We start from the raw sequence: 206,949 nt of genomic DNA, 5'->3' as shown, positions 1-206,949 counted from the left end.
GGCCTCCACTCCAGCCAGCATCTTGAATCACAAAACAGACAAATCGGGAATCCCCTTCGATTCCATCAAGCCGTGAACCGCTCTAGTGACCCTCATTGGGCGACTTGGGGCTGGCTCGCAACGACAGTTACGGCCATCTGGGCCGTTTTCCCCACGCGTGGCGGCATGGCAGGAACTGCTCGCGTCAATCCTGACTATTCGCTGGAATACCGTCGCAAAGTCTTGCCTTACAAGAACCCTGCCGATATCGAACTCACGGTCGACGGGCTCCGCAAGGCCGGAATAGTGCAATGACAAATGAGGGCATGCGGCCCGGATCAGACGCCAAAGGCTCGGCCTATCTTGCGCCATCGGGCGTTTTCACGAACCAGTTTCAGGTCGTCGGTCGTCTCGGCAAAGGTGTGCGAACGGTAGTGCCCGAGCAGGTCAGGAAACAGCCTCCCTGCCGGCAGGCCGGCAACCTGTTCGCGGACCGACATTTTTTCATCGATGACCCGGGTGCCCCAGGCATTTTCCCGAACCTGCAACTCGGCAGCCAGACCGCGCTCTTCCGGCGCGGTTTCATCCAGCGCGGCCAGCAGGATCGAATGGAAAAGCGCTACATAACCGATCTGCCTCAGGCCGCCCACGACCCGCACGCGCGGCAATATGGCAAGAACGAGGAACGTCAGGAACAAGTTCGGCAGCAGCACGCCGTCCAGCAGCGCCTGCTTGAGATGCGCCCGCTCGAACGGGATGGAAAGACCATTCGGCCTTTCAGGCTCGATCAGGTGCCCGTTCTCGAGGACGAGCTTGCGCACGCGCTCCTCGCGAATGCCCCAGAAATAGGCCGTGGCATTGGGCAGGAATCTGCCAAATGGGCTCGATTCGGTCTCTTGCAGGGTACGTTCGAGACGCTGACGCCTTGCGGGCTCAAGGAGCAGCTTGGAAAGAAGGCTGCTGTCATGGTCCAGATGCCGCGCCACGACGGAAGCCGCGAGCCGGTCATCGATGAACACCGGCCGAGCCATGCCGGAACGATCCCAATCGGCGACCAGATCCTCGTTGAGTTCTGTCAGTGCATCGGCGGCGGTTCCAAACACCTTGTCCTGGCTGGCGAGCAGTGTGCCCAGCCAGCGGCTGGCATCCGTTTCGTCGCCCACCGCTTCGAGCGCCCGCTTGTTGAGGGTGACCGGGCCGGCCGCGCAGGCGCTTTTGCGGCATAGTTTGTGGCGCCCCATGCCAAACAAGTTGACCTTGTCGTCGCCGACATCGAGCCATCCCGGCCCCTCCCGGCCAATTGTCTCCATGGTCATCGTCGTTCCCATGAAGCCGACGAAGGCCGACAGCCCGTTTTCGACCGCGCCGAGCCAGGCAAACAGGAGGGCATCGAAGGTGATCCGGTCCATCAGAAGCAGGCAGTGGAGGCCGGACTGAATCACCGGTCTGTGGTCGAATTCTTCAAGGGCCTTGCCGACCTCTTCAGGCTGCATGATCAAATCAAGGCGCTGATGCAGTATATCAAGCAGGATCGAACGGGCAGCGATCGCCGGACTCGATGCAGGCCTTGCCACCGGCCGCCACAGATGGCGGGCGTATTCGGAAACCGGTGCATTCCAGTTCTGCTCGATGTCACGCACGACTTCCGGGCAGAGCAGTGATAGCACTGCCAGAACATCCACCGGAGCCTTAAGGGTCGGATCAAAGTCCGTGGTCATCAGAACCGCAGCCGGGCCATGCTCAGAAGGTCGTGATACCGCCCTTCGGTAAAGCCGGCCTTCACATGCCGGCCTTCGACCTCGAAGCCGTGGCTTGTGTAGAGGCGGATGGCCGGTTCATTGTCGGCATAGACGGTCAATTCGACTCGCTTCAGGGCGCGCCAGTTGTCGGCCACGTCAAGCAGCGCGCCAAGTATGGCAGAGCCGATACCCTTGCCGACAAAGCCATCGTCAAGGCCGATATTGATCTCGCCGATGTGCGAACGGCGCGGCGAACCCTGCACGACCAGGCTGCCATGGCCGACGACCTTGCCGTCCAGCTCGGCAACGATCCAGGTGGTTTCCTGGCCGGACTTGGCGATACGCCGTTCTACCTGCTCCACCATCTCGAATGGCATCCTGAGCGTGCCCCAGCGGAAGCCCGGCATGTTGAAGATGGCGCAAAGCGCCTCCGCATCGCTTGGCCGAATGGCCCGGAGTTGCGGCTGGATTTTCTTTGGGAATGGCGAGGTCGTGCTGGTCATGGCTTTCCCGGCAAAGGCAATGGGCCCGGCACGATGCACCGGACATCATCTGAAAATCCAGCCATCTCATCATCCTATGATGCCGATTGCGCGCTGAAGTACCAGGAGACGGCGTAGAGTTGAAGATGCCGCTGATTCCGATCCAGCCGAAAAGGGCGAGCCAGCACAATGTTCCCGTCGCCGTCCAGTCGATCCGGTGCACTGCGGCCTCGGTGATGACAAGGCCAAGGATGGCAAACAAGCCGACCAGAAACTGCGCCAGACCGAGCACCAGCAGCTCTTCGCGCGGCGCGCTTTTCCTGACGAGATATGTGCCGCCCGCTCCGGCGAGGAAGATGGCGCTGTAGACCTGAGCGTGGAAGGCGTCGATCGGCCACGGCCAGAAGCCGCCGAATGTCAGGGGAAACAGCAACAGACCGACGCCATAGAGCCCGATGATCACCATTTCCATCGACATGTAGCCGCGCCATGCAGAGTTTAAGGTCACGCCCTTTGCGGAAGGACGGCCCCTGGCCCGCCAAAGGAACGATCCGGATACCGCGACCGAAGCAAGATAGACCAAGAACCAGAGCCAGGGCGCTTTGCGCTCGAAGTTGAAATAGCCGAGACTGAAGAACGAAGCCGCCGACACGATGACGGTGAAGATGAAGGCCATGACAAGCACGAGCCTGCCTGGCGACCAGCGGTTCCAGACCAGCAGCGCCGCCATCACGACCATTTCGGCGGTGTAGAAGCCGCCGAGGAAGCGGGCATTGAACGGCGTGACGGCCCAGGGCCAGCGCGGCTTGACCAGCGCAGGCGCGAAAAACAGGCCGGCGCCGACGATCAGGACGATGATGACCCCCGCCGAGAAAAGCCGCAGGGCCGCGGGAAATGGCGGGTTGCCGGGTGTCGGCGCGGGAGAAAGTCCCAAAGATGAATACCCCATGGACTCACCATAGTGCCGCTTGCGATCGGTGAAAATCCCGACGGAAATTGAACCGTCGCGCGGGCTTTGCCATTCGAATGGCCGTACGATCCGTTTCGAAGTAAGATGGAGCGCTCGGAACAAAGACCGGTTCCGGTGAACCACCTAGGGGGCGCATTTTCCGGAGCCTGCACGATGACCGAAATTCAGGATCTGTTCTCGCTTTTGCGGCAATCAACCGATGTCGATCTCCAGGCAATCGACGCGATCCGGCGGACCATCGCGGAAGGCAAGGATTATGAACTTTGCCGCATCAATGTGCCGGCTTTCGCCAGCAAGCATGGCCTCGACGAGGAACGCGCCATAAGCGCCTTCCTCCATGCGGCGCGGGTGGGCATCTTCGACATTTCATGGAATGTTCTGTGCCCCGGCTGTGGCGGCGTGCTCGACACCAACGCTACGCTGAAAACCCTGCAGAAGGACGAATACACCTGCGCGCTATGCTCCGAAGGCTATTCGCCGACCCTTGATGAGATGGTCGAGGTGACATTCACCGTCAGCCCTCGCGTGCGCAGGATTGCCGCCCACAATCCACACGAACTGCCGTTGGTGGAATATTTTCGCCAGATTTACTGGGGATCCGGCGTCGATCTGCCGGAAGAGGATCTGGCGAAAAACATAGGAGCGTTCTCGCTGGAGGATATCGAGCTGGCGCCGGGTGAAAAGGCCGTCCTGCTTATACAGCTTCCGCCCGAATTCATCATCGTCTTCGAGCCGGTCACCCATTCAGCGCAGTTCATCGACGCGAAGGGCAAACCAACAAAAGAGCGGCGAAGCCTGTCTTTGGCTTTCGACCGCGACCATGTCCAGAACCAGACACTGGAAATGCTACCCGGTCCGCTGCGTATTTCGCTGGAAAACAGGACCGACACCCGCGTGCTGCCGGCAGTCTTCATCGCCGGCGAGGCATTGCATAATCTCCTGGGCAAACGCCGGCCTTTTCTGACCGCCAAGCGCCTGCTCACCAACCAGACGTTCCGCGACCTCTATCGTACGGATACGCTCGACATCAACCAGCGCCTGAAGATCACCAGCCTCACCTTCCTGTTCACCGACCTGCGCGGATCGACCGCGCTTTACGAGCGGGTGGGCGACCTTTCAGCCTTCGATCTCGTGCACGTGCATTTCCAGGTTCTGCACGAGATCGTCGCGGCGGAGGCAGGCGCGGTGGTGAAGACCATCGGTGATGCGGTGATGGCGACATTCGCGACGCCTGATCGCGCGATGGCTGCGGCCCTCAGGATGCGTGATGCCATGCGTGCGCTCAATGACAGAAGCGGGCGCGAGGATCTGCTGCTCAAGATCGGTGTCCATGCCGGCCCCTGCATCGCCGTGTCCATGAACGAGCGACAGGACTATTTCGGCCAGACGGTCAACATTGCTTCACGGGTCCAGAACCTGGCCAACGCACAGGCTATCTTCGCCACCCGTGCAGTGGTCGACGACAATCTCACCGCCGATCTGTTGCGCAGGAACGCTCTGACGCCCGTGCTTCACGAAGTCTCGCTGCGCGGCATCGAGCGGGAGATAGCGGTGTATACAATCCCCTGAGCAATTGGGCCGTCCAGAGCAATTCCAAGGAAGTGTAACGGTTTTCGGGAAAAGCGCCTAGCACTTTCCCTTGGAATTGCGGTAGAGCATCGTTTGCGTGAAAAGATGAGGGCTCTCGGCCGCTCACACGCGCTTGCAGAGGAAATAACGATCGGCGGGCTCTGAAGTCGGCGCCGGGAGGCGTTGCAGCAGCGGGTGATCGAGCGGCGTGCCACTGACCGCGAAGCCGCCGACGCGAAGCAGGCTCGCAATCAGATCGGGAAGCCAGGTAGCAGTCACTGCATCGCGATCGTCATAGCCGGTGCCGATGTCGGCATGAACAAGGGCGGCTTCGATGCCAATGAACTTGCGGGCCGTCTCGCGTATTTCGCCGAGCACGAGGTTTTCGGCTTCGGGAATTGAGCTGGCATGTGCACCGACTTCGCGGTCGAACACCACGATCCGGCGCCCGGGCAGGCGCTCGCGCAGATGGTGGAACGTCCGTCCGTTGCCGAGGCCGAGCTCGAGCACAAGCCCCTCCATCTTCGCCACCTCGACGCAGACTTGGTCGAGAATGTCGCGCTGTGCGGTCATCCTGCTGATGAAATTCTCAAGGCGACTCATATGCTTTGTGTGTCCTGAACCAGCTCAAGATCGGCAATGCCTCCGACACGAACTGTTCACGGGTGTATCCCGAAGGCGTAGTGCCAAACTCGATCACGTGTCGGAACATATAGAGGCGGACGATGAACACTGCAACAACCGTACAGGCAGCCGGCAAGATTCATACCGGGTGGAATAGGCGGCACGGCGCGCGGCAAAATAACGACCTCACTTGTAGGGATCTGCGGCGTCCCGCAAGCCGTCACCGAGGAAGTTAAACGCCATGATGACGAGAATGACGGGGAGCATCGGCAGGAGAAGCCATGGATAGAACGCGATCACGCTGACGCTGCGCGCCTCGGTGAGCAGGATTCCCCAGCTGGTTATCGGCGCCCTCAGGCCGAGCCCGAGGAAGCTCAGCGCCGTCTCGCCCAGGATCATGCCAGGAATCGAGAGCGTCGCCGTCGCGATCAGATGCGACATGAAGCCGGGAATGAGATGCCGCCTAATGATGCGGCTGCTTCCGGCGCCCATCAACTGCGCGGCGAGAACGTAATCTTCCTCGCGCAAGGCCAGAAGCTTTGAACGCACGGCCCGCGCCAGTCCGGTCCAGTCGAGCACTCCGAGGATGACGGTGATGCCGAAATAGATCAGGATTGGGCTCCAGGTTATCGGCATGATCGCCGCCAGGGCCAACCATAGCGGAATGCTGGGAATCGATTGCAGAACTTCGATTATTCGTTGAACGATCAGGTCGAAGATACCGCCGTGATAACCGGCCAGTCCGCCGATGACGATGCCCAGCAGGAAGCTGAAACTGATGCCGACGAGGCCGATTGTCAGTGAAATGCGTGCGCCATAGATCATGCGCGAGAGCACGTCGCGCCCCAGCCGGTCGGTGCCCGCCAGGAAAAGCTGACCGTTTTCGGCAGCGCAGACAAAATGCCTGTCACCTTCGATCAGGCCCCAGAACCGGTAACGATCGGCCTTGCAGAAGAAACGGAGCCGCTGAACATCGTCCTGGTTGTCGATGTAGTTCCGCTTGAGCGTGTCCATGTCCAGCGTCATCTGGCGGCCATAGACGAACGGCCCGACGAACTGGCCGTTGTGGAACAGGTGCACCTGCTGCGGCGGCGAATAGATGTAGTCCATGTTGCGCGTGTGCAGGTTGTAGGGCGCCAGGAACTCGCAGATTAATATCCCGAAATAAAGCACTACCAGGAATATGCCGGATACAAGGGCGAGCCGGTGCAAGCGGAATTTCCACCACATCAGCCGCAACTGCGACGCCTGAAAGACCTTCGACTGCTCCACCGTCATCGCCTCGACCGACTGCAGGTCAAAGGGCGCGCTGGAAACATAGTGTTCTAGTGGAGCACTCGGTGCGGGGAGCGGCGAATCCGTTTTCATTTGGTGCTGCCGCCCTGCAAACGAATTCGTGGATCCAGCAGCGCCAGCGCCAGGTCGGAAATCAGGACGCCGATAACCGTCAGGAAGGCGAGGAACATCAGGAACGACCCCGCCAGATACATGTCCTGGCTTTGCAGCGCCTTGATCAGCATCGGCCCGGTCGTTTCCAAAGACAGCACGATCGCGGTGATTTCGGCGCCGGAGATGATGGCCGGCAGGATGGAGCCGATGTCGGAAATAAAGAAATTGAGCGCCATGCGCAGCGGATATTTGACCAGCGCCCTGAACGGATGAAGACCTTTGGCGCGCGCGGTCACCACATATTGCTTGTGTAGCTCATCGAGCAGATTGGCGCGCAGCCGCCGGATCATGCTTGCCGTGCCGCCGGTGCCGATGATCAAGACCGGGATCCAGAGATGGGAGAGTATCGACTTCGCCTTGGCCCAGCTCATCGGCTCGCTGAGATATTGCGGGTCCATGAGATGGCCGATGGACGTGCCGAACCAGATGTTGGCGAAATACATCAGGATCAGCGCCAGCATGAAGTTCGGAATGGCAAGGCCTAGGAGGCCAAAAAAGGTCAGGCCGTAATCGCCCCAACTGTATTGATGCGTCGCGGAGTACATGCCGATCGGAAAGGCGATGAGCCAAGTGAAGATGATCGTGACGAAGGAAACCAGCACAGTCAGCCACATTCGGTCCCCGACGACGTCGCGAACCGGCAACTCATACTCGAAGGAATAGCCGAAATCGCCGTGCAGCATCCCGCCGACCCAATAGAAGTAACGAATGATCGGCGGCTTGTCGAAACCATATTCCTTGCGCATCATCTCGATGCGATCGGAATCCACCCCTTCGCCCTGTGCCCGAAGCTCGGCGACATAGCTGTCGAAATAGTCGCCGGGGGGAAGTTCGATGATCGTGAACACCAGCGCTGATATCACCAGCAGCGTTGGAACCATCACAGTAATGCGCCAGACAATATATCGAAGCACGCTCAGGACTCTCCAAGCCAGAATGTATCCGGCATGTAGACACCGAAATAGGCGGTCGGATCGTAGCCGAAGAGCGCCTTGTCAGGCAGATTGCGCAGCCGTGAGGACACCAGAATCGGCTGATGCGTTCCGTTCACGGTCCCGATCGAAAACACCTGATCGGTGTAGATCGACAGCATCGAATTCCAGATTTCGGCGCGCTCTGTCGCTTCGGTCGATGCGTTCCAGCGCTTGAGCAAAACCATTAACTCGATCACTGCAGGAAGATCGGGCGCCTCGCCCATCTTGCCATGAGACAAGTAGTGAGCACCCCAGAGCGGCCATTGCAGCTGATCGTCGATTGTGGGGGCCAACTGACTCGGGTTCATGTCGGCGGTCGGCACGCCATTGTCGATGCCCGACCACATCGACATCATGATCTGGCCGCCAAGCGCGCGGCTGCGGAAGATGTCGCGCTGCGAAGTCCGGATGAACAGGGCGATGCCGATCTTTCGCCAGTGATCGGTGATGAGTTCGAGCGCGTCGGTTTCCAGCGTGCTTTCGCCGGCGGTTTCCACGATGATCTGGGCAGAGCGTCCATCGGGAAGTATCCGCAGGCCGTCATCGTCACGTGCCAGAAGCCCGGCCTCGTCGAGCAGCGCGTTGGCCTGGTCGGGATCATGGGCAACCCAAGCTTTAGCGAATTCCGGCCGGTAGAGCGGGCTCTCGGACAAAACCGTATCGGCGCTTTCCTGCGCCAATCCGTAGAACACGGCCATATTGATCTCGCGCCTGTCCACGGCGAGCGAAAGTGCGCGGCGCACGCGCACGTCACGCAGAAGGCCACGCCACACCTGGTCGGCACAATTCAGATTCGGCAGCAGCGCCAGCCGAGAACCCTGTGTGCGTTTCCACAGGTGCATCTTCACCGGATAGCGCTTCTCCGCGTCCTTCAGGAAGGAGTAATCGCTGAAGTCAATTCCCATGCATTGCAGGTCGCTCTCGCCCGCCCCGGTCTTCGCGGAGATGATCGCCGATGAGCTGACATTCATGATGATTCGGTCAACATAGGGCAGTTGCCGGCCGTTCTCGTCTGTCCGATGAAAGAAGGGGTTGCGCTCGAAGATGAATTGCTCGGCCGGCGGCTTGGTTCGGTTCTGCCAGGGGTCGAGCGTCGGCAGTTCCGGGTTCTCCGGGCGATATTGCCGCGACATACGGATATGCAGGAGCGTCCATTTCTGGGTCCGGTTCTCCTTCATCAGGCCGGCGAGCCGGAATGGATCCTGATATTTCTTGTGGAACTGCTTGAGATAGGCGGATGGCAGAACAAGCGATATCGGCGAAGCGGCAGCGAGCTTGGGCAGGAAGTCGGGATTGGGCGCATCCCAACTATAGCGCACCGTCAACGGATCGACGATCTCGAAGCGTGGCGGCTTGCCGTCCGCCATCAGGGTCGGGGCGAGCCCGCCTTGCGAAAGCTCATCGTTCAGCCAGACATCTTCCCAACAATAGCGAAAATCCTCCGGCGTCAGCAGGCTGCCGTCGGACCATTTGTGTCCTTCCCGTATCTTGAACGTGAAGATGCGATCATCCGCGACGTCGAAATTTTCGAGAATGTCGGCCTGCAAGCTAAGCTTTTCGTCGTAGCCGACCAGGCGAGAATATCCGTAAATCGTCATCATCCGGATATCTTTCTGGCTGCCGATGATCGTACGCAGCGTGCCGCCATATTGGCCCGGCTGCCGGCCCATCGTGGCGAGATTCAAGGCGCGCGGGCTCTTGGGCAGGCGCTCGGTGAGTGCTGGCAGCGCCCTGGCCGTCAGCTGCGGCCGAAGAAATTCCGGCTCCAGGTCGCCAGCGCGCGACGTGCCCGGCAGGAGTGCCGAAGCCATCACGCCAAGGACGGTGCGACGGCTGATCAATGGCGTAACTCGCTGACATCGGCCGAACGTCGGGCCAGCACGAGGTGGCCGCCGCCAAGATCGAGCGGCGCCAGGACATCCTCGTCGCCTTCTTCGCGGAATTGTGGTCCCCATGCGCTGGTGTCAGAGGCGCCGCCGAGCTTCAGCGTCTTGAAATCCATCGGCCGGTCGAGATCGGGGAAAGGTACCGCGGCGACCAGGGAGCGCGTGTAGGGGTGGATTGGTTTCCTGAGCAGAATTTCGCGCGGCGCAAGCTCGACGATACGCCCGCCGCACATCACCGCGATGCGGTCTGCCATGTAGTCCACCACCGCCAGATTGTGGGATATGAACAGGTAGGTCAGGCCCAGTTCTTTTTGCAGGTCCTTCAGAAGATTCAGGATCTGCGCCTGGACAGAGACATCGAGCGCCGAAACCGGCTCGTCGCAGATCAGGAGTTCAGGCCCCAGCGCCAATGCGCGCGCGATGCCGATGCGCTGACGCTGCCCGCCGGAGAAACTGTGCGGATAACGCTTGATGAAGCGCGGATCGAGCCCGATTGCCTGCATCAGGCTCTTGACCGTGGCGAGTCGGGACGCCGCATTGCCACGCTCATGGATCTCCAGCGGCTCGCTCAAGATGTTCTCCACCGTCATGCGAGGTGAAAGCGACGAAACCGGGTCCTGGAAGACCATCTGGATTTTCGCGCGCAATATGCGCAGGGCATCTCCCTCTGCGCCCAGGACGTCGGTCGGTCCATCGCGGCCGTTGAAGATCACAGAACCGCCGCTGGGGGTAATGGCCCGCATGAGGATCTTGCTGACGGTTGTTTTGCCACAGCCGCTTTCGCCGACCAGACCCAGACACTCACCCCGCCTGATGTCGAAGCTCACGCCGTCCACGGCGCGAACAGAGGATTGATGACCCCCGCTGAACCATCCTGACTTGCGGATGGTGAAGGTCTTAGTCAGATCCCTTACCGACAGCAGGATGTCGTCTGGCCCCTTCGATGCCGGGGCAGTCTGCTTGCCGAGCAGGTTCCCGACATTCACCGGCACCTCGCGGAGCGCCTTTAGCCTTTCACCGGGCTTCAGGTCGAAATGCGGAACGGCTGCCATTAGGCCCTTCAGGTAAGGGTGGCCCGGCCGGCGGAATATCGCCTCGACAGGCCCCATTTCCATGATCTCGCCATGGTACATGACCACCACCTCGTCGGCGACATTGGCGACCACGCCGAGGTCGTGCGTGATCAGCAGCATCGCCATGTTCAGCTTGGTCTGAAGCCCGCGCAGCAATTGCAGGATTTGCGCCTGGATGGTGACGTCCAACGCCGTCGTCGGCTCGTCGGCGATCAACAAAGCAGGCCGGCAGATAAGCGCCATGGCGATCATGGCGCGTTGCCGCAATCCTCCCGAAAGTTCAAATGGATACATGTCGTAGGCGCGCTTGGGATTGGGGAAGCCGACAAGGCCGAGCATTTCCTCGGTCCGCGCCTTGCGCTCCGCCCGAGCCATAGGCGTATGAATCTGCAAGGATTCGCTGACCTGGTTGCCGATCGTGTGCAGCGGCGAGAGCGATGTCATTGGCTCCTGAAAGATTTTGCCGATGCGGCTGCCTCTCAACGCCCGGATTTCGGTTCCGTCACGCTGCATCTGCAGGATGTCTTGCGTCGTGCCAGGCTTTTCAGGATCAGAAAACAGGATACGGCCGCGAACGTGGGCCGTATTCGGCAAAATGCCCATCACTGCCTGGCTGAGAACCGATTTTCCGGAACCGGACTCGCCCACAAGCGCGGTAACCTTGCCGGGCAGGACGCGGAGATTTGCGCGTCTGACGGCATGCAACGGTCCCCCGATCATGGCAAAAGAGATGCCAAGATCCTCGATCCGCAGCAGATCAATGCCCGAATTCATCCTCACACCAGCCCCACTCTGGCAGTCTGCCGGGCGGCAGACCCAAAAAGCGAGACTAGCGTATTGCCAGCCTAGAGCAACTTGGATTCGAATCGAATTCCGCGACGGAACCGGCGACCGGGCTGCACACCAAGGCTTTCGGACCGGATCGTGTCGGTTACTGGAGCTTCCTCCGGTCGCTTGCCGACAACCGCGCGGCATCGCGATGAAGCAGCATGACCTGCTCGGCGTCCGATATCCGGTCCTGAATCGGCGCAGCGTCTTCATCGAGCGCGAGAGCACCCGACAAATCGGGTGAAAGCACCGTCAGCTTCTGCTTGATACCCGCCAGTTCCTCCGTGCCGAGCGTCAGCCAACTGTTGTCGCCGCAATAGCTGGCGAAGTCCTTGCTGGCGAGAACGCTGTGCGGATATTTCTTGGTCAGGGTCTGGAGACGCTGGACCTCGTTTACAGCCGAGCCGAAGACAGAGAATGTCAGCCGGTCGGTAAGTCCGACGTTGCCGAACATCACATTGCCGACATGCAGGCCGATACCAAACTTTATGTCGCCCAACCCCTGCTCCTTTCTGCGCAGATTGAGCTCCATCATGCGCGCGCTGGCCTTGTGCGCTGCCGCAAGAGCAGCCTGGCAGGCGATCTCGGACTGCGAGCGATGCCTTTCGCAGGGGTAGACGGCGATGAAGCCATCCCCCAGGAAACTCATGATCTGCCCGCCTTTGCGATTGAAAGGTGCAGCGATGGCATCGAAAAACTGGTTCAGCGTATCGATGTAGATTTCGCGACCGGAGGTTTCGGCAAGCCTTGTCGACCCCCGCATATCGCCCATGACCAGTGCGGCCCGGATTGTGTCACCCTCGCCGCGCTTGATCTGGCCGTCCAGCACACGTCTGCCGGCGTCGCCGCCAAGATAAGTGGTCATCATGTTGTCGGCGAGCTTGGTGAGCACCGCCATCTTGGTGGCGATAGCGAGATAGTTCTGGATCCGCAATAGCGCCGAAATCATGCCGTCGCTGAAGCCAGACGCACTGTCGGTCGACCACGACCCCATCATGCCCTGGCTGGTATCGCCGTTGAAGGGATGCACGAATGCCATGTAATCGGTGACGCCCATACGCCTGAGGTCGTCGAAAACAGGAAACTCCGACCGCACCGAGGGGTCAAGCCGGCGCCGCAGGTGGTCGAGCTTGTTGCTGAGCAGATGGTAGTATGGGCTGGTCAGGAATCTGTCGGAATGAACGCCGTTCTCACTGCGGAAGCCTTCCACTTCCAGGCCCTGGCCGCGAAGCCAGGTAAAACCAAGCGCGTCATAGAGCGGATGAAGCATCGAAAAGCTCAAATGCACCCGCTTCAGCGGCAGGCCGGCAGCAGCCAACCGTTCACAAAAGCCCTTTACCAATGTTTCCAGGTCGTTGCCCGCCAGCGCCGATTGGCTCAGCCAGTCGGCAACTTTATCCATGAGAATGGTGGAAACTTCTGCTTGCGCTGTGCTCATGCTATCTCAAACCCGTCGAAGACGAGCCATCTCCTTTGATCCGCCACACAAGTGAAGGCAGTGAAGCCGGCTTCGGCGACGAAAGCCGGCGAAGAATTTCCTAAATAACTCCTTGCAGGAAGGAAGCAGGCGTAAACAGCATCTATCACCTGGAACCCTATGTGGCGAGGCTTCCGGCGGAGTGCAATCTCGATCCTGACATCGGGCAAAGAATTCGCCGTCTCAGACATCGTCGGGCCTTCACCACCACTGTCGCTTGGACCAGCCCGAGGCGGCCAAAATCATTGCGTGTGTCGACGACCAGAGGAGCGTGATCAGCGATCGCCTGATAGTCGATCGCGTCGTGGTAGGTTGCCACGACGACAGCATCGGATCCTTCGGGGATCCTCTCCGGCTCCCGGTGTTTCGTCAGCGGTGTCGGAACGCAGATTATGATGGCATCGCAGACGGCTAGTTCGGCAAATCCGCAGTGGTGCGGAACCGCCCGGCCGGCACGGCTGTCGACGTCACTGCCTCAAGTAGGATTGGCCGTTGCTCAGGCATCGACCTTCCGGGCTTCGATGTCGAAGCCGGAAACCGGGAACCCGGCGCGTGCGATCGCAACCGACAGCGGCAACCCGACATAGCTCGGTCCGATCACGCCGACTTGCGCGACGCACCTCGAAATCCGGTTCAGAAGACGGTCATATGTTGATCGTTAGGCGTCCAAAAATCTGCTTTCCCGTCAATTCGGACAGGCTACCCGCTCCCATGGCGCGGCTCACCGGTGCCAAGAACCATGAGTGAGGGCATATTGCGGAAATCGATTTCCGCAAGCAGTCAGCAGACCGGCGCCTTCGCCTTCAGGCTTGCGGCAGCCATCGCGTAGCCGCCGGCGGCGCCATCGATGAAATGAACATGATCGCGCTGCAGCGGCGAGATGACGAGGCAGGTCATCAAGGCCGACTTCTGGCGGTGCAGGCCATAATTGCAGATGCCCGCCTCTTCCGCCTGCTTCAGCCGGTCTTGGATCCGATGCAGCACATCCGCGTCAACGTCGATGGTCATCTTCAAGCCGTCGTCGAACTTTCGGAAATCCGAATTGCTGGCCACCTCGCGTTTGTAGACCTTCGGATCGAAACGGCCAATCGTCCAGCCAAATCGATCGGTTACAGCCGTAAGCGTCATCAGGAACACGATCCACAGCTTCGACCGCCACCGCCATCCTGCCGTGGCCATCGCCCGCGCCTCGACATCCAGGCCGGCGGGCAGCAGACTGTAGCCCGGGCCGTCCACCGGCACCGGGTGGCCATCGCGCTCCTGCCTGCCGGCGAGGGCGATGATGTCGGAAGCCAGAAACTGAAACCCGCGCAAGTCGCGCGACGCCCCCGGTGTGGCTATGATCGAGACGATTTCGCCATGCCGTGCTTCGATCGGGTTCCAACGGCAGGAAAGGCCGGTCAGATCCGGCCGCGCGCCGACCGGCGCAGGATCGATGCGGTAGCGCCCCGCTTTCATCTCAGCTTCCGCCCAACTGCCGCCACCGCCGGCGAACATGGCATAGAAGGCCGCTTCGGAGGCCTGGAACCTCGCCACGCGAACGTCGAGGCCCTGCGCCCTTATGTCCCCTATCGGCACGATCGCGGCGCGCAAGGTCAGGCCCAGTTCGTCCGCCACCCATCTTTGGACGGCCGCCAGCGCGTTGCGGGCGATCTCCAGCGCCGAGCCGGGAAACGCCACGAGTGCGCCGTCGCCGCCGAAGACAAAGGGGAGATCTTGCCGACCCAGCGCATTGAGCAGCGCCGAAATGACGCTTGCGCCGGCCATATTGACGGTTTTATAGCGCCCCGCCTCGATCGCCTTGGTCGAGCCGACAATGTCGGCAGTGGCCAGCGCCCAGCCATCGGGGAGGGGCCGATAGTTATCGATATCGGCAACGCTTTCGAACTTTGCGAAGACCGGCAAAGAAGCGACAAAAGGGTCGGACGCGACAGCTGTTTCCATGGCCATCAGATAGCACATTCCACGACTTGAAGGTGAAGTCGATCACGCTTGGAAATTGACTTGCGCAGGCTTTCCGATGATAGGGTCGCGCGATGCGAATTGCCTTCTACGCGCCGCTGAAGTCACCCAATCATCCCGTTGTCTCCGGCGACCGCCAGATGGCACGGATGCTTGTCAAAGCGCTGGAGTACGGAGGGCATAGCGTCGAATTGGCATCTGAGTTGCGCTTCTATCTACGCCAGCCGGAGTCGAAAAGTTTCGAGGCACTCAAGATCGAGGCCGCAGAGGAAGCCGCGCGGCTGACCAAGCTTTGGGATCGTGACGGCAAGCCCGATCTCTGGTTCACCTACCATCCCTATTACAAGGCGCCCGACTTGATCGGGCCGGAGCTGGCGTCGGCCTTTGCTGTCCCCTATGTGACAGCGGAAGCCTCCTATTCCAGGCGACGCAATGCCGGCTTGTGGGCCGATAGCCAAGCATTGGTGGCGCGAGCCATCGAACAAGCGGCTCTGAACATCTGCTTCACCCAAAGGGATCGTCAGGGACTGGCGGATGCTATTCCCAAGGCCGCTTTCGGTATGCTTTCGCCCTTCATCGACATATCGGCATTCCGGGAAATCCCGGCACGGGGTTGTCCGACGCGCCTCGTTACCGTCGCCATGATGCGCCCGGGCGACAAACTGGGCAGCTATCGCATGCTGGCGCAAGCGCTCGGCTTGATCGGCCATATGCCCTGGACCATGTCGGTCGTCGGAGACGGGCCAGCTCGCGACGAGGTCGAAGCGCAATTCGCCGGCTTGCCCGCCGATCGTATCGAATGGATCGGCTCGATCGAGCCTGCCGCCGTGCCGGATGTCCTTTATACCGGGGGAATCTATGTCTGGCCGGGTTATGGCGAGGCCTACGGCGTTGCCTATCTTGAAGCACAGGCCGCCGGCCTTCCGGTGGTGGCTCAGGACATCGCCGGCGTGCCGGAGGTCGTGCGGGATGGCCAGACCGGGTTTCTCACCCCGCCGGGCGATGTCGCGGCGTTCGCTTCCGCCATTGAAAGGCTGCTGGCCCGGGACGACGAAAGAACCATCATGGCCGCGGAAGCCCGGCGTTTCGTTCTCGAAGAACGTTCCCTCGGTGGCGCAGCTGCGCGTCTGGCCGAACTTATTGCGAAGGTCCCGGTCTCATGACGTCCGATCCGATCTGGCAGCCCTTGGTGGAAGAGCTGGCGCGCCTGCAACGGGCGGGCCGCAAGGCGGAGTTCTGGCTGCGCGACGACGACGCCGTGTATCCGACGCCTGCGCTTGATCGGCTGCTCGACCTCACCGGTGAATTCGCGGTTCCGGTCACTCTGGCCGTCATTCCGGCCCTGACCGACGCGAAGCTTGTCGCCCGGCTCGACGAGGCCCCGCATGCCACGGTCGCCATCCATGGCTGGGCGCACCGGACTCATGCGCCCGAGGACCAGAAAAAGCAGGAGCTCGGCGCGCATCGGCCACGCGAGGCGGTGCTCGATGATCTGGCTCGCGGACTGTCGCGAGTAACCGGCCTGCACGGCGCACGTGCCGTTCCGATGCTGGTGCCGCCCTGGAACAGGATCGACGCCGGCGTGGTATCCGACCTTGGATCGATAGGTTTTGCGGCCTTGTCAGTCTATGGGCCGCCGAAGCCGGCTTCATTGGCGGTCATCAACAGCAATGTCGACATCATGGATTGGCATGGCACGTGCGGCTGCCGCGATCATGGTGTATTGGTCCAGGCTATCATCGCACACTTGCAGCATGCATCCGACGGCGAGCCGATCGGCCTGCTCACCCACCATCTTGTACATGATGAATCGGCCTGGCTTTTCCTCGAACGATTGTTGACAGTCACCGCACAGGCTGAACCCTGTGCATGGCTTCCGATCAGGACATTGATCGGGCGCCACGCGGGTAAAGGAAAATAGCTCAGCGCTTTCTGTGCGATGAGACCGGGAATTTGAGCATCTGGCCATCCCGCGCGGCAAAAGCGCCGGCAAACCTGTCCTTGGCCAGCTTCTCCATCTCGTCCAGTTGCTCGTCGGTGCGTGTCGGATCGTGGTGAAACAGCGCAAGCGCCCGTGCACCGGCCGCCTCACAGAGCTTGACGCCCTGTTGCCATGTCGAGTGACCGTTACCGCGGCGGCGTTCCATTTCCTTCTCGGTGTAGGTGCAATCGTAAATGACGAGGTCGGCATCTTCGATCAGGTCGAGCACCGACTGATCGAGTTTGTCCGGCTCGTGCTCGGTGTCGGTGATCACCGCCACGACGCGGCCGCCCCATTCGATCCGGTAGCCTATGCAGCCTCCCGGATGGGTGAGACTGCCGGTCCGAACCACCACCCCTTCGCGCGGCCGAAGCACGTCTCCGGATACGAAATCGCGGCAGTCGAGATTTGCCTTGCAGACGTTCATTTTCACCGGAAACCACGGCGGCCGTATGAACTCATCGATAATCTGCCGGGTCGTCATGCGTCCTGCAAGATGCCCGGACCAAAGCGTAAGCTTGACGCTCGGGTCGAAGATAGGCGCAAAAGCCGGCAGCCCGATGATGTGATCGTAATGGCAATGGGTGAAAAGCAGGTCGAAATCGGTCACATCCGACGCCTGAAGCGCCTTGCCGGCAGGCCGCAGGCCAGAGCCTGCGTCGAACAGAAGCGTATGCTTGCCGCATCGCATCTCAATGCAGATTGTGTTGCCGCCATAGCGAGCGAATTCTGGCCCGGATACAGCAATGCTGCCGCGCACGCCCCAAAATCTGACCAGGAAAAAATCGTCGTCCATGCTACCTTTCGCCCATCATAGCTCTAGGCGCTTCGTGCGTCGATCAGATCCGCGGTCGTATGGCTTAGCCGATCGGCAAGAACCCGCAATATCTCGATGGTCATTTCCGGGAACTCCTTCATAAGCCTCAGGAAATGATCCTTGCGGATTCTCAAGGCCTCCAGATCACTTGCCGCGCTGACGGTGGCAGTGCGGGAGCTGTTGCACAATATGGCGATCTCGCCGACAATCGAATTTGGCAGCAGTTCGGCAACTTTCATCGGCCCGCTGTCGGAATCGACCAGAATATCCGCCCTGCCTGAAAGGATGACATAGGCAGCGTCTGCCTCGTCGCCCTGCCGGAAAAGAATCTGGCCGGCGCTGTAATTCACGCGATCGGATGTGAACGCGAGCAGCTTGAGCTTTGCCGGCTCAATGCCAGAGAACAAGGGAACGCGTTGCAGCATTCCAACTTCATCCTTGAGCAGCATTGTCGCAAACCTTCCTAAATTCGCGTCTGCCAGACTATGACAGAAGTTCCTTGAAGATACCGTTCTCTGCCAAAAGTGTCTCGTGTGTACCGTCTTCCACCAATTGACCCGAGTCAAAGACCATAACGCGATCGAACATCATCGCCATTGCCGGACTCGTCACGACCCACACAATTGCCGGCGAATGGCCGTCGCGTCTGGCTTCCTCGAGCACGTTTCGCAGCACCTTGTCCTGAATGCGCTGGTCGAGCGCCGACAGCGGCCGGTTGAGAATGAGAAAATCGGGACGCTTGAGCAGAGCCCGGGCAACATCGAGCTTCTGTCGCTGTCCGCCGGTCAGCCGCCTTCCACCGGCGCCGACGTTGAAGTCCAGGCCGACATCCAGAAGCTCGGCATAGAGCCCCAGCTCGTCAAGAATGTCATAGACGATGGAGCGTATGCGGTCCGGGGCGTCGGGATGGTTGTTTCCCACACGGCCGAATAGGACATTGTCCATGACGGTGGCCGCGGCAATGTATTTGGCAGGATCATACCGTTCGATCGCGTTGTGCAGTTCGGGCGGCAGGTTTTCATAGAACTGGTTGCGTGCGGCGACGATCTTGCTCATCAACTCGTCGGTCAGCAGGCCGAAGCGGTGCCGGGGCTCGATATAGGCAAAGCTCAAGGTGATGATCATGGCGCGGTCGGCCTCCGAAACCGCCTCGTAGGGGCGGTTCTTGAGCCGCTGCAGCAAGGTCTCGTAGGCGGGGATCTCCTCGGCGCTCATGAAGGCGAGCTGCTGGAAGAACTGGTGATCTGGCGGCAGGTCGGCAAACAGCTCGATCGCCTGTTCGGCGATCTCCATGCCCATCTCGTAGAGCGTGCTGTCGAGGCCGGCCTGCTTCAGCACGGAAGCAAAGTAGGGATTGGCCGCCAGAGCCTTGTCGGCCAGTTCGGGGCCGGCGGCGGCGCCGAAAAGCAAGTTCTGGCCGATCGTCGCTTCCGTGTTGTAAGCGCCCGGCTCGAAAGGAACCACCAGTTCGCGCAGCCCTTCCTGTTCCAGCCGGGTTCGCAGCGCTGCACGCAGTTCGACGATCCGCCCGGCGAGCTTCGTGTGACGCGTGAGGTCGGCCGAAGAGCGCAAGCCAAGATCCAGAATGTCGCGCGACAGAAGAACCGCGTCGAGCACCCGGCGCACCGCTTCAAAGAGGTCGTGCGGGCCGGTAGCACCGGCGGAAGCATAGTCGATCCAGTCGCTATGGACGTCGAAATCCGGATTGCCCGACCGGCGCGCCTCGTCCATATTCCAGCGCTGCTGGTCTGCCGCGGCGCCGTCATAAGTCACCGATGTCAGCGGTGCATGCTTCAACCCGTAGAGCAGGTTATCGCGCAGGCTTGCTTGGAACAGGAAAACATCCGACGAGGCGTAAGACATGCGCCGGCCGGTCACGGCTTCGGGGAGTTCAAGCAGGTCATCGGCGCCCGAAGCGACCTTTCCACTCTCTGGCCAGTTCAGACGCGCGAAGGCTTCTGCTAGCGCCTCCGCTCCGCCTGTCGGGGTGCTGACCAGCGCCACCGTCTCAGCCGGCTTGACCTGCATGGAGACACGGTTGAGGAGCATTGCACCGCCATCGTCTGCCATGGAGAGACCGACCGCCGACAGCGGGTTTGTCATCGGACCGGGATCGTTGATCGTCAGTGCCGCGATTCCCGGCGCAATGATATCCTCGACGGTGAACTGTTCAACGACCTGCTGATATTTGACCTGGACATCCTGCCGATCCTGATCCCAGTCGATCAGTTCCTTCATCGGTCCGGGCAGGTCCTTGTAGGCTCCGATCACCGCCACGAGTTGGCCGACGTCCAGCCGGCCCCCGATGACCAGATACCCGCCGATCATGTAGAACAGAAAGGGCGTGAGCTGTGCGAGAAAATTGTTGAGGAACTTTACCATGAATTTCCATTGGTAAAGATCGAAGCGGATCTTGAAGATGAGCCCTAGCCTAGCAGCTATGTCGGCGCGCTCGTAGTTCGACGTATCGTGGACGTGAACCGCGCCGATGCCGTCAACGATTTCGCCAACCCGGCCAGAAAGCGCGCGCGCCGTCAACTGCCGTTGGCGCCCAAGCACGAGCAGCCGCCGCCGCATCCGCGGGATGAGTACGATCTGGATGATCACGATCACCACCGCTATCATTCCGAGCCAGACGTTCTGGACCATGATGAACAACATGGCCGTCAGCGCCTGGCCGCCGAGCAGCACCGGCTGCAGGAAGGCATCGCCGATAAAGCCGCCCAGCGGCTCCACCTCATCCTTCACCATGGTCGCCACTTCGGCGGATTTCACCCGCTTGAAGTAAATCGGCGGAAACCGCAGCACACGATCGATCAGATCGAAGCGAATACGCCGCAGCATGCGTTCGCCGAGGCGGCCCTTGTAGGTGTTGATGTAGAGTTTGAACAGGCCGTTGATGACGACCAGCAAGAGGAACACAAGGCTCAGGGCAAGCAGCGTCTCCTTGCGGTCAAGCTGAAAACCGGAGAAGAACTGGACCTCGCCAATGAACGGCAGGTTATAGTGCAATCTCATGAAGGGCAGGGTCGTGCCGGGTTGCTCGAACCCCTTCCCCTGGATCGGGCCGTTGACGATCAGCTTCGGCAGGTCGAAGGACATGAAATATGGGATCATCGAAAGCAGGACGATCATCAATATCCAGATCTGCTGCTTCCGGGTGTGCGTCCAGATATAGCGGGCTAGGCTGGGTTCCATATGCGACTGTCAGTTTGGAGGATGCAGGCGGTGAAAGCACCTGCTGGCAAACGATGTATCGGCAATGTCTTCGCGGATGGACGCCGCTGGTCGGGACAGACGCAATCGGCCCCCTTCGCCACCGTGCAACGGCGAAACGGCTGGCGGCATCGTCTTATCCGCAAGTCGAACAGGCTCGCGTGAGGCAATATTGCGTTGTGTCGCCCGAAATCCCAACATAGAGGACGAATATGATGGATGTCACACAAGCACGCAATGCCGGCGGGCACGAACAAGCCTTGGATCTCGCCCGGGGAATTGCCGCCTATGTCGACCACCCTCTCGTCGCCGGGCTGGCGCGCGTCATCGCCAAGCATCCGACGGCCGACATCGCCAACGCCTTCAACCACAAGCAGGTCGCTTGCAAGATGTGGGCGCTCGACGAGCTGTTTGGAAGCTGCGGCGGCCGGTTCGGGCGTATATGGGTGCTGGGTGGATGGTACGGCGTATTGCCGGCAATGCTTTTCAACGACGCCCGTTTCGACATTGCGGCGATCGACAGCATCGACATCGATCCGGAAGTCGGGCCGGTCGCCCGGACCCTCAACCGGGAAGCCGGCGACCGCTTCCGGGCGCTGACGGAAGATATGTACGCACTCGACTATGCCGCCGGGCGGCCCGACCTAGTGGTCAATACGAGCTGCGAACACATAGCCGAGCTGGGTGCCTGGCTTGCCCTGCTTCCGCGGGGCACGAATGTGCTGCTGCAATCGAACGATTACTTCAGCGAGCCGACGCACATCAACTGCGTGGCTTCGCTTGCAGCCTTCGAAGCAATGGCGGCGCTACGGGAGATCAGGTTCTCCGGCGAACTGCCGACAAAAAAATATACGCGCTTCATGCTGATTGGAACTGTTTGAAGCGCGTTTCGCGAATCCAACGAGATGCGACCTGCGTTAGGATTTCGAGGACCAGGTTCGTTGCCGCTCGCGCAGGATTTGCGCAGAGTGACGGGCGCCTTCCAGATCGAGACGATGCGCCGCTGGCGCCGGTCCCGCAAGCGCCTGTTCGATCGCTTGCGCCAGACACTCAGGCGTCAGGTCCTTTTCCATCCGCACCGTTGCAAGGCCGAGCTCTTCGAGCATAAGGGCTCGAACCGTCTGTTCCGTTTCCCCGCCGGCTCCAAAGGGAACGAGCAGCGAGCGACAGCGCGCGCGCAGGACATCGCAGACAGTGTTGTAACCCGCCTGCGAGACCGACAGGCGGGCGCCGGTCAGCAAGCTGGCGAAATCCTCGCGAAACCGGAAGATGGACAGGCGCGGCGTCGCATCGCGTGTAATCGCGTCAAATTCGTCCTTCGGCAGGTTTGGGCCGGTGATCAGACACCATTTCCAGGCGTTGTCGGCATTCCGCGCTAATGCGATGGTGGACCGGACAAGGCTCTTTCCGGCGGCCCCGCCGCCAACCGACACCACAACGTCGAAACGCTCGGAGGCCGCGGGCGCTGGTGGCGCGGCAACGAGCCCCGTGTACGCAACCTCGGCCCTGATCGCTCCCGCCAGTGGAAATGTCTTGTCGATGGTTGCGAAAGCCGGATCGCCATGGACCATGACAAGGTCAAAATGCCTGTTAACGAGATCGACCGTTTCCTCGTTTCGGCCCGGCTTGACGCGCTCCTGAAGGATATCACGGACTGACGTCACCAGCAGCGGTCTGGGCGACGCCGCGTCGATGGCCTCGATCAGCGGCAAGAGTTCGAAACGCATCTGCCGGCGCCCAAATGGAAACGCCTCGACAATGACGATATCAGGCCTGCAATCCCGGAATGCCTGCAGCAGCATCTCTGAACGCCGTTTCTTGAAATCATCGTCGATGGGCTTGCCCTGCAGGTCGACAAGACCGGAAAATCCTTCATCACCGGAGGTGACAGATGGCAGGGTTACAGATATTGCCCCCAATCCCGGAAACCCCGCGACCGGCGCTCCGCCAGTGACGATGGTTACGTCAAACCCGTCATCGACCAGAGCCGCCGCGACGCGGCTGGAGCGCGCGAGATGGCCGATGCCGAGCAGGTGCTGGACATAGAAGAACGCGCGCAGCCGCTTCATTCGGCGGCCCGCCACTCCCGTTCGAACAGCTCCTTGAGCTGTCCAATGCTTGCTATGTGATCGAAATTGCCGCGCACGCGCGCCTCTGCGGTGTCGCCGAGGCGGGCACGCAGCACGGGATCACGGATCAGCCGCTCCAGCGCCTGTGCCAGGGCAATTGGGTTTTCCGTCGGAACCAGCAGCCCGGTTTCATCCGGCGATAAAAGCTCCGGCACGCCGGAAATATCGGTCGACACGCAGGCAAGCCGCTGGCTGGCCGCCTCCACCAGAACATTCGGCAGACCATCGCGGTCACCATTTGCGGTGATCCTGCAGGCCAGGGCGAAGATATCGGCGCGGCGGTAGTGCTCAAGCACCTCTTCCTGCGCGAGCGCGCCTTTCCAAGAGATGCGACCATCCAGTCCGAGCTTTTGCGCCAACGCCTTGAGCCGTTCCAGTTCCTCGCCGCCGCCAATATGCTCGAAACGCCACGCTAAATCACCGGGCAAGAGGGCAAGGGCCTCCAGCAAGGTGTCGTAACCTTTCTTTGCAACGGCGCGCCCGACACTCAGAACGATAACCGGTTCGTCCGGCGCCGAGCCGTCATGCTGTTTTCGTGCCTCGCCGAAAATGCCGAAGCGATCAAGGTCGAGCCCATGATAGCTCAAATGCACTGACGAGTTGCCGTCGGCGAGTTTTTTCAGACGGTCGAAGCCGGTTTTCGTGCAAGTTACCGTCCAGCGCGCCGAGGAAAGCTTGCTGGCCAGATCCCAATCCGCCGAAGTCCAGATGTCCTTGGCATGGGCCGAGCAGCTCCAGGGCAGACCAAGAAGCTGGCTGGCATAGCGCGTCACCGATGCCGGCGTGTGCGCGAAATGCGCATGCAGCCATACCGCGTCTTCGGGCCATTCGGCCGCTAGCACGAGCGCTTGCCCGAAACGGCGCGCGCGATTGCGCGTAAAGTCGCGCGGCATATCGACGGCCAGCGATCCCAGTGCACGCCAGAAGCCCGGCCGCAGCAAACAAGCAGAAAGCGAGCGAACCACGCGCAGCGGCTCTTCATGCAGATATTCCGGCAGATAATGGACGGGCGCTTTGATCTCGTCATGCACGGGGTGGCGTTTTGCGTCGGTCGGCCGCCTGAGCGCGACGAGTATCAGATCGAACCCCGCACGCTCCAGTCCGAGCAGTTCCTGCGCGATGAAGGTTTCCGAGAGCCGCGGATAACCCTTCAGAACCACGACGATCTTGCGATGTTGCAACTCAGTTCATGCCTTCAATAACCGAAAGGTGAGGGCCAGCCTGCCGGTCGAGCAGTTCCGCGACGATTTCGGAAATATGAGGGAGCCCTTCCAGGGTCAGATGTGGATTACTCTGGGATGGACGAGGCCGATTCGGCAGCGCCACCAGTGCATCGGCAAATCGCTGGGAGTCCTTGGCTTCCTCCGGCAAAAGCATTTCGACGAGGCCCAGTTCGGCTGCGCGCCGCGCGCGGATCAGTTGTTCCTGGCGGGGTTCGATGCGCGGCACGATGAGCGCCGGCTTGTCGAAAGATAGTATCTCGCAATAAGTATTGTAACCGCCCATCGCCACTACCGCCTTGGCGCCGGCAATCAGGTCTTCCATGCGGTTGTCGAACTCGATAATCTTGATGTAGGGGATCGTGGCCCCCTTCTTCAGCAACTTGTTGCGCTTGCGAGCCGGCATGTAAGGCCCAAGCACGATCAGCGCCTTGTGCTGCAATTTCGGATCCTGCTGATAAGCGTCGATGACGTCGTGAATCAATTCGGCGCCGTCGCCGCCGCCACCGGTGGTAACCAGGATATAGTCGCCCTCTGGCCGGTGGCCGGGCAACTGGTTCCGCTGCAGGCTCCGTTGCAGGAAACCGACGAATCTCATTTTTGCCCTGACAGCCGGCGGCACATCCAAGCCAGTCAACGGATCGTAGAAATCCGGCGGGCCATAGGCCCAGACCTTGTCGTAGAACAGGCCTATCTTGCGCATCACATCCCTGCGCGCCCACTCTGCTTCGAGCAGATGCGGTGCATCCATCACCTCGCGCAGGCCAAGCACCAGTGTGGTGCCCCGCGTCTTGAGGTAGGACAGCGTGTCCTCAATCTCACCGCGCAGGCCGAGCGGTTCCTTGTCGACGATGAAGATATCCGGCCGGAAGGTCTCGGCTGTGTGGCGGATGATCGACTGACGCATCCTTAGCGTCTCATGCAGATCGATGTCCTTTTCCAACGAGGTGTATTCGCCGTTGCGCAACTTGATGACGCTGGGGATCTTCACGAAGTCGACACGGGCGCGGTAGTCGAAGGCGCCGGCGATAGTCGCACCCGAAATGATAAGCACCTGAAGCCCACGGAAATCCTCGACCAGCGAATGCGCGATAGTCCGGCAGCGCTGCAAGTGGCCGAGCCCGAACGTGTCGTGGCTGTACATGAGAATTCGAGCGTTTTCTGCGTGCTGGGTCATTCTTGAACGTCTCTTAAATTCTCGCCTTGAGACCGTGAGTGGCCCGCCGGCTTCGAAACCATCCTGGGTTTGGCCGCAATTTTCAATTTATATTGCTTCTATGGAATGCCGTTCAGATATGCTTTCTGATCGCGAGTCCGGAACTAGATGGGTGGCGGATATCGCCGCGCGGGTGTGAGCAGAGACTTCCTGTTGTATTGTGGGATGGATCGAGGAGGAAAGCGATGTCAAAAAAATCGGCAGAAATCATCCCTTTTGATTCCGATCCGGACTGGTAAAGGTGAAATTCCCCTATCTTGCCCATATAGCCAATTGCTTGATCGCATACGAAAGGGCAAGGTCGCTGGCGTCGCACGGCGCATTGTTGTAGAATTCATTCGTGCGCCATTGCACTCGCCTCGGGACCAAAGGTGCCGCCCATTATTCTCTTGACGGGCGGTCTCATTGTGATTCACCGACCAGAAATTGAGCCATCTGTCGCCAAGCTAGCCGGAATTTCAGCAAGAATCGAGTGGATGCCAGCGCGGTCGCAACACACCACCAACTGCAGGGTGTGTGCGACACCGGTTGCTTGTCGATCGTTATGGCCCATGCCAATGCCTTATTGGAGCGGTGACGGCACTTCTTTAAACGGCTTGGGCAGGCCGTCGAACGTCGTGAGGTACAAAAATCGCCCGATTGGTCCCGATAGTTGGTGAACCCTCGAAAATTCTTTGCGGCGAATTCCCTTTAAAACCAAAAGCGTAATTTTTTGACGGCTCTAGTGTCGGTCCCTTTTGGAATTTTAGGATATTTTAGTGCAATTTCAATGAGTTATAGGCTACTTGATCATGCCTTGCGGATCGAGCCGCTTGTCGGCCAGCCATTCGACGACGCGTGGCAACAGCCGGCGATTCAGGCGCGAGCCGACGATGGTCAGTTCCTTGCGCACCACTTTCTGTTGGCTGAGGTTGGACGGGGCATTCGAAAAGCCGAGCAGGTCGATGCGGCCCGCCGGACTGGCCAAGCGGCAGGCCTCGTCAAGAAGTGCGGGAATGCCGGCGCCGTCGATGACCATTGTCGGGCCAAGACCGTCATTCTCCGTGCGCACCGCGGCCGGCACGGGATCGCGCACGGAGTGGATCACCCGGTCCGCACCGAAGCGTAGCGCCCGCTCGAGGCGAGCTTCATCGATGTCGGCCAGATGCAGCGGGCACCATGCATTTTGCCAACCTGCAGCACCGTGACGCCGACGGTTCCGGCACCCTGATCAGCAGGGTATCATCAGAGCCACAGCCGGTGCGGTCGAGGACGTTGGCGGCAATCGAAATCGGTTCGGCCAGCGCCGCCAGACTGAACGGCATGTCGGCCGGAATTGGAATGGCATTATGCGCCGGGACGGCGACGAAGTTACGGAAACCGCCGTCGCGATGGACGCCGATCACTTCGAGGTTGGCGCAGACATTGGAACGGCCGATCCGGCAGGGATAGCCGCACGACACCACGGGGTCGACCACCGCGCGGCCTCCTCCCACGGCAACGCCGGTCACATGGCGTCCGAGCGCGGTGACGGTGCCCGCGAACTCATGGCCGATGACGCGCGGATAGAACGGCGAACGGATTGGAGCCATGCAGGATGTGAATGTCGGAGCCACAGATGCCGGCACGGCTGACGTGAACGACCACTTCGCTGGCGCCGGGCTGTGGCATGGCGCCCGGCCGGATTTCTAGCGACTGCGGCGCGCTGACAAGAACCTCAGCATGAACACTCCAGCTAAGTATACTAGTCGACAATTGCCATGGCTAACAGATCGTCAAGTTGGTGCGCGACCAGAGGCCTCCTGATGAGGCGATCGAAGCGGAACGGGCCGGGGATAATTGGACAAGCGTTTCGGCGCTTCTCGCCTAGCGACGTCGTCGAGTCTCCGATGGGACATTCCAGACTTGTAAAACGTCCGCTAGGGCCATCCCGAAGTCGCGAAGCTGCCAGTCAGGTTCCGGCCCCATTTCCGCCGTTCTGGACCCTGCTCCCAACGTTCGTAAAACGAGGTCAGCTATGGTCGGCAGTTTGGGGTCGCGGGAGCATACGAAACGATACGGGAAGCTTTCAGATTCTGGCCCACGAAAAACTCAACAAAACGAAGGATTTTAATATGCCCTCCGGGCCCACCATTATCGTCAAACTGCTTTACAACACCGGGCGATGCGCTCGTTCGCAATTGACGACCAAATTCAATAGCGTTTGTTCAATCTTCGCAAATGACAGCAATGCGCTTCAAGTCGGCCGTTCGACACTGGGTGATCTCCCGAAAGCTGACATCGCCTCTGAAGTCAAGTGTGGTCGCTCCTGCGCACGCCCCATAGCACGACCGGCCGCGGGCAATTCTCCATCCGTTCGGGCGGGTGCAGTCGGCGCGATAGCGGGCTAACTCTCAGCAAATATTTCCGCCGTGCTCTCGGGCTGACCGAGCCTCCAGATGCGGGCTATGCAGCGACGCATCTCATCAGCGGTGGCGCCGCCTCGGAATTCAGCGAGGCGTACAGCCTTGGCTTCCAGTTCCTGTTTCGAAAGGGTGTTGCCGGGATCTCCCTTGGGCTCGTCGACGCGGGCATTGAATTTGCGGCCGTCAACGGTCGTGACGCTCACCTTGCCGACCCATTGCTTGGGATAAAGGGTGTCGACCTCGGCGTCGAGTTCCATCCGCACCTTCGCGCGGAAACGGGCGACGCGGGTGTCGGCAAGTGCATGGTGTTCGAAAGCATCGAGGTCGGCGACGCCGTGAACAGCGATCAGCCCCAAAACCGTGCCCATGGAGAACTTCGCCTGGTGGACGGTTTGCGGAGTGACCACCGCGCCCAGGACATCGATGGCTCCCTGATGGACATGGGTCACCACGTCGGTGATGTCGTCCGGACCGAGCCCTTCGCGGCGCATGAGAGACTGCAGCGCGTCGGCGGCCGGATGAGTGTGCCGGCAGGCTGCGTGCCATTTGAAGGAGGTCTCCTCGATTGCCCAACGGCTGCCGAGCCCGTCCGTCAGGCGGGCCGGATCGGCGTCGCTGGACATGCCGGCCGCCATGCCTCTTTTCCCTTCGAGGATCTGCTCGGCCCCCTTGAAGCCATCGCGCGCCAGATAGGCAGAAAACAGGCCGTTGGCGGCCGCTCGCGCCGTATGAAGCTGCTTGGAATCGGCGGCGTCACGCAGAAATTCCCAAAGACCTGCCGCCTGCGTACCGGCCGAGCCGACAGCATGGTTGAGCCCGGCTGCGTCCAACCCGATCAACCTGCCGATAGCCGCGGCCGCGGCGACAGCGCCGGCGGTGCCGGTGGTGTGGAATATCTCGTAGTGCGAGCGTCCGAGGAATTCTCCGACGCGGATGCCCACTTCATAGCCGGCGATGCAGGCAGTCAGGACTTCGCGGCCGGTCTTCCGCTCAGCCTCCGCAACCGCCAAAACGGCCGGAAAGATCACCGCCGCCGGGTGAAAGACCGAGCCGTTGTGAACGTCGTCTTGTTCCACGACATGGGAGGCCGCCGCATTGACCATCGCTGCGAAATAGGGGCTTGTGCGCCGCCGCGTCGGGATGATGGTACTTGGGCCGTCCGCCGGCCCCATGGCACGCGCAAAGCCGTCGATCATCTCGACCTGGTGTGCGCCCTTGCCGGCCAGCGCCGAGCCGAGCCAGTCGATCATCAGTCCTTGCGCGAAATGAACGACGCGCGGCGGAATTTGCTCGAAGTCGAGTCCGGCGATGAAGGCGCAAAGTCTGGCGGTCGGCCAATCGGCGGTGTCCAGGTTCATCTACTGTTCCTCCTCCGCATGCCCTTTAGACCAAAGCGGCTCGGTGCAAGATCCGCCTGGCTCGCTCGATGACCGGCAGATCCACCATCTCGCCTTTCACCTGGACAGCTTCGCCGGACGAGGCTGCGCCGACGATGTCGCGTGCCCAGGTGATTTGGTTCTCGCTCGGGCGAAAGCCGTTGCGAATCGGCTCGATCTGCCTTGGGTGAACAGCCATCTTGCCGCCGAAGCCCATCATCATGGCGTGGCGGGCGTCATCTTCGGTAACTTCGGGATTGCTCAGGTCGGTCGTTACGCCGTCGATCGGCGCGGCACGGCCAGACGCGCGCGAACGCCAGACGATTTCGTTGCGAGCCGTAAGCAGGATCAGCTGATCATGCGCGCAACCAAGATCGAGCGAGAAGTCGACCGAGCCGAAGGCGACGGCAACGACGCCAGAGGTGGCCAATATGTCCGGCAAGTTGGCGAGACCGACGGCGCTCTCGACCAGCGCGATGACGGAAACGCTGCGTGCCATGTGCTTGGCCATATCGGCAACGTCCTCCGGACGTTCGGCCTTGGGCAGCATGATGGAGACGCCGTCGAGGCGCCGCACGGCGTCGATGTCCGCTTCGTGCCAGGGGGTTCCCGCGGCGTTGATGCGGACCACAACGGCGGATTTCAGCGTGGCCGCATTGGCGAGAATCGCTTCGCGAGCGCGGTCCTTGTCGCAAGGGGCTACGGCATCCTCGAGGTCGAGAATGACCGCATCCGCGCCGCTGCTGTCGGCCTTGGCAAACCGTTCCGGCCGCGAGCCCGGCACGAAGAGCGGCACGACGGGCATGACGAAGTTCACCATTGCGCCGTGGCCTTCACCGTCACATGGCCGTCGGCCGACCGTACCTCGAGGGCCATGCCATCTTGGCCTCGGGATGTTGCGCTCAAAAGCAGGCGCTGCGGGCCGGTCGCGGGATGCACGCCGCGGAACGAGAAACGGCGCGGCGACGTGCCGGCAATGGCGGTGGCGAAGTTCATCAGCAGCGTCGCCTGCAACGGGCCATGGATGACGAGCCCGGAATAGTGCTCGACCGTCGTGGCGTAGGGCGCGTCATAGTGGATGCGGTGCCCGTTGAACGTCAGCGCGGAATATCGAAAGAGCAGCACGGGATCGACGTTGATCGTGCGCTCGTGCGATGCGGCCAGGGGCGAATTGGCCGGCGGGGCAGGGGTCGCCGCAGCAGCTTCGGCGGCGCGATAGACGATGGTCTGGTCCTCCTCGATCACCGGACCGGAATCGTTGGCAATGTCGTGCCGGACCGTGACGAAGGTGAGGGGGCCGCTGCGGCCATGCTTCTCCTTTATGGCGGTCAATGTCGAGCGGCGGCGGATGGGGTCGCCGGAGCGGATCGTCGCCATGAAACGCACGTCGCTGGCAGCCCACATGCGGCGCGGAAGCGGCACCGGTGGCAGGAAGCCGCCTTTGGCCGGGTGCCCGTCAGGTCCGAGTTCACGCATGGCGGCAATGTCCGGCGTCAGGCACCAGTGCAGTCCTGGCGGGGCCGCGCCCTCGGCAGTCTGCGCCGCGTGGTCCCCAAGCGTGGCGCCAAAGCTGGCCAGCAGGCGCGGGGTGACAATGTCCTCGACCGTGTGTGTGCGTCCAACCCATTCCTGCAGCGTGGTTATGTCCAGGCTCATCAGGTCCTCGTCAGGCGGCGAATTCGGACCGGATCCGGTCCGTATCGGCGCCAAGGGCGGGAACGCTGGGGACCGTTGCGAACCCCTCCGACCGCCCTGCCGGCATCGGCACGGAGATGCGCCTGCCGTCCGGCAGCGCCACCTCTGTCCGGCGCAACGCCTTGTGGTGCGGCAGGTCGTTCATTGCGCTCACCCGGCCCCATGCGATCTGCGCCTCGTTGAGACGGTTTATAGCCACTTCGCAGTCGATTGCCGCGAAGATCGGTTCGATCTCGGCGTCGAGTGCCGTGCGATTGGCCACCCGCCAGGCATTGGTGGCGAAGCGTTCGTCGGCGAACAGATCCTGCCTTTGCAGCACGAGCGTGCAGAAGCGCTTCCATTCATTGTTCTGCTGGATGGACACGACCACGCTGCCATCCCGACAGGCATAGGGTCGATAGGGGTAGATCGAAGCGTGCGCCAGGCCATATCTCTGGGTCTCACGGCCCGCATATTCGTAGTGCAGCAGCGGCACGGTCATCCAGTCGGCCATGGCGTCAAACATGGCTACCTCGACAATGCGGCCGCGCCCGGTCTTCTCGCGCGCCAACAAGGCTTCGAGTATCGCTGCATGGGCATTCATGCCGGTGGCGATGTCGGCGGCGGAAACCCCGACCTTGCTCGGCGTGTCCGGTGTGCCGGTAACGGCGCAGATGCCGCTTTCGGCCTGCACCAGCATGTCGTAGGCGCGCATGGCCGCGTAGGGCGTGTCCTGCCCGTAGCCGACGATGTTGATGGCTATCAGCCGAGGAAACTCTTTCGCAATTGTATCGGCCGAGAGGCCGAGCCTGTCGATGGCGCCCGGCACGAGATTCTGCACGAGGACGTCGGCGCGCGCGACCATCCGGCGCAGGAGAGCCAGGTCGTGCTCGGTCTTCAGGTCGAGCACCGCGCTCTCCTTGCCGCGGTTGAGCCAGACGAAGTAAGCCGACATGCCCTCCACTGCGGAATCGTAGTGACGCGCGGTTTCGCCTTCCGGGCGCTCGATCTTCACGACGCGTGCGCCGGCATCGGCAAGGCGGACCGTGCAGAGCGGAGCGGCGACGGCCTGCTCGATCGAAACGACAAACAGGCCCTCCAGTGGGCGGGCGCCGTCAGACATTGCGCTGCACTCCCGAGCGCGCCAGCACACCAGGCTTCAGCCGCTCGTTCTTGCCGTAGTCCTCGGCTGCGTGGAAGAACAGATGCGGCGTGCCATCAATGTCCTCGAGCCTCTTGCGGTAGGCTTCCAGATAGCCCTTGCGGCCATCGTCGCCGACACGGCCCGGCATATAGGCGACGAAGGGCGGCAGCACGTCGAAGCCGGAATAGCGCAGCAGACCATTGTGGATCGGCCACAGCACCGTGAGGATGTCGCCGTCGATGCCATCGGGCGCGTAGGTGTCGGCCGACGTGCCCGTGGTGGCGGCTACCATGGCGAGCTTTCCCCTGAACATGCCGGTGTCGTATTTGCGGCCCGGCAGATAGGCGAAACCGCGCGCGAAGACGCGATCGGCCCAGCCCTTGAGCATTGCAGGCATTCCGAACCACCAGACCGGGAACTGGAACAGCACGAAATCCGCCCGCTTCACCTTTTCGACCTCGGCGTTTATGTCGGCCGAGAGTGCGCCGGCCTCGTAGGCGGCGGTCTGTTCGCGCGGCAGGCTGAAGAAGTCCGGATCGTTACGCTCGCCCGATACGTCGCCCGGCCCTGCGACAGGATTGAAGCCCATCGCATAGAGGTCGCTGACAACCACGTCGTGGCCGGCGCGGGTCAGGGTCTCCACGGCGAGATCCTTCATGGCGCCGTTGAAGGACTTTGCTTCCGGGTGGGCGTAGACGATGAGGACGTTCACGGACGACTCCTAGTAGGAACGCGGCAGTCCAAGCACGTGCTCGGAAAGGTATGACAGGATGAGGTTGGTCGAGATCGGCGCGACCTGATAGAGACGCGTCTCGCGGAACTTGCGCTCGACATCGTATTCTTCGGCGAAACCGAACCCGCCATAAGTCTGGATGCAGACATTGGCGGCTTCGTTCGAAGCGTCGGCCGCCAGCATCTTGGCCATGTTCGCTTCGGCGCCGGGGTTCTTGCCGGCCTCGTAGAGGCTAAGCGCCTCGCGCACCATCAGTTCGGCCGCGCGCATGTTGGCATAGGCCCTTGCGATCGGAAACTGGATGCCCTGGTTCTGGCCGATCGCCCGGCCAAACACATGCCGCTCCTTTGCGTAGGTGCTTGCCTTTTCGATGAACCATTTTGCATCGCCGATGCACTCGGCGGCAATCAGGATACGCTCGGCGTTCATGCCCGAGAGGATGTAGCGGAATCCCTTTCCCTCTTCGCCGATCAGGTTTTCGACCGGCACGCGCAGATCGTCGAAGAAGACTTCCGTGGTGGCATGGTTCATCATGGTGCGGATCGGCCGGATTGTGAGGCCGTTGCCGACGGCTTCGCGCATGTCGACGATGAGGACGGAGAGGCCGTCGGTCTTTTTCATGCCGTCCTTCAGCGGCGTGGTCCGCGCCAGGAGCAGCATCAGATCGGAATGCTCGGCACGGCTGGTCCAGATCTTCTGGCCCTTGACCACGAAATGTTCGCCGTCGAGGCGAGCAGTGGTCTTGAGCGCGCCGGTGTCGGTGCCGCTGCTCGGTTCCGTGACGCCGAATGCCTGCAGGCGCAATTCTCCCGCGGCGATCTTCGGCAGGTATCGCTGCTTCTGCGCTTCCGAGCCGTGGCGAAGAAGCGTGCCCATCGTGTACATCTGGGCATGGCAGGCGCCGCCATTGCAGCCGGCGCGCTGGATTTCCTCCAGCACGGCAGCGGCGGCCGGAAGCGGCAGGCCCGAGCCACCATAGGCCTCCGGGATCAGGATCGAGAGCCAGCCAGCCTCCGTCAACGCTGCGACGAATTCACCGGGGTAGGTCATGTCCCTGTCGAGTGCGCGCCAGTATTCGCCGGGAAAGCGGGCGCACAGCTTGGCGACGGCATCCCGAATGTCCTGGTAGTGTTCCATGAGGTTTGTCCGGCTTTTCGTCTTGCTGCAGGCCTCACTATCGCGCCTCGACGCCCTATCCGCAATGCAAGGCAGGCGTGAGCAGATATAACGAAATTCAAATGCTTATGGCGGAGGACCGAGAAGCTGGCCAACCCAGACGGCCCGCCCGACAAGATCCTTGGCGATGTCCTCGATCGCTTGTCCGGCAAACCGCGCCAGCCGCGAGGCAGGCCGGTCCGCCGGGTAGGCAAGGATCAGCCGGCGCACGGGCACCGGATCGATCAGCGGCGCGGCGGTGAGCAGCCCCGCGGCCACGTCGGCATGGATAGGGGCGAGCGGCAGGATCGTCCAGCCATGGCCGTTGCGCACCAGGTCCTTCAGCGCTGAGTACGAGTCCGCCTCGATGCCGACATCGAGCGTGATGCCGGCATCCGCGGCGCAGTGTTCGACGATGATGCGCAGCCCATGCTTGATGCTGGGCAGCAGCAGGCGCTTGCCCGCGAGCGAGGCGAACGATACGGCGCGCACGGTTGAAAACCCCGCGTCTGGCGGTCCGATCAGGAAGAGGTTTTCCAGAAGCAGCGGGCGCGAGCGCAGTGAACGCGCCATGCGCGGGTCGTAGAGCACCGCGACGTCCACTTCGCCCCGATGCATCCAGTCCAGCAGATAGCCGGTGTAGGCGCTGACAAGTCTGAGCTTGGCCTTGGGATGGGCCTTGCCGAAGGCGGCCGCCAGCGGCAGCGAAATAATGTCGGCAACGGTGGGCGGCAGGCCGATGGCCACTTCGCCGGTTAGCGGCGCATCGGCGGGCGTGGCCGTGGCGCGGATCTCGTCGATCTCGGCCATCACGCGCATGGCGTGCGCCAGCACCTCCTTGCCCTGCTCAGACAGCACCATGCCGCGTCCGTGGCGCAGGAAAAGGGCAAAGCCCAATTCCTCCTCCAGCATGCGCACCTGCCGGCTGAGTGCCGGCTGCGCGATGTGCAGCCGGTCGGCAGCCTTGCTGAGGCTGCCGAGTTCGGCGACATGGATGAGGGTGCGTAGCTGCGATAACTCCATGAGCTATCGAATACCATTATATCTGATCACGAGAAAGAGACGAAGATTGCATCGGTCAAGCGCGCTAGTCTATTGCCAGTCCAATATCTCGGAGATGCAAGGTGACGGCGAGCATACAAGCAAAACCTCCGGAAGCAGCAGCGCTTGCCGCCGCTCCGACCTTGTCTGAAAGGCAGTGGCCGGATCAGGTCTATGAGGTGCTCAAGGCTGCCGGCATCAGCCAGATGTCCTATGTGCCGGATGCCGGTCATACCACATTGATCCGCCTTTTCAGTGAGGATCCCGAAGTCGTCACCAATGTGCTGACGACGGAGGAGGAGGGCATCGCCATCGCAGCGGGCTCCTGGCTCGGCGGCAAGCGGAGCGTCGTGCTCATGCAATCCTCCGGTGTCGGTAATTGCATCAACATGCTGTCGCTTCCCGTGCAGGCGCGCTTCCCCTTGCTCGTCCTGGTGACGATGCGGGGCGAATGGGCCGAGTTCAACCCGTGGCAGATGCCGATGGGGCAGGCGACGGAGGCGTCGCTGAAGGCGATCGGGCTCAGGGTGCTGCGCGCCGAAACCGGTCCCGACCTGGTGGAGACGGTGGCGCAGGCAGCCTTGATGGCTTTCGACGCCGACCAGCAGATTGCCGTGCTGATCGGGCAGCGGCTGCTCGGCAAGAAGAAGTGGTGAGCGACATGAATTTACCGACGATGGACCGCCGGGTTGCGGTGAAGAAGCTGCTTGACGCCCGCGACGGAGCCCTGGTCGTGACCGGTCTCGGCTCGCCGAGCTACGACGCGCATGCTGCCGGTGACCGCAACGACAACTATTATCTGTGGGGCGCCATGGGCGGTGCTGCGCTGATCGGCCTGGGGCTTGCCCAGGCCCAGCCGCAGAAGCGGGTCATGGTGATCACCGGAGATGGCGAACAGCTCATGGCGTTCGGTTCGCTGGCGACGATCTCGGTGGCGCGGCCGAAAAATCTCGACCTGATCGTGCTCGACAATCAGCATTTCGGCGAGACCGGCATGCAGTCCAGCCATACCGGCAAGGGCATTGGTTTCGACAAGGTCGCGGCCGCTTGCGGTTTTTTGAAGACCGCCGAGCTGCGTACGCTGGAGGAGGTCGACACGCTGTGTGAAGAGCTTCGGCATCCGGCCGACGGTCCGCGCCTTTTCGTGCTGAAAATCACCGCCGAGAACCTGCCGCGCTCGCTGCCGCCGCGCGACGCGGTCGAGGTCAAGAACCGCTTTCGCGCCCATCTGGGCTTTGCCACCTGTTGAGGACCGATATGGCGCTGGTCAGTTTCCAGAACACGGTCGGCGGTCGGTTGCAATCGACAGCCGATACATTCGAGAGCCATGATCCGTTCACCGGCAGGCCCTGGGCGCTGATTCCGCGCGATGGACAGGCCGAGGTGGATGCCGCCGTAGCCTCCGCCAAGGCTGCTTTCCGGTCGAAGGAGTGGGCCGGGATCACGCCCACCGCGCGCGGCAAGCTGCTCGTGCGGCTGGCTGAGCTGATCGCGGAGAACGCGGATCGCATTGCCGCCATCGAGACGCGCGACAATGGCAAGCTGCTCACCGAAATGACGGCACAGCTGCGCTATATCCCGGAATGGTTCCGCTATTTCGGCGGTCTTGCCGACAAGATCGAAGGGTCGGTGCTGCCGATCGACAAGGCTGGCATGTTCGCTTTCACCCGCCACGAGCCGCTGGGTGTCATTGCAGCGATCGTGCCCTGGAATTCGCCGCTTTTGCTCCTGACATGGAAGCTCGCGCCGCTGCTGGCGGCAGGCAACACTGTCGTCATCAAACCGTCGGAACACGCCTCGGCCTCGACGCTGGAGTTCGTGAAACTGTTTGCGCGGGCAGGCTTCCCGCCCGGCGTGGTCAACACCGTTACCGGCATGCCGCTTGATGTCGGCGCGCCACTCGTCTCTCATCCCGACGTCGCCAAGATCGCCTTCACCGGTGGTGAGCCTGGCGGGATCGCGGTCTATCGGGCGGCTGCCGAACAGCTAAAAGTCGTCACGCTGGAGCTCGGCGGCAAATCGGCCAACATCGTCTTCGACGATGCCGATATCGAGGGCGCGGTCAACGGCGCGATCTCAGGCATCTTCGCCGCCAGTGGCCAGACCTGCATCGCGGGTTCGCGGCTGCTGGTGCATCGCAAAATCCACGACCGGTTCGTGGAGAGCGTCATAACGCTGGCGGCCAGCGCTCGACTGGGCAATCCGGCGCTGCAAGAGACGCAGGTGGGGCCGATCACCACGCAAGCCCAGCGCGAGAAGGTGCTGTCCTATCTCGGCATCGCGCGCCGCGAGGGTGCGCTTTGCGTGCTGGGCGGCGGCAAGCCGGCCTCGGGTGAATTGGCCGAGGGCTGGTTCGTCGAGCCCACCATCTTCACTGGCGTGAACAACACCATGCGGATCGCGCGCGAAGAGGTGTTCGGACCGATCCTTTCGGTCATTCCGTTCGACGACGAGGAAGAGGCTTTCGCCATTGCCAATGACAGCCCCTACGGGCTGGCGGCAGGAATATGGACCAGCGACATGGGCCGGGCGTTGCGCGGCGCGGCCGCAATGGAGGCGGGGATGGTCTGGATCAATTCATACCGTGCCGTCTCCTACATGGCGCCCTTCGGCGGCTACAAGAGGAGCGGTATCGGGCGCGAAAGCGGGCAGGACGCCATCAATTCCTATCTGCAGACCAAGACGGTGTGGATAGACACCGCAGGCAAGACCGCCAATCCCTTCGTTATCCGCTAGGCTAGGCTTCGGTGGGAGAATCCCCTAGCCAAGCTCGGCCCATACTCCTTGAGACGGTGGCCGACTTACAAATGATCGAAGGATTGGACATGAGACAGGCAGGCAAGGTGGCTGTTGTCACAGGCGCGGCGCGCGGCATCGGACGCGCTTGCGCAGAACGCTTTTTGGCCGAAGGCGCGAAGCTCGTGCTCGGCGACATCAATGCCGTGGAGCTAGAAAAATGTGCCGCTGAAATCGGCACCACCGACAGCGTCCTGGCGGTCGTTACGGATGTCAGCAAGAAGGAACAGATCGATGGGCTGATTGCAGCGGCGGTGGCGAAGTTCGGCCGTGTCGACATCATGGTCAACAATGCCGGCATCGCTCCGGTCCAGGACTTTCTCGACATCACAGAGGCGGACTACGACAGGGTTCTCGCCGTCAATCTGAAGGGCGCGTTCATGGGCACCCAGGCCGCAGCCCGCCAGATGATCGCGCAAGGTGGAGGCGGCGTCATCATCAACATGTCGTCGATCAATTCGGGCCTCGCCAACCCGCGCGTCGCCACCTACGCGATCTCCAAGGGCGGCATGAACCAGGTCACCAGCACCGCGGCCGTCGCCTTCGCTCCCCATGGCATCCGTGTGGTCGGTGTCGGCCCGGGCACCATCGCCACGGACATGGTCATGGACGGGACATTCATCGATTCGGAAGAAATGAGACGGGCGGTCCTTTCGCGTACACCGCTCGGGCGCCTCGGCACGGCAGCCGAGATCGCCTCGGTCGTGGCGTTCCTGGCCAGCGACGACGCTTCCTACATCACCGGCGAGACGATCTACCCCGACGGGGGGCGCCGCGTGCTGAACTATACGGTCCCGATCAAGGAGTGAGAAGAATGGGGAGTGACGACATGGGTAATTTCGAAAAGCTGCATCACATCTGCATCGTCGTGCACGATATCGACAAGGCGCAGGCCTACTATGACTCCATAAGCATCGGGCCATGGGAGTCCTATCCGCCGCTGGCCGAATACGAAGAACTGCAGGTCCCAAGCCCCGAGGGTTTCAAGGCGATGCAATATCGGATTTGCAACTTGCCGAACGTTCAGCTGCAGCTGTGCCAGCCGAACGGCGATCCTTCACCGCAGCGAATTCATCTCGACAGCAAGGGTGAAGGTGTCTTCCATATCGGCTTCGAGGTTCGTGATGCGGACGCAGCCGAAACCAAGGCGAAAACCGACGGACTTGCCGTGCTGATGCGCGGGCGCCGGGAAAACCGCACCGGCTTCACCTACTACGACACAGCCGACAAGGCAGGCGTGATCCTGCTGACCCGGGCGACCAATCTGCCCGGCAAATGATCTTCGCGCGAAGGATTGGGGCTGGACAAGGAGACGGGGCGACTGATCAGCTGCCCCGCAATTCCTCAAGCCGGTCGACCAGGAATTTGCCGCTGGTGATGATATGCATTTCCAAAAGGCCGACGGCGCGCAGCGTATCCTTGGCTTCGCACAGGTCGATGAGCTGCCAGTGGTCGCGGTCGGACTGGGCCTGGATCTCGGTGAGCGTCACCATCATGCGCGTGTAGCGTTCCAGCTGCTGGTAGATGCGCCCGACCAGTTCGATCGTCGCCTTGCGGCCGGACGGCGCGTAGAGCGCGGCGTGGAAGTTCCAGTTGAGCTGGTTCGAGTACTCGCCGGTCTTGCCCTGCTCCTGGTGCTGTTTTGCGCGCTCGCGGGCCAGCGCGAGGTCGGCCTCCGTCATCCTTGGAATGGCGAGGGCCAGTAGCCATGTTTCGATCCGGGCCCGCAATTCGTAGAGCTCGAGGATCTCGTCCAGGGAAATGGAGGTGACGACGGCGCCCTTGTGGGAAACCAGCGTGACGAAGCCTTCCGAATGAAGCTGATGCAGCGCCTCTCGCACCGGAATTCGGCTGACGCCGAACTCGGTGGCCAGATGTTCCTGCCGCAGTTGGAAATTGGCCTCGTATTCACCGATCAGTATCTTCTGCCTGATGGCATCGGCGACCTGGGTCGAGATGGTTTTCTTCTGTACGAGCATGAATCAGCCTGAGGCGGCCGCCTTGTTTGTTGACTGGCGCCGTTTTGATTGAAGAAGTGGACGCATAGCACCGTTGTCACTGCGATGCCATGTCGCCCGTTTCGCTTCAGTAGACATGTTCCTCGATGGGCTGATTGCCAGCGATCCGTTCATAGCGGAAGGCCGACAGGTCGACAGAGCGGTACTCGCCATAGGCAATGAGATCACTGACGCCCGACCCGGTCGCCGCTGCATGCATCATGCCGTGGCCGCTGAAGCCGGTGGCCAGGACAAAGTTCGACACCTCGGGATGCCGGCCGATGATGCCGCTGTGGTCGAAGGTGTTGTATTCGTAGAGCCCCGCCCAGGCGCGCAGCATCCGCAATTGCTCAAACCCGGGCACACGATGGGCGAGCGCCGGCCAGATCAACTCGTCGAACAGGTCGTAATCCACATCCAAGCCAAAATCGTCTGGATCGTTGTCGCGCACCGGCGGAATACCGCACAGGAAGAGCTGACCTTCCGGCCGCAGCCAGAAGCCGCTCGTGTCGAAGACGAAGGGGCAGTTTTCGATCCTTGCCGGCGTTTCGAAGACGAAGACGCAGCGCTTGCTCGGGACAACCGGCAGCTCGGCGCCGGCCATCATGGCAATGCCCGCGCTCCATGGTCCGGCCGCGTTGATCACCGTGCCGGCGGCAAGCCGGTCGCCATTGTCGAGCACCACTTCGCCGACCTTTTGGGGAGACGCCATGGTCAGTCCGGTCACCGTCGCGGCAAGATAGTTCACGCCCTGCGTGCGCGCCTTCCGACGGAAGGCCTGCATCAGGCCGGGGCCGTCGAACCAGCCTTCGCTGCCAAGGCCGAGCGAGCCAAGGGCGAGATCGTCCGTGTTGAGCCACGGGAAGCGTCGTGCCAGATCGACCTGCTCGATCAGTTCGGCGTCGACGCCCATGCCGCGCTGAACGCGATTCTTGGCACGCTGCGCGTCTGCCCGCTCGGGTGTCGCCAGCACGAGGTAGCCGGGCTCATGCAGGCCGATGTCGGCCAACTCGTCGCCGATGGCAAGCCGCGTCTTTACCTGGCGCAGGAAGTCGATGCTGAACTTCGACATGGCAATGTTGGGCGCCGTGCCGAACTGCTGGCGGATGGCGCTGGTCGACAAGGAAGACGAGGACGCCGTGTAGTACGGGTCCCGCTCGATCACCGCGATCCTGCCATCGAAATCCGGATTGGCTGACAGAAAGTAGGCGATCGAGCTGCCGACAACGCCACCGCCGACGATCACCACATCATAGTTTGTGCCCATACCAATCGCGTTCCCTATCTCGAATATCATCCGTGGCGACAAGGATTGGATATCTTCCTCTATCGGTCCACGTCCAAAACGAGACATAACCCGGTCTTCGACGCAGAAAAAGAGGTTTGACGTGAAAAACAGAATACATTATCCAATTTGTAACAGATATCACCTGCCCGGCAACGTCGCGGCAGCCATGCCGAGGATTTCCCGTGGGCCTCATCGCTCCCCGTCTCGACGTCATCAAGCCAAGCCCCAGTATGGCGGTCACCGCGCGGGCAATCGAAATGCGCTCGGCCGGCATCGACGTCATCAGCCTGAGCGCCGGCGAACCGGATTTTCCGACGCCTCCGCACATCGTCGAGGCAGCCTACGAGGCGATGCGCAGAGGTGAGACGCGCTATACGGCGGTCGACGGCACCGCCGCGCTGAAGAAGGCGGTGGCCGGAAAATTCAGGCGCGAGAACGGCCTCGATTACAAGCCTTCGCAAATCAGTGTCGCGGGCGGCGCAAAGCAGATCATCTACAACGCCCTGCTGGCAACGCTGGCCCCCGGCGACGAGGTGGTTGTTCCAGCGCCCTATTGGGTTTCCTACACCGACATCGTCCTGCTCGGCGAAGGCAAGCCCGTGGTCGTTCCCTGCACGGAGGCGCAGGATTTCAAACTGACACCGCAAGCCCTGCGAGCCGCGATCACCGGGCGCACCAAATGGCTGCTGCTCAACACGCCTTCCAACCCGACAGGCGCCGTCTACAGCCGCGACGAACTTGCGGGGCTGGCGGGGGTGTTGCTCGATCACCCGCATGTGCACGTTCTGACCGACGACATCTACGAGCATATCCTGTTCGATGGACGTACCTTCCATACCATCGCCGGCGTCGAGCCGAGGCTGAAGGACCGTACGCTGACAGTGAACGGGGTGTCGAAGGCCTATGCCATGACCGGCTGGCGGATCGGCTATGCCGGCGGGCCGGAACCGCTGATCCGCGCCATGGCGACCGTGCAGAGCCAAAGCACGTCGAACCCGTCATCCATCTCGCAGGCCGCGACCATTGCCGCACTGGAAGGTGCCCAGGACTTTCTTCGCCCTCGGGCGCTCGAATTCCAGGCTCGGCGCGACCGCGCTCTGGAGCTGCTGCGCAAGATTCCCGGCCTTACCTGCCAGACCCCCGAGGGCGCCTTCTATCTCTATCCCAATTGCTCGGCCCTGATCGGCCGTCGCCGCCCGGACGGCACTCCTATCGGCAGCGACGACGACTTCTCGCTTTACCTGCTCGATCAGGCGCGGGTCGCGGTGGTGCAGGGCTCTGCCTACGGCCTGTCGCCGCATTTCCGCATTTCCATAGCCACGTCGATGGACCTGATCCAAAAAGCGATCGGGCGTATCGCCGAGGCTGTCGAAGCGCTGCGATAGGGCCGGCGATGGATCTCGACTTCGTCCAGAAGCTGATCGAATTTGTCTCGCGTTCGCCCATTGCCGAGTTGGAGATCGAGCGCGATGGCGTTCGTATCCGCATGTCCAGGCAGGGGGTGCTGGCGCAATCCGCGTCGCAGCCTTCGCCGCAGTCGGGGTCAGCCGCCGGCCCTGCCGTCTTCACAAATCCGGCTTCGACAGCTCCGCCCATCGCGCGGCATTCGATCCGCGCGCCGCTGACCGGCGTGTTCTACCGTTCCGGCACCGAAGGCGAACCGCCGCTCGCTTCGGTTGGCGATGTGGTCGTGGAAGGGCAGAAGGTCGGTGTCATCGAAGCCATGAAGACGTTCAACGTCGTGGAATCCGATCGCGCTGGGCGGATCGTCCAGATCGCGTTCGACGACCATGCCGCCGTGCGGTCCGGCGATGTGCTGTTCGTTCTCGAAGATTTGGGCTAGCGGCGATGTTCGACACCGTCCTTATCGCCAACCGCGGTGAAATCGCGCTGCGCATCCTGCGCGCCTGCCGTGATCTCGGATTGAAGACGGTGGCAGCGCACTCGGAAGCCGACGCGAGCCTTCGCCATGTCGCGCTGGCGGACAGGGCGATCTGCATCGGGCCGGCTGCCGCGACGGAGAGCTATCTCAATATCCCCGAGATCATCGCGGCCGCGCAACTCACCGGCGCGGGCGCGATCCATCCGGGCTATGGTTTCCTCTCGGAAAACGCCGCCTTCGCCGAGGCCGTCGAAAATGCCGGCCTCGCCTTCATCGGGCCGTCGGCCGCGGCGATCCGCACCATGGGCGACAAGGTCTCCGCCAAGCGCACGATGATCGCTGCCGGCGTTCCCTGCGTTGCAGGGTCGGAGGGGGCGCTGCCGCAGGACGAGCAGGCAGTGCGCGCCATTGCCGAGGCCATCGGCTATCCGGTCATCGTCAAGGCGGCGGGCGGCGGCGGCGGGCGCGGCATGCGCATCGTGCGCGAGCAGCGCGCTCTGTTGGAAGCCGTTTCGATGGCGGTGAAAGAGGCGGACCGGGCCTTCGGCAACCCGCAAGTCTATCTGGAGAAATTCCTTGAGCACCCGCGCCATATCGAGCTTCAGATTCTGGCGGACAAGCATGGCAAGGCGGTGTGGTTAGGCGAGCGGGATTGCTCCATGCAGCGCCGCCACCAGAAGATCATTGAGGAGGCACCGGCGCCCGGCATCGCCCGCGAGGCGATTGCCGAGATCGGCGAGCTGTGTGCCCACGCATGCCTAACCATCGGCTATACAGGCGCGGGCACGTTCGAATTCCTCTACGAGGACGGGCGCTTCTCTTTCATCGAGATGAACACCCGCGTGCAGGTGGAGCATCCCGTCACGGAACTTGTCACCGGCATCGATATCGTGCGCGAGCAGATCCGCATCGCCCGGGGCGAAGCCCTGTCGTTCAGCCAGGAAGACATCCGCATCCAGGGCCACGCCGTCGAATGCCGCATCAACGCTGAAGATCCCTACAGCTTTCGCCCGCATCCGGGCCGGGTCGAGCGCTGGACGCCGCCCGGCGGCCCGGGAATCCGCGTCGAATCGCATCTCTACTCCGGTTACACCGTGCCGCCGCACTACGATTCCCTGGTGGCCAAGCTGCTGGCGCATGGCGCGGCGCGGGCCGAGGCGATCCGGCGCATGAGCGGCGCGCTGGGCGAGATGGAGGCTGTCGGCATCGCCACCAACGCGCCGCTCCACGGCCTCCTGATGGAGGAGCCCGGCTTTGCCGCCGGCGGCTTCGATATCCATCATCTTGAACGTCTCATTGAAGGCGGTCTGCTCCAGGGACGAGGCGGCGATGACGGTTGAGGAGCTCGAAAGGCTGGCCGGCTGGTGTGTTAGCGCCGGCATGGGCGAGATAGAACTGTCGGAGGCCGGCTTTTCGTTGCGCCTGCACATGCAATCCGTTGTTCCCTCGACACCCGCGGCCGAAGCCCCGAAGGCCGAAACGGTCTTCAAAGGCGTGCGCGCGCCCGGCGTCGGCGTGTTCCGTCTCGATCATCCAACGACCGGTCGGCCGGTTGCCGACCCTGGCCAGGTGGTTCGCAAGGGCGAGACGGTCGGCGTCCTGCAGGTCGGCCCATGCCTGAAGGCCGTGCTCGCGCCGGTAGACGGCGTGCTGGGCGCGGCGCTGATCGAGGATGGAGCGGTCGTCGGCTACGGCACGCCGCTCTACGAGCTGGTGTGAAGCAAAGGCGATGGTTCGAACCACTGAGGAAAGCGCCATGGCGGCCCAAGGATTGCAGGTCGATATCAATTCCGACATGGGCGAGGGTTTTGGAGCCTACAGGCTCGGCGACGATGCGGCGATCCTCGACATCGTCAGTTCCGCCAATGTCGCCTGCGGCTTTCATGCCGGCGACCCCGAGATCATGGCTGCCACCTTCTCGATGGCGCGCGACAAGGGCGTTGCCGTTGGCGCGCATCCGAGCTTCGCCGATCTGTGGGGGTTCGGACGCCGCATCATTCCGCATTCCATGGATGAGATCGAAAGGCTGGTCGCCTACCAGATCGGCGCGGCGCAGGCGCTTTCCGCCTATGCCGGCCACCCGATCCGCTATGTGAAGGCGCATGGCGCGCTAGGCAATCTTACCCAGACCGATCGTGGCGTCGCCGAAGCGGTGACGCGCGCGGTCAAGGCCGTCGATCCCGGCCTGATCTGCCTGGTCATTGCGCTCGGCTTCCAGGACAGGATCGCGCGCGACGCTGGGCTGACGGTCAGGTCCGAGATATTCGCCGACCGCGCCTATACGGAGGAAGGCTTCCTTGTTTCGCGCAAGCTGGAAGGCGCTGTCATCCACGACGCCGAGAGGGCAGCCGAACGGGTCGTCCGAATGGTCAAGCAAGGCGCCATCGAGACGCTTTCCGGGCAGATGCTGCGGACGCCGATCGATTCGATCTGCGTCCACAGCGACACGCCGGCTGCCGTCGCCATCGCCGCGCATGTCAGGAGACGGCTTGAGGCAAGCGGCGTCAGGGTCAGAGCGTTCGCGGCCTGAGCACGGTCGCGTCCGTTTCAGAACCAGACATCGCTGAGGCGATGTCCGCGCGGATAAGGGTCCGTCGGGTCGAGGCCATATTGGCCGATGCTGGTGATCCAGGCCTGTCCGGCGATGGTGACCACGACAGCGTCGCGATCGCCGAGGCGCGTATTGGCGATCACGCGGGAATCGAAATGGGTCCCGATGATCGACCTGTTGCGGAACAGTTCGCCTTTGGCGATCTGCCCCTTGGCCGACATCACCGCCAGCCGCCCGGTGGTGCCGGTGCCTGTCGGCGAGCGGTCGAGCCTGCCATGCAGACACACCGTGCCGTTGAGGCTTTCCACGCGCCCGTCGACGCGCTCGATCGGGCCTTCGAAAATCACGTTGGACACGTCTCGGATCTTCGGGTTCTCCGGATGCACGACCTCGAGCTGCTCGTTGACCGCCTTCTTGATGCGTTGGCCCATCAGCGACATCTGGTGGGCCTCGTCGGGTTTGACGGTGAAGCCGAGTGTGCGCGCATTGACATGGGCGAAAGTCATGCCGCCATAGGAGGTGTCGACGGTGATCGTGCCGAGCCCCTCGACTTCGACAGGTGTGTCGAGGTGGAACGCGAAGGCCGGTACATTGGTGAACTCCACCTGCTTCACCTTGCCGTTCTCGCAGAGACAGCGCACCTCGATCATGCCGGCCGGCGCTTCCATGCGCAGCAATGTCTCAGGCTCCTTCATCGGCACCATGCCCGTTTCCAGCGCCACTGTGGCGACGCAGATGGTGTTTGAGCCAGACATGGGCGGGTATTCCGTGCTTTCAATTATGACGTAGCCGAGATCCGCCGAGGGATCGCAAGGCGGCAGGATGATGTTGCCGTTGACGTAGGGCGCACCGCGCGGCTCGAACAAGAGCAGCCCACGAATGTCGTCCATATGCGCTTCGAGATACTCCTTCTTTTCGAACATGGTCTTGCCCGGAACGTCCTTGACGCCTCCGGTGATCACATTGCCGACTTCGCCCTCGGCATGGCAGCCGACGACCGTGAATGTTTTCGTCCAGCGCATTTTTCTCCTCCTGTGATTGGTCTTGGCCCTGGCGATACCGATTCAGACCGCGTCGAGCCCCCGTTCGAGAAAACGATCGAGTTGTTCCATTTCCTGGTGCGAGAGAACGATACCGTCGCGCTCCGAGGTCTCGCGGGCTAGGAACCGCCTTTGCGAGGGTAGGCGCGCACCTTGGCCCAAGATCGCCTCGAACAGCGCTTCAGCACGGCCCAGCGGATTGCCGGGCCGGCCGGCGGCGAAGGCTTTCGGCGAGAAAGCGATGACCAACTCTCCGTGCGACGGATAAAGCGTCGTGGTGCCAAGCAGCTCGAGCGCCCCGGGGCTGGTCAGGTCGCCGATCATGATCCCGGCGAGCAGTTCGATCATCGTCGCGATGGCGGAGCCTTTGTGCCCGCCGAAGGGAAGCATGGCGCCCGCCAGGGCAGCTTCGGGATCGGTCGTTGGCCTGCCGTCCGAATCCATGGCCCAGCCTTCCGGCAGCTTCTTGCCTGCCCGGCGGTGGAGCTCGATCTCGCCGCGCGCGGCAACCGAGGTCGCGAAGTCGAAAACGTAGGGAGGCTGCTCTTTACGCGGCCAGCCAAAGGCAAAAGGATTGGTGCCCAGCAACGGTCCGTTGCCACCGGTCGGAGCGACGGTGGCATAGCTCGGGCACATGGCCAGGCCGGCAAGGCCTGCCTGGGTCAAGGCTTCGACTTCCACCCAAAGGGCGGAAAAATGCACGGCATCGTTGATCGCTAGCGCGGCGATGCCGCAGGAGCGTGCCCGCTCGACCAGCACCGGCAGGCCCAGTTCGAAGGCCGGGTTGGCGAAGCCGTGCTTCGCATCCACTTTCACAATGGCGGGAGCGTCTTGCGGCAACAGTTCGGGCACCGCGTCTGGGTTTACCTTCCCTGCCTTGATCGTTCGCAGGGCGCCTTCGATGCGATAGACACCATGCGACTTGCAGGCATCGCGTTCCGCCGCGACGATGACCCTTGTGATGGCGCTGGCCTGGATGGGGTTCAGTCCGGCCTTGCGGAAAATTGCATCGACGCGCTTATGCAAGGCATCGATGGTGAGGGCGGTATTGTTCATTTCTGGCCTTCGGGTTTGGCTGCGCGCAAACGCTGCCTTTAAAAATCCAGACCGCCGGCAAAGGCTCTTATATCCTGTGCAAGCAAAGCGGGCTGCTCGAGGGCTGCGAAATGACCACCGCGCGGCATCGCTGTCCACTGGCGGATGTCCTTGAAGACGCGCTCGACCCAACTCCTGGGCGGCATCGGCAGCTCTTTGGGGAACAAAGCCACTGCAAGCGGGACGTTGATCGCTGTGCCGGACGCGAATGCAAGCGGACGGGCGCGCGTTTCCCAATAGAGTCGCATCGACGAAGCGACGGTCCGGGTGAACCAGTAAAGCGAGATGTTGGCGAGCATGTCGTCGCGCGAAAATGCGGCGTTGGCCAGATCGCCATCGCAATCGCTCCAGTCGCGGAACTTCTCGATCATCCACGCTGCCAGTCCGACCGGCGAATCCGTCAGCCCATAGGCAAGCGTTTGCGGGCGCGTCGCTTGAATATGAGCATAGGCGCCATGAATATCCGCCCATCCGGCTTTCCGTTCCAGGAAGGCGCGTTCTTCCAAGCTCAGGTCGCCATCCGGGCCTGGATCGTGAGGAGGTGAGTATGAGCCGGGGATGAAGTTCAGATGCACCCCGGCGAGACTGTCTGGATGCGCGTGCGCCAGGCAGGTCGACACGCCGGCGCCCAGATCGCCACCTTGCGCGAGATATCGTTTGTAGCCGAGACGGCTCATCAACTCGGCCCAAAGGTCGGCGACGGTGAACAGGTTGAGACCAGGCCTGGTCGGTCGGCTTGAAAAGCCATAGCCGGGAATCGAGGGGACCACGACGTTGAAGGCGTCCTCCTGTCTTCCGCCATGCGAAAGCGGGTCGGTCAGAAGCGGGATCAACTCATGAAATTCGAAGACGCTGCCTGGCCAGCCATGGGTGAGTATGACCGTTCTGCCGGTTGCGACAGCGGCGCGCGCATGGATGAAATGGAGGGTTTCGCCGCCGATATCCGTCTGGTAGTGCGGATGGATGTTCCAGGCGGCTTCCTGCTTGCGCCAATCGAAGCCAGTGCGCCAGTGTTGCATTAGTCGGCGCAGTTGCTCGTGCTCCGTTCCCTGCGTCCAGCCTATTGCCTGCAACTGGTCCGGCTCGCGCCAGATCGAGATGCGCTTCTTCAAATCGTCGATTTCAGACTGAGCAATCTCGATGGTGAAGGGGCGAATTTTCATGGAGCCCTCTGCTCGCCGGCCATAAGGTTTCGGGCGGCGATAAAGTCGTGACTTTGCTGCCGGTTCGCGCGAAGCGCTTCTGTCGACGCTTCGATCGAGACCGGCAAGAAACGTAGGCGAGCGCCGACCGGCGCTTGCGCCAGCCGCCAGAAATCGGCTTCGATCACCGTGGCGATCTTCGGATAGCCGCCGCAGGTGTTGGCATCGGCAAGTTGGATGATCGGCTGGCCGGACGGCGGCACTTGAACAGTTCCCGGCACGATGCCGTGGGACAGCAATTCCAGCGGCGAGAGGAGGGAAAGCGTCGCCCCGGCAAGGCGATATCCCATACGGTTGGCGTCGTTGGTGATGCTCCATTCGCTGCCGGTGAAAGCCGCCTGGGCCTCCGGCCTGAAGGCGTCGAACTCGGCGGCCGGCAGAACCCGCAATTCGATTGCCGAGGCCAAGCCGTCCGCCGCGCCTCGCCGCTCTTCCAGCGCTGCGCCGATGCCGCCCGCGGGAAGGCGGCATTGCGCAGGGTTGAGCGCAAGCCGGTCACCGCGGGACAGACCGCGTCCGGCGAAACCGCCGAAACCGCCTTTCACATCCGTCGCGCGCGACCCCATGACGGACGGCAGATCGAGCCCGCCGGCAAAGGCGATGTAGGAACGAGCACCGATGCGCGGGGTTTCGAGGACTAGGGTCTCGCCGGCGCGGATCGTCATGGCCCACCAGGGTGGACAGGGCCGATCGCCGACGCTGACGGCGCAATCCGCGCCGGTGATGGCGACGGCGGTGTCGATATGCACGCGCAGCCGGAACGGATGAAGCGCGACCTCGATCCCGGCAGCCGAGGGGTCATTGCCCAGCATGAGATTGGCGATCGCCAGCGCCTGCCTGTCCATGGCGCCGCCATGGCTGACCCCCAGCGCCAGATGACCGGGCCGGCCGAGATCCTGGACCGTGTTCGGCAAGCCGGTGGTGAGGATCTCGATCATGCCTCGATCTCTGCGATTGCGAATCGGATTTTGTCTCCGGGCCTGAGCAGCACGGGCAATTCCGCTTCGGCCTTGAACAGCTTCACGTCGGTATGGCCGATTATGTGCCATCCGGAAGGCGCAGTCATCGGCATGATACCCGCCTGCGCGCCACCAATGATGACGGCGCCCTCAGTGACTTTGAGGCGAGGCGTGCTGCGCCTTGCCCAGGCAAGCAGCGGGTCGAGACCGGACAGATAGGGAAAGCCCGGCATGGCGCCGATGGCGGCGACGGTGTAGGTGGCCGCCGCGTGGCGGCTGACGGTCTCGTCGACAGACATGCCGCAATGTGCGGCCCAGCCGGCGAGATCCTCGCCGCGCGCGCCGCCATAACTGACGGGAATGGTATGATGCGTGCCGGTCACCGCGTGGGCATCGGTGCAAGCCCAGAGCGACATCAGCTGACCCGTGACGCTGTGGGCGTCCGTAGCGAGTGGGTCAAACACCACCAGCAGGTTGTTCATGCCGGGAACGGCCTCGCGCACCCCCTCTAGGCGCAGCGCGGCATTCGCCACCGCCCAGACCAGTTCCTGGGTGGCATCGCTGAAAGCCCCCTGCACGCCATCGAGCAGCAGCGCGCCCGATCCCGCAAGACTGATGTGAGGCGTACCGACAACCATGGGCGGTCAGTCCTTCACCGGCACCGTATAGTTCAGGATCAGGCGACCGCCATCCGGATAGATGGTCTGGCCGACGATGTAGGAAGCGTCGTCGCTGGCCAGGAAGGATGCGACGCTGGCGATCTCCGAAGGTTCGCCACAGCGGCCGCTCGGCGTGCGCGACAGGATGGTCTGGCGCTGCGCTTCGCTGGCCATGACCGAACTCTTGACCATGTCGGTCAGGATGGTGCCGGGGCCGATGGCGTTGACGCGGATGTTATGCGGGATCAATCCGACGGCCATCACCGCCGTCAATTGCTTAATGCCACCCTTGGACACGGCATAGGCGACGGAATTGGGAATGGCCAGGATGGCGTTGATCGACGACATGTTGATGATCGAGCCGCCGCGTCCCTGCGCGATCATGGCCCTTGCCGCGGCCTGCCCGAGAAGGAAGGGCGCCTTGAGATTGACGCGCTGAACCAGGTCGAAGGCTTCCTCGGGGAAGTCGACGAAATCGTCCAGATGGATGATGCCGGCATTGTTGATGAGGACGTCGACACCGCCGAATCGCTCTGTGGCCTTGGCAACAACATCGGCTGCCATTTCCTGCGTGCATTCGGAGAGATCCGCCGATAGCCAGGCGGCACGCTCACCAAGACGTTCGGCATGCTCGCGCCCGCGATCGGCCTGCACGTCGACAAGCACAACCTTGGCGCCATCGGCATGAAAGCGCTCGGCGCAGGCAAGGCCCAGGCCTTGTGCCGCCCCGGTAACGATCACGACTTTTCCTGCATGCTTCACAGCCAATTCCCTTTTTACAATCATGGCGTTTATGGATATGTTATCCAATCTATCTTGAACTTTGCCGCCATTGCAAGCCCGGACGGGTGGCCTTTGCGGTCATGTTTGCCCAAGTGGCGGCGTTTATGGGCTGCTTTGGCTTTTTTCTGCCGACCAGTGCAAGCCGGTTGACTCCACTGAATTAATTGTGATTGGATACTATATTCATAAAAGTGCCGACGACGGGGAGTGCAGACGATGGCGGATGGATCACAGGAAAGCGAACTGATCGACGCGTTCCGCGCTCTGGCGACGCCGTTGATCAGCGACAATCTCGCCCGTGTCCCCGGGGCTGTCGGATTGCGGCCATTTCACCGGGTGGGCGGCGTCATGGCGGGGAGGGCGCTGACGGTCAGGACCCGCCCCGGCGACAACCAGTTCATCCATCGTGCGCTCGATCTGTTGCAGCCCGGAGACGTCATCGTCGTCGATGGCGGTGGCTATGAGGGGCGTGCGCTGGTCGGCGAGATCATGACAAGTGTCGCGGCGTCGCGCGGCGCCGCAGGCATTGTCATCGACGGCGCCATTCGCGATGCCGGTGCCATCGGCCGCAGTCCGTTTCCATGCTTCGCGCGGTCGGCCATCCATCTCGGACCTTACAAGGATGGGCCGGGAGCCATCAATGTTCCCGTCTGCATAGGCGGCATGGTCGTCGGTCCAGGCGACATCGTCGTCGGCGACGAGGATGGCGTCGTGGCATTTCCAATCGAAGATGCCGCGGCTTTGCTGGCCGCCGTCAGGGCGCAAGAAGCGCGTGAGGCCGAGATCATGCAGAGCATCCGGGAGAACCGCTACCAGGGAGCCTATGCCCGGGCTGCCGGCGGCAGTCACTGATCGGCGGATCAGAGCCTGCGGGTGACAAATCGCGTGGCCGGCTAGCGATCTTGCTCAACATAACCGCTCCGCAGCTAACCGAGGGGCGAAACAATGCATTTCGGGCACGCCGCCTGGATGCGCCAACAGGGGAAATGGAGAGAATTAATGGTTGTTTCCTTCAAGAGGCTTGCCAAGAGGCTTGCTTGTGCCACCGCCCTTGCCGGGCTGGCTATGACCACGATGGCCGCGGCTGCCGACATCAAGATCGGCATTGTGGCCCCCATGACTGGCCAACTGGCCAGTGAGGGGCAGGATATGGAGAACGCCGTGAAGATGGCGATCGATGCCGTCAACGTCAAAGGCGGCGTCAACGGCGACAAGATCATCACCACTACCGCCGACGACGCCTGCGATCCGCAACAGGCGGTGACCGCAGGCAGCAAGCTTGTCTCGGAAGGCGTGACCGCCATCGTCGGCGGCTACTGCTCGGGCGCCGTCTTGCCGACATTGAAGATCTATGGTGACGCCGGCATTCCATTCGTCATCATCGGAGCGAACTCGACCAAGCTGGTCGCCGCCAATCAGGGCAATGCCTTCCTAGCCAATTCAACCGGTGACATGCAGGCGACGACAGCCGTCGAGCTCTTCAAGAAGAACGGCTACAAGAAGATCGCGGTCGTGGATGAAGGCGATGCCTATTCGTCCGACTTGGCCAAGCTGACCGCCGAAGCCTTCAAGAGCGCAGGCGGCGAAATTGCCGCCAAGGAGACCACCACGGCCGGCGAGCAGGACTATTCGGCGGTCGTCACCAAGATCAAATCGAGCGGCGCCGACGCTGTCTTCTGGACCGCATATCATGCCGGTGGCGCCCTGCTCACCAAGCAGCTCCGGCAGGCCGGGTTCCAGGGCGGCATTGTGCTGGGCGACGGCAACAATTCACCGGAATATCTGGAGATCGCCGGGTCGGCCGGTGAGGGCGTGTACCTGTTGTCTCCCCCGACTGTCGACCTCTTGTCCGGCGCCGCCGACTTCAAGGCCAAGTACAAGGAAACCTATGGCCGCGACGCCGGCGCCTATGCGGCGCTCTCCCACGATGTGGGCGACCTGATCGTCGATGCGATCACGCGGGCCAAGTCGGCGGATCAGAAAGCGATCATCGAGGCGCTCAAGGCGAGCGACTTCAAGGGCCTTGCTGGTGAAATCAAGTTCACCGACAAGAACACGCTCCAGACCTCGAATTTCCGCCCGGTGATCGCCAAGGGCGGCAAGTGGGTAGCCGAATAAAGGCCAACCGGATTGACGCCGAGGCAGGCCTTGTGGCGGCCTCGGCGTCACCGCCGATTGTCTGGTGTGCCGACGCTGCGCTCAGACAAGACTTTTTCAATTCTGCCCTGGAGCATCAATGACGCTCGACCTGCTTATTCAGCAACTGGTGAACGGTCTTATCGTCGGCTCGTTCTATGCCCTGATCGCGCTTGGCTACAGCATGGTCTTCGGCGTCATCAAGCTCCTGAATTTCGCCCATGGCGACATCTACATGAACGGCGCCTTCGTCGGCCTCATCGTGTTCTCCTTCGTCGGCATATGGGTCGGCAATGGCTGGCTGGGCGTGGTCTGCGCCCTGCTTGTGTCGATGCTGGCTGTCGGCTTGCTCGGCGTCATCATCGAACGCTTCGCCTACAGGCCGATGCGCAATGCGCCGCGCCTCTCCATCCTCATCACGGCGCTCGGCGCGTCGATGGTGCTGAACGGCACGGCACTCGCCCTGACAGGCGGGCGGCATTACGCCTTCAACACGGACCTCGGTTTTGCCGGCGTGGATATTTCCACCGTTCACATCACCTACACGCAGATGGTGCTGGTGGCCGCCTCCATCGCTCTTATGGCCGGCATGCAGGCCTTTGTCTCACGCACCATGTACGGCAAGGCGATGCGCGCCGTGTCCATCGACATGGGGGCGAGCCGCCTGATGGGCATCGATGTCGACCGGGTGATCGCCTTGACCTTCTTCATGGGCTCGGCGCTCGCTGCCGGCGGCGGGGTCATGGCCGGCGCCTATTATGGCAGTGTCCATTTCTTCATGGGCTTCATCATGGGGCTCAAGGCCTTCACCGCCGCGGTCATAGGTGGGATCGGCAGCGTGCCGGGCGCCATGCTCGGCGGATTGCTGCTCGGCCTGCTCGAAGCTTTCGGTTCGTCCTTGCCCTTCGTCGGCTCGGAGTGGCGTGACGTCTTCGTGTTCGGGACCCTGATCCTGTTCCTTGTGTTCAAGCCGACCGGCCTTCTTGGACGCTCTGTCGTGGAGCGGGTGTGATGACCGACGAAGTGAGAACCATGCCGACCGCCGGGCAACCGCAATTGATGCGCTGGTCCGTCGTGCTGCCCGGCCTGGCGGCGCTCACCTGCGCGCTGGTGTTGCCGCAATTCGCCAACGCCTATGTGACGGAGGTGGCAACCACGGCGCTGCTCTATGTCGTTCTGTGCCTCGGCCTCAACGTTGTCGTCGGCTATGCAGGCCTGCTCGATCTCGGCTACGCCGCCTTCTTCGCGGTCGGCGCCTACACATCAGGCATCCTGACCGCGGAATTCGGGTTCAATTTCTGGCTTACCATCCCGGTCGCCATGGTCGCCGCCTGCGTGGCCGGCATCATCATCGGGGCTCCGACATTGAGATTGCGCAGCGACTATCTGGCGATCGTGACGCTGGGCTTCGGCGAAATCGTGCGCATCATCGCCCGCAACCTCGACATCACCGGTGGCGCGAGCGGACTCATCGGCATCGAGCGCCCGGAGATATTCGGCTTCAGGCTGATGCAGGTGCAGCACTTCTACTATGCGTTCCTGGTGCTTGCGCTTCTCACCGCCTTCGTCTGTCTGAGCGTCGAGCGATCGCGAATGGGACGAGCCTGGTTCTACGTTCGCTACGATGAGGACGCCGCCGCTGGCATCGGCATCAACCGTGTCACGGCCAAGCTGCAAGCCTATATGATGGGCGCTGTGATCGCTTCCGTGGCCGGATGCCTCTACGCAGCCAAGATGACGGCCATCTCGCCGGAGAGTTTCACCTTCAACCAATCGCTGCTCATCCTTCTCGGCGTCGTCCTGGGCGGCATGGGCCGCATTCCCGGCGTCGTCCTTGGTGCTGTTCTCGTGGCCCTGCTTCCGGAGGTGCTGCGCGGCGCGGGAACCTATCGTCCCCTGGTGACCGCGGTTGCGCTGCTGGCAATCATGCTCTTCAGGCCGAACGGGCTGTGGCCGGACAAGCGAGTTTGACCATGGCGCTGCTGGAAGTCCGCGACCTGCGTCTCAGTTTCGGAGGACTGAAAGTCCTTCACGACATTTCGTTCTCGGTTGAGAAAGGCGCCATCAACAGTCTTATCGGGCCGAACGGGGCCGGCAAGACATCACTCTTCAATTGCCTGACCGGCTTCTACAAGCCGAAGGGCGGCTCGATCAGTCTGGGCGGCCGGCCAATCACCGGCTTGCCGCCGCACCGCATCACCGCGCTCGGCCTCGCCCGCACGTTCCAGAACATCCGGCTGTTCAAGGAAATGACCGTTCTGGAAAACGCCATGTCCGGCCAGCATTGCCGCAGCCGCCACGGCATCATGTCGGCGATCCTGCACTTGCCGGCACAGCGGCGCGAGGAGGAGACGATCCGCGCGGCTGGCATGCGCTGGCTCGATTTTGTCGGCATCGAGCAGCATGCGCATCGCCGTGCCGGTGGTCTTTCCTATGGCGATCAACGGCGGCTCGAACTCGCAAGAGCCCTGGCGTCGGCGCCCGAACTCATCCTGCTGGACGAGCCCGCCGCCGGCCTGAACGAGCGCGAGAAGCTGGACCTTGTTCACCTGATCCGCCGCATCCGTGACGAAACCGGTGTCACCGTCCTGCTGATCGAGCACGATATGGGCCTGGTCATGCAGGTGTCGGAGAAGATCGTGGTGTTCGACTATGGGCAGAAGATCGCCGACGGACCGCCGGAGGCCGTGCGAAAAGACCCCAGGGTCATCGAAGCCTATCTCGGTACGGAGGACTGATGGACCCCGAAATCGTTCTTTCCGCGGACCGCATCGTCGCACGCTATGACGGCATCGAAGCCCTTCATGGTGTCAGCCTTTCGGTCAAGCGCGGCCAGATCGTCGCCCTGCTTGGCGCGAATGGTGCGGGCAAGAGCACCACCCTGCGCACGCTGTCCGGCCTTGTTGCCGCATCCTCCGGATGTGTTCGCTTCCTGGGCGAGGACATAACCAAAGTCCCTGCCCATCGCCTGCCGCATCGCGGGCTCGTCCACGTCCCGGAGGGAAGGCGTATTTTCGGCGACATGACGATCAGGGAGAACCTCGACCTGGGCTCGTTCACGCTTGCCGACGACGTCGAGCGCCGGCGGCGGCTGGATCATGTTTTTGAGCTCTTCCCCATCCTGGCGCGCAGACAGAATGGCGATGCAAGGAACCTCTCGGGAGGCGAGCAGCAGATGCTGGCGATCGGCAGAGCCCTCATGGCCGCGCCCAAGGTGCTGTTGCTCGATGAGCCTTCCATGGGTCTGGCGCCGCAACTGATCAAGGAAGTCATGAACATCGTGCAGCGCCTCAATCGTGAAGGCGTGACCATTCTGCTTGTGGAGCAGAATAGCAAAGTCGCCTTGAAATTCGCCGACTACGGCTACGTTCTCAAGGCCGGACGCGTTGTTCTTGAGGGACCAGGCAGCGATCTCGCGAGCAATGAAGCGGTTATCAGCGCCTATTTAGGTGGCGTCGCTGCTTAGCTGGCAAAGCTGCCAACGCCCGGATTTTACAGAATGAGGCCGCCGCTCCAGTCCATGATTTGCCCGCCTTGCAGGAGTGGGATCAGCCACAACGAGTTGATTCTGTAGAAACGTTGACCTTCCGGGCCTACCATCCAGTCTGTGTTCCGACCCCGGGGACATAGCTGACAAAACCTCGAGGGACGCACGGAAACCAGCGGATTGCCGCAACCGCGACGGCGATCCCATAATGGCTCAGGAGTGATTGTTCATCCGCTCGAACAAAGCTTCGCCCATCCGGCGCGTATGGGCCAAAATGCCGACAAGCACCTCGTCCTTGTCCGCTTCGAATGCGCAGCGCCTCGGTGGCGAATTCGTCCGGACTGACCATCATACGGTTGGCTGTTCCTCCGCTGCGGGTGCTGCCAACGAGACCGGTATCGACAATTGGCGGAGCCATCTCCACCACCCGAATTCCGCTCGACCTCAATTGATGACGCAGACTGAGCGTAAAGGAATGGATCGCGGCCTGTGAGAGCAAGACAAGCGCCTTGCTGTCGAGTTCCAGGAACATCCGTCGTTGATTTGCGTTTGCTCTCCGAGGTTAGACGTTTTCAAACCGAAGGAGAACGGTGTCATGGACTGGAACCGCGTGGAAGGAAACTGGAAACAGGTGAAAGGCAAGGTCAAGGAGCAGTGGGGTAAACTCACGGATGATGACCTTGACCGCATCGCCGGCAAGCGCGATCAACTCGAAGGCAAGATCCAGGAGCGTTACGGCCTCGAAAAGGACCGTGTGCGGCGCGATATCGATGACTGGTACGGTCGGCAGGGCTGGTAGGCGTGTGAGCCCCGGCTGCGGCCAACTCCAAGACGCGGCCCGGGTGCCAATTCGGCAGGTCCGGGCCATGCAGGCGCCGAGCCTTATCGTCAGTTGAATTTTGCAGCAAGGATTTCGTACTGTGTCAGAAGATATCTCTCGCAAGCAAGAGCATCGGGGGACAAGAAGGATTGTCATGTGGGCGGTCGCAGTTATCGCTGTGATTTTCCTTGTTCTGCTTGCTACATTCGTGTTCGGCCCGTTGGTGTGATTTTCGTTGCGATGATTGAGCTGTTTCCTGCACGATCCAGGGATGATCGGGCGTTTGAGGGCGCTTGCAGCGGCCACCAGTGAGCGACGATGTGTTTGGCGAGGATATGCGGCTGGCGCTGCTTCCGCGGCCGGACGGCGCAACAAGCGGCGCTTATACCGACTGCCGTCGCGCGGCTAACAGTCTGCGGTAGCCTGAAACCGTTTCACAGGAATTTCGCTGAACACGATTTCGCCGGGAACTATCAGCAAAGGATTGGTTTGGTGGCGGTACACAACCAGGAGATCCACCATGATTGTCAAACTTCTCTCCACCGCTGTGCTCGCGCTCACATTGGCCACATCGGCAATGGCGCAGTCGAACGGTTCAAGCTCCAACAGCGGTTCGGGCACGACGCCCGGAACCACGAATGATGCCAATGGTACCGCCGGTTCCGGTTCCGGTACTTCGACAACCCCCGTTGACCCGAACGCAACAAATTCGACAACCACCCCGAACGGCATGAGCGACCGCTGCAAGGACGCCGCGGGCAATGATACCGACACAAACACCGCCTCCGGCACGACAACGTCGAATGTGCAGAACTGCAACAAATAGATTGGTGCCTCGGAGCGCTGCCGGACATTGCTCCTTTCCCTGGGGCTGCGATCGGGCCGCGTTTTGCGACTGCGATGGCATGCGCGGATGAGCCGACAACCCGTCAGGCTGATGCCATCCGCGCTGCCCTGGGTGGCAGGCGTATCCGCGGCAATCGTCATTATTCCGGTAGTTTGCGCCGTCAACTTGGTCCGCGGCGACAATCTCCGGGAAACCACCATTGCACAGGCCATCGGTGGCGACCCTGACCGGGCCGTCCCGGCAATGATCCGCCACGGCTGTGGCGGATGTCACGAAATCCCGGGGGTACCCGGCGCCCATGGCACCGTCGGTCCGTCCCTGCAAGGCGTCGTCGAAAGAGGATATATCGGGGCGTCGCGAGCCACCCCGGATGCGATGATGCGCTGGATCAGCAGGGCGCGGGATGTAGACCCGAAGGCGGCCATGCCCAATACAAATCTGTCGCTTCAAGAGGCGCGCGACATTACCGCCTATCTCTATGCGCGAACATGAGGCGCGCTGAAGTCGCCCCACGGCGCAGGCGTCTTGCCAGCAAAAGCAGCAGGCCAAGCATCAACACGGCGGCGTCCGCTCCGTCGCCACAGTCGGTTGGCGCCGGCAACATACGGCAAAAGGATTGCCGCCAGTGGCAATGTGATGGGGAGCGCCAGAGTCCAACCGGCCTGCGGAGCGCCGTTGCCGTAGCAGATGGAGGTCGAAAAAAGCGCGTCGAAGCTCATGATCCGCATCCGTCACCCGGAAGAGCACCGGTTCATCTGGAAAGATCCAGAATGAAGCCAAGGAGGCGCGCTGTTCCCACCTCCTTGCGCCGCCTCTAGGCGTCCATCATCGATTTCGCCGGCTCCCGGGCGATATTTTCTTCTATGCGTTCGTGTCCCGGTGTTCGCGGCAGGGCCTGGCGGAAGTTCTTGGCATAGTCTGCCGGCATTTTGGGCGGCATCAGCGGCTCATAGGCATCGACCAGCGCTTCGATCACGACAGGGCCTTCCGTGGCGAAAGCCTGGTCGAGAACCGTCTCGATCTGATCGGTCCGCTCGATGCGAAAACCCTTGGCGCCCATTGCTTCCGCCGCCATGGCAAAATCGATCGGCTGCAATTCGCAGCCGAATTGCGGATTCCCCAGAAACATCATCTGCTCCCAGGCGATCTGATTGAGCATGTTGTTCTTGATCACCAGAACCTTCAGCGGGATCTTGTAGCGCACCGCCGTCGAGAATTCGCCGAGCTGCATGGCAAAGCCGCCATCGCCGACGATGGCGGCAATCGGGCGACCGGGGAATGCTATGCCGGCAGCGATGGCGTAGGCGAGACCGCAAGTCATCGACGCCAGCGATCCGGACACCCCAAATGCCTGGCCGCTGCGAAGATCGACATGGCGGGCGGCCAGTTCCGTGTTCTGACCGGAATCCGTGGCCAGCACCGTGTCGTCGGCCAACCGTTGTCCGAACGCCCGGGCAATCGCCTGTGGCTTCAAGGGTTGCGCCTGCATGTCTTCCGACTGCCGCATCATCTCGCGCCATTTTCTCATGGTCTCTTGGGAACGGTGCAGGAACTCATCGGAGGGCTTCTGCGTCAGACGTTGGTTGAGCGCGCGCAATGTCTCGGCCGCGTCGCCGACAAGGCCGGCTTCGACTGGAAAGCGCAAGCCGATCCGCTGCGCATCGCAGTCGATCTGGACGCCACGGGCCTGCCCGGGCTGCGGGTAGTATTCGATATAGGGAAAGGTCGAACCGACAATCAGCACCGCGTCACAGCTCTCCATCGCCTCTTGCGAAGCCAGGGTTCCAAGAATGCCGATCCCGCCGGTGGTGTAGGGATGGTCGTCCGGCAGCACCGCCTTGCCCAGCAAGGCCTTCGCGACAGGCGCCTGCAGCAGGCGCGCCGTGTGTTCGAGTTCGGCGGCCGCGCCGATGGCGCCGCGTCCGGCCAGGATCGCAACCCGCGAAGCGTCATTGAGAATGTCGGCGGCTTTGTCGAGCTCAACGTCCAGCGGTACGCTGTGAGCGGCGAACATATCCTGCGGCGTGTGCGCCGGGCGATTGCGCTTGGAGCGCTTCGACGGATCGCGCTCCTGCTCCTGGATGTCGCTGGCAATCGAAAGATGTGCGACGCCCTTGCGCGCCAGCGCGGTTCGGCAGGCAAGGCTGGCGACGTTTTCCATATGCGCGGCATCGGCAACATGGGCGTTATAAACGGAGACATCATTGAACACGCGCGTCAGATCGACATCCTGTTGCGTGAACGTCTCGATCAGATCGTGGAACTGCATGCCCGTAATCGCCAGCACCGGAGCCTGGTCGAGCTTGGCGTCATAGAGGCCGGTCAGAAGATGTGTTCCGCCGGGACCGGACGTCGCAAGGCACACGCCCAGCTTACCTGTCCACTTGGCATACGCACATGCCATGAAGGCAGCCGATTCTTCATGCCGGACCTGAACGAAGGCAATCTTGTCGCGCCGCGTCCGCAACGCTTCCATGACGCCGTTTATGCCGTCTCCCGGCAAGCCGAACACCACCTCCACGCCCCAGGCGACGAGCGTATCGATGAGAATTTCTGCTGCATTTGGCATGTCAGGGTAGCTCCGGCGGATGGTGTCCGAACCGGTGAATCCCGAGTTGGTTCCTTCGTCACAATAAATCGTGACAGGTTTCTGGAAGCGATCTCCCCGGAGCGGTCTATTCGATCTGCTCGAACGTGCATTGCCGTGGCGCCTTGTCGGGGCGCCAGCGCAGCAGTTTGGTGCCGTGGCGAAACCGATTGCCGGTAACGTGGTCGAAGCGGACCTCCACCACCAGTTCAGGTTCCAAGGGTTCCCATTGTCCGCTGCGCTCCGTGCTCCAGCGGCTCGGGCCGCCGGGCGCCTTGCCGGTGAATCCGGGCTCTGACCGCAGCCCTTCCAGCCGGCGCGTGAGCGCTCCTCTGTCGGTCCTGGCGATGGTCGACGTGAAGCCGACTTGATCGAGCTTGCCGTCGTCATTGTAGAGGCCGAGGAGCAGCGAGCCGACCTCACGACTGTCCGCGAGATAGCGGAAACCGCCGACAACGCAATCGGCGGTGCGCCTCGGCTTTACCTTCACCATCGCACGTTCGCCGCACAGATAATGCTCATCGAGCACTTTGGCCACGATGCCGTCGGTCGATGCATGGCCGGAGCCGTTTAGCCATCGAGCCGCCGTGGCTGCATCATAAGCGCACTTCGACAGGCGAAGATCTGGACTGTTCGAGGAGGTCGCGAAGTCCTCGATCGCTCGCCGCCTTTCGACAAGTGGCTTGCCCGTGATGACCTCGCCGCCCGGCCTGGCAAGCATGTCGAAGAGGATCAGACTGGCAGGCGTCTGCGAACTCAGTTTGCGGATTCTGCTTTGTGCTGGGTGAAGGCGCATCTGCAGCGCTTCGAAGGAAAGCTCACCGTCAACCTCAATGACAATCTCGCCGTCGATGACGAAGTGCCCGCGCTTGAGGTCACGCAAAATCTCCGTGATTTCTGGAAAATAGCGGCCGAGCGGCTTGCCGGATTTGGCGCGCAGGTCAACGGCGTTGTCGCTCTTGAAAGCCAGGCAGCGAAATCCGTCCCATTTGGGCTCGTACTGCCAGCGGTTCCCGTCCCTGGGGATTTCATCGGCAAGCCTGGCCTCCATCGGAGGAGTGTCCAGCGGGAGCGGGAAGGCGTTTATCGGTTCATGCACGGGTCAGGCCTCCAAAACCGGTTCAGGAACGGCTCCGGCTTTTCAACTTCCAGGACTGGCACCGCGTTCCATCTGACGGTTCTGCCTGGTTCTTCGCGATGGGACATTTTCATTTGCCGCGGAACCCGGATGACGGCTGGTCGCTTTGATGTCATCGGCAACGCGAGCGGAGATGTCCCATCGATCCCTCATTGTGGATAGCTTTTGTCGGAACCGTCATTCTGATGCAGATGCCGCCAGGCCCCGACAGCATGCTGGTGATGGCACGCGGCATCGGGCAGGGGCGCGACGTGGCGCTGTTCACGGTGCTCGGCATGACGCTGGGCGCCGGACTTGTGCAGCTTCCGCTGATTGCATTCGGCCTGTCCTCGCTTGTCCACGCCTCGCCCCTGGCGTTCAATCTGCTTCGATGGGCCGGGGCGGCCTACATCGTCTGGCTGGGTGTCCGGCTGCTGCTTTCATCCTCGGCAACCATTCCCACGGGTGACCTCAAGGCCCTGCGGCCGCTCGCCGCCGCCCGGGAAGGAATGATCGCCAATCTGAGCAATCCCTGGCCTTTGATGTTCATGGTTGCGTTCCTGCCGCAATTTGTCGATCCGCATAGGGGCTCCGTCACGTTGCAGCTGGTGCTGCTTGGCGCAACACAGAAGATAACCGGTGTGCTGGTGCTGGGAGCCTACGCCTTGGCATCGGGCGCGGCCGGCGCATGGGTCATGCGGCACCCTCGCGCAAGGCTTTGGCAGCAGCGGCTCGCCGGCTGTCTCATCATCGGCCTCGGCGTGCGGATGGTGATCGGCGGCGGTACGAGCCGCTGACGAAGCGGATGAACAGCCGGGCCCCACACTCGACTTTGGCGCCGCTGGACATTCCTTCAAAGAAGTCGCCTGAATGACAGGCTTCGAGACAAGCATTCTCTTCTTCAGGGGACGGAGCATTCGCTTGGATGTTCGGCTCCGCCGAAAGAACCCGCATGGGATGAAGCGCCGTCGCGGGCCGGGACTGTGTCCAGGAACAAAAAGCCTGACCAGAGGTTCGAACTTGATCTCAATGCAGCTTGAAACGGCTGCTTCATCGGCATCCGATTGGAATGTTCGTCATGATTTCTTGCGTGGCCCCGGTAAAGACGCGCTTCAATGAACAAGCCACCTGAAGAGGGCCAAAGGGCAAGCGAGCAAAAAAAAGGTGGCGTCGTTCGGGCTCTCGGGCTTGGTTTGATCACCGGCGCGGCCGATGACGACTGCTCGGCCATCGGTACCTACGCGAGCGCCGGAGCCCGGTTCGGCCCCGACCTGCTGTGGACGGCACCTGTCACGCTGCCGATGATGTATCTCGTCGTCTACCTTTCATCCAAACTTGGCCAGGTTTCGGGTCGCGGGCTCTTCAAGGTCATATCGGACTTCTATCCGCGTTGGCTGCTATGGTCTGTGCTGGTGGGCGTACTGATTGGCAACACGATCGAGGCAGCCGCCGACCTTGGCGCCATGTCGGCGGCCATCGTGCTGTTCGTTCCTCTGCCTGCTCCCTTGGTCGTCATTGTCGTTGCGGTCGTCATTTTTGCCCTGCAGGTGTTCGGATCGTATAAATTGATCCGAAATGTGTTCCGGTGGCTGGCTCTGGCTCTGCTTGCCTATGTGGTCTCCGCGGTGCTTGCCAAACCGGATGCCGCCTCCGTTCTGCGTGGCACGCTATTGCCAAAAATCGAGTTCAGCCGCGAATACCTGTCCATCCTCGTCGCCATCGTCGGGACCACGCTCTCCGCATACCTTTACACGTGGCAGTCCAATCAGGAGGTGGAGGAGGAGATCGCCAAGGGTCGAACGAGCCTCGAAGAGCGCAAAGGCGCCACCGAGGGCGAGCTGCGCCGATCCCGCCGCGATATCCTAATCGGCATGACGTTTTCCAATCTGATCATGTATTTCATCATCCTTTCGACAGGGTCGACGCTCTACAAGGCCGGGCAGACGCAGATCGAGACAGCGGCACAGGCGGCCGAAGCGCTGCGGCCGCTTGCCGGCGACGCTGCCGGCATTCTCTTTGCGGCCGGTATAATTGGCGTCGGCTTTCTGGCCGTGCCGATCATGACCGCTGGCGCCGCTTTCGATTTCGCTCAGGCGATGGGATGGAAGAATAGCTTGCATGCCAAACCCCGGCAGGCTCCCAAATTCTACATCGTGATCGGGGTCATAACGCTGGTGGCGGTGGGCCTCAATTTCTTCGGCTTCAACCCGATGAAAGCTCTGGTCTGGTCCGGCATCGTGCAAGGATTTTCAACGCCGCCGCTGCTGCTTCTCCTTCTCATCATGACCAACAACCGCAAGATCATGGGTGACAAGGTCAACAGCACAAGCACGAACATCCTGGGTGGGGTGACGATCCTGGCGATTCTTGCGGCGTCGGCGGGGTTGGTAGCAAGCTGGTTCCTGTAGCTCGCCGGGTGGGAAGGATGTTCAGGCATGGTGGAACATCGGCGGTCAAATGTCGTTGAGACGTTTGTGGGAGAAATGAGGTTGTCCATGTCAAAGTTGCAGGCCGCCACTCCGGATCGTTTAAGGCAACTCAGGCTTGAAGCTTCAGCACATTTCGCTCCGTTGATGCTGAACGAGGCCTTGTTGCGCCTTTCCCATGCCTGCGGAGCCGACAGCCTCGACCGCTTCGAGAAAGCCATGGTTGATCAAATCGAGGCAGCAAAGGACGATCGGGCCGATTTCGAATCGATCAAGGAATTCGCGATCGAGCAGCTTTACGCCCTGGTCCGGAACGCCAACGATTCGCCAAAAAAGAAACAGGCACTTGAGAAGATAGACACGCGCAGAACGCCCGGCCGTTCCGAAGAACCACAGACGCTCGAGGACCAACTGCAGGCGGGGTTGGAGGATTCCTTTCCGGCGAGCGATCCACCCTCGGTGGTGTCCACGACCATTTCAGGCGGAGCAAAGAAGCTGGTCGGGACCGACGAGATCCTGGAAAAGCAGCGGCAACAAGCGTCCAGCAAGGAAGGCCGCTCGTAGATCGCGGTGCCGGCTGGTTTGGCGGCAACCAAGGCCTGCGCACACGCCAACGAAACAGCTGGCGCCATCGCATCAAAGCTTGACAGCCGCCTCCCGCGCCCAGAGCCGCAGTTTGCGGCATGACTGCACAAACGCAGTTACCGAAGCCGCCGAATCCAGCCGCGTCAACCCCTCATCGGCATCGGGAGCGACGCCTGCTTTGATCAGGAGCGGCTCGGCCCCTGTGGTGAAGCCGATGAACTTGCAGTGCGCAAACGCATCAGACACGAAATCCTTCGCAGCGGCCTCCTTGACCAGCAGCTCGGCGCCCGCCTCGGAGAGGAGCAGCACCACCGCGTCGAACAATACGGATGGACCGCCGTCGATCATGTGCCTTGCCTCGATGTGAGTACCGTCGGCGGCTTCGACGCCGCCCACCTTGGGCGCAATCACCTCCATCACCGCGCCTTCCGCTTCGATGGCGGAACGAAGTTCCTCGAACAGCGCGATATCGGCTCCATCGCTGAGCATGACACCGACTTTGCGGCCTTCGAAACTGTCGGGCCCGTTTTGGATGATGCTGAGCGCCGGCGACGGCGGCAAGTCGTCGCGCGGCGGAACGGCGGCTTCGGCAGGTTCGGGCATGTCACGGATGCCGAGCTTGTCGGCTACGGTGGTCGCCAGCGTTTCATCGATGTTCAACAAATGCGAAACCATCCGCTCGCGGATCGCCGGTGCCTGGACCTTGCTCAGTTCAAAGGTCAGCGCCATCGCGATGTGACGCTGCTCCGGTGGTGTCTGGCTGTTGAAGAATTGCCGGGCCTGGCTGTAGTGATCGGCGAAGCTCTCCGCGCGCAGACGTACTTTCTGCCCTTCTTCGGCGTCGGCGAAAGAACGGAAGCCACGCTGCGGATCCTCGCGCGGTCCCAGTCCCCATGAGTTCGGCTCATAATTGGCGCGACCGGCCGGGTTGCGCATGGCCATGTGCCCGTCCTGTTGAAAATGGGCGAACGGGCATTTCGGCGCGTTGATCGGCAGATGGGTAAAGTTCGGGCTGCCCAGCCGTTTCAATTGGGTATCGAGATAAGAGAAGTTGCGGCCTTGCAGAAGCGGATCGTTGGAAAAATCGATTCCGGGCGGCACATTCTGCGTCATGAACGCCACCTGCTCGGTCTCGGCGAAGAAATTATCCGGCATCCGGTCGAGCACCAGCCGACCGACCGGAATTGGTTCGAGGACCTCTTCGGGAATGATCTTCGTTGCATCCAGGATATCGAAGTCGAAACTGTCGGCAAACGCCTGATCGAACAGTTGCATCGTCAACTCCCATTCCGGGAAATTGCCGGCCTGTATGGCGTCCCACAGATCGCGGCGATGAAAGTCGGGATCGGCGCCGTTGATCTTGACCGCCTCGTTCCAGACCACCGATTGCATGCCGAGCTTGGGTTTCCAGATGAACTTGACGAAGGTGGATTCGTCCTTCGCGTTGACCAGGCGGAACGTGTGCACACCAAAGCCTTGCATGAAGCGGAAGGAACGCGGGATCGCGCGATCCGACATGATCCACATCACCATGTGCATCGATTCCGGCATCAGGCTGATGAAGTCCCAGAAATTGTCGTGCGCCGTCTGTGCCTGCGGAAAGGCGCGGTCGGGCTCCTGTTTGGCGGCGTGGATCAGATCGGGAAACTTGATGGCGTCCTGGATGAAGAAGACCGGGATGTTGTTGCCGACCAGGTCCCAATTGCCTTCCTTGGTGTAGAGCTTGACCGCGAAGCCGCGCACGTCGCGGGCGAGATCGAACGAGCCCTTGTTGCCGGCAACCGTCGAGAAACGAACGAATGCCGGCGTCTTTTCACCAACTCGCTGGAAAATGTCGGCACGTGTGTATTTGGCAAGTGACTCGTAGGTCTCGAAAAAACCATGCGCACCGTAGCCGCGGGCATGAACGACCCTTTCCGGGATGCGTTCGTGGTCGAAGTGGAAAATCTTCTCGCGAAAGTGAAAGTCCTCGATCAGCGACGGTCCGCGCTCACCGATCCGCAATGTGTTTTGGTCGTCGGAGACAGGCGTTCCGAGCGCCGTCGTAAGGGCAGGCGTTTCATCCCCCGCGATCTGGTGCAACTCGCCGCCATTTCCGCGCGCGCTATTCTGATCCAGTCCACTTGCCGATTGGCGAGCGGAGGGGCGAGCGGATTTGGCCATGACAGGTCCTCGATCGATACCGGAAGGTTGAAGTGGTCAAGCCATCAAACTGCCGGTGAGCGGCTTTGTTCCCGTAAAAAATGGACGCTGTGGAGACTGCTGCGGCGATGGTGCGCGCCGATCGGATGACAGATATCTCCGCCTGCGCAGAATTTATGAAGAGTTGTCTCCAGCACGAGGAACGAACCAAACTTCCATGCATTTAGCTGGGGCTGCGTTCACACACTCTTTCTTCTGGGAGCTGGACCATTGTCATCCGGAGGCTGCCTTTTGGCCGACCAGGAAACCAATGAAGTTTCCATCGTTGACCTGATACCTGCCCTGCGGGCATTCGCGCGCACCTTCTGCCGCGTCCCTGACGACGCCGACGATCTCGTGCAGGAGACACTGACCAAGGGTCTCGCCAACATCGACAAGTTCGAACCCGGTACGCGCATGAAGTCGTGGCTCTTCACCATCATGCGCAACACTTATTACACCCGGGTCAAGATCGCTGCCCGGGAGGCGCCCGGCCTGCTCGATTGCGCGTCTTCGAGGCCAATTTCGGAAGCTACCCAGGAATGGACGGTTCAGAGCAGGGAAGTTCACGGCGCCATTCAAAGGCTGCCTGAACACCAACGCGAGGTCCTGATGCTGATCGGCGTTTTGGGAGTGAGCTACGAGGAAACCGCCGACATATGCGGTTGCGCGGTCGGGACGGTCAAAAGCCGCCTGAACCGTGCGCGCGCCAACATCCTTGAATTCCTGGGGGAGAGTTCGCTGCAGACATTGATGGAAAGACGAAACCAGCTGTCGGATGGTCAGCTCAATGTCGAGGTCGACGGCCGCAGATAGTCAGTTCTTCACGTCGCGTCGACGTTTCTCGACGAGCGCGTTTTGCAATTCGATCGCCAGCTCGGTCAGGCGATCTGGAATTTTTTCCTGCTCTATGGCGGCCAGCAGGGAAGCAATCTCCTGATCCAGAGCCATCTCGACATGCGGATCCGCGGTATCGTCGCTCGAACGAGACATCACATTCTCTTGATAGCGGTCCCTTGATCCTAGTGTGGTGGTAAGCGCCTTGCATTACAAGGCGGTGTCACCGCCAAGAAGCTCACCAGCGGCCCCTTGCACAGGTTTATTTCCTTGCCGCTCCTTCGTCGCCGCGGGCCATGGACGCGCTGCGGTGGCGTTCAGTCCTTAGGCAATCGGTCAGCGGCGCGACCCGGATATTGATCGGACTTGATCCGATTGCCGTCCTGCCCGCGCTCCTGGCCATGCTGCTTCTTGTCGCGATTCGACAAGACCGCGTTTTCTTCGATCTCGTCCTTCTCCGGGGAGGTCACCGCGCCGGCGTCGGCACTCTTGCCCGGCTGCTGCGGCCGAAATGTTTTTTACCGCCGGATGCCATGATATCCTCCTTCGAATCGGGGACACTCGTCGGTGCCCGTTGTTCGACGTCCGAACTGGCATCGCGCTGTAATGTTCCGCTTCACCCAGCGAGCAGAAAGGCGTCGCCATCCCACGACCGAAACGGCTTCTCGCCGTCGATGAGGACCCGCAATTGATGAGCTTGCGCCAGACGGCCGATGTCATCGCGGTCTGAGAGAAGTGATCCGCGATAGGAATAGTTCAGCAAGGCGAGCCAGCCCGGCCGTTTCAGAACGCGCGCAATTTCGTCGAAATGCCGATCAGCCATGCCGGCCAGAACCAGATAGGGAAAGCTGTCCACCGCCAGCACGCAATCGAAACTGGCATCGGCGAATTCGGACAGATCGAGACCGGAGGTTTGTCGCAACTCGACATTGCCGAGCGCGGCGCATTGCTCGGAGGCGATGGAGATCATCCGCGGCGATATGTCGATGCCGACCATCCGCTTGAAGGATTTGCACAGCGCACGCTCGAAACGGCCGATGCCGCAACCGATGTCGAGGATGCTCCGTTCCCTTCCGGTGAATTCTCGCGATTCCAGCCATGCAACGATTTCGTTGGTCGTGGCTGTGAGCCTTGCCTCATCGCCGAGGGATGCCAGTTGGACACTCGCGGCTCCCGAAATCGCTGCCGCGGCATCGAAGCTGGAGGCCAGCCGCCTGACGACAGCGACATTCGTCTCATCCTCATCGCGCTCATGCCGAACGGCGCCACCCGTTGCCTGCAACATGGCGAAGACGTCTGGCTTGCAGCGCAGCAGTCCGGCGACCTTTCGCAGCCTTGCTGCGTCGCCGGCATCCGCCGGCTGGACCTTCAGCACGACCTCCGCCAATTCCGCCGCTCCAATTGTGGGCGGCAGGTGGAGCGCCAGTCTGACGAGAACGCCTTCGGCGCAAATGCCATCGGCCACGCAGTCTTCAACCGCCAGCCTGACCGATGTCGGGCGCTGGGCGGCTTTCGGTGCGGTTACACTCATGCATCAACTCCGCGTCCAGATCCTGCGCGTCGTCCACCTGTCGACGGCGCCCCAGCCATATTTATAGGCCTCCTGGCCGCGCAGGAAATCGAACTCGCGCGCATCTTCGCGGATCGCTTCCGCGATTGCGTGGCCAATCAGGATCGCGCCTGGGCTCTCCTCGGCATAAGCAGGGTCGAAGCCACCGAGGTAAGCATAGGCACGGCCGCGGTGGTGAAATCCGTAATAGGCGCCGACGGTCCCGCCATCGATCGCGAACAGCCAGCATCGCACCAGACCGTGAGCATCGAGCACGGGAAGTGAGAGCCGATGGAATTGCTCGACGGCGGCGTTGGCCAACACACCGCCTCCTTGTTCGGCCCAGCGCATATTGTGCAGGCGGATCAATTGATCGAGGAAGGTTTGCGGACTGCCGCTCGCCGACGACAGCGCGATCCGGCCGCATCTTGATGCGGCTTGACGCGCCCGACGCAACTGGCGTCTGCGTCTTGCGGGGACGCAGCCTGCAAGCGTTTCGTCGCCGGCGAGGGCGAGCACGGGGCAGGCGGCATGGGCGGTCGGCCAATCCATCTCGGGATGCGTCATCGCAAGGGCGACGCTGTCCTGCGGCAAGTCCGACAAGATCCATTGCACCCACCCGATCGAGAGGATCGACTCGGCGACAATGGCGACGACCTCGGCTTCGATCCCAGGGACAGCCAGAATGTCCAGGTAGTCGCTGAGCGAAATGCCGACCGGAAGCAGCTTCGAACCGGCGGTCCCATGCTCAAGATAGAGCGGCGCCAGCCCGACCAGATCGCCGCCGCGCCATACCGCGACCGTCGCCAGTTCACCGGGTGCGAATGCGTGCCACCATGGCACCAGCCAGGCGGGAGATTGAAACGGCGTCGCCGAGGGACTCTGCTGCCACAGTTTCCACCAGTGCGGCGTCAAGGCGTCGAATTGTGCGAGGTCACCGATGATTTCGCTGCGCAGCACAGCTTTACTCACGGCACCGCGGCGAAGCGCCGGCGACCACTGCCAAGCTGTGCCAGCGTCTGATAGGCGTCCATGTAAGACGAGATCATCCGTTCCAGCGAAAACCGCCGTCGCGCTTCGGCCCTGCATGTCTCGGCATCCAAGCTGGACGCCGCAAGAATGGCTTGGGCCATCTCATCGACCGTGTCGACGAGAAAGCCCGTCCTGCCGTGCTCTATGACATCGGGAAGCGCACCATTTGGAAAGGCGACTACCGGGGTACCGCAGGCGAGGGCCTCCATGGCCACAAGCGAGCTGGTCTCGGCTGCGAGGCTCGGAATGACCAGACAGCGCGCTGCGTTGAGAATGCGTCGCTTGGCGGTGAAGCCGAGCGGGCCAAGGAAGCGGCGGCGGCCATCGAGGCGAGATTGGACCTCATCGCGAAAGTACCGCGTATGCGTTTCATAGGGATAGACCTTGCCGCCGATGACCAGCGGCACATCTGCCTGTTTGGCTGCGTCGAGCGCCAGGTGGACGCCCTTTTCCGGGCAAACCCGGCTTAGAACAAGGGCAAAGTCGCGCTTCGGCTGCAGCAGGGTCAGTGCTTCGATGTCAACGCCGTTTGGAATCGGCGCCGCCAGCCTGGCGCCTGATGGCGCGGTTTTCTGCTGGCTGGTCGAGACCGCATGGAGCCAGAGGTCACCGCGCGTCGGGCGCAATGCCGCGGCCGGATACCAATCCAATGGCAGGTGGAGGGTCACCAAGGTCGGACCATCGTCGGGCAGATAAGCGTCGAAATCAATGCCGTGCAGATGAACCACGTCGATGGGCCATCGGGCGCGGGCAGCCGCGATCGCGTCGCGATGGGCCTGTTGGGCGCGGCTCTTCGCCGCCTCGTCGAGTACGCCGTTTTCGGCCGGTATTTCCACAAGCGTGCCGCTCGTTCTGGAGCCTCGGCAGCCAATGACGATAGATCGATGACCGGCCTGAACCAGTGCCCGATCGAGCATCGACAGAACCTGTTCGGCACCGCCGACAGCGTCGGGGCCGACGGGTGCGAGAGGGTAGGCGACATTGAGGACGGTGAGCGTCGCGGCCGGTCGCGTCTCGTTGCCCTGCGCCGCATCTCCACCTGTCAACGGCGTCGCGGAGCCCGGCATCTGATGCATAGGCACCATGACATTTCACGCGGCCGAGGCCCGCTGCGTGGGGAGCGAGGCGGATGTCATGCCAGGCGCATAGCGGCGGATCATGGTTGAACAGAATTCCGCGAACTCCTCCGGCACCAGGGGGGGGCTGGTGTGGTGGGGCATCATTCCGCGGTGCTGAGGTGTGAAGCAGAAGGTGACCGTCACATCGAAATCGGCGAGTGCTTCCATCTGCCGGTCGAACCAGTCCAGCGCATTCGGCCGAAAGCTGTCCGCCCAGGAAAGCCCGGTACGCATATTGGTGACACCCAGCCGCTTCATCCAGGCGACCGCATCGTCCAGCCGCGGGTCTTCGAAATGAAACCACTGCACCAGGCCCATTGCGGGTGCATGGCGCAGGAATTCCTCCAGCGCGGGCTTTGGCGTGCCGTCCTGGCGCAGCAGCCCCATATGGAAATGCCGGTAATAAGACGAGCCCTCGGCTTCGCGGTGCCGCGTCGTTGCTTCCCATTCACGCGGAAGATCATAGAGGCTGTACCACTGGATGCGTGGTGCATTGCCGAGCAGCAATTCAGCTGTGCGCTTGAGCCCCCAGACTTGGATTTCCTCGGCGCCGAAGGTCGATACGCCGACTTCGCTGACCCAGATGGGAAGGTCGGTGACGGTCGCGATCTCGCCGATCTTCTGCGGCCATTCCTGGATCTGCCACAGGTTCCAGTCGAGGGGAAAGCCGTGCACGGCGACGGCGTCGACATGGTCCAGCACGCCGAATTCCTTCATCCGGGTGATGAACCCCGGATCTATCGGCGAGATGCCGCCGAGCACTTTGGTCAAAGCCGGGTTTTCAGATGCGATTGCGTCCGCCGACAGGATCGCCATCCTGGCAAAGCGGCTCCAATCAGGGTCGAGCTCGGGATCCCAATGCGATTTGTTGTTGGGCTCGTTCCAGATCATCGCGGCTTCAATCATGGCGCTGTCCTTTCGAGGGGTAGACGGGACCGCCACTGGCCGGGTCGCCGGCGGTGCGGCAGAAATAGACCTCCTGCTCCGGATGCAGGACGATTTCAAATCCGGCGCTGCGCAGCATCGCTTCGGTGCAGGCGCGGTTGGGTATCCACCAGTTGGTCGGGTCATCGGCATAGCGGTGCTCGATGAAATGGAGCTTGGGAAATTCCGGCCGCTCGAACAGGTCATGCGTCCAGAAATGATAGTTCTCTTCCATCTCCGGCAGATCTGTGCTGCCGCGCTGCATGGACTGGAAGATCATCAGGTCACCGGCGACATGCTCACGGATAAGGTCGAGCGCGAGCAAGGGGTGGCGCAAGTGATAAAGCACTCCCATGAACAGCACGACATCGAATGTTTCGCGCAGGGCGCCGACGTCGTAGACCGAAAGTTTCTGGAATTCGATTTCGCAATTGGCGATCTCGGCGGCAAAGCGGGCCTGCGCCAGATAGGCCTCATCGAAATCGATGCCGAGGACACGGGCAGCACCTCGCCGTTTCATCTCTATGGAATAGAAACCGGCATTGCAGCCGATATCCAACACCGTCTTGCCTGTCAGATCCGCGGGAATGGCCTCGGCGAATTTGCGCCATTTGATCAGCGGATAATTGCCGAGAAAATGGTTGGGAGCGGTTTCGACACCCGCCAGTTCCATGTTGTGGAACCATGGGCCGAGAGCATCGATACGGCGGCGGATTTCGGCATGGGAATGCAGCATGATCAGGCTCCTTCGCCGGGAACGACAGGCACATGCGAACGGGCACCTGGCATAATCGTGGCGGTTTGGTGATGGACGGGTGCGGCGCCGTCCTCGAGCAGCCGCAGAGCCGTGCGATAGCCATTGAACGTGCCGACATCGACATAGGCGGACCCAGCCTTGACGCCGGAGGCTTGACCTCCGGCCGCAAGGTAGGCGTTGACCAACGTGCCGATATATTCGTCACGGCATTCCCGCTCGCGCCAGAGTGCCGCAAGCTGATGCAGAATCTGGCCCGGCATCTTGAACGCACCCCAAACCCAGTTCGTGCCGGCATCCTGTTGCTTGACCTGGATTTCGATCACGCGCTCGTGGTCATCGACAATGACGGCGTCGAAGAATTCCGGACGATCCACCGGGAAGAGCAGAAATGAAAGCTGATCGTCAGGCAAATGACAGAAGCCATCCTCGGGAAACCAGATCGTGTCGGGAAGGCCGACCAGGACGACCTCATTGGGCGCGACGAGAGGAGCTGCCCGAAAAATCGCATCGCAAAGCCCAACCGGATTGGGCTGCATCACGAAGAGAGCCGCGGCGTCACCATAGCCGGCGGCGTAATATTCGAGGATGTCGGATTTGCCCGATCCAATGATGAAGCAGATCTTGTCGACGCCGGCGCGCACCATCCGCCGCACCAGATACTCGCTCACGGCGCAGGGACGCTCGGTCTGCCCATCGATCCGACTGCCGACCGGCAGCAGCTCTTTGGAGAAGCCGAGCGGCTGAATGCGGCTGCCGCGCCCGGCAGCGGGCACGATGCCCAACATCAGACTGCTTCCATCATCGGTTCGCCGGGAGATCTTTGAAAGGCGTCGTTTAGAATGTGGTCCAGCTCCGCCGCGCGCCGGGCAGAGGTGTGTTCGTCGAGAACCCGTTCGCGCGCTCGGGTTTTGATGGCATCGAGTTCTCCTGCGGGTAAGGCGAGCGCCGCGACGACGTCATCGGTGTCGTGGGCCAGCAGGATCTCGCTGCCGGGTTCGAAGAAGCTGCTTAGGCCCGGCCAGGTGTCGGTTATGATCGGCACTCCACATGCCGCAGCTTCAAACAACCGACCTGAAGGGCACCAGCCCTTTTGCGCCATCGCCTCGCGGGTGACATTCAGCGTCAGACGAGAGGATGAGAAAAACGCCGGATGGTCGGCCGGCGGAAGGTGCCTGACGAAGAAGATGTTGTCGCTCCACGGGAATTCCTGCGGGTATTGTGCGCCGCCGATGACGAAGCGCTGGTCCGGCAAGCGCGCAGCTGGGCGAACCAGCAGATTTTCGACTGCTGCCTGGCGATCTGGCGCATAGGTTCCGAGATAGGACAAATCGGCCCTGAAATCGGCTCGCGGCGCTGCCGGCCGGTGTTGGTCGGGATCGACATGCCCATAGAGCGGCACCACGTGGTGCGCACCCAGCACCGACTTCAGCGCGTCGATCGCCGGGCCGCCTGTGTAACTCAGGACGAGATCGAAATCCGCAAGACCCTCGGGGCCGAAATAGGGTGGACGCTCACCTTGTTCGATGCGGGCAAGCGTGACCGGAGTGTCCAGATCGTAGAAGACACGCACTCCGCGGCCTGCCTGCTGCGCCAGCCGCGAGGCGTCCACCGCGTCGGGACAATAAGAGGTGACGATCACGACATCCGATCGTTTGATCGTTTGCTCCGCGACCCGGCGGATGTCCTCCCAGTCCGGGTAGAGCACGACGTTGCCGCCGTCCAGATGATCGAGATCGCGCGTTCCGGCATAGTAGGGTGTGTCGCGTTCGAAGAAGGTAACGGACCAGCCGCGCCGGGCGAGGGCTCTGATCAGTCCCCTCCATAAAGTGGCATGGCCGTTACCCCATGAAGACGTGACGGTAAGACCGAAAATGACCATCTGCATCCGGCAAATCCTCGTCAGGCAACTTCGTTCAATCGGATCAGCTTCGCCCCCCAGTCCCCCGATACGATCGTCGTGATCGAGGCGGGATCGATGTCGAAGCGAAAGCAGTCGCCGGCCGGCAAGCCAAGGACGGTGCAGACCGCGACCTTGATCACATCGGCATGGCTGACCAGGGCGACGCATTGGTTCTGATGCCGCTCGCGGACCGCGGCCATCAGCGACACAATGCGTTGCTGGACATCCTGCATGGTCTCGCCACTCGGTGTCCTTGCCTCCTGCCGCTGGTCATTCCAGGCTCGCCAACTGGCGTCGCCATTCAGCTCATCGAAAGTCTTTCCCGACCAGTCGCCGAAGTCGATCTCGTCGAGTTCGGCGCAGATCGCGATTTCCCCGACACTGCAGGCTAGCGCGATTGGCAGCGCCGTCTCTCGCGTACGCTCACGCGGGCTGCACAGGATCGCGACGATAGGCTCCCGGGCCATGCGGCCGCCAAGCTGCGCTGCCTGTGCCTTGCCGGCATCGCCGAGGCAAACGCCGTCCATCCGGCCTGCAAGATAAGAGCCGACATTGTCGTGTGCCGCATGGCGGATCAGAAAGAAGGTCGTCGTCATTCTGCGGCATCGAGCAAAGGCTCGTCCTTGCCGGCGATGAACGCAAGCGTGCGCTGCCGCGCTTCGGCGTCGGTGAACTGTTCGGGAGGCGACTTCATGAAATAGCTGCAGGGACCGGTCAGGGCACCGGCTATGCCGCGATCGAGCGCCAGCTTGGCGCAGCGTACCGCATCGATCACCACGCCGGCTGAATTTGGAGAATCCCAGACTTCCAGCTTGAGTTCGGCATTGAGCGGCACGCCGCCGAAAGTCGTGCCTTCCACCCTTATATAGGCCCATTTGCGATCGGTGAGCCAAGGCACATGGTCGCTCGGGCCGACATGGATATTGCCCGGCTCCAGGGGAACATCGAACTGGCTGGCCACGGACTGTGTCTTCGAGATTTTCTTCGATTCCAGCCGCTCGCGTTCCAGCATGTTGAGAAAATCGGTGTTGCCGCCGAAATTCAGCTGATAGGTGCGGTCGATGCGCACGCCGCGTTCGCGAAAGAGATTGGCCAGCAACCGGTGCACGATGGTCGCGCCGACCTGGCTCTTGATATCGTCGCCGACCAGCGGCAGTCCTCGCTGCTCAAAGCGCCGGCGCCATTCCGGACGTGAGGCGATGAAAACGGGTATGCAATTGACGAAGGCGCAGCCGGCCTCGAGTGCGCATTCGGCATAGAAGCAGGTCGCCTCCTCGGAACCCACCGGCAGGTAGGAAACCAGCACGTCAGCGTTGCTGTCGCGCAGGATCTCGCTGACATTGGCAACCGGCTCCGGAGCTTCTTCAATCTCGTCACGCAAATATTTGCCGATCCCGTCCAGCGTCGGTCCGCGCTCGACGCGAACGCCGGTTGTCAACGCGTCGGCAAAGCGGAACGTGTTGTTGGGGGCGGCGTAGATCGCTTCCGCGACGTCGAGGCCAACTTTGCTCCTGGCGACATCGAATGCGCAGACAATCTCGATGTCGTCGACATGGTAGCCGCCGAGGTCGGCATGCATCAGCCCAGGGATTGGTTCGTTGCTTTTCGCGTGACGGTAAAAGGAGAGGCCCTGCACGAGGGAGGATGCGCAGTTGCCGACACCAACGATACCAACACGAACCTTTTTCGATCCCACGAAACCGCCACCCTATGTTGTTCAAAGGTAAGTTCCTGGCGCCGAACCATCAGCGTGCCGGAATGTTCCTCCGCCCATCGAAAAATTGCGCGAGACAGCATGGATCGAAGCTGCATTCGATGCGTTGCCGCACGGCAAGCATTGGAAAACCGACCGATGATCGTCTACGGCGACCACAAGCAGACGCAGAACGCACAACAGCTTCGCGAAGCAGCAAGTGAAATGGCCGAAAGCCTGGATCGGATGTCTTATGGCGTCCGACGCCACGCTGCATTGGTCGGACTGTTCATCAGCGTGTCGGAGCTGGTTCAGGCGCTTGCCGATGTCGACTTCGAAACCAGCGGCATCGACATCTTTTCGCCGCGACAACAGCAAGGCGCGAGGTTGCTGGTCGGACTTGCGGCAGAGGTGGCGAAGTCGTGGCGAAGCGGTTTCGACGTCGGCGGTGGCATCGACCCGGGACTTCTCAAACTGCTGGCCGGGCTCGACTGCCAGGCCGAGGTTCTGACCGGCTCTGCCGAGGGTTATGCGCATTATGCGCTTTATCCCGAAAGCTATTTGGACGCGGCGCAGAAGTCGGGTCTCGATGCGAACACATGCGTGATCGGCGTCCGCAGCATTGGCCTTGGACTGGCAGCTATGGTGGCGGCCTCGATTGGCGCGGCGGCGCCATTCAGCGTTCGCCCGATCGGCCATCCCTTCCGCAGGCATATCAACGCCGATCCGCGGTCGATCGCCACTTGGATGAACAATCCATCGGCGCGTTTCGCCGTTGTCGACGAGGGTCCTGGCCTGTCCGGCAGTTCGATGCATGCCGTTATCGTGTGGCTGCGTGAACTGGGTATCGATACGGACCGCATTCACCTGTTTCCCAGCCATTCAGGCGGCCCGGGCATCGAAGCGTCGCGGGAGGCTCGGGAGACATGGTCGCGCTGTCCGAAGCATGTGGCGACGGCGTTTGAATGCACCTTCTCCGAAAGCTCGAAAATTCCCACGTTGCGCGACTGGGTGGCCGAGGCGGTCGGCAGGCCGGAATTAAGCCTGACCGAGCTATCTGGTGGCGAGTGGCGGGCCGCCCACTACACCGACGAAGGGCGCTGGCCGCCGAGCCCACGCGGTACCGAGCGGCGCAAATTCCTTGCGTCCGCCGGGCGTGACCGCTGGCTCGTCAAATTTGCCGGCCTCGGCGAAACCGGACTGCGCAAGAAACGAGCCGCGGCGATGTTGCATGAAGCCGGGTTCGGATCGCAAGTTGTCGCGCTTTGCCATGGCTTTCTGGTTGAACGGTGGATTGACGGCACCACGATGGATCAGGCGCCGCTGCCCAAGGAAAGGCTGATCGCGGAGTTCACAAATTACCTGGCCTGGCGTGCGCTTAATCTTCGAACTTGCGAACCGGGTGCATCATTGCTTGCACTCGCGGAGATGGCTGTTTCCAATGCGTCGGAAGCCCTGGGCGAAAAACGCGCGGCGACGTTGCGCGGTTGGCTCGCGAAAAAAACTCCCGCGCATGTGCTTCAGCGGGTTGAAATCGACGGAAAGCTACAACCGTGGGAGTTTCTCGTTCGTGCCGACGGCAGGGTGCTCAAGACAGATGCTGTCGACCATTGCCGGGCACACGATTTGATCGGCTGCCAGCCGATTGAGTGGGACATTGCCGGCGCCCGTGTCGAGTACGGGCTATCCGACAGCGATGTGAGGACCCTGGTCCAAGGAATGAAGCTTGCCATCGACAACGGCCACATCGGCTTTTTCGAACCGTGCTATTTGGCATTCCAGCTCGGGCTCTGGAGCACGGCTGCGCAATCCGAAAATGGCCGGGAAAAAGCAAGGCTGGCCGCGACGGCAGACCGATATAGGATGCGACTGAGACGGTTCCTGGACGAATGCCGGGCATGATCGTTCCGATCAGTCCAGCCTTCGCAACATGTCTGCTTCCTGCTCGAGAATAGTGGCCACTTCCTCCCGCTGGAGATGCGTCATCATCAGGCTGACGCAGCACTCGAGATAGGTGATCGAGGCGCGCCGCAGATAGGCAGCCGTCTCGCGTTCGGCCATCTGGTCGATATCCCTCGCGGGTCGCTTGGGTTGCATGAGGATGATCCTCCGTATCGGGTCCTCCCGCCAAACCACAAGCTTGGGCGGATGTTCCGCACGATCTGGGGAAAGATTCGACCGCCGGCTCGCATTATGCCGGAAGGTTCTGCAGCCCGCCGGATGCGGGCCTCGCTCTTTTGGCAAAGCCTGTCATCTGATCGCCGATGCGACTGCCTTCGAGCGCCGCGAAATAATCGATCGTCAGCTTGAGCCCTTCGTTGAGGGGCACCTTCGGTGTCCAGCCGAGCAGCGCTTTTGCACGCGAAATATCGGGCTGCCTGCGCCGAGGATCGTCTTGCGGCAGCGGCAGAAATCTCAGGTCCGATTTGGTGCCGGTCATCGCCTTCACCAGCGCCGCCAGTCGCACGATGGTGAATTCTCCGGGATTGCCCAGATTGACCGGTTTGCCCGGATTGGGATCGATATCCATCAGGCGCCTCAATCCATCGATCTGATCGGAGACGTAGCAGAAGGATCGCGTCTGCAAGCCGTCGCCGAAGATCGTCAGAGGACGTTTCTCGAGCGCCTGCATGATCAGGTTCGAGACGATGCGGCCGTCCGCCGGATCCATTCTCGGACCGTAGGTGTTGAAGATGCGCGCGACGCGCACGTCGGCTTTGCCGGCTCTCAGATAATCGAAGCAAAGCGTTTCGGCGGTGCGCTTGCCCTCGTCGTAGCAGGCGCGTGGGCCGGTGCAGTTCACATGGCCAACATAGTCCTCCTTCTGAGGATGTTGCTCCGGATCGCCATACACTTCGCTCGTCGAGGCCTGCAGCAGCCGCGCGTTATTGTGGACAGCGAGTTCAAGCAGGTTGAGCGTGCCGATCACACAGGTTCGCGTGGTGTGGATCGGGTCGGCCTGGTAACGCGGCGGCGAGGCAGCGCATGCCAGATTGAAGATACGCTCCACGGGCTCGCCGAGATCCAATGGCCGGCAGATGTCCTGCTCGATCAATCGGAAACCCGGCTGGTCCATGATCGAGATGATGTTCTCCATGCGCCCAGTCAGAAAATTGTCGGCGCAGATCACGCGCCAGCCGTCGCGGAGCAATGCTTCGCAAAGATGCGAACCGAGGAATCCCGCACCGCCGGCAACAAGCACTGCCTTTGCCCTTTGCGCGTTTCTTTTTTGTCGCATCGTCGTTTTCTCCTGTATGCCGGTCATGCTGCGCTTCCGATGTCGAAATCGAGGGCCGCCGCCCTTGGCTGTGTCAACGCCGCCACGAATTCGCGGGCCCTGGCCGCACCGGTGTGGGATGCGAGGACGCGTTCGCGGGCCCGGCGGGCCATGGCCCGGCGTGTGCGCTCGGACTCACCGAAGAGGATCTCGACGACAGCGTCCGTTTCTCCGGCGGTGTGGATCGCCGATGCGGGAAAGAAGCTGTCGAGCCCCGGCCAGCGATCGCTGATGATGGGCGTGCCGCAAGCAGCCGCTTCGAACAGGCGCACACTGGGCGACCATCCGGCAGCGATCATGGAACTGCGTGTGACGTTCAGCGTGTAGCGCTGACGGCTGTAGAACGCGGCATGATCGGCCGGCGGCAAATGTTCGATGCGTTCGACATTGTCCGGCCAGGTGATGTCGGAGGGGTATTGCGAGCCCGCTACGACGAAACGGCGGTCCGGCATATGCCGTGCGGGTTCGAGCAGCAGCGCGTTCAGCGTTGCCTGCCGATCCGCGCTGTAGGTGCCGAGATAGCCGAGATCCCAGCGGATCGGATCGCCGGTCCGGTGATGCCGTTCCGGGTCGGCCGAGCAGTAGAGCGGTTCGGCTCGGCGCGCGCCGAACTCCTCCACCAGATGGCCAAGCATCGGCCCGCCGGTGAACGAGAAGTAGACATCGAAATACGGAATCTGCCGCCAGCTCAGATAATCGCAATCATCGGCCGAAAGCTGCGCCACGGTCACCGGTGTGTCGATGTCGTAGAAGCAGAAGCGCCCCTTGCAAAATGAAGCGACGATGTCGATGACCACGCGCCCTTCCGGCACGAAGGAGCCGATGACGACGATGTCGGCCTGCTCCAGGCACCGGGCGTAGTCGCGTTGCAACTCCGCAGTGGTTTCGTAGTAGCGCAAGGCGCAGAAATCCGGATCTCGCAGATCGCGGTGGTTGGCGTACCACGGCACGTCGCGCTCCAGAAAGGTCACGCGGTGGCCGAGTTCGTGCAGACCTTTCAGCAGGCCTCGAAACGTCGTGGCGTGGCCGTTTCCCCAAGACGAGGACAGCGACAGGCCGAGAAAGACGATGTTCAATTGCTTGGTCATTCCGCTGCCTCCACGGTCCCCTGCTCGAAATGACGTTTGAAGACGGCATCGGCCACGTCCGCCCGCAGCGCGTAGGTATGGTCGGCCAGCACGCGGCAAAGTGCGGCCTGGCCGATTGCTTTTGCACGACTGGAGGTCAGCGAGCGCATGATCTCGGCGACATCGCCGCCGTCGCGTGCCACCAGGATCTCCTCGCCTGGTTTCAGGAACAGTTCCACGCCCAGCCATGCGTCGGTGATGAGGCAGGCACCGGCGCCAGCCGCCTCGAAGACACGCGTGGCCGGTGAAAAACCGTTTACGGCCATGCTGTCGCGGCTGATGTTCAGCACTGCCTTGGGTGTGACGTTGAAGGCATTATGATCGCGGGTGCCAACGTGACCAAGCCAGCCGACGTTGGCGGGAAGCGGCTTGTCCCCCCAGCCAGATCCGCCGAGCAGAAAACGCTGTTTCGGAAGCTGGCTTGCGGGATCGAGGAAGAACGCTTCGACGCGTGCCTCACGATCCGGCAGCCGGTTGCCCAGGAACGCCAGATCGCAAGCGAAACGCGCATTGCTGGCGACCGGGTGATGCGTTTGGGGATCGAGCGCATTGTAGATCGGCACGCATTCGTTCGCCCCCATGGCACGGTAGGCCCAGACGACGGGGTCGCCGCCGCCATAGGTCAGCACAAGGTCGATTTCTTGCAGGGCGCCATGGAGCGGATGGTCCGGTTCGTCGCGCAGCTGGGCAAGGGTTGCTGGAGCGTCCACGTCCCAGAATACCACCAGCGCGTCGCTGCGGGCGTGGTCGAGGACGGCGCGCAGCAGCGCCTCGTCCTCGAAACCGACGCCACTCGCCTTGACGACGATGTCGGCGCTGGCGGCGCGTGCCGCGACCTGCATCAGTGCGTGCTGGGTCGCTTCATATACGACCACAGTGCACCAGTCAGGCGCCTCGATGTCGCGGTTCTTCTGCCGGTCGTAGACGTCGGGCTCATAGAAGGTGATTTCGTAGCCCAATTGGGAAAGCGCCTTCAGCAACCCGCGATAGTAAGTCGCGGCACCGTTCCAGTAGGACGACAAGAGGCTCGATCCGTAGAATGCCATCTTCATGCGGCGGCTTCCTTTGCGGTGGTCTTGTTGATGGTGTGTTCGGCTGTGCATTCCGTGAGCACGCCGAACAACTCGTCGACGCGGTGCGAGCAGGTGTGCCGCGAGCGGATGGTCTCGAGACCCGAAGTCACCAGGGAAGCCGCGAAATCCGCATCGGCCAATACCGCCCGCAGGTGTTGCCGCATTTGCGAGCCATTGTGGGCAAACAGAAAGTCGACGCCGGGCCTGAACAGCTGCTCGACATCGGACCATGGTGCTGAAATCAGCGGAATGCCGCAGGCGAGCGCCTCGAACATGCGGATCGTCGGAATTCCGGGCAAACCCTCACGATAGGGGCGCCGTGGGATGTGGACGGTGACACGATGCGCGGCGAACGCCTTCGGCACGTCGGCATTGGCGATCCATCCGTCATAGCGCAGTCCGGCGGCGGCTAGGTCCGTGAGCGCCGGCTTGGGATAGCGGACGCCGTGCACCGTGGCCTCGAGGCCGAGATCGCGGACCGGCTTGATCAGAAACTCCCTGAGTTCGACGGTTCGTTCATCGTCGCCCCAGTTTCCAATCCAGACCAGATCGGACGTGACGTGGATCTCCGGGTGCGGCTTGAACAGACGATCGTCCGCGGCTTCATGCCAGGTGAAGACGCGCTTGCCCCAGCCGGCGCGCAGATAGCTCTCGCGCAAGGCCTCGCCAAAGGCGAGAACGCCGTCATAGTGCTCCAACCGCAGCGCCGAGATTGCCTCGGTCGCCGATACGGCCCGGTGGTGGGTGTCATGAAACAGAAGGATGAAGTTGCCGCCAGCGGCCCGGGCACGGCCGATGCGTGCGACAAGCTCCGGATCCGTCCACTCATGAACGATCACGACGTCGGCCTCAGCGATCCAGGCTTCGTGATCGAACCCGGCATCATAGGTCACCGGCATCAGTTCTGGGAAATCCTTGCGGAAGCGTTCGATGGCGAAGGGTCCCTTCTCGGCCAGCAGGTTCGAACGGCTCCAACCGTCCGCCGGCTCCAGCGCCACCGCCTGGTGCCGGCGCGCGATCAGTTCCCGCATGATACCGCGCAGGAAATGGGCATTGCCGTGGTTCCAGTCGGAAACGACCGAGTGGGTGTAGAACAGAAAGCGCATGGTCAGCGCCCCGCCATGGCCAGGGCCGCCTTGTCGTAGACGCCTCGCATGGCCGCCGCTTGCCTGACCAGTGTAAACCGGCGGCTCCGTCGCATGGCTGCCTGGCCGAGCTCCCGCCTGAATTCGGCGTCGCTGGAGAGACGATTGAGGCAGGCAGCGAGGTCGTGCGGATTGCGCGCATCAAAGAACATCGCGGCCCCGTCCCATAGTTCGCGATAGGTTGCGATGTCGGAAAGCACCAGTGGCGTTGCCGACATGGCAGCTTCCAGCGCGGCCAGACCGAATGGCTCATAGATCGATGGCGACACGAAAATACCGGCGCGCGCCATCAAGGAGCGCACCTCGTGAGAGGGCAGTGCTCCCAGAGGAACAGCATAGCTGAAGCTGGTATGCCCGCCGTTCGGACCGTGCATCGAACCGGCGACAAAGACGGGCCATTGCGTCAGCGACGCGGCCTGGTCGACCACCGCCGCATTCTTGCCCTCGTCCCACCAGCGGGCCGCGGCGAAGACGAGTGGTTGACGTTTTTCGGCATTCGGGACGGGACGGGCGCCATTTGCAACAACATGCAGGCGCGCGATCGGGCCGTAGCAGGTCTCAAGCATGTCGGCGTGGCTGCGGCTCGGCGCAATGACTGCGTCGGCCCGATCCAAGCCGCGCCTGTTGCGCTCCTTCTGCCAGGCCCATGCGCCGTCCACTGTCTGTTTCCTGACGGCGTGGAACCATGTCGTCACGCAGGAATGGGAGACCACCACGGCTGGGCACGGCGCATCGAATCCCGCCGCCTGCGTCGGCGCGTTGAAATGGACAAGGTCGATGGCGTGGTCGCGCATGGGCGCAAGCAATTCCCGCGGCAGCGCGTCGAGATCGCCGCCGTCGCGGGTCATCCAATCCGGCGGCGTGTTCAACCAGATCAGCGTCGTGAAAGCCTCCGCCTCCTCGGCCTGCTGCCTCGACGGTTGCGGACCGAGGCCGGCAAGCACCACGCTGTCGCCACCGTTCACAAGTTCCCGTGCCAGATCAAGCGCATAGCGCCATACGCCACCCACGGCATCGACGGTCATCAGGATGCGCCGCGAGCGCGGCGTCAGTGTCCGCAACATGTCGCCTCCAGTTCCGCCAGCGGCCGCGGCCGCCTCTCCTGGATGTCACTGAATTTCTGGAAAGATGCGAGGTAGTGGTCATGGGCGCGTTCCCAGGCAAGGTCGTCGGGTTCGCCCCAAAGCTCGCGGTAGCTGGGCGAACTCGGATACGGGTAAAGCGGCACAGGTTCGTTGGCCCATACGCCGTGGTCGATCAGGTGGGTTCGCCAGTGCTCGACCAGGGCGGGATCATCCTCGACCACGCCGATCAGATTGGCCTGGACGAATGGAACATGACGTCTGGCATCGACGAGCAGCGCGGCGAGTTCCTCGGTCCCCAGCCGGCAGCGCTTGGCCAGCATCGCCCGGCCTTCGACGGTCAGGCTTTCGAGACCGGCCTCGATGGAGACGCAGCCCGCGGCGCCCAGCAATTCCAGCAGCTCGGGCTTCCACAGATCGATGCGGGTCTGTACGCCGAATTTCACGTCGCGATCGACCAAGGCTTCCAGCAACGCTTTTTGCGGCAGGAAGATCTCGTCGATGAAGTAGATGTAGCCGACACCTTGGGCAATCAGCCGATCGATCTCCGCTACCACCGCTTCGTGGTTTCGACGGCGATAGGCATCACGGAAATCGATCTTGGCGCAGAAGCTGCAATTGTAGGGACAGCCGCGCGATGCCTCGACTTCCGCGCCGAACCCGACCTGACTGTCGTCAAACCGGTGATGGTGATGCGAATGGGCTGCGATCCAGTCCGCTGGCCATTCGAGCGGCGGATGATCGACAAACGAGCTGGCGTGGACGCCGCCGTTCGAAACAACCCTGGCATCCCGCAGATAAGCGGTTGAGGGCACGGCGCTCCAACCGTCGCGCCGGGCAAGTTGCTCGACGACTTCTTCGCATTCGCCGCGCACGACGATGTCGACGCCGAGCTTGCGCAAGGTCGGCGCCGGCGTTGCAGAGCCGTGCGGCCCGACCGCGACCGTGCGTCCACCGCGCCCGGCGAGACGGTTGAGGAAATCGGCCGGCACACGCAATTCCGGCGGTGCGCAGCGCCAGAATAGATAGGTCGGGGCGGTACTGACGACGGTCATAGCCGGGGCGAAATCAGCCACCCGCTCGCAGAGACCGGAATTGTCGAGCTTCTGCAACTGCCCATCCAGCATCAGCACCTCATGTCCGGCGGCTTCGAGCAGGGCCTTCGAATAACCGAGTTCCAGCGGCAGATGCGGTTGGCGGCAGCCGAAATAAATGCTGTCGTCATACGTCCAGGACGGGTTTACCAGGGCGATTTTCATGCAACGTACCTCACGGCTTCAGAGCGAGGCTCGAGCCGATGGCGCTGCAGCCAGTCGGCGAGGTCGCGGATGCCTTCGCGCCATGAAACATGGGCCATCCAGCCAAGCGCGGTTTTGATCTTGCGGGTGTCGGCGACGAAGAAGGGCTGGTCGCCGGTGCGTTCCCCATCATGGCGGATTGAAAGATCATGGCCGGTCAGGCTACGGATTTCGCTCAACAACCTGCGCAGGCTGACCGCATTTTCCGGGCCGCCGCCAAGATTGAATGCCTGGCCTTTGGTGGTCTCGATGCGATCGAGCACGGCCCTGTAGGCGGCGACGGCATCGGAGACATGCAGGATATCGCGCACTTGCCTGCCGTCGCCGTAAATAGTGATTGGGCGTCCCGTCAGCGCGCTGAGCAGGAAGTGTGCGACCCAGCCCTGGTCCTCGGTTCCGAACTGGCGCGGTCCATAGATGCAGCTCATCCGCAGAACCGCCGTCGGCATGCCGTAAGATTTGGCATAGTCGAGCACATACTGATCCGCCGCGCCTTTGGAGCAACCGTAGGGCGTGCAGAAGTCCAGGCCCCGAGCCTCATCGATGCCGTTCGCCTGGATGACGCTGTCGCAAGGCACATAGCAATCGCCGTCCTCGCGGACCGCGACGTCGGGCAGGCTGCCATAGACCTTGTTGGTGCTGGCAAAGATTACAGGGATGCGCTCACCGCTCAGTCGCGCCGCCTCCAGAACGTTGAACGTTCCGCGAAGGTTGATGTCGAAATCCTCGCCCGGCTGGACCAGGCTTGTGGTGACGGCGGTTTGCGCGGCCAGATGGAAAATTGCCCTGGAAACCATCAAGACAGGCGCCAGTGCGTTGGCGTCCCGCACGTCGATCGTCTCCACCGTGAGGCGACCACCGTGTTTTTGCGCCAGCCATTCAAGGTTCTGCTGGACGCCCGGACGGCTGAGATTGTCGATCACCAGCACCGGTTCGCCATCCGACAACAGGCTGTCGGCGAGGTTCGATCCTATGAAGCCGCTGCCGCCGATGATGGCGACCGGCGCGTCGCGTCGATTGCGTGTGTTCATGACACCAACCCACGTTCTTCGAGCTCGCGCTTCATGTCGGCGCCGCGGTCGACGGCGGACGTGTTACGCACCCAGGAAACGAACTCGCCGAGCGAATTCTCCAGTTGCCGCACCGGCTCGAAACCGAGCAGCTCACGGGCCTTGGAGATATCGGCGAAGCAGTTCCGGATATCGCCGGAGCGGGCTTTGCCGAGCAGTTCCGGCGAGCGGTTCGGTGTCCCCATGGCTTCGGCCAGCAATCGCGCGACTTCGCTGATCGCATAGGCGCGGCCGCTGCCGATGTTGATGACATGACCCCTTGCCTGGCGTTGCTGCAGAGCAAGGCGAAAGGCGCGGGCGACGTCACGCACATGGACGAAATCGCGCTTCTGTTCGCCATCCTCGAAGATCATTGGCCGTTGGCCGTTGGCGAGACGCGAAGCGAAGTTGGCAAGCACGCCGGTATAGGGATTGGATAACGCCTGGCCGGCGCCGAAGACATTGAACAGGCGCAGCGCGACCGCATCGACGCCATAGGCCTCGCCGAAGATCAGCACGGCGCGCTCCTGGGCGTATTTTGTCAGCGCATAGATGGAGGCGAGATCTACCGGCTTTTCTTCGTCCGTCGGCAGCGGCGAGAGGGCGTCTCCCTCTGGCGACAGTGGGTCCCATTGCCCACTCCTGATGTCGCCCGCCTTGCGCCGAGCATTGTCGACACGCCGGCCGTCTGGCGTTGCATAGAGCCCTTCGCCATAGACGCTCATCGACGAGGCGACGACGATCCGTTCGACCGGGTGCTTGATCAGCGCCTCGAGCAGCGTTGCGGTGCCGAGATCGTTGGCGCCGACATAGCGCGCGATCTCGTACATCGATTGTCCGACGCCGACTTCCGCCGCCAGATGAATGACCGCGTCGACACCTTCCAGCGCATTGGCGACCGCCTCCCGGTCGCGGACGTCGCCCTTGATCAGCTCGGTTCCAGCGGGAAGCGCGACGGCTTCGCCCGCATGCACCTGCTCCAGCAGCGCATCGAGGATGCGAACCGAATAATCCTGCTCGACGAGTTCCTGTGCGACATGCCGGCCGATGAAGCCGCAGCCTCCTGTAACCAATATGCGTTTCACGACGACTCCTCAAACCAGTAACCTCGGCGCCCCGAACTTTTCGGCAAAAGGTTTGTTCCCTTGCTTCAACAAAGTTCCTTTGGTCGGTCCCATTGGGAGCCGGCGCAGCGCGAGCACGGCGCGGTGCTGGAACATTGACGTGCTTGTGCTGTTAGGACGCCCGACAGCCCGCGTGTCCCATGTGGCAACGCCGATGATCAAAGGAGATTTCAATGTCTCAGTCGCAAACGACCACCAACCACGACGAAATTCGCAAATGGGCCGAGGAGCGGGATGGCCGGCCGGCAGTGGTGCGCACCAAAGGCGAGGGCGGCATCCTGCGGATCGACTTCGGCGAGCCCGAGGAAGCATTCGAGCCCGTCGAATGGGACGAGTTCTTCCGGATATTCGACGAGAATGATCTGGCCTTTCTGTATCAGGCCAAGACCGGTGAGGGGAAAGCCAGCCGTTTCAACAAGTTCGTCGAGCGCAATCAGAAGGGCTGATGACGCCGGTCAAGTGGCCTATCTGAACGGCCAAGTTTTCTTGGAAGGCAAACTAATGCATCAGTTTTGCGCCGCGGGTTTTCGCCATCTCTTGCATGATTCCGTTGAGCCAGTTTTCAGTGGATTGACCAAGCTGTCTGCGGTCGACATCCCGGATCGCTTGCTCGAGCGTCCTCTCGACGAGCCGATCCGATGCCTCGACGTCTGCCAGCAAAAGGCGCGCCGCAAGTCGCAGTTTGGGCAAAAGCGCGAAGACGTCGTCGGAGGGGTCCGACATGGGGGTCGCCCGCCCAGATGCCTGCGGGGGAAAGAGCGCGTTGAACACCGCCTGGCTGCCCGAGGATTTCCGCAAATTGCTAGCGTAGCGGAGATGATCGGGAATGGCGATGTCGTCATCGCCACTGAAGAACACGAAGGGGACACCCCGGCGCATCAACTCATCGGCGATTGGAAACACGCGTCGGCCATTGAGATTGACGTCGAGGATTGCAGCTTCAGCCGTCCCGGTGTGTTTGGATGCCTGTTCGACGGTTGCAGCGGGACCGAGGATGATGGCGCCCATATTGCTGAAAAACCGCGCAAGATCCCCCGCCATCGTCCATTCGTCTTCGACTATCAGAATATGCAGCCCCCGCAGGTCGCGCACGTCGTCATCCTTTCTTGGAACGGAGGTTAGAATGCAGCGGATTTGCCTTCCGAATTCTGTCGTCCAAGGCCGCCTGCAACCGTCTCGTAAGCGCCAGCATGCGATCCGGGACGGCCCCAGCATGGGAACTTCCAAGCGATCCAGGCTCCCCTGATACCACCGGCGTCGGGAGTTTTATGTCAGCAGATCGTTTTGCCATTGAACCACCATTGATATCGGGTTCAACGTCATCCCTGACGTCTTGTTCCATCCGTCTTGCGCGCTATATGGTTGTGTCCTGTCCGATCCGGCCTTGAGGGGATTTCAGGTCGGGTCGGCGAAAGGGGGACATGCCGTGACTGCCCGATCGACTAGATTTCCCATCGTGGGCATAGGCGCGTCCGCGGGCGGCATTCCCGCGATGGAAGGTCTGTTCAAGGGCGTGACCGGTCAGCCTGGTATGGCTTTCGTCATCATCACGCATCTCAGCCCCAAGCGCGAAAGCCTGTTGCACGAGGTCATCAGCCGCTACACCGAGATGCCTGTCATCGTGATCGAGGACGGCATGGTGGTTCAACCCGACCACGTCTATGTGATGCCGCAAAACGTGACATTGGCCATTGAATCGGGGGTGCTGCACCTGCGCCGGCCGAATGGGCTTACCCAGGAGCGCAAGCCCATCGATATCTTCTTCGCTGCATTGGGTGAAGACCAGGGCGAATATGCCGTTGGCGTCATCCTGTCGGGCGGCGACTCCGATGGAACCCTGGGCGCCAAGGCCATCAAGGAGCGGGGCGGGTTTACCGTCGCGCAAGCGCCGGACGGCTATGGGCCGCGCAATCCCGACATGCCACAGAGCGCTATTGCCAGCGGACTCGTCGATGTCGCTGTGCCCGCCGAGGAGATCGGGGCGAAGCTGGAGGCTTTCGCCCGCGGCTTCGATCCGCTGGAGGGGCTGGCGGAAGATGATGGCGACCATACGGCCGACATCGATAAGGTGCGAGAACAGATATACGCCATTCTGCGCAGCCACTCCGGCCACGACTTCTCGGGCTACAAGACCAAGACATTCCTGCGCCGCGTGAAGCGGCGCATGCAGATCGCCCAGGTCCATTCCATCAGCGCTTATATAGACTGGCTGAAGAAGGATGCTCGCGAGGTGATGAGCCTTTTTCGCGATCTGCTGATCAATGTCACCAACTTCTTTCGCGACCCCGATGCCTTCGAGTTGCTCGAGCGAAAGATCATACCGCAGCTGTTCGAAGGCAAGACCGCCAGCGACACCGTCAGGGTCTGGGTTCCCGGGTGCGCCACGGGCGAGGAGGTGTTCTCCATCGGCATCCTGCTGCGCGAACACATGGAGAAGCTTACGGTCGTTCCGCGCGTCCAGATATTCGCCACCGACATCGACGAGCCGGCGCTGGCGGTGGCGCGGGCGGCACGCTATCCGGAAGCCTTGCTGCAAGGTCTTTCTCCCGAACGCAAACAGCGGTTTTTCAACGGCGATGGCGAAAGCTATGTCATCAGCAATGCGATACGCGAACTGTGCATCTTCTCGCCGCACAGCGTCATTCGCGATCCACCCTTCTCGCGCATGGACTTGGTCTCCTGCCGCAATCTGCTGATCTATTTCGGCCCGATCATCCAAAACCGCGTCATCCCTGTCTTCCATTATGCGCTGAAGCCCGGCGGTTACCTTTTCCTTGGCACCTCCGAAAGCGTCGGGCAGCACGACGATCTGTTCGCCACCGTCGACAAGAAACATCGCATCTTCCATGCGCGGGAGCATGCCTCACCGCACATCAGACTGCCGGCCTTGATCGGGGAAAGTCATTCCAGCGTCTTCCCATCCGAAAGCGCCGGCTCGAAGAAGGGACTTGTCGGCTATCCCTTGCGGCAGGCAGTGGAGGCGCAGGTGCTGGAACGGTTCGCGCCGCCGCATGTCCTGGTCAACGCCGAGGGCGATGTCGTCTATTATTCGGCCAGGACCGGCAGATATCTCGAAGCGCCACAAGGGATTCCCAGCCGGCAGTTGCTGACGATGGCAAGGCGTGGGCTGCGGCTGGATCTCCGCGCCGCACTGCGCGAAGCGACGACCACGCGCCGCACAGTGGTGCGGGAAAACCTCACCGTGGAGGAAGACGACGAACGGGTCCAGCCGATCAGGCTGACGATCGAGCCGCTCGCGGAACGCGGCAACGGCGAGCCGCTTTACCTTGTCCTTTTCGAGCCGTCGGGCCCGACGCAGGCCCGCTCAGAGGAAGACGGCGGCAGCCGTGACAGTGACAGCACCGCCGATCTCGAGCGGGAACTGCGCGATACCAGAGAGCGCCTGCAATCGATGATCGAGGAATACGAGACCGCGCTGGAGGAGGTGAAATCGTCGAACGAGGAACTCGTCTCCGTCAATGAGGAGGCGCAATCCACCAATGAGGAACTCGAAGCCTCGAAGGAGGAGATGCAGTCGCTCAACGAGGAACTCAACACGATCAATGCCGAGTTGACGGCCAAGATAGAAGAGCTCAATCACGCTAACGGCGATCTGCGCAACCTGTTCGAAAGCACTGACATCGCGACCATTTTCCTCGACCGCAGCCTTGTGGTCCGCACCTTCACGCCGGCGGCGTCATCCTTCTTCAGCCTGCGCCCCTCCGATGTTGGCCGGCCGCTGACGGATTTGTCGAGCCAACTCGACTACCCAGAGTTGAAGCAGCACATCGACAAGGTGTTCGAGACAGGCGAGATCCTGAATCACCATCTGGCGCGCGATGCCAGGGGCTTGTTCCACATGGTCCGCATCAATCCCTATCGGGACAAGGGCAACAGGATCCAGGGCGTGGTGGTGACACTTGTCGACGTTACCACGCTGGCACAGGCAGAAGAGCATCAGCAGGTGCTCATCTCGGAACTCAACCACCGGGTCAAGAACATGCTTGCGGTGATCGCCAGCATTGCAAGCCGCACGCGGGAAAGTTCTGATACGAAGGAGGAGTTCGCGGATGCGCTGATCGGCCGCCTGCATGCCATGTCGCGGGCCTACGGCCTGCTGACCCGGGAGAGATGGAAGGAAGCCTCGGTCAGGGAATTGCTCCAGCAGGAGCTCGAACCCTTCGGCATCGAGCGGGTTGAACTCGATGGCGCAGACGTGAAATTAGGCCCGCAACAGGGGCTTTCCCTCAGCATGGCCATTCATGAACTGGCCACCAACGCGGCCAAGTATGGCGCTTTGTCAAAAACCGACGGCAAGGTCAGTGTGCAATGGTCGATCGAGGATGCCAGTTTCACATTTGGCTGGCGAGAGAAGGACGGTCCTCTTGTCAAGGCGCCCTTGGACAACGGCTTTGGCCTGACCTTGTTGCAAGGAGAAATCGGTTACAGGCTCGGCGGCCATGTCGAGACCGCGTTCCACAAGGACGGCCTCAGCGTCCAGATCGCGTTTCCGGCAAATCACAAGGAGGCGCCGTGAGCGACGACAGGCCGCGCGTTCTGGTGGTCGAGGACGAATGGCTGATCGCCGAAGACGTCGCGTCTCGCCTGCGTGCGGCGGGTTATCCGGTGATCGGCCCGGTCTCGTCGGTCGCCGCGGCTCGTCAGCTTATCGATGCAGGCAAAGCCGACGTGGCGCTGCTGGACATTCAATTGAACGGTGAAACAAGTCTGCCCGTGGCCGAAACATTGCTGGCTCGCGGCATCCCCTTCGCATTCATGACCGGATTTGGGCCGCGCGACGTTCCCACACCCTTCCGAAACTGCAAATTCGTGCCGAAACCGGCAGGCGACGCTGCACTTCTCAACACCCTGGCCGACCTGGCATCGCTTCGTCCCGACAAACACTCGCTGTGATTTCAAGAGGCCGGTTTCGATCAGTCTAGGGGCTTGTCGGTCGGCCTAGGCGTGGTGCTCGCCTGACGCGGCCGCCCGGCGTTTCGATTGGCAACCGGATTGTCCAGCGGCGGGGCCGATGGCCGGGATGTGCCGGCGGTTTTCGGCGTCAGCGGCTTGGCACCGGCATCCGTATCACTGGCGTCCCGTCTCGGGTGCGGCAGAGCATCGGCGTTTGGCGACCGGACGCTGGGTTTCGATGTGGGATTCCTCATGGCGATAACCTCCTTCGCAGCGGGCGGGCACGACAGTCTCGTCGCCCTGAGTTTATTCTGCGGGTCAACCGCCGCCACGGTCGAAAGTTCCAGGTTCCTCGGCAGCGTCGGTGCTATCCTTGGTGGGGAATCCGCGCAAGGCGGACCCCACGCAAGATGCCGACATCTCAGCCATGCGGTCGCATCACCACCTTGATGCAGCCATCCTGCTTGTCACGGAACGTCTTGTAGAGGTCCGGTCCCGCTTCGAGGTCTGCCCGGTGCGTGATCACGAAGGAGGGATCGATGTCGCCCTTCTGTACCATGGCCAGGAGCGGTTCGAGATAGCGTTGCGTGTGCGTCTGACCCATCCGGAAGGTCAGTCCTTTGTTCATGGCGGCGCCGAACGGAATATGATCGACGAGGCCGATATAGACGCCGGGCACCGAGATGGTGCCGCCTTTGCGGCAGGAGTAAATTGCTTCGCGCAATACATGCGGCCTATCGGTGCCGAGATAGACGGCAGCCTTGACCTTGTCGAGCATGGAGTCGGCACTGGCGCCGGGATCCGATTCCGTACCGACACAGTCGATGCAGCAATCCGGACCGCGGCCATCGGTCATCGCCATCAAGGCGTCGTAGATATCGGAGTTGCTGAAGTCGAGCGTCTCGGCCTTGCCGTGCTCGCGAGCCATCGCCAGCCGCTCCGGCACCTTGTCTATGGCAATGACGCGGCCGGCGCCGAGCATCCATGCGCTCTGGATGGCGAACTGGCCGACCGGACCGCAACCCCAGATAGCGACGGTATCGCCTGGCTCGATGCCTGCGTTTTCAGCCGCCATATAGCCGGTTGGGAAGATGTCGGAGAGGAACAGCACCTGTTCATCGTCAATGCCTTCGGGCACCTTTATCGGACCGACATCGGCGAAAGGAACGCGCAGATATTCGGCTTGCCCTCCCCAATAGCCGCCGACCAGATGCGAGTAGCCGAACAGGCCAGCCGGGGATTGCCCCATCACTTCGGCAGCCTCTTTGGCGTTGGGATTGGACTTGTCGCAAAGCGAGAACAGCCCCTTCTGGCAAAACCAGCATTCGCCGCATGAGATGTTGAAAGGCACCACGATGCGGTCGCCCTTTCTGAATTTCGAATGGCCGCTGCCGACTTCCACGACCTCGCCCATCGTCTCGTGTCCGAGCACATCGCCCGACTCCATCGTCGGCATATATCCGTTCATCAGATGCAGGTCCGAGCCGCATATGGCGCAACAGGTGACTTTGATGATGACGTCACGATCATCCTCGATGGCGGGATCAGCCACCTGGTCGCATCGAATGTCGCCTTTGCCGTGCCACGTGAGCGCTTTCATGATGGTGCTCCTGCCTTGGAAGAAGGTCGGCAGAAGAGTCTGCCCGACATTTTGGTTCTGGCGTGAAGGCCGAAGGTCAGCCTTTGGAGGCAGAACCCGGCTCGGCCATCTTGCGGTGCTGTTCGGCCAGCGTGCCTGCCGGCGTCACATGTGCCGCGGCGACCTGCAGCTTGTTCTTCCAGCCGCTGATGACTTGTTCCTCACCGTCCATCATCGCCTCGTAGCCGGCCTCGGCCACATCGGCGGGATTGTCCTTCTCATCGGTGCCGACCTTGGTATCCATCATTTCGGCGCGTTCGAAGAACCGCGTCTGCGTTGCCCCGGGCATCAGCACGGTGACTGTGACTCCTGTGGCCTGCAATTCATGACGCAGTGCGATCGAGAAGGAATCGATGAAAGCCTTGGTGCCGTTGTAGACCGCCTGGAAAGTGCCGGGCATAAAACCAGCGATCGATCCTGTGAAGAGAATGCGGCCTCGGCCGCGGCGTGCCATCCTGGCTCCGAGTTGATGCGCGAGATAGACTGTCCCGGTGATGTTGGTGTCGATGATGCGGCGTACTTTTTTCCAATCCTGATCGACGAAACCACGGCCGAGCCCACGTCCGGCATTCAGGAACAACAGGTCGACATCGCGATCGCCGATCCCGGCGATCAAACGATCGACACCCTCCTCGGTCGCCAGATCGGCCTCGATGGCTTCGACAGTCACACCATGCGAACCGAGCGCCTCAGCTGCCTGCTGGATCGCGGGCTCGTCGGCGGCTAGGATCAGGTGGTAGCCGTCCTTGGCGCACAGTTTGGCGAGTTCCTTCCCAATGCCGCTCGAGGCGCCCGTCACCACGGCCAATTTTTCATTCGTCATCTCGTCCTCCGAGCTTCGCTTCGGCCGAACCACTGTCGGGACGGATTGTTCCGTACGGAGAGGTTGAATGCGTGGCCGTATGCAGGCCGTGACAAGGATTTGTTCTTGAGTTCAATGAACACGCGGCGTGGAGAGGTGGAACAACTCAGGTCCGGGCGAGTTCGATATCATGCAGCATCGTTGCTCCCCTTGTTTGATGCTGCACGATCGGGTCCCCTCAGCCTGATCCGCTCGCGCTTTCTATCGGAAAGCGCGAGCATCTAATCACCTCGACAATCATGTTTTGGAACAACAAACCCGTTCGGCAGTTCGGGGCGCAGGAGGAATAAAATGCAATTCGCCGAAGAAATCGCGCTCAGGCGCGTGAAAATGCTGGTCGAACAATATGTTGTCGCCAGGAGCAGGAGATATGATTTCGTCTCGACGGAACTTGCCTGCAAGGCCATTCGCCAAGTCGTACGAAGTCCGATCGAAGACGCCGAACTGGACCATTTGCTGGCTAGAAGCGCGGTCAAACAGGGGCTTTCGGTGCGGTTCGACCGAATAGGTCATTGGCAGGCGGCTTCGCCCGAACTCAGCCAGGAGAAATCGGCATGAGAGGAGTGCTATTGATGTCAGCGGCATTACTCGCCTTGGCGGGGTGCAACGACAATGCCGATCCGGCCAAGTCCAAGACGGACACTACGAACAGCCAGCCGGTGGACAAGAATCCCACGACGGACACCAACCCGACGCCGCAGACCAGCACCGGCGGCGACCAGCAAGGTACGCAGCCAACGCAGCCCGCATCTCCAAAGCCAAGTGGCGACTAGGCCTATGGAGCGACGCAACGCAATAATCTCGCTGGTGATAGCGGCGGTCATCATTGTCGGTTTCATCGTCGGCTTTTTCTACGTTGACATGGGCTGGCAGACCTCCCCGCTGAAACGTGCGCCGGAGCAGAACCAGGGCGGCAATGCCCCGGCGGACACCGCCCCGGCTGCGGGCGTCCAGAAAAATCCCAGGGAAAACACGGAAATGCCGGGGCAACAGTGATCGACGGCCGGCAGCAACAGGAGAGGGCGACCTCGCGGTGACCCTGCCGAACTGAGTTCAATACAGCACCGATCTGGAGTGTGGATGATGGGCATCCTTTCCGACCTCGACAAGAAGCTGACGGACAATATGTACGAGCATGGCAGCGAATTCACCGATGCGGTTTCGGATCTGCCGGAAGCAGTCGTGGAAGCGGTCGAACGGCTGATGTTTTTCATCCAGCCCGACGCGCGCGATACAGTCAGAACTCAGGTTCTCGGCCTCATTCACGAATACAGAATCCAAGACGCGCCGAACGGGGATCGCCCCGCCTGACCTTCAGCTTACGCTGATGCGGCAATTGAAACCGATCGGGACCTGGCTCGCCGCCTCGTGCTCCGGATCGGCGGGCGCGGTCGTTGACGGACCCGACGAGTGCTCTAGATCAGATTTACGCCGGCCACGGTTTTGTTGGGTCGGGGGAGACTATTCGGTGGCGCACCAAACGCCTGATTTGATCGTTAGACGCCGCTATCTCAGGCACGACTGCCTGTGCTTGCTGTTGCTGATGTTGTCGGCATGCTCATCTTCCGATCAGATCGAGCAGCAATCACGAACAGCGGCCTCCGCATCGCAGACCGTGTTGATGGCGCTGGACGCCTGGGCGGCAGGGGCGGCGCCGACCGCATACACGGTGGGTACGCTGCAATCGATCGGCGAGACGCTTACCGACGCCGGGGCGCAAATCCGGTCCGCGCAAACCAGTGAACCCGCCGAGCAAGCTTCACTGACAAAGGCAGTCTACGATTTGTCGGTCGCGGTGGCGCGTGCAGAGGCCGGATTGCAGGCGGGCGACCGGCCGGAAGTCCAAGACGCGCAACAGGATCTACGGCTGGCGTCGCGTTCGCTCGCTACCGCCTACGCCAAGTATTTCGCGCCGAAGCCATGAAGAAGCTCATGGAAATATCCCTCGGCGTCGTCACCAGCGTCGGCGGCTTCCTCGAAGTTGGGTCCATGGCGACGGCGGCGCAGGCAGGCGCGATGTTTGGCTTCCAGTTGATCTGGGCGGTGGTGCTAGGCACCATCTGCATCATCTTCCTTGTCGAAATGTCCGGCCGGTTCGCGGCCGTGAGCCATCACACGATCTCCGACGGCATCCGCGAGAGATTCGGCTTCAACGTCTTTCTATGGCCGTTGCTGGCCGCCCTGCTGGTCAATTTCCTGGTGCTGTCCGCCGAGATCGGCGGCGTCGCCATTGCGCTCGAATTTGCCACCGGCATAGGCTTCCAGTGGTGGGCACTGCCGGTGGCTTTGCTGGCGTGGCTGCTGCTTTGGAAAGGCACCTTCGGCTTCATCGAGAAGGGCGTATCTATTCTCGGTCTGGTGACGCTGTGTTTCGTCGTCGGAGCGGTGATGCTGAGACCCGATTGGACGGCAGTCGCAAGGGGCGCCGTGCCTTCGCTGCCGGTCCACGATGCCGCCAATTACTGGTTCATGGCGGTCAGCATTCTCGGCGCCTCGATATCGCCCTACCTCTTCATGTTCTATTCCTCGGGGGCCATCGAGGACCGGTGGGACAAAAGCTATCTCGGAGCCAATCGGGCCATAGCGGGGTTGGGCATGACTTTCGGGGGGACCATCTCGATCGGCGTGTTGATCGTGGCCGCTCTCGTGCTCGCCACGCATGGCGTCACCCAGGTGGATGACTATCACCAATTGCCGTTGATGCTGATCCCCATATTCGGCTTCTGGGGCTTCGTGCTGTTTGTTGCCTCCCTCGCCATTGCCTGCTTCGGCGCCGCACTAGAGGTCGGGTTGCAACAGGCCTATCTTGTGGCCCAGGGTTTCGGCTGGAATTGGGGCGAGGATCGCAAGCCGCGCGACGATCCGGGTTTCAGCGCCACCTACACGATATCATTGCTTTTGGCGGCTATTCCCATCGCGCTTGGTCTCGATCCGTTGAGGCTCACCATCTTCTCCATGGCGCTGACGGCAGCCAGCCTGCCGCTGACGGTCGTTCCTTTCCTGTTTCTGCTGAACGACAAACGTTATGTTGGCGAGCATCGCAATGGCTTTTTGTCGAATGCCGCCGTCATCTTCATCATCGCGCTTGGCTTCGTACTGGCGGTGGTGACCATCCCGCTGCAGATATTCGGAGGCACATGATGAAGTTGCTGCGTGATCTCCTCGACAAGCAGGTGGTCGACCGCGAGCAGATCAAGATCGGCAAGGTCGACGGGCTGGTGGCGGAGTTGCGGCCTGGCAAGCCGCCTCGGATCATTGCCATCGAGCTCGGCTCCATCACCCTGGCACGTCGCCTCGGCGCAGGGCCTGGGCGCTGGATGGCGCGGCTCGCGGTCAAGCTGGGTGGCAAGCAGCATGGCGAACCCCATCGGATCGCCTGGCACAAGGTGAAAGATATCGGCATCGATGTCGAGTTCGACATCGATGTGCGAGAAACGTCGATCTTCGCCTGGCAGGACTGGTTGCGCGACCATGTCATCGGGCGCATTCCGGGAGCTTGATAATGACCACGGTCAATCTCGAGCATCTGGCAGGGCGACGAGTACTCTCGCAGCGCGGCAAGAATGTCGGTTATATCGAGGAGATCCACGCCGAACGGGATGGTGACGATTTCGTCGTCACCGAATTCCATGTCGGGGTCTACGCCGCTTTCGAGCGCCTCTCGGCCTCGGCCATAGGCGTGGCAGTGCTGGATCTTTTCCGATTGCGCCGCCGCGTCGGTCTATATCGCATCCCTTGGAACAAGCTCGACATTTCCGATCCCGCGCGACCGCGGCTGCTGTGCCCAATGACCGAACTCTCAGGCATGAAGGGCGCACCAGACCTCCAGGAATAGGCCGTGGGGTGCTGCATCGTCGGGATCGTTCTCAGCGCAGCATGCTTGCCGCCAGGAAAACCACGGCTGCTGTCAAAACGACAGCTGCAATCACCAACACCGGCCAATTGCCGCCGGGCCGCAGTTCCGGCTCGCCTTCGACCGGGCGCATGGCATTGGCAAAGCTGGCATCGTTTTTGAATTCTGGTCGAGTGCGCGGCGGACCTGTCCCAGCGACCGGATTTTGTGTGTCCGCGGCCTCTGCGTCTGTCTCAAGCGGGGCAATGGCGGGATCGAACCCCGGCGTCTTGTCCTGCGTCGCTCCTGCCTGAACTTCGCCTCTGGCCGCGGCAGGGGTCGGACTTGAAACCTTGGCCATGATTTCTCCCTTTCAACCACGCCCTGGCAGACTTGCACTTGTGAGCGCGGCGAGAGCAAAGCTTGCGTGCGCCGGAGCGGCCTACCACTGTCGATTTGCTCGCCATGCGGTCCCTCGTAGCGCACGCCAAACTTCTGCCGCCGCCGATTTGTTCCAAGCAGCAACACCCACGGCCTGAGTCGGTTCACACGAGGCTGTGTCGCTCAAGAATTTGGCTGTGGAGCATGGCGTCGCAAATTGGCGTTAGATCAGCCTTGGCAGATCCTATGAACAGTCACTGCTCGCTGCGGGAAAATGAACCGACCCGTCGCTGCCTCGCGATTGAGGCCATGACGGCAGGTTCGCGATCAATGTCACAGCAGATCTTTCCGAAGGAAGATGCGGGCATGTCCAGGGATCCCGAATTCGACTTTGCCAAATTCCCCGAAACCATGGCGCATGTAGAATACCGGTGCCTGGAAACTGCTCGTCTCCACGACGGCCTTCTTACAGCCACGCCGGATGGCTTCTTCCTCGACAGTCCTGAGAAGTTGTGAGCCAAAGGATTGGCCACGCAACTGCTCAGGCAGGAAGAACATGTCGAGAAACAGGAGCCCGAGCTCCGTTCTGCCCCAAAGCCCGCCCCAGACTCTTCCTGAGTGGTCGCAAAGCTCCGCTCCGATGACAGCTCGGTCGTCGATCCCGGTCTGTGCGATGTTGTATTGATAGAGCGCTGCGGCGGCCCGCGCTCTATCATCCTCGCTATACGTCAAAGCGGTTGTAAATCTCTCGGATCGGAATGACATGCATTTTCCTCCTGGGTGGGCACAGGCATGAGACCCGCCGGCAACGTCGGTCACGGCCAAGATGAACTCGTTGCCAACGCCAAGAAATAAATCCGACAGCCATCTCAGGCGCCTTCGAACGCCGCGGGCTTTGTGGTCTTCACAAAATGTTACGTGAGGGAACGTTCGCGCCTGACTCTTCTTAGGCAATCGAGGCGGTTGTCGCCTCGTGGATTTTGAAGGAGAAGAAGAATGCCCAATCAAGGTGGTAGTCACGAACAGCATGTGAAGGCAGGCCAGCAGAGCCACAAGAACGCCGACAATAAAAACCGTCAGCAACAGCAGGCCGCTGGTGGTGGTCAACGGCAGCAGGGCGATGGATCCGGCATTCGTGGTGGAACCCACGAACAGCACGTGAAAGCTGGCGAACAAAGCCACAAGAACCGCTGATCGCGGTTGATTTCAGCAGACCCACCCCGAAGTATCGGGGTGGGTCTGATTGCATCTGAAGGGGTACCGACGAAGAGGCCGGGTCGCGAAGTCGCCCCGGCGGCTTTGGCGCCGGGGCACAACCAGTCAGGCAGCTTGCTCCAGGGCGCGCTCATTGACACCGCCTTCGCCCAGCCCGGAAAGCGCTTCGTCCGTCGCGACCTCCTCTTTCAATGTCTCGTTGAGGAGCTTGACCACGTCGCTCTTGCCAAGCTGTTCAGCCCACGCGACCAACGTGCCATAGCGCGCGATTTCATAATGCTCGACGGCCTGTGCCGCGCCGACCAACCCTGCATCCAGCGCCGGGTCACCCTTGTATTCGTCGAGAATTTCCGACCCTTCCTCAAGAATGCCGTCGATCGCCGGACAGGTCTTGCCGCGGGCCGGTTTGTCCATAAGTTCGAATACTTGCTCGAGCCGATCGACCTGGCCTTCGGTTTCCATGCGATGTTTCTCAAAGGCCGCGGCCACCTCCTCGGATTCGGCGCCCTTTGCCATCTTCGGCAAGGCTTTGAGTATCTTCTTTTCAGCGTAGTAAATGTCCTTCAGCCCATCGAGGAACAAAGCCTCCAGTCCCTTTGTCGTCGCTCTTTTTGCAGTCGCCATGATTTGTCTCCCTTGGATTGTCGTGAAAGCTCACCGGCGGTGTAGCCATGGACTAACTTTCCATGGAAGCAGTTGTTCCCTGGGCGCGACTCGGAAGGGCAGCACGCCAAACACCGCTTTTGTCGAAAACCGATCGCTGTCAAAAGGCGATGGATGATGACGTGTGAGAACCGCCGGCAGGGGACGGAGAGCACCGGGGTTCGTCGCGGGATGTGGAGCAGATGGTGAAAAGAAACCCTTCCGATGGGTTCATATACGAAATCATATTTACATATAAAACAAATCATGATGATCTTGCAGTCGTGCAACGCGGCTAAGGTGGTTGGTTCCGGCGTACATCGCTGAGCCTGAATGCCAGCAGATGATCGTGCACAAATGAAATCAACATGATGTCGCGGTCGAGTCAGCCGTGCATTGATCGGATGTAGGGAGTGCGGCATGCCCTTTGATGTCATCGTTGTCGGAGCCGGCGCAGCCGGGGCTGTTCTTGCCGCCCGGCTAACCGAGGATGCAGCCACGAACGTGCTTTTGCTGGAAGCGGGGCCGGACTACCGGAGCGGCGAGCAACCTGCCGAGATGACGAGCCCAAATCCCTTCAACCTGCTGCTTCCCGATCATTTTCAGCAGCAATACATGTATCCCGACCTGATGGCTCGCCGCACGAAGCGGCAGGAGCATCGGGTCTACTGGCGCGGCAAGGGGCTTGGCGGTTCGACGGCCGTCAATGGGCAGATTGCCATTCGCGGCGTGCTCCATGCATTCGACCGCTGGGAGGAAATCGGATGCAAGGGCTGGTCGGGAGCGGATGTGCTGCCCTTCTTCTGCCGCCTGGAGGACGACCCGATCGCGGCCAATTTTCACGGCAGCGGCGGCCCGATTCCGATCTACCGCGCGCCTGTCGAAAGCTGGGGAAGCGTCGACAAGGCCATGCGCCAAAGCGCGATGGCTCTCGGCCATCCCTGGCATGACGATCTCAATGCTCCGGATGCCGAAGGGGCTTGCACCTATCCCATCAACAGTCGAGCCGGCAAGCGCGTGTCGGTCAATGACGGCTATCTGGAAGCTGCCCGCGACCGGCCGAACCTCACCATCATCGGGCAGGCGACGGTGGACAAGGTGCTTTTCGATGGCAAGAAAGCGATCGGCGTTTTGGCCATCGTGGCCGGTCAGGTTCGCAAATTCGAGACGCCGCTGGTTATCGTCTCGGCCGGCGCCATCCACTCTCCGGCCATCCTGCAGCGCTCGGGCATCGGTCCGGCGGCTCTCTTGAAACGAAAGGACATCGAGGTGCTTGCCGACCTGCCGGTCGGCGAAGGTTTCTTCGACCATCCTTATTGCCGCATCGAACTGAAGCTGAAGCCGGAATTCAAGGCGACCGATGTCGACGCGCGGCATACCAACTGCTGTGTGCGGATGAGTTCCGGCGTGCCGGGTGCCGAGCGCGACGACATTCTCTACGTCGCCATGAACCATGGCGGTATCGGCGTGGAGTCCGACAGCGCCCAGTTCGGCGAGGCCATGGTCAATCTGATCCTGATGGAGGCCAAGAGCCGCGGCACCGTGCAACTGCGTTCCGCCAACCCTTTCGACCAGCCGATCGTGGAAGAGAACATGCTGGACGATCCAATGGATCTCCAGCGCATGCGTATCGCCTATCGCCACCTTGGCGAGATTGCCCGGCAGGCGCCGATCCAGGCGATCGCCGAGCGCGTCCTGCTGGGGGATTCCGATCTGCCTTTGTCATGGCTCGAAACGGCAAGCGACGAGGAGGTCGACAATTTCCTGCTGGCGCAGTCTTCCGATGCGCAGCATGGGATCGGAGGCTGTTGCATGGGGGGGCCCGGCGAGGCCGTGGTCGATCCGGAATGCCGGGTCTACGGTTTGGAAGGATTGCGGGTTATCGATGCGTCGATCATGCCGCTCGATTGCCAGGCAAACACCAATCTCACCTCGATCATGATTGGCGAGAAAATGGCCGACAGCCTGCGCCGGTCCACCTGACAGCTCTCTGCCGAACTGCATATGGTCGCGAGGGCAGGCCCGCGCAAAAAGGCGCGGGCCTTGAATGTCAGCGAGTGACATCCACGGTAATCGTCTTCAGGTCGCACATTTCCATCAGCGTGTGCCGCCCACCGGTGCGACCGAGGCCGCTCTGCGTCCCGGCGGCGCCGCCGGCAGGAATATGCGGCTCCCAATAGCAGCTCATCTCGTTGATGTTGACGATGCCGACCTTCAGGCTTTCAGCAAAGGCAAAGGCGTTCTTGATGGTGCTGGTGAAGACCGCGGCCGACAGGCCGTAGGGGCTGGACGCCGCAAGTTCCATCGCCTCCCCGTCGGTCTCGAAGGTCAACACGGGTGCGATCGGCCCGAAGGATTCCTCGACATTGAGCAGGCTTTCCCGGGTCAGTCCTGTGACGATCGACGGCTCGAAATAGAGATTGGTGGCAAAGCCCGCTGCCACATTGCCGCCGGTGACGATCTCGGCGCCGCGCGCGCGGGCGTCCGCGATGTGGCTGAGCACCTTGTCGACGGCCACCGCATTGTTGATCGGACCCATCGTCGTCGCGGGATCGAAAGGGTCGCCCATTTTCACCTTCGCGGCCGCTTTCACGAGACCTTCGATGAAACGGTCATGGACGGATTTATGCACCAGCACGCGTTCGGTGGCCGTGCAGATCTGCCCGGCATTGGCAAAGCAGCCGGCCCAGACCTGGGCGGCAGCCATGTCGATATCGGCATCGGCCAGCACGATGGTCGGACCGTTGCCGCCCATTTCGAGCAGAAGCGGCTTGCCCGCGCCACGCCGGGCGATCGTCGCGCCGGTGGCGGAACTGCCGGTGAAGCCGATGGCATGGGTGCCCGGATGAACGACCGCCTCGTCGCCCACCTCTGCACCGTCACCCAGAACGAGATTGATGGCGCCGTCCGGCAGGCCCGCCTCGATGAAGCATTCGACAAGTGCAGTGGCAATCAGCGACGTCGTCGGCGCGGGCACCCAGACGACGGTGTTGCCCGTTGCGACGGCCGGTCCGAGATAGTAGAGGCAGGGCAGGGCGAGCGGGAAATTCCAGGGTGTGATGATGGCAAAGACGCCCTTCGGCTGCAGGAAGCTGAAGGCGCGCTTGTTGGCATCGGCAAGCGGAAACGCCGCCGTCTCCAGCCACTTCATCTGTTCTGCCGCATTGCGGAAGCCGAGAGCCGCCGCCGACGCTTCGGCCTTTGCTTCGCTGTGGAACGGCTTACCCTGTTCCAGGCAGAGCAGGCGCGCAAGCTCCTCGGCGCGCCTGTCGATCGCGTCGGCAATGCGCATGCATAGTTGAGCGCGCGCGAAGGTTCCCATCTTGCGCATGGTCTCGCGTGCGCCTTCGGCGGCTTTCACCGCGCGACCGACATCGGCGCGGGTGGAAAGGGAGAGATAGCCGAGATGCTCGCCCGTCGAAGGACTGTCGATTTTCAGGAATTTGCCCGAGCTGCCGGCAATCCACTCGCCGCCGATGCGGTTGATGCCGATGCGGGCGGCTGCTTCCGGCTCCGAGACGATCGCCATGCCGCGCAGGTTGGGGCCTTCGAGAGAAGATTTGAAATGGACTGTCATCATGCGTTCCTTTGGCCGAATTCGGATTGGATGTTCAAAATGGCGGCACGGCTGCGCTCCACGGCTGCGATGAAAAGTCTGCTGCCGGCCTCTGCGCTCGCCTCCGATGGCGTGCCGATGACGCCGTTGTCGCGGATGGCTTCGAAACGGCGCCAGACGGTGACGGCCGGCGCGGCGTAAAGGTGAGGATCCGGCCAGGATGGCGAAGTGCCGCCTGGCGGGATGAGATCGCGGCGAACGCTGTCGCCAAGCACATGCATCATCAACGAGGTTTCAAGCGCGCAAGCGTGACCGGTGCCCGTGGCGGCATCGGGCAGGGCCTCCGCCGCCACGTCGGCGATGAGATCGAAATACGAGAAACCCGCGGTGACGATGCCACGCTGGCCAAGGGTGGTGATCGCCACCTGGATCGCGGCGCGGTTTCCGCCATGGCCGTTCAGCATGACCGGCAGGAAGCCGTCTTCGGCAAGGCAGGTGCAGAGATCGACGAGCACGGCGATGAAGGTCCGTGGACTGAGGCTCATCGTGCCGGAGAAGGAGCGATGATGCTCGGACGAGCCATAGGCGAAAGGTTCGGCGACACGCATGGAAGCCTGTCCTTCCGCCGCGGCGAGAGCGACTGCTTCCGCAAGCCAGCAATCGACGCCGAGAGGCAGATGCGGGCCATGTTGCTCGACAGCCCCGAGCGGCAGAATGACGACGGGTTTATGCACGCCGGCTGTCGCGTGTCTTTCCGTATCCGGCGAGGTCATCAGCGCAAAGCTGGACCTGGGCGGGATCGGCAAGGCCGGAACTGGCTCGCTCATCGTGCTGCCTCGACGAGCCGCGCCTTGGCGTAAGTCATGCCGGAATCGGCCAGGAGAGCGACCATGATGATTGCACCCTTGTAGAGTTCGAGGCTGGAAGGATCCGTGCCGAATACCCGAAGCGCAGTTGTCAGCAGACTGACGATCAGGGCGCCGACGACCGCCCCCCACACCGTTCCCCGTCCGCCGAAGATACTGGTGCCTCCAAGCACGGCAGCGGCGATCGCGTCCAGAAGCAGCGAGGTACCGCCGATATTGGGCGTCACGACAGGCACCCGGCTGATCATGATCACGGCCGTCAGGAAGACGAAGATGCTGGAGGCGCAATAGACGAGGATCGTGTGTTTCGTCACCGGGATGCCGGCAAGTTCCGCGGCTCCGGCATCCGACCCGAGCGCATAGGTACGCAGCCCGAAACGGCTGTGCCGCATCAGGATTGCTGCTACGGCAACGATCAGGAGCGTTGCGAAGATGACATTGGGAATGCCAAAGCTGCGCTCAATGCCGACCGCGCGAAGCGTCGGATCCTTCAGCATCAGGACGCCTTTGGAGGCAACGGCAAGCGTTGCGCCCTGCAGCGCGACCATTGTGGCCAGTGTCGTCACGAAGGGCGGTATCTTCAACAGTGCGATAACGGCGCCGTTCGCGAGGCCGATCACCACCATCACGGCAAAGCCGACGAGCAAGGCAAGCGGCAGGCCGGCGCCGCCGTCGATCAGGCTGGCGATGAAGACGGCGCAGAAGGCGACGCCGACGCCGGCGGACAGGTCGATGCCCGCCGTCAGCAGAACGATCAGAGCCCCAAGCGCCAGGATGGCGATCGGGGTCGCCTGGGCGACGATGTTGATGAGGCTGGCGGTTGAAACGATGCGGGCGTCGATGAGCGCGAAGATCGCCAGCAGGATGACCAGCAGGATCAACGGCGAGAGGTCGAGAAAGCGCCTGCACCAGATGTTCTGTTGGCGGGTCATGAGGGTTCTCTCATCGGATGTGCCAGTCTTCGACCGGTTCGCGCAGGCCTGATTTGACGCTGCGCAGGATTGCATCATTGACGGCGACGGCGCGCAGGGCGTCGTTAACCGGCATCACGAAAGGGGTATCGTCGCGAACCGCCGAAATGAAATGGTGGACCTCCTCGAAGAGATCCCCGGTGATACGGCCATTGACGGTCGGCCAGTGCAGGGCGTCGGGTTGCGACCACTGTCCATGCGACAGGATGCGTAGACCGTGGTCGCGCACGTCGAGGTCGATCATGCCTTCGGTGCCGATGATTTCCGTGCGTGCCCAGATGCCGGTCGGAACGGTCGGTGGCAGCGTCCAGCCGAAATAGAGCTGTCCGCTCATTCCGTTCGACAACTCGACGGTGGAGAAGATCGCATCTTCGGATCTAACTCCGAGCGAAGGCATGAGCTTGGCGACCGGGCGGGAGTAGACGGCGATGATGTCCGAACCTGAGATCCATTGCAGCGCATCCACGTCGTGCACGCCGAGGTAGAAGCAGACGCTCGAATTTCCGTTCATGCGAAGACCGACTTCGCGATTGGTGAAACGGCCGCTGCTGCCGTGGATCGGCTCGCCGATCCGCCCGGATTTCACCGCTGCCGCGGCCTCGCAATAGCGCGGGTCGAACCGCAGGATGTGGCCGACCAACAGGCGCGCGCCGTTTCTCTCCGCCGCTCTAACAATCGCCTTGGCAGCGGAAAGATCGTGAGCCATCGGTTTTTCGAGCAGCACCGGCTTGCCGGCATCGAGCAGCGTGCGGCAGACGTCTTCATGCAGCGTGTCGGGTGCCGCCACGATATAGGCGTCGGCGGCATTGGCGGCCAGCGCTGTGGCGGCATCGCGGAAATGCCGGGCACCGAAATCGGACGCGGCCTTGCTCCCCGTGGCAGCATTCGGATCAAGGAATGCCGACAGTTCCGCGACAGGGCTCGCGGCAACCACCTGCGCATGCAGGAGACCCATGTAGCCGGCACCGACGATGGCGATTTTCAGCTTGCTCAAAGGGTTTCTCCTTACAGGCATGGTGCAAGGTTGGATGCTGGCCGGGGTGCGCAAGCTTGTGGTGTGATCGTGCGATCACCGAAGGCCAGCGTCATCACGTCTTCTTCCGTCGCCCCACGAGCCAGCGTGCCGACAGAGTGGCCTTCGCGCATGACGACGATGCGGTCGGCAACGCCGAGAACCTCGGGCAACTCGCTCGACACCATGAGGATCGCCGCGCCCTCGGCCTTCAATCTTGCGATTAGGTGATGGAGTTCGGATTTTGCGCCGACGTCGACGCCGCGTGTCGGCTCGTCGAGCAGGATGATCTTCGGCTTAGTGGCAAGCCATTTGCCGATGACGACCTTCTGCTGATTGCCGCCCGAAAGCTCGATGGTCATCTTGTCGGGCTGGGCCGGCCGCACGCCGAGTGAGCCGATGAGATCGCGGGCGAGTGCCAGGATGCGGCGAGGTCTCAGCAGGCCGAAGTGACTGTTATCGCGAATCCAGGCGAGGGACAGATTGTCCCTGATCGACATCGTGCCGACGAAGCCTTCCAGATGCCGGTCTTCGGGTATGTAGACGATGCCGGCGCGATTGGCGGCCTTGGTGTCGCCGCCGGTCTGCTGCCCGCCGAAAATTCTGAGCGTGCCGCCATGCATGGTCTCGAGGCCGGCAATCAGCCTGAGCACCTCGGAGCGGCCGCTTCCCATCAGGCCGGCGAGCGCGACGATTTCGCCCCTGCACACGCTGAGCGTGGCCGACTTCAAGAGCTTGCCATCGGAGATGTTGCTGATCTCGATCGCGGTTTCGCCGACTTGCGCTTCGAGATAGGGGAAGATGTCGCCGACATCGCGCCCGACCATCATGGAGACGATCTCGGCCTCGTTGGTCTGGCGGGTCTGGCGCTCGCCGATGAACCGTCCGTCACGCAGAACGACGACGCGGTCGCACTGGCTGAAGATCTCTTCCATCTTGTGCGAGATGTAGAGGATGCCGGCGCCGCGAGCTCTCAGCCTGTCGATCAGGTCGTAGAGCTGGTCGCGCTCGCGGTTGGAGAGCGCGCTGGTCGGCTCGTCCATGATGAAGAACCAGGCATCGGACAGAACGGCACGGGCAATTTCCACCATCTGCCGGTGCCCGACGGAAAGCGTTCGCAGCTCCGCGCCAATGTCGATATCGAGCGACAGCTCGTCCATGATGGATTTCGCATCGCGCCGCATCCGGGCCCGGTCGAGAAATCCCAGGCGGGTATGCGGTTCGCGGCCGATGAAGAGATTCTCCGCCACCGTCAGGTCCGGCGAAAGGCTGAAATGCTGATGGATGACGCTGATGCCCTTGGCGTCGCTGGGGGAGTGGAACTGGACGGCGTTGCCGTCGATGACGATCTCACCCTCGTCCGGACGATGCAGACCGGAAATGCACTTCACCAGCGTCGATTTTCCGGCCCCGTTCTCGCCGGCAAGTCCTACCACCTCGCCGGCCGAGACGGCAAAGCTGACACCGTCGAGTGCCTTGACGCCCGGAAAAGACTTGCCAAGCCCGCGCAAGGCGATGCTGTGTTTGCCGACCGGTGTTGCGGCGGTGTTGCGGGGCGACGGGGTGGACTTGCGGCCACTGGTTTTGAACAGGGCGGCGACACTCTCCGGCTGGCTGGTGAGAACGGCCACCAGAATGAGGCTCGCGGTCACGAAGTAGATCAGGATCTGTGGTACCTGCAGGAAGGACAGGCCGGTGTTGATGACGCCCAGCAGCAGCGCCCCGATCGCCGTTCCCCAGATGGAGCCCTGGCCGCCGGACAGTTTCGTGCCGCCGATGATGGCGGCTGTGATGGCTGTAAATTCAAGCCCGGTGCCGGCAAGCGGCTGTGCCGAACCAAGGCGGCCGATGGTGAGGATCGCGCCGAGCCCGGCCGTTGCGCCGGCAATCAGGTAGACGGAGATGCGCACGAGGTCGACGGGAACCAGTGAGGCCCGCGCTGCTCCCGCATTGCCGCCGACCGCATAGATCCAGCGCCCGTACACCGTGCGATTGAGCACGAACCACCAGAGGCCCAGGCAGATGGCGGCGATGATGACGGAGACCGGCAGGAGGCCGATCGTCTCGCGTCCCGCGAAAAGCATGACCGGATCGGCGACCGCGATGCTCGATGCGCCGGAGAGACTGAGCGCCAGGCCGCGCGCAAACGCCATGGTGGCGAGCGTTGCGATGAATGGGGAGATGCCGGCAAAGCCGATCAGCGCTCCATTGAGCAGACCGATTGCGGCACCGCCACCGATCGCGGCGAGAAGGCTCAAGCTCGCCGAGCCGGTTGCCGTGTAGGCAAGGCCCGCGGCGATGCCGGAACAGGCAAGATTGCTGCCGACGGAAATATCAATGCCGCGCGCTATGATCACGGCCGTCATGGCAAAAGAGATGAGGGCGATGACCGCACTCTGCTGCGCGATACTGACAAGATTGCCGGTCGACAGAAAACGCGGATCGATCCAGCCGAAGACGGCGATGGCGACCAGCAGCACCGCGATGAGAACCGGTTCGTTGCGCCGCAGTAACGGAGAGGTCCAGGACTGGAACATGGGTCGGTCCTCTTATCGAGCATCATGCGCGGTCACCACGGAAGCGGCGACGGCGATCGTCAGGAAAAGGGGACGCCGGATGATATGTCATCCGGCGCTTGAGCCGCTTTAGGCTGTTACTTTGCCAGGGTCATGGCGGTCGCCGGAACCTTGGGACCGAGTTGCTCGGTATAGTTCTTGGCTTCCACCGCCTCCTTGTCGGTGTTGATGTATTCGAAGGTGAGGCCATCCGCCTTGAGCTTTGCCGCCGTCGCATCCGAGGTCACGAAATAGGTCGGCATGTAGAGATCCTGCGGCAGCTTTTCGCCGTTGGCCAGGCGAGCGGCAACGGCGATGTTCCAGTAGCCGACACGATAGGCGCCGGTCAGCACGTCCATCACCATCTTGCCGTCGTCGATCAGCGGCTTCATCTCGGCGTCGCCGTCATAGCCGCCGTAGAGCAGCTGGGTTCCCATCGAGCTGGCAACGGAATCGGCGGCCAGGCAAAGGCTGTCGGAGATGCAGCCGATGGCCTTCAGATCCGGATAGGTGGTGAGCCAGGTCTGGGCGGCATTGGTTGCCTTGGCTGCGTCCCAGCCGGTCGGCTCGATGCCGACAACCTTGATATCCGGAAACTCCTTTTTCAGGGTTTCGACAAAGCCTTTTTCGCGCGTGTCGGACACGAAGTTACCACGCGAACCGACGAGCAGGGCGACTTCGCCCTTGCCGCCAAGCGACTTGCCGAGCGCGCGGGCAACCATCGACATGTTGTCGTAGTCCGGATAGAGCGTCGAGTAGTTCGAGCCGGCCTCGACCTTGTTGCCCATGGTGATCACCGGAATGCCGGCGGCGGTGGCTTTCTGGATGACCGGAATGACCGCGTTCTTGTCGATCGGATCGATCAGGATCGCGCTGACGCCCTGATTGATGAAATTCTCGATGATGCTGACCTGTTTTTCCAGACTGCCCTCGGCGCTCTGCCAGGTGGATTTCACCCCATAGTCGGCGGCAGCCACGTCGCCCGCTTCCTTCATGCGGACAAAGAAGGAATTCTGCAGGTCGATTGCCGCAAGCCCAAGAACCTTTTCCGCGGCAAGCGAGGGCGTCGCGGTGGCGAGTGCGAGCAGAGCAATGGATGCTTTCAAGGAAAGGCGCATGTTTCAGTTCTCCTCTTGTTGCGACAGGGCGATTCTTCGCCTCTTTTTCATGTCCCGCACGACGACCGTCCCAGCGACAGGCATTCCGGCGGTATTCCGCGGCACTCGTGCCGTATCCATGTCAGGGCCGCGCCCTGCGTGGACCGGCCTTGCTCGACCTCAGCCATTCAGGCCCTCGACACCGGCGCCGCAGACAAGTCCGGCGATGCGGGCGCCGCGCGGTGGCTTGAAAGCTCCGCTCGTCAACGCGGCCAGCGATGCCGCGCCGCTGAGGTCGGCGGCGATGCCGAATTCGAACCAGAGCAATTCAGCGGCCTTCTGCATGTCCGCATCCTCGACAAGGACGATATCGTCGACGTGCTTGGCGACGATCGCGTAGATGCTTTCATCCGTGCGGCCGCAGGCCATGGTCGCCACCTTCGTCGTTATCTCGGGCAAGCGAACGACACGGCCGGCAGCCAGGGAGGCATGAAGGGTCGGTGAACCGGTCGGCTCGACACCGATGATCCTGGCGTCGGGTTTGACGTGCTTCAGGACTTCGGACATGCCACTGATGAGGCCGCCACCGCCGATCGCGACGATATAGATGTCGGCATTGGGAATCTGGTCCGCCATCTCCAGCGCCACGGTTCCCTGGCCGGACACGATCTGCGCATCGGCGAAGGGATGCATGTAGAAGGCGCCGCGCGCTTTTGCCTCGGCCAACGCCGCCTCATGCGCTTCATCCCAGACATTGCCTGCGAAGCGAACGTCAGCGCCCCATTTGCGCAGCTTTTCCGCCTTCAGCGGGCTTGCATTGTTCGGCAGGTAAATGGTGGCGGGAACGCCGGCCCGGGCAGCCACACAGGCGGTGGCCAGGCCATGATTGCCGCCGGATGCGGCGACCAGTCCGTTTTCGATCCGGCTCGGCTCGAGCGTCTTCACCCGGTTCGTGGCGCCCCGGATCTTGAAGGAGCCGCTCACCTGGAGGCATTCCAGTTTCAGATAGACATCATTTTGAAGGTTTGCGCCCGTGGCATGGCCGAGCTTGACGACCGGGGTGCGCCGTACGAAGGGGGCAATGCGCCGGGCAGCCGCAATGATGTCCTCATGGCTCATCGGTCAGTGCCTCCGGATATTCGTTGGCAAGCACGAAGCAGCAATTCCCCGGACGCACGCGGCCGGGCTGACGCTTGGCGAAAACGATGCCGTCGACGGGGTGAAGGAGATCGATGGGCGCGCGTGACGGCGTGTGGAGGAAGTGAATGCGTCCGGCAAGGTCGCCTTTGCTGACGGCACTGCCGAGCGGGCTCAAGGGCTCGAAGACACCGTCCTCCTCGGAAAGCAGATAGCCTTCGCTTCCGGGCACCTTGAGCACGCGCGCGTTGGCGCCAGGGGCGATGTCAGGCGCGCCCTTCAGGACGCCTGCATGTTTCAGCACATTGCGGATGCCCCTGCGGCAGATGGCCAGCGCATCCGGACTGACAAGGCCGCCGCCGGCCATCTCACTGCCGATAACGATCAGCCCTTGGTGGTTGGCGGACGCGGTCGAAGTCCGGGTTTCACCGAGATTGTCGACCATGACAACGGTCGGCGCCCCGAAGGCGAGCGTCGCCCTGATGTTCTTGCGATGCCCTTGCGCGGTCGGGGATGGCTCGATGATCGCGCTCGGCAAGATCATCAGGGACGAACCGCCGGAATGAAGATCCAGGAAGTAGTCGGCCATCGGAAACAGGATGTCATGCACGTAAGCCGCGATCTGGCTTGTCAGCGTGCCGTTGAAATCGCCCGGAAAACTGCGGTTGAAATTCAACCCGTCGACCGGGGAGGTGCGGGTGCCGGCCTCGACAGCCCGAATGTTGATGGCCGGAATCGCAATGATGCGACCGGCAATATCCCGTGGATCGATCTCGCGCAGAAGCTCGCCGAGCGCGATCGGCCCCTCATATTCATCGCCGTGGTTGCCGCCCTCGATCAGGACCGTCGGACCGTCTCCGTTCTTGATGACGGCGAGCGGAACGCGGACCGTGCCCCAGGCATCGTCGTGCGGCGATTGGGGCACATGGAAGAAGCCGACCTGCTTGCCCTCGCGATCGAAATCGACCGACGTGTAAACACTGTTGTTCCGGGGAGCGATGGTTGCGCGCACAGTGTTTGCAGGTCTCGGTACGATCATCGGGTCGGCCTCGAATTCATTGTCCCGGCCATCATGTCAGTTTTATATATGGTGTCAAGTTTGGATATAAAACCAATGGCAATTCCGATTCCTTATCTCTATCGTGCGCGGACCACCGGGGATTCTTCGAATGTCAGATGACGCAAAAGAGAGTGGCAAACCGACCTATTCGGCCCCGGCGCTGAGCAAGGGCCTGGATGTTCTGGAACTGCTGGCGGAAGCGCGGGCACCCTTGACGATGAAGGAGATCGCGGAAGGCCTAGGCCGTTCGAAAAATGAGATATTCCGAATGCTGATCGCGCTGCAGGAACGTCAATACATCGAGCGCAACGCCGAGACCGACGCCTATTCGTTGACCGACAAGCTTTTCAAGCTGGGGCTGCACACGCCGAGCGCTCAGGATCTCATGTCCGCCGCCATGCCCGAACTGACGCGGATTGCCGGAGACTCAAATCAGTCGCCGCACCTGGTCGTCTTCAATCATGGCTTGACCGTCGTAACCGCGGCCGTTCCCGGCGGCGAGGACATGGCGTTCACGCTACGCCTTGGATACGGCCGCCTAGCCACCGACGCGACCTCCGGCCATGTGATACTTGCCTTCCAGCCGCCAAAGGTCGCGGCGCGGATGATCGATGAAAGTGAGGCGCACTCCCCGGCGCCGCTGGATCGTGACGCGCTGGAAAAGCAGCTTCGGATCATCCGCGCGGACGGCTGCTGGATGCGCGAAAGCCGTGACTTCGTCGGCATCACCGATATCTGCTGTCCGGTCATCGGACCGGACGGCAGCGCCGTCGCCTCCATTATCGTCGCCTATATCAATCGCCATACGCGTGAAAGCCGCCATGCCTATACTCTAGAGGTCCTGCGCGCGGCCTGCGATCGCATCTCCATGAAGTTGTCACCGCGGGTTCGCTGAGGGATCGTGGTGTGCCGGGGGCGCGGACGAAGCACCGTCCGCTGGCCGTTTGCACCGGATTGATAATACCAGTATAGGTCCAGTCAGGAATGTTCCGATCCAGGGTGCTTCTCGCGCGGAGGAAAGGCAATGACAACCGTGAACCTGATCGGGCTTGTCAGTCGGGAAATGGAAGCGACAGCGTCTGATGTGCCGCTTTACAGGCGGTTGAAATCGGCGATCGAGGCAGCGATCCGCTCCAATGCATTGAAGGCCGGCGCGGTTCTGCCAGGCGAGCGGGTTCTGGCGGAAGCTCTGTCGATCTCACGTGTCACCGTGAGAAAGGCCTTGGCGTTGCTCGAAGAGGAAGGGCAACTCAATCGCCGGCATGGTTCCAAAACCGAGATCGGGTCGCGGGTCGAGAAATCGCTTTCGACGCTGACGAGCTTTTCGGAGGACATTCTGGCGCGCGGCCTGAAGCCTGGATGTCTATGGCTTTCCAAGCAGATAAGCCGCCCATCCCCAGCCGAAATGATGGCCTTGGGTATTGCAGGCAATACCAATGTAGTTCGGATGCGTCGTGTGAGGACGGCCGATGGCGCGCCGATCGCCGTCGAGGTCTCGGCCGTGCCGGTTCGCTTCCTTCCTTCGCCCGAGATGGTTCAGGATTCCCTTTATGAAGCGCTTGATGCACGCGGCTTCCTGCCTCAGAGGGCAATCCAGCGCATGCGCTCGCGCGGCGCGTCGCTGGAGGATGCAAAACATCTTCATTGCGAGGCGGGCGCACCGCTGCTGATGACCGAGCGCCGCTGCTTTCTCGCCGACGGACAAATCGTCGAATACTGCGAGACACGATACAAGGGTGACGTCTACGATTTCGTCTTCGAGCTGCAAAGATAATACCAGTTATGAACTGGTTGTAATCTGGTATTTTCCATCTATCGTGATGGCGACAGGGGAGTGCCGACGTGCAGCGGGAAGACATCGCCAACAGTCTCATCGTGTCCTGCCAGCCGGTTCCCGGCGGCCCGATGGATAGTGCGCAATTCGTGACAGGCTTTGCCAAGGCCGCTGTTGAAGCCGGAGCCAAGGCCCTGCGCATCGAATCCGTGCCCTATGTCGCGGCCGCCCGCCTGGCCGTCCGCGTGCCGATCATCGGTATCGTCAAGCGCGATCTCATCGACAGCCCCGTGCGCATCACACCCTATCTGGCCGATGTCGAAGCCCTGGCCGAGGCGGAAGCCGATATCATCGCTTTCGATGCGACGGACCGTGTCCGTCCCGTTCCTGTCGAAGCGCTTGTGAAAGCCGTCAAGGCCAGGAACAAGCTGACCATGGCCGATTGCTCTTGCCTTGACGATGCGCGCCGGGCCCTTGCCGCGGGTGTCGATTTCGTCGGCACGACGCTTTCCGGCTATGTCGGCGGGCCGGAGCCGGAGGATCCGGACATCGCCCTCGTCGCTCAAATGCGAACCCTGAGCCCCTACGTCATCGCCGAAGGGCGTATCCGGTCGCCTGAGCAGGCGGCCGCCGCCGCGCGCGCCGGCGCCTGTGCCGTGGTTGTCGGCTCGGCGATCACCCGTACCGAGCACGTCACCTCATGGTTCCACCAGGCGCTTTCCGACGCCTATGCGGCGAGGGGCGCGCAAACCGTGCTTGGCCCAAGTGTCCTGGGCCCAACCGTTCTGGGCCCATCCGTCTTGGGCATCGACATCGGGGGAACCAAGACCATGGCCGCGCTGGTCAGCGGCGGCAAGGTGATCGAGGACATGATCGTGCCGACCGCGCGAGAGGCTGGACCCGACGCCTGGCTGGCATCCCTTGCGCAAAGTACGTCGGCCTGGTCCGGTCGCTTCAGTCGTATCGGCATTGCGGTGACCGGACTGATGCAGGATGGGCGCTGGTCGGCATTGAATCCGGCGACGCTTGGCATTCCCGATGACTACCCGCTGGTCGAAAGGGCATCCGCGGTTTTCGGCAAGCCGGTCTGTGCGTTCAACGATGCCCAGGCAGCTGCCTGGGGCGAATACAAATTCGGCGCCGGGCAAGGTCGCGACATCGTCTTTCTGACCATCTCGACCGGAATTGGCGGCGGCATTGTTTGCAACGGCCGATTGCTGTCCGGTCTAGCGGGTCACTTCGGTCTGATCCGTGGTCTGTCTGAAGACCGGGCTCCGCTCGAAGACAGCACCTCCGGCCGCTGGATCGCTTCGCAAGCCCTCAAGGCCGGCTTCAAGGCCGATGCCGTCGATGTGTTCAGGCGTGCGCTGAAGGGCGAGGCCTGGGCCTGCGCCATCGTCTCGCAGAGCGCCTCGGGGGTCGCGACGCTGTGCCGGGACATTCAGATGATGTTCGATCCCAAATTGATCGTCATCGGCGGCAGCATCGGTCTTGCAGAAGGCTATCTCGACCGGGTGCGCGCACATCTGAGCGAGGTCCCGCCGCGCCTTTCCCCCGATCTCGTAGCGGCGAAGCTCGCAGGCCACGCCGGCGTCATCGGTGTTGCCGATCTTGCCGAATGGGCAAGGTAACGGCGCGCCCAGTCATGTCATGCAAAAATCATCAAAAAAGAAGGGAACGATCATGAAATTGAGCAGGACGTCTTTTGCGCTTATGGCCACCCTCCTTGCGGGGACGGCTTTGCCGACCTCTGCCAACGCAACCGTGACCGTGCTCGGCTGGCCTGGCGGCTCCGAGGAAACCGCACTGCGGGCAACCGTGGAAACCTACAACAAGCAGGCCAGTGATGCCGACAAGGTGGAGTTGCTGTTCTTCAACCGCGAAGGCTTTTACGACAAGCTGCAGGCCGACATGGCGGCCGGATCCAGTGCCTTCGACGTGAACCTCGTCGCCACCTACTCGCTCGGTCGCTACGCGCCCTATATGGAGCCGATCGATCTTGGCGCGGACGCGGCCAAGGTTTTCGGCGAATCCGTTCTCAAGACGATGCAGTTCGACGGCAAGCAATACGGCGTGCCGACAGACCTTTCGTTGCACTTCATGTACTACCGCAAGGATCTCATCGACGCCTTGATCAGGGATGACGCCGCCAGGAAGACCTATGGTGAAATTGCCCAGAAATATCTCGGCAAGCCGCTGCAGCCGAAAGACCCGGACAGCTGGACCTGGGACGACTGGGCGGCCACCGCCCTCTATTTCACCAAGCAGGTGAACCCCGACAGCCCGGTGCGTTATGGCACGGTCCTGCAGATGAAGAACCTGCTGTTCAACATGATGGTCTTCCAGTCCCTGCCGCGCTCCTACGGCGGCGACTGGATGGACAAGGACGGCAATGTCACGGTGGATTCCGATGCCTACAAGACCGGCCTTGAGCTCTACAAGAAACTCTATGATGCCGGGTCTTCGCCCAAGGATTCGCTGAGCTACGAATATGCGGAAACCAACGCCGCCTTCGCATCCGGCCAGGCCGCAACGGCGCTGCAGTGGAATGCCGCGGCGGCGGATCTGACCAGCACCGAAAAATCCCCGGCCGTCGCCGAGGTGACCGGGATCGTCGCGCCGCCGACAGGTCCCGACGGACGCGCCGATCATATTCACGGCCTTGGTTTGGGCCTCAACAAGAACGCCACGAACAAGGAAGGCGCCGTCAAGTTCCTGAAGTGGCTCGCCACCGAGGAGGCGGCCTTGCTCTATGCGCGCAGCGGCGGTTCGCCGGCATTGTCTCCCGATGTCGTCGGCAAGATTGCGAAGGAACGTCCCGACCTCGTCAAGCTCGGCGAATTCGCCAGCAAGTACGGCTATGTCATGACCGGGGCGACGTCCGCGAATGCGCTTCCGGTCTATGAGCTGCAGGCAAAGGAGTTCACCGGCTACTGGTCCGGCCAGCAGAGCCTCGAGGATGCGCTCGCCCACACCAAGGCGGGCATGCAGGACCTTCTGAAGAAATAAATTATTGGCCGGACGCCGGGCCGAGGCCCGGTATCCGGCGCGTTTGGCGGATCGACATGGCCCTTGTGACACGTGCCGAAGGCAGGAAGTATCTGACGCCGCTGGTCGGCTTCCTGCTTCTGTTTCTCGGCTTTCCGGCGATCGTCAATCTGATCTATTCCGTTTCGACCGTCACATTCGAGACGTTGCGCAGTCCGGTGTTGAGCGGTTTCGGTAACTATGTCGCGGTGTTGAACGACCGCGAATTCTGGAGCTCGGCCTGGTTCTCTCTGCGCTTCGGTATTCTTACCGCATCGGCGGAATGTCTGATCGGCCTTTTCCTTGCCATCTTCCTGGCGCCGCTTCTGAGCAAGCGTCCAGTCCTGATGGCGCCGTTGATGCTGCCGCTGATGGTCGCGCCGGCCATGGTCGGTCTCATGTACCGGCTGGTGCTGCATGAATTCGCGGGCCCCGTCCCCTACTATCTCTTCGAATGGTTCGGCGACAGCCCGGCCTTCCTCGACATCGACAATGCCTTCCGCACCCTTGTCGTCGTGGAGACGCTGCAATGGACGCCTTTCGCCTTCCTGCTCTTCTACATGGCCTATTCGGCCATACCGCTCGACGTGCGCGAAGCCTCCTCGCTCGATGGCGCATCACCGTTTGAGATTGTCCGCTGGATCGACCTGCCGTTGATGAAGCCGACGCTCGTCATCGCGTTTTTCATCCGTTTCATCGACGGTTTCAGGGTGTTCGACAATGTCTACGCACTGACCGGCAGTGGCGCTGGCGGTTCAACGTCCTTGTCGATCTACATCTACCAGGCCTTCTTCAAGGAAGGGGCTATCGGCAAGGCGGTCGCCGCTTCGGTTGTGCTGTTCCTGGCTTCGTTCATCGTTCTCCACGGCCTTAACCGGCTTGCCGGCCGCAGGAAGCGTTGACGATGGTCAGGGCACTGCGCTGGGTCGTTTTTGCCATCGCCGTGCTGGCGATGAATTTCCCCATTATCGTGACGCTGATCACATCGCTCAAAAGCCAGCGCGAGCTTTCGACGAACCCCGGTTTGTGGATCAGCCAGCCGACGCTCGACAACTATCTGGAGGTCCTGACGCAGACCAGCCGCTTCAACATCTATGCCTACCTGCTGAACAGCACCGTGGCGGCGCTGATTGGAACCGGCCTTGCGATCGCGCTCGCGTTCCCGGCTGCCTATGCGATCGCGCGTAGCGAGGCGGGAAAGCGCTTGGTCCTGCCGATCATCATCAACCTTCGCGCCGTACCGCTGATCATCTTCGCGATCCCGCTCTACATGATGTACCAGTGGCTGGGCCTGCTCGATACGCAGATCGGGCTCGGGCTCATCCTGACCATCGTCAACGCGCCGCTTGCGCTCGTCATCCTGGTGAACGCGATTTCAGATGTACCGGTCGAACTCGACGAGGCGGCGAAAGTCGATGGCGCAAGTTCCTTGCAGGTGATGATGATGATCGTCCGGCCCGTCATCCGACCGGCGCTCGTCACAACCTTCATTTTCGGCTTCATCACTGCCTGGAACGAGTTCCTCTTCGGCCTCATGCTGACAACCAGCCGTGCCGTCCCGATGACGGTCGGCGCATCGTTTTTTTTCGCCGCAAGCGGCGGCGGCGTAAAATGGGGAACCGCTTCCGCGGTCATGATGCTGGGCGCCTTGCCGCCGGCCTTGCTGGGTCTTGTGATGTATCGGCAGATATCAGGATCCATGACCGCTGGAGCGGTCAAAGGCTAAGGCAAGACGAGTTCGTCTTTCTGACTAGTTGGACAACCCTATCCGACAGGGCGAGCGCACTTGTCAGGCCAGGTGACTCGATTCCGAAAAGACTGATCAGCCGTCCGGACGAATCTGCCAGAATGTCGAAATCGCCGAACTGCAACCCGTTCGTTTTAGGCCGCAGCCCGCAATAGCTCGGCTCCAGTTCCCCGTCCCTCAGCCCCGGCCAATAGCGTCGGATGGCCGCGTAAAATGGCGTGGCCCGAGTTGGGTCGACCGCGTAGCCGACCTCATCGACGGGCTCGACGTCCGGCCCGAAACGAACCGATCCGCCCATATCCAGCGTCAGGTGAACTCCGAGGCCGCCTGGTTCCGGAACCGGATAAACAAGATGGTTGAAGGACGGGCGGCGTCCAAGCGCAAAATAATTGCCTTTGACGTAGGTGACATCTGGGATTTTGCCGCCATGCCCGCCCGCGAGGCTTCGGGCAACGAGATGGGCTGACAATCCGGCCGCATTGATGACCAGATTTGCGGCGATCCTATAGCCTTCCATATCGCCGCCAAACTGGAGCTCGCAGCCCGTTTCGTCGACGCTCCCGCCGAGAACCGGCGCGCGAAACGCAAAGGTGGCACCGGCATTCTCGGCATCGCCCTGTAGCCCCAGCATCAGCGCGCGGCTGTCGACGATCCCCGTGCTTGGGGACAAAAGCGCGCCGGCAACGTCCAGTTCAGGCTCAAGGCGTTCCACATCCGAGCGGCTGAGCATCTCCAGGTCCGCAACACCATTGTCCGCAGCCTTGGTCCGGATCCCCTCCAGAATCGGCAATTCCGCGTCGCTGGCGGCGACGATCAGCTTGCCGATGCGTTTGTGCGGAATCCCGCGCGCTTCGCAATAGCGGTAAAGCGCGTTCTTTCCTTCGACGCATAGCTGCGCTTTCAGGCTGCCCTTCGGATAGTAGATGCCGGCATGGATGACCTCGCTGTTGCGGCTCGACGTGCCCAGCCCGGGGCTGTCCTCGGCCTCCACGACAAGAACTTCGCGTCCATCGAGCGCCAGCTGCCGCGCAATCGCCAGGCCGACGACGCCGGCGCCGATGACGATGCAATCGACTTTCTCGTCGGGGACCTCCATCGTCAGTCGCCAGACCCTAGGGAACAATGCAGGACGTGCAAGCAGGCCTCACCAGAATTGCGGACCCACCGAAGGCGCCGCCAGCATGAGATGTCACCACAAGCATGACATGTCACTCCACCGCCGAGCAAATAGAACGAGATGTCCAGACCGATGCCGTTCATCGGCTGCTGGGTTCAATTCAAACTTGCGTTGTGTGGCGCACGCAGCGCAATTTGTTTGCGTCCCGTTGCATTGATGCCGACCGCGATCTCGGCGGCCCTGCCAAGGTCGTGCTTCAGAACCCAGACGCGCGGCGAAAGTTCATCGTCTTTCTGCAAGGGCAACTCGGCATCTCCGCGCAGGAGGCGGATACGATGCTGGACGCATCCGCGACCCGCAAGCCACCGATGCCGCGCACCTTGAGCGTTGCCGGGTCGACGACGGCCATCGCGTCGGTCCCCATCTTGCACGTCCCCACCGGATGATAGACGGTGAGCGCTTCGGCACGCAAATAGGCGAGGATCTCGTCATCGCTGCGAACATCCTTGCCCGGCAGCATCTCCGTCCCCCTGATCGGGTCGAACTCGGATGCGGCAAAGATTTGACGCGCGATCTTGATGCCTTCGACCAGCACCCTGGCATCCTCGTCGTTCGAGAAGAAGCGATGATCGATCAGCACATCCCGCTTCGATGCCTGGCCTGACAGTTTGAGTTCGCCGACGCTTTTGGGCCTGAGCACGCAGGTGTGGATTGCGTAGCCATGGCCGTACTCCACCAGCTTGCCGCGATGGCTGCGATAGCCGGGCACGAAGTGGAACTGGATGTCGGGAATGCCGTTCGCATATTTCGTCCGGGCAAAGCCGCCGGCTTCGACATAGTTGGTGGTGAGCATGCCCTTGCGGCCGGCAAAGTACCGGAAAGGCGCAGCCAGCACGCGGGGCAAGTTGGGCAGCGACAGGCCGAGCGTCTTCGTGCTCGAGGAGCGGACCGTGATCATGCCGTCGATATGGTCCTGAAGGTTCTTGCCCACGCCCGGCAGATCGACAACCGGCTTTATGCCGATCGCCTGCAACTCGGCGGCTGCGCCGATGCCGGACGCCAGCAGGATCTTCGGTGAATTGATGGCCCCGGCCGAAAGCACGATTTCGCGGCGGGCCGACAGCGTGTTCTGCTCGCCCTTGTGCCGCACCCGTACCCCTGTCGCGCGCCCCTGGGCTATATCGAGGTCGATCACTTCGCATTCGCTGAGGATTGTGAGATTCTTGCGATTGAGCACCGGGCGCATGAAGGCGGTGAAACTGCTGAAGCGCTGGCCGCGATCCTGGGTGACATTGTAGATGCCGAGGCCGAACTGGCTTTCGGCATTGAAGTCGCTGTTGGCCGGAAGACCGGCATTGTTGCCGGCCTTGACGAACATCGACGACAGCACATTCGGATCGCGCGGCTTGTCGACCAGCAGTTCCCCGCCTGTACCGTGGTAGTGCGGGTCCTGGCCAAGCAGGTTGCGCTCGAGCTTCTTGAAGACGGGAAGCACGTCGCTGAATGCCCAGCCTGCGCAGCCGAGTCGCGACCACTCGTCATAGTCCTGCGCGGCGCCCCTGATGTAGACCATCGAGTTGATCGAACTGGAGCCGCCCAACGCCTTGCCGCGATTGACCGGAATCCTGCGGTCGTTGAGGTTGGGCTGAGGCACGCCGACATAGCAGTAGTCATAGTTCGGATTGCCGTAGAGCGAGAGGATGCCGGCAGGCACCTTGACCCGCAGGCCGCTGTCGCTGCCGCCGGCTTCGATCAGGCACACTTTGTGGGACGGGTTGGCGCTCAGGCGATTGGCAAGGACGCAACCGGCCGAGCCTGCGCCGATGACGATGTAGTCGTAGTCAAGATTTTCGGTCTGCATGGCCAGCCCCTTTGAGAATGGAGATGCCGGGGCGGCGCGCGCCCCGGCTGAGCGGCTCATTGCAGAAGCTGCGTCCAGACCTTGGTGACGAGTTCCTGCGCCGCCGGCGAGCAGGCCTGGCCCATCTTGACGGGAACGGTCGGGAACAGCTCCGGAGCGTTCTCCTTGTTGTAGAGCGCCTTGCTCTCGTCGATCTTCACCGGCGAAGAGTGGCCGTAATAATTGTACTGCGCCGTCGCGTTGTCGATCTGGGTCATGAAATCGATGAACTTCTTGGCGTTCTCGATATTGGCCGCGCCCTTCGGCACGACATAGGAATCCAGCCAGCCGACCAGACCTTCTTTCGGCATCGCGTATTCGACATTGGCCTTGTCGTTGCGGCGAAGCCTCATGGTGTTGCCGTCCCACCAGAAATGGGCGGCAACCTCGCCGCTGCCGATGCGGTTTTCGATGTTGTCGCTGGAATAGGCCGCCACGAATGGCTTCTGCGCCAGCAAGAGGTCGAGCACGCGCTTCATCTCCTGCGGGTCTTCGCTGCAATATTTGATGCCGAGATAGTTTTCCGCTGCCGGAATGACTTCGTCGGGCTGCGCCAGGCTGGCGATCTTGCCGCGCAGCTCCGCCGGTGGCTCGAAATAGGTCTTCCAGCTGTCGACCGGGCCTTTGTAGAGGTCGCGGTTGACGGTGTAGCCGGCATTGCCGAAGGCGAGCGGGATCGAATGATTGCCTGTCGCATCCCACCACGGTTTCTGCCAGTCCGGCAGGACTTGGCTGTAGGCCGGCATCGAGCTGGCGCCGAAATCCTCGAGCAGCCCACTATCGATCATGATCTTCACGAAGTGCTGCGAAGGCGTGACGATGTCGTAGCCCGACGAGCCGGCCTGCAGCTTGGTCAGCAGGTCCTCGTTGGATGAGAAGGCGTCGACCGTGACCTTTATGCCGGTTTCCTTCTCGAATTTCGTGACCATCTCGGGCGAGATGGAATCCGCCCATGCGTAGATGGCCAGGCTGCCCTCGGCGAGAGCGGGCACGCTAAAGGCGAGGCTCATGGCACCGGCCATGGCGAGCGCTGCAATTTTAGTCGTCATGTCATTCCCCTGTTTGTTGTTCTCCCAAGGGCGACGATAACAAACCGTCGGGTTCGATAAATTCGATTTGCCCGACGCCTTGATTAGGAAAAACTACGCCGCTGCTACTGCCGTCGCTGAAGCAGGAAGGCCACGGTCGCCAGCACCACCGAAACAATCATGATCAAGGTCGAGATTGCGTTGAGCTGCGGCGACACGCCCTGCTTGATCAGCGAGAAAATGTAGACCGGCAGCGTGGTGGCGCCGCCGGAATTCAACAGGTTGCTGGTGATGAAATCATCCATCGAGATGACGAAGGCGAGCATGGCGCCGGCGAACACACCGGGCAGGATGAGCGGCAGCGTGACGCGACGAAAGGCGACCCAGCCGGTGGCATAGAGATCGCGGGCCGCTTCCTCCAGATCGAGGTCCATCCCTTGTAGGCGGGCGCGTATCGGCAGGAAGGCGAACGGGATGCAGAAAGTGGTGTGGGCGATCATCAGCTTCACCATTCCGTTGGCGAGCCCGATCTCGGAGAAGAGGATCAGGACGGCGACAGCAACGACGATTTCGGGCAGGAGCAGCGGCAGGTTCACCACCGCTTCGGAGATCCGGCGGAACCGGACATCGCGGCCGCGCACCAGTACCAATGCCGCCATCAACGCGACAAGCGTCGAGGCGACTGTAGCGACCGCGGCAACGAGCAGGGAGGTCTTCACCGCCGTCATCAGGTTCGCGTTGGACAAAGCGGTGGCGTACCAGTGCAATGAGAAGCCGCCCCAATTGGAGACGATCCGGTTCGCATTGAAAGAGTAGAACACCACGACGGCGATGGGCAAATAGAGATAGGCGAAGAAGATCGCGCTGAAGAGACCGAAGCCCGGATAGCGCCTGACATCATCGTCCGCGTTCATGCCGCACGCTCCAGGCCTTCGGTGCGCATCGAGCGCAGACCCTGGAAAATCAGGAAGACCATGACCGCGGCCATCAGCACGATGGCGATGGCGGCGCCGAGCGGCCAGTTGCGGGCGCCACCGAACTGCAGCTGGATGAGATTGCCCATCATCATGGTCTTGCCGCCGCCGAGCAGGGTCGGCTCCAGGACCGCGCCGAGGCTTGGAACGAACACCAGGATCGCGCCGGCGATCATGCCGGGCCGGGTGAGGGGTAGGATAACGCGGCGCAATGTGGTGAGGCGGTTGCCATAGAGATCATGCGACGCCTCGATGAGCGCAGGGTCGAGCTTTTCGATCGAGGCGAAGATCGGCAGGATCATCAGCGGAATGTAGCTGTAGACGAGACCGAGCAGCATGGCGGTGTTGCCGAACAGCAGCGAGTCCATGTTGTCGACGAGGCCGAGACCGCGAAGGGTCTTTTCGACGACACCATCCTTGCCAAGGATGATGATCCAGGAATAGACGCGCACGATCATTGAAACCCAGAATGGCAGCGTGACGAGATAGATCAGCAGCACTTTGATCGCCGGCCGCTGCAGCGCGATGAAATAGGCGACCGGGAAGCTCAGAAGCAGGCAGATCGATGTTGTCACGGCCGACAGGACCAGCGTCCTGGCAACGACGATGAGATATTGCGGATTGAACTCCAGCTCGCCGGTCCAGCCTTCGTTGAACAGCAGCTGCTTGTAGGGCGCGGTGGTGAACACATATTCGAACCCGCCGTAAGGTCCGCGCGTCGAGAACGACACCACGATGATGATACCGATCGGGATGATCAGCGTCAGCAGCATGATGAGATGGGCCGGCAGCAGGCCGAGGACATTCCAGTCAGGAGTTTTTGTGGGTGCCTTCATGCGCCGAGGATCCGCACGGATTCGGCGGCAAAGCCAACTTTTACCGATTGCCCGATTTCGAACATCTGGCCGCGGCTGACGCTGTTGCGCTTGGAGATGCGCAGCTTGGTGCCGCCCGCTTCAATCAGATAGTATGTGTAGCCGCCGAGGTAGTTGGTGCTCATGATCGTGCCGTCGACAGCGATCGGGTTGTCCTGGGCGGGCAGGCTGATTTTTTCCGGACGTATCGAGATAAAGGCCTTCTGGCCGGCGACCGCTTTCTTGTGCGAAGCGGTCAAGGTCATGCCGAGCTGCGTCTTGACGGTCGCCTGCTCGCCGTCCACGGTGATCACGTCGGCGTCGAGGAAATTGGTCTCGCCGATGAAGTCGGCGACGAAGCGGTTCGACGGCTCCTCGTAGATTGCCGCGGGAGTGCCGAGCTGCTGGATCTCGCCATCGCCGAGAACGCAGATGCGATCCGACATGTCGAGCGCTTCTTCCTGGTCGTGGGTGACGAAGACGAAGGTGATGCCGGTCTTGCGCTGCAGGATGCGCAGTTCGTCACGCATGGCCTGGCGCAGCTTCAGGTCGAGTGCCGAGAGGGGCTCGTCTAGCAGCAGCACTTCCGGTTCTGGCGCCAAGGCACGGGCGAGCGCCACGCGCTGGCGCTGGCCGCCCGACAATTGCTGCGGCTTGCGCCCGGCAAAGGCCTCCATATGGACGAGACGAAGCATATCGGCGACGCGCGTATCGCGGCGGTCCTTTGACCAGCCGAGGTTTTCGAGCCCGAAGCCGATGTTCTGTTCGACGCTCATATGCGGAAACAGGGCGTAGCTCTGGAAGACGGTGTTGACCCGCCGCCTATGAGGGGGGAGTCCCTGTATGTCCGAGCCGTGCAGGAAAATCTGCCCCGCCGTCGGCTGCTCGAAACCGGCGATCATGCGCAGCAGGGTGGTCTTGCCGCAGCCGCTCGGGCCGAGCAGCGTGAAGAACTCGTTGTCGTAGATGTCGAAGGAAACAGGCTTCAGCGCCTGATAGGTGCCGAACACCTTGGAGACGCCCTTGATCTCGACGGCCTTTCGAGGTGCGCCGTGGCCGGCCTCGTCATTCATGGTCAGGCGCTCCGGTCAGGACTTTTTGCGAGCTCGGTGATGAAGGTGATCGACGCCGCGCCACGGAGAACGGGCGCGGCGTCGATCAGGTAGTTACATCTTCTCCCATTCGCCGCTGCGGACGACGAACATGTCGATGTCGATGGCCATGTTGGTCTGTCCGTTGGCATCGAACGAGACGTCTCCCAGAATGCCGTCGTGGTGGATGTCACGAATGGCCTTGCTCAGCGCTTCCTTGTCGTCGAGGCCTTTTTCCTTGATGACCTGAAGCAGGATCTGCGTCGCCTCGTAGGCATATTTCGCATAGGAGCCGGCAGGATCGGGATAAGCCTTGGTTTCATAGGCCTTGTTGAATTCCTCCAGCTTGGGGTTCGACTGGACGGCCGGAGTTCCGGCGATAGTGCCCTCGGCTGCAGCTCCCGCGATCTCGATGAATTTCGGGTCGTAGATGCCTGAAATTCCGTACATCGGCAGATTGCCCATGCCGAGGTCGGCCATCTGGCTGCGCACCAGCGCTGCTTCGGTGACGACGCCGCCGAAATAGACCGCGTCGGGCGACGCTGCCTTCGCGGTAGTCAGCATGGCGCGGAAATCGGTCGTGCCGACAGCCGCGGCATCCGAAGAAACGACCTCGCCGCCGGCCGCCTTGAAGAAATCGCCGAACCATTTGGTGTTGGCCGCACCGTAGTCGGTGGTGTCGGAGATGATGGCGATCTTCTTGATCTTGCCTTGCTTGGCGATGGCTTCGGCCAGCGGCTTGTTCTCGTTGACCAGCGTCGGCGTCACGCGGGTCACGTTCGGGAAGTTCTGTTCGGTGATCTTCGGGCTGACCGCGCCCCAGACGATGAACGGCATCTGCGAGCGGTTGAAGACCGGGATCGTCGCCAGCGCGACCGAGCTGTTCCAATGCCCCGTTGCCGCGACCACTGCGGGATCGTTGACCAGCTTCTGCGCCGCCGAAACGCCGACGGCCGGATCGGAGGCGTCATCGAGCACGACGCCTTCCACCTGGTGCGGGTAGCCGCTGGCATTGGCCTGCTCGATGGCGAGCAGGAAGCCGTTGCGGGCGCCGAGGCCCTGCTGGGCGTTGCCGCCGGAGAGCGGCCCGATGAAGCCGAGCTTGATCTGGTCGGCCTGCGCCTGGGCGGCGCCCAGGGCGATGGCAAACAGAGAGCCGGCCAGAATTGACGATACGCGGATAAGCGCACTGCGCCTGTTTTGCATGGTTCCACCTCAAACAGAATTATCTGCCGCCGTCGTAGCGACCCGGCCGATCGTGATCGTCGGCTGATCATCAGTGTACGGGCGCGTATTCAGTGACGAAATTCGGAAATTGTGACTCGTGAGTTCGGAGATTCGTTCTGTCCGCCCGGGATGGCGGTTGATACCTGTCGGCTTCAATCGAGAGACGGACCGCATGGCGGAACTGCTTGTCCAGCAACTGGTGAACTGGATAACCCTTGGCTGCATCTATGCCTTGCTGGCGATCGGATTCAGCCTGATCTTCGGTGTCTTGAACGTCATTCATTTCTCGCATGGCGATGTCGCGATGACGGCGCCGTTCATCACGCTGGCGCTTGCCCAGGCGCTGGCGACCGCTCTTGGCGCCTCGGGGCCCGCCTGGCTGGTGCTTGCGGTTCCGGTCGCCGTGCTCGCCGTCGGTTTAATCGGCGTCCTGCTCGACAAGGTGGTCATCAGGCGCTTCCGCGATGCGCCCGCCATGATGGCGCTGGTGGCGACGGTGGCGCTCGGCATCGTCATCCGCGAGCTGATCCGCCATCTCTATCCGCAGGGATCGAACCCGCATGCCTTCCCGCGCCTGGTGTCGGGCATGGCTTTCGAAATCTCCGGCGTTGCCATCAGTTGGTTCGCGCTGCTGGTGGTGGTGCTGACCGTCGCGCTGGTTGCCATGCTGTTTGTCTTCCTGCGCATGACCCCGCTCGGACTGCGCATCCGGGCGGCCTCGGAGGACCGGGTCGTAGCGCGCATGATGGGCATCCGCGATGCACGCGTCTTCCGTGCGACATTCTTCATTGCCTCGGCTATCGGCGCCATCGCCGGACTTCTGTTCGCAAGCTATGCCGGCGTGACACGGTTCGACTTCGGCGTCATGGCCGGCCTGCTCGGCTTTTCAGCCGCGGTGATCGGCGGCCTCGGCTCGATGCCGGGCGCCATATTGGGCGGACTGATCATTGCTGGCATCGAAGTGCTGGCGCAGACATTCGTGCCGGACGGCGCTTCCTACCGGCTGGTCTTCGTCTTCCTGCTGGTCATCGCCGTGCTCATCTTCCGCCCCGCCGGCCTGCTTGGGCGCACCGTCATGGAGAAAGTCTAGCATGCAGGGTCGTGCTTCACCCGACGTGCCGGGCATAGCCGCGGCCACGGTCTTCGCCATCGCCTCGCAAATCATCGGGGCAGCGTTCCTGTACCTCATCCTCAGAGTCGACGGCGGCTGGCAGGTAGTCGGCCTGCTGGCCTTGCTCGGCCTCGGTTTCTATCTGCTGGAGAGGCTGCCGTGGATCGCCGACTATGCGTTGGCGAGCTTTGCCCAGGTTCCGCTCGTGGCGATGATCACTGCGGCCGTCATCGTCCTGGCCTTTCCGTTCTTCGTCGGTTCGAACACCTATATCCTTCATCTGCTGATCGTCGCCGAGCTCTATGCCGTGCTGGCGCTGGCGCTCAATTTCCAGCTCGGCAGCGCCAACATCCCGAACTTCGCCACCGGCGCTTCCTACGGCATCGGCGCCTACGTGTCGGCGCTGCTGGCGATCAATTTCGGCGTCAGCTTCTGGCTGACGCTGCCGGTCGCGGCGCTGGCCGCGACCTTGTTCGGTTTCATCATCGGCATCCCGTCGATGCGCACGCGCGACACTTATCTGGCGCTTGTCACCATCGCCTTCGGTGTCGTGGTCCAGCAATTGCTAAACAATTTCAGTTGGACCGGCGGACCGAACGGACTGGTCGGCATTCCGGCGCCCAGCCTGTTCGGCCATTCCTTTGCCGATCCGCTGGTGATCTTCGGCTGGAAGCTGCCGAGCCAGGCGAACTTCTATTATCTGTCGGCTGCATTGGTCGTCGTCGCCATCGTCACCGCGCACCGGCTGCACGGCTCGCGCATCGGGTTGGCCTGGAACGCGCTGCGCGCCGACGAGATCGCCGCCCAGGCGCAAGGCATCAACGTGGCGTGGTTCAAGGTGCTGGCCTTCGCGGTCGATGCCTTTCTCGCCGCTTTTGCCGGCACGATCTACGCCTTCTACGTGTCCTACATTTCTCCCGACAATTTCACCTTCCTGGTCTCCGTCACCATCATGACCATGGTCATCGTCGGCGGCATGGACAATATTTTCGGTGTCATCGTCGGTGCGTTCCTGCTGACCATCCTGCCGGAGAAATTGCGCGCGTTCGCCGACTACCGCCTGCTGTTCTTCGGCGTCGTCATCATCGGCTTCCTGATGATCCGGCCGCAAGGTCTGTTCCCGCAACGCATGCGGCGCTACGGAGGCGAGCCGTGAGCGCGCTTCTCAAGGTCGAGAATTTGACGATGCGCTTCGGCGGCCTGGTCGCGCTCAACGATGTCAGCCTGTCGATCGACAAGGGCGCGGTGCTCGCCGTCATCGGCCCGAACGGCGCCGGCAAGTCGACGCTGTTCAATGTCGTGACCGGCGTCTACCGGCCAACCTCCGGTCGCGTGACCTTCGACGGCGCCGAGATCACCGGCCGCCCGTCCTACGAAGTTGTCGACCGCGGCATCGCCCGCACATTCCAGTCGTCGCGTCTGTTCTCCGACCTCAGCGTCCTCGACAACGTAATCATCGGCATGCACACCCGCACCAGGACCGGCGTGCTGACCGCGCTGTTTCGGCCCGGCGCGTCGCGCCGTGAGATGGCGGCCTGCGTGGAAAAGGCCGAAACCCTGCTCAAGCTCGGCTCCGGCGACCTGTTCGAACAACGCTACCGGCCAGCGGGCACGCTGGCCCAAGCCGACAGGCGGCGGCTGGAAATTGCCCGCGCGCTCGCATCACAGCCCAAGCTCTTGCTGCTCGACGAACCTTCGGTCGGCATGGACGACATGGAAACCGACGCACTGGTGGCCGACATCACGCGGCTGCGCGTACAAAACCCTGCTCTGTCGGTGATCCTGATCGAGCACGACATGCGGGTGGTCGAAGCGTTCCCGCAGCATGTCACCTGCATCGACTATGGCAGCAAGATCGCCGAGGGCGACTTCGCGGCGGTGCGCGCTGACCCGCGCGTCCAGGAAGCCTATCTCGGGAAGGCGGTCGCCCATGCTTGAGCTCAGGGATGTCGATACTTCCTATGGCGCGGTGCCGATGCTGCGCGGCGTGGCGATGAGCGTGCGTCCCGGCGAACTGGTCTGCCTGCTGGGGCCGAACGGCGCCGGCAAGACGACAACCTTCATGACCGTCTGCGGCGTCGTGCGGGCGCAGCGCGGCAAGGTCGAGGTGATGGGCAGGGACATGGCGACGCTCGGCACGGAAAACCTCGCGTCGCTCGGCGTCGGCCTCGTTCCTGAAGGGCGCCGGCTGTTCCCCGGCCTGACCGTGATGGAGAATTTGCGGCTGGGCTATGACGCAGTGTCGGGCAAAGGGCCTAACTTCGCGGTGCAGCTGGACAAGATGTGCAAGCTGTTCCCGCGGATTCAGGAGCGGCTGCGCCAGGTGGCCGGGACTCTGTCGGGCGGCGAACAGGCGATGGTGGCGCTGGCGCGCGCGCTGATCGGCGAACCAAAGCTGGTGATCATGGACGAACCGTCGCTCGGTCTCTCGCCGAAACTCATCGGCGAGTATTTCGAGATCACCAGGGAAATCCATCGCCAAGGCACGACCATCCTGTTGATCGAACAGAATGCCGAAATGGGGCTGGGCATCGCCGATCGCGGCTATGTCCTGGTCAAGGGCAAGGTCGCCCAGGAAGGACCGGCAAAGGAGCTGCTCTCGTCCAAGGCGGCCAGAAGCCTTTATCTCTGAGCCGTCCGTTTCTTCTGTCTCGACAGTGATGATCCACGCCCCGCGCTCCACATCTTCGGCCATGCTTTCCGGCATTTAGGGACAAGCTAACCACTGCCACATGAAATCATAATTTTCGCTGCCCGGTGCCTCCAGTAAACCAACGATCAGATCTCCGCCGCATCCGCAGACACTCCCGGGGAGAGCCAGAAAGGGCCGCTGAAATGCCAGTCGAAACGGTAGACACGCTTGTTGTTGGCGGCGGCCAGGCGGGGCTGGCCATGAGCGAGCATCTGAGCAAGTGCGGGGTGCCGCATCTCGTGCTCGAGCGGAGCCGCATCGCCGAACGCTGGCGTACCGAAAGATGGGACTCGCTGGTTGCCAATGGTCCCGCCTGGCATGATCGTTTTCCCGGCATGGAATTTCCGGACGCCGGTCCCGACGCCTTTGTCGGCAAGGAGAAGGTCGCCGACTATTTTGTCGCTTACGCCGGCATGATCGCTGCCCCCATCCGCTGCGGCGTGGAGGTCAGGAGCGTGGAAAGGCTTGTCGGCCGTCCCGGCTTCCGGGTCGAAACCTCGGATGGCGTGATCGAGGCCAGGAGCGTGGTTGCCGCTACCGGGGCTTTCCAGCATCCGGTCATTCCGGCGGTTGTCCCCGGGGATGCCGGAGCGATGCAGATCCATTCCAGCGCCTATCGCAATCCGGGCCAGTTGCCCGAAGGTGCGGTGCTGGTGGTCGGCTCCGGGTCCTCGGGGGTGCAGATCGCCGACGAACTCCAGCGCGCGGGACGGCGCGTCTACCTCTCGGTCGGGCCGCATGATCGGCCGCCGCGGGCCTATCGCGAGCGTGACTTCTGCTGGTGGCTGGGGGTTTTGGGCAAATGGGACGCCCAAGCGCCGGCGCCTGGCACCGAACACGTCACCATCGCGGTGAGCGGCGCGCGGGGCGGCCAGACGATCGACTTCCGGCGTCTTGCCGCGCAAGGGATGACGCTGGTTGGCCGGACGGAATCCTACAAGGAAGGGGTCATGACCTTCGCTCCGGATCTGGCTAAAAATATCGCGCGCGGCGATGCGAACTACATGTCGGTGCTGGACGAGGCCGACGCCTATGTCGCTCGCAACGGCCTCGACCTTCCCGAGGAGCCCGCGGCCCGCGAGATCGGACCGGACCCTCGATGCATGACTGATCCCATTCTCGAGCTGAACCTGGCGGAAGCCGGGATAGGTTCGATCATCTGGGCAACGGGATTCACCGTCGATTACAACTGGCTGAAAGTCGATGTGTTTGACGAAAAGGGCAAGCCGAAGCACCAGCGCGGCGTGTCGACCGAGCCGGGGATCTATTTCCTGGGCCTGCCGTGGCAATCGCGGCGGGGGTCGAGCTTCATCTGGGGCGTCTGGCACGACGCACAGCATGTGGCAGACCATATCTCCACGCAGCGCAAGTACCTGGCCTACCATGCGTCCGCAAAGCGCGAGACCAGGGTAGCATAGAAACGGACGTCCCGACCTCGAGCCTGACTGACGGAGACCAAGATGGCGCATACAAGAATTCGCAAGTTCAACACCAAGGACACCTATCCCGAGCAGAAACTCGACAATGATCTGTGCCAGGCGGTCGTTACGCGGGGCGGCAGGACCGTCTACCTGCGCGGCCAGTGTCCGCAGGATCTCGACACGGCCAAGAATATCGACAGCCATGATCCGGTCGAGCAGACGCACAAGGTCATGCAGAACATCCGCCAGCTGATCGAGGAGTGCGGCGGCACCATGGAGCACCTGGTCAAGGTGGTGGTCTACATCACCGATGTGCGCCATCGCGAGGCCGTCTACCGCACCATGGGCGAGTACATCAAAGGCGTGCATCCGGTTTCGACCGGCCTTGTCGTGCAGGCCTTGGCGCGGCCGGACTGGCTGGTCGAGATCGACGGCACCGCAGTTATCCCGGACTGACGGCGATGACCTTTTCCATTGTCGCGCGGTGCAGCCACACCGGCATGTTCGGAGTCGCAGTATCCTCCTCGTCGCCTGCTGTCGCCGCGCGCTGCGCCTATGCGCAGGCTGGTGCCGGCGCCATTGCCAGCCAGAACGTCACCGATCCGACGCTGGGGCTGCGAGGTCTCGAATTGTTGGCGCGCGGTGCGTCGGCCGCTGAGGCGGTTGCCATCCTGAAGCGCACCGGCGCTTATCCCGAATACCGGCAGGTGCTGGCTGTCGATGCCGCCGGAAAGACCGCGATCCATTCGGGTCCCAAGGCGCTTGGCATCTGGGCGGAGGCGCGTGCGGAAAATGTCGCCTGCGGCGGCAACATGCTGGCCCATGACGGCGTTCCGCAAGCCATGGTCGAGGCCTTCCTGGCGTCCGAGGGGCATCTCGGCGACCGCCTCATCGGGACCATGCGCGCCGCGCTCAAAGCGGGCGGCGAGGCTGGTCCTGTCCATTCCGCCGGCATGAAGCTGGTGCGCGAGGTTGCGTGGCCGGTCGCCGATTTGCGCTGTGACTGGACCGATGACTGCCCGATCGAGCAGCTGGCGACGCTGTGGGAACTCTACAAGCCGCAGCTCGATGCCTATGTGACCCGCGCCATAAACCCATCCGATGCGCCGAGCTACGGCGTGCCGGGAGACGAATAGTCAAGACAGGGTCACCTGCGATGAGCGAACTCAGCCACAAGGACTGGATCGGCAAGGCGTCCGCGATCCGTTTTCGCGACAAGGCGTTCATCGACGGCAAGACGGTTGCGGCGCGTTCGGGCCGGACCTTCGCCAGCGTCAATCCGGCAACTGGCGAGGTGCTGGCCGAAGTGGCGTCCTGCGGTGAGGAAGACATCGATCTGGCGGTTGCCGCAGCGCGGCGCAGCTTCAACACCGGCGTCTGGTCGCGGACCAGCTCGGCGCACCGTAAGGAGGTTCTGCTGCGGCTGGCGCAATTGCTGCGCGAAAACCTGCATGAACTGGCTCTGCTGGAATCGCTCGACATGGGCAAACTGGTCAGGGATGCGGCCGCGGTCGACGTCCCCGGCTCGGCAGCGATCTTTCAATGGTATGGCGAGGCCATCGACAAGATCTATGGCGAAGTGGCGCCGACCGGCGAAGGTGATCTGGTGCTGGTGCGGCGCGAACCGCTTGGCGTGGTCGGCGCGGTGGTGCCTTGGAATTTCCCGCTCGATATGGCGACGTGGAAATGCGCGCCGGCACTGGCGGCAGGCAATTCGGTGGTGCTCAAACCCGCCGAGCAGTCGCCTTTGTCGGCCCTGCTTCTGGCGGAACTGGCAATGGAAGCGGGCCTGCCTGCAGGCGTGCTCAATGTCGTGCCCGGCCTTGGCGAAACCGCCGGCCAGGCGCTTGGCCGCCATATGGATGTGGATTGCCTCGCCTTCACCGGTTCGACCGCCGTGGGCAAGATGTTCCTGCAGTATTCCGGCCAGTCGAACATGAAGCAGGTCTGGCTGGAGACCGGTGGCAAGAGCCCGAACCTCATCTTTGCCGATTGCGGCGATCTCGACGCGGCAGCCGACATGGCGGCCTTCGGCATCTTCTTCAACCAGGGCGAGGTCTGTTCCGCCAATTCACGCCTGCTCGTCCAGCGCGGCATCAAGGATGCTCTGGTGGAGAAACTGGTGCAACGTGCGGCGGTCACGCAGCCCGGCGATCCGCTCGATCCGGCTTCGAAAATGGGCGCGATGGTCGATAGTCGCCACGCCGCCAACGTCATGCGCTTCGTCGAGGCCGGCAAGAAAACCGCGCGCCTGGTCGCGGGCGGCGACCTGGTCACGGTCAACGGGCGCGGCAGCTTTGTCCAGCCGACCATCTTCGACGATGTCGCGCCTGCCGATCCGATTGCCCGCGACGAGATCTTCGGGCCGGTGCTTTCGGTCATCGCCTTCGACGACGAGGCCGACGCGATCCGCATCGCCAATGACAGCCCTTATGGGCTGGCCGCATCGCTGTGGACCGACAGCCTGTCGCGCGCGCATCGTATCGCGGGCCGGCTGCATGCCGGCACGGTTTCCGTCAACACGGTCGACGCGCTGAGCCCGATGACGCCGTTCGGCGGTTTCAAGCAATCCGGCTTCGGCCGCGACCTGTCGCTGCATGCGCTCGACAAATACACCGCGCTCAAAACGACATGGATCAAGTACTGATGGGCGCCTAAAGCGCATCGCGATTGAACGGATTCACGCGATGCGCTTTAGGCCTTTGCTCTATGCATGTCGTTTGCGCAAAACCGGGGCCACTTTTGCGCGACATGCATTAGGCTTGATCGAAGCCCTCAAACCGGCAACATAGCCAGCCATGCCGCTACGCTTCACGCTCAGACAGCTGGAATATTTCGTCGCCGTGGGCGAAGCCGGCTCCATCGCCAAGGCGGCCGAACAGGTCAATGTCTCGCCGCCGTCGATTTCGGCTTCCATCGCCCAACTGGAAACCGAGTTCGGCGTCCAGCTTTTTGTCCGCAAGCATTCGCACGGTCTCTCGCTCACGGCCGGCGGCCGCATCTTCCTCAAGGAAGCCGCAAGGCTGCTCAACGACGCCGATGCCTTGCATGACGTCGCCGGCGATTTTGCCGAAAAGGTGCGCGGCCCGCTGGCCGTGGGATGCCTGCTGACCTTCGCGCAGATCGTCCTGCCGGCGCTGCGCATGCGGTTCGAGCGTGCCTATCCCGATGTGCGCGTGCGCCAGTTCGAGCGCAATCAGGGACAATTGCTTGAGATGCTGCAGCGCGGCGAAATCGACCTTGCCCTGACCTACGATCTCGAACTGTCGCAGGACATGACCTTCGAGCCGCTGATGCTGGTGCCGGCCTATGTGATGCTGCCTGCGGGGCATCGCTTCGCGGCAAAGGCGTCGATCACGACGGAAGAACTGGCCGACGAGCCGATGGTGCTGCTCGACCTGCCGTTCAGCCGCGAATATTTCCTGTCGGCATTCCATCAGCGGGGAATCCGGCCCAACATTGCCGAGCGCACCGGCGACATCGCCGTCATGCGTTCCATGGTGGCCAACGGCTTCGGCTACGGCATCGCCAATATGCGGCCGCTCAACACGCTGGCGCCGGACGGCAAGCCGCTGGTCTTCGTGCCGTTGGACGGCGATCTGCGGCCGCTGACCATGGGCGTCGCCTTGCCCAGTTCCGAACACCGCACGCAAACCGTCCAGGCGTTCATCGACCACTGCCGGCATTTCGTCGTCGAGCAAGGCGTGTTCGGCGCCGAGCGGGCTGTCGGCCAGGCAGCACTTCCACAGAAGTAGCCCCGGTTAAGCCAACTGCTGGTCGGCAAGCCGCTGCAGCAATTTTTCCAGCATGCCGTCGCAGCGGCGCATCTGCTCGACGCTGACGAACTCATCCGGCTTGTGTCCCTGCGCCATCGATCCCGGTCCGCACACGACCGTCGGCGTGCCGAGATCGCGGCTGAACAGGCCGCCCTCCGTACCGTAGGCAACCTTGATGGTGTTGTTGGCGCCGGTCAGCGATTTGATGAAAGCGACGGCTCGCGAACTGGCCGGCGTGTCCAGGCCGGGATAGGTGTTGGTGATGTCAATGTCGATCGCCGCCTCGGGGGCGGTGGCCGAGGCTTCGGATGCAATATGAGCAGCCTCCTTGCGCAGACGGTCGAGAATCTCGTGCGGATCGTCGGCCGCGACATTGCGGATCTCGAAGTCGACCTGGCAGAGGTTCGGCACGATGTTCAGCGCCACGCCGGCGTTGATCTTGCCGACATGGACGGTCGTGTAGGCAATGTCGTAGTCGCCGTCGCGGGCGCCATCGCGCACCAGCCGATCCTGCTCGCGGCGCAAGGCGGCGACGAAATCGCAGCCGAGATGGATGGCATTGAGCGCCAACGGGGCCAGCGCCGAATGGCCTTCGCGGCCTTTGCAGAGCGCGCGTGCGGCAAGCTTGCCCTTGTGGCCCGTCGCCACCTGCATGTCGGTGGGCTCGCCGACGATGCACAGCAAGGGCCGCTGCGGGGCTGCTTGCAGCATGTCGATCAGGCTGCGCACACCAATGCAGCCGATCTCCTCGTCGTAGGAGAGTGCCAAATGCAGCGGCGTGCGCAGCGTCATTTTCGAGGCTTTAAAGCACGCCGCGAGCGCGCAGGCCACAAAACCCTTCATGTCGGCTGTGCCACGTCCGTAAAGCTTGCCGTCTCGGCTCGTCATCTCGAAGGGCGGCAGCGTCCAGGCTTGGCCGTCGACGGGGACGACGTCGGTGTGACCGGACAGCATGATGCCGGAAGCGTCGGCCGGTCCGATGGTGGCAAAGAGGTTGGCCTTGTGGCCGTCCTCGCTGTGGATGATCTGGCTGGCAATGCCATGCGCGTCCAGCAGCTCCGCCACGTAGCCGACGAGGGCGAGGTTCGAATCGCGGCTCACCGTCGGGAACGCGATCAGTTTTTCAAGGATCTGGATGCTGTCCATGCGTCTTGTGTCTCATTGGGCGTGCGCGCTATCTAACATCGCGCGGCGGCGGCCTTGAAGTCGCATTTGGCTCAGCCGGGATTCAGCGGATGCTAATCCAGGCAGTGCTGATCGGTTAGGCGCGTCCTAACCGGCACAGAAGAAATCTGTTGTTTCCCGGCGCTTGTCGCAATTTATGAATGGTCTCACGGCATCAACCCACTGGGCTGGCCGGCTTGCACCTTGGCTCGAAACCATAATCGGGCATGTGCAAGGCGACGCTGGCAGGAAGGCACGTTCCATGCGCGATTCGCGCTACGACATTTTGTTCGAGCCCGTGAAGATCGGTCCGGTGACCGCCAAGAACCGCTTCTACCAGGTTCCGCATTGCAATGGCGGCGGCTACCGCGACCCTTCGGCCGCAGCCGAGATGCGCCGCATCAAGTCGGAAGGCGGCTGGGGCGTCATCTTCACCGAGCAGACCGAGATGCACCATACTTCGGAGATCACGCCCTTCATCGAGCTCAGGCTGTGGGACGATGCCGATATCCCGGCACTGGCGAAGATGGCCAAGGCCATGCACCAGCATGGCGCGCTGGCCGGTATCCAGCTGGCCTATTCAGGCATCAACGGGCCGAACCTCTACACCAAGGAAGTGCCGCGCGGGCCATCGGCCTTGCCGATCCGGACCTTCACCAACGATCCGGTTCAGGCGCGCGCCATGGACAAGCAGGATATATGCGACCTGCGCCGCTGGCACCGCAATGCATTCAAGCGTGCCAGGCTTGCGGGCTTCGACCTGGTCTGCCTCTACGGCGCGCATGGCTTCGGCATCATCCAGCACTTCCTGTCCACCGCCACCAACCAGCGCAGCGACGAATATGGCGGCTCGCTGGAAAACCGCTCGCGGTTGATGCGTGAGTTGATCGAAGAGGGCAGGGATGCCATCGGCGACACGTGCGGCCTGACGCTGCGGCTGTCGCTGGACGAGATGATCGGCGAGCTTGGCTTCGCCAACTCCGAAGTGCGCGACATGATCGAGATGCACGCCGACCTGCCAGACCTCTGGGACCTGGCGCATGGCGCGTGGGAGGATTGTTCGGGGCCGTCGCGGTTCAAGGAGGAGGGCGCGCAGGAGAGCCTGGTGTCCGGCATCAAGACGCTGACCTCCAAGCCGGTCGTCGGTGTCGGCCGCTTCACCTCGCCGGATGTGATGGTGAAGATGATCAAGTCCGGTACACTCGATTTCATCGGCTGCGCGCGCCCGTCGATCGCCGATCCCTTCCTGCCGAAGAAGGTGGAAGAGGGCAGGATCGAGGACATTCGCGAATGCATCGGCTGCAACATCTGCATCACCGGCGACATGACCATGTCGATCTCGCGCTGCACGCAGAACCCGACCTTCATGGAAGAGTGGCGCAAGGGCTGGCATCCCGAACGCATGCAGGCCAAGGGCGACAGCGACAGCGTGCTGATCGTCGGCGCCGGCCCGACCGGGCTGGAGGCGGCGCGTGCGCTCGGCCTGCGCGGCTATCAGGTGGCCATCGCCGAAGCCGGCACCGAACTCGGCGGCCGCGTGGCGCGCGAATGCCGCTTGCCCGGTCTCTCGGCATGGGGACGCGTGCGCGACTACCGCCAGTACCAGATCAGCCAGATGTCCAATGTCGACGTCTATTTCGAAAGCCGATTGTCGGCGCAGGAGATACTGGACTTCGGCTTTCAGAACATTGCGCTTGCCACCGGATCGACATGGCGCCGTGACGGCGTGGCGCGCGCGCATGTCGTGCCGATGCCGGCGGACCCGGCCATGCCGGTCTATACGCCGGACGATCTGATGGGCGGCAATGTGCCGACCGGCACTGTCGTGCTGTTCGATGACGATCACTATTACATGGGCGGCGTTCTGGCCGAGCTGATGGCGCGCCAGGGCGCGAAGGTGACGCTGGTGACACCGTCGGCCTATGTGTCCGACTGGACCCGCAACACGCTGGAGCAGGGCGCCATCCACCGCCGGCTGGCCGAACTCGGCGTCGATATCGTGCTGAATCGGACTGTGACCCGCATCGTGGCGGGTGGGGTTGCCACTGCGTGTGCCTATACGGGAGGCCAACGCGACATCGCCGCGGACGCCGTCGTGCTCGTGACGTCGCGCCAACAGGACGATGGCGTCTGGTGCGAGCTGAAGGCGCGGCGGAATGAATGGGCCGATAGCGGCATCCGTTCGATCAAAATCATCGGCGATGCCGAGGCGCCGGGTCCGATCGCCTGGGCAACCTACGCCGGCCACCGCTTCGCGCGCGAGCTGGACGAAGCCGATATCGGCGACGCACTGCCCTTCCGCCGCGAGGTCACGGCGCTGGCGGCGGATTAGGCGCCTGCGGCGCGGTTAGCGAATCTCGGGTTGTTCAACCATACCGCATTGCACAATTCCTTCGCTTGGTCACAATGCAGGCATGGTTCGAACCGCACTCGCCGTCCTGGTGATCGACGAAAACCGCATCCGCGCCGCGATCATCGAGGCGGGGTTGCGCGAGGCCGGCCATGAGCGGGTCACCGTCATCCATGATGTGACCGGCATTGCGCGGCGGATCGCCGAGATCGAGCCCGATGTCATCGTCATCGATCTCGAAAACCCGAATCGCGACATGCTGGAAAACATGTTCCAGCTTTCGCGTGCCGTAAAACGGCCGATCGCCATGTTCGTCGACCGCTCGGACCAGGCCTCGATCGAGGCGGCGGTCGATGCCGGCGTTTCGGCCTATGTCGTCGACGGTCTGCGGCAAGAGCGCGTCAAACCCATTCTCGACATGGCGGTCAGCCGCTTCAACGCTTTTTCGCGCATGGCGCGCGAACTGGAAGAGGTTCGCGGCGAGCTCGAGAGCCGTAAGGTGATCGATCGTGCCAAGGGCATATTGATGAAGTCGCGCGGCCTCTCCGAAGAGGCCGCCTACACGCTGCTGCGCAAGACGGCGATGAACCAGAACCGCAAGATCGGCGACATCGCCCAGAGCCTGGTGACTGCCGCGGGGTTGCTGGGACCGGCGGAGGACGAATGAGCATGGACGCCGCGCACCAGATCACCGCTGGCTTCATGCCGCTTTTCGACAGCGCCGTGCTGGTCGCGGCCGGTGAGCTTGGCTTTGCCGCACGAGAAGGCATCGACCTCACCCTGCACCGCGAGACGTCCTGGGCTAACATCCGCGACCGCATCGCCATCGGTCACTTCCATCTGGCGCACATGCTGGGACCGATGCCGCTCGCCTGCAATCTCGGGCTGACGCCGCTCGCTTCGGAAACCATCGTGCCGTTCTCGCTCGGACTCGGAGGCAATTGCGTCACCGTCTCCAACACTGTGTGGGCCGGAATGGTGGCGCACAGCGCCGAAGCCGATCTCGACCCCGCGCGCGCCGGTGCGGCGCTGCGGGCGCTCATTCGCGAGCGCGCTGCGGCCGGTGGCGACCCGCTGCGCTTCGCCGTGGTGCATCCGCATTCCGGGCACAATTACGAATTGCGCTATTGGCTCGCCGCCTGCGGCATCGATCCGACGCGCGAAATCGAGATCGTCATCGTGCCGCCGCCCTTCATGGCCGATGCACTGGCCGCCGGCCGCATCGACGGCTACTGCGTAGGCGAACCCTGGAACAGTGCTGCGGTTGCCGCCGGCACCGGGCATATCGTCACCGTCAAGGCGCGGATATGGCGTAACAGCCCGGAGAAGGTGATCGGCGTGCGCAAGGCCTGGGCAGACGAAAACCCCGAGGCCTTGGCGGCGCTGCTGCGCGCGCTGCATCACTCGGCACGCTGGTGCCAGGATCCGGCCAACCATGGCGAATTGGCTGCCGTCATGGCGCAGGCCGGCTTTCTCGGCCTGCCGCCGGCCGTGCAGATGCCGATCCTGACCGGCCATCTCCGACTGGGCGGCGGCGCGGAGTGGAGCATCGACGACTTCTTCCTCCCCTTCGACAAGGCGGCGAACTTTCCGTGGAAGAGCCATGCGCTGTGGTTCTACACGCAGATGGTGCGCTGGGGGCACGTGGCGCACACGCCGGAAAACCTTGCCATCGCCCGCAACTGCTACCGGCCCGACCTCTACCGTTCGGCTCTGAAGCCGCTTGGCGTGGCGCTTCCCGGCGCCAATTCGAAAGTCGAGGGTGCGCTCCAAGTCGCCACCGCGGTCGGCGCGACAGGCGCCGGCCTTGTGCTCGGTCCGGACGGTTTCTTCGACGGCCAGATCTTCGATCCGGACCAGGTCGACGCGTACATCATCGGCCAGAAAACGGCTCGCGCGGAAGCCTGATCATTTCCGCGTCATTCTTGTGCATTGCACAAAAATTGTGCGCGCGATTGCCCGAATGAGCAATCTTTGGCCTTCCGGTCATAGGACCCGGTGCGTCCGCGATCGGCGCGGGTTGCTGATTTAATTGATCTTTTTCCCCTCTCTCAAAACTGGCACGGTTCCTGCTTTGAAATAGACAGGCCCTTCGCGGGTCACGGAACAGGCGTCCAATGGCGGGCGCCACAGGCAAAGCTGCCGCTCAGGTTAATGCGCCCTCCCGGTCACCCGGACGCGAAGACCTGGCTGGCGGCTTTTTTGTTTTGATAAACACGCAATCGACGACGCGGATCCCAAGCCGCGCCCAACCGGAGACGACGATGACGAAACGGATCAGGACTGGAACGACCCTCAAAGACATGACGCGCCGCGATTTTCTGGTCAGCAGTGCAATGACGGCCGGCCTGTTCGTGGCGGCCCGCAAGCTCTTCCCTTCCGGCGCCTATGCTGCGACCGCCACTCCGGAGGTCACCGGCGCCAAGCTCGGCTTCATTGCCCTCACCGATGCGGCACCGCTGATGATCGCCAAGGAGAAGGGGCTGTTCGCCAAGTTCGGCATGCCCGATGTCGAGGTGCTCAAGCAGGCCTCCTGGGGCGCGACGCGCGACAATCTGATGCTCGGCGGCGCCGCCAACGGCATCGACGGTGCCCATATTCTGACGCCGCTGCCTTACCTCATGCACACCGGCAAGGTGACGCAGAACAACCAGCCGATGCCGATGGCGATCGTGGCGCGGCTCAACTACGACTGCCAGGGCATTTCGGTCGCCCAGGAATATGCCGGCACCGGCGTCGGCCTCGATGCCTCGAAGCTGAAAGACGCCTTTGCCGCCAAGAAGGCGGCCGGCAAGGAAATCAAGGCCGCCATGACCTTCCCGGGCGGCACGCATGACCTCTGGCTGCGCTACTGGCTGGCCGCCGGCGGCATCGACCCCGACAAGGACGTTTCGACCATCGTCGTGCCGCCGCCGCAGATGGTGGCCAACATGAAGGTCGGCAACATGGACGTGTTCTGTGTCGGCGAACCGTGGAACGAGCAGCTCGTCCATCAGGGCGTCGGCTTCACCGCCGCCACGACGGGCGAATTGTGGAAGGGCCATCCGGAAAAGGCGCTCGGCCTGCGTGCCGAATTCATCGAGAAATACCCGAACGCCACCAAGGCGATCCTGATGGCCGTCATGGAAGCCCAGCAATGGTGCGAGGCCAGCGACAACAAGGACGAGATGGCCGCCATCATCGGCAAGCGGCAATGGATGAACGTGCCAGTCGCCGACATCATCGGCCGGCTCAAGGGCGACATTAACTACGGCAATGGCCGCGTCGCCAACGGCAGCGATCTCTACATGAAGTTCTGGAAGGGCGGCGTCTCCTATCCGTTCAAGAGCCACGATGCGTGGTTCCTTGCCGAGAACATCCGCTGGGGCAAGTTCGCGCCGACCACCGACATCAAGGCGCTGGTCGATCAGGTCAACCGCGAGGATTTGTGGCGCGAAGCGGCCAAAGATCTCGGCGTCGCGGCGGCCGACGTTCCGGCGTCGTGGTCGCGCGGCGTCGAGACCTTCTTCGACGGCAAAATCTTCGACCCGGCCAACCCGTCCGCCTATCTCGACAGCCTGAAGATCAAGGCCTCGGCGTAGCCTAATCGCAAGCGGCGTCCTGCGCCGCTTGCGATCACTACCTGCCCCCAAGGAGTTTTCCCAGACATGTCGATCCAGACTATCGAGGACACAAAGGTGAAGGCGTTCCCCGCGAAGCCGGCGGAGGTCATCGCCTTCACCGCAAAGGCACGACGCCGCTTCGATCCGCTGGCGATTGCCGGCAAACTGGCGAGCGCGCTGGTGCCGCCCATCATCGTCATCGCGCTGATGCTGGTCGTCTGGCAGATCGCCTGTTCGTCGCCGACATCAAGCCTGCCGCCGCCGACCCAGGTGTGGAACGAGGCCTACGATTTGATCGCGCATCCGTTCTTCGACAATGGCCCGCAGGATATCGGTCTGGCATGGCGCGTGCTGATCTCGCTGCAGCGTGTTGCCATCGGCTTCGGCCTGGCTGCGATCGTCGGCGTCGCGCTCGGCGCGCTGGTCGGCCAGTCGATTTGGGCGATGCGCGGCCTCGACCCGGTGTTCCAGATCCTGCGCACGGTGCCGCCGCTGGCCTGGCTGCCACTGTCGCTGGCGGCGTTCCGTGATTCCAGCCCGTCGGCGATCTTCGTCATCTTCATCACCTCGATCTGGCCAATCATCATCAACACCGCCGTCGGCGTGCGCAATATCCCCGAGGATTACCGCAACGTCTCGCGCATCCTGCGGCTCAACCAGTTCGAGTTCTTCGTGAAGATCATGGTGCCGGCCGCCGCGCCCTACATCTTCACCGGCCTGAGGATCGGCATCGGCCTGTCCTGGCTCGCCATCGTCGCCGCCGAAATGCTGACCGGCGGCGTCGGCATCGGCTTCTTCATCTGGGACGCGTGGAACTCGTCGCGGCTGCCCGACATCATCGTGGCGCTCGCCTATATCGGCGTCACCGGCTTCTGCCTCGATCGTCTGGTCGCGGCGGTCGGCGCCTTCGTCACCCGCGGCACAACGGCAAAGTGAGGAGAGGGCGATGACGGCCTATCTGAAGCTCGACCATATCGACAAATCCTTCACGCGTGGTGCCCAGGTCAGCGAGGTGTTGAAGGACATCAGGCTGACCATCGACAAGGGCGAATTCGTCTCCATCATCGGCCATTCCGGCTGTGGCAAGTCGACCTTGCTCAATCTGATCGCCGGGCTGACCAAGGTGTCCGCCGGCGCCGTGCTGCTCGAGGACAAGGAGGTCGACAGCCCCGGACCGGAACGCGCCGTGGTGTTCCAGAACCACAGCCTTTTGCCGTGGCTGACCGTCTACGAAAACATCAATCTGGCGGTGTCGAAGGTCTTTGGTCGTTCGAAGAGCAAGGCCGAGCGGCATGATTGGATCATGCGCAATCTCGACCTCGTGCAGATGGCGCATGCCAAGGACAAGCGTCCGGCCGAGATATCTGGCGGCATGAAGCAGCGTGTCGGCATCGCCCGGGCGCTGGCCATGGAGCCGAAGATCCTGCTGCTCGACGAGCCGTTCGGCGCGCTCGATGCGCTGACGCGGGCCCATCTGCAGGACGCGGTGATGGACATCCATTCCAGGCTCGGCTCGACGACGATCATGATCACCCATGATGTCGACGAGGCGGTGCTGCTGTCCGACCGCATCGTCATGATGACCAATGGCCCGGCGGCAACCATCGGCGAAGTGCTTGCCGTGCCGCTGGCGCGGCCACGCCGGCGCGTCGAACTCTCTTCCGACCGGACCTTCCTGCGCTGCCGCGAGGCGGTGCTGAAGTTCCTCTACGAACGCCACCGCTTCGTCGAAGCTGCGGAGTAGCACCATGAGCGAAAGACTTGTCATCATCGGCAACGGCATGGCCCCCGGGCGCATGCTCGAGCACCTGCTGGAACAGGCGCCGGGCCGCTACACCGTCACCATCTTCAACGCCGAGCCGCGCGTCAATTACGATCGCATCATGCTGTCGCCGGTGCTGTCGGGCGAGAAAGCCTATGAGGAGATCATCATCCACGGCGACGGCTGGTACATCGCCAACAACATCACCCTCTACAAGGGCCACAAGATCGTCACCATCGATCGGTCAGCGAAGACCGTCACGTCCGATCATGGCGTGACCGAGCCCTACGACAAGCTCGTCATCGCCACCGGCTCGGTGCCGTTCATCATTCCGGTGCCCGGCCATGACCTGCCGGGCGTGCTGACCTATCGCGATCTCGACGACGTGCAGGCGATGATGCTTGCCGCCCAGTCGCGGGCCAAGGCGGTGGTCATCGGCGGCGGCCTGCTCGGGCTGGAGGCGGCGGCGGGCTTGAACGCACAAGGCATGGACGTCACCGTGCTGCATGTCATGCCGACCTTGATGGAGCGCCAGCTCGATCCGGCGGCCGGCTATCTGCTGCAGCGCGCGGTGGAGCAGCGCGGCATCAAGGTCATCACCAAGGCCAACACGCAGGCGATCACAGGCAACGGCAAGGTCGGGCAGGTGGAGCTTGCTGACGGCACCATTATCCCAGCAACGCTTGTGGTGATGGCCGTTGGCATCAGGCCGAATTCGGCGCTGGCCAAACAGGCCGGCATCGCCGTCAACAGGGGCATCGTCGTCGACGCCGGCATGCGCAGCAACGATCCCGACATCTACGCGCTCGGCGAATGTGCCGAGGTCAACGGCCAGGTCTATGGCCTCGTCGCACCGCTCTACGAGATGGCGCGCGTTACAGCCAGCCAGCTGGCCGGCAACCAGGCGGCGGCCTTCGTCCATATGGACACGCCGACCAAGCTCAAGGTCACCGGCATCGAGCTGTTCTCGCTGGGCGACTTCGCCGAGGGCGAGGATCGCCAGGAGATCGTGCTGCGCGACGCCGCCGCAGGCGTCTACAAGCGCCTGGTGCTGAAGGATGACCGCATCATCGGCACCGTGCTCTATGGCGAGACGGCTGACGGCGCCTGGTTCAACGACCTCAAGAAGAAGCAGACCGACATTTCCGAAATGCGCGACACGCTCATCTTCGGCCAGTCCTACCAGGGGGGTGCCCCGCTGGACCCTATGGCGGCCGTTGCAGCCTTGCCGGATGATGCGGAAATCTGCGGCTGCAACGGCGTTTGCAAGGGAAAGATCACCGGCGCGATCACGGCCAAGGGCCTGACCTCGCTTGACGACGTGCGCGCCCACACCAAGGCGTCGGCCTCCTGCGGCTCCTGCACCGGGCTGGTTGAAAAGCTGATGGTGCTGACCCTCGGCGACACGTACAACCCCGCCGCCGTGCAGCCGATGTGCTCCTGCACCACCCTCGGCCATGACGAGGTGCGCCGGCTGATCAAGGCCAAGAGCCTGAAGACCATTCCCGCCGTCATGCAGGAACTGGAATGGACGACCTCCTGCGGCTGCGCCAAATGCCGGCCGGCGCTCAACTACTACCTCGTCTGCGACTGGCCGGATGACTACGCCGACGATTACCAGTCGCGCTTCATCAACGAGCGCGTCCACGCCAACATCCAGAAGGATGGGACTTATTCGGTGGTGCCGCGCATGTGGGGTGGGGTGACCAATGCCGCCGAACTGCGCGCCATCGCCGACGTCGTCGACAAGTTCGAAATTCCGATGGTCAAGGTCACCGGCGGCCAGCGCATCGACATGCTCGGCATCCGCAAGGAGGACCTGCCGGCAGTGTGGGCCGATCTCGGTCAGGCCGGCTTCGTCTCCGGCCACGCCTATGCCAAGGGGTTGCGCACGGTGAAGACCTGCGTCGGCTCAGACTGGTGCCGGTTCGGCACGCAGGATTCTACGGGCTTCGGCGTCCGCATCGAAAAATTCATGTGGGGCTCGTGGACGCCGGCCAAGGTCAAGATGGCGGTGTCGGGCTGTCCAAGGAACTGCGCCGAGGCGACCTGCAAGGATGTTGGCGTGATCTGCGTCGACTCCGGCTACGAAATCCATTTCGCCGGGGCGGCCGGCCTCGACATCAAGGGCACCGAGGTGCTGGGCCTGGTCAAGACCGAGGACGAGGCGCTGGAGCATATCGTGGCGCTGACGCAGATGTATCGCGAGCAGGGCCGCTATCTCGAGCGCATCTACAAATGGGCCAAGCGCATCGGCATCCCCGAGATCAAGCGTCAGATCATGGACGATGGCGAGAAGCGCAAGGCTTATTACGACCGCTTCGTCTTCAGCCAGAAATTCGCCCAGGTCGATCCGTGGTCGGAACGCGTTTCCGGCAAGGACAAGCATGAATTCCGGCCGATGGCCTCTGTCGGGTTTGCGCAGGCGGCGGAGTGACAATCATGAACTGGGTATCAATCGGCTCTATCTCGGACATCCCCCGCCGCGGCGCGCGCTGCGTCGCCACCCCGGAAGGCAAGATCGCCGTCTTCCGCACCGCCGACGATCAGGTCTATGCCATCGACGACCATTGCCCGCACAGAGGCGGACCGCTCAGCCAGGGCATCGTGCACGGTGCGGCGGTGACCTGTCCCTTGCACAATTGGGTGATTTCGTTGGAGACGGGCAAGGCGCTCGGCGCCGACGAGGGCGCGGTGCGCACCATTCCGGTGCGGGTCGAAGGCGAGCATCTGTTCATTGCGCTGGAAGCGCTGGCCAGCCGCGCGGCCTGAACCCATGGAGATCGACGAAGCGCGCGAGGTGAGGACCACCTGCCCCTATTGCGGGGTGGGCTGCGGCGTGCTGGCGAAGGCCACCGCGGACGGGCAGGTGTCCGTCCGCGGCGACCCCGACCACCCGGCCAATTTCGGCCGGCTCTGCTCCAAGGGCTCGGCACTCGCCGAGACCATCGACCTCGACGGCAGGCTGCTGCATCCGGAGGTCCACGGCCGCCGCGCCGGCTGGGACGAGGCGCTCGACCTTGTCGCCTCGACCTTCTCGCAAACCATCGCCGAGCATGGCCCGGATGCGGTCGCCTTCTATGTTTCGGGCCAGTTGCTGACCGAGGACTATTACGTCGCCAACAAGCTGATGAAGGGTTTTGTCGGCTCGGCCAACATCGACACCAATTCGCGCCTGTGCATGGCCTCCTCGGTCGCCGGCCACCGCCGCGCTTTCGGCTCCGACACCGTGCCGGGAACCTACAAGGATCTGGAATTGGCCGACCTGATCGTGCTGGTCGGCTCCAATCTCGCCTGGTGCCATCCGGTGCTCTACCAGCGCATCGCGGCTGCCCGGGAAAAGCGGCCGGAGATGAAGATCGTCCTGGTCGATCCGCGGCGCACCATGACCGCTGACATCGCCGACATGCATCTGGCGATCGCGCCGGATGGCGACGTCGCTTTGTTCACCGGGCTGCTCGCTTATCTCGGCCAGCACAATGCGCTCGACCGCGCCTACATCACGACGCACACGACCGGCTTCGGGCAAGCGCTTTTCGCGGCCTCCGCGCTCGACCTGGCCGGCGTCGCTGCCGCCACGGGCCTGAGCGAGGACGAGCTTGGCCGTTTCTACAGCCTGTTTGCGGCAACGGCGAAAACGGTGACGGTTTACAGCCAGGGTGTGAACCAGTCGTCATCCGGCACCGACAAGGTCAACGCCATCATCAACTGCCATCTCGCCACCGGCCGCATCGGCAAACCCGGAGCAGGGCCGTTTTCGGTGACCGGCCAGCCCAACGCCATGGGCGGCCGCGAGGTCGGCGGCATGGCCAACATGCTCGCCGCGCATATGGAAATCGAAAACCCCGACCATCGCGACCGCGTGCAGCGCTTCTGGAACGCGCCGGCCATTGCCGGAAAGCCCGGCCTGAAGGCAGTCGAGATGTTCCAGGCGCTGGCCGACGGGCGGATCAAGGCGCTGTGGATCATGGCCACCAACCCGGTCGATTCGATGCCGGACGCCGATGCCGTCGAGGCGGCGATCAAGGCGTGCCCGTTCGTGGTGGTGTCGGACGTGCTGGCCCAGACCGACACCGTCCGCCACGCCCATGTCCGGCTGCCCGCCGCCGCCTGGGGCGAGAAGGATGGCACCGTCACCAATTCAGAGCGCCGTGTGTCGCGCCAGCGCGCGTTTTTGCCCGTGCCCGGCGAGGCAAGGCCCGACTGGCGGATTGTCGCTGAGGTCGGCAAGCGGATGGGGTTTGGCGGGGCGTTTTCGCATGCCACGCCGGGGGAGATTTTTGCTGAGCACGCCGCTTTGTCGGGGTTTGAGAATGATGGTGTGCGGGATTTCGATATTGGGGCTTATGCCGGGGTCGATGCGGAGGGGTATGAGGCGCTTGAGCCGTTCCAGTGGCCGGCGCCGAGCCCAGCCACCCCCCTCTGGCCTGCCGGCCATCTCCCCCGCAAGGGGGGAGATCGGCTGCCACCACGGCCTTCGCCAATTACAAACAATGCAGGAGATATGCGAGCATCAAAGCTGCCAATCTCCCTCCTTGCGGGGGAGATGTCCGGCAGGACAGAGGGGGGTGCTCAAGCTCGACATCAGTCGGACGAGCATCTTCGGGCCGGGCAGAGGCTGGAAGGTAACACCACCCGCTTCTTCGCCGACGGCAATTTCTACACGCCCGACCGCAAAGCGCGCTTCATCGCCATCCGCCCCACCACGGAAGTCCGCACCAGCCCGGACTATCCGCTGATCCTCAATACCGGCCGTATCCGCGACCATTGGCACACCATGACGCGAACCGGCAAAAGCCCGCGTTTGTCGCAGCACATCGCCGAGCCCTTCGTAGAAATCCACCCGGCGGATGCGCAGCGCTTCGGCATCGGCGACGCCGACATCGCGCGGGTTTCCAGCCCGCGCGGCGACGTGCTGGTGCGCGCGCTGGTGACGGCGCGCCAGCGCCAGGGCAGCCTGTTTGCGCCGATGCACTGGACCGATCAGTTCTCGGCAAAGGGCCGGCTCGACACGCTTACCGCGCCGCTGACCGATCCCATTTCCGGCCAGCCGGCGCTGAAACATGTCGCCGCCCGCATCGAGAAATTCGCCGCAAAAGCCTTTGGCTTCGCCGTGACACGGCGCAGGCCTGAGCCCGATACCGCGACCTACTGGGCGGTGGCCAAATGCAAGGGCGGCTGGCGGGTCGAGCTTGCCTTTGCCGAAGACGACATCGACTGGGCTGGCTTTGCCGGGTCACTGTTCGGCGCGTCACCGGGTGCGGAAATGCTCGCCTATCATGACCGCGACGCCGGCCAGCATCGCATCGCCGCCTTCGACGGCGATCAACTGTCAGGCGCCTTGTTCGTCGCACCCGGCCCGGTCGCCGTGTCGCGCGGCTGGGCGGCGGAACAGTTGAGTGCCGATCATGTCGACCGGCCAGGCAGACTGGCGATCGTGGCCGGACGACCGGGCGGGATCGACGTCGATCGCGGCGCTATCGTCTGTTCCTGCTTTGGCGTCGGCGCCAACCAGATCGCCGAAGCGGTGCGCCGCGGCTGCGGCAGCGTCGCGGCGATCGGCGCGGCCCTGCATGCCGGTACGAATTGCGGCTCCTGCCGCGCCGAGATCAGGGTCATCATCGACGCGCAAAGTCTTCAAGCAGCCGAGTAATCGTCCCGACCAAATGGGCCTGCGCGACGGCGCTGGTTGGGCTATGGTGGCGCAAGCGTGCCACGTCGTGCACGAATCGTCTTCAGTCAGGGTCATCCAATGGCAAATCCCCCGCGTCGACCGACAAATCCGATGACGGCCGCCGAGGCGGCTTTCAAGCCGGTGAAGAAGCCGGCCGCGCCGGTTCGTGAGCCCTCCGCCGCTCCAGGCGTCAGGGAGCTTGTTTCGATCCGGATAGATCGCGCCGTGCTGGACCACTTCCAGGAGGATGGGCCGGGCTGGCAGGACCGCATCAACGACGCCTTGCGGCAGGCGATAGAAGGCAAGCCTGTTGTTGCCGAGGATGATCGTTCAGACGACGAGTAGCGGCTGTTCCAGTCAGCTCACGCCTCGAAGTGCAGGATATAGAGCTTGCGCGTCTTCTCGTGGATCGTCCATTCGCCTTTCCAGCCTTTCGGCAGCACCAGCATTTCGCCCGGACCGACGTCCTCGCTGCGGCCATCGGGACCATGCAGCGAGACCCGACCTGACACGATGTGGCAGGTTTCGGAATTGCTCTCGCGCGATGCGGTGAAGCGGCCCGGCGTGCACTCCCAGACGCCGACTTCCAGTGTGCCGTCAGGCGAGGTCCACAGCGTCTTCGCTGCTTCGAGCTGATCGCCGCTGATCGAGGTCGGCTTGGGCTCAGGCTCGCCGAGGTCGATGGAAGCGAGATGGGCGAAGGTCTGGAAGTCGGTCATGGCGGTCTCTCAATGTCCTGTGATGCGGTCGGCGATTGCGGCCAGTTTCGACGTATGCTGGAGGCCGGCTTCCTCGCGCTCGTCGGCGACGCGATAGAGCTGATACATCGAGTGGACGCCGAGCCAGCGCATCGGCTCGGGCTCCCATTTGCTCACCTGGCGGTTGACCCAGGGCAGGCGGGTCAGTTCGGTGTCGCGGCGCAGGATAAGGTCGCGCAGCGTGCGGCCCGAAAGGTTGGAACTTGAGACGCCGAGCCCGACATAGCCGCCGGCCCAGCCGATGCCGGTTTCAGGGTCGAGGCCTGATGTCGTGCACCAGTCGCGCGGCACGCCCAGAACGCCGCACCAGGCGTGGTCGATGCGAAGCCCGGCTGTCTGCGGCAGAAGCCGGGTGAGGATCGCGTGCAGGCTTTCGATCGTGGCCTGCTGCGTCTGGCCGCGCACATCCGTTTGCGAGCCGTAACGATAGGGCACGCCGCGCCCGCCCATGGTGATGCGGCCTTCCCGGGTGCGCTGCGCATAGCAATAGGCGTGCGCGGCGTCACCGAGAAGCTCATGCCCCTCCCAGCCGATCTCGTCCCATAGCGATTGCGGCAGCGGCTCGGTGATGATCTGCGCGCTGTTGAGCGGCAGCCAGAGCCGCTCATTGCCTGATATGCCGGCCGTGAACCCTTCCGTGGCGCGGATGATGATCGGCGCGCGCACGGTGCCGCGGTTCGTCGTGACCTTGCCCTTCTCGATGCCGGTCACGGTGGTCTGCTCGTAGATCGGCACGCCAAGCCGCTCGACGGCTTCGGAGAGCCCACGCACCAGCTTGGCCGGCTGCACGCGCGCGGTGCCGTGGTGGACATAGCCGCCAAGCACGTTTTTGATGTTGATGCGGGCTCTGGCCTCTTCCTGGCCGATCAGGCTGACGCGCTCCCGCGGCACGCTCCAGCCGATCGCGTCGGCATAGGCGGCCTTGATCCGTTCGAGCTGTGGCGGGTTGGTCGCAACCGTCAGATTGTCGACGCGGCGGATGTCGGCATCGATGCCTTCGGCCTCGGTCACCTCGATCACTTCGTCGACCGTGCCATGCACGGCCGTTTCCATGTCGATGACGGCGCCTCGGGTCGATGTCCGCAGATATTTCTCGCGCGACCAGCTGAAGCCGCCGGACAGCCAGCCCCCATTGCGGCCCGACGCGCCGAAGCCGGCGAACTCCCTTTCGACGATGGCGATGCGGATCGAAGGATCGGCCTTCTTCAGATAGTAAGCCGTCCACAAGCCGGTGTAGCCGGCGCCGACGATGCAGACATCGGCTTCGAGGTCACCCGGAAGCGGCGCGCGATAGGCCGGCAGGCCGATGTCGGCATACCAGAACGAGACGTTGCCGTTGACTTTGGCGTCCATGTCTAAAAATCCTGCGGGGGAAAGGAGCGGTCAGGTCATCGTCATGTCGGCGCGGTCGTCGTCGGCAAGAAGTTTTGCATCGACAACGGACCAGCGCAGATCGACCGTGTCACCAATCGAGAACGGCGTGGCTTCCAGCGACGAGCGCACGATGGCGACCGAGCCGTCGCGAAGCGTTACCTGGTATTTCGAACCCGACCCTAGATAGATGGCCTCGCTGACCTCGCCGGTCAGGCTGTTCTGCCCGGCGGCGGGAGGCGTGTTGGTGCCGGCAAGCGAGAGCTTTTCCGGCCGCAGCAGGACCACCGGTTTGCGGCCGCCGGCAAGCTTGCCGTTGGCCACTATCTTCTGGCCGGCGATCGTCAGGCTGGTTTCGTTTCCGGACGTTTCTGCAGCGCCACGCAAACTAGTCGATTCGCCGATGAACTTGGCCACGAACAAGGTCGCCGGCTCGTCGTAGAGCTGACGGCCTGTTCCGACCTGCTCGATACGGCCCTGGTTGAACACGGCGATGCGGTTGGACAAAACCAGCGCTTCTTCCTGGTCGTGCGTCACATAGACGAAGGTGGTGCCGAGTTCGCGGTGGATACGCTTGATCTCCAGCTGCAGCCATTCGCGCAGCTTCTTGTCGAGCGCGCCGAGCGGTTCGTCCATCAACAGCAGCGGCGGATCGAAGACGATGGCGCGCGCCAGCGCCACGCGCTGCTGCTGGCCGCCGGAAAGCTCTGAGGGATAGCGATGCGCGAAATCGGCCATCTTGACCATGTCCAGCGCTCGCACGACGAGACGGTCGCGCGCCTGCTTGTCCATGCCGCGCAAGGTGAGGGGATAGGCGACGTTCTTGCCGACGGTCATGTGCGGAAACAGCGCGTAGTGCTGGAACACGACGCCGATGTTGCGCTTGTGCGCCGGCAGGGCGACGATGCTGTTGCCGCCGACGGCAAGATCGCCTGATGTGAGGTCGGTGAAGCCGGCCACCACATTCAGCGTCGTGGTCTTGCCCGAGCCGCTGGGCCCCAGCAGCGTCATGAACTCGCCGGGCTCGATATGCAGGCTGACATCGTCGAGCGCGGTGAAATTGCCGTAGCGCTTGGTTGCGCCCTTGATGTCGATGGCCGCGCCACGTTCCCTCGCAGTCATCTCAACTCCTCGTCGATTTCGAGCTGATGATCAGCCCGGCGCTGATGATCAGCGTCGTGGCAATGAAGATGATGGTTCCGACGGCCGTCACCGTCGGGTCGGCGTCGCGGGTGATGCTGGTGAAGATCTGCACCGGCAAGGTCTTGAGGTAGGGACTGGTGATGAACAGCGCGACGATGATTTCATCGAAGGAGGTGACGAAGGCAAACAAAAGCCCGGACAGGATACCGGGCGCGATCAGCGGCAAGGTCACGGTGCGGAATGTGGTGAAGCGGTTGGCGCCGAGGCTGGCCGCCGCCGTTTCCAGCCGCACGTCGAAGACTTCGAGGCTTGCCGATACGGCGATGATGACGAAGGGGATCGCCAGCATCGTGTGCGCGATGACGAAGCCGGTGGTGGTGCCGACAAGCTGGTAGTCGAGGTAAACGGCATAGATGCCGATCGCCAGCACCACGCCGGGCACGATCATCGGCGTGATCAGGATGGCGCGCAGCAGGCCGGCGCCGGAATGTTTCATGCGGCTGAGGCCAAGCGACGCCAGCGTGCCGATCAGCGTGGCGGCAACGGCGACGAGGCCCGCGACCCTAAGCGAATTGAAGAAGCTCGACAGCCAATCGGGATTGGTGAAGAAATTCGCGTACCACTGCCAGGAGAAGCCGGACGGCGGGAAAGCGAGCGACTTCTTCTCGTTGAACGACATCGGGATGATGACCAGCGTCGGCATCACCAGCCAGACGGCGACCAGCAGGCAGAACAGGCCGAGCAGAATGCGGAACGGCGTTTGTCTCATGATCTGGACGCCTGCTTGTGGCGCTGGCGCATCAGCGGTGCGGCGAGCGCCAGCAGCACGAAGGTCGCGACCAGCAGGACGACGCCCATGGCGCCGCCTCGGCCCCAGTTGAGCAGGCTGAGCACCTGGCTCTGCACCAGCGTCGACAGCATGGTGCTGCGCGGGCCGCCGAGCAGGGCCGGCGTGATGTAGAAGCCGAGCGACAGGATGAAGACGATGATGGCGCCGGCGAAGACGCCGGGCAGCGACAACGGCAGATAGATTTCCAGGAAGGCGCGTGCCGGGCGCGCACCAAGGCTGCGCGCCGCCTGCACGAGGCGCAAATCGATGCCGCGCATGACCGAATAGAGCGGCAGGATCATGAACGGCAGCAACACCTGCGCCATGCCGATGACGACTCCGGTCTGCGTGCGGATCAGCTTCACGCCGTCAAAGCCGAGCAGCCTGATCACCGAATTGATGATGCCGGAATCTTGCAGCAGGATGACCCAGGCCAAGGTGCGCACCACGCCGCTGACCCAGAACGGCACCAAAACGCACAAGATGAGGACGAGTCGCAGGCGCGGCTCGACGGCCGTCATGAGATAGGCGTAGGGGTAGGCCGCGATGACGCAGACGATGGTGACCCAGGCGGCGATGGAAAAGGTGCGCCACAGGACGGTGACGTTCACCGGCGTGGAGAAGAACCAGACGTAGTTCTGCAGGCCCCAGGCCGGGTCCGAAAAACTGCGCAGCGTGACGGTCAGCAAGGGATAGCCCATAGCCGCGATAAGCAGGAGCAGGGCCGGCATCGCCAGCAGGGACGGATAGGCGGCAAGGCGCAGGCGCCGCTGCGGCCCCTGCACGGCACCTGACGGCCGGGAATGATCACCCCCGGCCGTCGGCGTATGCGATGTCTGGCTCACGCCGTCACCTCAGTGATAGCCGGCTCAGTTGCCGGCCATCAGCGCCGTCCACTTGTCGGACGCGGCGGCGAAATTGGCGACCCAGAACTTGATGTTCTGCTGGTAGCCGAGCTTCGCGTGGTCCGGCGTGTTGGTCAGGAAGGCGGCGACGGATGCGTCGACCTTGGGCTGCGCCTCGTTGTTGATCGGCGAGTAGGACGTCTGCTCGGTCAGGATCTCCTGCGACTTCTTGCCGAGATAGGCGTTGATCAGCGCGTAGGAGGCATCGGTGTCCTTGGCGCCGACCGGGATGGTCAGCTGATCCATGACGACCAGCCAGTCCTTCCACACCGGCGTATAGGCAGCGCCATTCTTGACCGCCGTCATGGCGCGGCCAGTCCACATGATGATCATGTCGGCCTCGCCGGATTCGGCAAGCTGCTGGGATTCTGCGCCGGTCTTCCAGAAGATGGTGTCGGGGCCGATCGCCTTGATCTTGGCGATGCCCTTGTCGATATCGGCAGGCGTCATGGCGTCGACCTTGCCGCCGTCGGCCAGGATGGCCTGTTCGATCAGGCCGCCGAGCGGGCTGCCACTGCCGTCGATGGCACGGGTGCCGGGGAATTTCGCGGTGTCGAAGAAATCCTTCCAGTCCTTTGGCGGATTGTCCTTGTACGTGTCGTTCTTGTACATCAGGACCATGCCGTAGTTCATCGCCGGCACGCTGCATTCGCCGACCTGTCCGGGCGGGATGTGCGAGATGTCGAGCTTGGTCAGATCGAGTTTCTGGAACAGTTTTCCGCAATGCACGAAGGGCGGAAAATCGTCTGTGTCGACGACATCCCAGGTCACATTGCCTGATTCGACCTGCGCCTGAAGCTTGGCGATTTCGGTCGGTCCGTCGTTCAAAAGCTTGACGCCGCTCTTGTCGACGAATTCCTTGAGCGCGGCAACCTGGCCGTCCTGGTAGATGCCGCCATAGGAGACGAAGGTCAGCGTCTTGCCCTTCAACGAGCCGTCGACCACGGTTCCGGCCGGCGGCGCGTTCTGCGCGTGAGCGGCGGCTGCGAGCAAGGCCAGTGCGGCGGCGCCGACAAATCCGGCCAATCTTGATCTGCTTCCCATTTTCTAACCCTCCGATGGCTCGCTGTTTGATTTTGGCAGGCCGGGCGCGAGCGTTTTCCGGGCTACATATTGATCGAGGTCGACAGCGCCGCTTGTCGGCGGCGCGATGATCCACAGCACCTCGGCCACCGCATCGCCGACATTGATCGTCCGGTGCGGCGTCGAGGTCGAATATTCGATGCTGTCGCCCTCTTCGAGGGTGAAGCTCTCGTCGCCGAGCGTCAGTTGCACGCGTCCGCGCAGCACGAGGAACATCTCGCTCGCGTTGCCATGCGTATAGGGCACGTCGCCGGTGGAGCCGCCGACGGCGAACTCGCCGCAATAGACTTCCATCTCGCGGATCGGCCGGCGCGACAGCAGCGTCTTGCGGTAGCCTTCGCTGGTCGGCAGCGCCGGCCGCTCGGCGCGTGTCAGCACCGCGTGCGGCGACACTTCGCAGTCGTCGAAAAGATCGGCGAGGCTGATGCCGAGCGCATTGGCGATCAGCATCAATGTGCTGGTGTTGGCGCCGGAAAGGCCGCGCTCGAGCTGGCTCAGGAAGCTGGCGGTGGTGCCGATCATGCCGCCGAGCTGGCGCAGCGTCAGGCGCCGCGTGGTGCGATAGGCCTTGATGCGATCGCCCAATACCGTCGAGCGGCGCGCTTCGGCGCTGGTTGCGGCATTGTCATTGAGTGCGTGATCCGCAGCGATTTTCATGGCGATCTCAGGGTTCACTTAACATGCTATTAAGTGAGGCGTCCTGGCAAGTAGATTCGCTTGGTCACCTGAAAATCATCGATGGACCTGCAGAGGGTGCATGATCGGCGGACCGGCAACGCCGGTTCGGCTCGATCACTGGATCATGAAGCGCGAACTGAACGGCAGGCTTGCCGCGCCGACGGCCTTCGGGCTGATGCTGACCCGCGCGGGCAGCGCTTCGATGCCGGGGAATTCCCGGCCGATGTCGTCGCACAAGGCCTCGGCGATCTTTTGCGGCGCATAGCTGGACAGGACGACCGAACTGAACTCGACAAACTGGGTCAGCGCGGAGATCGACGCTTTCAGGCGGTCGGAACACTCGCCCAGCCATGCGCTGTAGGCCTCGCCCAGGTCAGGCCACTCAGGGCTGCTGCTCCAGATGATTTCGGACGGGCGCCCGCGCATGGCCAGTTCGCTCTCCAGGCGCATCAGGCCATGATCGAAGCTGGCGCTGGAGTTTCCCTTGTAGATCTGGTGGTTGAGGATGAGCCTGCTCTGCAGCCGTGCTCCCAGATAGAAGAACAGATAGTCGTTGAGCGGCTTTGCGACGCCGAACATGCTCTCGCCGCCGGCTGCCGCGGTGATGTCGTTCTGCACGAAAACCGGCAGCTTGATCTGTTCCTCGATCTCCCCCTGCAAGGCTTTCAGCGAGGTGCTCGATCCGTTGCGGGTTGCAGCCATCGTGTCGACATCGTCGGGAACGGCCAGGCCGATGCCGGCAACCCGGCTGCGCGCCTCGACCGGCAGGCTGGTCATGGCTTGCCTGATCGCGCCGAACAGATCGCCGCTTTGCGGAAAGGGATTGGCTTCATCCGCCGGCAATTGCGTGTGGAAGCGCACGGTGCCGATGAAATCGATGAGTGCGATGTCGATCCGGCGTCGGCTGAAGCCGACGCCAACCGCATAGGCGCCCTCCGGGTTGAGCGAAAGCGGGATGGTGGGCGGCCCGACGCGGCCGCGCTGCGCCTCGCCTTGCGAGACCAGGCCTTCCTGCTCGAGCGAGCGGACGATAACCGATGCCGTCTGCGCCGAGAGGCCGGTTTTTTCGCCGATTTCCATCCGCGAAATGCCTTCGTTCTGAAGCAGCAGCGACAGCACCAGCCGCTCATTGTAGCTGCGGACGCTCAACGCATTCAGCCCGCTCGCGCGATCGGCGATGCGCAATGGATTGGGTGGTGCGAACCTCATGTCAGGCAAGGGTCGCCCCGTCGGTTGGAGCTCGTTGCCCGGTGGCTTTAGTGTTGCTCATGTCGAGCGGCTCCAGCCGATGGCATCGACCGCGCGGGCAAGTGCGGTGCCCAGCAATCTGTGCGCCTCGGCATCGATGTGAAAGCCGTCCGCTTCGCTGCACGACACCACCGAGCCGGCATCGAAAAAGTGGAGTTCGAGCGAGTCCGCCAGAACCTCGAACTCAAGCGCGAGCAGGCGCGATTTCTCCGGCGCACCGGCGAAGATGGACTTCCATTCCTTGACGTCGTCCTGCATCGGCGGCGGCGCCACGATCATGATCTCGGGCGTCGAGCCGCCTGGCCCAGGCGCCAGCTCCTTGATGTCATAGACGAGGCAGCCGATCCCCATCGCCACTTCCGACGGCGGCTTGTTGAAGCGGATCTTCAGGTCGTTGGTGCCGAGCATGATGATGACGAGGTCGAGCGTCGCATGGCTCTGCAGGCAGGGGCGAAGATAGGTTCTGCCGTTTTTGTGGGCGCCCTCGATCGGGTCGTCGTGGACGGTGGTGCGGCCGCTCAATCCTTCCTCGATGACATACCAGTCGGGGCCTAGGTGAGAACGCAATATTCCCGGCCAGCGTTCACCCGGCCCATAGCGCTCGAGCGGCCCCCTGCCGGGGATCTGGCCGTGCGTGTTGGAGTCGCCGTAGCACAAGACTGATCGCATGTTTTTCCCGCCGGGACTGACAGCGCGCCGAAGCCGGCGAGCGCCATTCATGATGGATAGCGGAGCGGTGAAAGGCAAGCAAGGGAATAGTCATTCAACATGACTAACTATTGACAGGGCGAATCCGCTGTGCTTCTAAAGTGCCGGAGGAGTTCTCAACCGTCACCATCGTCCAGCCCGGGTTGGGCCTCGACACGCATGTGTTCGGGGACGGGAGAATTGCGTGCATCGGTCGGTTTGCGACGACGAGCATGCATCGGGAGAGCGTCTCGCGGCAGTACACATTCGTACGGCCGGCCATACGAATTCGTAGGCCGGGACAACCACAAGGAGGAGAGTTGAATGTTAGGATTGCTGAAAACCGTCGGCCTGGGGATGCTAGTTGCGTCCACGCTTGCCGTGACGTCCCTGGCGCATGCGGAAGACATCAAGCTGATGGACGGCGTCGCGCCGCGCCCCGACGACACGCGCATGACCGCGGCCGGTGCGTTCAAGAAGGACCCGCCCTGGGTCATCGGAATGAGCGACTTCGGCGTCAACGCAAACACGTGGACGGTACAGGTGGCGCATGAGGCGGAGAATGCCGCGGCCAAGGACAAGCGCATCTCGAAATTCATCCTGCTCGATGCCGGCTTCGACCAGAAGAAGCAGGTGGCTGATATCGAGGACCTGATTGCGCAGCATGTCGACGCGATCATCGTGCAGCCGGTGACCAGCACATCGGCGAATGCCAGCATCGCCAAGGCGGTCGCCGCCGGCATTCCCGTCATTCTCCACACCGGTCGCATCGATTCCGACGCCTACACCACCGAAATCCAGGGCGGCGCCGAGCATTTCGGCAAGGTGATGGGCGACTGGCTGGTCAAGACCGTCGGCGACAACGGCAAGATCTGGGTCCTGCGTGGCCTGGCCGGACATCCGGAAGACACCAACCGCTACAACGGACTCCTGGAGTCGCTCAAGGGCACGCATGTGCAGATCATCGCCGAGGAGCATGGTGACTGGCAGTACGACAAGGCCAAGAAGCTGTGCGAGACGCTTTATCTGAACAACCCACAGGTTGACGGCATCTGGTCGTCCGGCGCTGACATGACGCGCGCCTGCGTCGATGTCTTCAAGCAGTTCGGCACGCCCGTTCCGCCGATTTCGGGCGAGGGCAACAATGGCTATTTCGGCCAGTGGATCACGGACGGGTTCAAGTCGATCTCGCCGGAATACAGCCCCGCCCAAGGTGCGGCCGGCGTGCGCGCCGCTGTTGCCCTTCTGGAAGGCAAGCAGCTCTACAAACGCTATGTCTATAATCCCGACGGATGGGACCAGGACAAGGCCAAAAAATACTATCGCGACGACCTGACCGCCAATGTCTGGTGGCCGAGCGAACTGCCCGAGGACAAGCTCAAGGAATATTACGGCAAGAAGTGACGGCGCCGTGGCTGGCGGGGAGTGGACAAGCATTCCCCGCAGGCCGTTCCATGTGTTGAATTTGGTTCGTTCGAGGGTTTCGTGACCAATCTTACCGAGATGTCCCACATTTCGAAGGCATTCGGAGGGAGCAAGGCGCTCCATTCCGTTTCCCTCGATCTCAAGGCGGGCAGCGTCCACGCCCTGATGGGCGAGAACGGCGCCGGCAAATCGACGTTGATGAAGATCCTGGCGGGCGTGCATCAGCCCGATTCCGGCGAGATCTTCATGAACGGGGAGAAGCTCGATCTGAAATCGCCGCGCGCCGCACTCGATGCCGGCATTTCGACCGTTTTCCAGGAGCATTCGCTGCTGCCCAATCTGTCGATCGCCGAAAACATGTTTCTGGGCCGGGAGCCGACGACCCGGTTCGGCTCGATCGATTATCGGGCGATGAAAAGCCAGACCGCCAAGGCGCTTGGCGAACTCGGCCTCACGCTCGACCCGTCGCAACTCGTTTCCAACCTGACCATAGCCGAGCGGCAATTCGTCGAGATCGCGCATTGCATCCAGGCGGACGCCAGCGTGCTTATCCTCGACGAGCCGACGGCTGCTCTCAACGCGGCCGATGTCGATGTGCTCAACCGCAACATCCGCCGGCTGCGCGATAAGGGAAAAGCCATCGTCTACATCTCGCATCGCATGGAGGAGATCTTCGAGCTGTGCGACACGGTGACGGTGCTGAAGGACGGCGCACTGGTCGGCACCAGGATGGTGTCCGAGATCACCACCGACGACCTCATCGCCATGATGGTCGGACGCGAACTCCAGGACCTTTTTCCCGATCGCACGGGCGATAAGGGTGATGAGATCCTGCGAGTCGAGAACCTCAGAATCACCGACACATCGCGGCCGCTGTCGCTGTCTTTGCACAAGGGTGAGATCGTAGCCCTGGCCGGACTGGAGGGGCAGGGCCAGCAGCGCTTCGTGAGATCGCTGATCGGCCGCTATCATCCCTCCGCCGGGACGATTTCCGTCAACGGCAAAGCGCTGAAAATGCCGCTCCCGGCATCATCAGGCGTTCGCCATTTGCAGCAGCTGAGGGTCGGCTTCGTTCCCGAGGACCGCAAGGAGGAGGGGCTCTTCCTCGCTTTGCCGATCGCCCACAACATCGCCATCGGATTGCATTCGAGGCGATTCGAACTCGCGCCGGCGCGGCCGTATCGAAACGTCATCGCCCGCATGATGGAGGTCATGAACATAAAGGCGGCAGGGCCGTCCGCGCCGGTCGGCTCCCTGTCGGGCGGCAACCAGCAAAAGGTTCTCCTCGGCCGCTACCTGGCCGCCGATCTCGATCTTCTGCTGGTCGAGGAGCCGACCCGCGGCGTCGACATCGGCGCCAAGTCCGAGATCTACCACCTGCTGCGCGACTTTACCGCCAAGGGCGGCGCCGTGCTGGTGCTGTCGCGCGAGACGATCGAGTTGATCGGGCTCTGCGATCGCATCTACGTCGTCCACGACGACACCATCGTTGCCGAAATGCCGGCGGCGCAGGCGACGGAACACAAGATCCTCGACGCGGCCCTGACGGGCGGCTCCGCGCGCCAGCACTAGGGGGCTGCCATGGTTCGCTCGCTGTTCAACATCCTGAGTGGCCGGAACACGCGGCAAGGCCTGTGGGGCCTGCCACTGCTGGTCGCCTTGTTCATTTCGCTGTGGCTGACCGTCGAGACGACACAATTTGCCACGGCCGAAAACCTCTTCAACCTGGTGGCCCAGGCAATGCCGCTGATCATCGCGGCCATCGGACAGTTGGTGGTCGTGCTCATCGGCGGGCTCGATCTGTCGGTCGGCTCCGTCATCAGCTTCACCACGGCGGTGCTGGCGCTCGATCAGCCGGCTGTCGTGCTGATCCCGGCGGTCTTCGTGCTGGCGGCACTCATCGGGCTGATCAACGGCCTGGCGATCACCCGTTTCAACGTCCATCCGATCATCGCGACGCTGTCGACGCAGTACATCGTGCTCGGCATCGCGCGCATCCTGCGTCCTGTGTCCGGCGGTACGGTGCCGGAGATCGTCATCGATGCCGTCTCAGGCAGTTTCCTCGGCGTTCCCTATCCGGTTTTCTGGGGCATCGTCGTGATCCTGGCAGCGTGGAAACTGCTCTACGGATCGCGATACGGGCTGCATCTGTTTGCGATTGGCGGCGGCATTGCTTCGGGCGCTGAAAGTGCTGCCCGCAATTTCGGCGTCTCCGACCGTCGCAACATCATCCTCGCCTATGTGGTCTGTTCCTGTTTCGCGGCCGTTGCCGGTGTCTTCCTGGCCGGGCGCATCGTGTCGGGCGATCCGAATGTCGGGCTGCTTTTCGAACTCGACACCGTCACCGCCGTCGCCCTTGGAGGCACCCAACTTTCCGGCGGCATCGGCAGCCTGCACGGCACTGTGATCGGCGCGCTGGTCATGGCGCTGCTGGCCAATGGCATGAACCTCGCCAACGTCTCGCCCTTTGTCCAGACCGCGATCAAGGGCGGCATCCTGCTGGCGGTGGTCGGGCTGCAATCCCGCAAGAAAATGGGGCTCTGAGCAATGGCCGCCGTTCTCGCAAATCCGATCGCCCGGCGCCTGCTGCGCATACCGCCGTCCTATTTTGTCTTTCTCGTGCTGCTGGCGACGCTGTGGATCGCGCGGCCGAACATGCTCAACCTCAATATCATGGGCATCTTCATCAGGCAGATCGTGCCGCTCGGCATCCTCGTGCTGGGGCAGCTCGTCGTCATGCGGGTGAAGTCGATCGACCTCTCCGGCGGCGGCATCATCCTGCTCATCAACTATTTCATCTCGTCGGGCACTTTCCCCGGCGCGTCGATGCCTTTCTTCGTCGTGCTGGCGCTCGCCACCGGCCTCGTCATCGGCCTGTTCAACGGCTTCATGATAGGGAGCCGGCGGGTGTCGGCTGTCATCGTCACGCTGGCGGTCAGCATCATCCTGGTAGGGCTGGTGCAGTTCCTGTCGAGCGGCAATCCGCCCGGCGATGTGCCGAAGCTGTTCAACGACCTCTACAACACGAAATTCCTGTCGGTTCCGACGCCGGTGCTGTTCTGGGTCCTGCTGACCGCTTCGGTGTGGCTGCTTCTGTCGCGGACCGTCTTTGGCCGCTACGTCGCCTCGGTCGGGGAGAATGCCGAAGCCGCGCATTTTTCCGGCGTGCCGGTCCAGCGCACGGTCATCCTGGCGCATACGCTCGCCGGCCTGATCGCGGCGATCGCGGCCCTGGTGCAGACCGGTTCGATCGCCGTCGGCAGCGTCCGTGTCGGCCTCGACCTGCCGATCCTGGCGGTCGCGGCAACGATCCTCGGCGGCGTCGTCTTCGGTCGTGGCGACGGCGGCGTCTGGGGGCCCTTCTTCGGGGCGCTGTGCTTTGCGCTGCTGTTCGTGGTGATGACGGTGCTCGGCATCGACGAGCCCGGCAAGCTCATCGCGCAGGGCGTCATCATCCTCGGCGCGGCGATCTTCTACGGAGTGCGCGTGCGAAATCCCTGACTTAAGACGGCGAAAAGCAAGTGCGCCGGCGTTCAGACAATTGCAAACAGATGGAGAAACATGGATGTCACCGCCAAAAAACATCATGTGCTACGGCGACTCGCTGACCTGGGGCTGGGTTCCGGTCAAGGAGGGGTCGCCGACCTACCGCTACCCCTATGACCAGCGCTGGACCGGTGTGATGTCGGCGGCGCTGGGGGCGGGCTACCATATCATCGAAGAAGGCCTGAGCGCGCGCACCACCTGTCTCGACGACCCCAACGATCCGCGCCTGAACGGGGCCAATTATCTGCCCTCGGCCATCGCCAGCCATCTGCCGCTGGACCTGGTCATTGTCATGCTCGGCACCAACGACACCAAGTCTTATTTCCGCCGGACGCCTTATGAGATCGCCAATGGAATGGCGAAACTGGTCGGGCAGATCCTGACCAGTGCCGGCGGCATCGGCACGCCTTATCCGGCGCCGAAGGCGCTGGTCATTGCGCCGCCGCCGCTGACCCCGATGCCCGATCCGTGGTTCGAGGGCATGTTCGGCGGCGGGCACGAAAAATCCAGGGATCTGGCCAGGCAGTACAAGGCGATGGCGGATTTCATGAAGATCGACTTCCTCAATGCCGGCGATTACCTCACCACGGACGGTGTCGACGGAATTCATTTCACCGCCGCAAACAACGCCGATCTGGGACGCGCGGTGGCCGGCAAGGTCAAGTCGATCCTCGAGCCGGGCCAGGTCAGCACCGCCGCTTGAAGCCGCCACGCCCGTCGGCTTGCGGCACACAGGCCCACGGCGCAGGTGTATCGCAGGTTCCTCGGGCGATGCACATCGATGCGGGGCCGAACGATGCGTTTGGCCCCGTATTGATATGGCGCCCTGCGCCGGCAGATGTGCGTCGATCTAGGGGCTTGGCCTCGGAGCTACGTCATCGGCGGACGCTTTGGTTTGGCGGTCGAAAACGACCGCCAGACCGTTCTTCACGGCAAGCGAGGCGACCATGTCGTCGAGTTCGCGGTCGGGAATGACGGGTTTGAGGACCTGCCGGATGGCCCGATAGGCCTGCTCGGTCGACACATAGCCGTATCGTTTTTTGCGCGCTTCCACATATTGCTCGATGAGAATGCCCAATCGGCGGGCGGCGATGTCATCTGGTTGCTGCAAGGGAGCCTCCTCAAGCGTCGATCGTTTGCAGACCCCAGAGATGTAAAAACCCACGCCGCGAAAGTTAAGGCCTGCTGTCGGCCTGAAGCTCAAAAAAATCTGCTGCCTCATTCGACGAATTGCGCCGCAGCGTGACATCGTGCCCGAACTGGTACCTCGCTGCCGCAAGGAGCAGGTCAATTTGGCTGGTCCGTTCCGAATCCCGATCAAAGCGTGTATTCACAACAGCTCCGACAGAACGGCCATGAAGTGGTCGTTCTCCGCAGCCGAGCCGATGCTGACGCGCACATAGGTGTCAAAACCCTGCTGCTTCCACGGCTTGACGATGACGCCTTGCCGCAACAGGCTTTCGACGAACACGGAAGCATCTCGCCGGCAGTTGAAGAACAGGAAGTTGCCCCTGGAGGCGGCGACGTCGAGGCCCTTGCTCGCCAGAAAAGTCTCGACGCGTTTTCTCTCCGCCCTGGCCAGCGCGACGACCCTGGCGAGGTGTTCGTCGTCGGCTAGCGCCGCGAGTGCGGCGGCTTGGGCCATGCCGTTGGCGTTGAAAGGCGTGCGGACGCGGTCGAGTAGCGCGCGCAGCTCCGGGTCACCGACGATGCCGAAGCCGATCCGCAATCCGGCCAGACCGAACGCCTTGGAAAAGGTCCGCAGCACGATCCAGGGCCGGTCCAGCTTTTCGAGATAGGGCAGGGACGACGCATAGTCGTCGCCCTCGGCATATTCGGCATAGGCTTCGTCGATGACGATCAGCGTCTCGTCGCTCGTCGCATCCAGAACCCTCGACAGATCGCCGCCGGAGAGCCAGCTGCCGACCGGGTTCATCGGGTTCGAGAACAGCAGCATGCGCGGCCGCTCGCGCGCCGCCTCGACCAGCGCATCGACATTAATGGTCAGATCGTCGTTGACGACAACGCGCTTGACGGTAGCGCCCATCAACGTCGCGTAGTCCTCATGCAGCGGAAACGACGGATAGAGCGTGACGACCGCGTCGCCCGGCCGCAACACGGCACGGCTGATGACGGAGAGAAGGTCTTCGGAACCGTTGCCGAGGATAATCTGGTCCTCGGTGACGGCATATTTGTCGCCGATCGCCTGGCGCAGCTTGCGCCCGGCAGGGTCCGGATAGAGGCGGAACATCTCGGAGCCGGCATGCATCGTCGTGGCGAGGGTCGGGCTGGGCCCGAGCGGGTTTTCGTTCGAGCACAGTTTGGCGATTCTGGCCGGTGCGTATCGCTCCATGACCTCGTCAATTGTCAGCCCGGAATTGTAGGGCGACAGGCGGTTGACTTCGGTACGGACCATATCCGAGGCTTTCGACAAGGGCGGGCTCCTCTGCGGTGGATTTCGTCATCCGTACCGTAGCCCAAACAGTTTGTATATGCTTGTATATGCAACTTGATCTGATAGTCTCGACGCTGAAGCGGAAACCGACACCGATCAGGAGGATCACATGCGCAACGCTTCTCTCTTCGATCTCTCCGGCAGGAAGGCGCTTGTCACCGGTGCAAGCCGGGGCATCGGGCGCAGCATCGCCGAGGCGCTGAGTGCTGCCGGCGCAGACGTCGCGGTCACGGCGCGCAGCCTGGCCTCGCTGGAGGCCACCACGGCAGCCATCCGCGCCGCCGGCGGAGTGGCGCACGCCATCGCTCTCGACGTCACCGATGTCGGCCGCTGCCGGGCAGCAACCGCAGAGGCTGCCAGCCTGCTTGGCGGTCTCGACATTCTCGTCAACAATGCCGGCGTGGAGGAGGTGCGGCCCTCGCTCGATGTCGACGAGGCGCTGTGGGACAGGATCGTCGACACGAATCTCAAGGGAGCGTTCTTCTGCGCCCAGGCCGCCGCGCGGCAGATGCGCGACGCCGGACGCCCTGGTGCCATCATCAATCTGTGCTCGCTGACATCCGAAGTCGGAACCCCCACCGCGGTGCCGTATGGCTCGTCGAAGTCGGGCCTGCTCGGCATGACCCGCGCCCTTGCGGCGGAGTGGGCGGAGCTTGGCATAAGGGTCAACGCCATCGCGCCGGGCTATTTCAGGACGGCGATGACCGACGTTTTTTACAGCGACGAGGCATGGCAGCACTCCATGCTGGCCAAGATCCCGCAGCGGCGTTTCGGTGATCTCCACGACTTGCACGGCATCGCCGTGTTCCTCGCTTCGGATGCGGCTGCCTACATAACCGGCCAGTCCATTCCGGTCGATGGCGGCTTTCTCGCCTCGATCTGATGAGGCAGGTTTGCCTCCGCAGTTTCGACGGGAAGGATGATGGAAAAATTGCTGGCGACCATCATACATACATGTATATACTTTTGCCTGAGTGAAGCCTCTCGACGGCTTTGATCCTTGCCCCGGTCGGCTTGTCGACCCGCAGAACTATGGCCATCCACGGGCCAACCGTCATTGCGTTCCAAGAGTTCCAGGAGACGAGCAATCATGTCCGACATCAGCTTCCACGATCTGTCATCCATCGATGCGGACCAGCGCGCCAGTCTGCTGAAGCGCGCCGAGGCCGATCTGACGGTCTTCGTTGAGAAGGTCCGGCCGATCATCCAGGCCGTCAAGGACGAAGGCGACGCCGCCTTGATCCGCTTCGCCAGGGAACTCGACAAGGCCAATGTCGCCGAGGGCGAACTGCAGGTGTCGGAAGCCGAGTTCGATGCGGCGTTCGACAAGGTGGAAAGGGACGTCGTCGAGAGCATCCAGTTCGGCATCGACAACATCAGGCGCTTCCATGAGGAGCAGAAGCCGGAGACGATGTGGCTCAAGGAAGTCCGGCCGGGCGCCTATGCCGGGGACAGGTACACGCCCATCGCATCCGTTGCGCTCTACGTGCCGCGCGGCAAGGGCGCTTTCCCGTCGGTGACGATGATGACGTCGGTGCCGGCGGTGATTGCCGGCGTGCCGCAGATTGCCATCGTGACGCCGCCGACATCGGATGGTTCGGTGGACGCGGCAACGCTCGTCGCCGCGCGTCTCGCCGGCGTGGGCACGGTCTACAAATGCGGCGGCGCCCAGGCAGTTGCCGCCGTCGCTTACGGCACCGAGACGGTGAAGCCCGCACTCAAGATCGTCGGTCCCGGCAGCCCGTGGGTGGTGGCGGCCAAGAGCGTGCTGTCATCGGTCATCAACACAGGCCTTCCGGCGGGCCCGTCGGAAGCGATTATCTTTGCCGATGACAGCGTCGACGGCGGGCTTGCCGCGCTCGACCTGTTGATCGAAGCCGAGCACGGGCCAGATTCCTCGGCCTATCTGGTGACGCACAGCCGCAAGATCGCAGAAGCAGCGCTCGCCGCACTTCCCGAGCATTGGTCGCGGATGACCGAGCAGCGTGTCGAGTTTTCGCGCGCGGTGCTGACCGGCAAGCGCGGCGGCATCGTGCTGACCGCATCGCTGGAAGACAGCTACCGCTTCATCAACGACTATGCGCCCGAGCATCTCGAGATCCTATCGACGGAGCCGTTCGCCCATCTCGGACGCATCACCGAGGCGGCCGAAATCCTCATGGGAACGCACACGCCGGTGACCCTTGCCAACTTCGTCCTTGGACCCAATGCAGTGCTGCCGACCAGCCGCTGGGCGCGGACCTACGGCCCGCTTTCGGTGACGGATTTCGTCAAGCGCTCGTCGGTCGGCTATGTCACCTCGACTGCCTATCCGGAACTTGCCCTGCACGCCCGCAGGCTCGCCCGCTACGAGGGCTTCAGCTCGCATGAGAACGCGGTCTCGGAAATCCGCGACCGCTATCTCGCCGGTTGAGCGGAAACGATCGCGATGAAGGCTGCTCGACTCTATGGACCCGGCGATCTGCGCGTCGAGGATGTCGCCGCGCCGGGCGTGCCGGATGCGGGCTGGGTGAAGCTCAGGGTCGACGCCGCCGGCATTTGCGGTTCGGACCTGCACAATTTCCGCACGGGCCAGTGGATAAGCCGGTCGCCTTCGACGGCCGGCCATGAACTCACCGGCACGGTGACCGCCATCGGCGCAGGCGTTGATAGCGTCGCCGTCGGTGACAGGGTGGTTGCCGATTCCCGGTTCTGGTGCGGAGACTGCGCGCAATGTCATGCCGGCAGGCGGCATCTCTGCGCGTCGCTGGGCTCGTGGGAGAAATCTGCGACGGCGGATTTGCCGAACAGGCGGTGCTGCCCGCACGGCTTTTGCATATCATCGATGCCGCGCTCGACGAGCGGGTTGCGGCGATGGCCGAACCGCTGGCGGTGGCGCTGCATGCGGTGCGGCGGCTGCCGAAAACGGCAGGCGCGGTGCTGGTGGTCGGCTGCGGGCCGATCGGTGGTCTTGCCGCGCTGCTGCTGTCGCGGACCTTCGCCGGCACCGTGCTCGTCGCCGACCGCAACCAGAGCCGCTGCGCCCGGGTGGCGCGGGTGGCGGGTGCCACGATCGTCGATCTGAACCGGGATGCCGTTGCCGCTGCGACTGCCAATGCGCCGCTGCTCGCGGCCATTGAGGCGACCGGCAGCATTGCGGCGCTCAATCAGTTGCTCGGCGTTCTCGATCCCGGCGGCACGATCGCCATGGTGGGCATCTTTCACGGCCGCCTCGACATTGATCCCAATACGCTGGTCGAACGCGAAATCGGGTTGCTGGGATGCCACGCCTTTGCCGATGAGCTGCCCGAGGCCGTGCGGATGCTAGGTGAACTCAGCGAACCGCTGTTGGCGCTGATCGACCAGGAGATCGGCCTGGATGACATTCCGGCTGCCTATGAGCGGCTGTTGGCGGGACACAGCGACGGCTTGAAAACAATCATCCGCATGCGGCAACCTGTCGAGCAGTCGTGATTTCCGATGAATCGCCGGAAGGGACTTTTGAAATGATCACTTTGCCCGACACGGCCAGCCCTCTCTACGAGAAGGTGAAGGACTACATCCTGGCCAACATCGGAACGGGCCGGTGGGGCAAGGATCGCAAGCTGCCGTCCGAGAATGAGTTGGTGGCTTCACTCGGCGTGTCGCGGATGACGGTTCACCGGGCGCTCAGAGAGTTGACCTCGGCCGGGTTCCTGATCCGTCTGCAAGGTGTGGGAACTTTCATCGCGCCACCGCGGCCGCAATCGACGCTGATCGAGATCAACAACATCGCAGCCGAGATCGTCGAGCGCGGCAACAGGCATCGATCCGAAGTCCTCGTCCTCGAAACCATCATGCCGACAAAGGAGCTGGCGCTGTCGTTCGAGTTCGCAAAGCGCGTCCCGATCTATCATTCTGTCGTCGTCAATTTCGAGAATGATTTGCCGGTGCAACTCGAAGAGCGCTTCGTCAATCCGAGCCTCATCCCCGACTATGACAAGCAGGATTTTTCGAAGACGGCGACCTATGACTACCTCATGCAGAAAACCCCGGTGACCGAGGTCGAGCATATCATTTCCGCCATCCCGGCCGATGGCGAGACGGCGCGGCATCTGGGCATCGATGTCGGCGCCTGCTGCCTCTTCCTGCACCGCCGGACATGGACAGGCGCGGTGGTGGCCACGATCAGCAAGCTGACTTATGCCGGCAGCCGCTACTCGCTCGGCAGCCGCTATTCCCCTTCAAAAAGCAGCTAACGGAAGCAGGATGAATGCAAGTCGGGAGCGGTTTCGTTGTCAATGTATATACATGTGCTGACGAGAACGCTTTCGCTCTCGAATGAACGGGCCAAGAAGGACAACAGATGACGCAGACACAGAGTCGCACGGCGCGGATCCGGGCACTCGCGCAGCATGATGTTGCCGAAGCACAAAGCGCGCTGGCGGCATTGCTGGGCGACCTGTTCGCGATGACCCCCCGCAATGTGCGCATCAACTTCGACAAGTACAGCCTCAATTCGTTGAACGGCTTCTTCGAGGACGATGGCAAGGCCTACTTCTTCAAGTTCCATCAGGAGGAGCGGGAAGAGGCGATGACGGGCGAGTATTACCGCGCCGAGATTCTGTCGCGCGCAGGCCTGCCGGTCGACCAACCCGTGCATATGTCTGCCCAACCAGGCGAGCAGATCCTTGTCTATCGCCGCCGCACGGATCCAAGATTTTCGGATGTGCTGTTCGCGCTGGATGGGCAGGACGATGCCTGCAAGCGGCAAGAAGCCGTTCTTGCCGAGCGCGACCTGTCGGCCAGGCTGCTCAAGGTCTATCTCGAGACGCTGCATCCCGTCACTGTCGAGGACGTGGCGGCGGAGCCGATCCACAGGCTGTTTCATGAGCGGCTGATCGATGCCGAGACACGCTTGTCACCAGGCGGAAGGCTGGCCGATTTCTATGTCGGCAAGCCGTTCGTCTTTCCCGGTGCCGAGCTGGATTGGGATCGGTTTTCCCGGCTGAAATTCGTCATCAACGACCAGCAGTACACCGACAGCATCGGTGAGCTTTTCGATGCCGCGGCTGTGCGCTTACGGCCCGACCGCCTTGCCGATGCCGGCGGCGTGGTCGCGCATGGCGACGCCCACAACGCCAATGTCTGGTATACGGCGAAGGCGGGGAGGGCGGAGCTGTCCTTCTTCGATCCCGCCTTTGCCGGCTCGCACATCCCGACGCTGCTGGCCGAGGTGAAGGCGACGTTCCACAACATCTTCGCCCACCCGTTCTGGCTCTATGATCCGGCGACCGCGACAGAGGCTTTTCGCGCCCAGGCGCGGCTGGACGGAAATCTGCTCCATGTCGACACGGACTGGGACCTGAGCCTCGTCCGCCGCGACCTGCTGGAGGTCAAAGCGACAGCGCTGTGGCGGCCATTGCTGCTGGAGCTCAAACGGCGCGGCATGCTGCCGGTCGATTGGCGGGCGGTTCTGCGGGCCGGTCTTTTCCTGTCACCGACGCTGGTCATGAACCTGCGCGCCGGTGCGCGCAGCCACATGCCGGTCTCCTCGCTCATTGCCTTTTCAGTCGCGGTCATGGTCGGCAGCGAACCCGTTGCCGGAGCCGATCGGGTGACAGGTTTCCTCGACCGGATCGATCCGGCCAAGGTGGAAAATTGAGTCTTTCCAACTTGTATATGCATGTATGTATTTTAGCCTTGACATCCGCTCCCGCTGACGCTGAAATATCCTCGCACTTCACCATGAAGTGGCAGGTAAGACGCCGAGGCACAGTGCCGCAAGAGCAGAAACCCGCAGTCTCACCAGACCGGCTACCTCAGCTAGAAAAAGCGGTCTGATCATCAAGGGGAACAAAGATGATGCGTAACCTAACAGGACAATTTCGCGCGCTTGTGATGGCCGCCGCCATCGGGCTCGCCGCCGCCCCGGCAGCCTACGCGGCCGATGCGGCCATTCCCACCACGCCCGAGGCAGGAGCGTTCAAGATCGGCATCGAGCCCTGGCTCGGCTATGGCCAGTGGCATGTCGCCGAGGCCAAGGGCCTGTTCAAGACAAACGGGCTGAGCGACGTCCAGATCGTCAACTTCGCCGAGGACAAGGACATCAATGCAGCACTTGCAAGCGGCCAGCTCGACGCCGCCAACATCGCCACCCACACGGCGATGGGCATGGTCGCGGCCGGCCTTCCGGTGAAGATCGTGCTGCTGCTCGACGTCTCCATGACCGCCGACGCCATCATCGCCGGCAAGGACGTCACCTCCATCGCGGATCTCAAGGGCAAGCAGGTGGCCTTCGAGGAAGGCACGACGAGCGACATCCTGCTCAAATACGCGCTCGCCAGGAACGGCATGTCGATCGACGATGTGAAGCCGGTTCCGATGCCAGCGTCCGACGCCGGCAGCGCCTTGATCGCCGGCCAGGTGCCGGTCGCGGTGACTTATGAACCGTATCTCACCGTCGCCATGGCGCAGAACAAGGACCTCAAGCTGCTGTTCACCGCCGGCGAGGATCCCGGCCTGATCAGCGACGTGCTGGTGGTGCGTGACGAGGTGATCAAGTCGCGGCCCGGCCAGGTGCTGGCCATGATCAAGAGCTGGGACGCAGCGCTCAAGGACTACAATGCTGATACGCCCGGTGGGCGCGCCATCATCGCCAAGGCTGTCGGTTCGGACGTCAAGGACCTCAACACCGCCTTTGACGGCGTGCGCTACTACTCACTCGCCGAAAACAAGACGGCGCTGACAGGCGACTTCACCACCAAGACCTTTGCCGATGTCGAGGCCGCCGCCAAGAACGCCAAGCTGCTGCAGGCCGACGTGACGCCGGAGCAGATGATCGACCCGTCCTTCGTCAAGGCGGCCGAATGATCAAGGCCGGATCGCGGTGGTGACACAGATGCCCGGGGAGCGACCGGCGCCAGGACCAATCGCGAAACAGGCGAGGCGCCGCCGATCCTCCGGGATCGGCGTGCCCATCGCCAAGTCGCGCTTTCTGATCATCGCGGTGGCCGTGTTCGTCGGGCTCGGCCTTGCCTGGTGGGCGGCGACCGGACTGGGGTTGGTAAAGCCGATCTTCCTGCCTTCGCCGGGCAGCGTCGCTACGCAGATCGCCAAGCTCGCGGCCGACGGCACGTTGTGGCTGGACCTCAAAGCCTCGATGTACCGCATCTCCATCGGCTTCCTCATCGCCTCGGCACTGTCGATACCGATCGGCGTGCTGATCGGCAGTTTCCGTTCCTGGGAAGCGGCCATCGAGCCGCTGGTTGATTTCATCCGCTACATGCCGGTCGTCGCTTTCGTGCCGCTCTCCATTCTTTGGGCCGGCACCGGAGATTCGCAGAAGTTCCTGATCATCTTCATCGGCACCTTCTTCCAGCAGGTCCTTATGATCATGGACAACGTCAAACGGGTTCCCACCGATTTCATCGGCCTTGGGCGCACACTCGGCCTGCCGGATCGCAAGATCCTGACGCGCATCGTCGTCCCCAGCGCCTTGCCGGGTATCTGGGATACGCTGCGCATCAGCCTGGGCTGGGCATGGACCTGGCTGGTGCTGGCCGAACTCGTCGCGGCGACATCGGGGCTCGGCTATCGCATCACCGTGTCGCAGCGCTATTTCCAGACCAACACGATCATCGGTTATATCCTGCTGCTCGGCCTGCTCGGCCTCATCACCGACCAGGTGATGAAGGCGCTGGAAAAGGTGCTGTTCAAGCAAGAGGGCCGCTCGCAATGAGGTCCAGCCGATGAGCCCCCCCAAATTGCGGATCGCCGGCCTCCACAAGAGCTTCGGCACGGGCGAACGGCGCACGGAAGTGCTGCGCGATATCAACCTCGATCTTGCCGACAACGAGTTTGTCTCCCTGGTCGGCACGTCGGGCTGCGGCAAGAGCACGCTGCTGTCGATCGTGGCCGGACTGCAGGATTTCGACGCGGGCGATCTCAGCATCGATGGCGCGCCGATCCTGCAGCCTGGTCTTGACCGCGGTGTCGTCTTCCAGTCCTACACGCTGCTTCCCTGGCTGACGGCGCGGCAGAACATCGAATTTGCCCTCAAGGCCGCCGGTCACGATCGCCCGACCTGCCGCAGGATCGCGCTGGAGCATCTCGAACTCGTCAAGCTGTCCGACAGCGCCGACCGCTATCCGGCCGAACTCTCGGGCGGCATGAAGCAGCGCGTCGCCATTGCGCGCGCGCTTTCCTACCGGCCCAAGATGCTGTTGATGGACGAGCCCTTCGGCGCGCTCGATGCCTTGACCCGGCACCAGATGCAGGAACTGCTCACCCAGATCTGGGAGGAACACAGGTTGACCGTCCTGTTTGTCACCCATGACGTGGAGGAGGCCGTCTATCTGTCGGACCGGATCGTCGTCATGGGGATCGGCCCGGGACGCATCACGCAGACTTTCAACGTCGATATCGAGCGCCCGCGCCGCGAAGAGGTGATGGAAAGCCCTGCATTCATGGATCTGCAACGCGGCGTGCACAAGGCCATCCGCGAGGGTTCAAAACGCCCCGAAATGGCGTAGGCGCCCGCGCTCACGTGCCGGCTCCCGGGGCACCATTCACGTCGCCTTGCCGACCGCTGCTTCCAGTTCCAACTCGCCCTCCGAAATGTCGTCGAAAGAGGCATAGTTCATGTTGTAGAGGCGGGCGTAGAGGCCTTTTCTTGCCATCAGCTGCTCGTGGTTGCCGCTTTCGACGATCTCGCCGTTCTGCAACACGATGATGCGGTCGGCGCCGCGGATGGTCGCCAGCCGGTGTGCGATGACCAGCCCGGTGCGGCCTTCCAGCAGCGTGATCAGCGCCTTCTGGATCAGCATTTCGGTGTAGGAATCGATGCTGGCCGTGGCTTCGTCGAGCACCAGGATCTTGGCGTCGGCCACCAATGCGCGCGCAAAACTGATCAGCTGGCGCTGGCCGAGCGAGAGATTGCCGCCGCGCTGCTCAAGTTCAGCATCGTAGCCATCTGGCAGGTTCTCGATGAAATCGTGCGCACCGACGGCCTGCGCGGCGCGAACAACCTCCTCACGGCTGGCTGATGTCTTGTGGTAGCGGATGTTTTCCAGCACCGAGCCGGAGAACAGGAACGGCTCCTGCAGCACCATCGCCACCTGATCGCCGAGCGAATCCTGGGTCAGGTCACGCACATCATGGCCGCCGACCAGAACCTCGCCCGACCAGACATCATAGAAGCGGTGCACCAGCGCCATAGAGCTGGACTTGCCCGATCCGGTAGGGCCGACAAGGGCCACGGTCTCGCCCGGATTGACGCGAAAGGAGATGTTCTTCAGCACCGGCTGGTTCGGCCGATAGCCGAAGGTGACGTTCCTGAACTCGACCGAACCGTCCATGTCGCGCGACAGCGCCACGGCACCGTGCCTGTCGCTGACGTCGACCGGCACGTCGAGCACTTCGGAGATGCGCTGGCCCGAAGCCATGGCGCGCTGCATGACGCTGTATTGCATGGTCAGCGAGCGGATCGGGTCGAAGAAGCGCTGGATGTAGAACAGGAATGCCACCATGACGCCGATATCGAGGCTGTGCGACAGCACCATCGAACCGCCGACGACGATGACGGTCGCCATGGCGATGCCGGTCAGCGTGTCGACGATGGGCACCATCACCTGCGCGTACTTCGCCGAGGTCAGATGGGCATTGAGATTGGCCAGCACCTTCTCGTCGTAGAGGTCGAAATTGACGTGCTGGCGCTCCAGGCTCTGCACCGTGCGTACGCCGTGGATGCCTTCCGCCAGCGCACCGTTGGCGATGGAATTGGTTTCGTGCGCGGCCATGAAGGCGACTTTGGCGCGCGGCAGCCAGAACAGGCGCACGATGAACAGCACCGGCATGGTCGACAGCGTCAGCAGGCCGAGCCGGAAATCCAGCCACAAAAGCACGCTGACGATGCCGAACAGCAGCACGATGTCGCCTACCGACATCACTGATGTTTCGAGGAACTCCTGCATCGAATTGACGTCGCCCTGCAGACGCGACATCAGCCGCCCGACCTCGGTCTTGTCCATGAAGCTCAGCGAGACCCGCTGCAGATGGCTGAACATGGCGCGGCGCAGGTCGGAGAGCACCTTCTCGGCCACCTTGCCGACAACGCTTTCCTGCACATAGGAGGCGGCATAGTTGATGAGGATGATCGCTGAGAAAGCGCAGATCGCAGCGATCATCACCGACTGGTCGAGCTTGCCCGCCGTCATGCCGTGATCGATGGCGTAGCGGATGACCAGCGGGATCGCCAATTGCGTCAATGTGAACACCAGTACGGCGGCGACCGAGATGAAGATCCGGCTCCGATACGGTTTCACGAAGCTCCAGATGCGCCTGACGATGCGCGGGTCGTAGGCCTTGCCGAAAACCTCTTCGTCGTCGCGGTGCGAGCCGACGACCGCCTTCGTCGGCCGGCCGCTGGTGTCTTCCTTGTCGTCGTCGCTCTGTGTCGACATCACGCGGCTCCCGCCACGACAGGCCGGTCATCGTCCGGCCGCAGCTGCAAATCGTACAGCGCGCGGTAGCGGCCACCGAGGGCCAGCAATTCCTCGTGCGTGCCGCGCTCGACGATCCGGCCGCCCTCGACGAACAGGACTTGGTCGGCATGCATCAGCGAGCTTAGCCGGTGCGAGATGATCAGCGTCACGCGGTCCCTGGCGAAGCGCTTCATGGCCGCCCGGATGCGCTGCTCGGTGCCGGCGTCTATTGCCGCGGTCGAATCGTCGAAGACCAGCACCGATGGCCGCAGCATCAGGCTGCGGGCGATGGTCAGGCGCTGCCGCTGGCCGCCGGAAAGCGACGCACCGCGTTCGCCGACGACCGTGGTGTAGCCGGCCGGGAGCCCGATGATGTAGTTGTGCAACTGGGCGTACTCGGCTGCCTGCCCGATCCGGGTCTCGCGCGCCCAGGGATTGCCGTAGGCGATGTTGTTCTCGATCGAGGTGGTGAACAGGAACGCGTCCTGCTGCACGACGCCGACGGCCTTGCGCAGCGATTGCAGCGTCACCTCGCGGATGTCCTGGCCGTCGATGGTGATCGCACCTGACGTGACGTCGTAGAAGCGCGGGATCAGATGCGCGATGGTCGACTTGCCGCTGCCCGGTGGGCCGACAATGCCGATGGTCTCGCCGGACCTGGCCTCGAAGGAGATGCCCGACAGCGTCGGCCGGTCGCCCGCGCCCTCATAACGGAAGCCGACATTGTCGAAGCGCAGCACACCGCCCATGATGACGAGATCCCTGGCGCTGGGCGCATCCTCGATGTGGAGTTCGGCGTCGAGCAGTTCGAACAGCCGCGTGCCGCAGGTCGAGGCGCGCGCGAACGAGTTGACCATCAGGCCGAGCTGGCGCACCGGCATCTGCAGGATGGTCATGAAGGTGAGGAACTGGGCCAGCGTGCCGACGCTGATCTGGCCTGCGATCACCTTCTGGCCGCCGAACCACAGGACCAGCCCCATGGCGGCCAGGAACGAGAAGTTCATGGCGCTGGTGTTGGCGACGCGGATGTCGACGCGCTCATTGGCGAGGTCCAGTGCATCGCGCTTAGCGCGATCGAATTTTTCCAGCTCATGCCGCTGCGCTGCGAAAGCGCGCACGACACGGATACCGCCGAGGTTCTCATCCATCACCCGGCTCAGCACCGAGAGGCGCTCCTGCAACGTCAGCCAGGTGCTGCGCAGTTTGAGCTGGGTGACCGAGGACCGCCAGGCGACGAACGGCACGAAGCTCAGACTGAGCAACCCGAGCACGGGATCGGTGCTGATCAGGAGATAGGCGCCGACGCCGATCAGCACGCCGAGCAGCACGACGCGCAAAATGCCGGTGGAAAAGAACATGCGCACGCCGTCGAGATCGAGCAGGCCGAGCGTGATGAGATCGCCAGTGTGGACCCTGTCGTGATAGGCGAAGCTCAGCCGCTGGATCTTCTCATAGAAGGCCAGGCGCAGTTCATAGCCGGTGCGGTGGCCGACGGCCTCGCCATAGTAGTTCTGCGCCATGGTGAAGAGGCCGCGCAGGATCGAGACGGCGAGCAGCGTCAGCGCAGTATTCCACAGCGCCTGTTCCGCAGCAGTACCGGCCCCGGCCGCCATGACGCCCTGCGCCTGGTCGATGGCGCGTCCCAGCAGGCGTGGGATGAAAAGCTGCAGCGTCGCAGCGATGAAGGTCGAGACGATGGTGATGGCGACCTGCCAGGGATGGCGCAGCGTCATGCGCATGATGCGGAGCAAGGTGCTGAGGCCCTTGCCCCAGGAGGCTTCCGCCACATGGGCAAACGATTTGCCGCGCTCCGGCGCGCCGCCGATTGCTTGCGTGTTCAAGGGAAATATCCAAACCAATCCGGAGGTTAGCCCGGACCAATAAAGCAGACTCAATTCAGATGGCGCGATGTTACGCGTGTCCGACTTGACCCTTCAAGGGCCAATTCCGGTATCGCACTGTGCCTGAACGGAAAGCGAGCATGCGACTGCGATCCGGTTCACCAGCGGCGGGATCCTGCGGATCTTGCTGAAGGGCGTTGGCCGGACGAGGCTAGCACCCGGCGATACGCAAACGACGGCCGGACAGCATGCAAGCCGCCTGTCCGGCCGGAACTCCAACTGCTACGCCGGTATCAGGACGGCGATACGATGCACGCCGACCTCTTTGCTTGTATTCGTCGCCTCGTCGGTCTTGCCCTTGGAGCAGGTGTACATGTCACCCGTCTTGAGCTTGAATTCCTTGTCTGCCTTCTTGATGGTGAACGCGCCTGATGTGATGGTGCATACCATGTCGTTATCCATCATCATTTGAGGCGCGTGTGCGCCGGGCTGAAACACCACATCGACGATCGCGATGCTCTTGTAAGCGGCGATGTCGGAGTCGCCGGTGCCGACCTCCACCACCCTTACACCGGGCGCAATCTCCTTGCCTTCCTTCGGGCCGTATTTCTTGACCTTCGCGGAAGCCGCCAGGGTGAACAGAGGCGTAATCGCGGCGGCCGTCACACCGAGAGCAATTGCAGACCTGCGATTTATGGTTTTCATTGCATCCTCCCACATGTTCGTCACGAACGAATGTGCATGACCACAATATATTAGCATGAACGAATGTATTTGTATGCGAGGAAACACCCAGGCCCAGCACGGCGCCTGGAACTCCGGGCTTCCAGTGTCGGCAAATCAGCACGCCATGACAATTTTACACCGCCCCGGCGCAGCCGTCGGAGAGGTTCCATGCATCGACGACCGGCCTGCCGCTAAAACCGAGCTGCCGCGAGCCTTCGGGCTGCTGTTGAGCCGCTCAAAAACCCTGGCTGTGCCGCCAGCAGGCGATCCGGTGGCCGTGCGCGACCTCGTTAGCGGGCGGCTCTGCCTTTCGGCAGTCGGGCAGGACCAGCGGGCAGCGGTCGGCGAAGGAGCATCCCGTGTTCGGGATGCCGGTGGCCTCTGTCTCGACCGAAGCGGAAAGCTTTGGCGCGGCCTCGTCGGAGGACGCGGCCAGAAGCAGCGCCGTATAGGGGTGGTTGGGGCCGCGAAAAATCTGGTCGGATGAGCCGGTTTCGACGAGACGGCCGCGGTAGAGCACACCGATCCTGTCGGCCATGTAGCGCACCACCCTGAGGTCGTGGCTGATGAACAGATAGGTGGTGTCCTTGTCGCGCTGCAGGTCGTTGAGCAGGTTGAGCACTGTCGCCTGGACCGAGACGTCGAGTGCGGAGGTGGGTTCGTCGAGCACGACGACCTTCGGCACGCCGGCGAAGGCGCGCGCGATCGCCGCCCGCTGCCGTTGGCCGCCGGACAGCGAGCGCGATTTCTGCTCGGCCGTGGCGCCGGCGAGGCGGACCGAGGCCAGCAGGTCGCCGACGCGCGCTCTCACCTCACTGCCGCGCAGCCCGGCGAGCCGCCGCAACGGGCGGCCAAGGATCCTGCCGATCCGCTGGCGCGGGTTGAGCGTGCGATCCGGCGACTGGAAGACCATCTGCACGTCGCGGCGTTCGGCAAGGTTTCTCTTCTCGACGCGCGGCGCGACCGTCCTGCCGAACAGTTCGACCGATCCGGCGCTGGGCGTCTGCAGGCCGGTGACGATCCTTGCCAGTGTCGACTTGCCGGAACCGGACTCGCCGATCAGCCCGAAGGTTTCGCCCTGGCCGATGTCGAGATCGATGCCGTGCAGCACTGGCTGGCTGCCGAAGGCATGACTGATGCCTTTGCAGGCGATCGCGATCCGGCGTTCTTTTGGCAAGCCGGCGTCTTCGCCTTGGGCTGTGGGGTGCGCTGGCATGCCGTCCGTCTCCGCCAGTCTTCCGTCCCGCTTGGTGTAGTTGAGCGCCGGGATCGAGGCGATGAGCGCCTTTGTGTAGGCATGAGAGGGGTTGTCGAATACATCGCCGACGGCGCCGCTCTCGACCACCGTGCCCTCCTGCATTACCGCCACACGGTCGCAGGAGCGGCGGATCATATGGATGTCGTGGCTGATCAGCAGGATGCTGGTTTTGTGATCCTTGCGAAGGTCATGCAGGATGGCGATGATCTCGGACTGGACGCTGGCATCGAGCGCCGTCGTTGGCTCGTCCAGCACCAGCAGCGACGGATCGAGCGCAATCGCAATGGCGATGTTGGCGCGCTGCTGCATGCCACCGGACAATTCGTGCGGATAGAGATCCAGCACACGCTCCGGATGGCTGACGCGGACCCGTCCGAGCAGTTCCGCGGCACGCTCGCGCGCCTCGTCGGGGCGAACCGGGCGGTGCCGCATGATCGTTTCGGTGATCTGCCGGCCGATCGTCATGCTCGGATTGAGGGCCGCGCCCGGATGCTGGTAGACGGCGGCGATGTGATTTCCCCGGAGCTGGCGCAGCTGCTCGGCGGAGAGGTCGCGGATTTCCCGGCCCTGGAATTCGAGCGCTGACACCGCCATGCGGGCATTCTTCGGCAGATAGCGCAGGATGGCGAGCGCCACCGAGCTTTTCCCAGATCCCGACTCGCCGACCAGGCCGAGCGCTTCGCCTTCGCCTATATGCAGCGACACGCCGCTGACGGCGGGATGCGATCCCTTGTGCCCGTCATAGGCGATGGACAGCTGGTCGACGTTCAGAACCGAGGAGGACATGGGGACTTGAAACCACTTTCTTCGCGGGCTGCGATCGAGGGCAATCGCTTCCGCTTTCGCAACGCATTATCTCTATAAAATTACTCGGATTAAGCCGGAGCGCAATCTACCTTTCTCGGATCAGCAGAGATTGTCGCCGCCTGCCGAAGCAGCGCGACGGTCTCCGGAGCAGATCTGGAAGGAGGCCGGCATGGCTCGAGACCACATGATCCTCAGCGCATTCTTCTTCAACCCGCAGGGCGATCATCGAATGTCGTGGCGCCATCCGCGGGCACCGGGCCGGGAAGTGCTGGACTTCGAGTTCTACCGCGATCTCGTGCAGGCGGCCGAGCGCGCCAGGATCGACACCATCTTCGTCGCCGACCACGTGTCGATCTGGGATTCGGTCAAGAGCGGCGTTGCCCACTATGCCAATGCCCGCCTCGAACCGCTGACGCTGTTGTCGGCGCTAGCCGGCGTGACCAAGCATATCGGCCTGATCACCACGGCGTCGAGCTCCTACAGCGAGCCCTACAATGTGGCGCGCATGTTCGCGTCGCTCGACCATATCAGCAAGGGCAGGGCGTCTTGGAACGTCGTCACCTCGGCTATGGACGAGGAGGCGCGCAATTTCGGCCGCGACGGCAATATCGAACATGCATTCCGCTATGAGCGCGCGGCCGAATTCCTCGATATCGTCAAAGCGCTGTGGGACAGTTGGGAAGACGAGGCGCTGCTGATCGACAAGGCGTCGGGCTATTTCGCCGATCCCGACAAGGTCCACCCCATCGACCATAAGGGCAAGCATTTCAAGGTGCGCGGGCCGCTCAACGTCTCGCGGCCGCCGCAAGGTCATCCGCTGATCGTCCAGGCCGGATCCTCCGAAGACGGCAAGAACTTCGCCACCGCCCAGGCCGATGCGCACTTCGCCATCTACAGCACCAAGGAGGATGGCATCAAATACCGTCAGGATATCAACGAGCGGCTGGCCCGCCACGGCAGGCGGCCGGAGAGCTTCAAGATCCTGCCCGGCATCCTGCCTGTTGTCGCCGCCTCCGAGGCGGAAGGCCGGGAAAAGCAGGAATATCTGCAGACCTTGCTTCCCGATCAGGTCGGCATCGACCTTCTGTCGAGCTGGAGCGGGTTGGACCTGTCGCTGTTCCCGCCGGACGGGCCATTGCCGCCTCTGCCGGACGAGAGCACGTTCAATGGCGGACGCACGTCGCTCAACCGGGTCAAGCAGTGGGCGAAGCAGAATCTCAGCCTGCGCGAGATCGCCCGCAAGCTTGCCAACAGCGGTTCGGTGCCGACCGTCGCCGGCACGCCGGTACAGATCGCCGACCAATTGCAGGACTGGTTCGTTTCGGGTGCCGCCGATGGCTTCAACCTGATGTTCCCGCTGCTGCCCGAGGACTGGGTGAATTTCGCCGAACAGGTGGTTCCGGAGCTGCAGCGGCGCGGCGTATTCCCCCTCGAATACGCGCCGGGAACGTTGCGCGACCGCTTCGGCCTGGCGCGACCAGCCAATCGCTTCGCCGAACAGCGCGACAATGCGCGCGCGGTGTCCTGACGTCAGGCGGGAGAACGATCATGACCGTTGCACCAAGATTGCAGCCCCGCGAAGCCACCGCGCCGCAGCTCGTCAATGTCCTGCACAGCCCCAAGCGCGTGCGCGTCAAATTCGGCGGCCGCACCATCGCCGACAGCCGCAACGTGCTGGTGTTGCGCTCCAACCATTTCCTGCCGATCTATTTCTTCCCGCCGTCAGCGGTCGACCCGTCGGTGCTGAGACCCTCATTGCATCGCGAACCGCACCCGGTCGGTGGCGAAACCGCCTATTGGGATATCGACAGCGGTGACAGGCGCAGCGCCAACGCGGCCTGGGCGTTCGTGTCGCCACCGGATGAAAACCTGGCGCCTCTGGCCGGCCGCATCGCCTTCACCTGGAAAGCCGTCGACCAATGGTTCGAGGAGGAAGAGGAAGTCTTCGTCCACGCCCGCGATCCCTATGCACGCATCGATGTGCTGCAGAGCTCCAGCCATGTGCAAATCTGGTTCGACGGCGAGCCAATCGCCGACAGCCACCGTCCGGTTCTGCTGTTCGAGACGCATCTGCCGACGCGTTTCTATCTGCCGGCGGAAGACATCCGGCTGGAGCGGCTGACGGCGTCCGTCACAACGACGCGATGTCCTTACAAGGGCATCGCCTCCTACTGGTCCGGCCTGCTGAGCGACGGAACGGTGCGCCCGGACATCGCCTGGAGCTACCGGGATCCGATAGAGGAAATGCCGAAGATCAAAGGGCTCATCGCCTTCTATCCGCAGGCCGTAGACCGCATCCATCTCGACGGCGAACCCGTCGCATAGCATTTCAATCTTCATTTCAGAGCAGGGGTTTAACATGACCAAACGCAGAGATATCGACGCAGTTCGCAACCTGTCGGGGGACATCTGGAATGTCGCCGTCGACGAATATCAGGGCGGCTTTCTCAAGCGCCGCGATCTCCTGAAGTACGCCGCACTGCTCGGCCTGACCGGCTTTGCCGCCTCGCAGGGGCTTGGAGGCGCGCGCGCCGCGACTGCTGCCGGCGGCACGGTTCGCGTCGGGCTCGGCCAGCCGACCAAGGCGATCGATCCGGTTTCGGTGACCGATCCGGCCAGCATCGGGGTGATCAGCCAGGTCGGCGAGTATCTGATCCTCGACGATCCGAAGGATGGTCTGCAGCCGAAGCTCGCTCTGTCCTGGGAGGCAAACGAGACGGCCAGTCGCTGGACCTTCAAATTGCGGCCAGGGGTGAAATTCCACGATGGTCGCGCGGTCACCGCTAGGGATGTTGTGGCGAGCTTCGAGCGGCTGGTCGATCCGGCCAGCGGCTCGTCGGCCCTGTCGGCCTACAAGGGCATCCTGTCCAAGGGCGGCGCCAAGCTGGTCGACGACGAAACCGTCGCCTTCGATCTCGACGGCCCAAACAGCAACTTCCCCTTCTATGTCTCCTCAGACGTCTACAATGCCGTGATCCTGCCGGCCGACTATGCCGGCGATTTCGAGAAGACTTTCAACGGCACGGGTCCGTTCAAGCTGGAATCCTTCCGTCCCAAGCAAGGCGCCAGCTTCGTGCGCAATGAGGACTACTGGGGCGACAAGGCGCTGCCCGACCGGGTCGAGATCAAGTTTTTCGACGACGAGCAGGCGCAGGTGCTGGCGCTGCAGGCCGGCCAGCTCGACGTCATCCCGAGCACGACGCGCCTGGAACTCGCGATCGAAGGCAATCCCAACTTCAAGCTGCTCAGCGTGCAGGCAAGCTCGCATGACCAGGTGCATCTCAGAACCGACCAGGCTCCGTTCACCGACAAGCGGGTCCGCCGCGCGCTGGCGCTCACGCTCGATCGCGAGGCGATCGTCAAGGGCCTGCTGAAGGGCCGCGCCATCGTCGGCAACGACACCCCGTTCGCGCCGATCTTCCCATCGGCCGATCCATCGGTGCCGCAGCGCAAGCAAGACATTGCCGAGGCCAAGCGCCTGCTTGGCGAGGCGGGCGTGCCCAACGGCTTCGAGGTGACGCTGACCACCGAACGCGCCTATGACATTCCCGACTATGCGGTGATCATCCAGAACTTCGCCAGGAAGGCCGGCATCGACATCAAGCTCAATGTCCTGCCGCAGGACGCCTATTACGGCTCGGCGACCTTCGGCAGCTCACCATGGCTGGATTCGGTGCTCGGCATCACCGACTACGGCCATCGCGGCACTCCCGACATCTTCCTCAACGCCACGCTGAAGAGTTCGGGAGCCTGGAACGCGGCGCATTTCAACAACCCGGCCTATGATGCGCTGCTGCTCGATTACTCGAAGGCGCGTGATCTGCAGGCACAGCGCCTCGTTGCCGGCAAGATCCAGACCTTGCTGCTCGACGAAACGCCGGCGATCATCAGCTACTTCTCGCAATACAGCCGAATCGTCAGCTCCAAGGTCGAGGGCGTGCGCTTCACGGCGATCTCGCATCTGCTGCTCGACCGCGTTTCCTTCGTCCAGGCATGATCGAGACATGCTGACGGGCCGCACTTTGTCAACGCGTGTGGGCACACTTGTCCTCACGCTGTGGCTGGTCAGCATCCTGGTGTTCTTCGCCGGGCAGGTCCTGCCCGGCGATGTCGGCCGCGTGATGCTCGGTCCGTTTGCCGACGCGCAGGCGGTGGCGGAACTGAACAAGCGGCTCGGCGCCGACCAGCCGATTCTCGTCCAGTACTGGCTATGGTTCAGCAAGGCCGTGACCGGTGACTTCGGCACCTCGTTGTCTATGCGCGGGCCGGTGGCGCCGTTCGTGCTCGAAAGCCTCAAGCGCTCTGCTGCCCTTGCCGGCATTATTCTGATTTTTCTCGTGCCGCTTGGTGTAGGGGCCGGCGTCATCGCGGGTCTCAATGCCGGCCGCCTGATCGACCGGCTGATCGTGATGGCGGGCGTTTCCTTCGGCATCGTGCCTGATTTCGTTTCCGGGCTGATGCTCCTTATCCTCTTCGGCCTGTGGCTGAACTGGTTCCCGATCTCCGGCGTTGCGCCCGATGGCGCGGGCTTCTGGACGCATGGCTATTATCTGATCCTGCCGGCGCTGCCGCTGGTGCTGAACCTTGCCGGCTACATCGCCCGGATGACGCGGGCAGGGGTGATCGAGGCAATGGCCGCCGACTATACGCGCACCGCCGTCCTGAAAGGGCTGGAGCGGCGCGAGATCATCTTTCGGCACGTGCTGCGCAACGCGCTGACGCCGACCATCGCGGTGCTGGCGACGCAGACCGGCTACATGCTTGGCGGGCTGGTGGTGATCGAGGCGCTGTTCGGCATCCAGGGGCTTGGCAATCTGGTTCTGAATGCGGCCAAGGCACGCGATTTCCCGATGCTCGAGGCCGGCGTGCTGGTGATGGCGGCAATCTTCGTGCTGTCGGCGGCGGCCGGCGACCTCGTGCTGGCGCTGCTCGATCCGCGGCAACGCCGCCGGACCTCGCCATGACGGATCTGGCGGAGTTTCCCGCACCACGGCGCGCGGTGGCCGGCTTTCCGGCAGTGCGCAGGATCCGCAGTGTTTTCTCCGGACTGGCCCCGTCGGTCGTGGTCGGATCGCTGCTGCTTCTGTTCTGGGTCGTTTGCGCACTGTTCGGCAACCTCTTCGTTCCCTACGATCCCTATGCCGAGGATTTTCTGGCGATGCTGACGCCGCCCGATGCGCTGCACTGGTTCGGCACCGATCATCTCGGCCGCGACGTGCTGTCCCGCATAGTCGTCGGATCGCGCGATATCCTGCTGGTTGCGCCGCTGGCGACGCTGGCCGGCGTTGCCGCCGGCAGCATCATCGGTCTGGTGCTCGGCTATTTCGACGGCCTGGTCGATGCCATCGGCGCGCGGCTGCTCGATACGCTGATGGCGTTTCCGTTCATTGTTCTCGTCACCATGACGCTGGTGGCGATCGGCCCGTCGAACCTGACCGTCATCCTGGTGATCGGCATCGCCTACGCGCCGCTGGTGGCTCGCACCGTCCGCGCCGCCGTGCGCGAGCAGAAGGAGCGCGACTATGTCAGCGCTGCGCGGCTTGGCGGCGAGGGCCCGCTCGCCATCATGTTCCTGGAGATCTTGCCCAACATCAGGGAAACGATCCTCATCGAACTCGTCACAAGGCTGGGCTACGCGTTCTTTTCGATCGCGACGCTGAGCTTTCTCGGCCTCGGCATCCAGCCGCCATCGGCCGACTGGGGACTGGCCGTCGCCGACGGCTACGGCTTCCTGACCGGGGGCAAATGGTGGGTCGTCGTCTTCAATTCCGCGGCAATCGTCTCGCTGGTCATGGCGACCAACCTGATCGCGCAAGGCATCGGCGCGTTTGAAAATAGCGATGCATGAGCCTCGATCGGGCGTGTCGAAAAATCTCTTTGGCATTGAAGCCTGACGCGCATCCTTATATCGCATGGCTATGAAGAAAATCGGTTTCCTGTCGTTCGGGCACTGGACGCCCTCGTCGCAATCGCAAGTGCGCTCGGCATCGGACGCGCTTTTGCAATCCATCGACCTCGCCATCGCCGCCGAACAGCTTGGCGCGGATGGGGCGTATTTCCGCGTGCATCATTTCGCCCGCCAACTCGCTTCGCCGTTCCCGCTGCTGGCCGCCGTTGGCGCCAAGACCAGCCGCATCGAGATTGGCACTGCAGTAATCGACATGCGCTACGAGAATCCGCTCTACATGGCCGAGGACGCCGGTGCCGCCGACATCATCGCCGGCGGCCGCCTGCAGCTTGGCATCAGCCGTGGCTCGCCCGAGCAGGTGATCGATGGCTGGCGCCATTTCGGCTACGCGCCGCCGGAAGGCAAAAGCGACGCCGACATGGCGCGGCATCATGCCGAGGTCTTTCTCGAGACGCTGCGCGGTGAGGGGTTCGCACAGCCCAATCCGCGGCCGATGTTCCCCAATCCGCCCGGCCTCTTGCGCCTCGAGCCGTATTCGGAAGGCCTGCGCGAGCGGATCTGGTGGGGCGCGGCCACCAACGCCACGTCGGAGTGGGCGGCCAAGCTGGGCATGAACCTGCAAAGCTCGACGCTCAAATTCGACGAGAGCGGCAAGCCGTTCCACGTCCAGCAGGCCGAGCAGATCCGCATCTACCGCGAGGCCTGGAAGGCGGCCGGCCACAGCCGCGAGCCGCGCGTCTCGGTCAGCCGCAGCATCTTCGCGCTGGTCGACGATCGCGACCGCGCCTATTTCGGACGCGGCAACGAAAGCCGCGACCAGATCGGCTTCATCGAGGAGAACACCAAGGCGATCTTCGGGCGCAGCTACGCCGCCGAGCCGGATGTGCTGATCAAGGAATTGGCGCAGGACGAGGCGATCGCCGAGGCCGACACGCTGCTGCTCACCGTTCCGAACCAGCTCGGCGTCGACTATAATGCGCATGTCATCGAGGCGATCCTGACCCATGTCGCGCCGGCGCTGGGCTGGCGCTGACGCCGGATCGATCGACGCGGAGTGCTCCAGGGAGGTACACCATGCCAAAGAAGGCCTTGATCGCCTGGGGCGGCTGGGAGGGCCATACGCCGGAACAGAGCGCGGATATCGTTCGCAATCTGCTTGAACGCAACGGCTTCGACGTCACGCTTGGCCAGGGCACGGCGATGTTCGCCGATCCGCAGCTTGCTTCCTTCGATCTCATTGTGCCGATCATCACGATGTCGACGATCGAAAAAGCCGAGCTGCAGAACCTGACGCATGCGGTTCGCGGGGGGAGCGGACTCGGCGGTTTCCACGGGACGATGGGCGACAGTTTCCGCAACGAGCCCGACTATCAGTTCATGACCGGCGGTCAATGGGTCGCGCATCCCGGCAACATCATCGACTATCACGTCGCCATCACCCGGCCGGACGATCCGATCACAAAAGGTATCAGCGATTTCGCCTACCGGTCGGAGCAATATTACATGCATGTCGACCCAAGCAACGAGGTGCTGGCGACCACCACCTTCACCGACGCGCATTTTCCGGGGATAGGCGGCGTCGTCATGCCGGTCGTCTGGAAACGGCGCTATGGGGCGGGGAAGGTTTTCTACAGTTCCCTTGGTCACACGGCGGATGAGTTCGCGGTGCCGGAAATGGCGCTGATGGTGGAGCGGGGTTTGCTTTGGGCGGCGCGGGGGTAGCAGCAGGCACGTTTTCGTGAAAACCTGGGTTGAATTCACAGGGCATCCATGGAGATATCAAATGAGTGATTTCGAGTGGTCCGGATCCGAAAAGAAGCTCGCGCGCCATGCCTTCGATACCGCTCTTGAGGCGGCGCTCGCAAAGACGATGGCCGACTTCAAAAGCAAGGCGAGTGCGGTGACGCAGCCCTCCGAGATGTGGGAGCTCGAAGGCTATTTGCGTGAACAGCGACGGGAAATCGATCGCACGTTCGACTATCGCTATTCGCAGCTTCTCTTCGTGTTCGCGCAGCTTATTCGAGCAGGATATCTCGATGAAAAGCTGCTTGGCGGTCTGTCGCAAGACAAGCGGGATGTCATTCAGCGGGACCTGGCCTATGTCGAGAGTCGCTTTGCAAGTGGATGACGAGGGGAACGGCGCTGCCAGAACTGCGAGAGGTTGGCGATCGTTGATTGACGTCACTTTTGCGAACCCCACGCTTCGTCATCCTAGGGCGTAGCAGTCGCGAAGCGACGTCGCGAAGACCCTAGGATCCATGCCGCGACTTCCGTGCGGTGCGACGGTGGAGAACTTTCAGTCGCAATCGCTGCATCTGGAAAGAAAAGTTGACCTCAATTGCTCTGGACCGATGCATTCTTCGGTCACAGTCCTGGCATGGATCCTAGGGTCTGCGCCGCGTCGCTTCGCTCCTTGCTCCGCCCTAGGATGACGAATTCGGGGAGGCTTAAGGCACGAATTGCGCAACCTCACCCAATCCCGCCCGTAACCAGATAGGCGCCGGCGCTGCGCCCATCCTCCAGCCACACCACCGCTGTGACGATCGAACCGTAGGAGCCACGCCAGACGCTGTGGAAGCGCTGATGCTCGGCGGCCGGAATGAGCGCGTGCCCGCTGAAGCGCGCACCGCTTCGCTGCAGCGCGACGGCCTCTCCGTTGACATGTACCTTGAGGCAGGCCGTCCCAGACACCTCATTTGGCAGGTCGAGCGTGATGACGATCTCGTCCTGATCGCCGAAAGGCCGCGTCTCGGCGGCAAGCGTGATGGCGAACGCTGACGCCTTGCTGTCGTCGGCTCGGGCGGGGCGGCCTGAAAACACATCGGCGGCAAGTTCTGGCGTGCGCGGCGGGCGGGTGCGGCGCTGCGTGGAGCGTTCGAAATCGCCGGCCATGCGCAGCAGCCTTTCGTCGTCATAGGCCTTGCCGGCGAAAGTCAGGCCGACCGGCATACCGATATCGGCCATCGTACCCATCGGCACGGTGACGGTGGGGATGCCGAAATGGCGCCAGACCAGATTGCCGTTGGCGACCCAGGTGCCATTGCGCCAGGCAAAGGCGGCGGACGCCTCGTCGATGTCTGCATCGGCCGGCCCGACATCGGCAGCGGCGGGCAGCACCACGGCGTCGATGCCTTGCGCGTCCAGCCAGTCCTCGAAATCGATCCGCCTTGTCGCTTCCAGTCCCTTCAGTCCCTCTTCCAGCGTTGGAATGTCCACGAGGGGCGTGACGCCGGACCGTGCCCGCTCGACATATACCCTCAGGTCGAAGCCGCCTTCGTATCGGTCGGACAGCGTGCCGGGCGGTTGCGGGAAGATCTTTGGGCCATCGACCGAGACGAGATCGGGAAGCGCCGGATCGGCATTGGCGCGCAAAAAGTCGTCCCAGCCCCAGATGCAGAGGTCCCAGAGCTCGCGCTCGGCGAACTCTGGGGGCACCAGCCCGCGCTCGACCATGCTGCGCGCGCCGGGACGGTCGCGTTCATAGTTGGAGACGACGGGAAAATCGACCTCGATCACCTCGGCGCCAAGCCGCCTCAGATCGGCCGCCGCCTGCTCCCACAGGGCAAGTACCGAGGCGCGGGTTTCGATCGGCTTGTCGGCCTCGGTGTCGCGGCCGATATACATTCTGGGCACGCCAAGCCGCATGCCTTTCAACGACCCCGCCAGTGTGAGGTCGGTATAGCGCGGCGGCCGCACGTCGGAGCTTTTCGGCAGCTTGACCCAGGGCTGCGCGCGCCAGAAATCGCCGTGCGTCTCGGGGTCGTCGGCGACAATCACGTCGAGCAGTTCGAGCATGTCGGGGACGCTGCGCGTGTGCGGCGCGACGACATCCATGGTCGGGACCAGCGGCCAGTTGCCGCGCACCGAAATGACACCGCGCGACGGCGTATAGGCGACCAGCGCATTGTTGGTGGCCGGCGCGCGGCCGGACGACCAGGTTTCCTCGCCAAGCCCGAAGGCGCAGAAGCTGGCCGCTGTCGCTGTGCCGGAGCCATTGGATGAGCCCGATGCGAAGGCGGCGGTGAGATAGTCGCCATTGTACGGACTTTCGGCGCGGCCATAGACGCCGCGCTGCATGCCGCCATTGGCCATCGGCGGCATGTTGGTCAGCCCGATCAGCACCGCGCCGCCGGCCCGCAGCCGGGCGATGGTGAAGGCGTCCTCATTGGCAATGAGATGCTCGAAGGCCGGCGAGCCGGCGGCGACCGTCAGGCCTGATACCTTGTAGCTGTCCTTGGCGGTGTAGGGGATGCCGTCGAGTGGCCCGAGCACGGTGCCGTTGCGGCGGCGCTGGTCGGAGGCGGCAGCCTCCTCGAACATGCCAGGGTTGAGCAACGGGACGGCATTGAGGCTGATGCCGTGCCGGTCGAAATGCGCGATGCGCCTGAGATACGCCCCGACCAGTTCGACGCTGGTGACGGTGCCGTCATCGAGCGCGCGGCGCAATTGGTCGATCGTCGCTTCGACGAGATGAAAGCCGGCATCGGTCATCACGGGTCCCACATTTCCACGCACCATGGATGAGCGAGGCAGCTGGCTTCGGCAAGAGCCTATCGCGGTCATCTCCGGAACTTTTGTCCGGCTGGCGGTTTTGGATGTATGGTGTGATTCCGGAAATGGCCAGGAGGGTATTGGCGATGACCACGAAATGCGTTGCGATCCTAGCTCTCGCTGTCGCCATGGGCTCAAGCGTTTGCGCCCCGGCTTTCGCTGGCGACCGGTATCACGACCGCCGGGTCCACTCCGAACGCTACGTTCCCGCCGAAGGCGATCTCATCGACATCCTGTTCGGCGGCCCGCGCTACTACGATCAGCAGTTGGTCACGACAGCAGCCGGCGCGTGCTCCTATCATCGCGTCGGACCCGACGCGAATGCGTTGAACAAGATCAACGATCATCACTGTGGGAAGTAGGCGGCAGGCAGCGCCTCAGCGCCCGCCACTCTCCTTCATCCGCTCGATGATCTCGGCCATCAGCGCCAGGTCGCGGCGGGAATCGGCGAGGTCGGTCAGCGGCTTTGTGCCTTCGGTGATGTGGCGGTGGAAAGTCTCGAGTTCTTTCGAGAAAGCATCGCCGTAGAGAGGCCCGAGGGTTTTCGTCACCGGGCCGAACGGGCCGGCATCGGTGACCTCCAGCCGCGTCGGCAGGCTGCGGATGTAGGGCGTGTCGTAGATGATGCGCACCCGCCTGTTGTTCGAGCGCACCTCGATCATGGCGTCGAATAAGCCGAGATCGTCGACCACCGCGTCGTAGAGACAGGCGAAATGGCCGTAGTCGAAGGTGACTGATGTGTTGGCGCCGCCGTTGGTGCGGTGCGCGGCCAGCACGCGCGTCGGCTCGCCGATCAGCCCACGCATCGCCGAAATGTGGTGCGAGGAAAGTGCCGTCAGCCCGCGATAGGCGCGCACCAGATCGGCCGGCGCGTCGGCGCCCACCACCTCGCGGATCAGCGCGTCGCGTTCGCTTGCGCCACGCGCCAGCAGGGCAGGGTCGATGTCCTGGGGGTAAAGGACGTTCTGGCTCTTCTTGAGGAAATGCCGGCCCTCCGAGATCAGGTCGAAGATGCGGACATGGGTGATGTCGGCGAAGGCGGGCAGCTCGTCCCTGGCGGCCAGATAGGCGGGCGCATAGCGGCGCATATAGCCGACGAACAGGGTCTTGTCGTAGCCCGGCATCAGCGCCAGCAGATCGTCGATTTCGCGCACCGTGAGGCAAGCGGGCTTTTCCAGCAGGATATGTTTGTTGGCAGCAATCGCCGCCCGCACGAAGCGGCTGTGGGTATCGTCGGATGACAGCACGAACACAGCGTCGATGTCGGGCGAATTAATCAGCGCCTCGGCCGTGTCGAAGGCCTTTGCCGTCGCAAATTCGGAGGTGACGAGTGACACCAGGCTGGGCGACACGTCGTACACGCCCGCGATCACCCAGCGGTCGCGCTGATCGCCCAGCACAGGCAGATGGATCGACTGCGCGACCTCTCCAAGACCTATCAGTCCGACACGAATTGGTGCCACAGGCGAACTCCCTTTGATTTCAAGTCTGATGCTGCAGGACTATGCCGCGCCGGTTACCAGCGCGACGAGCTCATTTCCGGACGTTTCGGAAGCGCGCACGGTCGCCGCCATCTTTCCCGCCCGCATCACCCAGATCTGGTCGGACAGGCGGCGGACCTGATCGAAATTGTGGCTGACCAGGATGACGCTGACGGATTGCTCGCGCAGGCGCCGGATCAGCGCCTCGACATTGGCCGTCTCCTGCACGCCGAGCGCCGCCGTCGGTTCGTCCATCACCACCAGCTTGGCGCCGGAGCCGACAGCGCGGCAGATCGAGATCGCCTGCCGCTGGCCGCCCGACAGACGCCGCACACGCTGGTTGATCGACGGCACGTTGATCGACAGCCGCGACAGCATTAAGCGGGCCTCGCGCTTCATCGCCTTGCGGTCGAGGAAAGCGAACGGGCCGATGCGGCGCACGATCTCGCGGTTGAGGAACAGGTTCTGCGCGACCGTCAGTTCGTCGATCAGCGCCAGGTTCTGGTGCACGGTCTCGATGCCGGCCTTGCGTGCCTCGTCGGGATTGGCGAAGGGCCGCGCCCGTCCGTCGAAGAACAAATTGCCGGTGTCCGGCTGATGCACGCCGACCAGGCTGCGGATCAGCGTCGACTTGCCGGCGCCATTGTCGCCGATGACGGCGGTGACCTCGCCGCGACGGGCCTGGAAGGCGACGTCGGTGAAGGCGCGGATGCCGCCGAAATGCTTGCTCAGCCCTTCGCAGGCGATGATCGCCTCAGTGGCGGGGATATGATGGGGAGCGCTCATTTCTGATACCGCATGATCAGCGCCGCCAGCACCACGATGGCCCCCACGGCAAGCGGTTGGTAGAAAGCCGAGACGTTGAGCAAGGTCAGGCCGTTGACGAGTGCTGTGAGCATCAGCGCGCCGATCGCCGGTCCCAGAATGCTGGCGCGGCCGCCGAACAGGCTGACGCCGCCCAGCACCACCGCCGCCACCGAATTCAAGAGCAGGCTGGTGTTGATCTGCGGTTCGGCCGAGCCGATGCGGGCGACCAGGAGAATGGCCGCGATGCCGGCGCAGAGACCGGAAATCGTATAGGCGGCGATCTTGACCCGGTTGGTGCGGATGCCCAGCGCGCCGGCACTTTCAGCCTGGCCGCCGGTCGCCAGCAGATGCACGCCGAAGCGCGTGTGGTAGAGCGCGATATGGGCGACGATGACGGCTGCGATCGCTACCCAGACCGGATAGCCGAACGGTCCGAACGAGCCCGAGGCGAGCCTGAGCAGGAAGGTCGAGCCGACCATGGTCGGTTCGCCGCCCGACAGGATGAGCCCAAGCCCGGTGATGCCCGACAGCGTGCCGAGCGTCACCACGAAGTCGGGGATCTTGCCTGCCGTAATGATCAGCCCGTTGAGGAAGCCGACGGCGCTGGTGGCGAGAACCGCGAGCATGCAGGCGATGAAGATGCCGTAGTCGGCGGCATTGACGAGGCCGAGGATGATGGCGCCGAGCATGACGGCGGCCGCCAGCGACAGGTCGATGCCCGAGGTGGCGATGACGAAGGTCTGGCCGATCGACAGCACGACCAGGATCGCAGCCGCCAGTAACAGCGCCTGCAGATTGGCGACGCTGAGAAAGACCGGCTGGGCGATGCCGAAGACGATGACGAGGCCGACCAGGCCGACGACGGATGCCCAGTCGGCCCAGAAGGAGGGATCGAGGAGGAGAGCCGCCAGGGAGGGACGGCTCTCCTCCGCACCCGCCGAATGGGCGGCGGGCGCGTTGTCTGCAGGTGTGCTCACTTCAGCATCTCGCGGAAGGGATCGGGATAGTCGCCGCCCGGACGCGGAAAATTCTTCAGCGAGGCTTCGGCATTGTCCTTGTTGATCAACAGCACCGGTGCTGGCACGTTGGCCGGCAGTTCCTTGCCCTTGGCGGCCACTGCACAGGCCTCGAGGCCCATGGCGCCGACGACATAGGGATATTGGGCGACGGTGGCGGTGAGTTCGCCTGATGCGATCGACTTCAGCGCGTCGACGATGCCGTCGAGGCCGATCACCTTGACGTCCTTGCCCGAGGTCCGCACGGCGCGCTCGACGCCGAGTGCCATGATGTCGTTGGCGGCGAAGAAGCCGGCGAGGTCCGGATGGGCAGCGAGGATATCGGTTGCGGCGGTCAGCGCCTTTTCGCGATCCCAGTCGGCGCTGACCATCACCACGATGTCGAGTTTACCTTCCACCGCCTGCTTGAAGCCCTTGATGCGGGCGTTGGAGCCGACATCGCCGACGATGCCGGCGACCAGCGCGACCTTGGAGCCCTTCGGCACCAGCTTCAGCATCTCTTCGCCGGCCAACGCGCCGGCGGCGACATTGTCGGTGCCGATATAGGTCGAGACGGCAAAGCCGGCGGCCTTGGCCTGCTCGGGGTCGATGGTCGAGTCGATGTTGACGATCGGCTTCTTCTTCTGGGCGACCGGCACCAGCGCCTGGACGAGATTGGAGACGCTGATCGGGTTGACCAGGTAGCAATCGAAATCCTGCATGGCCATGGCGGTCAGGCGGTCGGCCTGGCCGGTGGCGTCACCCATGTTGGCGGCGGCCTGGACGCTGACATTCACGCCGTTTGCCTTGGCCTGCTCCTCGATGCCCTTCTGCATGGTCTGGAAGAACGGATTGTCGAGGCCTTTGACGATGGCCGCGACTTTCGCCGCATCCTCGGCATGGGCGGGCGCTGCGACGATGGCTGCAAGCATGCCTGCGCCAAGCAGGTTCGTGCCAAGCTTCAGGCAATTGAACATACGCATGGTTTTTCCTCCTCCTGATTGTTTTATGGGCTGCATCAATGTCGCTGGCCGGCGACTGCAATGTCCGACGGGGCGCGAGCCCGGCGCCCGGCGCGATGGGTCTCGCCAACAGAATGCTGCCCGCTTGGGATGTGGACTGCAGCCCAGGTTCGGGCGCTTTCGACGTCAGGCATTGCTCCTCCCAGAGCGCCGGCCGATGCCATGCCAGCGTTTGCGCATGTTTTATAAAAAATTGACACGCGTCAAGATTTAAAATGTGCGTAGCGATTTTGACTGTGCGCCCTGCGGGCATGACTGTCCTGGCGGTATGCGCTACAACCAAGGCGCGAAAAAAAGTGCCGGCCTCAGGGAACCGGTTGGGGATGTCCGCGTTGGTCGCTACTTTTGTGCAGAGGGAGGTTTCGGGTGGGGCGTTTCGAAATCGTGGAAGAGCCAACGGGTACGTTTTCGATTTTCGACACAATCACGGAATTGCCGGCAACGGTCGAAGGGGGCGTGTGCATTGGGCTTTATCGGCACGAAGTGCCGCTGGCGCTGCTTGCAGCGGTTGAAACGGTCCAGCCCGGCCCTTTTTCGCTGCTGCCCTCATTGTCGGTGTTGAACGACTGGCGGGCCCATCGAGACGGTCTGCTGGCATGAGCAAAGGTGCCTGATGTCGCATCGAAAATCATACCGTATGGGAAATCACGCCCTGTTGTCGAAAGCGGCGGTGAGGCATGGAAAGCAAGGGGAGGTTGCAGTGCGTCGGGAGGTGAAGCGATGTCTGATCAGGACGACCTGATCCGAGCTGCCATCGGTCGGCTGCTCGCCGAGAAGACAGGCGCTGCCGTCATATCGATGAGAGAGAGCATCACCGAGCTTCTGGCGCTGACCGGTGCCGCGCTGGACGAAAGACTGCAAGACCTGCTGCTGGAAATGGCCGAAGTCCGCGGCATGATGGTCGCTCTCGACTTCTGAGCAATATCGGCTGGGGTCGATGGGCATCAGTCCGCTACGCCGGCAACGCCTTCACCGGCAGTTCAACACTACTGCGCCGGCTTCAATGCTGAACCAAGCACCCGGGGTTAAAGATCGAGCAAAACCGTTCCTTGCGGGCGGCTGCAACATGCCAGGACATAGCCGGCCGACTTCTCTTCAGGGGCCAGACCGCCGAGATCCTCCATGGCGACTTCGCCGGACAACTTGGCGATGCGGCATGTGCCGCAAACTCCCTGCTGGCAGGCGGTTGGGACGTAGACGCCACATTGGCGTGCCGCCTCCAGCAGCGTCTCTCCGGGCAAGCAGTTATGCACGATCCCGGAGCGGACGAAACGGACCGAAGATGGTATTGTCGAGGCCGGTTCCAACTGAGGGCTGCTGACGCCGCCGAAGCTCTCCTGGTGGTACCGCGACGGAGCCACGCCAATCGCATCCAGGCAGGCACGTGCGGCTTTCATGTACGCTTCAGGGCCACAGGCAAAGATAGTGCGGTTGTGGAGATCGGGAACGAGGGTCAGCAGCATCTGGCTGTCTATTCTGCCAGTCGGCCCCCTCCAGGTGGGATCTTCCTGGCTACAAACGCACGTTACTTTTACGTTGGGAAAGCGAGAGGCAAGTGCGTCCAATTCCCCTCGAAAGATTATGTCACCAGGCGTTCTGGCACTATGAACGAATGAGATATCCTGGTCGGCCGCGCGGTCGGTAAGCGCACGCAGCATGGACATCACCGGCGTTATCCCGCTGCCGCCCGAAAGGAAGAGCGGCTTTTCATATGGCAGGTCATCGAGATTGAATGAGCCGAGCGGCCCTTCGATCTCGATCTCGTCGCCCGCCCCCAAATTGTCGTGGAGGCAATTCGAAACCAGGCCGCCCGGTGTTCGCTTCACCGTGATCTGCAGGTCGAGCGGTCGCGTCGGTGGTGACGAAACAGAGTAGGAGCGCGTCACCGCGGCACCCTCGATCTTGAGGTGCACGAGCACATACTGGCCCGCGCTGAAGCAGAACATCCGATCCGTCGGGGATGTGAAAACGAAGGTTTTCACATCGGGCGTTTCCTCGATGACACGACGGCAGAGTACAAGCTGCGATGTGGTTTGTGCCCATTGCCGATGGCGCCTCATCGGGAGGAGGTCGGGGGCCCCAAAGGAAACGTGTGCGTTCATCATTCATCTCGGTTTGAAGTCGAGCCAAGATGTCAGTTCCAGGCCCCCCGCAACAGAAGCATCCCTGCCGAGTTATGATCGAGTATTTCGATTACATATCCAGTGACATCACGGCAACGTGAAGGGCGCGGATTCCCTTGCGGATGATCGGTTCGTGTTTGCGGCGCGCCAGGATGGCCGTGTGTACCGGCTGATGCAGCGTCGGAGCGCCTTCGACGATGAACGATGGGCGTTCGAGGGCGAACCTGCGCGCATCGTCACTTCTCATATAGCAGGTGCCGCCCGTGCGCCGTAGCATCATCTCCGCCAAGGTTTCCGATCCCATGGAAAGGCGACAGATCGCCAACTCGCCGAGCAATTCGGCATGGGCCTTCTCCAGCAGGACCGTATAGCCCGGACGAATGTAGGTTTCGGGATCGACCTCGGAGAGGGTTCTGGCCACCGTGGAAACCATCACATATTCCTCAACCATCAAATGCTCATAGGAGATTTCGGGTAGGTATCGCGGAGCGTAAAGCACTGCGATGTCGAGATTTCCCATGCTTAGGTCGCTGACCATCTGGTTTGAATAATCCGACTCGACATGGATCGACGATTTGGGAAGAGCCTGACACAGCGTCTCCACCCAACCCGGCAAAACCGAGCGGGTCATCCCGACCTGCGCGGCGACGCGCAAGGTGCCTTCGAAACGATTGAACGCCCGGACATCGTGGCGAGCCTGCGACCATGTGGACAGCAAGGATCTTGCATAAGCTTCGAACCGGCGCCCTGCGGCGGTCGGCTCCGCCCCGGCGCGTCCGCGCTGGAACAGTTCGGACCCGATTGCGCTCTCGAGGTTCTTGATGCGGGTGCTGATCGTCGACTGGGTCAACCCTAGCCGATCCGCGGTGCGATTGAAGTTTCTCGATTCGATAATGTCGAGAAAGGTCTCGATGTGATCAAGTTGCATGAAATATCCAATCGAAAAACTCGATCATATTCCACGTATCATAAGCTTGATCAAACAATACTCAAGGCGGAAGCTGCAGCAGATCAGCGGCCGGCAGCGCCGCCGGGACGAGACACGGATACGGAGCGGAAGAAGTGTTCATAGTCGACTGCGACTGTCATAATTACTGGTCAAGCGCCACCGTGTTGGAGCCCTATCTCTCCGGCTTGTGGAAAGACATGTTCATCGAGGGCGAGAAAACAGGTCCCGTTGGCGCCTTTCCGCATGGTCATCGGCCCTGGTTCCACCCGCAGGACTTTTCCCGCAAGGACATCCGTCCGAAAACGGAAGCCGACAACTATCTCATCATGAAAGAGAAGCACCTCGACAAATACAAAGTCGACGTGGCGATCCTGACCGGCGATGAGCCTATCGAGGCGTCGACCCTGGCTAACCCTTACTATGCCAGCGCTCTGGTCAGCGCCTACAACGATTATCAGATCGATCAGTGGTTGCCGAAAGACGATCGTTTCATGGGCTCGATCATCATCGCGCCACAGGATCCGAAGCTCGCTGCCGCCGAGATACGCCGTCTTGGCAGTCATCCGCGCATGGTCCAGGTTCTCGCCTCCCAGGGGTCCGTCAAGCCGTATGGCGACCCGTTTTACCATCCGATCTACGAAGCCTGCGCGGAAGTGGGGTTGCCATTCGCCATTCATCTGGGCGGGCATGGCGGCGTGAATTCAACTGCCATTGCTCCTGCCCCGACGACATTCTTCTGGGAAACGCATGCCATTCTGCACATGTCGGCGATGTCGCACGTGGCAAGCATGATCGCCCATGGCGTCTTCGAGAAATGGCCGGACCTCTACTTCGTGATCATCGAGTGCGGCGTCGCCTGGGTTCCGTCGGTCCTTTGGCGCTTGGACGCCGACTACAAAGCGCTGCGCAAGGAGACGCCATGGCTGAAGATGCTGCCGTCTGAATATTGCCGGCGCAACATCCGCTTTTCCACGCAGCCGCTGGAGCAGCCTGCAAACATCCAACATCTCTGGTCCACGCTCGAGGCGATGGACGGCGAAAACACGCTGATGTTCGCATCGGACTATCCGCACTGGGATTACGACGATGCCAACACGCTGCAAATCCCTCCTGCCTGGAAGAGCAAGATCATGGGACTGAACGCGCTGGAAGTCTACAAACGCATCCCCCGCGCGCAAGCCGCGAATGCCGCCTGAGGAAGCATACGATGCCCGAGAAGACCTATATCTGCCGCGTCGACGAGATCGAAACAGGGTCTCCGTTCATCGCCAAGATCCGCAGCCTTTCCGTCGGGATTTTCCGCATCGGAGATTCATTCCACGCGCTGCTCAATGTCTGTCCGCACCGCGGCGCTCCGCTTTGCGAGGGGCCGCAATGCGGCACAACCGCGCCCGTTGAACAGGCGCAATTCATCTATCATCGCGAAAACGAGATCGTTCGATGCGCCTGGCACGGCTGGGAGTTCGACATCAAGTCGGGCGCGGCCTTGGTCGATCCCTCCGTTCGCGCGCGCACATTTCCAGTCACCGTCGAAGCCGGCGGCATCTACGTGACGGCCTGATTGGCGCAAGCCGATTGGGATTGGAAAAATTCGAAGGAAAGGTGGCGGGAGCCAATAAGCAGATTTGTTCGCCGGTGCTTGACGAGAAATAACGCGGAGAACTCCGCAATGGGAGAGTCAAATGTCAGAATCTGAATACAAGCTTGGTATCGCGCAAAGCCTGATCGGAGGCGGCAAGGTTTCCCGCCGCGACTTCATTCATCTTGGGCTGGCCGCGGGCCTGACCGTTGCCGCCGCCGACCGGCTGTTCGTGAGCACGGCGCGGGCCGAACCGATGCAGGGCGGCTTCGCCAAGCTCGGCATGGCTCATGGCGCGACGACGGATTCGATCGATCCGGCCGGCTACCCCGACACGTTCACACAAACCGCTTTTTCGGGCTCGCTGTCCAACAGCCTCACCGAGGTCGACGCCAAAGGCAATGTCCAACCGGACCTCGCCGAGAGCTTTGAAACTTCGGATGGGGCCAAAACCTGGGCCTTCAAGCTGCGCAAAGGCGCAACCTTTCATAACGGCAAGACCGTGACGGCGGATGACGTCGTGACCTCCTTGCAATATCACATGGGCAAGGACACCAAATCGGCGGCGAAATCGCTGTTGGACTCCGTCGCCGACGTCAAGGCGGACGGCCCGGAAACGGTGGTCTTCACGCTCAAGGACGGCAACGCCGATTTCCCTTACATTATGAGTGACTACCATCTGGTCATCATGCCGGCCAAGGACGGCAAGGCGGATTGGGCTTCAGGCGTTCGCACCGGTGCTTTCGTCCTCGAGAATTTCCAGCCCGGTGTTTCGGCCAAACTCAAGCGCAATCCAAACTACTTCAAGAATGGCAAGCCCTATCTCGACGAGGTGGAGTTCATCGCAATCACGGATCTTGCCGCTCGCATGGCGGCGCTGTCCACGGGGGAGGTGGACTATATCGGCCGCGCCGACCTGAAGACCCTCGGCATGTTGAAACGCAATCCCAAGGTGGAAATCGTAGAAGTCACTGGCTACGGGCACTACACCTTGCCGATGAATGTCACGATGGCGCCGTTTGATAATCCGGAAGTGCGAATGGCATTGAAATGGGCAATCAATCGCCAAGAAATCGTCGACAAGATCTTTCTTGGCCACGCTACTGTGGCCAACGACAACCCCATCGCGCCGGCCATCAAATTCGCCAAAGATCCGCAACCGCAACACAGCTTCGATCCGGAAAAAGCAAAGCACTACCTGAAAAAGGCCGGAATGGAGAACCTGAAAGTGGATCTCTCGGTCGCCGATGCCGCTTTTGCCGGCGCCGTGGACGCGGCTTCGCTCATTCGCGAAACGGCAGCCCAATGCGGCATCGACGTCAATGTCGTGCGTGAGGCCGAGGACGCTTATTGGGACAATGTCTGGCTGAAGAAACCCTGGTGCGCTTCCTATTGGAGCGGTCGGGCCACGGCCGACTGGATGTTCACGCAAGCCTTCGCCGCCGACTCCAGTTGGAATGAGTCTTTCTGGAAAAATCCCCACTTCAACGAATTGCTTGTCCAGGCGCGCGCCGAGACGGACGAGGCCAAGCGAGCGGCGATGTATGCCGAGATGCAGCAGTTAACCCACGATGACGGCGGCAGCATCGTGCTGGTCTTCAACAATTTCGTCAGCGCGCAATCCAAAAAGCTCGCACACGGTGATGTGGCGCCCAACTGGGAGAACGATGGACTGAAAATGGCCGAACGCTGGTGGATCGCCACGGCATGAGATGGCGGGCCGGAGCCGCGATGGTCTTGTGGCTCCGGCCGGCTTACTCCGAGTGCAGGGCTGCCGCCCAAAGGGAAACGCCACGCACATGAACCCCGTCGCAAGAACGGTCCTGCAGCGCCTTGGCCTCGGCCTGGTCACTTTGTTCATCGTGTCCATCATCATCTTCTCTGCGATCGCAATGCTTCCAGGCGACTTCGCCAAGGCCACGCTTGGGCAATCGGCGACGCCCGAAACGGTCGCCGCGTTCCAGCGGGAAATCGGCATCGATCGTCCGCCTGTCGAGCGCTACTTCGTTTGGGTCGCCCAGATGCTCCATGGCGATTTCGGCTCTTCGTTTGCGAGCCGCACCGGATATCGGCGTACCGTGGCCGAGATCATCGCACCACGCCTCTACAACACGATGTTCCTTGCAGCGGTGACTGCGCTGATAGCTGTTCCTCTGGCCTTGGGGCTTGGCATTCTGGCTGCGCTGTACCGCAACGGCTGGTTCGACCGGCTTGTGAATGTCGCGACACTGACAACCATTTCATTCCCGGAATTTTTCGTCGCCTATATGCTCGCCTACCTGGTGATCTCGCGCGACACGTTCATCGGATCCGATTTCGCTCAAACGCTGCCTCATTGGCTCACTGTCTCGCTGAACTGGGCGCTCAATGCGGTTCCCAAATTTCCGACATTGTCGAATGTGAACGATCAGACGCCATTTTGGGAGCATCTCTGGAAAGTGGCCCTGCCGGCAATCACCCTTACGCTCGTAATCGTGGCCCACATGATGCGCATGACCCGAGCGGCCATCATCAACATGCTGGCAAGCCCCTACATCGATATGGCGCGCCTCAAGGGAATGTCCCCGATGGTGATCGTGCTGAGGCATGCCCTGCCCAATGCCTGGGCTCCGATCGTCACTGTGGTGGCGTTCAACCTGGCGTATCTCATCGTCGGAGTGGTCGTGGTCGAGGTAGTGTTCGTCTACCCCGGCATCGGCCAGCTGATGGTTGACGCGGTGAAATCCAGGGATGTTCCGGTTGTCCAGGCCTGCGCCCTGATTTTCGCCGCGACTTACATCCTTCTCAACTTGCTAGCCGACGTTATTTCCATCGCCACCAATCCCAGGCTCTTGCACCCACGATGACCAGATCCGAATCTGTCGCGGCGGTTCAGAGGCTGAGGCGCTCGCGTGCCACCCGGGCGAAAACTGCGCTGAAGAAGGCACCGTTCAGCGCGTGGTTCGGCATCGTCGTGATCCTCGGCTACGTCTTTGTTGCGGTTTTCGCGCACTGGATAGCCCCATATGGCGAGACGCAGGTTTTCAGCGAAGCCTTCGCGCCGTGGAGCCAGGAGTTCAAACTGGGAACCGATCAGCTCGGCCGCGACATGCTCACCCGCTTGATCTACGGTGCGCGCAACACCATCGCTATCGCGGTGGCGACCACGTTGCTGTCCTTCGCGGTCGGCGTCTCGCTCGGCCTTCTTGCCGCATTGTACAGGGGGTGGCTCGACCAGATATTATCGCGTGCGGTAGACGTGCTGATGTCAATCCCGAGTCTGATCTTCGCGCTGGTGCTGCTGACGATCTTCGGCTCGTCGATCACCAGCCTGATTGTCATCATTGCGCTTCTGGATTCCACCCGGGTGTTTCGGCTTTCTCGCGCCGTCGGGCTTAACGTGGCGGTGATGGAATATGTCGAGGTGGCACGATTACGCGGCGAGGGACCGAAATGGATCATCGCCAAGGAAATCCTTCCCAATGTCATGCCGCCACTGGTCGCCGAGTTCGGCTTGCGATTCTGCTTCGTGTTCCTGACAGTTGCGGCGCTGTCGTTTCTCGGCGTCGGTATTCAGCCGCCGACGGCCGATTGGGGATCAATGGTGCGCGAGAACGCGACCCTGATCACCTACGGCGATGTCACCCCGCTACTTCCGGCCGGCGCGATTGCTCTCCTTACCGTGTCCGTGAATTTTGTGGTGGACTGGTTCCTGCAAGCAACAAGCGGGTTGCGGGATGAAAAGTAGCGGCCCAGGCCCACGCGAAAAAGGAAAGGATCTGCTTCAAATCCGCAATCTGCA

The 206,949-nt window shown here is 62.3% G+C and carries 194 protein-coding genes and 2 pseudogenes; 96 read left to right on the top strand and 100 right to left on the bottom strand.

The window, feature by feature from the left end:
• Window positions 1-294 (top strand): annotated as a pseudogene (locus NKJ04_RS12790) (hypothetical protein); the annotation flags it as partial.
• Window positions 295-317: 23 nt separating this feature from the next.
• On the opposite strand, the gene NKJ04_RS12785 reads toward NKJ04_RS12790, so the two are convergent.
• A complete protein-coding gene (locus tag NKJ04_RS12785; RefSeq protein ID WP_031212620.1) occupies window positions 318-1,697 on the bottom strand; it encodes a hypothetical protein in 1,380 nt (459 codons plus the stop codon).
• A complete protein-coding gene (locus NKJ04_RS12780) occupies window positions 1,697-2,125 on the bottom strand; it encodes a GNAT family N-acetyltransferase (protein WP_352675305.1) in 429 nt (142 codons plus the stop codon). Before NKJ04_RS12780 ends, NKJ04_RS12785 begins: the two co-directional genes overlap by 1 nt.
• Before the next feature lie 1,198 nt (window positions 2,126-3,323).
• Between NKJ04_RS12780 and NKJ04_RS12775 the strand changes: the two genes are divergently transcribed.
• The gene (locus NKJ04_RS12775) at window positions 3,324-4,739 is read left to right on the top strand and encodes an adenylate/guanylate cyclase domain-containing protein (protein ID WP_023809558.1); all 1,416 of its coding nucleotides are present in this window, start codon (window positions 3,324-3,326) and stop codon (window positions 4,737-4,739) included.
• Window positions 4,740-4,862: 123 nt separating this feature from the next.
• Here NKJ04_RS12775 and NKJ04_RS12770 read toward each other — a convergent pair whose 3' ends face one another.
• The 8 genes from NKJ04_RS12770 to NKJ04_RS12735 all read right to left on the bottom strand — a co-directional run bounded on the left by NKJ04_RS12770 (window position 4,863) and on the right by NKJ04_RS12735 (window position 15,012).
• Complete coding sequence (locus NKJ04_RS12770; RefSeq protein WP_023809557.1) at window positions 4,863-5,342, bottom strand: class I SAM-dependent methyltransferase; 480 nt, start codon at window positions 5,340-5,342, stop codon at window positions 4,863-4,865.
• A 207-nt stretch (window positions 5,343-5,549) separates the two neighbouring features.
• Entirely contained in the window at window positions 5,550-6,731 is a 1,182-nt protein-coding gene (locus NKJ04_RS12765) for an ABC transporter permease (protein WP_031212616.1), read from the bottom strand.
• The gene (locus tag NKJ04_RS12760) at window positions 6,728-7,726 is read right to left on the bottom strand and encodes an ABC transporter permease (RefSeq protein ID WP_023809555.1); all 999 of its coding nucleotides are present in this window, start codon (window positions 7,724-7,726) and stop codon (window positions 6,728-6,730) included. Before NKJ04_RS12760 ends, NKJ04_RS12765 begins: the two co-directional genes overlap by 4 nt.
• 2 nt (window positions 7,727-7,728) lie before the next feature.
• Complete coding sequence (locus NKJ04_RS12755) at window positions 7,729-9,627, bottom strand: ABC transporter substrate-binding protein (protein ID WP_352675288.1); 1,899 nt, start codon at window positions 9,625-9,627, stop codon at window positions 7,729-7,731.
• On the bottom strand, window positions 9,624-11,519 hold the full coding sequence (locus NKJ04_RS12750; protein ID WP_023809553.1) for an ABC transporter ATP-binding protein: 1,896 nt from the start codon (window positions 11,517-11,519) through the stop codon (window positions 9,624-9,626). Before NKJ04_RS12750 ends, NKJ04_RS12755 begins: the two co-directional genes overlap by 4 nt.
• Before the next feature lie 157 nt (window positions 11,520-11,676).
• Window positions 11,677-13,011 carry an adenylate/guanylate cyclase domain-containing protein gene (locus tag NKJ04_RS12745; protein ID WP_352442503.1) on the bottom strand — a complete coding sequence of 445 codons (1,335 nt, stop codon included), beginning with the start codon at window positions 13,009-13,011 and terminating at the stop codon, window positions 11,677-11,679.
• A 535-nt stretch (window positions 13,012-13,546) separates the two neighbouring features.
• Window positions 13,547-13,651, bottom strand: a complete 105-nt coding sequence (locus tag NKJ04_RS12740) for a hypothetical protein (protein WP_023809549.1) — start codon at window positions 13,649-13,651, stop codon at window positions 13,547-13,549.
• Window positions 13,652-13,830: 179 nt separating this feature from the next.
• The gene (locus NKJ04_RS12735; RefSeq protein WP_081734769.1) at window positions 13,831-15,012 is read right to left on the bottom strand and encodes a DUF3095 domain-containing protein; all 1,182 of its coding nucleotides are present in this window, start codon (window positions 15,010-15,012) and stop codon (window positions 13,831-13,833) included.
• Between the two features lie 74 nt (window positions 15,013-15,086).
• On the opposite strand from NKJ04_RS12735, the gene NKJ04_RS12730 reads away from it, so the two are divergent.
• Window positions 15,087-16,175, top strand: coding sequence for a glycosyltransferase family 4 protein (locus tag NKJ04_RS12730; RefSeq protein ID WP_023809547.1), 1,089 nt, complete (start codon window positions 15,087-15,089; stop codon window positions 16,173-16,175).
• Complete coding sequence (locus NKJ04_RS12725; RefSeq protein ID WP_352675284.1) at window positions 16,172-16,933, top strand: polysaccharide deacetylase family protein; 762 nt, start codon at window positions 16,172-16,174, stop codon at window positions 16,931-16,933. The genes NKJ04_RS12730 and NKJ04_RS12725 overlap by 4 nt, the downstream gene beginning before the upstream one ends.
• 1 nt (window position 16,934) lies before the next feature.
• Here the strand turns inward: NKJ04_RS12725 and NKJ04_RS12720 are convergent, their stop codons facing one another.
• The 3 genes from NKJ04_RS12720 to NKJ04_RS12710 are packed head-to-tail and all read right to left on the bottom strand — an operon-like array spanning window position 16,935 to window position 21,008.
• The gene (locus NKJ04_RS12720; protein ID WP_023809545.1) at window positions 16,935-17,789 is read right to left on the bottom strand and encodes an MBL fold metallo-hydrolase; all 855 of its coding nucleotides are present in this window, start codon (window positions 17,787-17,789) and stop codon (window positions 16,935-16,937) included.
• 23 nt (window positions 17,790-17,812) lie between these two features.
• On the bottom strand, window positions 17,813-18,259 hold the full coding sequence (locus NKJ04_RS12715; protein ID WP_031212612.1) for a cyclic nucleotide-binding domain-containing protein: 447 nt from the start codon (window positions 18,257-18,259) through the stop codon (window positions 17,813-17,815).
• Between the two features lie 34 nt (window positions 18,260-18,293).
• Window positions 18,294-21,008 (bottom strand): ABC transporter transmembrane domain-containing protein, encoded by a 2,715-nt coding sequence (locus NKJ04_RS12710; protein WP_352675280.1) that lies wholly within the window; start codon window positions 21,006-21,008, stop codon window positions 18,294-18,296.
• A 233-nt stretch (window positions 21,009-21,241) separates the two neighbouring features.
• On the opposite strand from NKJ04_RS12710, the gene NKJ04_RS12705 reads away from it, so the two are divergent.
• A complete protein-coding gene (locus NKJ04_RS12705) occupies window positions 21,242-21,907 on the top strand; it encodes a class I SAM-dependent methyltransferase (protein WP_081734794.1) in 666 nt (221 codons plus the stop codon).
• 36 nt (window positions 21,908-21,943) lie between these two features.
• Here the strand turns inward: NKJ04_RS12705 and NKJ04_RS12700 are convergent, their stop codons facing one another.
• The 12 genes from NKJ04_RS12700 to NKJ04_RS12640 form a co-directional block, all read right to left on the bottom strand.
• Entirely contained in the window at window positions 21,944-23,095 is a 1,152-nt protein-coding gene (locus tag NKJ04_RS12700) for a glycosyltransferase family protein (protein WP_352675277.1), read from the bottom strand.
• The gene (locus tag NKJ04_RS12695) at window positions 23,092-24,336 is read right to left on the bottom strand and encodes a glycosyltransferase (RefSeq protein ID WP_023809541.1); all 1,245 of its coding nucleotides are present in this window, start codon (window positions 24,334-24,336) and stop codon (window positions 23,092-23,094) included. The genes NKJ04_RS12700 and NKJ04_RS12695 overlap by 4 nt, the downstream gene beginning before the upstream one ends.
• A 1-nt stretch (window position 24,337) precedes the next feature.
• Window positions 24,338-25,552 (bottom strand): glycosyltransferase family protein, encoded by a 1,215-nt coding sequence (locus NKJ04_RS12690; protein ID WP_023809540.1) that lies wholly within the window; start codon window positions 25,550-25,552, stop codon window positions 24,338-24,340.
• 820 nt (window positions 25,553-26,372) lie between these two features.
• Window positions 26,373-26,678 (bottom strand): zinc-binding dehydrogenase, encoded by a 306-nt coding sequence (locus NKJ04_RS12685; protein ID WP_352675274.1) that lies wholly within the window; start codon window positions 26,676-26,678, stop codon window positions 26,373-26,375.
• A gap of 40 nt (window positions 26,679-26,718) precedes the next feature.
• Entirely contained in the window at window positions 26,719-27,162 is a 444-nt protein-coding gene (locus tag NKJ04_RS12680; RefSeq protein WP_502897907.1) for an alcohol dehydrogenase catalytic domain-containing protein, read from the bottom strand.
• Between the two features lie 794 nt (window positions 27,163-27,956).
• Window positions 27,957-29,333 carry an MmgE/PrpD family protein gene (locus tag NKJ04_RS12670; RefSeq protein ID WP_352675270.1) on the bottom strand — a complete coding sequence of 459 codons (1,377 nt, stop codon included), beginning with the start codon at window positions 29,331-29,333 and terminating at the stop codon, window positions 27,957-27,959.
• 25 nt (window positions 29,334-29,358) lie between these two features.
• The gene (locus NKJ04_RS12665; protein ID WP_352675267.1) at window positions 29,359-30,171 is read right to left on the bottom strand and encodes an HpcH/HpaI aldolase/citrate lyase family protein; all 813 of its coding nucleotides are present in this window, start codon (window positions 30,169-30,171) and stop codon (window positions 29,359-29,361) included.
• A complete protein-coding gene (locus NKJ04_RS12660) occupies window positions 30,165-31,007 on the bottom strand; it encodes an HTD2 family dehydratase (RefSeq protein ID WP_352675265.1) in 843 nt (280 codons plus the stop codon). Before NKJ04_RS12660 ends, NKJ04_RS12665 begins: the two co-directional genes overlap by 7 nt.
• Window positions 31,008-31,017: 10 nt before the next feature.
• Window positions 31,018-32,148, bottom strand: a complete 1,131-nt coding sequence (locus tag NKJ04_RS12655; protein WP_352675263.1) for a CaiB/BaiF CoA transferase family protein — start codon at window positions 32,146-32,148, stop codon at window positions 31,018-31,020.
• On the bottom strand, window positions 32,141-32,881 hold the full coding sequence (locus NKJ04_RS12650) for an NAD(P)H-dependent oxidoreductase (RefSeq protein WP_352675262.1): 741 nt from the start codon (window positions 32,879-32,881) through the stop codon (window positions 32,141-32,143). Before NKJ04_RS12650 ends, NKJ04_RS12655 begins: the two co-directional genes overlap by 8 nt.
• 9 nt (window positions 32,882-32,890) lie before the next feature.
• The gene (locus NKJ04_RS12645) at window positions 32,891-34,039 is read right to left on the bottom strand and encodes an acyl-CoA dehydrogenase family protein (RefSeq protein ID WP_352675259.1); all 1,149 of its coding nucleotides are present in this window, start codon (window positions 34,037-34,039) and stop codon (window positions 32,891-32,893) included.
• 105 nt (window positions 34,040-34,144) lie between these two features.
• A complete protein-coding gene (locus NKJ04_RS12640) occupies window positions 34,145-35,080 on the bottom strand; it encodes a LysR family transcriptional regulator (RefSeq protein ID WP_352675257.1) in 936 nt (311 codons plus the stop codon).
• Window positions 35,081-35,241: 161 nt separating this feature from the next.
• Between NKJ04_RS12640 and NKJ04_RS12635 the strand changes: the two genes are divergently transcribed.
• The 5 genes from NKJ04_RS12635 (at window position 35,242) to NKJ04_RS12615 (ending at window position 39,173) form a co-directional block, all read left to right on the top strand.
• Window positions 35,242-35,754, top strand: a complete 513-nt coding sequence (locus NKJ04_RS12635; RefSeq protein WP_352675301.1) for a thiamine pyrophosphate-binding protein — start codon at window positions 35,242-35,244, stop codon at window positions 35,752-35,754.
• A gap of 5 nt (window positions 35,755-35,759) precedes the next feature.
• Window positions 35,760-36,347, top strand: a complete 588-nt coding sequence (locus NKJ04_RS12630; RefSeq protein WP_352675256.1) for a thiamine pyrophosphate-dependent enzyme — start codon at window positions 35,760-35,762, stop codon at window positions 36,345-36,347.
• Between the two features lie 8 nt (window positions 36,348-36,355).
• Entirely contained in the window at window positions 36,356-37,834 is a 1,479-nt protein-coding gene (locus NKJ04_RS12625; RefSeq protein ID WP_352675254.1) for an aldehyde dehydrogenase, read from the top strand.
• A gap of 89 nt (window positions 37,835-37,923) precedes the next feature.
• The gene (locus NKJ04_RS12620; protein ID WP_023809528.1) at window positions 37,924-38,703 is read left to right on the top strand and encodes an SDR family NAD(P)-dependent oxidoreductase; all 780 of its coding nucleotides are present in this window, start codon (window positions 37,924-37,926) and stop codon (window positions 38,701-38,703) included.
• A 20-nt stretch (window positions 38,704-38,723) separates the two neighbouring features.
• Complete coding sequence (locus NKJ04_RS12615; protein ID WP_352551630.1) at window positions 38,724-39,173, top strand: VOC family protein; 450 nt, start codon at window positions 38,724-38,726, stop codon at window positions 39,171-39,173.
• Between the two features lie 46 nt (window positions 39,174-39,219).
• Here the strand turns inward: NKJ04_RS12615 and NKJ04_RS12610 are convergent, their stop codons facing one another.
• Together NKJ04_RS12610 and NKJ04_RS12605 are read right to left on the bottom strand one after the other, a co-directional pair.
• Window positions 39,220-39,873, bottom strand: coding sequence for a GntR family transcriptional regulator (locus NKJ04_RS12610; protein ID WP_023809526.1), 654 nt, complete (start codon window positions 39,871-39,873; stop codon window positions 39,220-39,222).
• 106 nt (window positions 39,874-39,979) lie between these two features.
• Complete coding sequence (locus NKJ04_RS12605) at window positions 39,980-41,158, bottom strand: NAD(P)/FAD-dependent oxidoreductase (protein WP_352675251.1); 1,179 nt, start codon at window positions 41,156-41,158, stop codon at window positions 39,980-39,982.
• Between the two features lie 203 nt (window positions 41,159-41,361).
• Between NKJ04_RS12605 and NKJ04_RS12600 the strand changes: the two genes are divergently transcribed.
• Genes NKJ04_RS12600 through NKJ04_RS12580 form a run of 5 tightly spaced genes read left to right on the top strand, consistent with a single transcriptional unit; the run spans window position 41,362 to window position 45,591 of the window.
• Window positions 41,362-42,564 (top strand): pyridoxal phosphate-dependent aminotransferase, encoded by a 1,203-nt coding sequence (locus NKJ04_RS12600; RefSeq protein ID WP_352675250.1) that lies wholly within the window; start codon window positions 41,362-41,364, stop codon window positions 42,562-42,564.
• Between the two features lie 8 nt (window positions 42,565-42,572).
• Window positions 42,573-43,022 (top strand): acetyl-CoA carboxylase biotin carboxyl carrier protein, encoded by a 450-nt coding sequence (locus NKJ04_RS12595; protein WP_352675248.1) that lies wholly within the window; start codon window positions 42,573-42,575, stop codon window positions 43,020-43,022.
• A 5-nt stretch (window positions 43,023-43,027) separates the two neighbouring features.
• Window positions 43,028-44,401, top strand: coding sequence for an acetyl-CoA carboxylase biotin carboxylase subunit (gene accC / locus NKJ04_RS12590; protein ID WP_352675246.1), 1,374 nt, complete (start codon window positions 43,028-43,030; stop codon window positions 44,399-44,401).
• The gene (locus NKJ04_RS12585) at window positions 44,391-44,780 is read left to right on the top strand and encodes an acetyl-CoA carboxylase biotin carboxyl carrier protein (protein ID WP_352675244.1); all 390 of its coding nucleotides are present in this window, start codon (window positions 44,391-44,393) and stop codon (window positions 44,778-44,780) included. Before accC ends, NKJ04_RS12585 begins: the two co-directional genes overlap by 11 nt.
• Before the next feature lie 37 nt (window positions 44,781-44,817).
• On the top strand, window positions 44,818-45,591 hold the full coding sequence (locus NKJ04_RS12580; RefSeq protein ID WP_352675242.1) for a LamB/YcsF family protein: 774 nt from the start codon (window positions 44,818-44,820) through the stop codon (window positions 45,589-45,591).
• 17 nt (window positions 45,592-45,608) lie between these two features.
• Here NKJ04_RS12580 and NKJ04_RS12575 read toward each other — a convergent pair whose 3' ends face one another.
• Genes NKJ04_RS12575 through NKJ04_RS12550 form a run of 6 tightly spaced genes read right to left on the bottom strand, consistent with a single transcriptional unit; the run spans window position 45,609 to window position 51,329 of the window.
• Window positions 45,609-46,634 (bottom strand): proline racemase family protein, encoded by a 1,026-nt coding sequence (locus NKJ04_RS12575; protein WP_352551617.1) that lies wholly within the window; start codon window positions 46,632-46,634, stop codon window positions 45,609-45,611.
• 42 nt (window positions 46,635-46,676) lie between these two features.
• Window positions 46,677-47,708, bottom strand: coding sequence for an Ldh family oxidoreductase (locus NKJ04_RS12570; RefSeq protein WP_352675298.1), 1,032 nt, complete (start codon window positions 47,706-47,708; stop codon window positions 46,677-46,679).
• A 38-nt stretch (window positions 47,709-47,746) separates the two neighbouring features.
• Window positions 47,747-48,910, bottom strand: coding sequence for an epoxide hydrolase family protein (locus tag NKJ04_RS12565; RefSeq protein ID WP_352675239.1), 1,164 nt, complete (start codon window positions 48,908-48,910; stop codon window positions 47,747-47,749).
• Entirely contained in the window at window positions 48,907-49,887 is a 981-nt protein-coding gene (locus NKJ04_RS12560) for a 5-oxoprolinase subunit C family protein (RefSeq protein WP_023809516.1), read from the bottom strand. The genes NKJ04_RS12565 and NKJ04_RS12560 overlap by 4 nt, the downstream gene beginning before the upstream one ends.
• Entirely contained in the window at window positions 49,884-50,546 is a 663-nt protein-coding gene (pxpB, locus tag NKJ04_RS12555; protein WP_352441939.1) for a 5-oxoprolinase subunit PxpB, read from the bottom strand. Before pxpB ends, NKJ04_RS12560 begins: the two co-directional genes overlap by 4 nt.
• A gap of 6 nt (window positions 50,547-50,552) precedes the next feature.
• Complete coding sequence (locus tag NKJ04_RS12550) at window positions 50,553-51,329, bottom strand: SDR family NAD(P)-dependent oxidoreductase (protein ID WP_023809514.1); 777 nt, start codon at window positions 51,327-51,329, stop codon at window positions 50,553-50,555.
• Window positions 51,330-51,566: 237 nt separating this feature from the next.
• Between NKJ04_RS12550 and NKJ04_RS12545 the strand changes: the two genes are divergently transcribed.
• From NKJ04_RS12545 to NKJ04_RS12505, 9 genes are all read left to right on the top strand, one after another.
• Window positions 51,567-52,202, top strand: a complete 636-nt coding sequence (locus tag NKJ04_RS12545) for an RraA family protein (protein ID WP_352551608.1) — start codon at window positions 51,567-51,569, stop codon at window positions 52,200-52,202.
• 147 nt (window positions 52,203-52,349) lie between these two features.
• A complete protein-coding gene (locus tag NKJ04_RS12540) occupies window positions 52,350-53,468 on the top strand; it encodes a branched-chain amino acid ABC transporter substrate-binding protein (protein WP_352675236.1) in 1,119 nt (372 codons plus the stop codon).
• A gap of 118 nt (window positions 53,469-53,586) precedes the next feature.
• Window positions 53,587-54,498 carry a branched-chain amino acid ABC transporter permease gene (locus tag NKJ04_RS12535; RefSeq protein ID WP_023809510.1) on the top strand — a complete coding sequence of 304 codons (912 nt, stop codon included), beginning with the start codon at window positions 53,587-53,589 and terminating at the stop codon, window positions 54,496-54,498.
• Complete coding sequence (locus tag NKJ04_RS12530) at window positions 54,498-55,457, top strand: branched-chain amino acid ABC transporter permease (RefSeq protein WP_245273097.1); 960 nt, start codon at window positions 54,498-54,500, stop codon at window positions 55,455-55,457. Before NKJ04_RS12535 ends, NKJ04_RS12530 begins: the two co-directional genes overlap by 1 nt.
• A 2-nt stretch (window positions 55,458-55,459) precedes the next feature.
• Window positions 55,460-56,224 carry an ABC transporter ATP-binding protein gene (locus tag NKJ04_RS12525; RefSeq protein ID WP_023809508.1) on the top strand — a complete coding sequence of 255 codons (765 nt, stop codon included), beginning with the start codon at window positions 55,460-55,462 and terminating at the stop codon, window positions 56,222-56,224.
• A complete protein-coding gene (locus tag NKJ04_RS12520) occupies window positions 56,224-56,952 on the top strand; it encodes an ABC transporter ATP-binding protein (RefSeq protein WP_352675233.1) in 729 nt (242 codons plus the stop codon). The genes NKJ04_RS12525 and NKJ04_RS12520 overlap by 1 nt, the downstream gene beginning before the upstream one ends.
• Window positions 56,953-57,568: 616 nt before the next feature.
• Entirely contained in the window at window positions 57,569-57,772 is a 204-nt protein-coding gene (locus tag NKJ04_RS12515) for a CsbD family protein (protein ID WP_023809505.1), read from the top strand.
• Window positions 57,773-58,313: 541 nt separating this feature from the next.
• The gene (locus NKJ04_RS12510; RefSeq protein WP_128303874.1) at window positions 58,314-58,619 is read left to right on the top strand and encodes a hypothetical protein; all 306 of its coding nucleotides are present in this window, start codon (window positions 58,314-58,316) and stop codon (window positions 58,617-58,619) included.
• Between the two features lie 87 nt (window positions 58,620-58,706).
• Window positions 58,707-59,132, top strand: coding sequence for a c-type cytochrome (locus NKJ04_RS12505; protein WP_128303875.1), 426 nt, complete (start codon window positions 58,707-58,709; stop codon window positions 59,130-59,132).
• Here NKJ04_RS12505 and NKJ04_RS12500 read toward each other — a convergent pair.
• The 3 genes from NKJ04_RS12500 to NKJ04_RS12490 form a co-directional block, all read right to left on the bottom strand.
• Window positions 59,117-59,359: a hypothetical protein gene (locus NKJ04_RS12500; RefSeq protein WP_352675232.1), complete on the bottom strand. Its 243-nt coding sequence runs from the start codon at window positions 59,357-59,359 to the stop codon at window positions 59,117-59,119. The genes NKJ04_RS12505 and NKJ04_RS12500 overlap by 16 nt on opposite strands.
• Before the next feature lie 95 nt (window positions 59,360-59,454).
• Window positions 59,455-61,209: a thiamine pyrophosphate-dependent enzyme gene (locus NKJ04_RS12495; RefSeq protein ID WP_352675229.1), complete on the bottom strand. Its 1,755-nt coding sequence runs from the start codon at window positions 61,207-61,209 to the stop codon at window positions 59,455-59,457.
• A gap of 106 nt (window positions 61,210-61,315) precedes the next feature.
• A complete protein-coding gene (locus NKJ04_RS12490) occupies window positions 61,316-62,326 on the bottom strand; it encodes an ATP-dependent DNA ligase (RefSeq protein ID WP_352675227.1) in 1,011 nt (336 codons plus the stop codon).
• Window positions 62,327-62,550: 224 nt separating this feature from the next.
• Here NKJ04_RS12490 and NKJ04_RS12485 point away from each other — a divergent pair, with 224 nt between their 5' ends.
• The 3 genes from NKJ04_RS12485 (at window position 62,551) to NKJ04_RS12475 (ending at window position 65,334) form a co-directional block, all read left to right on the top strand.
• Entirely contained in the window at window positions 62,551-63,141 is a 591-nt protein-coding gene (locus tag NKJ04_RS12485) for a LysE family translocator (protein ID WP_128303877.1), read from the top strand.
• A gap of 318 nt (window positions 63,142-63,459) precedes the next feature.
• Complete coding sequence (locus tag NKJ04_RS12480) at window positions 63,460-64,752, top strand: Nramp family divalent metal transporter (RefSeq protein ID WP_128303878.1); 1,293 nt, start codon at window positions 63,460-63,462, stop codon at window positions 64,750-64,752.
• A gap of 87 nt (window positions 64,753-64,839) precedes the next feature.
• Window positions 64,840-65,334 carry a hypothetical protein gene (locus tag NKJ04_RS12475; protein ID WP_352441950.1) on the top strand — a complete coding sequence of 165 codons (495 nt, stop codon included), beginning with the start codon at window positions 64,840-64,842 and terminating at the stop codon, window positions 65,332-65,334.
• Window positions 65,335-65,406: 72 nt separating this feature from the next.
• On the opposite strand, the gene katE is transcribed toward NKJ04_RS12475, so the two are convergent.
• Window positions 65,407-67,518, bottom strand: coding sequence for a catalase (katE, locus tag NKJ04_RS12470; protein WP_352675224.1), 2,112 nt, complete (start codon window positions 67,516-67,518; stop codon window positions 65,407-65,409).
• A gap of 270 nt (window positions 67,519-67,788) precedes the next feature.
• Here katE and NKJ04_RS12465 point away from each other — a divergent pair, with 270 nt between their 5' ends.
• The gene (locus NKJ04_RS12465) at window positions 67,789-68,352 is read left to right on the top strand and encodes a sigma-70 family RNA polymerase sigma factor (RefSeq protein WP_352675222.1); all 564 of its coding nucleotides are present in this window, start codon (window positions 67,789-67,791) and stop codon (window positions 68,350-68,352) included.
• Here the strand turns inward: NKJ04_RS12465 and NKJ04_RS12460 are convergent, their stop codons facing one another.
• The 10 genes from NKJ04_RS12460 to NKJ04_RS12415 all read right to left on the bottom strand — a co-directional run bounded on the left by NKJ04_RS12460 (window position 68,353) and on the right by NKJ04_RS12415 (window position 77,349).
• Window positions 68,353-68,529 carry a hypothetical protein gene (locus NKJ04_RS12460; protein WP_352675219.1) on the bottom strand — a complete coding sequence of 59 codons (177 nt, stop codon included), beginning with the start codon at window positions 68,527-68,529 and terminating at the stop codon, window positions 68,353-68,355. It lies immediately after the preceding gene.
• Window positions 68,530-68,989: 460 nt separating this feature from the next.
• Window positions 68,990-69,904: a class I SAM-dependent methyltransferase gene (locus NKJ04_RS12455; RefSeq protein WP_031212594.1), complete on the bottom strand. Its 915-nt coding sequence runs from the start codon at window positions 69,902-69,904 to the stop codon at window positions 68,990-68,992.
• Window positions 69,905-69,907: 3 nt separating this feature from the next.
• Window positions 69,908-70,894, bottom strand: coding sequence for a GNAT family N-acetyltransferase (locus NKJ04_RS12450; protein ID WP_031212592.1), 987 nt, complete (start codon window positions 70,892-70,894; stop codon window positions 69,908-69,910).
• Window positions 70,891-72,039 carry a glycosyltransferase family 4 protein gene (locus tag NKJ04_RS12445; RefSeq protein ID WP_352675216.1) on the bottom strand — a complete coding sequence of 383 codons (1,149 nt, stop codon included), beginning with the start codon at window positions 72,037-72,039 and terminating at the stop codon, window positions 70,891-70,893. The genes NKJ04_RS12450 and NKJ04_RS12445 overlap by 4 nt, the downstream gene beginning before the upstream one ends.
• A gap of 6 nt (window positions 72,040-72,045) precedes the next feature.
• Entirely contained in the window at window positions 72,046-72,978 is a 933-nt protein-coding gene (locus NKJ04_RS12440) for a glycoside hydrolase 5 family protein (RefSeq protein ID WP_023809485.1), read from the bottom strand.
• Window positions 72,971-73,732 carry a TIGR04290 family methyltransferase gene (locus tag NKJ04_RS12435; RefSeq protein ID WP_352675213.1) on the bottom strand — a complete coding sequence of 254 codons (762 nt, stop codon included), beginning with the start codon at window positions 73,730-73,732 and terminating at the stop codon, window positions 72,971-72,973. Before NKJ04_RS12435 ends, NKJ04_RS12440 begins: the two co-directional genes overlap by 8 nt.
• Before the next feature lie 2 nt (window positions 73,733-73,734).
• Window positions 73,735-74,538 (bottom strand): sugar phosphate nucleotidyltransferase, encoded by an 804-nt coding sequence (locus NKJ04_RS12430; RefSeq protein ID WP_352675212.1) that lies wholly within the window; start codon window positions 74,536-74,538, stop codon window positions 73,735-73,737.
• Window positions 74,538-75,638 carry a CgeB family protein gene (locus tag NKJ04_RS12425; protein ID WP_352675209.1) on the bottom strand — a complete coding sequence of 367 codons (1,101 nt, stop codon included), beginning with the start codon at window positions 75,636-75,638 and terminating at the stop codon, window positions 74,538-74,540. Before NKJ04_RS12425 ends, NKJ04_RS12430 begins: the two co-directional genes overlap by 1 nt.
• A 14-nt stretch (window positions 75,639-75,652) precedes the next feature.
• Window positions 75,653-76,249 (bottom strand): histidine phosphatase family protein, encoded by a 597-nt coding sequence (locus NKJ04_RS12420; protein ID WP_352675207.1) that lies wholly within the window; start codon window positions 76,247-76,249, stop codon window positions 75,653-75,655.
• Window positions 76,246-77,349 carry an inositol-3-phosphate synthase gene (locus NKJ04_RS12415; protein ID WP_127292207.1) on the bottom strand — a complete coding sequence of 368 codons (1,104 nt, stop codon included), beginning with the start codon at window positions 77,347-77,349 and terminating at the stop codon, window positions 76,246-76,248. The genes NKJ04_RS12420 and NKJ04_RS12415 overlap by 4 nt, the downstream gene beginning before the upstream one ends.
• A gap of 156 nt (window positions 77,350-77,505) precedes the next feature.
• Between NKJ04_RS12415 and NKJ04_RS12410 the strand changes: the two genes are divergently transcribed.
• Window positions 77,506-79,248: a hypothetical protein gene (locus tag NKJ04_RS12410; RefSeq protein WP_352675204.1), complete on the top strand. Its 1,743-nt coding sequence runs from the start codon at window positions 77,506-77,508 to the stop codon at window positions 79,246-79,248.
• A 9-nt stretch (window positions 79,249-79,257) separates the two neighbouring features.
• On the opposite strand, the gene NKJ04_RS12405 is transcribed toward NKJ04_RS12410, so the two are convergent.
• From NKJ04_RS12405 to NKJ04_RS12365, 9 genes are all read right to left on the bottom strand, one after another.
• On the bottom strand, window positions 79,258-79,443 hold the full coding sequence (locus tag NKJ04_RS12405; protein WP_032900517.1) for a hypothetical protein: 186 nt from the start codon (window positions 79,441-79,443) through the stop codon (window positions 79,258-79,260).
• A gap of 94 nt (window positions 79,444-79,537) precedes the next feature.
• Window positions 79,538-80,584 carry a UDP-glucuronic acid decarboxylase family protein gene (locus NKJ04_RS12400; RefSeq protein WP_352675201.1) on the bottom strand — a complete coding sequence of 349 codons (1,047 nt, stop codon included), beginning with the start codon at window positions 80,582-80,584 and terminating at the stop codon, window positions 79,538-79,540.
• Between the two features lie 23 nt (window positions 80,585-80,607).
• The gene (locus NKJ04_RS12395; protein ID WP_352675198.1) at window positions 80,608-81,711 is read right to left on the bottom strand and encodes a CgeB family protein; all 1,104 of its coding nucleotides are present in this window, start codon (window positions 81,709-81,711) and stop codon (window positions 80,608-80,610) included.
• Complete coding sequence (locus NKJ04_RS12390) at window positions 81,708-82,802, bottom strand: CgeB family protein (RefSeq protein WP_023809476.1); 1,095 nt, start codon at window positions 82,800-82,802, stop codon at window positions 81,708-81,710. The genes NKJ04_RS12395 and NKJ04_RS12390 overlap by 4 nt, the downstream gene beginning before the upstream one ends.
• The gene (locus NKJ04_RS12385; RefSeq protein WP_128303888.1) at window positions 82,799-83,929 is read right to left on the bottom strand and encodes a CgeB family protein; all 1,131 of its coding nucleotides are present in this window, start codon (window positions 83,927-83,929) and stop codon (window positions 82,799-82,801) included. The genes NKJ04_RS12390 and NKJ04_RS12385 overlap by 4 nt, the downstream gene beginning before the upstream one ends.
• A gap of 2 nt (window positions 83,930-83,931) precedes the next feature.
• The gene (locus NKJ04_RS12380; protein WP_352551579.1) at window positions 83,932-85,032 is read right to left on the bottom strand and encodes a glycosyltransferase family 4 protein; all 1,101 of its coding nucleotides are present in this window, start codon (window positions 85,030-85,032) and stop codon (window positions 83,932-83,934) included.
• A complete protein-coding gene (locus tag NKJ04_RS12375) occupies window positions 85,017-86,309 on the bottom strand; it encodes a TIGR04295 family B12-binding domain-containing radical SAM protein (RefSeq protein WP_352551578.1) in 1,293 nt (430 codons plus the stop codon). The genes NKJ04_RS12380 and NKJ04_RS12375 overlap by 16 nt, the downstream gene beginning before the upstream one ends.
• Window positions 86,306-87,379, bottom strand: a complete 1,074-nt coding sequence (locus NKJ04_RS12370; RefSeq protein WP_352675194.1) for an NAD-dependent epimerase/dehydratase family protein — start codon at window positions 87,377-87,379, stop codon at window positions 86,306-86,308. The genes NKJ04_RS12375 and NKJ04_RS12370 overlap by 4 nt, the downstream gene beginning before the upstream one ends.
• Window positions 87,376-88,482, bottom strand: a complete 1,107-nt coding sequence (locus tag NKJ04_RS12365) for an NAD-dependent epimerase/dehydratase family protein (RefSeq protein ID WP_352675191.1) — start codon at window positions 88,480-88,482, stop codon at window positions 87,376-87,378. Before NKJ04_RS12365 ends, NKJ04_RS12370 begins: the two co-directional genes overlap by 4 nt.
• Before the next feature lie 212 nt (window positions 88,483-88,694).
• Between NKJ04_RS12365 and NKJ04_RS12360 the strand changes: the two genes are divergently transcribed.
• Window positions 88,695-88,967 (top strand): hypothetical protein, encoded by a 273-nt coding sequence (locus tag NKJ04_RS12360; protein WP_127255003.1) that lies wholly within the window; start codon window positions 88,695-88,697, stop codon window positions 88,965-88,967.
• A gap of 52 nt (window positions 88,968-89,019) precedes the next feature.
• On the opposite strand, the gene NKJ04_RS12355 is transcribed toward NKJ04_RS12360, so the two are convergent.
• Window positions 89,020-89,613 (bottom strand): response regulator, encoded by a 594-nt coding sequence (locus NKJ04_RS12355; protein WP_352441962.1) that lies wholly within the window; start codon window positions 89,611-89,613, stop codon window positions 89,020-89,022.
• Window positions 89,614-89,947: 334 nt separating this feature from the next.
• On the opposite strand from NKJ04_RS12355, the gene NKJ04_RS12350 reads away from it, so the two are divergent.
• Window positions 89,948-93,058, top strand: a complete 3,111-nt coding sequence (locus NKJ04_RS12350; RefSeq protein WP_352675188.1) for a CheR family methyltransferase — start codon at window positions 89,948-89,950, stop codon at window positions 93,056-93,058.
• Window positions 93,055-93,435 (top strand): response regulator, encoded by a 381-nt coding sequence (locus NKJ04_RS12345; protein WP_023809467.1) that lies wholly within the window; start codon window positions 93,055-93,057, stop codon window positions 93,433-93,435. Before NKJ04_RS12350 ends, NKJ04_RS12345 begins: the two co-directional genes overlap by 4 nt.
• 421 nt (window positions 93,436-93,856) lie before the next feature.
• Here NKJ04_RS12345 and NKJ04_RS12340 read toward each other — a convergent pair whose 3' ends face one another.
• Both NKJ04_RS12340 and NKJ04_RS12335 read right to left on the bottom strand, forming a co-directional pair.
• Complete coding sequence (locus tag NKJ04_RS12340; RefSeq protein ID WP_352675185.1) at window positions 93,857-95,035, bottom strand: zinc-dependent alcohol dehydrogenase; 1,179 nt, start codon at window positions 95,033-95,035, stop codon at window positions 93,857-93,859.
• Between the two features lie 76 nt (window positions 95,036-95,111).
• Complete coding sequence (locus NKJ04_RS12335) at window positions 95,112-95,897, bottom strand: SDR family NAD(P)-dependent oxidoreductase (protein ID WP_127292248.1); 786 nt, start codon at window positions 95,895-95,897, stop codon at window positions 95,112-95,114.
• Window positions 95,898-96,227: 330 nt separating this feature from the next.
• On the opposite strand from NKJ04_RS12335, the gene NKJ04_RS12330 reads away from it, so the two are divergent.
• The 8 genes from NKJ04_RS12330 (at window position 96,228) to NKJ04_RS12295 (ending at window position 99,771) form a co-directional block, all read left to right on the top strand.
• Complete coding sequence (locus NKJ04_RS12330) at window positions 96,228-96,494, top strand: hypothetical protein (RefSeq protein WP_063170162.1); 267 nt, start codon at window positions 96,228-96,230, stop codon at window positions 96,492-96,494.
• A 14-nt stretch (window positions 96,495-96,508) separates the two neighbouring features.
• The gene (locus NKJ04_RS12325; RefSeq protein ID WP_352675183.1) at window positions 96,509-96,709 is read left to right on the top strand and encodes a hypothetical protein; all 201 of its coding nucleotides are present in this window, start codon (window positions 96,509-96,511) and stop codon (window positions 96,707-96,709) included.
• Between the two features lie 4 nt (window positions 96,710-96,713).
• A complete protein-coding gene (locus NKJ04_RS12320) occupies window positions 96,714-96,932 on the top strand; it encodes a hypothetical protein (protein ID WP_352441966.1) in 219 nt (72 codons plus the stop codon).
• Window positions 96,933-97,016: 84 nt separating this feature from the next.
• Entirely contained in the window at window positions 97,017-97,247 is a 231-nt protein-coding gene (locus NKJ04_RS12315) for a hypothetical protein (RefSeq protein WP_031212583.1), read from the top strand.
• Between the two features lie 157 nt (window positions 97,248-97,404).
• Complete coding sequence (locus tag NKJ04_RS12310; RefSeq protein ID WP_352551570.1) at window positions 97,405-97,860, top strand: hypothetical protein; 456 nt, start codon at window positions 97,405-97,407, stop codon at window positions 97,858-97,860.
• A complete protein-coding gene (locus NKJ04_RS12305) occupies window positions 97,857-99,077 on the top strand; it encodes an NRAMP family divalent metal transporter (protein ID WP_352675180.1) in 1,221 nt (406 codons plus the stop codon). Before NKJ04_RS12310 ends, NKJ04_RS12305 begins: the two co-directional genes overlap by 4 nt.
• Window positions 99,077-99,436: a hypothetical protein gene (locus NKJ04_RS12300; protein ID WP_352551665.1), complete on the top strand. Its 360-nt coding sequence runs from the start codon at window positions 99,077-99,079 to the stop codon at window positions 99,434-99,436. Before NKJ04_RS12305 ends, NKJ04_RS12300 begins: the two co-directional genes overlap by 1 nt.
• Before the next feature lie 2 nt (window positions 99,437-99,438).
• Window positions 99,439-99,771 carry a hypothetical protein gene (locus tag NKJ04_RS12295; protein ID WP_352675178.1) on the top strand — a complete coding sequence of 111 codons (333 nt, stop codon included), beginning with the start codon at window positions 99,439-99,441 and terminating at the stop codon, window positions 99,769-99,771.
• A gap of 31 nt (window positions 99,772-99,802) precedes the next feature.
• On the opposite strand, the gene NKJ04_RS12290 is transcribed toward NKJ04_RS12295, so the two are convergent.
• Both NKJ04_RS12290 and NKJ04_RS12285 read right to left on the bottom strand, forming a co-directional pair.
• Window positions 99,803-100,129, bottom strand: coding sequence for a hypothetical protein (locus NKJ04_RS12290; RefSeq protein WP_352675176.1), 327 nt, complete (start codon window positions 100,127-100,129; stop codon window positions 99,803-99,805).
• 353 nt (window positions 100,130-100,482) lie between these two features.
• Complete coding sequence (locus NKJ04_RS12285) at window positions 100,483-100,914, bottom strand: GNAT family N-acetyltransferase (RefSeq protein WP_352675173.1); 432 nt, start codon at window positions 100,912-100,914, stop codon at window positions 100,483-100,485.
• A 231-nt stretch (window positions 100,915-101,145) separates the two neighbouring features.
• On the opposite strand from NKJ04_RS12285, the gene NKJ04_RS12280 reads away from it, so the two are divergent.
• Window positions 101,146-101,343, top strand: a complete 198-nt coding sequence (locus NKJ04_RS12280) for a hypothetical protein (protein WP_352675170.1) — start codon at window positions 101,146-101,148, stop codon at window positions 101,341-101,343.
• A 126-nt stretch (window positions 101,344-101,469) separates the two neighbouring features.
• Here NKJ04_RS12280 and NKJ04_RS12275 read toward each other — a convergent pair whose 3' ends face one another.
• Window positions 101,470-101,988 carry a YciE/YciF ferroxidase family protein gene (locus tag NKJ04_RS12275; RefSeq protein ID WP_013530428.1) on the bottom strand — a complete coding sequence of 173 codons (519 nt, stop codon included), beginning with the start codon at window positions 101,986-101,988 and terminating at the stop codon, window positions 101,470-101,472.
• A gap of 438 nt (window positions 101,989-102,426) precedes the next feature.
• On the opposite strand from NKJ04_RS12275, the gene NKJ04_RS12270 reads away from it, so the two are divergent.
• Window positions 102,427-103,989: a GMC family oxidoreductase gene (locus tag NKJ04_RS12270; RefSeq protein ID WP_352675168.1), complete on the top strand. Its 1,563-nt coding sequence runs from the start codon at window positions 102,427-102,429 to the stop codon at window positions 103,987-103,989.
• Between the two features lie 67 nt (window positions 103,990-104,056).
• Here the strand turns inward: NKJ04_RS12270 and NKJ04_RS12265 are convergent, their stop codons facing one another.
• The 8 genes from NKJ04_RS12265 to NKJ04_RS12230 form a co-directional block, all read right to left on the bottom strand.
• The gene (locus NKJ04_RS12265; protein WP_352675165.1) at window positions 104,057-105,583 is read right to left on the bottom strand and encodes an aldehyde dehydrogenase family protein; all 1,527 of its coding nucleotides are present in this window, start codon (window positions 105,581-105,583) and stop codon (window positions 104,057-104,059) included.
• On the bottom strand, window positions 105,583-106,389 hold the full coding sequence (locus NKJ04_RS12260) for a creatininase family protein (RefSeq protein ID WP_352551562.1): 807 nt from the start codon (window positions 106,387-106,389) through the stop codon (window positions 105,583-105,585). The genes NKJ04_RS12265 and NKJ04_RS12260 overlap by 1 nt, the downstream gene beginning before the upstream one ends.
• Window positions 106,386-107,360, bottom strand: coding sequence for an ABC transporter permease (locus NKJ04_RS12255; protein ID WP_023809451.1), 975 nt, complete (start codon window positions 107,358-107,360; stop codon window positions 106,386-106,388). The genes NKJ04_RS12260 and NKJ04_RS12255 overlap by 4 nt, the downstream gene beginning before the upstream one ends.
• A 10-nt stretch (window positions 107,361-107,370) precedes the next feature.
• Window positions 107,371-108,393, bottom strand: coding sequence for a Gfo/Idh/MocA family protein (locus NKJ04_RS12250; RefSeq protein ID WP_352675163.1), 1,023 nt, complete (start codon window positions 108,391-108,393; stop codon window positions 107,371-107,373).
• 11 nt (window positions 108,394-108,404) lie between these two features.
• On the bottom strand, window positions 108,405-110,948 hold the full coding sequence (locus NKJ04_RS12245) for an ATP-binding cassette domain-containing protein (RefSeq protein WP_352675160.1): 2,544 nt from the start codon (window positions 110,946-110,948) through the stop codon (window positions 108,405-108,407).
• A gap of 116 nt (window positions 110,949-111,064) precedes the next feature.
• A complete protein-coding gene (locus tag NKJ04_RS12240; protein WP_023809448.1) occupies window positions 111,065-112,084 on the bottom strand; it encodes a sugar ABC transporter substrate-binding protein in 1,020 nt (339 codons plus the stop codon).
• Between the two features lie 159 nt (window positions 112,085-112,243).
• Complete coding sequence (locus tag NKJ04_RS12235; protein ID WP_352675157.1) at window positions 112,244-113,182, bottom strand: threonine ammonia-lyase; 939 nt, start codon at window positions 113,180-113,182, stop codon at window positions 112,244-112,246.
• Window positions 113,172-114,239 carry a succinylglutamate desuccinylase/aspartoacylase family protein gene (locus NKJ04_RS12230; protein ID WP_352675155.1) on the bottom strand — a complete coding sequence of 356 codons (1,068 nt, stop codon included), beginning with the start codon at window positions 114,237-114,239 and terminating at the stop codon, window positions 113,172-113,174. The genes NKJ04_RS12235 and NKJ04_RS12230 overlap by 11 nt, the downstream gene beginning before the upstream one ends.
• 130 nt (window positions 114,240-114,369) lie before the next feature.
• Between NKJ04_RS12230 and NKJ04_RS12225 the strand changes: the two genes are divergently transcribed.
• The 6 genes from NKJ04_RS12225 to NKJ04_RS12200 all read left to right on the top strand — a co-directional run bounded on the left by NKJ04_RS12225 (window position 114,370) and on the right by NKJ04_RS12200 (window position 120,787).
• On the top strand, window positions 114,370-115,155 hold the full coding sequence (locus NKJ04_RS12225; RefSeq protein WP_352675296.1) for an IclR family transcriptional regulator: 786 nt from the start codon (window positions 114,370-114,372) through the stop codon (window positions 115,153-115,155).
• 129 nt (window positions 115,156-115,284) lie between these two features.
• Window positions 115,285-116,034, top strand: a complete 750-nt coding sequence (locus NKJ04_RS12220) for a GntR family transcriptional regulator (protein ID WP_352675152.1) — start codon at window positions 115,285-115,287, stop codon at window positions 116,032-116,034.
• 131 nt (window positions 116,035-116,165) lie between these two features.
• Window positions 116,166-117,665: a putative N-acetylmannosamine-6-phosphate 2-epimerase gene (locus NKJ04_RS12215; protein WP_502897910.1), complete on the top strand. Its 1,500-nt coding sequence runs from the start codon at window positions 116,166-116,168 to the stop codon at window positions 117,663-117,665.
• A gap of 82 nt (window positions 117,666-117,747) precedes the next feature.
• A complete protein-coding gene (locus NKJ04_RS12210; RefSeq protein WP_352675147.1) occupies window positions 117,748-119,043 on the top strand; it encodes an ABC transporter substrate-binding protein in 1,296 nt (431 codons plus the stop codon).
• Window positions 119,044-119,099: 56 nt separating this feature from the next.
• Window positions 119,100-119,963 carry a carbohydrate ABC transporter permease gene (locus NKJ04_RS12205; RefSeq protein ID WP_352675144.1) on the top strand — a complete coding sequence of 288 codons (864 nt, stop codon included), beginning with the start codon at window positions 119,100-119,102 and terminating at the stop codon, window positions 119,961-119,963.
• Window positions 119,964-119,965: 2 nt separating this feature from the next.
• Window positions 119,966-120,787, top strand: coding sequence for a carbohydrate ABC transporter permease (locus NKJ04_RS12200; protein ID WP_352675141.1), 822 nt, complete (start codon window positions 119,966-119,968; stop codon window positions 120,785-120,787).
• On the opposite strand, the gene NKJ04_RS12195 is transcribed toward NKJ04_RS12200, so the two are convergent.
• The 7 genes from NKJ04_RS12195 to NKJ04_RS12165 form a co-directional block, all read right to left on the bottom strand.
• Window positions 120,777-121,904: an NAD(P)/FAD-dependent oxidoreductase gene (locus NKJ04_RS12195; protein WP_352675139.1), complete on the bottom strand. Its 1,128-nt coding sequence runs from the start codon at window positions 121,902-121,904 to the stop codon at window positions 120,777-120,779. The two genes, NKJ04_RS12200 and NKJ04_RS12195, sit on opposite strands and share 11 nt — an antisense overlap.
• Window positions 121,905-122,181: 277 nt before the next feature.
• Window positions 122,182-123,786 carry a GMC family oxidoreductase gene (locus NKJ04_RS12190; protein WP_352675136.1) on the bottom strand — a complete coding sequence of 535 codons (1,605 nt, stop codon included), beginning with the start codon at window positions 123,784-123,786 and terminating at the stop codon, window positions 122,182-122,184.
• A gap of 56 nt (window positions 123,787-123,842) precedes the next feature.
• Window positions 123,843-124,874, bottom strand: a complete 1,032-nt coding sequence (locus NKJ04_RS12185; RefSeq protein WP_352675133.1) for an extracellular solute-binding protein — start codon at window positions 124,872-124,874, stop codon at window positions 123,843-123,845.
• 104 nt (window positions 124,875-124,978) lie between these two features.
• Window positions 124,979-125,767 carry an ABC transporter permease gene (locus tag NKJ04_RS12180; RefSeq protein ID WP_128303911.1) on the bottom strand — a complete coding sequence of 263 codons (789 nt, stop codon included), beginning with the start codon at window positions 125,765-125,767 and terminating at the stop codon, window positions 124,979-124,981.
• Window positions 125,764-126,663 (bottom strand): ABC transporter permease, encoded by a 900-nt coding sequence (locus NKJ04_RS12175; protein WP_031212568.1) that lies wholly within the window; start codon window positions 126,661-126,663, stop codon window positions 125,764-125,766. Before NKJ04_RS12175 ends, NKJ04_RS12180 begins: the two co-directional genes overlap by 4 nt.
• Complete coding sequence (locus NKJ04_RS12170) at window positions 126,660-127,754, bottom strand: ABC transporter ATP-binding protein (RefSeq protein ID WP_023809433.1); 1,095 nt, start codon at window positions 127,752-127,754, stop codon at window positions 126,660-126,662. Before NKJ04_RS12170 ends, NKJ04_RS12175 begins: the two co-directional genes overlap by 4 nt.
• Before the next feature lie 93 nt (window positions 127,755-127,847).
• Window positions 127,848-128,978 carry a branched-chain amino acid ABC transporter substrate-binding protein gene (locus NKJ04_RS12165; protein ID WP_352675129.1) on the bottom strand — a complete coding sequence of 377 codons (1,131 nt, stop codon included), beginning with the start codon at window positions 128,976-128,978 and terminating at the stop codon, window positions 127,848-127,850.
• Window positions 128,979-129,171: 193 nt separating this feature from the next.
• Here NKJ04_RS12165 and NKJ04_RS12160 point away from each other — a divergent pair, with 193 nt between their 5' ends.
• From NKJ04_RS12160 to NKJ04_RS12120, 9 genes are all read left to right on the top strand, one after another.
• Window positions 129,172-130,089, top strand: a complete 918-nt coding sequence (locus tag NKJ04_RS12160; RefSeq protein ID WP_023809431.1) for a branched-chain amino acid ABC transporter permease — start codon at window positions 129,172-129,174, stop codon at window positions 130,087-130,089.
• 1 nt (window position 130,090) lies between these two features.
• Window positions 130,091-131,266 (top strand): branched-chain amino acid ABC transporter permease, encoded by a 1,176-nt coding sequence (locus NKJ04_RS12155; RefSeq protein ID WP_352675127.1) that lies wholly within the window; start codon window positions 130,091-130,093, stop codon window positions 131,264-131,266.
• Entirely contained in the window at window positions 131,263-132,048 is a 786-nt protein-coding gene (locus NKJ04_RS12150; RefSeq protein ID WP_352551538.1) for an ABC transporter ATP-binding protein, read from the top strand. The genes NKJ04_RS12155 and NKJ04_RS12150 overlap by 4 nt, the downstream gene beginning before the upstream one ends.
• Window positions 132,041-132,742, top strand: coding sequence for an ABC transporter ATP-binding protein (locus tag NKJ04_RS12145; protein WP_352551536.1), 702 nt, complete (start codon window positions 132,041-132,043; stop codon window positions 132,740-132,742). The genes NKJ04_RS12150 and NKJ04_RS12145 overlap by 8 nt, the downstream gene beginning before the upstream one ends.
• A gap of 203 nt (window positions 132,743-132,945) precedes the next feature.
• On the top strand, window positions 132,946-134,220 hold the full coding sequence (locus tag NKJ04_RS12140; protein ID WP_023809427.1) for a flavin-containing monooxygenase: 1,275 nt from the start codon (window positions 132,946-132,948) through the stop codon (window positions 134,218-134,220).
• A gap of 42 nt (window positions 134,221-134,262) precedes the next feature.
• Window positions 134,263-134,679, top strand: a complete 417-nt coding sequence (locus tag NKJ04_RS12135) for a RidA family protein (protein WP_023809426.1) — start codon at window positions 134,263-134,265, stop codon at window positions 134,677-134,679.
• A gap of 5 nt (window positions 134,680-134,684) precedes the next feature.
• Window positions 134,685-135,359, top strand: coding sequence for a DUF1028 domain-containing protein (locus NKJ04_RS12130; protein WP_352551532.1), 675 nt, complete (start codon window positions 134,685-134,687; stop codon window positions 135,357-135,359).
• A 20-nt stretch (window positions 135,360-135,379) separates the two neighbouring features.
• Complete coding sequence (locus NKJ04_RS12125; protein ID WP_352441988.1) at window positions 135,380-136,870, top strand: aldehyde dehydrogenase; 1,491 nt, start codon at window positions 135,380-135,382, stop codon at window positions 136,868-136,870.
• Window positions 136,871-137,021: 151 nt separating this feature from the next.
• Window positions 137,022-137,978 (top strand): LysR family transcriptional regulator, encoded by a 957-nt coding sequence (locus NKJ04_RS12120; RefSeq protein ID WP_127267113.1) that lies wholly within the window; start codon window positions 137,022-137,024, stop codon window positions 137,976-137,978.
• A 6-nt stretch (window positions 137,979-137,984) separates the two neighbouring features.
• On the opposite strand, the gene argE is transcribed toward NKJ04_RS12120, so the two are convergent.
• On the bottom strand, window positions 137,985-139,145 hold the full coding sequence (argE, locus tag NKJ04_RS12115) for an acetylornithine deacetylase (protein WP_352675122.1): 1,161 nt from the start codon (window positions 139,143-139,145) through the stop codon (window positions 137,985-137,987).
• Window positions 139,146-139,425: 280 nt separating this feature from the next.
• Between argE and NKJ04_RS12110 the strand changes: the two genes are divergently transcribed.
• The 10 genes from NKJ04_RS12110 to NKJ04_RS12065 all read left to right on the top strand — a co-directional run bounded on the left by NKJ04_RS12110 (window position 139,426) and on the right by NKJ04_RS12065 (window position 152,896).
• A complete protein-coding gene (locus tag NKJ04_RS12110; RefSeq protein WP_352675120.1) occupies window positions 139,426-141,495 on the top strand; it encodes an oxidoreductase in 2,070 nt (689 codons plus the stop codon).
• Window positions 141,496-141,577: 82 nt separating this feature from the next.
• On the top strand, window positions 141,578-142,180 hold the full coding sequence (locus tag NKJ04_RS12105; RefSeq protein ID WP_013530455.1) for an ANTAR domain-containing response regulator: 603 nt from the start codon (window positions 141,578-141,580) through the stop codon (window positions 142,178-142,180).
• A 2-nt stretch (window positions 142,181-142,182) separates the two neighbouring features.
• Window positions 142,183-143,421, top strand: a complete 1,239-nt coding sequence (locus NKJ04_RS12100; protein ID WP_352675293.1) for a CmpA/NrtA family ABC transporter substrate-binding protein — start codon at window positions 142,183-142,185, stop codon at window positions 143,419-143,421.
• Between the two features lie 356 nt (window positions 143,422-143,777).
• The gene (locus NKJ04_RS12095) at window positions 143,778-145,094 is read left to right on the top strand and encodes a CmpA/NrtA family ABC transporter substrate-binding protein (protein ID WP_352675116.1); all 1,317 of its coding nucleotides are present in this window, start codon (window positions 143,778-143,780) and stop codon (window positions 145,092-145,094) included.
• A 66-nt stretch (window positions 145,095-145,160) separates the two neighbouring features.
• Complete coding sequence (gene ntrB / locus NKJ04_RS12090; protein ID WP_127294758.1) at window positions 145,161-146,051, top strand: nitrate ABC transporter permease; 891 nt, start codon at window positions 145,161-145,163, stop codon at window positions 146,049-146,051.
• Window positions 146,052-146,061: 10 nt separating this feature from the next.
• Window positions 146,062-146,859 (top strand): ABC transporter ATP-binding protein, encoded by a 798-nt coding sequence (locus NKJ04_RS12085; RefSeq protein ID WP_352551524.1) that lies wholly within the window; start codon window positions 146,062-146,064, stop codon window positions 146,857-146,859.
• A gap of 4 nt (window positions 146,860-146,863) precedes the next feature.
• Window positions 146,864-149,314 (top strand): nitrite reductase large subunit NirB, encoded by a 2,451-nt coding sequence (gene nirB, locus NKJ04_RS12080; protein ID WP_352675112.1) that lies wholly within the window; start codon window positions 146,864-146,866, stop codon window positions 149,312-149,314.
• A gap of 5 nt (window positions 149,315-149,319) precedes the next feature.
• Complete coding sequence (gene nirD / locus NKJ04_RS12075; protein WP_352551520.1) at window positions 149,320-149,649, top strand: nitrite reductase small subunit NirD; 330 nt, start codon at window positions 149,320-149,322, stop codon at window positions 149,647-149,649.
• Between the two features lie 4 nt (window positions 149,650-149,653).
• Complete coding sequence (locus NKJ04_RS12070; protein WP_352675110.1) at window positions 149,654-152,530, top strand: nitrate reductase; 2,877 nt, start codon at window positions 149,654-149,656, stop codon at window positions 152,528-152,530.
• A 99-nt stretch (window positions 152,531-152,629) separates the two neighbouring features.
• Window positions 152,630-152,896 (top strand): BrnA antitoxin family protein, encoded by a 267-nt coding sequence (locus NKJ04_RS12065; RefSeq protein WP_023809413.1) that lies wholly within the window; start codon window positions 152,630-152,632, stop codon window positions 152,894-152,896.
• A gap of 17 nt (window positions 152,897-152,913) precedes the next feature.
• Here NKJ04_RS12065 and NKJ04_RS12060 read toward each other — a convergent pair whose 3' ends face one another.
• From NKJ04_RS12060 to NKJ04_RS12020, 9 genes are all read right to left on the bottom strand, one after another.
• Window positions 152,914-153,270, bottom strand: a complete 357-nt coding sequence (locus NKJ04_RS12060) for a cupin domain-containing protein (RefSeq protein ID WP_023809412.1) — start codon at window positions 153,268-153,270, stop codon at window positions 152,914-152,916.
• A gap of 9 nt (window positions 153,271-153,279) precedes the next feature.
• Window positions 153,280-154,662 (bottom strand): NAD(P)/FAD-dependent oxidoreductase, encoded by a 1,383-nt coding sequence (locus NKJ04_RS12055; protein WP_352675107.1) that lies wholly within the window; start codon window positions 154,660-154,662, stop codon window positions 153,280-153,282.
• A 30-nt stretch (window positions 154,663-154,692) separates the two neighbouring features.
• Entirely contained in the window at window positions 154,693-155,802 is a 1,110-nt protein-coding gene (locus NKJ04_RS12050; RefSeq protein WP_352675105.1) for an ABC transporter ATP-binding protein, read from the bottom strand.
• A gap of 1 nt (window position 155,803) precedes the next feature.
• Window positions 155,804-156,592 carry an ABC transporter permease gene (locus NKJ04_RS12045; RefSeq protein ID WP_023809409.1) on the bottom strand — a complete coding sequence of 263 codons (789 nt, stop codon included), beginning with the start codon at window positions 156,590-156,592 and terminating at the stop codon, window positions 155,804-155,806.
• Window positions 156,589-157,497, bottom strand: a complete 909-nt coding sequence (locus tag NKJ04_RS12040; protein ID WP_023809408.1) for an ABC transporter permease — start codon at window positions 157,495-157,497, stop codon at window positions 156,589-156,591. Before NKJ04_RS12040 ends, NKJ04_RS12045 begins: the two co-directional genes overlap by 4 nt.
• A gap of 24 nt (window positions 157,498-157,521) precedes the next feature.
• Window positions 157,522-158,601 (bottom strand): extracellular solute-binding protein, encoded by a 1,080-nt coding sequence (locus tag NKJ04_RS12035; RefSeq protein WP_023809407.1) that lies wholly within the window; start codon window positions 158,599-158,601, stop codon window positions 157,522-157,524.
• 3 nt (window positions 158,602-158,604) lie between these two features.
• Window positions 158,605-159,297 carry a helix-turn-helix domain-containing protein gene (locus NKJ04_RS12030; RefSeq protein WP_023809406.1) on the bottom strand — a complete coding sequence of 231 codons (693 nt, stop codon included), beginning with the start codon at window positions 159,295-159,297 and terminating at the stop codon, window positions 158,605-158,607.
• A 135-nt stretch (window positions 159,298-159,432) separates the two neighbouring features.
• On the bottom strand, window positions 159,433-160,527 hold the full coding sequence (locus NKJ04_RS12025; RefSeq protein ID WP_023809405.1) for an ROK family transcriptional regulator: 1,095 nt from the start codon (window positions 160,525-160,527) through the stop codon (window positions 159,433-159,435).
• Window positions 160,528-160,584: 57 nt separating this feature from the next.
• Entirely contained in the window at window positions 160,585-161,235 is a 651-nt protein-coding gene (locus NKJ04_RS12020) for an SGNH/GDSL hydrolase family protein (protein WP_352675100.1), read from the bottom strand.
• A 342-nt stretch (window positions 161,236-161,577) separates the two neighbouring features.
• On the opposite strand from NKJ04_RS12020, the gene NKJ04_RS12015 reads away from it, so the two are divergent.
• From NKJ04_RS12015 to NKJ04_RS11995, 5 genes are all read left to right on the top strand, one after another.
• On the top strand, window positions 161,578-162,657 hold the full coding sequence (locus NKJ04_RS12015; RefSeq protein WP_023809403.1) for a substrate-binding domain-containing protein: 1,080 nt from the start codon (window positions 161,578-161,580) through the stop codon (window positions 162,655-162,657).
• Between the two features lie 81 nt (window positions 162,658-162,738).
• Window positions 162,739-164,250: a sugar ABC transporter ATP-binding protein gene (locus NKJ04_RS12010; protein ID WP_352675097.1), complete on the top strand. Its 1,512-nt coding sequence runs from the start codon at window positions 162,739-162,741 to the stop codon at window positions 164,248-164,250.
• 9 nt (window positions 164,251-164,259) lie between these two features.
• Window positions 164,260-165,222 (top strand): ABC transporter permease, encoded by a 963-nt coding sequence (locus tag NKJ04_RS12005; protein ID WP_352675095.1) that lies wholly within the window; start codon window positions 164,260-164,262, stop codon window positions 165,220-165,222.
• 3 nt (window positions 165,223-165,225) lie between these two features.
• The gene (locus NKJ04_RS12000) at window positions 165,226-166,179 is read left to right on the top strand and encodes an ABC transporter permease (RefSeq protein WP_352675092.1); all 954 of its coding nucleotides are present in this window, start codon (window positions 165,226-165,228) and stop codon (window positions 166,177-166,179) included.
• Window positions 166,180-166,243: 64 nt separating this feature from the next.
• Window positions 166,244-166,927: an SGNH/GDSL hydrolase family protein gene (locus NKJ04_RS11995; RefSeq protein WP_023809399.1), complete on the top strand. Its 684-nt coding sequence runs from the start codon at window positions 166,244-166,246 to the stop codon at window positions 166,925-166,927.
• Between the two features lie 147 nt (window positions 166,928-167,074).
• Here NKJ04_RS11995 and NKJ04_RS11990 read toward each other — a convergent pair whose 3' ends face one another.
• Both NKJ04_RS11990 and NKJ04_RS11985 read right to left on the bottom strand, forming a co-directional pair.
• Window positions 167,075-167,446 (bottom strand): hypothetical protein, encoded by a 372-nt coding sequence (locus tag NKJ04_RS11990; protein ID WP_245273087.1) that lies wholly within the window; start codon window positions 167,444-167,446, stop codon window positions 167,075-167,077.
• 108 nt (window positions 167,447-167,554) lie between these two features.
• Window positions 167,555-168,658 (bottom strand): histidinol-phosphate transaminase, encoded by a 1,104-nt coding sequence (locus NKJ04_RS11985; protein WP_023809397.1) that lies wholly within the window; start codon window positions 168,656-168,658, stop codon window positions 167,555-167,557.
• Between the two features lie 130 nt (window positions 168,659-168,788).
• Here NKJ04_RS11985 and NKJ04_RS11980 point away from each other — a divergent pair, with 130 nt between their 5' ends.
• The 8 genes and pseudogenes from NKJ04_RS11980 to NKJ04_RS11945 all read left to right on the top strand — a co-directional run bounded on the left by NKJ04_RS11980 (window position 168,789) and on the right by NKJ04_RS11945 (window position 177,171).
• On the top strand, window positions 168,789-169,562 hold the full coding sequence (locus NKJ04_RS11980) for an SDR family NAD(P)-dependent oxidoreductase (protein ID WP_352675089.1): 774 nt from the start codon (window positions 168,789-168,791) through the stop codon (window positions 169,560-169,562).
• Window positions 169,563-169,769: 207 nt separating this feature from the next.
• Window positions 169,770-171,092, top strand: coding sequence for a histidinol dehydrogenase (hisD, locus tag NKJ04_RS11975; RefSeq protein WP_352610856.1), 1,323 nt, complete (start codon window positions 169,770-169,772; stop codon window positions 171,090-171,092).
• A gap of 15 nt (window positions 171,093-171,107) precedes the next feature.
• Window positions 171,108-172,132 (top strand): annotated as a pseudogene (locus tag NKJ04_RS11970) (zinc-dependent alcohol dehydrogenase).
• A gap of 32 nt (window positions 172,133-172,164) precedes the next feature.
• A complete protein-coding gene (hutC, locus tag NKJ04_RS11965; protein WP_352610854.1) occupies window positions 172,165-172,896 on the top strand; it encodes a histidine utilization transcriptional repressor HutC in 732 nt (243 codons plus the stop codon).
• 107 nt (window positions 172,897-173,003) lie between these two features.
• Window positions 173,004-174,302: a hypothetical protein gene (locus tag NKJ04_RS11960; RefSeq protein ID WP_352675085.1), complete on the top strand. Its 1,299-nt coding sequence runs from the start codon at window positions 173,004-173,006 to the stop codon at window positions 174,300-174,302.
• Between the two features lie 200 nt (window positions 174,303-174,502).
• Window positions 174,503-175,510 carry an ABC transporter substrate-binding protein gene (locus NKJ04_RS11955; protein WP_031212560.1) on the top strand — a complete coding sequence of 336 codons (1,008 nt, stop codon included), beginning with the start codon at window positions 174,503-174,505 and terminating at the stop codon, window positions 175,508-175,510.
• Window positions 175,511-175,610: 100 nt separating this feature from the next.
• Window positions 175,611-176,378, top strand: a complete 768-nt coding sequence (locus tag NKJ04_RS11950) for an ABC transporter permease (protein WP_352675082.1) — start codon at window positions 175,611-175,613, stop codon at window positions 176,376-176,378.
• 10 nt (window positions 176,379-176,388) lie between these two features.
• A complete protein-coding gene (locus NKJ04_RS11945) occupies window positions 176,389-177,171 on the top strand; it encodes an ABC transporter ATP-binding protein (RefSeq protein WP_352675079.1) in 783 nt (260 codons plus the stop codon).
• Window positions 177,172-177,207: 36 nt separating this feature from the next.
• On the opposite strand, the gene NKJ04_RS11940 is transcribed toward NKJ04_RS11945, so the two are convergent.
• The 4 genes from NKJ04_RS11940 to NKJ04_RS11925 form a co-directional block, all read right to left on the bottom strand.
• On the bottom strand, window positions 177,208-179,100 hold the full coding sequence (locus NKJ04_RS11940) for an ABC transporter ATP-binding protein (RefSeq protein WP_352675076.1): 1,893 nt from the start codon (window positions 179,098-179,100) through the stop codon (window positions 177,208-177,210).
• Window positions 179,100-180,860, bottom strand: a complete 1,761-nt coding sequence (locus tag NKJ04_RS11935; protein WP_502897909.1) for an ABC transporter ATP-binding protein — start codon at window positions 180,858-180,860, stop codon at window positions 179,100-179,102. Before NKJ04_RS11935 ends, NKJ04_RS11940 begins: the two co-directional genes overlap by 1 nt.
• A 384-nt stretch (window positions 180,861-181,244) precedes the next feature.
• Complete coding sequence (locus tag NKJ04_RS11930; protein ID WP_352675070.1) at window positions 181,245-181,667, bottom strand: hypothetical protein; 423 nt, start codon at window positions 181,665-181,667, stop codon at window positions 181,245-181,247.
• Window positions 181,668-181,923: 256 nt separating this feature from the next.
• The gene (locus tag NKJ04_RS11925) at window positions 181,924-183,732 is read right to left on the bottom strand and encodes a dipeptide ABC transporter ATP-binding protein (RefSeq protein ID WP_352675067.1); all 1,809 of its coding nucleotides are present in this window, start codon (window positions 183,730-183,732) and stop codon (window positions 181,924-181,926) included.
• Window positions 183,733-183,922: 190 nt separating this feature from the next.
• On the opposite strand from NKJ04_RS11925, the gene NKJ04_RS11920 reads away from it, so the two are divergent.
• The 8 genes from NKJ04_RS11920 (at window position 183,923) to frp (ending at window position 191,789) form a co-directional block, all read left to right on the top strand.
• Complete coding sequence (locus tag NKJ04_RS11920; protein WP_023809383.1) at window positions 183,923-185,281, top strand: LLM class flavin-dependent oxidoreductase; 1,359 nt, start codon at window positions 183,923-183,925, stop codon at window positions 185,279-185,281.
• A gap of 20 nt (window positions 185,282-185,301) precedes the next feature.
• Window positions 185,302-186,078, top strand: a complete 777-nt coding sequence (locus NKJ04_RS11915; RefSeq protein ID WP_352675064.1) for a DUF427 domain-containing protein — start codon at window positions 185,302-185,304, stop codon at window positions 186,076-186,078.
• Window positions 186,079-186,112: 34 nt separating this feature from the next.
• Window positions 186,113-187,750, top strand: coding sequence for an ABC transporter substrate-binding protein (locus NKJ04_RS11910; protein WP_352675061.1), 1,638 nt, complete (start codon window positions 186,113-186,115; stop codon window positions 187,748-187,750).
• 7 nt (window positions 187,751-187,757) lie between these two features.
• Window positions 187,758-188,717 (top strand): ABC transporter permease, encoded by a 960-nt coding sequence (locus NKJ04_RS11905; protein ID WP_023809380.1) that lies wholly within the window; start codon window positions 187,758-187,760, stop codon window positions 188,715-188,717.
• On the top strand, window positions 188,714-189,601 hold the full coding sequence (locus NKJ04_RS11900) for an ABC transporter permease (protein ID WP_023809379.1): 888 nt from the start codon (window positions 188,714-188,716) through the stop codon (window positions 189,599-189,601). The genes NKJ04_RS11905 and NKJ04_RS11900 overlap by 4 nt, the downstream gene beginning before the upstream one ends.
• Window positions 189,602-189,671: 70 nt before the next feature.
• Window positions 189,672-190,694, top strand: a complete 1,023-nt coding sequence (locus tag NKJ04_RS11895) for an LLM class flavin-dependent oxidoreductase (protein WP_352675291.1) — start codon at window positions 189,672-189,674, stop codon at window positions 190,692-190,694.
• A 41-nt stretch (window positions 190,695-190,735) separates the two neighbouring features.
• Window positions 190,736-191,383, top strand: coding sequence for a ThuA domain-containing protein (locus NKJ04_RS11890; RefSeq protein WP_352675057.1), 648 nt, complete (start codon window positions 190,736-190,738; stop codon window positions 191,381-191,383).
• Between the two features lie 61 nt (window positions 191,384-191,444).
• A complete protein-coding gene (frp, locus tag NKJ04_RS11885; protein WP_023809376.1) occupies window positions 191,445-191,789 on the top strand; it encodes a fluorescence recovery protein in 345 nt (114 codons plus the stop codon).
• 341 nt (window positions 191,790-192,130) lie between these two features.
• On the opposite strand, the gene NKJ04_RS11880 is transcribed toward frp, so the two are convergent.
• A complete protein-coding gene (locus NKJ04_RS11880; RefSeq protein WP_352610937.1) occupies window positions 192,131-194,152 on the bottom strand; it encodes an amidase in 2,022 nt (673 codons plus the stop codon).
• 146 nt (window positions 194,153-194,298) lie between these two features.
• Between NKJ04_RS11880 and NKJ04_RS11875 the strand changes: the two genes are divergently transcribed.
• Complete coding sequence (locus NKJ04_RS11875) at window positions 194,299-194,574, top strand: hypothetical protein (protein WP_023809374.1); 276 nt, start codon at window positions 194,299-194,301, stop codon at window positions 194,572-194,574.
• 15 nt (window positions 194,575-194,589) lie between these two features.
• Here NKJ04_RS11875 and NKJ04_RS11870 read toward each other — a convergent pair whose 3' ends face one another.
• Genes NKJ04_RS11870 through NKJ04_RS11855 form a run of 4 tightly spaced genes read right to left on the bottom strand, consistent with a single transcriptional unit; the run spans window position 194,590 to window position 198,478 of the window.
• Complete coding sequence (locus NKJ04_RS11870) at window positions 194,590-195,675, bottom strand: Gfo/Idh/MocA family protein (protein ID WP_352441781.1); 1,086 nt, start codon at window positions 195,673-195,675, stop codon at window positions 194,590-194,592.
• A gap of 39 nt (window positions 195,676-195,714) precedes the next feature.
• Window positions 195,715-196,479 carry an ATP-binding cassette domain-containing protein gene (locus NKJ04_RS11865; protein ID WP_023809372.1) on the bottom strand — a complete coding sequence of 255 codons (765 nt, stop codon included), beginning with the start codon at window positions 196,477-196,479 and terminating at the stop codon, window positions 195,715-195,717.
• Window positions 196,476-197,477: an ABC transporter permease gene (locus NKJ04_RS11860; RefSeq protein WP_023809371.1), complete on the bottom strand. Its 1,002-nt coding sequence runs from the start codon at window positions 197,475-197,477 to the stop codon at window positions 196,476-196,478. Before NKJ04_RS11860 ends, NKJ04_RS11865 begins: the two co-directional genes overlap by 4 nt.
• Window positions 197,474-198,478, bottom strand: coding sequence for a sugar ABC transporter substrate-binding protein (locus NKJ04_RS11855; protein WP_127294835.1), 1,005 nt, complete (start codon window positions 198,476-198,478; stop codon window positions 197,474-197,476). The genes NKJ04_RS11860 and NKJ04_RS11855 overlap by 4 nt, the downstream gene beginning before the upstream one ends.
• Window positions 198,479-198,883: 405 nt before the next feature.
• Between NKJ04_RS11855 and NKJ04_RS11850 the strand changes: the two genes are divergently transcribed.
• Both NKJ04_RS11850 and NKJ04_RS11845 read left to right on the top strand, forming a co-directional pair.
• Entirely contained in the window at window positions 198,884-199,117 is a 234-nt protein-coding gene (locus tag NKJ04_RS11850) for a hypothetical protein (protein ID WP_023809369.1), read from the top strand.
• A 120-nt stretch (window positions 199,118-199,237) separates the two neighbouring features.
• Complete coding sequence (locus NKJ04_RS11845; RefSeq protein ID WP_023809368.1) at window positions 199,238-199,435, top strand: hypothetical protein; 198 nt, start codon at window positions 199,238-199,240, stop codon at window positions 199,433-199,435.
• A gap of 107 nt (window positions 199,436-199,542) precedes the next feature.
• On the opposite strand, the gene NKJ04_RS11840 is transcribed toward NKJ04_RS11845, so the two are convergent.
• Window positions 199,543-200,499: an FAD-binding oxidoreductase gene (locus tag NKJ04_RS11840; RefSeq protein WP_352675049.1), complete on the bottom strand. Its 957-nt coding sequence runs from the start codon at window positions 200,497-200,499 to the stop codon at window positions 199,543-199,545.
• A gap of 211 nt (window positions 200,500-200,710) precedes the next feature.
• A complete protein-coding gene (locus NKJ04_RS11835) occupies window positions 200,711-201,568 on the bottom strand; it encodes a LysR family transcriptional regulator (RefSeq protein WP_023809366.1) in 858 nt (285 codons plus the stop codon).
• 134 nt (window positions 201,569-201,702) lie between these two features.
• Between NKJ04_RS11835 and NKJ04_RS11830 the strand changes: the two genes are divergently transcribed.
• The 5 genes from NKJ04_RS11830 to NKJ04_RS11810 all read left to right on the top strand — a co-directional run bounded on the left by NKJ04_RS11830 (window position 201,703) and on the right by NKJ04_RS11810 (window position 206,895).
• Entirely contained in the window at window positions 201,703-202,785 is a 1,083-nt protein-coding gene (locus NKJ04_RS11830) for an amidohydrolase family protein (RefSeq protein ID WP_023809365.1), read from the top strand.
• Between the two features lie 11 nt (window positions 202,786-202,796).
• Window positions 202,797-203,150, top strand: a complete 354-nt coding sequence (locus NKJ04_RS11825) for a Rieske (2Fe-2S) protein (protein WP_023809364.1) — start codon at window positions 202,797-202,799, stop codon at window positions 203,148-203,150.
• 121 nt (window positions 203,151-203,271) lie between these two features.
• Window positions 203,272-204,879, top strand: a complete 1,608-nt coding sequence (locus tag NKJ04_RS11820) for an ABC transporter substrate-binding protein (RefSeq protein WP_352675045.1) — start codon at window positions 203,272-203,274, stop codon at window positions 204,877-204,879.
• An 88-nt stretch (window positions 204,880-204,967) separates the two neighbouring features.
• On the top strand, window positions 204,968-206,014 hold the full coding sequence (locus NKJ04_RS11815; protein WP_128306095.1) for an ABC transporter permease: 1,047 nt from the start codon (window positions 204,968-204,970) through the stop codon (window positions 206,012-206,014).
• A gap of 101 nt (window positions 206,015-206,115) precedes the next feature.
• Window positions 206,116-206,895 carry an ABC transporter permease gene (locus tag NKJ04_RS11810; protein ID WP_502897908.1) on the top strand — a complete coding sequence of 260 codons (780 nt, stop codon included), beginning with the start codon at window positions 206,116-206,118 and terminating at the stop codon, window positions 206,893-206,895.
• Window positions 206,896-206,949 lie beyond the last annotated feature (54 nt).

It is taken from the genome of Mesorhizobium sp. M0618 (genome assembly GCF_040320765.1).
Lineage (GTDB): Bacteria > Pseudomonadota > Alphaproteobacteria > Rhizobiales > Rhizobiaceae > Mesorhizobium.
This window is presented reverse-complemented; position numbering and strand designations above follow the sequence as displayed.

Coding starts and splice junctions, on each gene's coding strand:
- NKJ04_RS12785 (WP_031212620.1), bottom strand. CDS start 1,697: ATGACCACGGACTTTGATCCGACCCTTAAGGCTCCGGTGGATGTTCTG.
- NKJ04_RS12780 (WP_352675305.1), bottom strand. CDS start 2,125: ATGCCGGGCTTCCGCTGGGGCACGCTCAGGATGCCATTCGAGATGGTG.
- NKJ04_RS12775 (WP_023809558.1), top strand. CDS start 3,324: ATGACCGAAATTCAGGATCTGTTCTCGCTTTTGCGGCAATCAACCGAT.
- NKJ04_RS12770 (WP_023809557.1), bottom strand. CDS start 5,342: ATGAGTCGCCTTGAGAATTTCATCAGCAGGATGACCGCACAGCGCGAC.
- NKJ04_RS12765 (WP_031212616.1), bottom strand. CDS start 6,731: ATGAAAACGGATTCGCCGCTCCCCGCACCGAGTGCTCCACTAGAACAC.
- NKJ04_RS12750 (WP_023809553.1), bottom strand. CDS start 11,519: ATGAATTCGGGCATTGATCTGCTGCGGATCGAGGATCTTGGCATCTCT.
- NKJ04_RS12745 (WP_352442503.1), bottom strand. CDS start 13,011: ATGAGCACAGCGCAAGCAGAAGTTTCCACCATTCTCATGGATAAAGTT.
- NKJ04_RS12735 (WP_081734769.1), bottom strand. CDS start 15,012: ATGTGCTATCTGATGGCCATGGAAACAGCTGTCGCGTCCGACCCTTTT.
- NKJ04_RS12730 (WP_023809547.1), top strand. CDS start 15,087: ATGCGAATTGCCTTCTACGCGCCGCTGAAGTCACCCAATCATCCCGTT.
- NKJ04_RS12725 (WP_352675284.1), top strand. CDS start 16,172: ATGACGTCCGATCCGATCTGGCAGCCCTTGGTGGAAGAGCTGGCGCGC.
- NKJ04_RS12720 (WP_023809545.1), bottom strand. CDS start 17,789: ATGGACGACGATTTTTTCCTGGTCAGATTTTGGGGCGTGCGCGGCAGC.
- NKJ04_RS12715 (WP_031212612.1), bottom strand. CDS start 18,259: ATGCTGCTCAAGGATGAAGTTGGAATGCTGCAACGCGTTCCCTTGTTC.
- NKJ04_RS12710 (WP_352675280.1), bottom strand. CDS start 21,008: ATGGAACCCAGCCTAGCCCGCTATATCTGGACGCACACCCGGAAGCAG.
- NKJ04_RS12705 (WP_081734794.1), top strand. CDS start 21,242: ATGGATGTCACACAAGCACGCAATGCCGGCGGGCACGAACAAGCCTTG.
- NKJ04_RS12700 (WP_352675277.1), bottom strand. CDS start 23,095: ATGAAGCGGCTGCGCGCGTTCTTCTATGTCCAGCACCTGCTCGGCATC.
- NKJ04_RS12690 (WP_023809540.1), bottom strand. CDS start 25,552: ATGACCCAGCACGCAGAAAACGCTCGAATTCTCATGTACAGCCACGAC.
- NKJ04_RS12680 (WP_502897907.1), bottom strand. CDS start 27,162: ATGGCTCCAATCCGTTCGCCGTTCTATCCGCGCGTCATCGGCCATGAG.
- NKJ04_RS12670 (WP_352675270.1), bottom strand. CDS start 29,333: ATGAACCTGGACACCGCCGATTGGCCGACCGCCAGACTTTGCGCCTTC.
- NKJ04_RS12665 (WP_352675267.1), bottom strand. CDS start 30,171: ATGGTGAACTTCGTCATGCCCGTCGTGCCGCTCTTCGTGCCGGGCTCG.
- NKJ04_RS12660 (WP_352675265.1), bottom strand. CDS start 31,007: ATGAGCCTGGACATAACCACGCTGCAGGAATGGGTTGGACGCACACAC.
- NKJ04_RS12655 (WP_352675263.1), bottom strand. CDS start 32,148: ATGTCTGACGGCGCCCGCCCACTGGAGGGCCTGTTTGTCGTTTCGATC.
- NKJ04_RS12645 (WP_352675259.1), bottom strand. CDS start 34,039: ATGGAACACTACCAGGACATTCGGGATGCCGTCGCCAAGCTGTGCGCC.
- NKJ04_RS12640 (WP_352675257.1), bottom strand. CDS start 35,080: ATGGAGTTATCGCAGCTACGCACCCTCATCCATGTCGCCGAACTCGGC.
- NKJ04_RS12630 (WP_352675256.1), top strand. CDS start 35,760: ATGAATTTACCGACGATGGACCGCCGGGTTGCGGTGAAGAAGCTGCTT.
- NKJ04_RS12625 (WP_352675254.1), top strand. CDS start 36,356: ATGGCGCTGGTCAGTTTCCAGAACACGGTCGGCGGTCGGTTGCAATCG.
- NKJ04_RS12620 (WP_023809528.1), top strand. CDS start 37,924: ATGAGACAGGCAGGCAAGGTGGCTGTTGTCACAGGCGCGGCGCGCGGC.
- NKJ04_RS12615 (WP_352551630.1), top strand. CDS start 38,724: ATGGGTAATTTCGAAAAGCTGCATCACATCTGCATCGTCGTGCACGAT.
- NKJ04_RS12610 (WP_023809526.1), bottom strand. CDS start 39,873: ATGCTCGTACAGAAGAAAACCATCTCGACCCAGGTCGCCGATGCCATC.
- NKJ04_RS12605 (WP_352675251.1), bottom strand. CDS start 41,158: ATGGGCACAAACTATGATGTGGTGATCGTCGGCGGTGGCGTTGTCGGC.
- NKJ04_RS12595 (WP_352675248.1), top strand. CDS start 42,573: ATGGATCTCGACTTCGTCCAGAAGCTGATCGAATTTGTCTCGCGTTCG.
- accC (WP_352675246.1), top strand. CDS start 43,028: ATGTTCGACACCGTCCTTATCGCCAACCGCGGTGAAATCGCGCTGCGC.
- NKJ04_RS12585 (WP_352675244.1), top strand. CDS start 44,391: ATGACGGTTGAGGAGCTCGAAAGGCTGGCCGGCTGGTGTGTTAGCGCC.
- NKJ04_RS12580 (WP_352675242.1), top strand. CDS start 44,818: ATGGCGGCCCAAGGATTGCAGGTCGATATCAATTCCGACATGGGCGAG.
- NKJ04_RS12575 (WP_352551617.1), bottom strand. CDS start 46,634: ATGCGCTGGACGAAAACATTCACGGTCGTCGGCTGCCATGCCGAGGGC.
- NKJ04_RS12570 (WP_352675298.1), bottom strand. CDS start 47,708: ATGAACAATACCGCCCTCACCATCGATGCCTTGCATAAGCGCGTCGAT.
- NKJ04_RS12565 (WP_352675239.1), bottom strand. CDS start 48,910: ATGAAAATTCGCCCCTTCACCATCGAGATTGCTCAGTCTGAAATCGAC.
- NKJ04_RS12560 (WP_023809516.1), bottom strand. CDS start 49,887: ATGATCGAGATCCTCACCACCGGCTTGCCGAACACGGTCCAGGATCTC.
- pxpB (WP_352441939.1), bottom strand. CDS start 50,546: ATGGTTGTCGGTACGCCTCACATCAGTCTTGCGGGATCGGGCGCGCTG.
- NKJ04_RS12545 (WP_352551608.1), top strand. CDS start 51,567: ATGGCGGATGGATCACAGGAAAGCGAACTGATCGACGCGTTCCGCGCT.
- NKJ04_RS12540 (WP_352675236.1), top strand. CDS start 52,350: ATGGTTGTTTCCTTCAAGAGGCTTGCCAAGAGGCTTGCTTGTGCCACC.
- NKJ04_RS12535 (WP_023809510.1), top strand. CDS start 53,587: ATGACGCTCGACCTGCTTATTCAGCAACTGGTGAACGGTCTTATCGTC.
- NKJ04_RS12530 (WP_245273097.1), top strand. CDS start 54,498: ATGACCGACGAAGTGAGAACCATGCCGACCGCCGGGCAACCGCAATTG.
- NKJ04_RS12525 (WP_023809508.1), top strand. CDS start 55,460: ATGGCGCTGCTGGAAGTCCGCGACCTGCGTCTCAGTTTCGGAGGACTG.
- NKJ04_RS12520 (WP_352675233.1), top strand. CDS start 56,224: ATGGACCCCGAAATCGTTCTTTCCGCGGACCGCATCGTCGCACGCTAT.
- NKJ04_RS12515 (WP_023809505.1), top strand. CDS start 57,569: ATGGACTGGAACCGCGTGGAAGGAAACTGGAAACAGGTGAAAGGCAAG.
- NKJ04_RS12510 (WP_128303874.1), top strand. CDS start 58,314: ATGATTGTCAAACTTCTCTCCACCGCTGTGCTCGCGCTCACATTGGCC.
- NKJ04_RS12505 (WP_128303875.1), top strand. CDS start 58,707: ATGAGCCGACAACCCGTCAGGCTGATGCCATCCGCGCTGCCCTGGGTG.
- NKJ04_RS12500 (WP_352675232.1), bottom strand. CDS start 59,359: ATGAGCTTCGACGCGCTTTTTTCGACCTCCATCTGCTACGGCAACGGC.
- NKJ04_RS12495 (WP_352675229.1), bottom strand. CDS start 61,209: ATGCCAAATGCAGCAGAAATTCTCATCGATACGCTCGTCGCCTGGGGC.
- NKJ04_RS12485 (WP_128303877.1), top strand. CDS start 62,551: ATGCAGATGCCGCCAGGCCCCGACAGCATGCTGGTGATGGCACGCGGC.
- NKJ04_RS12480 (WP_128303878.1), top strand. CDS start 63,460: ATGAACAAGCCACCTGAAGAGGGCCAAAGGGCAAGCGAGCAAAAAAAA.
- NKJ04_RS12475 (WP_352441950.1), top strand. CDS start 64,840: ATGTCAAAGTTGCAGGCCGCCACTCCGGATCGTTTAAGGCAACTCAGG.
- katE (WP_352675224.1), bottom strand. CDS start 67,518: ATGGCCAAATCCGCTCGCCCCTCCGCTCGCCAATCGGCAAGTGGACTG.
- NKJ04_RS12460 (WP_352675219.1), bottom strand. CDS start 68,529: ATGTCTCGTTCGAGCGACGATACCGCGGATCCGCATGTCGAGATGGCT.
- NKJ04_RS12455 (WP_031212594.1), bottom strand. CDS start 69,904: ATGAGTGTAACCGCACCGAAAGCCGCCCAGCGCCCGACATCGGTCAGG.
- NKJ04_RS12445 (WP_352675216.1), bottom strand. CDS start 72,039: ATGGTGCCTATGCATCAGATGCCGGGCTCCGCGACGCCGTTGACAGGT.
- NKJ04_RS12440 (WP_023809485.1), bottom strand. CDS start 72,978: ATGATTGAAGCCGCGATGATCTGGAACGAGCCCAACAACAAATCGCAT.
- NKJ04_RS12435 (WP_352675213.1), bottom strand. CDS start 73,732: ATGCTGCATTCCCATGCCGAAATCCGCCGCCGTATCGATGCTCTCGGC.
- NKJ04_RS12430 (WP_352675212.1), bottom strand. CDS start 74,538: ATGTTGGGCATCGTGCCCGCTGCCGGGCGCGGCAGCCGCATTCAGCCG.
- NKJ04_RS12425 (WP_352675209.1), bottom strand. CDS start 75,638: ATGCAGATGGTCATTTTCGGTCTTACCGTCACGTCTTCATGGGGTAAC.
- NKJ04_RS12420 (WP_352675207.1), bottom strand. CDS start 76,249: ATGACGACGACCTTCTTTCTGATCCGCCATGCGGCACACGACAATGTC.
- NKJ04_RS12410 (WP_352675204.1), top strand. CDS start 77,506: ATGATCGTCTACGGCGACCACAAGCAGACGCAGAACGCACAACAGCTT.
- NKJ04_RS12405 (WP_032900517.1), bottom strand. CDS start 79,443: ATGCAACCCAAGCGACCCGCGAGGGATATCGACCAGATGGCCGAACGC.
- NKJ04_RS12400 (WP_352675201.1), bottom strand. CDS start 80,584: ATGCGACAAAAAAGAAACGCGCAAAGGGCAAAGGCAGTGCTTGTTGCC.
- NKJ04_RS12395 (WP_352675198.1), bottom strand. CDS start 81,711: ATGACCAAGCAATTGAACATCGTCTTTCTCGGCCTGTCGCTGTCCTCG.
- NKJ04_RS12390 (WP_023809476.1), bottom strand. CDS start 82,802: ATGAAGATGGCATTCTACGGATCGAGCCTCTTGTCGTCCTACTGGAAC.
- NKJ04_RS12385 (WP_128303888.1), bottom strand. CDS start 83,929: ATGCGCTTTCTGTTCTACACCCACTCGGTCGTTTCCGACTGGAACCAC.
- NKJ04_RS12380 (WP_352551579.1), bottom strand. CDS start 85,032: ATGTTGCGGACACTGACGCCGCGCTCGCGGCGCATCCTGATGACCGTC.
- NKJ04_RS12375 (WP_352551578.1), bottom strand. CDS start 86,309: ATGAAAATCGCCCTGGTAAACCCGTCCTGGACGTATGACGACAGCATT.
- NKJ04_RS12370 (WP_352675194.1), bottom strand. CDS start 87,379: ATGAACACACGCAATCGACGCGACGCGCCGGTCGCCATCATCGGCGGC.
- NKJ04_RS12360 (WP_127255003.1), top strand. CDS start 88,695: ATGTCTCAGTCGCAAACGACCACCAACCACGACGAAATTCGCAAATGG.
- NKJ04_RS12340 (WP_352675185.1), bottom strand. CDS start 95,035: ATGAAAGCGCTCACGTGGCACGGCAAAGGCGACATTCGATGCGACCAG.
- NKJ04_RS12335 (WP_127292248.1), bottom strand. CDS start 95,897: ATGACGAATGAAAAATTGGCCGTGGTGACGGGCGCCTCGAGCGGCATT.
- NKJ04_RS12330 (WP_063170162.1), top strand. CDS start 96,228: ATGCAATTCGCCGAAGAAATCGCGCTCAGGCGCGTGAAAATGCTGGTC.
- NKJ04_RS12325 (WP_352675183.1), top strand. CDS start 96,509: ATGTCAGCGGCATTACTCGCCTTGGCGGGGTGCAACGACAATGCCGAT.
- NKJ04_RS12320 (WP_352441966.1), top strand. CDS start 96,714: ATGGAGCGACGCAACGCAATAATCTCGCTGGTGATAGCGGCGGTCATC.
- NKJ04_RS12315 (WP_031212583.1), top strand. CDS start 97,017: ATGATGGGCATCCTTTCCGACCTCGACAAGAAGCTGACGGACAATATG.
- NKJ04_RS12305 (WP_352675180.1), top strand. CDS start 97,857: ATGAAGAAGCTCATGGAAATATCCCTCGGCGTCGTCACCAGCGTCGGC.
- NKJ04_RS12300 (WP_352551665.1), top strand. CDS start 99,077: ATGAAGTTGCTGCGTGATCTCCTCGACAAGCAGGTGGTCGACCGCGAG.
- NKJ04_RS12295 (WP_352675178.1), top strand. CDS start 99,439: ATGACCACGGTCAATCTCGAGCATCTGGCAGGGCGACGAGTACTCTCG.
- NKJ04_RS12290 (WP_352675176.1), bottom strand. CDS start 100,129: ATGGCCAAGGTTTCAAGTCCGACCCCTGCCGCGGCCAGAGGCGAAGTT.
- NKJ04_RS12285 (WP_352675173.1), bottom strand. CDS start 100,914: ATGTCATTCCGATCCGAGAGATTTACAACCGCTTTGACGTATAGCGAG.
- NKJ04_RS12280 (WP_352675170.1), top strand. CDS start 101,146: ATGCCCAATCAAGGTGGTAGTCACGAACAGCATGTGAAGGCAGGCCAG.
- NKJ04_RS12275 (WP_013530428.1), bottom strand. CDS start 101,988: ATGGCGACTGCAAAAAGAGCGACGACAAAGGGACTGGAGGCTTTGTTC.
- NKJ04_RS12270 (WP_352675168.1), top strand. CDS start 102,427: ATGCCCTTTGATGTCATCGTTGTCGGAGCCGGCGCAGCCGGGGCTGTT.
- NKJ04_RS12265 (WP_352675165.1), bottom strand. CDS start 105,583: ATGACAGTCCATTTCAAATCTTCTCTCGAAGGCCCCAACCTGCGCGGC.
- NKJ04_RS12260 (WP_352551562.1), bottom strand. CDS start 106,389: ATGAGCGAGCCAGTTCCGGCCTTGCCGATCCCGCCCAGGTCCAGCTTT.
- NKJ04_RS12255 (WP_023809451.1), bottom strand. CDS start 107,360: ATGACCCGCCAACAGAACATCTGGTGCAGGCGCTTTCTCGACCTCTCG.
- NKJ04_RS12245 (WP_352675160.1), bottom strand. CDS start 110,948: ATGTTCCAGTCCTGGACCTCTCCGTTACTGCGGCGCAACGAACCGGTT.
- NKJ04_RS12240 (WP_023809448.1), bottom strand. CDS start 112,084: ATGCGCCTTTCCTTGAAAGCATCCATTGCTCTGCTCGCACTCGCCACC.
- NKJ04_RS12235 (WP_352675157.1), bottom strand. CDS start 113,182: ATGAGCCATGAGGACATCATTGCGGCTGCCCGGCGCATTGCCCCCTTC.
- NKJ04_RS12230 (WP_352675155.1), bottom strand. CDS start 114,239: ATGATCGTACCGAGACCTGCAAACACTGTGCGCGCAACCATCGCTCCC.
- NKJ04_RS12225 (WP_352675296.1), top strand. CDS start 114,370: ATGTCAGATGACGCAAAAGAGAGTGGCAAACCGACCTATTCGGCCCCG.
- NKJ04_RS12220 (WP_352675152.1), top strand. CDS start 115,285: ATGACAACCGTGAACCTGATCGGGCTTGTCAGTCGGGAAATGGAAGCG.
- NKJ04_RS12215 (WP_502897910.1), top strand. CDS start 116,166: ATGGATAGTGCGCAATTCGTGACAGGCTTTGCCAAGGCCGCTGTTGAA.
- NKJ04_RS12210 (WP_352675147.1), top strand. CDS start 117,748: ATGGCCACCCTCCTTGCGGGGACGGCTTTGCCGACCTCTGCCAACGCA.
- NKJ04_RS12205 (WP_352675144.1), top strand. CDS start 119,100: ATGGCCCTTGTGACACGTGCCGAAGGCAGGAAGTATCTGACGCCGCTG.
- NKJ04_RS12200 (WP_352675141.1), top strand. CDS start 119,966: ATGGTCAGGGCACTGCGCTGGGTCGTTTTTGCCATCGCCGTGCTGGCG.
- NKJ04_RS12195 (WP_352675139.1), bottom strand. CDS start 121,904: ATGGAGGTCCCCGACGAGAAAGTCGATTGCATCGTCATCGGCGCCGGC.
- NKJ04_RS12190 (WP_352675136.1), bottom strand. CDS start 123,786: ATGCAGACCGAAAATCTTGACTACGACTACATCGTCATCGGCGCAGGC.
- NKJ04_RS12185 (WP_352675133.1), bottom strand. CDS start 124,874: ATGACGACTAAAATTGCAGCGCTCGCCATGGCCGGTGCCATGAGCCTC.
- NKJ04_RS12180 (WP_128303911.1), bottom strand. CDS start 125,767: ATGAACGCGGACGATGATGTCAGGCGCTATCCGGGCTTCGGTCTCTTC.
- NKJ04_RS12175 (WP_031212568.1), bottom strand. CDS start 126,663: ATGAAGGCACCCACAAAAACTCCTGACTGGAATGTCCTCGGCCTGCTG.
- NKJ04_RS12170 (WP_023809433.1), bottom strand. CDS start 127,754: ATGAATGACGAGGCCGGCCACGGCGCACCTCGAAAGGCCGTCGAGATC.
- NKJ04_RS12165 (WP_352675129.1), bottom strand. CDS start 128,978: ATGCAAAACAGGCGCAGTGCGCTTATCCGCGTATCGTCAATTCTGGCC.
- NKJ04_RS12160 (WP_023809431.1), top strand. CDS start 129,172: ATGGCGGAACTGCTTGTCCAGCAACTGGTGAACTGGATAACCCTTGGC.
- NKJ04_RS12155 (WP_352675127.1), top strand. CDS start 130,091: ATGCAGGGTCGTGCTTCACCCGACGTGCCGGGCATAGCCGCGGCCACG.
- NKJ04_RS12145 (WP_352551536.1), top strand. CDS start 132,041: ATGCTTGAGCTCAGGGATGTCGATACTTCCTATGGCGCGGTGCCGATG.
- NKJ04_RS12140 (WP_023809427.1), top strand. CDS start 132,946: ATGCCAGTCGAAACGGTAGACACGCTTGTTGTTGGCGGCGGCCAGGCG.
- NKJ04_RS12135 (WP_023809426.1), top strand. CDS start 134,263: ATGGCGCATACAAGAATTCGCAAGTTCAACACCAAGGACACCTATCCC.
- NKJ04_RS12130 (WP_352551532.1), top strand. CDS start 134,685: ATGACCTTTTCCATTGTCGCGCGGTGCAGCCACACCGGCATGTTCGGA.
- NKJ04_RS12125 (WP_352441988.1), top strand. CDS start 135,380: ATGAGCGAACTCAGCCACAAGGACTGGATCGGCAAGGCGTCCGCGATC.
- NKJ04_RS12120 (WP_127267113.1), top strand. CDS start 137,022: ATGCCGCTACGCTTCACGCTCAGACAGCTGGAATATTTCGTCGCCGTG.
- argE (WP_352675122.1), bottom strand. CDS start 139,145: ATGGACAGCATCCAGATCCTTGAAAAACTGATCGCGTTCCCGACGGTG.
- NKJ04_RS12110 (WP_352675120.1), top strand. CDS start 139,426: ATGCGCGATTCGCGCTACGACATTTTGTTCGAGCCCGTGAAGATCGGT.
- NKJ04_RS12105 (WP_013530455.1), top strand. CDS start 141,578: ATGGTTCGAACCGCACTCGCCGTCCTGGTGATCGACGAAAACCGCATC.
- NKJ04_RS12100 (WP_352675293.1), top strand. CDS start 142,183: ATGGACGCCGCGCACCAGATCACCGCTGGCTTCATGCCGCTTTTCGAC.
- NKJ04_RS12095 (WP_352675116.1), top strand. CDS start 143,778: ATGACGAAACGGATCAGGACTGGAACGACCCTCAAAGACATGACGCGC.
- ntrB (WP_127294758.1), top strand. CDS start 145,161: ATGTCGATCCAGACTATCGAGGACACAAAGGTGAAGGCGTTCCCCGCG.
- NKJ04_RS12085 (WP_352551524.1), top strand. CDS start 146,062: ATGACGGCCTATCTGAAGCTCGACCATATCGACAAATCCTTCACGCGT.
- nirB (WP_352675112.1), top strand. CDS start 146,864: ATGAGCGAAAGACTTGTCATCATCGGCAACGGCATGGCCCCCGGGCGC.
- nirD (WP_352551520.1), top strand. CDS start 149,320: ATGAACTGGGTATCAATCGGCTCTATCTCGGACATCCCCCGCCGCGGC.
- NKJ04_RS12070 (WP_352675110.1), top strand. CDS start 149,654: ATGGAGATCGACGAAGCGCGCGAGGTGAGGACCACCTGCCCCTATTGC.
- NKJ04_RS12065 (WP_023809413.1), top strand. CDS start 152,630: ATGGCAAATCCCCCGCGTCGACCGACAAATCCGATGACGGCCGCCGAG.
- NKJ04_RS12060 (WP_023809412.1), bottom strand. CDS start 153,270: ATGACCGACTTCCAGACCTTCGCCCATCTCGCTTCCATCGACCTCGGC.
- NKJ04_RS12055 (WP_352675107.1), bottom strand. CDS start 154,662: ATGGACGCCAAAGTCAACGGCAACGTCTCGTTCTGGTATGCCGACATC.
- NKJ04_RS12050 (WP_352675105.1), bottom strand. CDS start 155,802: ATGACTGCGAGGGAACGTGGCGCGGCCATCGACATCAAGGGCGCAACC.
- NKJ04_RS12045 (WP_023809409.1), bottom strand. CDS start 156,592: ATGAGACAAACGCCGTTCCGCATTCTGCTCGGCCTGTTCTGCCTGCTG.
- NKJ04_RS12035 (WP_023809407.1), bottom strand. CDS start 158,601: ATGGGAAGCAGATCAAGATTGGCCGGATTTGTCGGCGCCGCCGCACTG.
- NKJ04_RS12030 (WP_023809406.1), bottom strand. CDS start 159,297: ATGAAAATCGCTGCGGATCACGCACTCAATGACAATGCCGCAACCAGC.
- NKJ04_RS12025 (WP_023809405.1), bottom strand. CDS start 160,527: ATGAGGTTCGCACCACCCAATCCATTGCGCATCGCCGATCGCGCGAGC.
- NKJ04_RS12020 (WP_352675100.1), bottom strand. CDS start 161,235: ATGCGATCAGTCTTGTGCTACGGCGACTCCAACACGCACGGCCAGATC.
- NKJ04_RS12015 (WP_023809403.1), top strand. CDS start 161,578: ATGTTAGGATTGCTGAAAACCGTCGGCCTGGGGATGCTAGTTGCGTCC.
- NKJ04_RS12005 (WP_352675095.1), top strand. CDS start 164,260: ATGGTTCGCTCGCTGTTCAACATCCTGAGTGGCCGGAACACGCGGCAA.
- NKJ04_RS12000 (WP_352675092.1), top strand. CDS start 165,226: ATGGCCGCCGTTCTCGCAAATCCGATCGCCCGGCGCCTGCTGCGCATA.
- NKJ04_RS11995 (WP_023809399.1), top strand. CDS start 166,244: ATGTCACCGCCAAAAAACATCATGTGCTACGGCGACTCGCTGACCTGG.
- NKJ04_RS11990 (WP_245273087.1), bottom strand. CDS start 167,446: ATGAGGCAGCAGATTTTTTTGAGCTTCAGGCCGACAGCAGGCCTTAAC.
- NKJ04_RS11980 (WP_352675089.1), top strand. CDS start 168,789: ATGCGCAACGCTTCTCTCTTCGATCTCTCCGGCAGGAAGGCGCTTGTC.
- hisD (WP_352610856.1), top strand. CDS start 169,770: ATGTCCGACATCAGCTTCCACGATCTGTCATCCATCGATGCGGACCAG.
- hutC (WP_352610854.1), top strand. CDS start 172,165: ATGATCACTTTGCCCGACACGGCCAGCCCTCTCTACGAGAAGGTGAAG.
- NKJ04_RS11960 (WP_352675085.1), top strand. CDS start 173,004: ATGACGCAGACACAGAGTCGCACGGCGCGGATCCGGGCACTCGCGCAG.
- NKJ04_RS11955 (WP_031212560.1), top strand. CDS start 174,503: ATGCGTAACCTAACAGGACAATTTCGCGCGCTTGTGATGGCCGCCGCC.
- NKJ04_RS11945 (WP_352675079.1), top strand. CDS start 176,389: ATGAGCCCCCCCAAATTGCGGATCGCCGGCCTCCACAAGAGCTTCGGC.
- NKJ04_RS11940 (WP_352675076.1), bottom strand. CDS start 179,100: ATGTCGACACAGAGCGACGACGACAAGGAAGACACCAGCGGCCGGCCG.
- NKJ04_RS11935 (WP_502897909.1), bottom strand. CDS start 180,860: ATGCGCATGACGCTGCGCCATCCCTGGCAGGTCGCCATCACCATCGTC.
- NKJ04_RS11930 (WP_352675070.1), bottom strand. CDS start 181,667: ATGAAAACCATAAATCGCAGGTCTGCAATTGCTCTCGGTGTGACGGCC.
- NKJ04_RS11925 (WP_352675067.1), bottom strand. CDS start 183,732: ATGTCCTCCTCGGTTCTGAACGTCGACCAGCTGTCCATCGCCTATGAC.
- NKJ04_RS11920 (WP_023809383.1), top strand. CDS start 183,923: ATGGCTCGAGACCACATGATCCTCAGCGCATTCTTCTTCAACCCGCAG.
- NKJ04_RS11915 (WP_352675064.1), top strand. CDS start 185,302: ATGACCGTTGCACCAAGATTGCAGCCCCGCGAAGCCACCGCGCCGCAG.
- NKJ04_RS11910 (WP_352675061.1), top strand. CDS start 186,113: ATGACCAAACGCAGAGATATCGACGCAGTTCGCAACCTGTCGGGGGAC.
- NKJ04_RS11905 (WP_023809380.1), top strand. CDS start 187,758: ATGCTGACGGGCCGCACTTTGTCAACGCGTGTGGGCACACTTGTCCTC.
- NKJ04_RS11900 (WP_023809379.1), top strand. CDS start 188,714: ATGACGGATCTGGCGGAGTTTCCCGCACCACGGCGCGCGGTGGCCGGC.
- NKJ04_RS11895 (WP_352675291.1), top strand. CDS start 189,672: ATGAAGAAAATCGGTTTCCTGTCGTTCGGGCACTGGACGCCCTCGTCG.
- NKJ04_RS11890 (WP_352675057.1), top strand. CDS start 190,736: ATGCCAAAGAAGGCCTTGATCGCCTGGGGCGGCTGGGAGGGCCATACG.
- frp (WP_023809376.1), top strand. CDS start 191,445: ATGAGTGATTTCGAGTGGTCCGGATCCGAAAAGAAGCTCGCGCGCCAT.
- NKJ04_RS11880 (WP_352610937.1), bottom strand. CDS start 194,152: ATGACCGATGCCGGCTTTCATCTCGTCGAAGCGACGATCGACCAATTG.
- NKJ04_RS11875 (WP_023809374.1), top strand. CDS start 194,299: ATGACCACGAAATGCGTTGCGATCCTAGCTCTCGCTGTCGCCATGGGC.
- NKJ04_RS11865 (WP_023809372.1), bottom strand. CDS start 196,479: ATGAGCGCTCCCCATCATATCCCCGCCACTGAGGCGATCATCGCCTGC.
- NKJ04_RS11855 (WP_127294835.1), bottom strand. CDS start 198,478: ATGCGTATGTTCAATTGCCTGAAGCTTGGCACGAACCTGCTTGGCGCA.
- NKJ04_RS11845 (WP_023809368.1), top strand. CDS start 199,238: ATGTCTGATCAGGACGACCTGATCCGAGCTGCCATCGGTCGGCTGCTC.
- NKJ04_RS11835 (WP_023809366.1), bottom strand. CDS start 201,568: ATGCAACTTGATCACATCGAGACCTTTCTCGACATTATCGAATCGAGA.
- NKJ04_RS11825 (WP_023809364.1), top strand. CDS start 202,797: ATGCCCGAGAAGACCTATATCTGCCGCGTCGACGAGATCGAAACAGGG.
- NKJ04_RS11820 (WP_352675045.1), top strand. CDS start 203,272: ATGTCAGAATCTGAATACAAGCTTGGTATCGCGCAAAGCCTGATCGGA.
- NKJ04_RS11815 (WP_128306095.1), top strand. CDS start 204,968: ATGAACCCCGTCGCAAGAACGGTCCTGCAGCGCCTTGGCCTCGGCCTG.